196 protein-coding genes, 2 tRNA genes, 1 pseudogene and 2 riboswitches are annotated in these 201189 nt (G+C 67.7%); of the genes and pseudogenes, 80 read left to right on the forward strand and 119 right to left on the reverse strand.

All coding sequences use genetic code 11. The features are described 5' to 3' along the window. Positions 1-655: 655 nt before the first annotated feature. Positions 656-2215: an acyl-CoA synthetase gene (locus ACIA8C_RS15385; RefSeq protein ID WP_397134954.1), complete on the reverse strand. Its 1560-nt coding sequence runs from the start codon at positions 2213-2215 to the stop codon at positions 656-658. 21 nt (positions 2216-2236) lie between these two features. Further along, the gene (locus ACIA8C_RS15390; RefSeq protein ID WP_397134955.1) at positions 2237-3274 is read right to left on the reverse strand and encodes an LLM class F420-dependent oxidoreductase; all 1038 of its coding nucleotides are present in this window, start codon (positions 3272-3274) and stop codon (positions 2237-2239) included. Between the two features lie 142 nt (positions 3275-3416). Here ACIA8C_RS15390 and ACIA8C_RS15395 point away from each other — a divergent pair, with 142 nt between their 5' ends. The 5 genes from ACIA8C_RS15395 to ACIA8C_RS15415 are packed head-to-tail and all read left to right on the forward strand — an operon-like array spanning position 3417 to position 7932. Next, positions 3417-4406 (forward strand): Zn-ribbon domain-containing OB-fold protein, encoded by a 990-nt coding sequence (locus ACIA8C_RS15395; protein ID WP_397134957.1) that lies wholly within the window; start codon positions 3417-3419, stop codon positions 4404-4406. Next, positions 4372-5457, forward strand: a complete 1086-nt coding sequence (locus tag ACIA8C_RS15400) for a thiolase domain-containing protein (protein WP_397134959.1) — start codon at positions 4372-4374, stop codon at positions 5455-5457. Before ACIA8C_RS15395 ends, ACIA8C_RS15400 begins: the two co-directional genes overlap by 35 nt. Beyond that, on the forward strand, positions 5454-6620 hold the full coding sequence (locus tag ACIA8C_RS15405; protein WP_397134961.1) for a thiolase domain-containing protein: 1167 nt from the start codon (positions 5454-5456) through the stop codon (positions 6618-6620). Before ACIA8C_RS15400 ends, ACIA8C_RS15405 begins: the two co-directional genes overlap by 4 nt. A gap of 5 nt (positions 6621-6625) precedes the next feature. Continuing rightward, entirely contained in the window at positions 6626-7516 is an 891-nt protein-coding gene (locus tag ACIA8C_RS15410; RefSeq protein WP_397135657.1) for a TIGR03619 family F420-dependent LLM class oxidoreductase, read from the forward strand. Then, on the forward strand, positions 7513-7932 hold the full coding sequence (locus ACIA8C_RS15415; protein ID WP_397134963.1) for a nuclear transport factor 2 family protein: 420 nt from the start codon (positions 7513-7515) through the stop codon (positions 7930-7932). Before ACIA8C_RS15410 ends, ACIA8C_RS15415 begins: the two co-directional genes overlap by 4 nt. A gap of 82 nt (positions 7933-8014) precedes the next feature. Here the strand turns inward: ACIA8C_RS15415 and ACIA8C_RS15420 are convergent, their stop codons facing one another. Next, positions 8015-9316, reverse strand: coding sequence for a cytochrome P450 (locus tag ACIA8C_RS15420; protein WP_397134965.1), 1302 nt, complete (start codon positions 9314-9316; stop codon positions 8015-8017). A gap of 98 nt (positions 9317-9414) precedes the next feature. Here ACIA8C_RS15420 and ACIA8C_RS15425 point away from each other — a divergent pair, with 98 nt between their 5' ends. Together ACIA8C_RS15425 and ACIA8C_RS15430 are read left to right on the forward strand one after the other, a co-directional pair. Continuing rightward, positions 9415-10578 (forward strand): steroid 3-ketoacyl-CoA thiolase, encoded by a 1164-nt coding sequence (locus tag ACIA8C_RS15425; RefSeq protein ID WP_397134967.1) that lies wholly within the window; start codon positions 9415-9417, stop codon positions 10576-10578. A gap of 362 nt (positions 10579-10940) precedes the next feature. Further along, positions 10941-11357 carry a helix-turn-helix domain-containing protein gene (locus ACIA8C_RS15430; RefSeq protein ID WP_011207048.1) on the forward strand — a complete coding sequence of 139 codons (417 nt, stop codon included), beginning with the start codon at positions 10941-10943 and terminating at the stop codon, positions 11355-11357. A 302-nt stretch (positions 11358-11659) separates the two neighbouring features. Here ACIA8C_RS15430 and ACIA8C_RS15435 read toward each other — a convergent pair whose 3' ends face one another. The 5 genes from ACIA8C_RS15435 to ACIA8C_RS15455 all read right to left on the reverse strand — a co-directional run bounded on the left by ACIA8C_RS15435 (position 11660) and on the right by ACIA8C_RS15455 (position 16137). Beyond that, positions 11660-12670, reverse strand: a complete 1011-nt coding sequence (locus tag ACIA8C_RS15435) for a hypothetical protein (RefSeq protein WP_397134969.1) — start codon at positions 12668-12670, stop codon at positions 11660-11662. Then, positions 12667-13182, reverse strand: a complete 516-nt coding sequence (locus tag ACIA8C_RS15440) for an ImmA/IrrE family metallo-endopeptidase (RefSeq protein ID WP_397134971.1) — start codon at positions 13180-13182, stop codon at positions 12667-12669. Before ACIA8C_RS15440 ends, ACIA8C_RS15435 begins: the two co-directional genes overlap by 4 nt. A gap of 11 nt (positions 13183-13193) precedes the next feature. Further along, positions 13194-14072: a hypothetical protein gene (locus tag ACIA8C_RS15445; RefSeq protein ID WP_397134973.1), complete on the reverse strand. Its 879-nt coding sequence runs from the start codon at positions 14070-14072 to the stop codon at positions 13194-13196. A 332-nt stretch (positions 14073-14404) separates the two neighbouring features. Continuing rightward, positions 14405-15316, reverse strand: coding sequence for an SDR family oxidoreductase (locus ACIA8C_RS15450; RefSeq protein WP_397134975.1), 912 nt, complete (start codon positions 15314-15316; stop codon positions 14405-14407). A 32-nt stretch (positions 15317-15348) separates the two neighbouring features. After that, positions 15349-16137: an SDR family oxidoreductase gene (locus ACIA8C_RS15455; protein ID WP_397134977.1), complete on the reverse strand. Its 789-nt coding sequence runs from the start codon at positions 16135-16137 to the stop codon at positions 15349-15351. Between the two features lie 99 nt (positions 16138-16236). On the opposite strand from ACIA8C_RS15455, the gene ACIA8C_RS15460 reads away from it, so the two are divergent. The 5 genes from ACIA8C_RS15460 (at position 16237) to ACIA8C_RS15480 (ending at position 20363) form a co-directional block, all read left to right on the forward strand. Beyond that, positions 16237-17001, forward strand: coding sequence for an enoyl-CoA hydratase family protein (locus ACIA8C_RS15460; protein WP_397134979.1), 765 nt, complete (start codon positions 16237-16239; stop codon positions 16999-17001). 89 nt (positions 17002-17090) lie between these two features. Next, a complete protein-coding gene (gene ipdA / locus ACIA8C_RS15465; protein ID WP_397134981.1) occupies positions 17091-17975 on the forward strand; it encodes a cholesterol ring-cleaving hydrolase subunit IpdA in 885 nt (294 codons plus the stop codon). Beyond that, positions 17972-18730, forward strand: a complete 759-nt coding sequence (locus ACIA8C_RS15470) for a CoA-transferase subunit beta (RefSeq protein ID WP_397134983.1) — start codon at positions 17972-17974, stop codon at positions 18728-18730. Before ipdA ends, ACIA8C_RS15470 begins: the two co-directional genes overlap by 4 nt. Next, positions 18727-19788 carry a nitronate monooxygenase gene (locus ACIA8C_RS15475; protein WP_397134985.1) on the forward strand — a complete coding sequence of 354 codons (1062 nt, stop codon included), beginning with the start codon at positions 18727-18729 and terminating at the stop codon, positions 19786-19788. The genes ACIA8C_RS15470 and ACIA8C_RS15475 overlap by 4 nt, the downstream gene beginning before the upstream one ends. A 245-nt stretch (positions 19789-20033) precedes the next feature. Next, complete coding sequence (locus tag ACIA8C_RS15480) at positions 20034-20363, forward strand: YbjQ family protein (protein ID WP_397135659.1); 330 nt, start codon at positions 20034-20036, stop codon at positions 20361-20363. A 163-nt stretch (positions 20364-20526) separates the two neighbouring features. Here ACIA8C_RS15480 and ACIA8C_RS15485 read toward each other — a convergent pair whose 3' ends face one another. From ACIA8C_RS15485 to ACIA8C_RS15495, 3 genes are read right to left on the reverse strand one after another with little or no spacing between them, the layout of a single operon-like run. Then, a complete protein-coding gene (locus tag ACIA8C_RS15485) occupies positions 20527-20658 on the reverse strand; it encodes a hypothetical protein (protein ID WP_397134987.1) in 132 nt (43 codons plus the stop codon). Positions 20659-20684: 26 nt separating this feature from the next. Further along, entirely contained in the window at positions 20685-21602 is a 918-nt protein-coding gene (locus ACIA8C_RS15490) for a 3-hydroxyacyl-CoA dehydrogenase NAD-binding domain-containing protein (protein WP_397134989.1), read from the reverse strand. Then, on the reverse strand, positions 21599-22513 hold the full coding sequence (locus ACIA8C_RS15495) for a hypothetical protein (RefSeq protein WP_397134991.1): 915 nt from the start codon (positions 22511-22513) through the stop codon (positions 21599-21601). The genes ACIA8C_RS15490 and ACIA8C_RS15495 overlap by 4 nt, the downstream gene beginning before the upstream one ends. Positions 22514-22735: 222 nt before the next feature. On the opposite strand from ACIA8C_RS15495, the gene ACIA8C_RS15500 reads away from it, so the two are divergent. Further along, entirely contained in the window at positions 22736-23614 is an 879-nt protein-coding gene (locus ACIA8C_RS15500) for a LysR family transcriptional regulator (RefSeq protein WP_397134993.1), read from the forward strand. 1 nt (position 23615) lies between these two features. Here ACIA8C_RS15500 and ACIA8C_RS15505 read toward each other — a convergent pair whose 3' ends face one another. From ACIA8C_RS15505 to ACIA8C_RS15515, 3 genes are all read right to left on the reverse strand, one after another. Beyond that, a complete protein-coding gene (locus tag ACIA8C_RS15505) occupies positions 23616-24770 on the reverse strand; it encodes an acetyl-CoA C-acetyltransferase (RefSeq protein ID WP_397135661.1) in 1155 nt (384 codons plus the stop codon). A 48-nt stretch (positions 24771-24818) separates the two neighbouring features. Continuing rightward, entirely contained in the window at positions 24819-25433 is a 615-nt protein-coding gene (locus tag ACIA8C_RS15510; protein WP_397134995.1) for a TetR/AcrR family transcriptional regulator, read from the reverse strand. Positions 25434-25526: 93 nt separating this feature from the next. Next, the gene (locus tag ACIA8C_RS15515; protein ID WP_397134997.1) at positions 25527-26255 is read right to left on the reverse strand and encodes a hypothetical protein; all 729 of its coding nucleotides are present in this window, start codon (positions 26253-26255) and stop codon (positions 25527-25529) included. A gap of 396 nt (positions 26256-26651) precedes the next feature. Here ACIA8C_RS15515 and ACIA8C_RS15520 point away from each other — a divergent pair, with 396 nt between their 5' ends. Beyond that, positions 26652-27104: a hypothetical protein gene (locus ACIA8C_RS15520; protein ID WP_397134999.1), complete on the forward strand. Its 453-nt coding sequence runs from the start codon at positions 26652-26654 to the stop codon at positions 27102-27104. A gap of 6 nt (positions 27105-27110) precedes the next feature. Here the strand turns inward: ACIA8C_RS15520 and ACIA8C_RS15525 are convergent, their stop codons facing one another. Together ACIA8C_RS15525 and ACIA8C_RS15530 are read right to left on the reverse strand one after the other, a co-directional pair. Next, a complete protein-coding gene (locus ACIA8C_RS15525) occupies positions 27111-27905 on the reverse strand; it encodes an SDR family oxidoreductase (protein WP_397135001.1) in 795 nt (264 codons plus the stop codon). Then, positions 27902-29107: an acyl-CoA dehydrogenase family protein gene (locus ACIA8C_RS15530; RefSeq protein ID WP_397135663.1), complete on the reverse strand. Its 1206-nt coding sequence runs from the start codon at positions 29105-29107 to the stop codon at positions 27902-27904. Before ACIA8C_RS15530 ends, ACIA8C_RS15525 begins: the two co-directional genes overlap by 4 nt. Before the next feature lie 87 nt (positions 29108-29194). On the opposite strand from ACIA8C_RS15530, the gene ACIA8C_RS15535 reads away from it, so the two are divergent. From ACIA8C_RS15535 to ACIA8C_RS15570, 8 genes are all read left to right on the forward strand, one after another. Next, positions 29195-30748: a FadD3 family acyl-CoA ligase gene (locus ACIA8C_RS15535; RefSeq protein ID WP_397135003.1), complete on the forward strand. Its 1554-nt coding sequence runs from the start codon at positions 29195-29197 to the stop codon at positions 30746-30748. Further along, a complete protein-coding gene (locus ACIA8C_RS15540; RefSeq protein WP_397135005.1) occupies positions 30748-31623 on the forward strand; it encodes an enoyl-CoA hydratase in 876 nt (291 codons plus the stop codon). The genes ACIA8C_RS15535 and ACIA8C_RS15540 overlap by 1 nt, the downstream gene beginning before the upstream one ends. Next, entirely contained in the window at positions 31624-32766 is a 1143-nt protein-coding gene (locus tag ACIA8C_RS15545; protein WP_397135007.1) for an acyl-CoA dehydrogenase family protein, read from the forward strand. It begins immediately after the preceding gene. Continuing rightward, on the forward strand, positions 32763-33770 hold the full coding sequence (locus ACIA8C_RS15550) for an acyl-CoA dehydrogenase family protein (RefSeq protein ID WP_397135009.1): 1008 nt from the start codon (positions 32763-32765) through the stop codon (positions 33768-33770). Before ACIA8C_RS15545 ends, ACIA8C_RS15550 begins: the two co-directional genes overlap by 4 nt. Then, positions 33767-34822 (forward strand): acyl-CoA dehydrogenase family protein, encoded by a 1056-nt coding sequence (locus ACIA8C_RS15555; RefSeq protein ID WP_397135011.1) that lies wholly within the window; start codon positions 33767-33769, stop codon positions 34820-34822. Before ACIA8C_RS15550 ends, ACIA8C_RS15555 begins: the two co-directional genes overlap by 4 nt. Before the next feature lie 149 nt (positions 34823-34971). After that, positions 34972-35445 (forward strand): MarR family winged helix-turn-helix transcriptional regulator, encoded by a 474-nt coding sequence (locus tag ACIA8C_RS15560; RefSeq protein ID WP_397135013.1) that lies wholly within the window; start codon positions 34972-34974, stop codon positions 35443-35445. Positions 35446-35521: 76 nt separating this feature from the next. Continuing rightward, positions 35522-36769, forward strand: a complete 1248-nt coding sequence (locus tag ACIA8C_RS15565) for an MFS transporter (protein ID WP_397135015.1) — start codon at positions 35522-35524, stop codon at positions 36767-36769. A gap of 95 nt (positions 36770-36864) precedes the next feature. After that, a complete protein-coding gene (locus tag ACIA8C_RS15570) occupies positions 36865-37617 on the forward strand; it encodes a DUF427 domain-containing protein (protein ID WP_397135017.1) in 753 nt (250 codons plus the stop codon). Between the two features lie 19 nt (positions 37618-37636). On the opposite strand, the gene ACIA8C_RS15575 is transcribed toward ACIA8C_RS15570, so the two are convergent. The 3 genes from ACIA8C_RS15575 to ACIA8C_RS15585 all read right to left on the reverse strand — a co-directional run bounded on the left by ACIA8C_RS15575 (position 37637) and on the right by ACIA8C_RS15585 (position 39191). Next, complete coding sequence (locus ACIA8C_RS15575; protein WP_397135019.1) at positions 37637-37903, reverse strand: type II toxin-antitoxin system RelE/ParE family toxin; 267 nt, start codon at positions 37901-37903, stop codon at positions 37637-37639. Next, on the reverse strand, positions 37900-38154 hold the full coding sequence (locus ACIA8C_RS15580; protein ID WP_397135021.1) for a type II toxin-antitoxin system Phd/YefM family antitoxin: 255 nt from the start codon (positions 38152-38154) through the stop codon (positions 37900-37902). Before ACIA8C_RS15580 ends, ACIA8C_RS15575 begins: the two co-directional genes overlap by 4 nt. A 119-nt stretch (positions 38155-38273) precedes the next feature. Further along, complete coding sequence (locus ACIA8C_RS15585; RefSeq protein ID WP_397135023.1) at positions 38274-39191, reverse strand: AraC family transcriptional regulator; 918 nt, start codon at positions 39189-39191, stop codon at positions 38274-38276. Positions 39192-39285: 94 nt separating this feature from the next. Here ACIA8C_RS15585 and ACIA8C_RS15590 point away from each other — a divergent pair, with 94 nt between their 5' ends. Then, positions 39286-40374: a saccharopine dehydrogenase NADP-binding domain-containing protein gene (locus tag ACIA8C_RS15590; RefSeq protein WP_397135025.1), complete on the forward strand. Its 1089-nt coding sequence runs from the start codon at positions 39286-39288 to the stop codon at positions 40372-40374. Here ACIA8C_RS15590 and ACIA8C_RS15595 read toward each other — a convergent pair. Then, a tRNA-His gene (locus tag ACIA8C_RS15595) sits at positions 40366-40439 on the reverse strand. The two genes, ACIA8C_RS15590 and ACIA8C_RS15595, sit on opposite strands and share 9 nt — an antisense overlap. A gap of 98 nt (positions 40440-40537) precedes the next feature. Here ACIA8C_RS15595 and ACIA8C_RS15600 point away from each other — a divergent pair. After that, positions 40538-40951: a cupin domain-containing protein gene (locus ACIA8C_RS15600; protein ID WP_397135027.1), complete on the forward strand. Its 414-nt coding sequence runs from the start codon at positions 40538-40540 to the stop codon at positions 40949-40951. Between the two features lie 3 nt (positions 40952-40954). Here ACIA8C_RS15600 and ACIA8C_RS15605 read toward each other — a convergent pair whose 3' ends face one another. From ACIA8C_RS15605 to ACIA8C_RS15615, 3 genes are all read right to left on the reverse strand, one after another. Further along, on the reverse strand, positions 40955-41896 hold the full coding sequence (locus ACIA8C_RS15605) for an NAD(P)H-dependent flavin oxidoreductase (protein ID WP_397135029.1): 942 nt from the start codon (positions 41894-41896) through the stop codon (positions 40955-40957). A 123-nt stretch (positions 41897-42019) separates the two neighbouring features. Then, a complete protein-coding gene (locus ACIA8C_RS15610; protein ID WP_397135031.1) occupies positions 42020-42352 on the reverse strand; it encodes a hypothetical protein in 333 nt (110 codons plus the stop codon). Beyond that, on the reverse strand, positions 42352-43542 hold the full coding sequence (locus tag ACIA8C_RS15615) for a Rieske 2Fe-2S domain-containing protein (protein ID WP_397135033.1): 1191 nt from the start codon (positions 43540-43542) through the stop codon (positions 42352-42354). Before ACIA8C_RS15615 ends, ACIA8C_RS15610 begins: the two co-directional genes overlap by 1 nt. A gap of 264 nt (positions 43543-43806) precedes the next feature. On the opposite strand from ACIA8C_RS15615, the gene hsaA reads away from it, so the two are divergent. From hsaA to hsaB, 4 genes are all read left to right on the forward strand, one after another. Beyond that, positions 43807-44970: a 3-hydroxy-9,10-secoandrosta-1,3,5(10)-triene-9,17-dione monooxygenase oxygenase subunit gene (hsaA, locus tag ACIA8C_RS15620; protein ID WP_397135035.1), complete on the forward strand. Its 1164-nt coding sequence runs from the start codon at positions 43807-43809 to the stop codon at positions 44968-44970. A gap of 88 nt (positions 44971-45058) precedes the next feature. Beyond that, positions 45059-45937, forward strand: coding sequence for a 4,5:9,10-diseco-3-hydroxy-5,9,17-trioxoandrosta-1(10),2-diene-4-oate hydrolase (hsaD, locus tag ACIA8C_RS15625; protein WP_397135037.1), 879 nt, complete (start codon positions 45059-45061; stop codon positions 45935-45937). Next, entirely contained in the window at positions 45937-46842 is a 906-nt protein-coding gene (gene hsaC / locus ACIA8C_RS15630) for an iron-dependent extradiol dioxygenase HsaC (protein ID WP_397135039.1), read from the forward strand. The genes hsaD and hsaC overlap by 1 nt, the downstream gene beginning before the upstream one ends. Positions 46843-46904: 62 nt before the next feature. Continuing rightward, positions 46905-47471 carry a 3-hydroxy-9,10-secoandrosta-1,3,5(10)-triene-9,17-dione monooxygenase reductase subunit gene (hsaB, locus tag ACIA8C_RS15635; RefSeq protein WP_397135041.1) on the forward strand — a complete coding sequence of 189 codons (567 nt, stop codon included), beginning with the start codon at positions 46905-46907 and terminating at the stop codon, positions 47469-47471. A gap of 119 nt (positions 47472-47590) precedes the next feature. On the opposite strand, the gene dmpG is transcribed toward hsaB, so the two are convergent. The 4 genes from dmpG to ACIA8C_RS15655 are packed head-to-tail and all read right to left on the reverse strand — an operon-like array spanning position 47591 to position 51995. After that, a complete protein-coding gene (gene dmpG / locus ACIA8C_RS15640; RefSeq protein ID WP_397135042.1) occupies positions 47591-48631 on the reverse strand; it encodes a 4-hydroxy-2-oxovalerate aldolase in 1041 nt (346 codons plus the stop codon). 11 nt (positions 48632-48642) lie between these two features. After that, positions 48643-49554: an acetaldehyde dehydrogenase (acetylating) gene (locus tag ACIA8C_RS15645; RefSeq protein ID WP_397135044.1), complete on the reverse strand. Its 912-nt coding sequence runs from the start codon at positions 49552-49554 to the stop codon at positions 48643-48645. A gap of 10 nt (positions 49555-49564) precedes the next feature. After that, positions 49565-50350 carry a 2-keto-4-pentenoate hydratase gene (locus tag ACIA8C_RS15650; RefSeq protein ID WP_397135046.1) on the reverse strand — a complete coding sequence of 262 codons (786 nt, stop codon included), beginning with the start codon at positions 50348-50350 and terminating at the stop codon, positions 49565-49567. A 1-nt stretch (position 50351) separates the two neighbouring features. After that, positions 50352-51995, reverse strand: a complete 1644-nt coding sequence (locus ACIA8C_RS15655) for an FAD-binding protein (protein WP_397135048.1) — start codon at positions 51993-51995, stop codon at positions 50352-50354. A 104-nt stretch (positions 51996-52099) separates the two neighbouring features. On the opposite strand from ACIA8C_RS15655, the gene kstD reads away from it, so the two are divergent. Together kstD and ACIA8C_RS15665 are read left to right on the forward strand one after the other, a co-directional pair. Beyond that, positions 52100-53818, forward strand: a complete 1719-nt coding sequence (gene kstD, locus ACIA8C_RS15660) for a 3-oxosteroid 1-dehydrogenase (RefSeq protein ID WP_397135665.1) — start codon at positions 52100-52102, stop codon at positions 53816-53818. Further along, positions 53818-54678, forward strand: a complete 861-nt coding sequence (locus tag ACIA8C_RS15665; protein ID WP_397135050.1) for a MaoC/PaaZ C-terminal domain-containing protein — start codon at positions 53818-53820, stop codon at positions 54676-54678. Before kstD ends, ACIA8C_RS15665 begins: the two co-directional genes overlap by 1 nt. Positions 54679-54729: 51 nt before the next feature. Here ACIA8C_RS15665 and ACIA8C_RS15670 read toward each other — a convergent pair whose 3' ends face one another. The 6 genes from ACIA8C_RS15670 to zapE all read right to left on the reverse strand — a co-directional run bounded on the left by ACIA8C_RS15670 (position 54730) and on the right by zapE (position 60159). Next, positions 54730-55212, reverse strand: coding sequence for a hypothetical protein (locus ACIA8C_RS15670; protein WP_397135052.1), 483 nt, complete (start codon positions 55210-55212; stop codon positions 54730-54732). After that, on the reverse strand, positions 55209-56483 hold the full coding sequence (locus tag ACIA8C_RS15675) for a DUF58 domain-containing protein (protein ID WP_397135054.1): 1275 nt from the start codon (positions 56481-56483) through the stop codon (positions 55209-55211). The genes ACIA8C_RS15670 and ACIA8C_RS15675 overlap by 4 nt, the downstream gene beginning before the upstream one ends. 73 nt (positions 56484-56556) lie before the next feature. Beyond that, on the reverse strand, positions 56557-57519 hold the full coding sequence (locus tag ACIA8C_RS15680) for an AAA family ATPase (protein WP_397135056.1): 963 nt from the start codon (positions 57517-57519) through the stop codon (positions 56557-56559). Between the two features lie 29 nt (positions 57520-57548). Beyond that, the gene (locus tag ACIA8C_RS15685) at positions 57549-58046 is read right to left on the reverse strand and encodes a hypothetical protein (RefSeq protein WP_397135058.1); all 498 of its coding nucleotides are present in this window, start codon (positions 58044-58046) and stop codon (positions 57549-57551) included. Next, complete coding sequence (locus tag ACIA8C_RS15690; RefSeq protein ID WP_397135667.1) at positions 58043-58963, reverse strand: DUF4129 domain-containing protein; 921 nt, start codon at positions 58961-58963, stop codon at positions 58043-58045. Before ACIA8C_RS15690 ends, ACIA8C_RS15685 begins: the two co-directional genes overlap by 4 nt. A gap of 173 nt (positions 58964-59136) precedes the next feature. After that, on the reverse strand, positions 59137-60159 hold the full coding sequence (gene zapE / locus ACIA8C_RS15695; RefSeq protein WP_397135669.1) for a cell division protein ZapE: 1023 nt from the start codon (positions 60157-60159) through the stop codon (positions 59137-59139). Positions 60160-60221: 62 nt separating this feature from the next. Here zapE and ACIA8C_RS15700 point away from each other — a divergent pair, with 62 nt between their 5' ends. Next, positions 60222-60815 (forward strand): TetR/AcrR family transcriptional regulator, encoded by a 594-nt coding sequence (locus ACIA8C_RS15700; protein WP_397135060.1) that lies wholly within the window; start codon positions 60222-60224, stop codon positions 60813-60815. Here the strand turns inward: ACIA8C_RS15700 and ACIA8C_RS15705 are convergent. Both ACIA8C_RS15705 and ACIA8C_RS15710 read right to left on the reverse strand, forming a co-directional pair. Continuing rightward, positions 60812-61342, reverse strand: coding sequence for an NUDIX domain-containing protein (locus tag ACIA8C_RS15705; RefSeq protein ID WP_397135062.1), 531 nt, complete (start codon positions 61340-61342; stop codon positions 60812-60814). The genes ACIA8C_RS15700 and ACIA8C_RS15705 overlap by 4 nt on opposite strands. 36 nt (positions 61343-61378) lie before the next feature. Beyond that, entirely contained in the window at positions 61379-61954 is a 576-nt protein-coding gene (locus tag ACIA8C_RS15710) for a TetR/AcrR family transcriptional regulator (protein WP_396991526.1), read from the reverse strand. Positions 61955-62046: 92 nt separating this feature from the next. Between ACIA8C_RS15710 and ACIA8C_RS15715 the strand changes: the two genes are divergently transcribed. Beyond that, positions 62047-63183 (forward strand): agmatine deiminase family protein, encoded by a 1137-nt coding sequence (locus ACIA8C_RS15715; protein ID WP_397135064.1) that lies wholly within the window; start codon positions 62047-62049, stop codon positions 63181-63183. 1 nt (position 63184) lies between these two features. Here the strand turns inward: ACIA8C_RS15715 and ACIA8C_RS15720 are convergent, their stop codons facing one another. Genes ACIA8C_RS15720 through ACIA8C_RS15745 form a run of 6 tightly spaced genes read right to left on the reverse strand, consistent with a single transcriptional unit; the run spans position 63185 to position 70167 of the window. Then, positions 63185-64357, reverse strand: a complete 1173-nt coding sequence (locus tag ACIA8C_RS15720; RefSeq protein ID WP_397135671.1) for a lipid-transfer protein — start codon at positions 64355-64357, stop codon at positions 63185-63187. Positions 64358-64394: 37 nt separating this feature from the next. Further along, complete coding sequence (locus tag ACIA8C_RS15725; protein WP_397135066.1) at positions 64395-64814, reverse strand: MaoC family dehydratase; 420 nt, start codon at positions 64812-64814, stop codon at positions 64395-64397. Then, positions 64811-65746 (reverse strand): bifunctional MaoC family dehydratase N-terminal/OB-fold nucleic acid binding domain-containing protein, encoded by a 936-nt coding sequence (locus ACIA8C_RS15730; protein WP_397135068.1) that lies wholly within the window; start codon positions 65744-65746, stop codon positions 64811-64813. Before ACIA8C_RS15730 ends, ACIA8C_RS15725 begins: the two co-directional genes overlap by 4 nt. 33 nt (positions 65747-65779) lie before the next feature. After that, on the reverse strand, positions 65780-66940 hold the full coding sequence (locus ACIA8C_RS15735) for an acyl-CoA dehydrogenase family protein (protein WP_397135070.1): 1161 nt from the start codon (positions 66938-66940) through the stop codon (positions 65780-65782). After that, positions 66925-67989, reverse strand: coding sequence for an acyl-CoA dehydrogenase family protein (locus ACIA8C_RS15740; RefSeq protein WP_397135072.1), 1065 nt, complete (start codon positions 67987-67989; stop codon positions 66925-66927). Before ACIA8C_RS15740 ends, ACIA8C_RS15735 begins: the two co-directional genes overlap by 16 nt. Positions 67990-68013: 24 nt before the next feature. Then, the gene (locus tag ACIA8C_RS15745) at positions 68014-70167 is read right to left on the reverse strand and encodes an acyl-CoA dehydrogenase family protein (protein WP_397135074.1); all 2154 of its coding nucleotides are present in this window, start codon (positions 70165-70167) and stop codon (positions 68014-68016) included. 139 nt (positions 70168-70306) lie between these two features. Between ACIA8C_RS15745 and kstR the strand changes: the two genes are divergently transcribed. The 5 genes from kstR (at position 70307) to ACIA8C_RS15770 (ending at position 76767) form a co-directional block, all read left to right on the forward strand. After that, complete coding sequence (gene kstR / locus ACIA8C_RS15750) at positions 70307-70954, forward strand: cholesterol catabolism transcriptional regulator KstR (protein ID WP_397135076.1); 648 nt, start codon at positions 70307-70309, stop codon at positions 70952-70954. A 376-nt stretch (positions 70955-71330) separates the two neighbouring features. Then, complete coding sequence (gene otsB / locus ACIA8C_RS15755; RefSeq protein WP_397135078.1) at positions 71331-73901, forward strand: trehalose-phosphatase; 2571 nt, start codon at positions 71331-71333, stop codon at positions 73899-73901. Positions 73902-74088: 187 nt separating this feature from the next. Then, positions 74089-74973, forward strand: coding sequence for a metal ABC transporter solute-binding protein, Zn/Mn family (locus ACIA8C_RS15760; RefSeq protein ID WP_397135080.1), 885 nt, complete (start codon positions 74089-74091; stop codon positions 74971-74973). A 28-nt stretch (positions 74974-75001) separates the two neighbouring features. Continuing rightward, positions 75002-75901: a metal ABC transporter ATP-binding protein gene (locus ACIA8C_RS15765; protein WP_397135082.1), complete on the forward strand. Its 900-nt coding sequence runs from the start codon at positions 75002-75004 to the stop codon at positions 75899-75901. 29 nt (positions 75902-75930) lie between these two features. Further along, positions 75931-76767: a metal ABC transporter permease gene (locus tag ACIA8C_RS15770; RefSeq protein WP_397135673.1), complete on the forward strand. Its 837-nt coding sequence runs from the start codon at positions 75931-75933 to the stop codon at positions 76765-76767. An 18-nt stretch (positions 76768-76785) separates the two neighbouring features. Here ACIA8C_RS15770 and ACIA8C_RS15775 read toward each other — a convergent pair whose 3' ends face one another. Next, complete coding sequence (locus ACIA8C_RS15775) at positions 76786-77379, reverse strand: dihydrofolate reductase family protein (RefSeq protein ID WP_397135084.1); 594 nt, start codon at positions 77377-77379, stop codon at positions 76786-76788. A 208-nt stretch (positions 77380-77587) separates the two neighbouring features. On the opposite strand from ACIA8C_RS15775, the gene ACIA8C_RS15780 reads away from it, so the two are divergent. Next, positions 77588-78760 carry an acyl-CoA dehydrogenase family protein gene (locus ACIA8C_RS15780; protein ID WP_397135086.1) on the forward strand — a complete coding sequence of 391 codons (1173 nt, stop codon included), beginning with the start codon at positions 77588-77590 and terminating at the stop codon, positions 78758-78760. A gap of 55 nt (positions 78761-78815) precedes the next feature. Then, entirely contained in the window at positions 78816-79625 is an 810-nt protein-coding gene (locus ACIA8C_RS15785; RefSeq protein ID WP_397135088.1) for an enoyl-CoA hydratase/isomerase family protein, read from the forward strand. Here ACIA8C_RS15785 and ACIA8C_RS15790 read toward each other — a convergent pair. From ACIA8C_RS15790 to carD, 6 genes are all read right to left on the reverse strand, one after another. Then, a complete protein-coding gene (locus ACIA8C_RS15790) occupies positions 79622-79900 on the reverse strand; it encodes a DUF4190 domain-containing protein (protein WP_397135090.1) in 279 nt (92 codons plus the stop codon). The two genes, ACIA8C_RS15785 and ACIA8C_RS15790, sit on opposite strands and share 4 nt — an antisense overlap. Before the next feature lie 200 nt (positions 79901-80100). Beyond that, complete coding sequence (gene rlmB, locus ACIA8C_RS15795) at positions 80101-81081, reverse strand: 23S rRNA (guanosine(2251)-2'-O)-methyltransferase RlmB (protein WP_397135092.1); 981 nt, start codon at positions 81079-81081, stop codon at positions 80101-80103. Beyond that, positions 81081-82511, reverse strand: a complete 1431-nt coding sequence (cysS, locus tag ACIA8C_RS15800; RefSeq protein WP_397135094.1) for a cysteine--tRNA ligase — start codon at positions 82509-82511, stop codon at positions 81081-81083. The genes rlmB and cysS overlap by 1 nt, the downstream gene beginning before the upstream one ends. 65 nt (positions 82512-82576) lie before the next feature. Then, positions 82577-83044, reverse strand: coding sequence for a 2-C-methyl-D-erythritol 2,4-cyclodiphosphate synthase (gene ispF, locus ACIA8C_RS15805; protein WP_397135675.1), 468 nt, complete (start codon positions 83042-83044; stop codon positions 82577-82579). A gap of 2 nt (positions 83045-83046) precedes the next feature. Further along, the gene (ispD, locus tag ACIA8C_RS15810) at positions 83047-83772 is read right to left on the reverse strand and encodes a 2-C-methyl-D-erythritol 4-phosphate cytidylyltransferase (protein ID WP_397135096.1); all 726 of its coding nucleotides are present in this window, start codon (positions 83770-83772) and stop codon (positions 83047-83049) included. A gap of 2 nt (positions 83773-83774) precedes the next feature. Continuing rightward, positions 83775-84263 (reverse strand): RNA polymerase-binding transcription factor CarD, encoded by a 489-nt coding sequence (carD, locus tag ACIA8C_RS15815; protein WP_011206964.1) that lies wholly within the window; start codon positions 84261-84263, stop codon positions 83775-83777. A gap of 512 nt (positions 84264-84775) precedes the next feature. Between carD and ACIA8C_RS15820 the strand changes: the two genes are divergently transcribed. Together ACIA8C_RS15820 and radA are read left to right on the forward strand one after the other, a co-directional pair. Then, on the forward strand, positions 84776-85504 hold the full coding sequence (locus tag ACIA8C_RS15820; protein ID WP_397135098.1) for a hypothetical protein: 729 nt from the start codon (positions 84776-84778) through the stop codon (positions 85502-85504). A 121-nt stretch (positions 85505-85625) separates the two neighbouring features. Beyond that, entirely contained in the window at positions 85626-87038 is a 1413-nt protein-coding gene (gene radA, locus ACIA8C_RS15825; protein WP_397135100.1) for a DNA repair protein RadA, read from the forward strand. 25 nt (positions 87039-87063) lie between these two features. Here radA and ACIA8C_RS15830 read toward each other — a convergent pair whose 3' ends face one another. After that, the gene (locus ACIA8C_RS15830) at positions 87064-87753 is read right to left on the reverse strand and encodes a hypothetical protein (RefSeq protein WP_397135102.1); all 690 of its coding nucleotides are present in this window, start codon (positions 87751-87753) and stop codon (positions 87064-87066) included. Positions 87754-87875: 122 nt separating this feature from the next. Next, positions 87876-88499, reverse strand: coding sequence for a carbonic anhydrase (locus ACIA8C_RS15835; RefSeq protein WP_397135104.1), 624 nt, complete (start codon positions 88497-88499; stop codon positions 87876-87878). 90 nt (positions 88500-88589) lie between these two features. On the opposite strand from ACIA8C_RS15835, the gene ACIA8C_RS15840 reads away from it, so the two are divergent. Beyond that, a complete protein-coding gene (locus tag ACIA8C_RS15840; RefSeq protein WP_397135106.1) occupies positions 88590-89486 on the forward strand; it encodes an A/G-specific adenine glycosylase in 897 nt (298 codons plus the stop codon). A gap of 26 nt (positions 89487-89512) precedes the next feature. On the opposite strand, the gene ACIA8C_RS15845 is transcribed toward ACIA8C_RS15840, so the two are convergent. Next, the gene (locus ACIA8C_RS15845; protein ID WP_397135108.1) at positions 89513-90280 is read right to left on the reverse strand and encodes an alpha/beta fold hydrolase; all 768 of its coding nucleotides are present in this window, start codon (positions 90278-90280) and stop codon (positions 89513-89515) included. Between the two features lie 94 nt (positions 90281-90374). Between ACIA8C_RS15845 and mhuD the strand changes: the two genes are divergently transcribed. The 4 genes from mhuD to ACIA8C_RS15865 all read left to right on the forward strand — a co-directional run bounded on the left by mhuD (position 90375) and on the right by ACIA8C_RS15865 (position 92520). After that, positions 90375-90689, forward strand: coding sequence for a mycobilin-forming heme oxygenase MhuD (mhuD, locus tag ACIA8C_RS15850; RefSeq protein WP_397135110.1), 315 nt, complete (start codon positions 90375-90377; stop codon positions 90687-90689). Between the two features lie 78 nt (positions 90690-90767). Next, a riboswitch (cobalamin riboswitch) is annotated at positions 90768-90923 on the forward strand. A 27-nt stretch (positions 90924-90950) separates the two neighbouring features. Next, entirely contained in the window at positions 90951-91145 is a 195-nt protein-coding gene (locus ACIA8C_RS15855; RefSeq protein WP_397135112.1) for a CbtB-domain containing protein, read from the forward strand. Next, positions 91136-91960 (forward strand): CbtA family protein, encoded by an 825-nt coding sequence (locus ACIA8C_RS15860; RefSeq protein ID WP_397135114.1) that lies wholly within the window; start codon positions 91136-91138, stop codon positions 91958-91960. The genes ACIA8C_RS15855 and ACIA8C_RS15860 overlap by 10 nt, the downstream gene beginning before the upstream one ends. A 35-nt stretch (positions 91961-91995) precedes the next feature. Further along, positions 91996-92520 carry a hypothetical protein gene (locus ACIA8C_RS15865; protein ID WP_397135116.1) on the forward strand — a complete coding sequence of 175 codons (525 nt, stop codon included), beginning with the start codon at positions 91996-91998 and terminating at the stop codon, positions 92518-92520. Between the two features lie 147 nt (positions 92521-92667). Here the strand turns inward: ACIA8C_RS15865 and ACIA8C_RS15870 are convergent, their stop codons facing one another. From ACIA8C_RS15870 to ACIA8C_RS15880, 3 genes are all read right to left on the reverse strand, one after another. Then, a complete protein-coding gene (locus tag ACIA8C_RS15870; RefSeq protein ID WP_397135118.1) occupies positions 92668-93108 on the reverse strand; it encodes an OsmC family peroxiredoxin in 441 nt (146 codons plus the stop codon). Between the two features lie 170 nt (positions 93109-93278). Beyond that, entirely contained in the window at positions 93279-93599 is a 321-nt protein-coding gene (locus ACIA8C_RS15875; RefSeq protein WP_397135120.1) for a DMT family transporter, read from the reverse strand. A 1-nt stretch (position 93600) separates the two neighbouring features. Then, positions 93601-94248: an FMN-dependent NADH-azoreductase gene (locus ACIA8C_RS15880; protein WP_397135122.1), complete on the reverse strand. Its 648-nt coding sequence runs from the start codon at positions 94246-94248 to the stop codon at positions 93601-93603. A gap of 125 nt (positions 94249-94373) precedes the next feature. Between ACIA8C_RS15880 and ACIA8C_RS15885 the strand changes: the two genes are divergently transcribed. Further along, positions 94374-94967 (forward strand): TetR/AcrR family transcriptional regulator, encoded by a 594-nt coding sequence (locus ACIA8C_RS15885; protein ID WP_397135124.1) that lies wholly within the window; start codon positions 94374-94376, stop codon positions 94965-94967. A gap of 50 nt (positions 94968-95017) precedes the next feature. On the opposite strand, the gene ACIA8C_RS15890 is transcribed toward ACIA8C_RS15885, so the two are convergent. Next, on the reverse strand, positions 95018-95869 hold the full coding sequence (locus tag ACIA8C_RS15890; RefSeq protein WP_397135126.1) for an ABC transporter permease: 852 nt from the start codon (positions 95867-95869) through the stop codon (positions 95018-95020). Continuing rightward, a complete protein-coding gene (locus tag ACIA8C_RS15895; RefSeq protein WP_397135128.1) occupies positions 95866-96768 on the reverse strand; it encodes an ABC transporter ATP-binding protein in 903 nt (300 codons plus the stop codon). Before ACIA8C_RS15895 ends, ACIA8C_RS15890 begins: the two co-directional genes overlap by 4 nt. Positions 96769-97102: 334 nt before the next feature. Between ACIA8C_RS15895 and ACIA8C_RS15900 the strand changes: the two genes are divergently transcribed. Continuing rightward, positions 97103-98512, forward strand: a complete 1410-nt coding sequence (locus ACIA8C_RS15900; RefSeq protein WP_397135132.1) for a sensor histidine kinase — start codon at positions 97103-97105, stop codon at positions 98510-98512. A gap of 8 nt (positions 98513-98520) precedes the next feature. Beyond that, positions 98521-99183: a response regulator gene (locus ACIA8C_RS15905; RefSeq protein WP_397135134.1), complete on the forward strand. Its 663-nt coding sequence runs from the start codon at positions 98521-98523 to the stop codon at positions 99181-99183. Here the strand turns inward: ACIA8C_RS15905 and ACIA8C_RS15910 are convergent, their stop codons facing one another. Next, a complete protein-coding gene (locus ACIA8C_RS15910; protein WP_397135136.1) occupies positions 99184-99831 on the reverse strand; it encodes a VWA domain-containing protein in 648 nt (215 codons plus the stop codon). 124 nt (positions 99832-99955) lie between these two features. Here ACIA8C_RS15910 and ACIA8C_RS15915 point away from each other — a divergent pair, with 124 nt between their 5' ends. Together ACIA8C_RS15915 and ACIA8C_RS15920 are read left to right on the forward strand one after the other, a co-directional pair. After that, a complete protein-coding gene (locus ACIA8C_RS15915) occupies positions 99956-100225 on the forward strand; it encodes a hypothetical protein (RefSeq protein WP_397135138.1) in 270 nt (89 codons plus the stop codon). 23 nt (positions 100226-100248) lie between these two features. Beyond that, positions 100249-101046: an LLM class flavin-dependent oxidoreductase gene (locus tag ACIA8C_RS15920; RefSeq protein WP_397135140.1), complete on the forward strand. Its 798-nt coding sequence runs from the start codon at positions 100249-100251 to the stop codon at positions 101044-101046. 135 nt (positions 101047-101181) lie between these two features. On the opposite strand, the gene ACIA8C_RS15925 is transcribed toward ACIA8C_RS15920, so the two are convergent. The 19 genes from ACIA8C_RS15925 to ftsH all read right to left on the reverse strand — a co-directional run bounded on the left by ACIA8C_RS15925 (position 101182) and on the right by ftsH (position 120010). Then, positions 101182-103737, reverse strand: coding sequence for an ATP-dependent Clp protease ATP-binding subunit (locus tag ACIA8C_RS15925; protein WP_397135142.1), 2556 nt, complete (start codon positions 103735-103737; stop codon positions 101182-101184). 272 nt (positions 103738-104009) lie between these two features. Further along, positions 104010-104951: an esterase/lipase family protein gene (locus ACIA8C_RS15930; RefSeq protein ID WP_397135144.1), complete on the reverse strand. Its 942-nt coding sequence runs from the start codon at positions 104949-104951 to the stop codon at positions 104010-104012. A gap of 100 nt (positions 104952-105051) precedes the next feature. Further along, positions 105052-105630 (reverse strand): DUF1772 domain-containing protein, encoded by a 579-nt coding sequence (locus tag ACIA8C_RS15935; protein ID WP_397135146.1) that lies wholly within the window; start codon positions 105628-105630, stop codon positions 105052-105054. 131 nt (positions 105631-105761) lie between these two features. Then, the gene (locus tag ACIA8C_RS15940; protein ID WP_396991568.1) at positions 105762-106325 is read right to left on the reverse strand and encodes an FHA domain-containing protein; all 564 of its coding nucleotides are present in this window, start codon (positions 106323-106325) and stop codon (positions 105762-105764) included. 281 nt (positions 106326-106606) lie between these two features. Continuing rightward, complete coding sequence (locus ACIA8C_RS15945) at positions 106607-106966, reverse strand: Lsr2 family protein (protein ID WP_396991883.1); 360 nt, start codon at positions 106964-106966, stop codon at positions 106607-106609. Positions 106967-107081: 115 nt separating this feature from the next. After that, positions 107082-108581 carry a lysine--tRNA ligase gene (lysS, locus tag ACIA8C_RS15950; protein ID WP_397135677.1) on the reverse strand — a complete coding sequence of 500 codons (1500 nt, stop codon included), beginning with the start codon at positions 108579-108581 and terminating at the stop codon, positions 107082-107084. A gap of 263 nt (positions 108582-108844) precedes the next feature. Further along, a complete protein-coding gene (locus tag ACIA8C_RS15955) occupies positions 108845-109267 on the reverse strand; it encodes a rhodanese-like domain-containing protein (RefSeq protein ID WP_396991885.1) in 423 nt (140 codons plus the stop codon). Positions 109268-109275: 8 nt separating this feature from the next. Next, the gene (locus tag ACIA8C_RS15960; RefSeq protein WP_397135148.1) at positions 109276-109896 is read right to left on the reverse strand and encodes a cysteine dioxygenase; all 621 of its coding nucleotides are present in this window, start codon (positions 109894-109896) and stop codon (positions 109276-109278) included. Positions 109897-110078: 182 nt separating this feature from the next. Continuing rightward, a complete protein-coding gene (locus ACIA8C_RS15965; protein WP_397135150.1) occupies positions 110079-110876 on the reverse strand; it encodes a type III pantothenate kinase in 798 nt (265 codons plus the stop codon). A 1-nt stretch (position 110877) separates the two neighbouring features. Then, positions 110878-111297 carry an aspartate 1-decarboxylase gene (gene panD / locus ACIA8C_RS15970; protein ID WP_396991571.1) on the reverse strand — a complete coding sequence of 140 codons (420 nt, stop codon included), beginning with the start codon at positions 111295-111297 and terminating at the stop codon, positions 110878-110880. Positions 111298-111324: 27 nt separating this feature from the next. Next, entirely contained in the window at positions 111325-112254 is a 930-nt protein-coding gene (gene panC / locus ACIA8C_RS15975; RefSeq protein ID WP_397135152.1) for a pantoate--beta-alanine ligase, read from the reverse strand. Beyond that, entirely contained in the window at positions 112254-113165 is a 912-nt protein-coding gene (locus ACIA8C_RS15980; RefSeq protein WP_397135679.1) for a Rossmann-like and DUF2520 domain-containing protein, read from the reverse strand. Before ACIA8C_RS15980 ends, panC begins: the two co-directional genes overlap by 1 nt. A 223-nt stretch (positions 113166-113388) precedes the next feature. Further along, complete coding sequence (locus tag ACIA8C_RS15985) at positions 113389-114351, reverse strand: DUF6779 domain-containing protein (protein WP_397135154.1); 963 nt, start codon at positions 114349-114351, stop codon at positions 113389-113391. A gap of 70 nt (positions 114352-114421) precedes the next feature. Further along, positions 114422-114892 carry a DUF3180 domain-containing protein gene (locus ACIA8C_RS15990; RefSeq protein WP_397135681.1) on the reverse strand — a complete coding sequence of 157 codons (471 nt, stop codon included), beginning with the start codon at positions 114890-114892 and terminating at the stop codon, positions 114422-114424. Then, positions 114889-115443 (reverse strand): 2-amino-4-hydroxy-6-hydroxymethyldihydropteridine diphosphokinase, encoded by a 555-nt coding sequence (folK, locus tag ACIA8C_RS15995; RefSeq protein ID WP_397135156.1) that lies wholly within the window; start codon positions 115441-115443, stop codon positions 114889-114891. Before folK ends, ACIA8C_RS15990 begins: the two co-directional genes overlap by 4 nt. After that, positions 115440-115874 (reverse strand): dihydroneopterin aldolase, encoded by a 435-nt coding sequence (gene folB, locus ACIA8C_RS16000; RefSeq protein ID WP_397135158.1) that lies wholly within the window; start codon positions 115872-115874, stop codon positions 115440-115442. The genes folK and folB overlap by 4 nt, the downstream gene beginning before the upstream one ends. Further along, entirely contained in the window at positions 115871-116767 is an 897-nt protein-coding gene (gene folP / locus ACIA8C_RS16005; RefSeq protein ID WP_397135160.1) for a dihydropteroate synthase, read from the reverse strand. The genes folB and folP overlap by 4 nt, the downstream gene beginning before the upstream one ends. A gap of 11 nt (positions 116768-116778) precedes the next feature. Then, positions 116779-117384 (reverse strand): GTP cyclohydrolase I FolE, encoded by a 606-nt coding sequence (gene folE / locus ACIA8C_RS16010; protein WP_397135683.1) that lies wholly within the window; start codon positions 117382-117384, stop codon positions 116779-116781. A 223-nt stretch (positions 117385-117607) separates the two neighbouring features. Continuing rightward, the gene (gene ftsH / locus ACIA8C_RS16015) at positions 117608-120010 is read right to left on the reverse strand and encodes an ATP-dependent zinc metalloprotease FtsH (RefSeq protein ID WP_397135162.1); all 2403 of its coding nucleotides are present in this window, start codon (positions 120008-120010) and stop codon (positions 117608-117610) included. A 455-nt stretch (positions 120011-120465) separates the two neighbouring features. Here ftsH and ACIA8C_RS16020 point away from each other — a divergent pair, with 455 nt between their 5' ends. Beyond that, positions 120466-121320 (forward strand): hypothetical protein, encoded by an 855-nt coding sequence (locus ACIA8C_RS16020; RefSeq protein WP_397135164.1) that lies wholly within the window; start codon positions 120466-120468, stop codon positions 121318-121320. Between the two features lie 28 nt (positions 121321-121348). On the opposite strand, the gene ACIA8C_RS16025 is transcribed toward ACIA8C_RS16020, so the two are convergent. Next, on the reverse strand, positions 121349-122185 hold the full coding sequence (locus tag ACIA8C_RS16025; protein WP_379281960.1) for a DUF1266 domain-containing protein: 837 nt from the start codon (positions 122183-122185) through the stop codon (positions 121349-121351). A 200-nt stretch (positions 122186-122385) separates the two neighbouring features. Here ACIA8C_RS16025 and ACIA8C_RS16030 point away from each other — a divergent pair, with 200 nt between their 5' ends. Further along, entirely contained in the window at positions 122386-122646 is a 261-nt protein-coding gene (locus ACIA8C_RS16030) for a DUF2277 domain-containing protein (protein WP_397135166.1), read from the forward strand. Positions 122647-122658: 12 nt separating this feature from the next. Here the strand turns inward: ACIA8C_RS16030 and ACIA8C_RS16035 are convergent, their stop codons facing one another. Continuing rightward, complete coding sequence (locus ACIA8C_RS16035; protein ID WP_397135168.1) at positions 122659-123963, reverse strand: PucR family transcriptional regulator; 1305 nt, start codon at positions 123961-123963, stop codon at positions 122659-122661. Between the two features lie 293 nt (positions 123964-124256). Here ACIA8C_RS16035 and ACIA8C_RS16040 point away from each other — a divergent pair, with 293 nt between their 5' ends. From ACIA8C_RS16040 to ACIA8C_RS16050, 3 genes are all read left to right on the forward strand, one after another. Continuing rightward, positions 124257-125822 carry an aldehyde dehydrogenase family protein gene (locus tag ACIA8C_RS16040; protein WP_397135685.1) on the forward strand — a complete coding sequence of 522 codons (1566 nt, stop codon included), beginning with the start codon at positions 124257-124259 and terminating at the stop codon, positions 125820-125822. Continuing rightward, complete coding sequence (locus ACIA8C_RS16045) at positions 125819-126652, forward strand: SDR family oxidoreductase (RefSeq protein ID WP_397135170.1); 834 nt, start codon at positions 125819-125821, stop codon at positions 126650-126652. The genes ACIA8C_RS16040 and ACIA8C_RS16045 overlap by 4 nt, the downstream gene beginning before the upstream one ends. A gap of 438 nt (positions 126653-127090) precedes the next feature. Continuing rightward, positions 127091-127984, forward strand: coding sequence for a LysR substrate-binding domain-containing protein (locus tag ACIA8C_RS16050; RefSeq protein ID WP_357379769.1), 894 nt, complete (start codon positions 127091-127093; stop codon positions 127982-127984). Here the strand turns inward: ACIA8C_RS16050 and ACIA8C_RS16055 are convergent, their stop codons facing one another. Further along, positions 127985-129547 carry an amidase family protein gene (locus tag ACIA8C_RS16055; protein ID WP_397135172.1) on the reverse strand — a complete coding sequence of 521 codons (1563 nt, stop codon included), beginning with the start codon at positions 129545-129547 and terminating at the stop codon, positions 127985-127987. It lies immediately after the preceding gene. A 182-nt stretch (positions 129548-129729) separates the two neighbouring features. Between ACIA8C_RS16055 and ACIA8C_RS16060 the strand changes: the two genes are divergently transcribed. From ACIA8C_RS16060 to ACIA8C_RS16070, 3 genes are read left to right on the forward strand one after another with little or no spacing between them, the layout of a single operon-like run. Further along, a complete protein-coding gene (locus ACIA8C_RS16060; protein ID WP_397135174.1) occupies positions 129730-132234 on the forward strand; it encodes a serine/threonine-protein kinase in 2505 nt (834 codons plus the stop codon). Next, the gene (locus tag ACIA8C_RS16065) at positions 132231-134810 is read left to right on the forward strand and encodes a protein kinase (protein WP_397135176.1); all 2580 of its coding nucleotides are present in this window, start codon (positions 132231-132233) and stop codon (positions 134808-134810) included. Before ACIA8C_RS16060 ends, ACIA8C_RS16065 begins: the two co-directional genes overlap by 4 nt. Further along, positions 134807-135526 carry a cyclase family protein gene (locus ACIA8C_RS16070; protein WP_397135178.1) on the forward strand — a complete coding sequence of 240 codons (720 nt, stop codon included), beginning with the start codon at positions 134807-134809 and terminating at the stop codon, positions 135524-135526. The genes ACIA8C_RS16065 and ACIA8C_RS16070 overlap by 4 nt, the downstream gene beginning before the upstream one ends. On the opposite strand, the gene hpt is transcribed toward ACIA8C_RS16070, so the two are convergent. The 4 genes from hpt to ACIA8C_RS16090 all read right to left on the reverse strand — a co-directional run bounded on the left by hpt (position 135523) and on the right by ACIA8C_RS16090 (position 139894). Continuing rightward, positions 135523-136074 (reverse strand): hypoxanthine phosphoribosyltransferase, encoded by a 552-nt coding sequence (hpt, locus tag ACIA8C_RS16075; protein WP_396991891.1) that lies wholly within the window; start codon positions 136072-136074, stop codon positions 135523-135525. The two genes, ACIA8C_RS16070 and hpt, sit on opposite strands and share 4 nt — an antisense overlap. 79 nt (positions 136075-136153) lie before the next feature. Next, positions 136154-137170, reverse strand: coding sequence for a tRNA lysidine(34) synthetase TilS (tilS, locus tag ACIA8C_RS16080; protein ID WP_397135180.1), 1017 nt, complete (start codon positions 137168-137170; stop codon positions 136154-136156). Between the two features lie 140 nt (positions 137171-137310). Then, positions 137311-138441 carry a zinc-dependent metalloprotease gene (locus ACIA8C_RS16085; RefSeq protein ID WP_397135182.1) on the reverse strand — a complete coding sequence of 377 codons (1131 nt, stop codon included), beginning with the start codon at positions 138439-138441 and terminating at the stop codon, positions 137311-137313. A 13-nt stretch (positions 138442-138454) separates the two neighbouring features. Next, complete coding sequence (locus ACIA8C_RS16090; protein WP_397135687.1) at positions 138455-139894, reverse strand: D-alanyl-D-alanine carboxypeptidase/D-alanyl-D-alanine-endopeptidase; 1440 nt, start codon at positions 139892-139894, stop codon at positions 138455-138457. Positions 139895-140067: 173 nt separating this feature from the next. Between ACIA8C_RS16090 and ACIA8C_RS16095 the strand changes: the two genes are divergently transcribed. Beyond that, positions 140068-140559, forward strand: coding sequence for an inorganic diphosphatase (locus ACIA8C_RS16095; protein WP_396991588.1), 492 nt, complete (start codon positions 140068-140070; stop codon positions 140557-140559). A gap of 39 nt (positions 140560-140598) precedes the next feature. Here ACIA8C_RS16095 and ACIA8C_RS16100 read toward each other — a convergent pair whose 3' ends face one another. Continuing rightward, entirely contained in the window at positions 140599-143658 is a 3060-nt protein-coding gene (locus ACIA8C_RS16100; RefSeq protein WP_397135184.1) for an AfsR/SARP family transcriptional regulator, read from the reverse strand. A gap of 501 nt (positions 143659-144159) precedes the next feature. On the opposite strand from ACIA8C_RS16100, the gene ACIA8C_RS16105 reads away from it, so the two are divergent. Together ACIA8C_RS16105 and ACIA8C_RS16110 are read left to right on the forward strand one after the other, a co-directional pair. Further along, the gene (locus ACIA8C_RS16105) at positions 144160-145350 is read left to right on the forward strand and encodes a serine hydrolase domain-containing protein (RefSeq protein ID WP_397135186.1); all 1191 of its coding nucleotides are present in this window, start codon (positions 144160-144162) and stop codon (positions 145348-145350) included. A 55-nt stretch (positions 145351-145405) separates the two neighbouring features. After that, positions 145406-146926 (forward strand): alpha/beta fold hydrolase, encoded by a 1521-nt coding sequence (locus ACIA8C_RS16110; protein WP_397135188.1) that lies wholly within the window; start codon positions 145406-145408, stop codon positions 146924-146926. Between the two features lie 53 nt (positions 146927-146979). On the opposite strand, the gene ACIA8C_RS16115 is transcribed toward ACIA8C_RS16110, so the two are convergent. The 5 genes from ACIA8C_RS16115 to ACIA8C_RS16135 all read right to left on the reverse strand — a co-directional run bounded on the left by ACIA8C_RS16115 (position 146980) and on the right by ACIA8C_RS16135 (position 152246). After that, entirely contained in the window at positions 146980-147624 is a 645-nt protein-coding gene (locus tag ACIA8C_RS16115; RefSeq protein ID WP_396991592.1) for a response regulator, read from the reverse strand. Beyond that, positions 147612-148868, reverse strand: a complete 1257-nt coding sequence (locus tag ACIA8C_RS16120; protein WP_397135190.1) for a sensor histidine kinase — start codon at positions 148866-148868, stop codon at positions 147612-147614. Before ACIA8C_RS16120 ends, ACIA8C_RS16115 begins: the two co-directional genes overlap by 13 nt. Positions 148869-148956: 88 nt before the next feature. Further along, positions 148957-150765 (reverse strand): MDR family MFS transporter, encoded by a 1809-nt coding sequence (locus ACIA8C_RS16125; protein ID WP_397135192.1) that lies wholly within the window; start codon positions 150763-150765, stop codon positions 148957-148959. A gap of 64 nt (positions 150766-150829) precedes the next feature. Next, on the reverse strand, positions 150830-151336 hold the full coding sequence (locus ACIA8C_RS16130) for a MarR family winged helix-turn-helix transcriptional regulator (RefSeq protein WP_397135194.1): 507 nt from the start codon (positions 151334-151336) through the stop codon (positions 150830-150832). Between the two features lie 88 nt (positions 151337-151424). Then, positions 151425-152246 (reverse strand): crotonase/enoyl-CoA hydratase family protein, encoded by an 822-nt coding sequence (locus ACIA8C_RS16135; RefSeq protein WP_397135196.1) that lies wholly within the window; start codon positions 152244-152246, stop codon positions 151425-151427. 270 nt (positions 152247-152516) lie between these two features. On the opposite strand from ACIA8C_RS16135, the gene ACIA8C_RS16140 reads away from it, so the two are divergent. The 3 genes from ACIA8C_RS16140 (at position 152517) to ACIA8C_RS16150 (ending at position 154117) form a co-directional block, all read left to right on the forward strand. Next, positions 152517-152837, forward strand: coding sequence for a 2-oxo-4-hydroxy-4-carboxy-5-ureidoimidazoline decarboxylase (locus ACIA8C_RS16140; protein ID WP_397135198.1), 321 nt, complete (start codon positions 152517-152519; stop codon positions 152835-152837). A 53-nt stretch (positions 152838-152890) separates the two neighbouring features. Further along, complete coding sequence (locus ACIA8C_RS16145; RefSeq protein WP_397135200.1) at positions 152891-153367, forward strand: YbaK/EbsC family protein; 477 nt, start codon at positions 152891-152893, stop codon at positions 153365-153367. Positions 153368-153565: 198 nt separating this feature from the next. Continuing rightward, entirely contained in the window at positions 153566-154117 is a 552-nt protein-coding gene (locus ACIA8C_RS16150) for a flavin reductase family protein (protein ID WP_397135202.1), read from the forward strand. A gap of 29 nt (positions 154118-154146) precedes the next feature. Here ACIA8C_RS16150 and ACIA8C_RS16155 read toward each other — a convergent pair whose 3' ends face one another. After that, the gene (locus tag ACIA8C_RS16155; protein ID WP_397135204.1) at positions 154147-155508 is read right to left on the reverse strand and encodes an aminotransferase class V-fold PLP-dependent enzyme; all 1362 of its coding nucleotides are present in this window, start codon (positions 155506-155508) and stop codon (positions 154147-154149) included. A 47-nt stretch (positions 155509-155555) separates the two neighbouring features. Next, positions 155556-155669: riboswitch (SAM riboswitch) on the reverse strand. 110 nt (positions 155670-155779) lie between these two features. On the opposite strand from ACIA8C_RS16155, the gene ACIA8C_RS16160 reads away from it, so the two are divergent. The 3 genes from ACIA8C_RS16160 (at position 155780) to ACIA8C_RS16170 (ending at position 162087) form a co-directional block, all read left to right on the forward strand. After that, a complete protein-coding gene (locus tag ACIA8C_RS16160) occupies positions 155780-156427 on the forward strand; it encodes a LysE family translocator (RefSeq protein ID WP_397135206.1) in 648 nt (215 codons plus the stop codon). A 330-nt stretch (positions 156428-156757) separates the two neighbouring features. Next, positions 156758-160753 (forward strand): Pls/PosA family non-ribosomal peptide synthetase, encoded by a 3996-nt coding sequence (locus ACIA8C_RS16165; RefSeq protein ID WP_397135208.1) that lies wholly within the window; start codon positions 156758-156760, stop codon positions 160751-160753. Continuing rightward, the gene (locus ACIA8C_RS16170; RefSeq protein WP_397135210.1) at positions 160753-162087 is read left to right on the forward strand and encodes a M1 family metallopeptidase; all 1335 of its coding nucleotides are present in this window, start codon (positions 160753-160755) and stop codon (positions 162085-162087) included. The genes ACIA8C_RS16165 and ACIA8C_RS16170 overlap by 1 nt, the downstream gene beginning before the upstream one ends. Before the next feature lie 5 nt (positions 162088-162092). Here the strand turns inward: ACIA8C_RS16170 and ACIA8C_RS16175 are convergent, their stop codons facing one another. Genes ACIA8C_RS16175 through ACIA8C_RS16185 form a run of 3 tightly spaced genes read right to left on the reverse strand, consistent with a single transcriptional unit; the run spans position 162093 to position 163229 of the window. After that, positions 162093-162281 (reverse strand): hypothetical protein, encoded by a 189-nt coding sequence (locus ACIA8C_RS16175; protein ID WP_397135212.1) that lies wholly within the window; start codon positions 162279-162281, stop codon positions 162093-162095. A gap of 55 nt (positions 162282-162336) precedes the next feature. Then, on the reverse strand, positions 162337-162798 hold the full coding sequence (locus ACIA8C_RS16180) for a DUF2752 domain-containing protein (RefSeq protein WP_397135214.1): 462 nt from the start codon (positions 162796-162798) through the stop codon (positions 162337-162339). Positions 162799-162851: 53 nt separating this feature from the next. After that, on the reverse strand, positions 162852-163229 hold the full coding sequence (locus tag ACIA8C_RS16185) for a glyoxalase superfamily protein (RefSeq protein ID WP_397135216.1): 378 nt from the start codon (positions 163227-163229) through the stop codon (positions 162852-162854). A gap of 75 nt (positions 163230-163304) precedes the next feature. On the opposite strand from ACIA8C_RS16185, the gene ACIA8C_RS16190 reads away from it, so the two are divergent. From ACIA8C_RS16190 to ACIA8C_RS16200, 3 genes are all read left to right on the forward strand, one after another. Beyond that, entirely contained in the window at positions 163305-163586 is a 282-nt protein-coding gene (locus ACIA8C_RS16190; protein WP_397135218.1) for a hypothetical protein, read from the forward strand. A 240-nt stretch (positions 163587-163826) separates the two neighbouring features. Beyond that, positions 163827-164879 carry an alpha/beta fold hydrolase gene (locus tag ACIA8C_RS16195; protein ID WP_397135220.1) on the forward strand — a complete coding sequence of 351 codons (1053 nt, stop codon included), beginning with the start codon at positions 163827-163829 and terminating at the stop codon, positions 164877-164879. 133 nt (positions 164880-165012) lie between these two features. After that, positions 165013-165303 (forward strand): putative quinol monooxygenase, encoded by a 291-nt coding sequence (locus tag ACIA8C_RS16200; RefSeq protein WP_397135222.1) that lies wholly within the window; start codon positions 165013-165015, stop codon positions 165301-165303. Between the two features lie 69 nt (positions 165304-165372). Here the strand turns inward: ACIA8C_RS16200 and ACIA8C_RS16205 are convergent, their stop codons facing one another. The 4 genes from ACIA8C_RS16205 to ACIA8C_RS16220 form a co-directional block, all read right to left on the reverse strand. After that, positions 165373-166674 (reverse strand): RNA polymerase sigma factor, encoded by a 1302-nt coding sequence (locus ACIA8C_RS16205; RefSeq protein WP_397135224.1) that lies wholly within the window; start codon positions 166672-166674, stop codon positions 165373-165375. Between the two features lie 15 nt (positions 166675-166689). Beyond that, positions 166690-167109, reverse strand: coding sequence for a YciI family protein (locus ACIA8C_RS16210; RefSeq protein WP_397135226.1), 420 nt, complete (start codon positions 167107-167109; stop codon positions 166690-166692). 192 nt (positions 167110-167301) lie between these two features. Further along, positions 167302-167374 (reverse strand) — tRNA-Thr (locus ACIA8C_RS16215). Between the two features lie 72 nt (positions 167375-167446). Then, on the reverse strand, positions 167447-168652 hold the full coding sequence (locus ACIA8C_RS16220; RefSeq protein ID WP_397135228.1) for a DNA polymerase III subunit delta': 1206 nt from the start codon (positions 168650-168652) through the stop codon (positions 167447-167449). Between the two features lie 119 nt (positions 168653-168771). Between ACIA8C_RS16220 and ACIA8C_RS16225 the strand changes: the two genes are divergently transcribed. Continuing rightward, on the forward strand, positions 168772-169317 hold the full coding sequence (locus tag ACIA8C_RS16225) for a DJ-1/PfpI family protein (RefSeq protein WP_397135230.1): 546 nt from the start codon (positions 168772-168774) through the stop codon (positions 169315-169317). A gap of 63 nt (positions 169318-169380) precedes the next feature. Here the strand turns inward: ACIA8C_RS16225 and topA are convergent, their stop codons facing one another. Both topA and ACIA8C_RS16235 read right to left on the reverse strand, forming a co-directional pair. Continuing rightward, positions 169381-172302 (reverse strand): type I DNA topoisomerase, encoded by a 2922-nt coding sequence (gene topA / locus ACIA8C_RS16230; protein WP_397135232.1) that lies wholly within the window; start codon positions 172300-172302, stop codon positions 169381-169383. Between the two features lie 321 nt (positions 172303-172623). After that, the gene (locus ACIA8C_RS16235; protein ID WP_011206895.1) at positions 172624-172830 is read right to left on the reverse strand and encodes a cold-shock protein; all 207 of its coding nucleotides are present in this window, start codon (positions 172828-172830) and stop codon (positions 172624-172626) included. Between the two features lie 436 nt (positions 172831-173266). Here ACIA8C_RS16235 and ACIA8C_RS16240 point away from each other — a divergent pair, with 436 nt between their 5' ends. Further along, on the forward strand, positions 173267-175639 hold the full coding sequence (locus ACIA8C_RS16240) for a DEAD/DEAH box helicase (protein ID WP_397135234.1): 2373 nt from the start codon (positions 173267-173269) through the stop codon (positions 175637-175639). A 312-nt stretch (positions 175640-175951) separates the two neighbouring features. Here the strand turns inward: ACIA8C_RS16240 and ACIA8C_RS16245 are convergent, their stop codons facing one another. The 7 genes from ACIA8C_RS16245 to ssd all read right to left on the reverse strand — a co-directional run bounded on the left by ACIA8C_RS16245 (position 175952) and on the right by ssd (position 181438). Next, complete coding sequence (locus tag ACIA8C_RS16245; RefSeq protein WP_397135236.1) at positions 175952-176416, reverse strand: Rv3654c family TadE-like protein; 465 nt, start codon at positions 176414-176416, stop codon at positions 175952-175954. Further along, on the reverse strand, positions 176413-176727 hold the full coding sequence (locus tag ACIA8C_RS16250) for a TadE family type IV pilus minor pilin (protein ID WP_397135238.1): 315 nt from the start codon (positions 176725-176727) through the stop codon (positions 176413-176415). Before ACIA8C_RS16250 ends, ACIA8C_RS16245 begins: the two co-directional genes overlap by 4 nt. 62 nt (positions 176728-176789) lie before the next feature. Then, positions 176790-176975 carry a DUF4244 domain-containing protein gene (locus ACIA8C_RS16255; protein WP_397135240.1) on the reverse strand — a complete coding sequence of 62 codons (186 nt, stop codon included), beginning with the start codon at positions 176973-176975 and terminating at the stop codon, positions 176790-176792. A 258-nt stretch (positions 176976-177233) separates the two neighbouring features. Further along, complete coding sequence (locus tag ACIA8C_RS16260; RefSeq protein ID WP_397135242.1) at positions 177234-177857, reverse strand: type II secretion system F family protein; 624 nt, start codon at positions 177855-177857, stop codon at positions 177234-177236. Between the two features lie 336 nt (positions 177858-178193). Beyond that, a complete protein-coding gene (locus ACIA8C_RS16265; protein ID WP_397135244.1) occupies positions 178194-178985 on the reverse strand; it encodes a type II secretion system F family protein in 792 nt (263 codons plus the stop codon). 28 nt (positions 178986-179013) lie between these two features. After that, complete coding sequence (locus ACIA8C_RS16270) at positions 179014-180198, reverse strand: TadA family conjugal transfer-associated ATPase (RefSeq protein ID WP_397135246.1); 1185 nt, start codon at positions 180196-180198, stop codon at positions 179014-179016. A 127-nt stretch (positions 180199-180325) separates the two neighbouring features. Then, a complete protein-coding gene (ssd, locus tag ACIA8C_RS16275) occupies positions 180326-181438 on the reverse strand; it encodes a septum site-determining protein Ssd (protein WP_397135248.1) in 1113 nt (370 codons plus the stop codon). 469 nt (positions 181439-181907) lie between these two features. Here ssd and ACIA8C_RS16280 point away from each other — a divergent pair, with 469 nt between their 5' ends. Next, positions 181908-182714 carry an HAD-IB family hydrolase gene (locus ACIA8C_RS16280; protein WP_397135250.1) on the forward strand — a complete coding sequence of 269 codons (807 nt, stop codon included), beginning with the start codon at positions 181908-181910 and terminating at the stop codon, positions 182712-182714. Positions 182715-183216: 502 nt separating this feature from the next. Here ACIA8C_RS16280 and ACIA8C_RS16285 read toward each other — a convergent pair. The 5 genes from ACIA8C_RS16285 to ACIA8C_RS16305 form a co-directional block, all read right to left on the reverse strand. After that, on the reverse strand, positions 183217-183963 hold the full coding sequence (locus tag ACIA8C_RS16285; RefSeq protein WP_397135252.1) for an oxidoreductase: 747 nt from the start codon (positions 183961-183963) through the stop codon (positions 183217-183219). A 178-nt stretch (positions 183964-184141) separates the two neighbouring features. Next, positions 184142-185848 (reverse strand): dipeptide ABC transporter ATP-binding protein, encoded by a 1707-nt coding sequence (locus tag ACIA8C_RS16290; protein ID WP_397135254.1) that lies wholly within the window; start codon positions 185846-185848, stop codon positions 184142-184144. Beyond that, a complete protein-coding gene (locus tag ACIA8C_RS16295; RefSeq protein ID WP_397135256.1) occupies positions 185845-186822 on the reverse strand; it encodes an ABC transporter permease in 978 nt (325 codons plus the stop codon). The genes ACIA8C_RS16290 and ACIA8C_RS16295 overlap by 4 nt, the downstream gene beginning before the upstream one ends. Then, positions 186815-187741, reverse strand: coding sequence for an ABC transporter permease (locus tag ACIA8C_RS16300; protein ID WP_397135258.1), 927 nt, complete (start codon positions 187739-187741; stop codon positions 186815-186817). Before ACIA8C_RS16300 ends, ACIA8C_RS16295 begins: the two co-directional genes overlap by 8 nt. A gap of 58 nt (positions 187742-187799) precedes the next feature. Next, complete coding sequence (locus ACIA8C_RS16305; RefSeq protein ID WP_397135689.1) at positions 187800-189389, reverse strand: ABC transporter substrate-binding protein; 1590 nt, start codon at positions 189387-189389, stop codon at positions 187800-187802. Between the two features lie 412 nt (positions 189390-189801). Between ACIA8C_RS16305 and acs the strand changes: the two genes are divergently transcribed. From acs to ACIA8C_RS16325, 4 genes and pseudogenes are all read left to right on the forward strand, one after another. Beyond that, entirely contained in the window at positions 189802-191754 is a 1953-nt protein-coding gene (gene acs, locus ACIA8C_RS16310) for an acetate--CoA ligase (RefSeq protein WP_397135260.1), read from the forward strand. Between the two features lie 180 nt (positions 191755-191934). Next, positions 191935-193164 (forward strand): annotated as a pseudogene (gene nhaA, locus ACIA8C_RS16315) (Na+/H+ antiporter NhaA); the annotation flags it as partial. A gap of 104 nt (positions 193165-193268) precedes the next feature. After that, positions 193269-193772: a phage holin family protein gene (locus tag ACIA8C_RS16320; protein ID WP_397135262.1), complete on the forward strand. Its 504-nt coding sequence runs from the start codon at positions 193269-193271 to the stop codon at positions 193770-193772. 46 nt (positions 193773-193818) lie between these two features. Next, complete coding sequence (locus ACIA8C_RS16325) at positions 193819-194754, forward strand: alpha/beta fold hydrolase (RefSeq protein WP_397135264.1); 936 nt, start codon at positions 193819-193821, stop codon at positions 194752-194754. Between the two features lie 22 nt (positions 194755-194776). On the opposite strand, the gene ACIA8C_RS16330 is transcribed toward ACIA8C_RS16325, so the two are convergent. Genes ACIA8C_RS16330 through nth form a run of 4 tightly spaced genes read right to left on the reverse strand, consistent with a single transcriptional unit; the run spans position 194777 to position 198145 of the window. After that, positions 194777-195970 carry a MarP family serine protease gene (locus tag ACIA8C_RS16330; RefSeq protein ID WP_397135266.1) on the reverse strand — a complete coding sequence of 398 codons (1194 nt, stop codon included), beginning with the start codon at positions 195968-195970 and terminating at the stop codon, positions 194777-194779. After that, on the reverse strand, positions 195967-196683 hold the full coding sequence (locus ACIA8C_RS16335) for an NUDIX hydrolase (protein WP_397135268.1): 717 nt from the start codon (positions 196681-196683) through the stop codon (positions 195967-195969). Before ACIA8C_RS16335 ends, ACIA8C_RS16330 begins: the two co-directional genes overlap by 4 nt. Further along, on the reverse strand, positions 196680-197315 hold the full coding sequence (locus ACIA8C_RS16340) for a TlpA family protein disulfide reductase (protein ID WP_397135270.1): 636 nt from the start codon (positions 197313-197315) through the stop codon (positions 196680-196682). The genes ACIA8C_RS16335 and ACIA8C_RS16340 overlap by 4 nt, the downstream gene beginning before the upstream one ends. After that, positions 197312-198145, reverse strand: a complete 834-nt coding sequence (nth, locus tag ACIA8C_RS16345; protein ID WP_397135272.1) for an endonuclease III — start codon at positions 198143-198145, stop codon at positions 197312-197314. Before nth ends, ACIA8C_RS16340 begins: the two co-directional genes overlap by 4 nt. A 106-nt stretch (positions 198146-198251) precedes the next feature. Between nth and ACIA8C_RS16350 the strand changes: the two genes are divergently transcribed. Next, positions 198252-198479, forward strand: coding sequence for a hypothetical protein (locus ACIA8C_RS16350; RefSeq protein ID WP_014981184.1), 228 nt, complete (start codon positions 198252-198254; stop codon positions 198477-198479). A gap of 213 nt (positions 198480-198692) precedes the next feature. Beyond that, positions 198693-199367, forward strand: a complete 675-nt coding sequence (locus ACIA8C_RS16355; RefSeq protein WP_011206875.1) for a Crp/Fnr family transcriptional regulator — start codon at positions 198693-198695, stop codon at positions 199365-199367. Between the two features lie 73 nt (positions 199368-199440). Here the strand turns inward: ACIA8C_RS16355 and ACIA8C_RS16360 are convergent, their stop codons facing one another. The 4 genes from ACIA8C_RS16360 to ACIA8C_RS16375 form a co-directional block, all read right to left on the reverse strand. After that, a complete protein-coding gene (locus ACIA8C_RS16360) occupies positions 199441-200232 on the reverse strand; it encodes an MBL fold metallo-hydrolase (RefSeq protein ID WP_397135274.1) in 792 nt (263 codons plus the stop codon). Positions 200233-200366: 134 nt separating this feature from the next. After that, positions 200367-200834 carry a RidA family protein gene (locus ACIA8C_RS16365; RefSeq protein ID WP_397135276.1) on the reverse strand — a complete coding sequence of 156 codons (468 nt, stop codon included), beginning with the start codon at positions 200832-200834 and terminating at the stop codon, positions 200367-200369. A gap of 11 nt (positions 200835-200845) precedes the next feature. Then, complete coding sequence (locus ACIA8C_RS16370) at positions 200846-201007, reverse strand: DUF4177 domain-containing protein (RefSeq protein WP_150400783.1); 162 nt, start codon at positions 201005-201007, stop codon at positions 200846-200848. Beyond that, the coding region (locus ACIA8C_RS16375; protein WP_397135278.1) for a hypothetical protein at positions 201000-201189 on the reverse strand (190 nt) is incomplete at its 5' end. The genes ACIA8C_RS16375 and ACIA8C_RS16370, both read right to left, overlap by 8 nt.

The raw sequence follows: 201189 nt of genomic DNA on the forward strand, positions 1-201189 counted from the left end.
GGCCGATCCGCTGGGAGGTGGGAGAGAGCACCGGCCGATCCGCTGGGAGGTGGGAGAGAGCACCGGCCGATCCGCTGGGAGGTGGGAGAGAGCACCGGCCGATCCGCTGGGAGGTGGGAGAGAGCACCGCTTTGCAGCGGGAAGGCCGCTTTGCGGCGCGAAGGTGGGCGGGGGGCCGCTTTGCGGCGGGAAGGTGGGCGGAAGCAGTCTTTTCGTAGGATCCGCAACGGATCTCGGGCATCAACACCGTCCGATCGGCTGCCCACGCTCACCGCTCACCCTTTGTGTGAGCCGCACCCCAGTACACCTGGTGTGCAGGTCACACAACCGGTGTGCTGCACTCAACTGCCCACGCATGCAACAGAATCCGCACCCTCACTCGGGATACGCACCGACTTCAGGGCCCTATTCCGAGTGCGGATCCCCAAGTGAGGGTGCGGATTTGTTGCGATCGGTTTGGGAGCGCCTGACAGGGCGTCGCAACCAGATGATCAGGGCGAAACACGACACCGCACCTCCGGCCCGAGGCAACAACCCGGTGCAGTACATGTGGTGAGCATCGAGGTGAGCCAAATGGTCGTTCCCGACCATCGACGTGAGTCAAAAGGTTGCTTTACAAGATCTTTTGGCGACCATTTGACTCACGTCGATGGGGCTAGGACGCGGGGACGTAGCGTTCGCGGAGTTTGCGCTTGTAGAGCTTGCCGTTGGGGTCTCGGGGGAGTTCGGGGAGGTAGTCGACGGACTTTGGCATTTTGTATTTCGCCAATTGGGTTGCGGCGAAGGCGAGTAGTTCGGCGGTGAGGTCGGGGGTGCCTTCGATGCCCTCGGCGGGTTGGACTACGGCCTTGACCTCGGCGCCCCAATCCGGGTGCGGGATACCGAAGACCGCTACGTCGGCGACCTTCGGGTGGGTGACCAGCACGTTTTCGATCTCGGCCGGGTAGATGTTCACGCCGCCGGACAGGATCAGGTCGGAGCGGCGGTCGTGCAGGTACAGGTAGCCGTCCTCGTCGAGGTGGCCGATGTCGCCGACGGTGAACAGGTCACCGACGCGGGAGTCCTCGGTCTTGGCTTTGTCGTGGTGGTATTCGAAACTCGAAGCGCCCATCCGCATGTAGACGAGGCCGGGCTCACCGGCGGGCACCTCGGTGCCGTCCTCTTCGCTGAGCACCTTGATCACCGACCACGGCCACGCCTTGCCGACCGAGCCAGGCTTTTGCAGCCACTCGGTCCCGTTGATCACCGTGCCGCCGCCCTCGGTGGCCGCGTAATACTCGGTGACGGTCGGGCCCCACCAGTCGAGCATCTTCCGCTTGGTCTCCTGCGGGCACGGTGCGGCGCCGTGAATCATGCTGCGCAGGGAGGACACGTCGTACTTGGCGCGCACCTCTTCCGGCAGCGCAAGCAGGCGGTGGAACTGGGTCGGCACCATGTGGCTGTGCGTCACCCGGTACTTGTCGATCAGCCGCAGCATGTCCTCGGCGTCCCAGCGATCCATCAGAATGAGCTTGTGCGCCAGCTGAATCGAGATGGTCGCATAGTTCAGCACCGCGGTGTGATAGAGCGGCGAGCCACAGATGTGCACGTGGTTGTCGTAGGGCGCCAGGTCGAACAAGCCGAAGAACGCCATCGTATGCGGCGGAACGACATCCGGGTCGGCGCCGGTGAGCGGGCGGCGAACGCCCTTGGGCCGTCCGGTGGTGCCGGAGGTGTAGAGCATCGGCGCGCCGGTGCTGCGGTCGGCCGGTCGCCCGGTATCCGCGGCACCCAGCCAGGCCACCGACTTGAAGCCCTCGATCTCGCCTACCGAGAAACGCGCCGCAGCAGGCAATTTCGCCTCGTCGGCGGCGGCCTTACCGGTGGCGGCGAAACGATCGCTGACCAGGAAAGCCTTGGCCTCGCTGTCCTGCAGGATGTAGGCGACCTCGGGGCCGGTGAGGTGCCAGTTCACCGCGACGATGTACAGCCCGGCCTGGTACGCCGCGAAGTAGGCGGCGATCGCCTCGACGCAGTTGTGCACCATGCTCACCAGCACATCGCCGGTTTCCAGGCCGAGCCCGCGCAGGCCGGTGGCATAGCGGTTGGCGAGCGTGGCCAATTCGCGATATGTCACCTCCCGGCCCGCCGGATCGACCATGGCGATCCGATCGGGTTCGGCTTCGGCGATGTTCCAGAGACCGAGAATTTTTACTGACTCCTGCGTCGACGTCACTCTTTGAATCTAGAACGTGTTCTACATATCGACAAGGGGTGCGAGCCGACGTAAATGTTCGACATCCGGAGCCGACACCAACATCATGGTGACGCCGGCCGCCGACCAGACGCCGAGTTGCTTACGAACATGCTCCTCGTCACCGATGATCGCCGTATCCAGAATCATTTCGTCCGGCACCACGGCCGCCGCCTCGGCCTTCTTGCCCGCCATGAACAGCCTGCCGATCTCGTCGACCTCGCGCTCGTAACCCATCCGCCGATAGACCTGCGCGTGGAAATTCTGCTCCGGCGCACCCATGCCGCCGATGTAGAGCGACATGATCCAGCGCATCCTTTCCAGCTCGCTCGCCGCGTCGTCGGTGATCACCACCTGACAGCTCGCGGCGATCTCGAAGTCCTCGCGCGAGCGGCGCGCGCCGGCCCTGGCGAAACCCTCGTCCAGCCAGTCGTTGTACATGTTCGCCAGCCGCGGCGCGTAGTAGATCGCCAGCCACCCGTCGGCGATCTCCGCGGTCAGCGCCACATTCTTCGGGCCTTCCGCGCCGAGCCAGATCGGCAAATCCGCACGTAGCGGATGCACGATCGGCTTGAGCGGCTTGCCGAGTCCGGTCGACCCCGGACCGGTGTAGGGCAACGGGTAATTCGGCCCGTCATTGGTGACCGGCGCCTGTCGCTCCAGGATGCGCCGGATGATCCCGACGTATTCGCGGGTGCGCTGCAGCGGTTTGGCGAAAGGCTGCCCGTACCAGCCCTCCACCACCTGCGGCCCGGACACCCCGAGCCCGAGGATGGCCCGGCCGCCGCTGAGATGATCCAGCGTGAGCGCGTGCATCGCGGTCGCGGCGGGCGTGCGGGCCGACATCTGCACCACCGAGGTACCGAGCCGTACCCGCTCCGTCGATGACCCCCACCAGGTCAGCGGGCCGAATGCGTCCGATCCCCACGATTCCGCGGCGAATACCGCGTCGAACCCGGCGTCCTCGGCCGCGGCCACCAACTCCCCCGCATGCTGCGGCGGCTGCGCCATCCAGTACCCGAGTTGCAGTCCGAACTTCATGGAACACCCTTTCCGAGACAACTGCTTGCCAGCAGAATAAGAACCTGTTCTACTCGACATTGTGACTCAGGGGAATACTGCATCCGGCGTAATCGCGGATGAGAGAGGGGCGAAATTGAACACAGCTTCGCGCAGCGATTCCATGAGGGGTGGCGGTCGGGCGGCGGGTGGGCACGCCGTGCCCGATGTGCTCAGCGCGCCCCTTCGGGTGCGATTCGACTACACCCGGTCCGTTGGACCGACGATCGGCAACTTCCTGACCAACCTGCGCGCCCGCAAGCTCGTCGGCGTGCGCGGGTCGGACGGGCGGGTACTGGTGCCGCCGCCGGAATACGATCCGGTGACCGCCGAACCGCTCACCGAATTCGTCGACGTCGCCGATACCGGCACCGTCGAATCGTGGACCTGGGTGCGCGAACCGCTGCCCGGCCAGCCGTTCGACCGGCCGTTCGCGTGGGCGCTCATCCGGCTGGACGGCGCCGACACCGCGCTGCTGCACGCCGTCGACGTCGCCACGCCCGACGACATCCAGACCGGCCAGCGGGTGACCGTCCGATGGGCCGCCGAGACCACCGGCAGCATTCACGACATCGCCTGCTTCGTGCCCGGCGAAAAGTCCGGCGCACCAGCCGAGGTCGCCGCCGATGGCGACCCGATCACCGTGATCACCACGCCGGTCGACCTCAGCTACAACCACACCGCTTCCCCGCAGGAGACCGTCTACCTGCGCGGATTGGCCGAAGGCAAGCTGCTCGGCGGCCGCACCGACGCCGCGGGCAAGGTGTATTTCCCGCCGCGCGGCGCCAACCCGACCGACGGGCGGCCCACCGATGAGGTCGTCGAGCTGCCCGACCACGGCACGGTCACCACGTTCTGCATCGTGAACGTGCCGTTCCTCGGTCAGCGGATCAAGCCGCCGTATGTCGCGGCCTATGTGCTGCTGGACGGCGCGGATATCCCGGTGCTGCACCTCGTACTCGGTTGCGAGGCAAGCGAAGTGCGCATGGGCATGCGGGTGGAAGCGGTATGGAAGCCGCGCGAGGAGTGGGGCTTCGGGTTGGAGAACGTGGACCATTTCCGCCCCACCGGCGAGCCCGATGCCGAGTACGACACCTACAAGCACCACCTCTGAGAGGCGAACGTTGACTGACAACGCCACCGACATCGCGGTCGTGGGATTCGCCCACGCGCCGCACGTGCCGGAAACCTTCGGCACCACCAATGGTGTGGAGATGCTGGTGCCCTGCTTCCAGCAGCTCTACAGCCAGCTCGGCATCAACAAGTCCGACATCGACTTCTGGTGCTCCGGCTCCTCCGATTACCTTGCTGGGCGGGCTTTTTCGTTCATCTCGGCGATCGACGCGATCGGTGCGGTGCCGCCGATCAACGAGTCGCACGTGGAGATGGACGCCGCATGGGCGCTGTACGAGGCGTGGGTGAAACTCCGCTCGGGACAGGCGAAGACAGCGCTGGTGTACGGCTTCGGCAAGTCGTCGGCGGGCACGCTGCGCCAGGTGCTCACCATGCAGCTCGATCCGTACCTGGTGGGCCCGCTGTGGCCGGATGCGTGGTCCATCGCGGGCCTGCAGGCCAGAGCCGGGCTCGACGCGGGCCGCTGGACCGAACGCGATATGGCTGCGGTGGCCGCGGGCGACGGCGACGGCGACGTCGAAAGTCTGCTCAACGCACCTTATGTTGCCGACCCGCTGCGCGCCCACGACGTCGCGCCGATCACTGACGGCGCGGCCGCCATCGTCCTCGCGGTCGGCGACCGGGCGCGCGAACTCTGCGAGCGACCGGCATGGATCACCGGCATCGCGCACCGGGTGGACACCCCGGTGCTCGGCGCGCGCGACCTCACCGTCTCGCCGTCTACTTCGGCTGCGGCGCAAGCGGTTACCGGTGGCGACACCACCTTCGACATCGCCGAACTGCACGCGCCGTTCAGTCATCAGCAGTTGATCCTCGCCGAGGCGATCGGCCTGAAGAACGGCACGAAGGTGAATCCGTCGGGTGGTGCGCTCGCCGCGAACCCGATGTTCGCCGCCGGGCTGGAGCGAATCGGCTTCGCGGCCAAGGCGATCATGGCGGGCTCGGCGAATCGGGCACTCGCCCACGCGACAAGCGGCCCTGCGTTGCAACAAAACCTTGTGGCAGTAATTGATTCGGAGGCGAGCCGATGAGCTTCCCGGCCGCGGTGCTCGGCACCGGACAAACCCATCACGTGACGAAAAGAACCGATGTATCGATGGCGGGCATGTGCCGCGAAGCCATCGATCGCGCGCTCGAGGACGCCGGTCTCACCATCGCCGACATCGACGCGGTGGTCGTCGGCAAGGCGCCGGATCTGTTCGAGGGCGTCATGATGCCCGAGCTGTATCTGGCGGATGCGTTGGGCGCCACCGGAAAACCACTGCTGCGGGTGCACACCGCAGGCTCGGTCGGCGGCTCCACCGGCGTGGTCGCCGCCAATCTGGTGCAGGCCGGGGTGCACAAGCGGGTGCTCGCCGTCGCCTGGGAGAAGCAGTCGGAGTCGAATGCCATGTGGGCGTTGTCGATTCCGGTGCCCTTCACCATGCCGGTCGGCGCGGGCGCGGGCGGATACTTCGCGCCGCACGTGCGCTCCTACATCCGGCGATCGAACGCGCCCAGCCATATCGGCGCGATGGTCGCGGTCAAGGATCGCCGCAACGGTGCCAAGAACCCCCTCGCACACCTGAAACAGCCTGACATCACCCTGGAATCGGTGCTGGCCTCGCAAATGCTGTGGGACCCCATCCGTTTCGACGAGACCTGCCCGTCCTCCGACGGCGCGTGCGCCGTGGTGATCGGCAACGAGGAGGCGGCGACCGCGGTCGAGGCCGCAGGCAAGAAGGTCGCCTGGGTGCACGGCACCGCGATGCGCACCGAGCCGACCACCTTCGCAGGCCGCGATCAGGTCAACCCGCAGGCCGGGCAGGACGCGGCCGCCGCGCTGTGGAAGGCCGCGGGCATCACCGACCCGCTCAACGAGATCGACGTGGCCGAGATCTACGTGCCGTTCTCCTGGTTCGAGCCGATGTGGCTGGAAAACCTGGGCTTCGTGCCGCAGGGTGACGGCTGGAAACTCACCGACAAGGGCGAAACCGAGATCGGCGGCATTCTGCCGGTCAACCCGTCCGGCGGCGTGCTCTCCTCCAACCCGATCGGCGCGTCCGGACTCATCCGGTTCGCCGAGGCGGCCAAGCAGGTCATGGGTCGCGCCGGTGCCTGCCAGGTCGACGGCGCGCGTAAGGCCTTCGGTCACGCGTATGGCGGCGGGTCCCAGTACTTCTCGATGTGGGTTGTCGGGTCGGACAAGCCATGAGCGCGCTGCAGTTCACCCTCGGTATCGCGTTGAGCCCGCTGGACCAGCTGCCGGAGCTTGCGAAAACCGCTGAGGAGTGCGGGTTCTCGTCGATCGCGCTGCCGGACTCGCTGTTCTATATGAAGTCCGCGGCCGCGAAATACCCGTACACCGCCGACGGCAGCAGGTTCTGGGGGCCGGAGACGCCATGGGTCGACCCGCTCATCGGGGCGACCGCCATGGCGGTAGTGACCAGCCGAATCCGGTTCTACACCAACGTGCTCAAGCTGGGTTCGCGCAACCCGCTGCTGCTCGCCCGCCAGGTCGGTTCGGTGGCCAATCTTTCCGGCAACCGCTTCGGCTTCGGTGTCGGGATCGGCTGGGCACCTGAGGAATTCGAGTGGTGCGGGGTGCCGTACGCGCGCCGCGGTGCCAGGGTCGACGAGATGATCGAGGTGATCAAGCTGGTCCTCGGCGGCGGCATGGTCGAATTCCACGGCGAGTTCTTCGATTTCGATGAGCTGCAGGTAAGTCCTGCACCGACTGAGCCGGTGCCGTTCTACATCGGCGGGCACACCGAGGCGGCGCTGCGCCGCGCCGCCAGGGTCGGTGACGGCTGGACCTCGGCGATGATGACCTACGAAGAACTGTGCGGCACCATCGGCAAGCTCGACGCGTTGCGCGCCGAATTCGGCCGCGGCGATGAGCCGTTCGAGATCCAGGCGGTGTGCGTCGACCGGTTCGGCCGGTCGGGCTATCAGGATCTAGCGAACGCGGGCGTGACCGACGCGATCGTGGTGCCCTGGCTCTTCGACGGTATCGGCTTCGACGGCGAACTCGCCGCCAAACAGGACTCCCTGCGGCGCTTCGCCGCCGCGAACATCGAAGATCCGATTGTCGCGGAGGTATCGGCATGACAACCACAACCGACCATCCGGCCCGGACCGCCGGGCTCGCCTCGCAGGCCGCGGTGCGAGCCAGGGACAAGGCGGCGTGGGTCGAACTGTTCGCCGAGGACGGCATCGTCGAAGACCCCATCGGCCCTTCGGGTTTCGACCCCGAGGGCAAGGGTCATCGGGGCAAGGAGGCGATCGCGGCGTTCTGGGAAAAGGCGATCGCGCAGACCGAGTCGATCGAGTTCCTGTTCGGCGACTCGTTCGCCTGCGGAAACGAGATCGCGTTCACCGGCACCATCCGCAGCACGCTTGGTGGCCATCAGATCGACGCCGACGGCGTGTTCACCTACCGGGTCGATGACAACGGCAAAATCGCTGCGCTGCGGGCATTTTGGGAAGTCGACCGCGCGATGGCCACCGCGAAGAAGATCGGCTGATCCCGGAACCAACGGGCGAAGGGCCCTCGAACCGGAGTGGGGACTACCGGTGCGAGGGCCCTTTTCGTCGATACCGCCTGCGTCAGTGCGCGACCGGGCAGGTCTTGAAATCGACCGGGAATTCCTTGATGCCGTTGAGCCAGCCGGACCGCAGCCGCTTCGGGTCACCGATCTTGGTGATATCCGGCAGGTGATCGGCGATGGCGTTGAAGATCAGGTCGATCTCGAGCCGGGCCAGGTTCGCGCCGACACAGAAGTGCGCGCCGGTGCCGCCGAAGGACACGTGCTGGTTGTCCTTTCGCAGGATGTCGAACTGCTCCGGGTTCTCGAACACCTCGTCGTCGAAGTTGGCCGACCGGTACAGCATCACCAGCCGCTGGCCCTTCTTGATCTGCACCCCACCGAGTTCGGTGTCCGCCAACGCCGTCCGCTGGAACGAAATGATCGGAGAGGCCCACCGGATGATCTCATCGACAGCGGTCGCCGGACGCTCCTTCTTGTACAACTCCCACTGATCGGGGTTGTCCAGGAAGGCCATCATGCCGTGGGTGATCGCGTTGCGCGTCGTCTCGTTCCCCGCCACCGCGAGCAGGATCACGAAGAAGCCGAACTCCTCCGGCGTCAGCTGATCGCCGTCCACGTCGGCCTCGACCAGCTTGGTGACGATGTCGTCGGCCGGACAGGCCTTGCGGTCGGCCGCCATTTGGTAGGCGTAGCCGAGGATTTCGGCGGACGAGGCGACCGGGTCGACGTCGATGTCCGGGTCGTCGTAGCCGGTCATCTCGTTCGACCAGGTGAAGACCTTCATCCGGTCCTCCTGCGGGATGCCGATCAGCTCGGCGATCGCCTGCAGCGGCAGCTCGCACGCGACCTTGGCGACGAAGTCACCGGACCCGGATTCGGCTGCGGCCTTGACGATCTCGTGGGCCCGGGCCGAAAGTTCGGCGCGCAGACCGTTTATCGCGCGCGGGGTGAAACCGCGGGAGATGATTTTGCGCAGTTTCGTGTGTTCCGGAGCGTCCTTGTTGAGCAGGACGAATCGCTGCAGTTCGATCTGCTCGCGGGTGATGTCGTCGTTGAAGCGCGGGATGGCGGTGTTCTCGAAGGTGGAGAACACCTCGCCGCGCCGCGACACCTCTTTGACGTCGGCGTGCTTGCTGACCACCCAGAAGCCCTCGTCACGGAAGCCACTGACCTCGACCGGCTGCGGATTCCACCAGACCGGGGCGGTGCGGCGCAGCTCCGCGAATTCCTCGACCGGAATCCGCTCCGCGTAGATGTCGGGGTCTGTGACGTCGAATCCGTCCGGCAGATTCGGCCGGACATTCCGAGGGTCTACCACCAGATGTCTCCTTCGACAAACTGAAACACGTTCTATAATCATTGAAGCATAGGCGGCCGGATCAGGAAAGAAACCGGACAGAACCGCCCAGCAACTACGTGAACTCGTTTCAGTTTTCTGTCTCAAACGAAAGGTTGGACATGGGCACACCCGTCATCGTCGAGGCCGCTCGAACCCCCATCGGCAAGCGCGGCGGCTGGCTGTCCGGCCTGCACGCCGCCGAACTGCTCGGCCTCGCCCAGCGCGGACTGCTCGAGCGCGCGCACCTGGATCCGGCACTGGTCGAGCAGGTCATCGGCGGCTGCGTCACCCAGGCCGGCGAACAGTCCAACAACGTGACCCGGGTGGCCTGGCTGCATGCCGGACTGCCCTGGCAGGTCGGCGCGACCACCATCGACGCGCAGTGCGGCTCGGCGCAGCAGGCCAATCACCTCATCGCCGGACTCATCGCGACCGGCGCGATCGACATCGGCGTCGCGTGCGGCGTCGAGGCGATGAGCCGAGTTCCGTTGGGCGCCAATGTCGGCGAGCACGCCGGGCCGCGCAGGCCCGCGTCATGGAACATCGACCTGCCGAATCAGTTCGAGGCGGCCGAGCGGATTGCCAAGCGGCGCGGCATCACTCGCGCCGACGTCGACGAGTTCGGCGCGCGCTCACAGCGGCTGGCCGGACAGGCGTGGGCCGAGGGCCGCTTCGACCGCGAGGTACTCACCGTCACCGCGCCCGCGGTCGACAAGGCGGGAAACCTGACCGGCGAGAAGCTGGACGTGGCACGCGACCAAGGCCTGCGCGAGACGACGGCCGAGGGACTGGCAAAGCTGAAGCCGGTGTTGGAAGGAGGGATCCACACAGCGGGCAGCTCGTCGCAGATCTCCGACGGCGCGGCCGCGGTGCTGCTGATGGACGAAAAGGCCGCGCAGCGAGCCGGATTGCGGCCGCGCGCGCGGATCGTCACCCAGGCGCTGGTCGGTTCGGAGCCGGAGTTCCATCTGGACGGCCCGGTGCAGGCCTGCTCGCGCCTGTTGGAGCGATCGGGTATGACCATCTCCGACATCGATCTCTTCGAAATCAATGAGGCGTTCGCCTCGGTGGCGTTGTCGTGGGCCTCGGTGCACCGGCCGGACATGGACCGGGTGAACGTCAACGGCGGCGCGATCGCGATCGGCCATCCGGTCGGCTCGACCGGATCCCGGCTCATCACAACGGCTTTGCACGAGCTGGAGCGAACCGGCCGCAGCACCGCCATGGTGCTGATGTGTGCCGGTGGCGCATTGGCGACAGGGACCATCATCGAACGGATTTAGGGCCTTCGACCCCCGGAAACGGGATTGTTGAACGTTCATCCCCCAGGCCCCGAAACGTGTCGTACGCCACATGTCCGCCTCGACTTGCAACTAGATGAGACGTCAGCTATCTTTCCGCTATCAGGACCGTATCGGGGAAGACCTCCGCGACGGGCCAGAACCGGTCCGTACCTCGGCTTCTCGAGAGCCGTTGGGGTGACCCGCAAACGCGACGGTCCCAGTACCTTCGCCGGACCGGCACCTAGAAGCTTCAAGGAAATCCGGAATCAGGCGTAGGTTTTCAGTTACTGAGCCGCTAATATCAATGATACGTATCCGAGATAACGACTGTTAGTACAGCGAAGGGAATTGGGCGGCTCACAATGGCTGATTTCGCGGCGCGGCTGAACAAGCTGTTCGAAACCGTGCATCCCCCGGGGCGTAAGCCGCACACCAACGCGGAGGTTGCGGCTGCGCTGACTGCCTCCGGACATCCGATCTCGAAACCGTACCTGTCGCAGTTGCGGTCGGGACAACGGACGAACCCGTCCGATGAGACGGTGGCCGCCCTGGCGAAGTTCTTCAAGGTCAAGCCGGACTACTTCTTCAACGACATCTATGCCGCCAAGATCGATCATGATCTGGAGTTGCTGTCCCAGCTGCAGGGCTACGGACTGCGACGGCTGTCGAGTAGAGCGTTCGACCTGTCCGAAGAATCTCAGAACCTACTCACGTCTATGGCGGAGAAGTTGCGAGCGAGTGAAGGCTTGCCCGAAATTCCTCCGGATGGCACCGAATAGGTTCGCTTGCACGACAAGCACAGTGCGGCCCTCCGGGTCGCACTGTGCTGTGTTATGTGTGCATCCAATGTGGAGCGCGAGACAGGCATGCCCGGAAAAATAGGGGCGGGCCCTGTCAAGGCCTCTGACGTTGTCCCGATCACCGCCGGATGCACGAACATTCGACAAACTTGGAACTAGCTCGCACGCAAGTTTTCCCCGGACAACTGATTTCGACTCAGCCGAATCCGGCACCACTGTCCCGGACTACAGATCTAGTGGCACTCAGCAGGGCCCTGAATACGCGCCAGACCCCTTCGCGCTCAATTTCGGACGTGCTCCAGCGATGTCGCGTCATACGCCTTGGCGATCGCCTGGACCCAGCCGCGCGGACTAATCCCCTCCGGCGGAGCAATCCACCGTGCGTCGACCGCCACATCGCCCAACGGGTTTCTCGCCCACTGCGCCACGGTGTCGGCACGGTCGGCCACCGAACGCGGTGGCGGTGCCACCATAGCGAGCACCACACCGCCGCCCGACTGCAGATAAAGCGCGTCCATGATCTGCGCCACTTGGTCGGAGGCCTTCAGCTGAGTCGACGTGCCGGTCTGGTCGTGCGCGACCACCTCGGGGAAGCGACCGATCATGACGCGGTGCAGCAGCCGAATCTGGCGCAGCAGCACCCGCGCTCGCACCCACAGCTCCACCACGATCCAGACCGCGCCGAACGCGACGAGCAGGCTCGCGATCTCCCACGCCTGCCATGCCCAGTTCGGCTGGACCGGCGGCACCGGCGCCGCGCCGGTGAACGCGCGCCGGATCTCCAGCACCGCGAGCACCGCGACGACCGCGGATCCGGTGGTGTAGATCGCGATACCGCGACCGAGCGTGGTCCAGTCGAGGTTGCGCAGGCCGGTGATGACGATGAACACCGCGCCGAACGCGACGACCTCCCAGCCGAAGGTGAACGACCAGGCGATGGCCGCGGCCACCGTCACCAGACCGATGCTGTAGATCACCATGGCGACCTGACGCAGGTTCTGCCGGGAGACGACCGGCCAGGCGGCCGAGGCGACCACCGAGGTGGCCGTCACGAAGGCGATCCAGGCCGACACCACCACCCCGTCGGACAGCCAGCCCGCGTGCACGCCGTGCGGGCGCAGGTTGTCGATGGCGACCGCGATCTCGGGGACCGCGACGGTGGCGGCCAGCGCGACGGCGGCGACCGCGACCACGATGGCCACCCGGGCCGTCGTCGCGGGCTTGACCAGCACGCGCCCCACGCGCGCGCCGGCCGCCATCCAGACCAGTAGAGCCGTCAACCAGAGGGTCATCCCAGAGCCTCATCGAATCGAAGGACCGAGACGCCTGCGCCACGGCTGTTGAACACGCGGAGCCGGGTCATCAACATGGCGGCGAAGGTCTCGGCCTCCCACTCGGCGAGCTCGTCCGCGCCGTCGTCGACGATCTGCTGGTGCGCCCGCTGGCTCAGCATGTAGGCGATGAGATCGTCGCTGGCTTCTAGCGTCACCTCGGGCGCTGGTGCGCCCTCGTGGTTGAACACGATGTGCCCCAACTCATGTGCGAGGGTGTGTTCCCGGCTCGGCAGTGACTGGGCGAGCACGATCACGTCGCGATCGGGGTAGAGCCTGCGCTGACCGCACACTCCCGGCCCCAAATCCGCACTGGCGATTTCGATTTCGCGATGCCGCTCGCTCGCGATGGCGAGCACCACCTCGTCGAGGGTGGTGGCATCGGAGTCCGCGGCCACAGCGCACACCGCATCGACGGCCGCCGCCACCCGCCGATAGGACCGCGAGCTGTTCTGAGTCTTGCTATCGCTCATGCCAGCACCCCTCACGGCCTCGGGAAGAACATGGCACGGGCGGCGTCGACTCGGGCCTGCGCGGCCGAGGCACCCTGGAAACTCACTGCGCCGGAACCGGCTCCGGCCAACCCGAGGGCGAGCAGGCCGCCGATCACCGACAGCAGTTTGGGTTTGGGGAGGCCGTCGTTGGCGCTGGTCGGGCGCACGTCGGGGTTCGGCTTGGCGGGTGCCGCCAGCACCGGGGCGGGCGGTGCGGGCGGAGGCGGTGGCACCGCGGCAGGAGCCGCCGCCGGGGCAGGCGCGAGCACCGGGAGCCCTGGGATGCTCGGCAGGACGGGAGCGGGCACCGGCGGGACCGCGATGGGCGGCAGCGCCGGCGGGGCGGGCGGCGCGGGGATCGGGATCAACAGCAACAGCAACGGGGCAGCCGAACCGACCGCCGCAGAACCGACTGCGGCCGAACCCACTGCGGCAGAACCGGTTGCGGCCGAACCGACACCCGCAGAGCCGACTCCGGCAGAACCGACACCCGCGGAACCGACACCGGCCGATCCAACGCCCGCGGACCCGACGGCAGCCGAACCTGTTGCGCCGACACCGATTCCGGCGGAGCCCACGGCGGCGGAGCCCGTCGCCAACGCGCCGACTCCGGCCGACCCGGTGGCACCGAGCGCGGCCGAACCGGTACCGAGGAGGATGCCGAGCCCTGCCGAGCCGGAACCGAGCGTCAGGCCGAGTCCGGCGGAACCGGTACCGAGTACCGCGCCAAGCCCGGCGGAACCAGCGGCGCCCGCCGCGGCCGAGCCACCGGCAGCCGCGGAACCGGCAGCGGCGGAGCCAGCCGCGGCGGAACCGGCAGCGGCCGACCCGGCAGCCGAGCCCGAACCGATCGCGGGGTTGGTCGGCACCGCACTGACATCTGAGGGCTGACCGGGCACCGACAGTGGGTGCCAGGGATCTCCGGTGTCATAGGGCGGCGGAGCGGGGTCTACGGCGCATGCTGGACAGCGCGCCGAGGGCTGCGCTTCGGCCGCTACCGGGCCGAGTAGCGCAAAGCCGGCCACAGTCCCAGCTACTGCGACCACACGGAACGTGCGACCAACGGCCATGCGCCGAGCCTTCCCCTCATTCGTAAAGCGCAGATCTCACCCGGTCGCGACTCTCACACGGGACTTTTAACGGATGGGGGCCATAGTAAACCCCTATCGTCAGGTGCGCAGGAAGAAGGTCGGAAGCCCGATCAGGCCCCGTACACCGGTTCGGGCGGCATCCCCTTGGCAATCAGGTCAGCTACCACCGGGCCTAGTTCGGCAGGCGACCACCTGGCACCGCGGTCGACCGCGACACCGTGCCGCCACCCGTCGGCCAGCGCCACTTTTCCGCCCTCGACCTCGAACATGCGTCCGGTGACCGCCGCGGATTGCGCGCTGCCGAGCCAAACGACCAGCGGTGAAATGTTCTCCGGAGCCATCGCGTCGAAGCCGTCCTCCGGCCGCGCCATACTGTCGGCAAACACCGTTTCGGTCATCCGCGTGCGGGCCGCGGGTGCGATGGAATTCACAGTGACGCCGTAGCGGCCGAACTCCGCGGACGCGGTCAGCGTCAGTCCCGCGATGCCCGCCTTGGCCGCGCCGTAGTTGCCCTGGCCGACGCTGCCCTGCAGGCCCGCGCCGGAACTGGTGTTGATGATGCGGCCGTCGACCGGGCGGCCCGCCTTGGACTCGCCGCGCCAGTACTCGATCGCGTGCCGCATGGTGACGAAGTGGCCCTTGAGGTGCACGCGGATCACCGCGTCCCACTCGTCCTCGCCGAGGTTGACCAGCATCCGGTCGCGGACGAAGCCCGCGTTGTTGACCAGCACGTCCAGGCCGCCGAAGGTGTCCACGGCCTGCCGGATAAGTCGTTGGCCGCCTTGCCAATCCGCGACATCGTCGCCATTGGCCACGGCGCTGCCGCCGAGCGCCTCGATCTCCGCGACGACCTGTTCGGCGGGGGTCTCGCCGGTCGCGGCGCCGTCGAGCGCCGAGCCGAGGTCGTTGACCACCACGCGCGCCCCGGCCGCGGCGAAGGCGAGCGCGTGCGCGCGCCCGATGCCGCGGCCCGCGCCGGTGACGATGACGGTGCGGCCTGCGCAGATCTGCTCGGTGTCCATAGCTGTGTCCTCTTCGTGTGTGTCCGTTTTATTCAGGACTGCTGGCCGATGGCCGCGGTGGACGCGGCCAGGAAGGCCGGGCGCTCGCCACCGCCGTGCACCAGCAGGGCGGCTCCGCTGACGTACCCGGCCAACGGCGAGGCGAGGAAGACGGCGCAGCGGCCAACGTCATCCGGCTCGGCCATCCGGCCGAGCGGAATGGTCTGCCCCACCGCGTCGATGCCCGCCTGGTCGCCGTAGTGCAGTTGGCTCTGTTCGGTGACAACGGGACCGACGACGAGCGAGTTGACCCGCACCTTCGGCGCCCATTCGACGGCGAGTGACGAGGTCAGGCTGTCCATCCCTGCCTTGGCGGCGCCGTAGGCGGCCGTGCCCGGCGACGGACGGTGACCGCTGACGCTGGAGATGTTGACGATCGAGCCGCCGTCCGGCTGCTGCTGCATGACCGCGTTCGCGGTCTGGGAAACCAACAGCGGGGCAAGCAGATTCAGCTCGATGATCTTTGCGTGGAAGTTCTTGCTCGCGGTGGCGGCGAGGGCGAACGGGGCGCCGCCCGCGTTGTTGACCAGGTGGTCGAGCCGACCGTGCCGCTCGACGACCGCATCGATCAGCGCGCGCACCGCGTCGGCGTCGCGAATATCACAGGACCGGAATTCGATGGTTCGGCCGTCGGCCTCGATCGGTGCGTCGCCTGGCCGCCGTGCGCAGGCGATCACGGTCGCACCCGCCGCGAGAAACGCCCTGCTCACGCCGGCACCCACGCCGCGGACGCCGCCGGTCACCAGAACGACGCGGTCGGCCAGATCGATTTCGAGTGCCACCGTGCTAACCTACCAAGCAACTGCTTGCTTTGCCAATGCTGAGCTCAGGCCGGGCCGGGTCGATACGACGGGCCGCGGCCTACATGAAGGGATAGGGCGATGGGGATCAACCGTCACTCCGAATCAACCGGCATCACCGTGGTCACGGTCGACTATCCGCCGGTCAACGCCATACCGACGGACGGCTGGTTCGAGATCGCCGACGCCGTCCGGGAGGCGGGCCGGGACAAGGAAACGCGAGTCGTGGTGCTGCGCGCCGAGAATCGCGGTTTCAACGCTGGCGTCGACATCAAGGAGATCCAGAGCAAGCCGGGTCATCAGGCGCTGATCGACGCGAATCATGGCTGCTTCGAGGCATTCGCGGCGGTGTACGACTGCCCGGTGCCGGTGATCGCGGTGGTGCAGGGCTTCTGCCTCGGCGGCGGGATCGGCCTGGTCGGCAACGCCGACGTCGTAATCGCCTCGGACGACGCCACTTTCGGTCTGCCCGAGGTGGACCGCGGCGCGCTCGGCGCGGCCACCCACCTGTCCCGGCTGGTGCCGCAGCATCTGATGCGGGCCCTGTTCTACACCGCGAGCACCATCACCGCGCAGCAGTTGCAGCACTTCGGCTCGGTGTATCAGGTGGTGCCGCGCGCCGAACTCGACGCCGCGGCAATGGAAGTCGCCAAGAACATCGCGGCCAAGGACGGCCGGGTGATCCGGGCGGCGAAGCGGGCGCTCAACGGCATCGATCCGCAGGACGTGCACCGCAGTTACCGATACGAACAGGGATTCACCTTCGAACTCAATCTCGCCGGTGTCGCCGACGAGATCCGCGCCCGGTTCGACGACGATCTGGCCGCGCGTAAGTCCGAGCAGTAACGGCGGCGTGAGCGCAGGCCCGGAGGCGGCAGCCTGCGTAACCACGAAGGGACCGGGAACGCCGCCAATCAGACACGGAGCGGAAAGTCATGCGAGACAAGCGAATGTCGCTCGACGAGGTCGTCGGCGAGTTGCGCAGCGGAATGACCATCGGGATCGGCGGCTGGGGGTCGCGGCGCAAGCCGATGGCGCTGGTGCGGGCCATCTTGCGGTCGGATATCACCGACCTGACGGTGGTCAGTTACGGCGGCCCGGATCTGGGACTGTTGTGTTCGGCGGGCAAGGTGCGCAAGGCGTATTACGGCTTCGTGTCGCTGGACTCGGCGCCGTTCTACGATCCGTGGTTCGCGCACGCCAGGACCTCGGGCGCGCTGGTGGCGCGAGAGATGGACGAGGGCATGCTCAAGTGCGGGCTGGAGGCGGCCGCGGCACGGTTGCCGTTCCTGCCGATCCGGGCCGGGCTCGGCTCGGATGTGCCGAACTTCTGGGACGGTGAATTGCGCACGGTCGCTTCGCCTTACCCGGATGCCGAGGGACAAACCGAGACCTTGATCGCGATGCCCGCGCTCAATCTCGATGCGGCGCTGGTGCATCTGAATATCGGTGACCGGCACGGCAATGCCGCCTACACCGGCGTAGACCCGTATTTCGACGACCTGTACTGCCTGGCCGCCGAACGGCGCTACGTGTCCGTCGAGCGGATCGTAGAGACCGACGAGCTGGTGAAAACCGTTCCACTGCAATCGCTGCTGCTCAATCGGATGATGGTCGACGGTGTCGTCGAGGCACCCAACGGCGCGCACTTCACCCTGGCCGGGGACAGCTACGGACGAGACGAGAAGTTCCAGAAGCACTATGTGCAGTCGGCGAAGACACCCGAGGCGTGGCAGCAGTTCGTCGACAAGTATCTAGCCGTCTCCGAGGACGAGTACCAGGCGGCCGTGCGCGAGTTCGCACAGGAAGGTTCGCGATGACAACCACCGAGACCATTACCCGCGCCGAAGTGTGCGCGGTCGCCTGCGCGGAGATCTTCAGTGGCGCAGGCGAAATCATGGCCAGCCCGATGTCGCCGATGTCGATCATCGGCGCCCGCCTCGCCAAACTGACCACCGAACCCGATCTGCTGATCTCCGACGGTGAGGCGCTGCTTTTCGCCGACACTCCCCCGCTCGGCGGCAAAGCACCGATCGAGGGCTGGATACCGTTCCGACGCGTCTTCGATGTGGTCGCCTCCGGCCGGCGGCACGTGGTGATGGGCGCCAACCAGATCGACCGGTACGGCAATCAGAACCTGTCCGCGTTCGGCGCGCTGCAGCGACCGACCCGGCAGATGTTCGGCGTCCGCGGCGCACCGGGCAACACGATCAATCACGCGACCAGCTACTGGGTTTCGCGACACACCAACCGGGTGTTCACCGAGAAGGTCGACATCGTCTCCGGCGTCGGCTACGACAAGGTCGACCCGGCCAACCCCGCCTTCCGGTTCCACCACCTGCACCGAGTGGTCACCAACCTGGGCGTCTTCGACTTCGAGGGACCCGACCACACCATGCGGGCCCGCAGCCTGCACCCCGGCGTCACCGCCGCCGAGGTCGCCGAGAACACCTCGTTCGAAATCCACGGACTAGCCGACGCCGGAGCATCCCGGCTGCCCACCGCCGAGGAACTGCGGCTGATTCGGGACGTGCTGGATCCCAAGAAGATTCGCGAAACCGAGGTACCGGCATGACCGGCCGGTTGCGGACACCGCTGACCGAGCTGGTCGGCATCGAGCACCCCGTGGTACAGACCGGTATGGGTTGGGTGGCCGGCCCCAGCCTGGTCGCGGCTACCGCCGAGGCGGGTGGTCTCGGCATTCTGGCCTCGGCGACCATGACCTATCCGGAGCTCGAAGCGGCGATCGCGAAGACCAAGGCGCACACCACGAAACCGTTCGGCGTGAACATCCGCGCCGACGCTTCGGACGCGGTCGAGCGCATCGATCTGCTGATCCGGGAAAAGGTGGCGGTCGCGTCGTTCGCGCTCGCGCCCAAGCAGGACCTCATCGCCAAGCTGAAAGACGCAGGCGTGGTGGTTATTCCGTCGATCGGCGCGGCCAAGCACGCGGTGAAGGTTGCGGCGTGGGGCGCCGACGCGGTGATCGTGCAGGGCGGCGAGGGCGGCGGGCACACCGGTCCGGTGGCAACCACCCTGCTGCTGCCGTCGGTGCTGGACGCGGTCGATATCCCGGTGGTCGCCGCGGGTGGCTTCTTCGACGGTCGCGGCCTGGCCGCGGCGCTGGCCTACGGTGCGGCGGGCGTCGCGATGGGCACCCGCTTCCTGCTCACCCAGGAGAGCACCGTGCCCGACGCCGTCAAACAGGAGTACCTGCGCAGGCAGCTGCAGGACACCGTGGTCTCCACCAAGGTCGACGGCATGCCGCATCGAGTGCTGAACACCGAATTGGTGCAGCGCCTCGAACATTCGGGCCGCACCCGCGGGCTGACCGCGGCGGTGGCCAATGCCGCCAAGTTCAAGAGCATGACCGGCATGAAATGGTCCACTCTGGTTCGTGACGGACTGAGCATGCGAAAGACCAAGGACCTCAGCTGGTCTCAGGTCGTGATGGCCGCCAATACGCCGATGTTGTTGCGCGCCGGTCTGGTCGAGGGCAACACCAAGGCCGGGGTGCTCGCCGCCGGTCAGGTCACCGGCATCATCGAGGATCTGCCGACCTGTCGGGAACTCATCGACCGCATTGTCACCGACGCGGTCGCCCGGATCGAAGCGCTGCAGAAGAACCTCTGAGCCAACGCCGCGAATGCCCCGGCCCAGGGAGCGGGGCATTTCGCGGTGCGCACTACCGGTACTCACCCGCACGCGCAAGCCGGGCAAACCGCGGTCGCAGCGCACCGCGCCGTGCCCGTAGCATCCCGCTCATGAACCAGCCGATGCCCCCGCAACAGCCGCACTATCCGCAGCAGCAGCCCGGATACCAGCAGCAACCGCCGCCGGGGTACCAGCAGCAACAGCAGCCTGGTCCGCAGTTCCCCATCCTCGTCTCCACGATGAACGACGTACCTGGCCACCGGGTCGTCCGGGTGTTCGGCGAAGTAGCGGGCCTGACCGTGCGCAGCCGCGGCATCGGCTCCAACCTCGCCGCGGGCTTCCGCTCGCTCGGCGGCGGCGAGATCACCGAATACACCCAGCTCCTCTACCAGTCCCGGCACGAGGCGATCATGCGAATGTGTCAGCACGCCATGTCTTTCGGCGCCAACGGCATCCTCGCCATGCGCTTCGACTGCAACGAGATCGCCAACACCATGAGCGAGGTCGCGGCCTACGGAACGGCGGTGCTGCTCGAGCCCGCCGACAAGGCCTGAGTTACGCGGGGAGCCATTCCGGCCGGCTGGAGCCACGGGGTTCCAGCCCGAAGCGGTACTGCCCTGGCGTCCGCGACATCCGCACTTGCTCGGTTACGCCCTGGTACCGGCCCGCAGGTCCGTCCACCACAACTTCCGATCATCGGGGTGGTGAACGACTGGATCATGCCTTGGCCAGCAATTCGCTCTTCGGCCAGACCGGGCCGTGGGCCGATCGCGTCGGGTTCGACCAGAACGCCGATTCGAGCGTGGCCGAAACGTACTCCTTGTCGAAGTCGCGACCGGGGATGACCATCCTGGAGGGCAGTCTCGACGCTCCTCTCAGACGCTCGGGCTCGTGTAGACGGCTGGTCGGTCGTCGACTTTTGCCAGAGCTTCGAGTACCGCGTTCGTGCGGCGATCGCGCTTGGCTACCAGGCGCCGATAGTTCTGTTCGCCGGAACCGTATGTGCCCTCGATGTTTTCGATGAGTTCCGCCATCGCCTCGGGCTCCGACGACGGCTTGCCCGCCTCGATCTTGCCGACTTCCGCGCCGACCCCGGCGAACAGATGCCGTGCCCCACCGGGCCCACCACCGAGGACATTGCCCTCGAAGAGGCCGATGGTGGCCCAGCGCAGACCGATAGAGTTCTGCAGGATGGTGTCGAGATCCTCGACGCTGACCACACCGGACTGCACCAGATAGGTCGCCTCGCTGCTCAGCACCTTCTGTAGCCGGTTGGCCACGAATCCGGGGAGTTCCTTACGGATCACAACCGGCACGCGGTCGAGCTCGGTGTACAGCGCGACGGCGCGGGTGACGGTCGATTCGTCGGTCTTCTTGCCGGGCAACACCTCTACGAGCGGCATGAGCTCGGGCGGATTGAAGGGGTGCCCAACCACGATGCGGCCTGCGTTGTCCAGCTCTGCCGCGATCAGGGACGCGGTGATCGACGAGCTGGAAGTGGCCAGCACCGCGTCGGCGGGTGCGGCACGCAGAATCTCGGCGAAAATCTGTTGCTTGACGGGCAGCCGCTCGGGGCCGTTTTCCTGGACCAGATCGGCGTCTTTCACAGCCTCGGCCAAGTCCGCGGTCCAGGACACGCGATCGTCCTTGCCGAATTCGGACTCGACGAGCTCGCCGAGGTCGGGACGCGGGTCGGTGATCGTCACCCGCCAGCCGTGCCGGTGGGCCAGCCGGGCCCAGGACAGACCGATAACGCCCGCGCCGACCACGGCCATGGTGCGTTGAGTGCTCATTGGACACCTACGATTCCGGTCAGTGGCTGATCCTCGAATTTCGCGATGACGCTGTCGGATGAGCCGTCCAGGGCCACCGCGCGAACGCTGCCGCCGAGGTCGGTGACATAGGCGAAACCTGCCTCGATATCGACGGCAAGCCCGATGGCCTCGGCGAAGCCGCGGGCCAGTATTTCCGGCGCACCGCCGGACTCGCCGCGCGCTGGAATCGGCGCGCGATTGAGCGTGTTACCCGCTGGCTCCGCGCCACGATCGGTCCAGTAGAGGTAATGGTTCGCGGTGTCGAGCCAGAGGTCGATCGGCTCGGGCAGGTGTTCCCACAGCACCTCGATATCGGTGCGGGTTGGCGCCGTCTGTCCTTCCGGCATAACAAGATTCGCGCGGAAGATGCGCCCGCGTCCGCCCTTGGCCGGGCCTTTCTGGGTCCAGTACAGCGCGTTCCCGGCCGGGTCGACGGCGACGCCGACGCATTCCTCGGCCTTGTCTCCGGTCGAGGTATTGACCACCAGATCGGTGAGTCCGGTGCCGTCGAGGGCGGTCCGGCTCACTCGGCGACCTTCGCGGTCACTCCAATAGAGTTGTCCGGCAACAAAATCCGCGTCGAGTTGCTTGCCGGTGGTCAACGCGCCCGCCGGAAGAACCTGTCTGCGATCGGTGCCGTCGAGTGCGGCGGACTCGACCGAACCGTTCTTCGGCGAGAAGTCGACGTTATCTTCGTCGACGGGAAGGGCGGGATCGACATCGGGCGCACCCATGGTGGTCCAGTAGATGCGGCCGGCGACTCGGTCGTAGGCGATGCCGTCGGGAACCGGGCCTGCGTCGCGGACAACCGTCGTGACGGACGCGTCGGTCAGATCGATGCGGTCGATGGTGTTGTGCGCGAGGTTGAGCACCAATAACGCCTGGAACACGAGGCACCTCCGTGGTGTTGCCGCCTGCTCAGCGGGTCGACTTCCACGCTAATTCGATAGATCAGCTAACGGAATTACCATGTTCCACAGTGTGATTATGTCCAGGTCGATAACAATCGGAAACGGCGTCTAGCTGCGACTTTATGACATTGGGCCGAATTGTCGGAAATGCCGGAGCTACCAACCGAATCACGACCTGGTCAGATAGCTACCATGTCGCAAATGGAGATCTACCATCTGCGCTACTTCCTGACCGTCGCCAGAGAACTGAGTTTCACCAAGGCGGCCCAAGCGTTGCAGATGTCGGTCCCACCGCTCAGCCAGCGCATCAAAGCGCTCGAAACCGAACTCGGCGCGGCCCTGTTCGACCGATCGACCCGGCACGTCCGGCTGACCCCGACCGGCGAGCGGCTGGTGCCACTGGCCCTGTCCATCGTCACCGACTTCGACGCGCTGCCCGGCCGGCTGACCACACCCAACGTTGCGACGATCGACGTGCGCTTCGCCATCCCGGAACTGCTCGGCGCCGACATCAGCCACCGGCTCACCACCGCGATGACCGACCTGGCCGCCGACTACACCTTCTCGCTGGAGCAGCTGCGCTCGGCCGACATCGGGGCGAGCCTGCGCAGCAACCACATCGACCTCGCCCTCTCGCACATCCCGTCCTCCGGATCGGGGGTCGAATCCGTTGTCATCGCCACCGACTCGATGGGCGTCCTGGTCGATGCCACCCTGTTCGCCGGACGAACCTCGTTGCGAGTGGCCGACTTACGCGGTTTCACCCACATTCAGGGCCCCAAACATTGGGAACTCACCCTCGGCGACCGAACGCGGGCCGCCCTGTCCGGCGCGGGCATCAGCGCGGGCAGAGGCCGTTTCAAGACGGTCGACGGCATGCTGATGATGCTGCGCCAAACCCGCGCCTTCATCATCGCCCCCTTCGATTCCGAGGGCCTGCACGCCGTCGACCGAACCGAGTTCCGCTTCCTCCCCGTCGAAGACCTGAACCTCGACGTCAGCACCGCCCTACTCTGGCGCGCCGACGCCCCCCGGTTCACCCGGCTCGCCGCCGACCTCGCCGCACGACTATCCGGCTAGCTCAGCTGCCGAGCCGCTCGATGATGGTGACGTTGGCGGTGCCGCCGCCCTCGCAGATGGTGAGCAGGCCGTAGCGGCCGTTGACGCGCTCGAGCTCGTTGAGCAGGGAGGCGAAAAGCTTTGCGCCCGTTGCGCCGAGGGGGTGGCCGAGGGCGATGGCGCCGCCGTTGACGTTGACCCGCTCCGGGTCGGCGCCGGTCTCCTTCAGCCAGGCCAGCACGACCGGGGCGAAGGCCTCGTTGATCTCAACCACGTCGATGTCATCGATGGTGAGGCCGGTTTTTTCCAGCGCCCACTTGGTGGCCGGGATCGGCGCGGTGAGCATGAAGATCGGGTCGGCGCCGCGCGCGCTGACGTGGTGGATGCGGGCCCTTGGCGTCAATCCGTATGCCTCGACGGCCCATTCGGAGGCGAGCAGGGTGGCGCTCGCGCCGTCGGAGATCTGGCTCGCGACGGCAGCCGTCAGCGGGCTGCCCTCGGCCAGCGGCGGCAACGACGCCATCTTTTCCAGGCTGGTCTCGCGCGGTCCCTGATCGATCCAGAAGTCGCCGACCGGCACGATCTCCCGATCGAAGCGGCCGTTCTTGATGGCATCGCGGGCCCGCTCATGGCTGCGTAACGCCCAGCGCTCCATGTCTTCTCGGCTGATGTTCCACTTCTCGGCGATCAGCTGGGCGGCGCGGAACTGGGTGACCTCGGCGGTGCCGTAGCGGTGGTCCCAGCCCTGCGAGCCGACGAACGGCGAGTCGAACCCGTATTCCTTGCCCGCGTACATGGCGGCCGAGATCGGGATGGCGCTCATGTTCTGCAGCCCGCCCGCGACGATCACCTCGGCGGTGCCGCTCATGATGGCCTGCGCGCCGAAATTGATGGCCTGCTGGCTGGATCCGCACTGGCGATCGACGGTGACGCCGGGCACCTCTTCCGGATACCCCGCGGCCAACCACGCGGTGCGGCCGACGTTTCCGGCCTGCGGGCCGACATTGTCGACACAGCCGACGATCACGTCGTCGACATTGCCAGGGTCGATGGTGGTGCGGTCCAGCAGCCCGCGCAGCGCGGCCGCGCCGAGGTCGGCGGGGTGCACGGCGGCCAGCGCGCCGCCGCGCTTGCCGACCGGGGTGCGCACCGCGTCGATCACGTAGGCGTCGCGCAGCGGGGTGTAGGGGCGGCGTGGTGCGGATGGTGCTGACATCTAGAACTCCTACGTGGTTTGCTCGGCCTTGGACAGCGTGAGGCCGTCGAGCACTATGGTCAGGTACTGCTTGGCGAGGTTGTCGACGGTGATGGGGCCGCCCGGCTGATACCAGCGCACCGCGACCCACACGGTGTCGCGCAGGAATCGGTAGGCCAGTTCGACGTCGATCTCGGGCCGGAAGCTGCCCTCGGTCACGCCGTTGGTCAGCACTCGGTGCCAGAGCTCGCGGAATTCGCGGTTGTAGTCGGCGATGTAGGTGAACCGCTCGGCGGTGCGCAGCCGCTTGGCTTCGGCCTGGTAGATCGCCACTGCGGCGTGATGGCGGTCGAACGACTGGTAGGACGCGATCACCAAGGCTTCCAAGGTGTCTCGCGGGCTGAGCCCGGCGCCGACGATCTCCCGGTAGTGCCCGAACAGGTCGTCGAGGAAGCCGCGCAGGATCTCGTCGACCATCGACTCCTTGGAATCGAAGTGGTGGTAGAGACTCCCGGATAGAATTCCGGCCGCGTCGGCGATGTCGCGCACGGTGGTGGCGCGCAGGCCACGCTCGGCGAACAGTTCGGCCGCCAGCGTGAGCAGTTCATTGCGCCGTGCGGATTTCGAAGCCTCGGGTGCGGTCACATCGGCCATAATACAACCAAGCATTTGCTTGGTACAGGGTGGCGCGCTATTCATCGCGCCAGCGGCGAGTTGATAGGTCGTGTTGGAGCGGGTTCAGCGCACCGAATAGCGCAGCGGTGAGGACACCGATAGGTCGGCTAGCAGCCGGTCGCAGATCACCACGGGGGCGATGCCCGCTCGCGCCATTCGTGCCACCAAGGCAAGCCGGCGTTCGCAGCTGTCCCACTCGACGGTGAGCTGGCCGCGCCCCGGCCCGGCGTCCACCGTCGCCATCACCCGCGGTGGACCGTAGGCCATCGGCTCCTCGATCAGCTTGAGCACCATGCCGCGCTGCCAAGCCTGGTAGGTGTCCATGTCGGCGCCGATCACCAATTTGTCGGTGGCGGCGCACAGGCCCTGGGCGATCTCCTCGTCGAAGGCCACCCGGTCGAAGCGGAACTTGCGGCACTTGGCCACCACGTCGAGCAGGTCGGCGCGCACCTCGCACAGCAGCGCGGACTGGCGATGCCTGCGCTGCTCGTGCTCGGCTTCCGCCGGATCGGAGCCGAGCCCGATCTGTTTGGCCCGCTCTCGATCTCGCGCCATATCGGCGCGTAGCGCGCCCCGAGGGTCGCGCTTCACCGCGCGCTCGTCGACGGCGTATTGCTCGAGAATCTGCGCCGCGCGCATCGCGGTCGCACATTCGGAGGTGTGCTCCATCAATTCGGCGCCGAGTGTTAGCGCGGCGAGCACCATGCTGTCCAGCCTGCGCCTGGCTAGCACCACTTCGCGCACCAATTCGAGTTCCAGTTGTTCGCGGGCAGCTGGGCTATCCAGGCCCATAGCCATCGCCCCTTTGGAGAGTGCGGGATCCGATGTCAACCAGCATGGCACACCCGGGGGACATCTGGCGCGACCTTTTCTACCTGATCAGCCGCCCATTTGCTCGATGTGCGCGGGATGCTGGAAGGCGTTCGCACTTTGGCGTGATCCGCCATCCGTCCAGTCTGCTGTCCGCCACGGGACACTCACCGCAGCCAACGACCGGCAACGCGAACGTGATTGGCTCGACCGATAATGAAAAATGTTGCGCGCTAAGACAGATCGCCGAAATTTCGGGTGTGCGGCACCGGTTATGCGCGAAGATCGCGGAGAGCCATCCGCCAGTGCGATACCTACTAGGCTCCCGGGAAATAACCCGTCCGGACCACCGATCGAGTTCGTCACGAAGGGATATTCATGCCTATTGCCACCGCACCACGACTGCTCGCGGTCGCCGCACTGGCCGCGCTGCCGGTCCTCGCCACCGCGACGCCTGCCTCAGCGGCACCAGCTGGGGAATCCTGGGACACGATTTTCACCGTGGCGCGAGCCGGGCTCTGTGTCGGCCGGATCGACCCGAGCGTCGGCTACGGCGGCCTGCCGAACGGCGGTGCCCTGTTGAACTTCCAGGCCACACTGTGGGGCGTCGGGGACTGCCGGGTGACCATCACGGCCGACTGGACCAATACCGACAACGGGCGCAGCGGCTCGGTCAGTCAGGAGATCACCGGGCCGGGCTATCACCACTACGGTGCCGAGCCCCGGTTATATCCGGGGCCCGGCCACGTCGAGGTGACCTTCACGATGGACGCCGCGGCGGTCCCCGCGCCCGCGCATGGCCGCTGGATCATGCCGGATTACGAAAACTGAACCGTCTCAGGCGCGCTGACTGCTGACCGAGACGACCTCGCCGGTCAGATAGGACGTGTAATCACTGGCCAGCATGGCGATGGTGGCCGCGACCTCCCACGGCTCGGCGGCCCGGCCGAAGGCTTCCCGCTCGGACAACCGGTCGAGCAGTTCGGTCGAGCTGACCTTGTCGAGGAAGGCGTGCCTGGCGATGCTCGGTGCGACCGCGTTGATCCGCACGCCGAGCTCGGCGGCCTCGACGGCACTGCACCGGGTCAACGCCATCACCCCCGCCTTGGCCGCGGCGTAGTGCGCCTGACCGTGCTGCGCCCGCCAGCCGAGCACGCTGGCGTTGTTGACGATCACGCCGCCGTGACCCGCGTCGCGGAAGTAGCCGAGCGCGGCGCGGGTGCAGCGGAAGGTGCCGTTGAGGGTGATGTCGAGGACGCGATCCCACTGCTCGTCGGTCATGTCGACCACCGGGGTCTCGCCGCCGAGTCCGGCGTTGTTGACCATGATGTCGATTCGGCCGAGCGCCTCGGCCGCGCCACGTACCAGTGCGTCGACCTGTTCGGTGCGCTGCACGTCGCAGGCGATCGAGGCGACCTTGCGGGCCGGGAACTCGGCCGCCAGCTCGGTCGCGGTCGCGGCCAAACGCCGCTCGTGCCAGTCGGAGACGACCACATCGGCGCCCTCGGCGAGCAGCCTGCGCGCGGTGGCCGAGCCGATGCCGGTGCCCGCCGCGGCGGTGATGACCGCGGCACGTCCGGTGAGCAGGCCGTGCCCGGGAATCGGCGGTGGCGCAACAGAAAGATCGCTCATGGGCGGGCCTCCCGCGGCAAGCCGAGCACCCGCTCGGCGATGATGTTGCGCTGCACTTCGTTCGAACCTCCGTAGATCGTGTCGGCGCGGGTGAACAGGTAGAGCCGCTGCCATTCGTTCAGGTCGTTCTCGTCGGCCACCAGGCCGGCCGGGCCGAGCACGGCCATGGCGAGTTCGCCGAGGCCGCGATGCCAGTTGGCCCACAACAGTTTTGCGACCGAGGCTTGTCCGCCGTCGTCGACGCCCGCGCCCTCCATCGTGCGAATCGCGTGGGCACGCAGTACGCGCAGTCCGACCCAGGCCCGGTCGATCCGATCGGCGATGAGCGGGTCATCGGCGGCACCGATGCGGCGGGCCAAGTCCTCGACATTGGCGAGTTCCCTGGCGAACCTGATCTGCTGGCCGAGCGTGGAGATGCCGCGCTCGAAGGTCAGCGTGCCCATGGCGATGCGCCAGCCGTCGCCCGGCGCGCCGATCACCAGATCCGCGGCGGTGCGCGCGTTGTCGAAGAAGACCTCGTTGAATTCCGAGGTGCCGGTCAGCTGGACGATCGGGCGCACGTCGACGCCCGGCTGATTCATCGGAACCAGCAGGTAGGACAGGCCCTTGTGGCGGACCGAGCCGCGCTCGGTGCGCGCGATCACGAAGCACCAGTCGGCGATGTGGGCCAGCGAGGTCCAGATCTTCTGGCCGTTGATCGACCATTCGTCGCCATCGAGCTGGGCCGCGGTGGTGATCGCGGCCAGGTCCGAGCCTGCGCCCGGTTCGGAGTAGCCCTGGCACCACAACTCGGTCACCGTGCGGATGCCGGGCAGGAAGCGTTCCTTCTGCGCCTGGGTGCCGAAGGCGAGCACGGTCGGCCCGAGCAGTTCCTCGCCGACGTGCGAGACCCGCGACGGCGCGTTCGCCTTCGCGTACTCCTCGTGGAAGATCACCTGCTGGCGCACGGTCGCCTCGCGGCCGCCGTACTCCTTGGGCCAGCCAAGGCAGGTCCAGCCAGCGGCAGCCAGGTGCCGGTCCCAGGCGAGACGCTCGTCGAACGCCTCGTGTTCGCGGCCCGGTCCGCCGAGTCCGCGCAGTTCGCGGAATTCGCCGTTCAGGTTTTCCGCGAGCCACTCGCGCACGTCGGCGGCGAATTGCGCGTCTTGGGTCGTGGAAAACCGCCCGCCCTGCGCGGCGGTGTCGGATTCTGAGGTCTGGATCGCACCCACGCCGGTAGGATAACCTACCAAGCACTTGCTTTGTAGGGCGCTTGCATAAGTGCCCCGACACGGACGGTAAGGACAACCGTGACAACCCCTGCACTTACGACACCGCTGGCGCTGCAGCACGCCGCGCGCACCTTCGGCGCCGCCCCCGCCCTGGCCGACGGCGCGGTCCGGCTGGACTGGACCGAGCTGTTGGCGGCGGTCCAGGAGGTGGCACGGGCACTCATCGCACGCGGTGTGCAATCGGGCGACCGGGTGGCCATGTGGGCGCCCAACACCCATCACTGGGTCGTCGCGGCGCTGGCCGCGCACTATGTCGGCGCGTCGCTGGTGCCGCTGAACACCCGCTATGTCGCCGACGAGGCGGCCGATGTGCTGGTACGGGTCGACGCGCGGGCGTTGTTCATCGCGGGCACCTTCCTCGGCCGGGACCGGCTAGCCGAATTGCGCGCGGCCGCACCGGAACTCGATATCGAGACGGTGGTCGTCATCCCGGTCGAGCCCGGCAGCACGACCAGCGACGAGACCGCGTTCGATTGGTCCGAGCTCGCTGGCGTCGCCGAAAAGGCCACCCTGGCGGAAGCGCAGGAGCGCGCGGCGGCGGTGCAGCCCGAGGACACCGCCGACATCCTGTTCACCTCCGGCACCACCGGCCGCAGCAAGGGCACCGTGGTGGCGCACCGGCAGGCGCTGTCGGTGGTGCGGGCCTGGGCGGAATGCACGACGCTCAACGGCGACGACCGGTATCTCGTGGTGAGCCCGTTCTTCCATAACTTCGGCTACAAGGCGGGCATCCTCGCCTGCCTGGTCACCGGGGCCGCGATCGTCCCGCAGGCGGTGTTCGACGTGCCAGCCACGATGCGGCTGGTGAGCGAGGAGAAGATCACCGTGCTGCCCGGGCCGCCGACGATCTACCAGACGATCCTCGACTTCCCCGGCCGCGACAACTTCGACCTCAGCACCCTGCGGGTCGCGGTGACCGGCGCGGCGACGGTGCCGGTGGTGCTGGTCGAGCGGATGCGCTCGGAGCTCGACTTCGATGTCGTCATCACCGGTTACGGGCTGTCCGAGGCGTCGGGGTTCGGCACCATGTGCCGCGCGGACGACGACGCCGAGACCATCGCCGGGACCTGCGGGCGTCCGATCGCGGACTTCGAGCTGCGGCTCGCGCCGAACGGCGAGGTGCTGTTGCGCGGGCCGAACGTGATGCTCGGCTACCTCGACGATCCCGAAAGCACCGCGGAGACCATCGATTCCGAGGGCTGGCTGCACACCGGTGACGTCGGCACGGTGGATGAGCGCGGATACCTGAAGATCACCGACCGGCTCAAGGACATGTACATCTCTGGCGGGTTCAACGTGTACCCGGCCGAGATCGAGCAGGCGCTCGCGCGGCTGGACGGCGTCGCCGAATCCGCCGTGATCGGGGTGCCGGATACTCGAATGGGCGAGGTGGGCAAGGCTTTCGTGGTCCGCAAGGCGGGCGCGCAGCTCACCGCGGATCAGGTGCTCGCCCACGCCACCACCGTGCTGGCCAATTTCAAGGTGCCGCGGTTCATCGAATTCCGCGACCAGCTGCCCTACAGCGCCGCCGGGAAAGTGCTCAAGCGTCAACTACGTGAGGAGATTTCGTAATGTCGGAACCGATCCCGGACGAGGGTGACGTCGTCACGTACGAGGTGCGCGGTCGCACGGCGATCGTCACGCTGAACCGGCCGGACTACCGCAACGCGCAGAACTCGGTGATGACCTACGCGCTCGACGCCGCCTTCGAGCGCGCCGTCGAGGACGACGAGGTCGGCGTAATCGTGTTGGCGGGCAACGGGAAACACTTCAGCGCCGGGCACGACATCGGCACCCCGGGGCGCGATCACCACATTCACTACCCGAACAAGGCCGCGCTGTGGTGGGACCACGTCGACAAGGTCGGCGGCGATCAGCGCTTCGCCCGTGAGCTCGAGGTCTACCTCGGCATGTGCAGACGCTGGCGGGAGATCCCCAAGCCGACCATCGCGATGGTGCAGGGCGCGTGCATCGCGGGTGGGCTCATGCTGGCCTGGGTATGTGATCTGATCATTGCCTCCGATGATGCGTTCTTCTCTGATCCCGTTGTGCGGATGGGCATTCCAGGCGTCGAGTACTTCGCGCATCCGTGGGTGATGGGTCCGCGTGCCGCGAAGGAGTTCCTGTTCACCGGTGACCGGTTCAGTGCGGCACAGGCCAAGGAATGGGGCATGGTCAACCGGGTGGTACCGCGCGCCGAACTGGCGACCGAGACGCTCGCGCTGGCCGAAAAGATCGCCACCATGCCGCGATTCGGACTGGCGCTGACGAAGAAGGCGGTGAACCAGGCCGAGGATCTGATGGGCATGCGCACCGGGATGGATTCGGTGTTCGGACTGCATCACTTCGCGCACGCGCACAATGCGGAGGTGGGTGCCGACTCGCTTGGCGGCATGAACGCCAAATCGATGAAGGCCTCTTCGACCGGCGAGAACGGGGCCAGGTAAGTGGATCTCGATATCGACCAGGCGACCCAGGAATTCCAGACCGAGGTCCGAGAGTTCTTGGCCGCCAACAAGCCCGCGCAGCCGTTGCCCTCGATGGATACCAAGGGCGGATTCGAGGCGCATCGCGCCTGGGAGCGCACCCTGGCCGATGCTCGGCTCTCCGTTGTCGCGTGGCCCGAGGAGTACGGCGGTCGCGATGCCTCGCTGTTGGAATGGGTGTTGTTCGAGCAGGAGTACTACGCCGCGGCTGCGCCGGGGCGGGTCAGCCAGAACGGCATTTTCTTGCTGGCACCAACGCTTTTCGAGCATGGCACGCCTGAGCAGCTCGAACGGATCATGCCGCGGATGGCTCGTGGCGAAGACATCTGGGCCCAGGCGTGGTCGGAGCCGGAGGCGGGTAGCGATCTCGCGGGCATCCGCTCGACCGCGCGGCGCACCAATGGCGGCTGGCTGCTCAGCGGACAGAAGACGTGGAGTTCGCGAGCGGCCTACGCGGACTGGGCCTTCGGGCTGTTCCGCAGCGATCCCGAGGCGGAACGGCACAAGGGGCTCACCTATGTGATGTTCCCGCTGGCCGCGGATGGTGTTTCCGTACGGCCTATTCCGCAGTTGGACGGCGAGCCCGGCTTCGCGGAAATCTTCCTCGATGAGGTGTTCGTGCCCGATCGCGATGTGATCGGGGAGCCCGGCGAGGGCTGGCGGGTGGCGATGAGCACGTCGAGCAACGAGCGTGGCCTGTCGCTGCGCAGCCCGGGGCGGTTCAGCGCGACGGCACAGCGGTTGATCGATCTGTGGCTCGATACCGGCGACGACACCAACACCGGACAGCGAGATGCCGTGGTGGACGCCTGGATCGGCAGCGAGGCATACCGGCTGCACACCTTCGGCACGGTCACCCGGCTGAATGAAGGCGGCAAGCTCGGCGCGGAATCCTCGATCACCAAGGTGTTCTGGTCCGAGCTCGATATCGCCATGCACGAGACCGCGCTGGACGTGCTCGGCGCGAACGCCGAACGATCCGGGCCATGGACCGACGGCTACCTGTTCTCGCTCTCCGGGCCGATCTACGCTGGTACCAACGAGATTCAGCGCAACATCATCGCCGAGCGGCTGCTCGGACTACCGAGAGGGAGCAGCCGATGAGGTTCGCGCTCAGTCCCGAACAACTCGACTTCGGCACCAGCGTGCGCAAGCTGCTCGACGCGGGACGAACGCCCGCCGCGGTACGCGGCTGGGCAACCGGTGATTCACGTCCGGGGCGCGGGCTGATCCGGCAGCTCGCCAGCGCGGGCGTGCTGGGTTTGGCCATCGATGAAGAGCACGGCGGTGTCGGTGCCGAACCCATCGATCTGGTGGTCGCGTTCGTCGAACTCGGTCGCGCCGCCGCGCCCGGTCCACTGGTGGAGACCGCGGCCGCGATACCCACACTGCTGCAAGCACTTCCGGACAAGAGTCTGGCGGGGCGTTGGCTGCCAGGCTTCGCCGACGGCGCCGAGCTCGGCACCATCGCCCTGCACAACGGTCTAGCACTCGACGCGGACAATGCGGAGGTCGTGCTGATCGCGGACGGCGGGCGACTGCACACCGCGCATCGGACCGGACTGGTGCGGTCGATGGATCCGGCGCGCCGCCTGTTCACCGTCGCGGCCGACGAATCGCTGGCCGACGGCGTTGCCGACGCCGTCGCCACCGCATTCGACACCGGCGCGCTGGCCTGCGCGGCGCAGTTGCTCGGCGCCGGCCGCGCACTGCTCGACTCCACCACCGGATATGCCAAGCAGCGCAAGCAGTTCGGTAAGCCGATCGGGGAATTCCAGGCCGTCAAACAGAAGCTCGCCGACGTGCTGATCGGGCTGGATCTGGCCGAGCCGCTGCTCTATCGCGCCGCGCTCACCATGGGCGAGGCGACCCGCGGCCGCGATGTCTCGGCCGCCGTGATCGCCTGCGGCGACGCGGCTTACCGGGCGGCCAGAGCCGCCCTGCAAGTACACGGTGCGATCGGCTACACCGCCGAGTACGACCTTTCACTGTGGCTGACGAAAGTGACCGCGCTCCGTTCTGCTTGGGGCACAACGGATCTGCACCGAGGCCGGATCGCCGGCTCGCTCCGTGACGAAGCCGAGCGGCAACTACGAGGGACGGCATGACGACCACCGAACATCAGGAATTCACCGCCTCGGTGCGCGCACTGCTCACCAAGCACGCCGGATCGGCAGCGGTGCGTACGGCGATGGACACCGAACTCGGCTACGACCAGGCACTGTGGCAGCGACTGTGCGAGCAGATCGGTGTCGCGGCCCTGGCCATCCCCGAGGAATACGGCGGCGTCGGCGCAAGCCTGGTCGAATCCCTCCTGGTGGTCGGCGAACTCGGCCGCACCCTCGCCGGTGTCCCGATGCTCGGCTCCGCCGTCCTCGGCGTACAGGCTTTGCTGCTTTCGGACGACGCCGAGGCCTGCGCCCGGCTGCTCCCCGAGGTCACCGAGGGCACGCGCACGCTCGCAGTGTGCTGGGCGGGCGAAAACGGTTGGGACGAACCCGGAGTCCGCGAGGAAAACGGAACCCTTTCTGGTACCGCCCTTTACGTGCTCGACGGCAGCATTGCCGACACTCTCATCGTGGTCACCGAGACCGGTTTCTTCGAAGCAGACCCCACCGCGACCGGGGTCACGCGGCGCGTCATGCCCACCATGGACCCCACCCGCAAACTGACCGAAATCACCTTCACCACCGCCGAAGCCCACCGCCTCGGCACCGCCGACCCCACACCGGCCATCGCTCGCCTACGCGAAATCGCCTGGGCCGCAATCGCCGCCGAACAGGTAGGCGCCGCCGACCACTGCCTGACCATGACGGTCGACTACACCAAGTCCCGAGTCCAATTCGGCCGCCCCATCGGCAGCTTCCAAGCCCTCAAACACCGCATGGCCGACATGTACGTCCTCCTCGAATCCGCCAAGTCCGCGTCCGCCGCCGCCACCCTCGCGCTAGCCGAAGACAACCCCACCGCCCCCGAAGACGTCTGGGTCGCCCGCCTCCACTGCACCGACGCCCTGACCACCATCGTCGCCGAAACCGTCCAACTACACGGCGGCATAGCCATCACCTGGGAACACGACGCCCACCTCTTCTTCAAACGAGCCCACGCCAACACCCACCTCTTCGGCACCCCGAGACGACCAGTCACCGCATCGTCGTAAAGCCTGTCGTTGCCCTAGCTCTTGGCACAGCAACACATACGTCCTGAACTCCAGGTCAAAGCCTCGGTATGCCCCGCATACCGGGGCTTTTTCGGATCCGTGATCGAGTTCACGGGACATAGATAGTTAGCTTATGTAATAATATCTAGGTGACGCAGGCTCAGGGGAACACAGCGGATGACATTGTCGTCGATCTACTCGTAACCGCGGGCAGGCTCACTCGGCTGGCCGGGGTGATCAGCGGCGACGACCTGCCGCGGGCGGTGTTGCGGGCACTCGCGGTGCTCGATGAACACGGGGCCGTGCGGGTCAGTGAGTTCGCCAGGATCGACCGTTGTTCCCAGCCGGCAGCAACGACGCTGATCGGCAGGCTGGTCGCGGATGGATTCGCGACCCGTCGCAAGGACACGTCCGATTCCAGGGCCGTCGTCGTCGAACTCACCCCGGCCGGGCGCAACCGGCTCACCCAGGCGCGGCAGGCGTTCGCCGCCGCGCTCACCACGCGGCTCGACGGCTTCGACATCGAACGCCTCGCCCGCATGGACACCGATTTGAACGAACTGCTGGAGGCCCTGAAAACGGCTACGCCACAGCACAATCCGATATCGAGGGAACATCAATGAGCGAGCGCAGCGAGCGAACAATCAACACAGCCACCTATGTGATCATGACGGAGCCGAGCGCCAGCGAGGCGCAGTCATGAGCACACTTGCTCCTGATCGCGCCGACGGCGCGGAAACCACCGTGGGCAACCGCCAACCGAAAGCCGTGTGGGCCGTTGCGTTTGCGAGCGTGATCGCCTTCATGGGGATCGGGTTGGTAGATCCGATCCTGAAACCGATCGGCGAACAACTGCACGCCTCGCCGTCGCAGGTTTCGCTGCTGTTCACCAGTTACATGCTGGTGACGGGCGTAGCCATGTTGATCACGGGCGTGGTGTCCAGCCGGTTCGGCGCGAAGAAGACGCTGGTGGCCGGGCTGGCCATCATCATCGTGTTCGCGGCGCTGGCGGGGTTGTCCGACACCGTCACCCAGATCGTCGGATTCCGCGCGGGCTGGGGTCTCGGCAACGCCTTGTTCATCGCCACCGCGCTCGCCACCATTGTCGGCGCGGCCAGCGGCGGGGTCGCCCGCGCGATCATCCTCTATGAGGCCGCGCTCGGTATCGGCATCGCGACCGGTCCACTGCTCGGCGGCGTGCTCGGCGGAATCAGCTGGCGTGGACCGTTTTTCGGGGTTTCCGTACTGATGGCCGTGGCATTGGTCAGCATCGTCGTGCTGCTGCCCGAGGGGCCGAAGCCGACGCATCACACCTCGATCGCCGCCCCATTCCGCGCACTGCGGCACCGCGGCCTGCTGACCGTCAGCCTCACCGCGCTGCTCTACAACTTCGGCTTCTTCACCCTGCTCGCCTACACGCCGTTCCCGCTGGATATGGGCACCTACGCGATCGGCTTCATCTTCTGCGGCTGGGGCATCCTGCTGGCGCTTTCGTCGGTGTTCCTGGCGCCGCGGTTGCAGCGACGGTTCGGTTCGCTGCCGATGATGGGTCTGTCGATCGCGTTGTTCGCCGCTGACCTCGCGGTGATGGCGACGTTCGCCGAGCACAAGCCGGTGCTGATCATCGGCACCGTGCTGGCCGGACTGTTCCTCGGCGTGAACAACACCCTGATCACCGAGGCCGTGATGATCTCCGCGCCGGTCGAGCGTTCGACCGCCTCGGCGGCCTACAGCTTCGTCCGCTTCGCCGGCGGTGCGGCCGCCCCGTATCTCGCGGGCAAGCTCGGCGAGCACAGCATCGCGCTGCCGTTCTGGGTCGGCGCGGCCTGCACCGCGGCCGCCGTGCTCGTGCTGCTGGCCGGTCGTGCGGCACTCGCGCACATCGACGAGCACGATCCGGCGCCGCACAGTGTCGCCGAGGCCGAGGCGATCACCGTCGGCGACTGAGCCGACCGACAGCTGCCTGGACCCGCGCGGGTTCAGGCAGCTGCGCTGTCTGCGATGCCTGCTGGAGACGCTGCTCGGGAGTACCGTCGGATGTCATGGGCGATGCGCAGCGAGGCCGGGTAAAGATCGAAACCAGCCAGAAGCGAGTTCGGGTATTTCTCGGTGGCCGGATAGTGGCCGATACGGCTCAGCCGGTGCTGGTGTGGGAGGGTCCGCACTATCCGACCTACTACATTCGGGCCGCGGATCTGCGGGCGAAACTCGAGCCGACGGGTCAATCCCACCACTCCCCCAGTCGTGGTGACGCGACGGAGTACGACGTGGTCGTGGACGGCACCACCGCCGCCGCTGCCGCGCTGCGCTATCACGATTCGCCGCTGACCGAATTGAACGACCTGGTGCGGCTCGACTGGAACAAGATGGACGAGTGGTTCGAGGAAGACGAGCCGGTCTACGTCCACCCGCGCGACCCGTACTCCAGGGTCGACATCCTCGGCAGCTCCCGGCATGTGCGAGTCGAGATCGACGGCGTCACCGTCGCCGATTCGCGCTCCCCCCGCATCCTCTTCGAAACCGGCCTTCCCGCAAGGTATTACCTGCCGATGACCGACGTCCGAATGGACCTCCTGCACGCATCGGACACCCACACCAGCTGCCCCTACAAGGGCACCGCCGACTACTGGACCGTTCGTCTCGGCGACACCGAATACCAGGATTACGTGTGGGGCTACCGCACGCCGCTCCCCGAGAGCCAAAAGGTCGCGGGCCTCGTCTGCTTCTACAACGAGAAAGTCGACACCTACCTCGACGGGGAACTACAGGAACGCCCGAAGTCCCCCTTCAGCTGAGTCGGTCAGCGTTAGCAGCTCAGAGATCGCGGTACACGTCCCGACGCCATCCGACTTTCACGACCAGGATCACCAGCACATCGTCTTGCACCTGATAGACGACTCGGAAGCGGCCGACCCGCAGGCGATAGGCATCCACGTTCACCAGCTTTCGGACGGCCAACCCCTCGGCATACGGATCGTCGCCGAGAACAGTGAGCGCGGTGAGGATGCGCATCGCGTCTCGTTGTTCCAGATCTCGCAGTTCACGCCGGGCAGACTCGAGGAACCGAAACGTATATTTCACTTACGCGCCTCGAAAATGTCGGCGAGCACTTCGGCCATGCTGGAGGTCTTCTCACCGGCGGCGAGGCGGGCGACGGCCTCACGCGCCAGCATTTCGTCTTCGGCGTCGTCGACCGCTTCCACCACGGACAGAGGAACCAGCGCGGCAGCCGGAGTGCCGTCGCGGAGAATGATCACCTGCTCACCGGACTCGGCGGCATCGAGGTATTTCGCCAAGTTGGTGCGTAGCTCACGGGTGCTGATCTCACTCATATCCACAGTGTACACGCTGTCGTGTACACGGCTGCTTTATGGCACCTCCGACCACTGCCGCTTCGCCGTCCACGTTCATCTTTCGGATTTCAGCACATGCCCGCCCCTGTAGTCGTAGGTCAGACTGCGACGAGCGGGGGCTTGGCTTCGGCTCGGCGGTAATGGCCTGGGGGTTGGGCGTATTCGCGTTTGAAGGCCTTGGCGAAGGCGAATTCGGAGGTGTAGCCGACCTTTCGGGCTACGGTGCCGAGTGGAGCGTCGGTGTCGCGGAGGAGGCGGGCGGCGGTGAGCATGCGCCAGCGGGTGACGTAGGCGAGGGGTGGTTCGCCTACGGTGGCGCTGAAGCGGCGGGCGAGGGTGGCGCGGGAAACGCCTGCGACATCGCTGAGATCCGGGACGGTCCACGATCGCGCCGGATCCTCGTGCACGGCACGCAACGCCGCGGCGACCGCGGGATCGGCGAAAGCGCCTGCCCAGCCGGTGGATTGCGTGTTGGACTGTTCATCCAGCCACGCGCGCAGGACGAATAGCACCAGCGTTTCGAGCAAGGCCGGGACGGCGGCATCGCTGCCTGGACGCGGTTCGGCGATTTCGGCGGCAAGCAGGTCGACCGCGCCGCGCAGCGCCGGATGCCGACCGGGCCGGGCCGGCAGATGGATGAACTCGGGCAGCTCGTCGAGCATCGGATGGCTCCGCTGTCTGCCGAGTTCGTATGCGCCGCACAGTAATGCCGTGCGCACCCCGGGACCGGTAACCTCCCTCGGTTCCCCCGGCTGCGCTCGCTCGGTAACCGAACTGTCGAGGCTGTCGACCAGGTCGTGGTCGGCGCCGCGCGGCATGAATACGACGTCGCCGACACCGAGCGCCATCGGCGTGCCACCCGGCGGCACCAGCCAGCAGGAGCCCTGCAGCACGACGTGGAACCCGGCGCCGGGCACGACCGGGTAGCTGCGACCCCATGGCGCGTGCCGAATGAACATCCCGGAGGTCGGACTGCCGGTGCGGATGGCGGCAATGGTTTCGCTGAGAATATCCACATACTCACACTAGCGCTCCAAACTGAGTGTTTGAGATATATCAGCGAGCAATACAGCCATTGGTTAACTCACACACCGGCCATAGGTTTAAGTCATGACATCGACGAGCCCCACCCGATCCAGCAAGACCATCGCCGTCTATGGCGCCACCGGGATCACCGGCGGTTACCTCCTCACCGAACTTCACCGTCGCGGCTTCACCCCAATCCTGGTGGGCCGCAACGAAGCCCGCATCCGTGCCGCCGCGGTGGCCGCCGATCTCCCGAACGCCAAGATCCGGGTAGCCGATCTGGCCGACCATGACGCACTGGTCGCCGCGTTCACCGGCGCCGACGTGCTGATCAGCAGCCTGCCTGCGTACGTCGAGCACGGGCCTGCGGTGCTGGCCGCGGCGATCGACGCGGGAGCGAACTACACCGACATGTCCGGCGAGCAGCTGTTCCTGAAGCAGGTGTTCGACGAGTTCGGACCGCGCGCCGAAGCGGCCGGGGTGAGCCTGGTTTCCGGCGTCACCGACAGCAATCTGCCCGGCGACCTGCTCGGGTACCTGACCACCCGCCGGGTCGCCGGTCCGGCCGAGGTCGTGGTCAGCCATCTGAGCAAGAGCGGCGGCAACGGTTCCAAGGGCAGCGCGAAGACGGTGCTGGCCAGCCTGGACTGGTTCCGCGGCGGCGGCTGGAACTACGCGGACGGCGAATTGCGCACCGGCGCAACGGCTCGGCACTCCTCGATGACCTTCCCGGGTGACGCCACGCCGACCGCCGTCGCGAAATTCCCGCAGCCGCCGGTACTTACCATTCCGCGCCATTCGGATGTCTCGTATGTCGAAGGCGTGCTTGCCACTTCGATCCTCGACACGCTGAGCGGCTTCACCGCCGACATCATCGACTCGCTACCCGACGCACCGAGCGCGAACCTGCGCTACGACCTCGTCGTCGACGCGTTCGGAGTGGACGGCCGCGCGGTCCGTGGTGTCGTGAGTGGCGTGCACTCCTACCGCGATTCGGCCCTGATGGCGGTGGCGGTCGCCGTCCGGCTCGCGGAGGGCACCACCAAGCCGGGCGCGCTGGCGGCGGCCGAGGCCTTCGACGCGGCCGAATTCCTCGACGCGCTGGTGCCGTTCGGCATCACCTGGCGCATCGCGGACCTGAGCACGCAAGAGACGCCGCTTTCGGGTGAGTGACCGGACTTGAACCCGCGACCTCCTGGTCCACAACCAGGCGCTCTGACCAACTGAGCTACACCCACCATGGTGTTCAGCCACGGTATCGCGGCAGTTCAGCTCCGGTCACCTGATTTTTCACCGCGGGCGTCCGCACCACCGTCCGCGAATCAGGCATAGTCGAATGATGACCGACAACCGACCCGAGCTCGCCGCAGCCCTCGACCTGGCACCGCACCCGGAGGGTGGCTGGTTCCGCGAAACCTGGCGCAGCGCCGTCGAATTCAAACCGGAAGGCTACGACGGTGCCCGATCCAGCGCGACCGCGATCTACTTTCTGCTGCTGCCCGGCGAGCAGTCCGCGCCGCATACGGTCCGCTCCGACGAACTGTGGCTCTGGCAGCGCGGCGGCCCGCTGGTGCTGAACATCGGCGGCGAGGAAGTCGTCCTCGGTCCCGATGTCGAGCACGGTCAGGTACTGCAGGCCGTGGTGCCCGGTGGCGTCAGTCAAGCCGCTCGACCCGCTGGCGACGAGTACGTGCTGGTGAGCTGCCTTGTCTCGCCCGGTTTCGATTTCGCCGACTTCCAGATGGATTGAGCCTCACGCTCCCGCGTATTCGCGTCGCGTCCGGTCGACGAGTTCGGCGACGCCGAGCACCTCGGTGACGCCGGACGCGGCGTGGCCCGCGCTCCAGATGTCGGACCAGTTCTTCGGAGCGGCAGGGTCGGCGAAATGCGCTGCGGTGTCGAAGGTTCCGGCTCGGAGGGCGGGAACATCGATGCCGAGTGATTCCATCGAGCCCGCGAGCATGCTGGTCGGCAGGCCGGTGAACGCGGAGGTCAGCACCACGTCGTCGAGGCTGGACGCGGCCACCAGGTCCTTGTGCGCGGGCGCGGCCATGCTCTCGGCCGTTGCGAGGAACTTGGTGCCCATGTAGGCGAGGTCCGCGCCGAGGGCGATCGCCGCACGCAATGCGACACCGTCGGCAATGCCACCGGCCAAAACAACTGGCCCATCGAAGAATTCGCGAACCGCGCGGACGAACGCGAAGGGGTTCGCCCATCCCGTCTGCCCGCCGGCACCGGCGGTGAGCAGGATCAATCCGTCGACCCCGCACTCGATCGCACGCACCGCGTGGTGCACCGACGCCACATCGGCGAGGACCAGCGAGCCGACCTCGTGCAGCGGTTCGACCACATCGCGCGGCGTCCCGACCGAGGTGATCACGATCTCCGTCGGCTGCTCCCGCAACACGCGCAGATCGGGCAGCAGCCGCGCATTGCCCGGGTGCACAATAAGATTCGCGGCGACCGGGGCGAGACGCCGCCCCCCGTCGGAGGTCAGCGCGGCTTCGATTTCCGACAGCCACTGCGAAAGTTGTTCGGGCGTACGGGCGTTCACCGTCGGGAAGGCGCCGATCACACCCGCGCGGCAGGCCGCGATCACCAACTCCGGCCCGGAGACCTGGAACATCGGCGCGGCGATCAACGGAACCGTCAGCCGTGTCGTCAGTTCGGTGAATCCAGCCTGCCGCGTGGTCATGCGTGCCCCCATCTCCGGAACGGTTTCGTTCCGGACAATAGAACAGCCCACGCGACATGGGAAAACGGTTAGCTACGCCTTGGCGAACTGCCTATCTGACGGCCGCCGACGTTGTCAGATCGACTACTCCGGAACCTCGACCACACCTTCGTCCACAGCCCACTTGATGGTCTTCTCCAACTGTGGGCAGGAATCGGGACGACCGAGACCGGCCCCATTCCGGCTGAGCTCGGCGAAGACAGGGCAGTGCGTCTGCGGCGGCTCGGTCCACTGCACCGAGGTCTGGTGCGAACTGCTTTTACGCACCAGCACCTGGCTCTGGCAGGCCTGACACCGCAGCGGTGTCAGGCCCTGCTCCAGATAGTGCTGCTTGTCGACCACCGTCTGGGCGCGCACTTCGGCCCGCCGCGCAGGCTGGTCGGCGAAGTCGGGTGCTTTCGCCCAGGTGGCCGCCATCAGACCCCGGCCTCCGCCTGCTTGGCCGCGGCCTCGTCGGCCTCGCGCTTGCGGCGCAGGTTCTCCGCGACCTCGGCCTCCCACACCTCGTTCGCCTTGGTGGTGTCCACCTCGAACTCGAAGCGCTGCGTCATCTTGTCGGTCACGTCGGCCAGGTCGACATAGAACTGGTCGTACCAGCGTCGCAGCTGGTAGACCGGGCCGTCCTCCTCGCACAGCAGCGGATTCTCGACCTTGGACTTGTGCTTCCAGATCTCGACATCCTGCAGGAAGCCGACGCTGATGCCCTCGGTCATCTTCGCGGCCAGCTTGTCTGCCATCTCGCCCTCGACACCCTGCGGCTTCTCCAGCGTGATGCCCCATTGCAGCATGAAGGAGTCCTGGGTCACCGGGTAGTGGCAGTTGATCAGCACGCTCTTGACCTCGTACCCGGTGTACAGGTTGACCAGCGGATTGATCATGTAGGACGGCCCGAAGTACGAGGCCTCGGAGGTCAGCGTGGTGTCGCCGCCATATTTGGAGGCCATCCCGATGTCCGGCCTGCCCTTGGTATTCAAGTACTGAGTGGCGATGTGCCCCTCGAAGACGTTCTTGAAGTAGGTCGGGAAGGCGAAGTGGATGTAGAAGAAGTGCGCCATGTCGACCACGTTGTCGATGATCTCGCGGCAGTTCGCGCCCTCGATCAGCATGGAATTCCAGGTCCAGTCGGTCCAGCCGCTGTCGAGCTGCTCGACCGGGTTGCCGTCGGCATCGGTGTAAGGACCCTTGATATGCGGGATCGTCACCTCCGGCGGCGGTTGGCTGCCCTCGACGTCGTGCCAGACGAACAGCTGGCCGTTGCGCTCCAGCGTCGTCCACTTCCGGGTACGCGCCAGCGGCGGCACTCGCTTGCCATACGGAATCGCGGTGCATTTGCCGTTCGTGCCGGACCAGCGCCAGTCGTGGAACGGGCAGGCGATGTCGTCACCCTTGACCTCGCCCATGCTCAGATCGCCACCCATGTGCCTGCAGTAGGCGTCGAGCACCCGCAGCTCGTTGCCGCTATCGACCCAGATCACGAGTTTGGTGCCGAACACATTCACCGCGTGCGGCTTGCCGTCGCGGAACGACGCGGCCAGACCGAGGCAATGCCATCCCCTCGCATAGCGGGTGGGCACGGTCCCGACATCTAGCTCCCGGGGCTTACCCACCCCGTCGGCTCCGCCTCCTGCCGTCCCCCTTTCCTTCGCACCGCTCCCCTGTGGGGTAACTGCCATCGCGAATCCTCCTCCTTCTGTACTAGAACACGTTACAAAACTGTCGCGTTCCACGCCAGCGATTCCCGCCACTTCCTGCACATGTCCATCTACGGCACGCGATCGACACCCGTTCTCGACAGAAATAAGAACCTGTTCTAGTCTCAGAAGCAAATGAGTACCGGTTATCCAATTGACCAGGCAGGAGCAGGTCCCGAGATGACGCAAGAAGTGACCGAACGGGTCGACGCGCTGTTGCCGACCCTGCGCGAGCGCGCGCAGGAGGCCGAGGACCTGCGGCGCATCCCCGACGAATCCATGAAGGCACTGCAGGAAACCGGGTTCTTCCGGCTGCTGCAGCCCAAGCAGTGGGGTGGTCACGCGGCCGACCCGGTGGTGTTCTACGACACGGTGCGCAAACTGGCGAGCGCGTGCGGGTCCACCGGCTGGGTGGCAGGCATTGTCGGCGTACACAATTGGCATCTGGCGCTGTTCGACCAGCAGGCGCAACAAGACGTCTGGGGCGAGGACACCGAGGTGCGGATCTCCTCGTCGTACGCGCCGATGGGCGCGGGCGTGGTGACCGAGGGCGGCTACCTCGTCAACGGCTCGTGGGCCTGGTCCTCGGGTTCCGACCACGCCACCTGGGCGGTGCTCGGCGGCCCGGTCATCAAGGACGGCAAGCCGGTCGACTTCGGCAGCTTCCTCATCCCGCGCGACGACTATCAGATCGATGACGTCTGGAATGTCGTCGGGTTGCGTGGCACCGGCTCCAATACCGTTGTGGTGAAGGACGTTTTCGTCCCGAGACACCGATTCCTCAGCTTCCGCAAGATGAGCGAGCTGACGGCCCCCGGCCTGGCCCAGAACACCGATCCGGTGTACCGGATGCCCTGGGGCACTATCCATCCCACGACCATCGCCACCCCCATCGTCGGCATGGCCTACGGCGCGTACGACGCCCACGTCGAGCACCAGGGCAAGCGGATTCGCGCGGCATACGCGGGCGAGAAGGCGAAGGACGATCCGTTCGCCAAGGTGCGCATCGCGGAGGCGTCCAGCGATATCGACGCGGCCTGGCGGCAGTTGTCGGGCAATGTCGCCGACGAATACGCGCTCTTGCTGGCGGGCAAGGAGATTCCGTTCGATCTGCGGGTGCGGGCCCGACGGGATCAGGTGCGCGCCACCGGACGCTCGATTGCCGCAATCGACAAGCTGTTCGAGAGCTCCGGCGCCACCGCACTGGCCAACGGCACACCGCTGCAACGCTTCTGGCGTGACGCGCACGCGGGCCGAGTCCACGCGGCGAACGATCCCGAGCGCGCCTACCAGATGTACGGCCAGCACGAGTTCGGGCTGCCCGTCACCGACGCGATGGTGTAGGAGCTGCTGTGAGCGAGCGTCAGCGAGCGAACCGAAATTACAGCGCCCTGTTAGGCACGGCGGAGCCGAGCGCCAGCGAGGTGGAGTCGTGACTAGTACCGTGGAAATCACCGCCGAGTCGACCTCCCGCTTCGCGCAGGTGCGGCCGGATCTACGACTGCACTACCACGAGGCGGGCGTTGGCAACGGGCCGACGATCGTGCTGCTGCACGGCGGCGGGCCCGGTGCGTCGTCCTGGTCGAACTTCTCCCGCAATATCCCGGTGCTGGCGCGGAACTTTCATGTGCTCGCCGTGGATCAGCCGGGGTACGGGCAGTCGGACAAGCCGACCGAGCATCCGCAGTACTTCGTGCACAGCGCCTCGGCGCTGAAGGATCTGCTCGATCACCTGGAGATCACCACGCGGGTGCACCTGCTCGGCAATTCGCTCGGCGGCGGTGCGGCCGTGCGGTTCGCGCTGGACTATCCGGATCGGGCCGGGAAACTGGTACTGATGGGCCCGGGCGGGTTGAGCACCAACCTGTTCGCGCCCGACCCGACCGAGGGCGTGAAGCTGCTCGGCAAGTTCAGCTACCAGCCGACCAGGGAAAATCTCGAGGCGTTCCTGCGGATCATGGTCTTCGATCAGTCGCTGATCACCGACGAGCTGATCGATGAGCGGTTCGCCTCGGCGAGCACGCCGGAATCACTTGCCGCGGCCCGCGCGATGGGGAAGTCTTTTGCCGGTGCGGATTTCGAGAAGGGCATGCTCTGGCGCGACGCCTACAAGTTGCGTCAGCCGGTGCTGCTCATCTGGGGTCGTGAGGACCGGGTGAATCCGCTCGACGGCGCGCTGGTCGCGACCAAGGTGATTCCCCGGGTGCAGCTGCACGTGTTCGGCGGCTGTGGGCACTGGGCACAACTGGAGAAGTTCGACGAATTCAACCGGCTGACAAGCGATTTCCTCGCCGGTACCAAGGAGAAGTGATGGGGATTCGATCGCTGGCCTACCTGCGCATCGAGGCGACCGACATGGCCGCCTGGCGCGAATACGGGCTCAAGGTGCTCGGCATGATCGAAGGCAAGGGCGGGAATCCGGACGCGCTGTATCTGCGAATGGATGAATTCCCGGCGCGGCTGGTGATCGTGCCCGGCGAGAAGGACGCGCTGCAGATCTCGGGCTGGGAGACCGCCAACGCCGAAGAGCTGCAAGATATTCGGACTCGGCTGGAGACGGCCGGCGTGCCCTACAAGGAGGGCACCGCAGCCGAGCTGGCCGATCGACGGGTACACGAGCTGATCCGTTTCGACGATCCCTCCGGGAACACCCTGGAGGCGTTTCACGGTGCGGCACTGGAACATCGGCGCGTGGTGAGCCCGTACGGGCACCGGTTCGTCACCGAGGAGCAAGGGCTCGGGCACGTGGTGCTCAGCACCAAGGACGATCAGGCCGCGCTGGAGTTCTACCGGGACGTGCTCGGTTTCCGGCTGCGCGACTCGATGCGGTTGCCGCCGCAGATGGTCGGGCGCCCGGCCGACGGTGACCCCGCCTGGCTGCGCTTCTTCGGCTGCAATCCGCGGCACCACTCGCTGGCGTTCCTGCCCATGCCGACGTCGAGCGGCATCGTGCACCTGATGCTCGAGGTAGAAGACGCCGACGATGTCGGGCTGTGCCTGGATCGCGCGCTGCGCAAGAAGGTTCGGATGTCGGCGACCCTCGGCAGGCACGTCAACGACAAGATGCTGTCCTTCTACATGAAGACACCGGGCGGCTTCGACGTCGAATTCGGCTGCGAGGGACTCGAAGTCGATGACAATGATTGGATCGCGCGCGAATCCACCGCCGTGAGCCTGTGGGGCCACGACTTCACGGTGGGGCAGCGGCAGCAGTGACCGACAAGGGGACGGCAGCCGGCGAAGCCGGCGGGGTGGGTGAGCACAGGGCAAGCGAAACGATGACCGAAACCGAGATCGACGCGCGGGCTTTCCGCAATGTGCTCGGTCAGTTCTGCACCGGCATCACCGTCATCACCACCTTCGATGATGCCGAGGCGCCGATCGGTTTCGCCTGTCAATCCTTCGCCGCCCTCTCCCTCGACCCACCCCTGATCCTGTTCTGCCCCACCAAGACGTCGCGCTCCTGGGCGGCCATCGAAAAATCCGGCCGCTTCTGCGTCAACGTCCTCGCCGAAGAACAGCGAGAAGTGTGTGCCCGCTTCGGTTCCCGCGAACCCGACAAGTTCGCGGACACCCCATGGCACACCTCCCCCCGCACCCTCCCCGTCCTGGACGACGCCCTCGCCACCATCGAATGCACCGTAGACAGCGTCATAGACGGCGGCGACCACTACATAGTCATCGGCCGAGTCCAAGCCCTCTCGGAATCCACCGACTCCGGCCGCCCCCTCCTCTTCTACCGCGGCCAATACACCGCCATAGAACCCGACAAGACCACCCCTGCCCCCTGGCGCGCCGACCTCGACCACTTCCTCACTACAACCACCCTCGACACCTGGTTGTAGGCGAGTTCGACAGGAAAATGGCCGAGAAACTCTGGTTTCTCGGCCATTTCTCGTTTCCGGAGATACCCGTCGGCCCGCGGCTGATGTCGCGGTGGGGTACCGCGACATCAGCTGATCGGTCAGGTGGCGGGGACGGTTTCTTTTTCGCGCTGGAGTTCCAGGGCGATGTCGATGAGTTGGTCTTCTTGGCCGCCGACGAGTTTGCGTTTGCCCGCTCGGACGAGCATTTCGGCGGCGGATACTCCGTAGCGTTCGGCTTGGCGTTCGGCGTGCTTGAGGAAGCTGGAGTAGACGCCCGCGTAGCCCATCATGAGGGATGAGCGGTCCAGGAGGCATTCCTGGGGCATGGCTGGGCGGACTACGTCTTCGGCGGCGTCGGCGATGGCGTAGAAGTCGATGCCGGTTTTGATGTCGAGTTTGTCGCAGACGCCGACCAATGCCTCGACGGGGGTGTTGCCTGCGCCCGCGCCGAAACGGCGGGCGCTGCCGTCGATTTGGGTGGCGCCCGCGCGGATGGCGTAGATGGAGTTGGCGACGGCCAGGTCGAGGTTTTCGTGGCCGTGGAAGCCGACCTGGGCATCGGAGCCGAGTTCGGCGACCAGGGCGGCTACCCGGTCGGTGACCTGGTCGAGCACGAGGGCGCCTGCCGAGTCGACGACATAGACGCACTGGCAGCCCGCGTCGGCCATGATGCGCGCCTGCTTGGCCAGCATCTCGGGCGGCTGGCTGTGCGACATCATCAGGAAGCCAACGGTTTCCAGGCCGAGGTCGCGCGCAAGGCCGAAGTGCTGGATGGAGACGTCGGCCTCGGTGCAGTGGGTGGCGATGCGGCAGATCGAGGCGCCGTTGTCCTGGGAGACCTTGATGTCTTCCTTGACGCCGACGCCGGGCAGCATCAGCACCGCGATCTTGGCCTGGGTCGCCGTCTCGGCGGCGATCTTGATCAGTTCCTGCTCAGGGGTTTTGGAGAAGCCGTAGTTGAACGAGGACCCGCCGAGCCCGTCGCCATGGGTCACCTCGATGACGGGGACCCTGGCCCCGTCGAGGGCGGCAACGATATCGCGGACCTCGGTGGCGGTGAACTGGTGCCGCTTGTGATGGGATCCGTCGCGCAGCGAGGTGTCGGTGACCCGGATGTCGAGTTCTGCTGAATAAGACATGTTTTCGCTCCTTACACTCGCGCCGAGGCGATCTGACCGGCGATGACCTCGCCGACCTGCGTCGCGGCGGCGGTCATGATGTCGAGGTTGCCCGCGTACGGCGGCAGGAAGTCGCCCGCGCCTTCGACCTCGACGAACACCGAAACCTTCGCCATGCCACCGGAAATCACCGAGGGCGGGTCGTACTGCGGATCGTTGAGCAGGCGGTAACCCGGCACGTACTGCTGGATATCGGCGACCATCCGGTGGATGGAGTCGGTAATGGTGTCGGTGTCGGCGTCCTCGGGGATGGCGCAGAAGATGGTGTCGCGCATGATCATCGGCGGCTCGGCCGGATTCAGGATGATGATCGCCTTGCCACGCTCGGCACCGCCGATGGTCTCGACACCGCGGCTGGTGGTCTTGGTGAACTCATCGATGTTGGCGCGGGTACCCGGGCCTGCCGAGACCGACGACACCGAGGCGACGATCTCCGCGTAAACCACCGGGACCACGCGCGATACGGCCGCCACGATCGGGATGGTCGCCTGCCCACCGCAGGTGATCATGTTGACGTTCGGCGCATCCAGATTCGCGCCGAGGTTCACCGGCGGCACCACCGCGGGGCCGACGGCGGCGGGCGTGAGATCCACCGCCCGGATGCCTGCTTCGGCGTACTTCGGCGCGGCGGCGCGATGCACATACGCCGAGGTCGCCTCGAAAATCAGGTCGGGCAGCTCGGATTGACCGAGCAGCCAGTCGACCCCTTCGGCCGAGGTTTCCAGCCCCAGCCCGCGGGCCCGCTTCAAACCCTCGCTGTCGGGATCGATCCCGATCATCCACCGCGGCTCGATCGCCTCCGAGCGCAGCAGTTTGTAGAGCAGATCGGTACTGATATTGCCGGACCCGACGATCGCGGCGGTGACGGTCCCGTTGTCGGACACCACAAGCCTCCTAGATGAATTGCAAACGGACAGAACCGAGTCCAGCGAACTCGGCGTGAAAGTTGTCGCCAGGCCGTGCATCGATGGCACGGGTACACGAGCCGGGCAGCACGATGTCGCCCGCCTTCAACCGCACCCCGAAGCTCGCGACCTTGCGGGCCAGCCAGGCCACCGCGATCACCGGGTCACCGAGCACGGCGTCGCTGCGCCCCTCGGCCACCACCTCGCCGTTGCGGGTGAGCACCGCGTCGATCGCCTTGACATCGATGTCTTTGGGCGCCACCCGTTCCGGGCCGAGCACGTAACCGGCGGAGGACGCGTTGTCGGAGATGGTGTCGGTCAGGCCGATCTTCCAGTCCTTGATCCGCGAGTCGATCAGCTCGATGGCGGGCGCGAAAGCGACTGTCGCGGCGAGCACGTCGGCCTCGGTGCAGTCCGCGCCGGGCAGGTCGGCGCCGAGCACGAAGCCGACCTCCACCTCGACCCTTGGGAACAGATAGCGACCGGCCTCGACCGGAACGTCCTCGTAGACTTCCATTTCCGCGAGCAGATGACCGTAGTCGGGTTCATCCACACCCATCATCTGCTGCATGGCCTTGGACGACAGGCCCACCTTGTGCCCGACGATCCTGGCGCCGGTGTCGAGCCTGCGCCGGATATTGATCAGCTGGATCTCGTAGGCATCGACCACATCGATGTCCGGATGCCGGGCGACCAGCGGATCGATCGCCACCCGATCACGTTCGGCGAGCTCGAGCTCATCGGCCAATGCGGTTCGTACCGTGTCGGACAGCACGCTAGTTTCCCTTCGCTATTGCTTGATCGAGCGTCCCGGGTTGATCGGACAGCACCGCTTGTTCGCCTGCCGCGGACCGGCCGGCCCGGCGGCCGGAGAAGATGCAGTCCGACAGCGACAGCCCGCTGACATAAGACTCCGAGCAGATACCTACGGCGGTCCTACCGGCCGCGTACAGCCCTGGAATATCGGTTCCGGCAGTCGATTTCACCGCGCCGGTTTGCTCGTCCACGACGACGCCGCCGAGCGTGAGCATCGGACACGGATTGGCCAGGCTCGGTTTGATGCCCACGTCCAACAACCAGAACGGCCCGGTGTGCAGCGGTTTGGTGAACTCGGCAGGCTTGCCGACCGGGTCCGGCGTGCCGTGTTCGATCGCGGCATTGTGCGCGTCCACCGTCGCGCGCAATCCGATCACGTCGATCCCGGCCTTCGCCGCGACGGCCTCGAGGGTGGCGCCGCGAATAGCGGTGCGCCGCATCGCCTCGAACTGCCCGCGCTGGAACCAGGCGCCCTGCTTGCCGATCTGGCCGATGGCGGTCCGCATCAGCTCGTCGTCGGCGAGTAGCCAGCCCTTGCCGTCGTGTTCGGTGATGAGCGCGTGGCCGACCGCGGCGCCGTATCTGGTCTCGTCGATGACCCGGCGGCCTGCGGCATCGACCAGCAGCGCGCCGGTAAAAGCGCTGGGCGGCAGCAGGAATCGCCACGCGGACACATTGCCCATCCGATCGGTGGCCGCGCCGGCCCGCTTGGCGAGCAGGATGCCGCTGCCGTCGTCACCGGTGGTGCCGAGCGCGAGCCCGCCGCGATAGTCCGGCGCGTATTCGCCCAGCATGCCTCGGTTGGCGATGAACCCACCGGCGCTGAGCACCACGCCACGCCTGGCGAGCACGTGAATTGTCTTGCCGTACTGCCGGTCCAATCGGCCCAGCCGCTTTTCCAGCGCGGCGCGCAGCGGCGGGTAGTAGATGCCGGGCTTGGCCGCGACCTTCGCCATCCGCGTGTACCGCTCGCGAACCCGGCCCGGTGCGTCACGCAACGTCCGGCACTCGACGCCGATTACCGTGCCCGCCTCGTCGAGGATCAGTTGGGTTGCCCGCGTGAGGGTTTCGACCCGTACACCGAGCCTGGAAGCGGCGGCGGCAAGCGGGCCCGTGAGCTGCTTGCCGGAGGTACCCTTGCCCTTGACCCGATGCCCACGCTGCGCCGCCGGGATGTCCCGGAACGCGCCGGAGATCTCACTGCCCGAGTAGTACAGGTAGTAGCTGTCGTTCGGATACGACGTCTTGTACGGGCACAGCGACGCCTCGAACGGAACGCCATGGCCCTTCAGCCACTCGATCATCGCCGGGCTGCCGTCCACGAAACGGCGCAGCGTCTCGGGCGACACCGCGGCGCCGACCTCACGTTCCAGATACCCGAGCATCGCCTCGGGCGTATCCGCGACACCGGCCTCGCGCTGCACCGACGTCCCGCCGCCCGCGTAGATGATGCCGCCGGACAACGCCGACGCCCCGCCGCCGGCGAACCGCTCCAGCGCGAGCACCTGCGCGCCGTCGGCCGCCGCTTCCAGCGCGGCGGCGGCACCGGCCGCGCCGAACCCGACGACGACCACGTCGGCAACCAGGTCCCAATCGAACCCCATGTAGTTCACTCCGGTCTGAAACTGAAACGAGTTTCTCAGCAAGCGGAAAGCCATGTAAGTCTTCTGCCACACAACATAGACCAATGGCCGCATCATTCTATAACGTGTTCTACATGATTGATCGGGAATACGATGTGGTGGTCGTCGGCAGCGGCGCTGCGGGCATGACCGCCGCCCTCACCGCCGCCCACCACGGGCTCAGCGTGGTGCTCATCGAGAAGGCCGCGCACTACGGCGGGTCCACCGCACGCTCCGGCGGTGGCGTCTGGATCCCCGGCAACAAGGCGCTGCGCGCGTCCGGCCGACCTGACGACCGCGAGGTGGCACGCACCTACCTGCACAGCATCATCGGCGACGCGGTGCCCAAGGAACGGATCGACACCTACATCGACCGGGGTCCGGAGGCGTTCGACTTCGTGCTCGACCACACCCCGCTGAAGATGAAGTGGGTGCCGGGCTACTCCGACTACTACCCCGAGGCGCCGGGCGGGCTCGGCGCGGGCCGCTCGTGCGAACCCGCGCCGTTCAATGCCAAGGTGCTCGGCGCGGAACTGGCCAACCTGGAGCCGCCCTACGCCAAGGCGCCGCTGAACGTGGTCGTGATGCAGGCCGACTTCGTCCGGCTCAACCTGATCCGCAGGCACCCGAAGGGCATCGCGCGGGCACTGCGGGTCGGCGCGCGCACCTACTGGGCCAAGGCCACCGGCAAGCACATCCTCGGCATGGGCCAGGCGATCATCGCCGCCATGCGCAAGGGACTGCTCGACGCGAATGTGCCGGTGCTGCTGAACACCCCGCTGACCGGGCTGGTGGTGGACAACGGCGTGGTCACCGGGGTCGAGGCCGAACACGAGGGCGAGCAGGTCACCTTCACCGCGCGCCACGGCGTGGTACTCGGCACCGGCGGCTTCGAGCACAACGCCGAGCTGCGCACCAAGTACCAGCGCCAGCCCATCACCACCGAGTGGACCACCGGCGCGGCCGCCAACACCGGCGACGGCATCGTCGCGGGCATGGCGGCGGGCGGCGACGTCGGCTTCATGGAGGATGCCTGGTGGGGTCCGACCATCTTCAAGGGTGGGCGGCCGTGGTTCGCACTGGCCGAGCGCAACCTGCCGGGCACCATCATGGTCAACGCCGAGGGCAAGCGGTTCGGCAACGAGTCCGCGCCCTACGTCGAGGCCGTGCACACCATGTACGGCGGTAAGTACGGTCAGGGCGACGGACCGGGCGAGAACATCCCGGCCTGGCTGGTTTTCGACCAGCGCTACCGCAACCGCTACATCTTCGCCGGTCTGCAGCCGGGACAGCGTTTTCCGTCGCGCTGGATGGAGAACGACAACATCGTCAAGGCGGACACCCTCGAGGAGCTGGCCACCAAGATCGGCGTGCCATCGGCCGACCTCGCCGCCACCGTCGCCCGCTTCAACAGCTTCGCCGAGACCGGTAAGGACGCCGACTACGGCCGCGGCGACAGCCACTACGACCGGTACTACGGCGATCCGACGGTGAAGCCGAACCCGTGCCTCGCGGCGCTGGTGCAAGGTCCGTTCTATGCCGCCAAGATGGTGCCCGGTGATCTGGGCACCAAGGGTGGCCTGGTCGCCGACACCTCGGGCCGGGTGCTGCGCGAGGACGGCAGCCCGATCCAAGGGCTGTACGCCGCGGGCAACAGCTCGACTCCGGTGATGGGTCACACCTACGCGGGCCCCGGTGCCACCATCGGACCCGCGCTCACCTTCGGCTACCTGGCCGTGCTCGACATCGTCGAGAAGCGAGCCGCACAGCCGACCCGTCCGCTGCCGAGCAACAAGGAATCCTGATGCCGATCGATCCGAAAGTCGCGCTCGGGGCGCAACTTCCGAGCCGCGAATTCACGTGGACACCGTCCGATGTGCAGCTGTACCAGCTCGGTCTCGGCGCGGGCACGCGGTGGACCGATCCAGCCGAGCTGCGCTATCTCGACGACCGCGGACCACAGGTGCTGCCGACGTTCGCGACGGTAGCGCCGACCCTGCACGAGACCGAGCCGCCGCGGGTCAGCTTCCCCGGCATCGACATCGACCTGGCGAAGGTGGTGCACGGCCACCAGGAGGTGGAGGTGCACCGCCCGATACCGGCGTCGGGCAAGGCGACGAGCACGGGACGGATCACTGAGCTCTGGGACAAGGGGTCCGCGGCGGTGGTGGTGCAGGAACAGACCGTCACCGGTTCCGACGGTGCGCCGCTGTGGACCGCGCGTTCCTCGATCTTCGCGCGCGGTGAAGGCGGCTTCGGTGGCGAGCGTGGGCCGAGCACCAAGACCGAACTGCCCGATCGCGCACCGGATTTCGACGTGACAACGCCGACGTTGCCGCAGCAGGCGCTGCTCTACCGGATGTGCGGCGACCGCAATCCGCTGCACTCGGATCCCGAATTCGCCCGCGCCGCCGGGTTTCCCGCGCCCATCCTGCATGGGTTGTGCACGTACGGCATCGTCTGCAAAACGGCCACCGACACCGTGCTCGGCGCGGATGCGAGCCGGGTCACCGGATTCCGGGCCCGCTTCGCGGGCGTGCTCTATCCGGGCGAGACGATCCGCACCCGCATCTGGCAGCAGGACGGCGAATTGACCATCGCCGCGACAGTCGTCGAACGCGAGGACGCGCCCGTCCTCGGCGACGTGACCCTGCGGTTCCGCTGACATTCCCGCACATCTCTTGATCTGCCGCGCATCGATTCGATGTGCGGTAGGTCAGGGGGTGTGCGGCTGCGTTTGGGGCGTGCCCGCCGAACGTGGCTCACCTCCGTTGCGGGCGCGGCGGATCGCCGCACCGTGGATTACCAAGGCGTACAACAGGATTACCAGTATCGGGGCCGCGAGCGGAGCCCACGCCAGGCGCAGCGGCAGCAGGGCGGCTCCGACGCCCGCGGCGGCGAAGCCGACCGCGCCGGTGACCGACGGCACGGTGGTCGGGACAACGCCGTGCGGTGCGGTGACGGTGGCGGCGTTGAGGAGATAGGTGGTTGCGACCAGTCCCGTTGCCGCGGCCGCGAGCACGCCGGGGTTCGCGACGGCGAGCACGCCGACGGCCGACAGCACGGCCGCGACGGCGACCGGACGGAACCACCAGCCGAGCGCGACCAGGACCAAGGCGGGAACAGCCGCCCATGGCTGCAGCAGCGCCACCGACGTCACCAGCAGCACGCCCGACAGGACGGCGAGGAATCTGGTCATCGGCGCACCCGCACGGTGCGGCGGTGCTCGGGTAGCACGCGCATGATCTGATCGAGCCGGGTGTCGGCGGGCCAGGCCACGATGTCGACGCCGACGGTGCCCATGTCGCGGTACATGGAGGCCCGCTCGAGCTGCCACATCTTGGCAAGGGTCGGATCGAGCGAGCCACGAAACGGTGTGCCGCGCAAGACATCCACCACCACGACGACGTGCCCGCGTTTGCGCAGATCGATCAGCGCGAGCGCGAACTGGGTGTCGAGCAGGGTGGAGAAGGCGACCACGATGGCGCCGAGCGGCACGGCCGAGTGTGGCGCCAGGGTGCCGGTGGTCGGGATGTACTCGTCGCCGACGTCGAGCACGGTGTCGACGATCCGGTAGAACTGGCGCCGCCCGATATCCGGGCGCAACCAGCGCGGCCCCCGGCCGAGGCAGACGACCGCGGTCCGGTCACCGGCCTGCAAGGTGGATTGGACCACCTGTGCCGCGCCACGCACCGACAGTTCGAGCGAATCGGTGGCCGGGCCCGGCGCCTGCTGCGAGGTATCAACCAGCACAACGACATCCGCGGAACGGTTGGTCAGCCGTTCGGTGACGTACAGCCTGCCGCGGCGCGCACTCACCGGCCAGTTGACGATGCGCAGCTGGTCACCTGGCGCGTAGGCGCGGATATCGGCGTACTCGACGCCGGGTCCGTGCCGGCGGGTCAGGTGGGTGCCGAGTCGCTCGGGAAGTTCAGTGCGCGGCAACCGCATTCGCTGCGGATCGGTGATCGGATAGACGAACAGTTGCCCGGCGGGCAGCACGACGTTCGCGACCGCCAGGCCCGCCGGACTGAGTGCGGACACCCGCACCGACACCGGATAGCGACCCCAACGGTCCGCTGACAGCGCGAGTCGCAGACCAGCCGGTGCCTGCCCGGAATCACTGGCCTCCTCGACCTCGATGCCAAGTGCCGCAACCATTTCCGGCTTCAACCGCAACAGCGCGTGCCCCCGCTCGACGAACGCGGCGACGGTCAGCACCACCTCTTCGGATTCGAAGCAACGCAGCGTCCCGCCGCCGTCGACCTGGATCTTGGTCGAGGACTGCTGCCACGGCGCGGTGGCGAGCACGCCGAGCAGGGGCGCGGCGAAAACGACGAGCTGCCACCGGCCGAGCACGACCGCGAGCAGCAGCGCCGCCGCGGCGCAGACGGCCAGCATGAAGACCAACGGTGCTGGGCGCCAGCGCAATTCGGCCTCGACCGCAGTGCTGGCATCGCGATGTCTCATGCGTTCGTCTCGCTGACGCTCGGCTCAGTCATGGACATGGCGGGCCGGCACATGATTCGCTCGCCGCGTTCACTCATGTCACCGTGGCGCGCGGAACAGGCAGGCGGCGCAGCAGTTCGGTGATCACGTCCTCGCCGCGGATCCGGCGCACCCACATCTCCGGGCGCAGGGTGATCCGATGCGCCATGGCCGGAATCGCCAGTGCCTTGACGTCTTCCGGAATCACATAGTCGCGGCCGAGCAGCAGCGCGCGGGCCCGCGACATCTGCACCAGGTCCAGTTCAGCGCGGGGGCTCGCGCCGACCTCCACCTGTGGATGCGCCCTGGTGGCCGCGGCGAGCGCGACCACGTAGCTCACCACGTCCGGATGCACCGTGACGTACTCGACCGATTGACGCATCTCCAGCAACCCGTTCGCGTCCACCACCTGAGTGACCTGCGGCGTGGTCGAACCACGCTCCAACCGCCGCCGAATCATCTGCTTCTCGTCCTGCTCGGAGAGGTAGCCGAGCCGGAGCTGGATCGCGAACCGGTCCAGCTGGGCCTCCGGCAGCGGGTAGGTGCCCTCGTACTCGATCGGGTTGTCCGTCGCGAGCACGATGAAAGGCTGTGGCAGCTGGAAGGTTTCGCCATCGATGCTGACCTGCCCCTCGGCCATCGACTCCAGCAGCGCGGCCTGGGTTTTCGGCGGGGTCCGGTTGATCTCGTCGGCCAGCAGCACGTTGGTGAACACCGGTCCGCGCCGAAAGGTGAAGCGGCCGGAGGTCATGTCGTAGATGGTCGACCCGAGCAGATCGGCGGGTAGCAGGTCGGGCGTGAATTGCACCCGGGTGAACTGCAGGCCGAGCGCCGCGGCGAACGATCTGGCGATCAACGTCTTGCCGAGGCCGGGAAGATCCTCGATCAGCACGTGACCGCCGGCGAGCACCGCGATCATGATCAACCGCATCTCTTCCTGCTTGCCGACGATCACCCGGGATAGCTCCCTGAGCACGGCATCGCTGCGCTGGACTGTGACATCCATCGGCATCGTCATGTGTGTACCCGCACTTGCCTCAACCCATTTCACATTCTCTGCAGGCGGCTCAGGATCTCGTCCAGCGCCGCCCGGCCCGGTGCCCTAGTGGTCTGATCACGCAATGCCGAATTGGCCGGGTCCACCCAGCGCCACAGTTCCGGCCCGAACAGATGGATACCCGCCGCCTCGGTCGCTCGGCGGTTCTTCGCGACCCGCTGCCCGCTGGATAGCTCGAACTCCTTGGCCAGCAACGGACGTAGGTGCCGGTCCCAGTCGGCACGGGTGCCCTCGGCCCGGTCGGCGAGCATCTGTGCCCTGGCGTGCCAGCGGCGCAGCATCTCGGCCGGGCCGTTCTCGATCTCGTCGATATCCTGGTAGCCGCGTGGTTCCGCACGTTCCAGCAGCGACCAGACGAGCCAGCCGAAGGCCACCGCGACGGGTACCGCCGCGACGAACAACAGCACCCCGCGTGCTCGGTCGAGGGTGACGATCTCGATCAGCGCGACGACGATCGCGGCGCTGACGACGATGGCCGTTCGATTCAAGCTGCCGCCTCTCCTTGCAAGTCCGCCAGGACGATTCGCAACAATTGCTCGGCGCGCATCCGCTGCCATTCGAGCATCGCGTGCGGGCTGAACCTGGCCTCCTCGAACAGCGAGACCAGTTCCCGCGCGGACGCGTCGTGCAGCGCGCCGCGCTCGAACGCGCGGGCCAGCACTTCCATCGGGGTGTCCGAGGCCAGCGGGGCGGCGGCCCGATCGAAGGCGAGGCCGCGTTCCATCGCGACATAACAGGCGATGATCGCGGCGCGTGGCTCTTGGCCTGGCACATTCATTGCGGCCAAGCCCATTTCGGCCGCCCTGGCCAGCGAGTCCACCGCGGTCGGCGCGACCGGGACCAAGGGCAGTGCCACAGGCGCGGGCCTACGCCGCGCGGCCACCGTGACCACGACGAGGCCGGCGATGGCCACGCCGACCAGCGCGGCGGCCGCGATCGCGGTCAGTAGCAAGGCGGTGCCGGTCAGTTCGGCAGGAGTGCTGCCTGGGTCCGGCGCGCGGGTGGCGAACTCGGCCGGTGGCTGGCCGGTGGTGGGGGCCGATGCCGGTGGTGGGGGCGCGCTTTCGCGTCCCGTGCCGACGAAGAACACCGCGGCGGCGGCCGCGAGAATGAGGGCGAAGACCGCGAGTCCGGCCAGCGCCAGTAGGCCGAGGCGGCCGAGGCGCCACTGCTGACGTTCGGTGTCGCGGTCGGGCTCGGGCATGGCCAGCGGCAGGCGGTGCTGACTTGCGATCACCCCGGCCAGCAGGATCACCATGGACACGGTGAGCAGCACCGGCATCAGCGCCACCGACAATGCCGAAGAGGCGGGGCGATTATCGCGGGATTCGGTCACTCCTGGGATGTATCCGTGCAGGGTGATCGCGGCAAGGGCCAGCAGCGTGATCAGCACGATCACGCGCATTATCGGCGCTCGCGCCCCGGCCACTGATTACCACCAAATCTGAGTACTGCACAAAACAGCCACATAGTTACATGCCGGGCGGTCCGCTCGGGAGGGAATCGAATACTTCGGAATACATCCTCTTAAACCGTGCATGCTGCTGCTCAGACCCAGGTCGGCCGCGTCGTGCACGACTATCCGACGCGGGAAGGCACTAATTGGGATAGTTCACAAAGACGGCTGGCGAGTCGCGCGATATCGGGGACATTCCGGACACCGGCGGCCAGGTCCGCCAAGGGGACTCGCGCCCGCACGGTCAGTTCCAGATCGACGTCGTAGAGCACGTCGACCACGTTGACGAAACGCATCGACCAGTCGGGTGGAACGTCGCGCAGGGGTGGCACGTCGCAGATGGTCCACCGCCGGAAGCGCTTGGCCAGTTCGACATAGTCGGCGGTGGCGGTGGGAGTGCCGCACAGCGAGGCGAATTCGATGGTGAGCGTGCCATCGGCGGTGGATCGGGTGCGCAGTCGGCGGGTGCCGATCTGGATTGTCTCCGGATTCGCGCTGTGCCGCGGCGTCGAGTGATCGGCTACCCGATCGTCACGGTCCGCAGGATCGAGGTGATAACGACCGGCCGCGAAACCCGTTCGCCGGTCGGATGATCGGTCCACCCGAGTGCGATAGTCCATTGGACCATCCAGCGAAATCACGTCCAGATTCGCCGTGATCCGCGCGATCGTCGGCAGAAATCGCTCGTGGAACAGCGGATTCGGCAACAGGCCGTCGGGTGGGTAATTCGACGTCACCACCAGAATCACTCGGCGCTTGAACAAAGCGTCGAGCATTCGAGCGATGAGCATCGCCTCACCGGTGTCGTGCACATGGAATTCGTCGAAGCAGACCAGGCGCGCATCGCCGAGCAACGAGGCGACCGCCTTATCGATGGAACCGGTGGTATGCGCCGCCGCATGCAACCGGACAAAGAACTGATGAAAGTGAAAGCGCCGCTTACGTTCCGAAGCAACGCCGGCGAAGAACCGGTCCATCACCATCGTCTTCCCCCGCCCCGGCCGCCCATACAAATAAATCCCCTGATGCCGCCGCACCGGCCTCCCCCGCCGATCCACCAGCTCCCCCAGCCGCCCCACCGCCCGCTCCTGATCCACATCCAGGACGATCCGCGCGGCCACGTCCGTTTCACCGTTGATTTCCATGACACCTCCCTGTCCTCTACATTTGTAGAGGACAGGCTGACGCGAGGCCAGGAAAGGTGACCATGTGCACAACCGACCGGCGCACCCTGATCGTCGACGCCGCGATCGATCAGATTGCGCGCCAAGGCCTTCGAGCACTCACCCATCGAGCACTCGACACCGCGCTCGAGCTCCCCGCAGGCTCGGCCTCGTACTACTTCCGCACGAAACGCGCGCTCATCGAGGCGATCGTGGACCGGATCACGACCCGATCGCGCGACGACTTCACGGCAGCTCAACTCGCCCCGACCGGCCCCATCGATCCCGATGCCACCGCGGCCGGAATCGCGGTTTGGCTCGATCATCTAGTGGCCGAACGCCGCAATCAGCTCATCGCCCGCCACACCCTGATCCTCGACCTACTGTCGGACCCCGAGCTGCACACCCGCTTGGCGCGCAGCCTGTTCTCTGCCGAGCGGGCCCGAGAACTGTTCCACGCCATGGGTATCCCCGACCCCGCGACCGCCGCCGCCGCCGCCGACTTCATCGCCCTACTCGAAGGCGCTGTCTTCGACCGACTCGCGGGAAATCGCGCCGAACTCACGCCGGGCACGCCCGAGAGCGTCCGCCAGTTCGCCACCCTGCTGACGATCTACTTGCGAGGAGTCATCGCCTAGTCACTGAGATCCGCGCTTTGGGCATGGTCCCTCAACTCAGGCAGGTCCAGCTCGACGTCCTCGGCCCCCGCAGGCAGTCCGAGCAGGTCGGTGGCGTACCAACCGCGTTCGCTGTAGGTGGCGCCGGTGAAATGGGCGCGGATGCCCGCGGCGGGGTAGGCGATGATGGCGTCGGGGAGGGCGTCCAAGGGGAACCAGCGCAGTTCGTGGCATTTGTCGGGTTCGCGATTGGTGGGGTTGCCGGTCCAGTGGCGGGCTTCGAAGAAGAGGCCCAGGCGGGGGTCGCGGCCGGAGCCGACTACGTGGGAGGTGTGGATGTGGCGCAGGTCGGCGGGTTCGATGTGGACGCCGGTTTCCTCGTTCGCCTCGCGGACCGCGGCGGCGGTGGCGGATTCGCCCGCCTCGAGTTTGCCCGCGGGCAGGTGCCAGAGGCCGTCGAATTCGTCGTCGCTGCGGCGCTTGCTGAGCAGCAGGCGGCCGTCGCGGATGAGCAGGACGTGGACGTCGACCAGGTGCCGAGCGGTCATGGGGCTCCTCACGTGCGGCGATCTGCTGTATCGAACTTACCGTCGCACGCCTAGTTCGAGAGCGATTGCGCCGCGCACCAATTCGCGGGCCCTTGCCAGTTCGACGGTGCCGCTGAGCCAGCGCATGCTGATGCCCTCGACCAGCGCGGTGAGCCGCTCGGCGGCATCGGCGGGCACCACCTCGGCGGGGACGGTGCCGCGTTCCTTGGCGTTGCGGATGAGCCCGCTCAAGTGGTCGGTCCAGCCGACGGTGGCGTCGCGGAGTTGATCGCGCAGCTCCGGCTGGAAGACGGCGGTGGCGCGGGATTCGCCCCACGCGGTGCTGTTCTCGATGACCAGCGGGGTGTCCTGCAGCTCGAGCAGCAGCAGTTCCCGGAGGTGGCCGAGCGGATCCGCGGCGGCGTCGACGTCGGATTCGGTGTAGCGCTCGGCCCTGGTGCTGATGAAGTCGAGGGTCTGCGCGAGCAGGCCCGCTCGGTCCTTGAAGTGGTAGTAGATCAGCGAGGTGGAGACGCCGGCCGCTTCGGCCAGCTCCTCCACCCGCAGGCCACGGATACCGCGTTGGGCGACCACCCGGGCGGCCGACTCCAGGATCGAATCACGACGAGACATGCGGACAATGGTACCGTGTGGTCCTGACTGAAATTTCAGTCAGGAGCTTTCAGCAGGATCCTCGACTATCGGAGCCCGTGATGGAGAACCCCATGTCCCGCCGATCTGCCTTCAGCGTCCTGGCCGGCCTGCTCGCCGCAGGCGTCTCGGCATGCGGCTCGTCCGAACCGTCCGCCACCTCCGCCGAGCCAGGCACCCCGGCGCCGGAGCAGGCGGGGCCCGGTGGCCGGTTCGGCGCCGAATGGGAAAGCCATGCGCGCACCTACATGTCCTGGCCCGCCCAGGCGGCGGCGATCTGGGGCCGGTACCTCGGCGACGTCCGCGAGGACATCGCCGGACTGGCCCAGGAGATCGCCGAGTACGAGCACGTCGTGATGCTGGCCAGGGACGATCAGCGCGACGCGGCGCAGCGGGCGTGCGGCAGCGGCGTCGAGGTGATCTCGCTTGCGGTGGACGACCTCTGGGCCCGCGACACCATCCCGGTCTTCGTCGAGCAGGCAGGCAAGGTGGTCGGCGTCGATCTGGGTTTCAGCGGCTGGGGCAACAAACAGCGCCACGACAACGATGGCCCGCTGGGTCGGAAACTGTTGTCACGCTATCGGATTCCCCGCTATCAGGCCCCGTTCGTCGCCGAGGGCGGCGCACTGGAGACCGACGGCGAGGGCACCCTGCTCGTCACCGAGAGCTCGATCGTCAACGACAACCGCAATCCCGGCAGGAGCCGCGACCAGCTCGAGGCCGAGCTGAAGCGGACCCTCGGCATCGACAAGGTGATCTGGTGCGCGGGCGTGCGCGGCGAGGACATTACCGATGCCCACATCGACTGCCTGGTCCGCTACGTGGCCCCCGGCGTTGTGCTGCTGGACACCGCGTTTCCCGGCTCGCCCGCCGACTCGTGGTCACGGTCGAGCGAGCAGGCCAGGCAGGTGCTCGCCGAAGCCACCGACGCGCGCGGACGCACACTGCAGGTGATCGACCTGCCACAGCCTGATCCCAACGAGATCACCGGCGAGGGTGCGGAATTCGTGTCCAGCTACGCGAACTTCTACATCGCCAACGGCGCGGTGTTCCTGCCCGAGTTCGGTGACCGGCGGGCCGACGACCGGGCACAGGGCATCCTGCGCGATCACCTGCCGGGCCGGGACATCGTCCCGGTCCCGATCGATGAGATCGCCGCGGGCGGCGGCGGCATCCACTGCTCGACGCACGATCAGCCGGGTGCGCCCTAGCTCAGTTGGCGCTGAGCACCAACCCTGAGGTTGGTACGCCGGTACCCGCGGTGACCACGATGTTCTCCAGGTTCTCGACCGGGTTCACCGAGGTGCCGCGAATCTGGCGGACCGCCTCGGCGATTCCGTTCATGCCGTGGATGTAGGCCTCGCCGAGCTGTCCGCCGTGCGTGTTCAGCGGCAGCCTGCCACCGACCTCGATGGCACCGTCGGCGATGAAGTCCTTGGCCTCGCCGCGACCGCAGAAACCGAGTTCTTCCAGCTGCATGAGGACGAACGGGGTGAAGTGGTCGTAGAGGATGGCGGCCTGCATATCCGCAGGGCGCAAACCGCTTTGGGCCCAGAGCTGGTCGCCGACCAGACCCATCTCCGGCAGGCCGGACATCGCGTCGCGGTAGTAGCTGGTCATGACGTACTGGTCGGCGCCGGAACCCTGTGCGGCAGCGGCGATCACCGCCGGGCGCTGCGGCAGATCGCGGGCGCGTTCGGCACTGGTGACCACGATCGCGACGCCGCCGTCGGACTCCTGGCAGCAGTCGAGCAGGTGCAGCGGTTCGGCGATCCACCGCGAATTCTGGTGGTCCTCCAGGGTGATCGGCTTGCCGTAGAAGAAGGCGTCCGGGTTCACCGCGGCGTGCTTGCGGTCGGCCACCGCTACGCGACCGAAATCCGCACTGGTGGCACCGTATACGTGCATGTAGCGCCTGGCGACCATGGCGACTTGCGCGGCGGGCGTGCCGAGACCCTGCGGGTAGGACCAGCCCGCGTCGATCCCCGACGAGGTGGGGGCGGACGCGAGCGCGGTGGAGAACTGGCCGAATCGCGACACCGAACGCTCGTTGAACGCACGGTAGGCGACCACCACATCGGCGACGCCGGTGGCCACCGCCATGGCGGCCTGCTGGATGGTGGCGCAGGCCGCGCCGCCGCCATATCCGATGTGGCTGAAGAACTTCAGCTGCGGGATGCCGACGGCCCTGGCGACGGCGGCCTGGGTGTTGGTGTCCATGGTGAACGTGGTGAGGCCGTCGACGTCGCCGGGCGTCAGGCCCGCGTCGGCCAGCGCCGCGGTGACCGCCTCGGCGGCCAACCGCAATTCGCTGCGGCCGGAGTCCTTGGAGAAGTCGGTGGCGCCGATGCCGACGATCGCCGCGCGGCCCGAGATACTCGGCATCGCCGAGGGGTGGCGGTCGGGCGACGGGTTGGCCTGCTCACTCATGCGAACTCCGGTAAGTGATAACGGCTTTCGCCGTGATGTGGTCACCGAGGCTGTCCTTGCCGACCACGTCGATGTGGATGTCGCCGCCGTCGATGGCGGTCACGGTGCCGGTCAAGGTGAGCGTGTCGTTGGCGTACAGCGGCACGCCGAGACGCAGCGATATCGACTTCACCACCGCGCGCGGCCCGGCCCAGTCGGTGACGAATCGCTGCACGATGCCGGTGTCGGTCAGGATGTTGACGAAGATGTCCTTGGAACCGCGGGCGACCGCCTTGTCCCTGTCGTGGTGCACATCCTGAAAGTCCCTGGTGGCCAACGCGGTACTGACCACGAAGGTGGGATCGGCGAGGATCGCCAACGCGGGCAGCTCGGTACCGACTCGCACGGCGGCCGGTTCGACGGTCGTAGTCATGCGATCACCTCCCAGACGGGCAGCGTCGCCTCGTCGTCGAGCTTCTCGAACGCCACCTGGACGGGCAGGCCGACCTTGACCTCCGCCGGATCGATGCCGCGCAGTTCCCCGAGCATGCGCACTCCTTCCGCCAATTCGACCAGCGCGACCACGAACGGCAGTTGCCGCCCTGGCACTTTCGGCGCGTGGTGCACCACGTAGCTGAATACGGTGCCGCGGCCTGAGGCGACGACGTAGTCGGTCTGCTCCGATTTGTCCTTCCACAGGGCGGGGATCGGCGGATGCCGCAGCGAGCCGTCGGGCAGCTTTTGAATGCGCAGCTCCCCCGCTTTCGTACCCGCCCAGAAGAATTCGGTGTCCCAGGAGACCAGCGGCTTGACCCGTGCTCCGGCAGGTGCCGCGGGCGCGGCGGTGCCCGGCGCGAATTTCAGCAGCCGGAACAGCATTTCGGCGACCAGCTCGTCGCCGACGTGCCAGCTGGTCAGGAAGGTGACGAACCAACCCTCGCCCAGCGCCGTCCGCTTCGGGCCGCGGATCTCGGACAACCTGCTTGTCGCCGAAACCTGCTCGCCGACATTGAGATACCGGTGGTAGGTCTGCTGGCAGTCGGTGGCGACGACGGAGGTGTATCCGGCCGCGTCGAGCAGTTCGGTGGCCTCGCCCATCGGATCGTCCGCCGGGCGAACACCGTTGAGGCCGAACATGGTCCATACCTGGGCCATCGCCGGCGGTGCGACAATGCCGGGGTGCCCGGCCGCCTTCGCGGCCACCTCGTCGACGTAGATGGGGTTGGTATCGCCAAGCGCCTCGACCCAGTTGTTGATCATCGGCTGGTTCACCGGATCACGCGCGAGACGCGGCGTGCAATCACCGACCGCCTTGATCCGTTCCGCCTCGGCGACAATCGCTTCCGGACTGGTGGTTCCCGGCACGCGCGGCTCCTTCTCGACTAGCACTTGCGATGGCTATCTGGGTACTCGTGGCAGCTTCAGGCCGGCCGTGGCGACCAGCTCGCGCATCACCTCGTTGACACCGCCGCCGAAGGTCACCGTCAGGTTCTGTTTGGTCCGCCGGTCCAGCCAGGTGAGCAGCTGTGCGGTGCCTGCTTCGGCGGGATCGCCGTAGCGGCCGACGATCTCCTCGGCGAGCCTGCCCGCCTCCTGTAGCGATTCAGTGGAGAACACCTTGGTGGCCGACGCGTCGGCGATCACGCTGGACTGGTCGCCGTCCACAGTCGCGGCCACCTGCCAGTTCAACAGCTCGTTCAACCGGACCATGGCGTGAATGCGGCCGAGCGAGCGGCGCACGTCGATCTCGCCGAGCGCGCCACGTAGCTGCGCCCAGTCCCGCACCCGGTCGTAGAGCTGCTCGATCTTGCCGGACGGGCCGAGGCTGACCCGCTCGTGATTGAGCTGGGTGGTGATCAGCCGCCAGCCCGCGTTCTCCTCGCCGACCAGCATGTCCGCGGGCACCCGGACATCGTCGTAGTAGGTCGCGTTGGTGTGGTGCGCGCCATCGCAGGTGATGATCGGCGTCCAGCTGTAGCCGGGATCGGTGGTGTCCGCGATCAGGATGGTGATGCCGCGATGCCTCGACTCGACCGATCCGGTGCGGCAGGCGAGCCAGATGAAGTCCGCCTCGTGCGCGCCGGTGGTGAAGTACTTCTGCCCGTTGACAACCCAGTCGCCTGCGGCATCGCGCACGGCGGAGGTTCGTAGCGAGGCCAGATCGGTGCCCGCCTCCGGCTCGGAGTAGCCGATCGCGAAATGAATGTCACCGGAAAGGATTCCGGGGAGGAACTTCTTCTTCTGGGCGTCGGTACCGAACTGTTGCAGTGTCGGGCCGACCGTGAACAGGGTGACCAGCGGCAACGGAACATCCGCGCGCACCGCCTCATTGAAGAAGATCTGCTGCTCGACGGGACCGAATCCCTGCCCGCCGTACTGCTTGGGCCAGCCGACGCCGAGCCAGCCGTCGCGGCCCATCCGGCGCACCACGTCGCGGTAGGCGTCGCCGTGCCGGTTCACCGCCATCGCGGCTTCCTCGTCCGGCGTGACGAGATCAGCGAAATACGAACGCAATTCGCCGCGCAGCTGACGCTGCTCGGCGGTCAGATCGATGAACATCTTGCCCCCAGTCGATCCAGCCGGAACGATGCGCCGCCGAGCCAGCGGGCGATGTCCTTGGCCTGTGAGTAGTAGCGGTGCATCGGGTGGGTGATGTCCACGCCGAGACCGCCATGCAGGTGATGACACTTCTGCATGGCGGCGGGCAGATCGGCGGCCACGCAGTAGGCGAGCACGTCGAGGTCGTCGTCGATCCGCGTTTGGTGCTCCTGGCTGGAATCATCCTGCGCCAGTGCCCAATTCGCCGATACCGCGGCGACGTGCAGGGTGCGCGAGACGACGTACAGATCGGCGATCTGCTGAGCGACGGCCTGGAATTCGGCCAGCGGCCTACCGAATTGCCGCCTGGTCCGCAGGTGTTCCGCGGTCAGCACCAGCGCGCCCTTCAGCAGTCCGTCCGCGACGGCGCCGATCGACGCCAGGGCTAGTCGGTGCAGGTCGGCCAGGCCACCGGGTAGTAGCTGCTCGGCCGGGATCTGCACCCGGTCCAGCCGCACGGTGCATTCGGGGATGCCACCGGAGACCGGCGACGGCACCCGAATCAACCCCTTGGCGTCCGAATCGATCAGCGCGATACCGGAATTGGTCGGTATCAACAGCCAGCGGGCCTCCTCCGCGTACGGCACGGCGACCTTGTGGCCGGTGATCCGCACCGAATCGCCGTCGATGACCGCCGCCGTCTCCGGCTTGACCGCGAACGGCGCCGCCGGTTCGCTGAGCGCGGCGGTGAGCACCGCGCCCCCGGCTACCTCGCGGAACACCCGCTCGGCCAGGCTGTCCGGCAGCAGCGACAGCAGTGGCAGCAGCCCGAAGCCCAACGTCGGCAGCGCGGGCACCGCGACGGCGTCGGTCGCCAGCTCGGTCAGCAGCACCGACACCTCGGGCAGGCCCATGCCGTCGCCGCCGAAGCGCTCCGGCACCGCGACCGAAAGCAGCCCGCTGTCGACCAGGCTCGGCCACAACGCGAAATCACGGGCCGATTCCCGCTCCAATAAACTCACGACGACCTCGGCCACCGCGTCCTGGCCCTCGTCCCTGGTGAAATCCATGCTTAGTCTCCAGTCGACTTGTCGCTAGCCGGCTACGTCGCGCGGTAGCCCGAGAATCCGCTCACCGGCAACGGTCAGCAGGATTTGTTCGGTGCCACCCGCAATCGATAAACAGCGTGTGAGCAGGAATTCTTTTACCACTTCCGTGTCCTGTGCACCGGCGGGACCTGCCGTCTCGACGGAGAATTCGGCAACCGCCTGGCGATGCCGGACCCCGACAAGTTTGCGCACGCTGCTCTGTGCGCCGGGATCGGCGCCTGCCAACATTTTTACGGCGGCGCGCTGCTCTAGCAGTAAACCTGCAATCGCATCGGCGATGAATCCGCCAAGGCGGTCGTTCGATAATTCCGCACCGGGTCCGGTGGCGGGCGATTTCGCGATCAGCTCTTCGAGCTCCGGCCCGATGCCGTTGCCGCCCATCGCCACTCGCTCGGTCGACAGCGTGGACCGAGCGATCTTCCAGCCATTGTTCAGCGCACCGACCACGCCGTCGTCCGGGACGAAGACGTCGTCGAGGAACACCTCGCTGAACCGCGCCTCGCCGGTGATCTGCACCAGCGGACGCACTTGCAGTCCCGCGCTGTGCATGTCGACGAGGAAGTAGCTGATACCGCGGTGTTTCGGCGCGTCGGGATCGGTGCGGGCCAGGCAGATCGCCCAGTTCGCCTTGTCGCCCAACGAGGTCCACACCTTCTGCCCGTTCAGCACCCAGCCGCCGTCCACCTTTTTCGCGGTGGTGCGCAACGCGGCCAGGTCGGACCCGGCGCCCGGTTCGCTGAACAGCTGGCACCAGACGACCTCACCGCGCAGGGTGGGCCAGGCGAAGCGATCGATCTGCTCCGCAGTGCCGTGCTGCAACAGCGTGGGGATGGCCCAGCCGCCGATGGCCAGGTCGGGCCCGGCGAGTCCGGCGCGCCGGAGTTCTTCCGAAATCAGCAGGCCTGTCATCGGATCCGCGCCGCGGCCGTACGGGTGCGGCCAGTGCGGCATGGCTAGTCCGGCGTCGACCAACGCGCCGGGCTGCTGGTCGACGGGCAGCGCGGCGATTCGCGAGACCTCGGCCGCCAGCTCGTCGGCACTGTTGCCGTCCACGGCCGCAACGCCTTCGGCGGCGAAGACCCGATCGGCACCCGTGGTGCGTCGACGACCCGCACGGGTCAGTTCGGTCAGCCTGGCCCGCCAGCGCGCCGACCCGCCGAGCAGCTGGCGCAGAGCCACCGCCCGGCGCAGATACAGATGCGCGTCGTGCTCCCAGGTGAAGCCGATGCCGCCGAGCACCTGAACGCAGTCCTTCGCGGTATCGACCGCGGCGTCCAGCGAGATGGCGGCGGCGATGGCGGCCGCGACGGGCAGCTCCGCGCCACCCTCGTCGACCGCGGCCGCGGCGTCGGCCGCGACGGCACGGATCAGTTCGGCCCGGCACAGCATCCAGGCGCAAATGTGCTTGACGGCCTGGAACGAGCCGATCTTGCGGCCGAATTGCTCACGGACCTTGGCGTATTCGACCGCGGTTTCCAGGCACCAGCCGGCCACACCGGCCAGTTCGGCGGCGGCCAGCACCACCACCAGATCCTCGACCGGGTGCGGCGAGGCGAATATCTGATCGCCCGGTACCCGCACGTCGGCGCAGTGCACACGAGCGAGCGGCGCGCTCAGGTCGAGCGGCGAAAGCGATTCGATCCGAAGCCCTTCGGTGTCCGGCGGCAGCAGCACCCAGCGCTGCCTGTCCGGGAGGGAAACCGGAAGCAGCACAGCGGTTTCCGGTGCCGCGCCGAGGACCGAATCCCAGGAACCGGTGAGCACCAGTTCGCCGTCGGTGGCCGGTAAGCCGACCTGCGCCCCGACAATGAAGTCGAGCGCGACCCCGCACGGCAACCGCTCATCGAGCCGGCCCGCGGTGATCAGATTGGCCAGCGCCGTCGCCAGCACCGGCCCGCCGACCAGATCGTGCGCGGCCTGCTCGACCAGTACGGCGAGATCGGCGACCGAGCCGCCCGCCCCGCCCGAGTCCTCGGTCACGGCGACCCGGAAGATGCCCAGATCGGCGAGACCGGGCCAATACGCACGCCAGAAGGCGCTCGGATCGGTTCGCATTGTTGCAATTGGGCGCACCGATCCGGCCCACCCACGCATCGACTCCTGGACGGCTTTATGCTCGTCAGTGGTGGCGATGGTCACACTCCGTACCGCCTTCCCGGCGTGACTCCCACACCTAGAACATGTTCTAATATCCTAGCTGTGCGGAAGTCAAGAGACGACCGCCGAGCCACACTCGGGCCAGTTACACCAACGACGTCTCCGGAAAGGACTCTCACCGATGGCCAGTCCCTCCCGATCGCAGCCGGCCGATTCCACTGCGGCACCGGCTACCGCGACGGTCACGACGCTCAGCGAGGACGAGCTGAGTTCGGCCGCGCAGCGGGAACGGCGTAAGCGGATTCTGGACGCGACGCTGGCGCTGGCCTCGAAGGGCGGCTACGACGCGGTGCAGATGCGCGCCGTGGCCGAACGCGCCGATGTCGCAGTCGGGACGCTGTACCGGTATTTCCCCTCGAAGGTGCACCTGCTGGTGTCCGCGCTCTCCCGGGAATTCGAACAGATCGAAGGCAAGCGCAAGCCGCTTGCCGGACAGTCGCCGCAGGAGCGCATGCACCTGTTGCTGCAGCAGATCACCCGGATGATGCAGCGCGACCCGCTGCTCACCGAGGCGATGACGCGGGCGTTCATGTTCGCCGACGCGTCGGCGGCGGCCGAGGTCGATCGGGTCGGCAAGGTGATGGATCGGGTCTTCGCCCGCGCCATGAACGACGGCGAACCCGACGAACGTCAGCTTGCCATCGCCAGGGTGATCAGCGATGTGTGGCTGTCGAACCTGGTCGCCTGGCTCACCCGGCGCGCCTCGGCGACCGACGTGACCGAGCGGCTCGAGCTGACCGTCGATCTGTTGCTCGGCGACCGCGCCTAGCATTCGGACAGCCAGCGCATACCCGGCAAATCCTGGACGGCTGCCGGGTTCGTGCGGAAGATCACATTCGAGCCGAAAGTGGGCCGGGCGCACAGAATTCGCGTCAGCGGCCCGCTGCTCGGTGTAGCCGGGTAGCGCGAGTTTTGCGAGGCCCCCGCACTACCGATCGCACATCGGCATGATTGCAGCGCACGCGAAGAAGTGACCAGTCGTGGCCGCTCGGACCCGAGTTCGGGCGGTCGCCGCGCACCCCGGCGCGAACGGGCGGAAAATTGGACACAGCGCACGCATAGCGGCGGGCGTCGGTGCGGCAAATCTAACCCAGTATTGTTCTGCCCGCCCATGAAAAAACTCCTCCGATCACTAGGTTGGATGCGTGAGCGCACAGGATCTGCCACTGGAACTTCGTCGTGCACTGTCGACAGTCGCGCGAGTGCCGAGACTGTTGGTTGCCTCGGACTATGACGGGACGCTTGCGCCCATCGTTTCCGACCCGGCGAAGGCCTTTCCACACCGGGAATCGGTGAGTGCGTTACGCGCGCTCGCCGGACTCACCGGTACCACCGCCGCGGTCATTTCCGGCCGCGCGCTGCGAGACCTCGCGGCATTGTCGAGACTTCCGGTCGAGGTACAACTCATCGGTAGCCATGGCTCGGAATTCGATGTCGGTTTCGTGCACGCCATCGACAATGACGCCAAACAACTGCTCCAAGAGGTGCAGACCGCGCTGACCCAAGTCGCCTCGGAAAACCCGGGCGTCACCGTGGAGATCAAACCGGCCAGCGTCGCGCTGCACGTGCGCAACGCGAGCCCGGAAATCGGGCACCGGGCGCTGACCAACGTCCGGCAGGGTCCGGCGCTGTGGTTCGGCGTGCAGGTGACCGAGGGCAAGGCCGTCATCGAACTGGCCGTGGTGCAGACCGACAAGGGCACCGCACTCGACACCATCCGGCATCAGGCCGCCGCGTCCGCCGCGGTGTTCTTCGGTGACGACGTGACCGACGAGAAGGCCTTCCGCGTCCTGTCCGGCCCCGACCTCGGCATCAAGGTCGGCGAGGGCGACAGCCAGGCCAAGCACCGGGTCGACAGCACCGAGGCGGTGTCCTGCGCGCTCGCCTTCCTGCTCGAGGAGCGGCGCACCTGGCTGGCCGGTGCGAGCGCGCCCCGGATCGAGCGGCTGACCATGCTGGCCAGCCCGCGCTCGGTGGCGCTGCTGACGCCGGACGCGACGGTCACCTGGTTCTGTCACCCGGAGCCGGATTCGGCCGCGGTATTCGCGCACCTGCTCGGCGGACCGCAGGCCGGGCACTTCACCATCGAGCCGGAGCGACCGGGACTGCCGCTCTCGCAGCGCTACATCGACAGCACCATGACGGTCGAAACCCGTTGGGCCAAGCTGCAAGTGGTGGATTATCTGCCGCACGATGTGCCCGCGACGCGCACCGACCTGACCCGGGTGATCACCGGTGACGCGAAGGCCGTCGTGACGTTCGCGCCGCGCCCGGAATTCGGCCAGGTGCCGGTGAGCATCGAGGCGACCGAGCACGGGCTGCGGGTGCTCGGCACCAACGATCCGACGGTGCTGCGCTCGCCCGGACTGAGCTGGGAGATCCTCAGCGACGGCACGCACGATTCCGCGCGCGCCATTGTCGACCCGTCCAAGGGGCCGATCGTGCTGGAAATGCGTTGCGGCACCTCCGATCTCAAGCCGGCCAAGACCGACGAGCTGGAGCGCCGGCGGCTCGCCGAGGGTTACTGGTCGCAGTGGGCCGGCACGTTGCAGTTGCCGCCGCTGAAGCCGGATCTGATGAAGCGCTCGGCACTGACCCTGCGCGGGCTCGTGCACGCGCCGTCCGGCTCCATCCTGGCCGCGGCCACCACGTCGCTGCCGGAAGACATTGGCGGCGTGCGTAACTGGGACTACCGCTACTGCTGGCTGCGCGACGCGTCGCTGACCGCGCAGGCGCTGGTTTCGCTCGGGTCGCTCGGCGAGGCCGAGAACTTCCTCGACTGGGTACACAAGGTGCTCGAGACGTTGCCCGGCCCCGAACGGCTGCACCCGCTGTACACGCTGTACGGCGAGACGCTGCCGCCCGAGGCCGTGATCGACCAGCTGCCCGGTTACGCGGGTTCGCGCCCGGTCCGGGTCGGCAACGCGGCCAACATGCAGGTGCAGCTGGACGTGTTCGGTCCGATCGTCGATCTCATCGCCAGCCTGTCGCACGCGCGGGAGTTGCAGGGCATCACCGATCCGGCCGCGGCACTGCCGGACGCGGACTGGGAACTGGTGCGCGCCATGGTTTCCGCGGTGCAGCGGCGCTGGCAGGAACCCGACCACGGCATCTGGGAGATCCGCGGCAACCCGCGCCATCACGTGTACTCGAAGGTGATGGGCTGGCTGACCGTCGACCGGGCGCTCACCCTGGCACAGCGGTTCGCGCGCGAGGTCGACCCGGCCTGGGCGGTGCTGCGCGACACCATCGCCGACGAGGTGAAGTCCAAGGGCTGGAACGACGAGGTCCAGTCGTTCACCGCGGCCTACGACGGCACCGACCTGGACGCGGCCACCCTGCACATCGGGCTGAGCGGACTCATCGATCCGTCCGATCCGCGCTTCGCCGCGACCGTCGTCGCGACCGAGGCCGAATTGCGCAGCGGCTCAACGGTGTACCGGTACCACCACGACGACGGCCTGCCCGGCGGCGAGGGTGGCTTCCACCTCTGCGCGGCCTGGCTGGTCGAGGCGTACCTGCTGATCGGCAAGCGCTCGGACGCCGAGGCGCTGTTCGCTCAGCTGGTGGACGTGGCGGGACCGACCGGACTGCTCAGCGAGGAGTACGACCCGGTGGCCGAACGCTCGCTCGGCAATCATCCGCAGGCGTACAGCCACCTCGGCCTGCTGCGCTGCGCGCAACTGCTCGGCCAGCCGGTGGAGGCACTCGTCTAAACCGTTCCATCTCGGTTCTCCCGGGCCCGTCGACGGCCGCGCAAGCGCGCGTCCCGGTCGGCGGGCCCGGACTCGTCTCGGCGGCGCGCGGTTGCTAAAGTGAAACAGAAACCATTTCCATTAAGCTGCGTAGTGTCACCCGCTCGAGTGCGTCACCAGCTGTTGAGCGTCACAGGAGTGCCCCCGCGTGAAGACAAGCATTGCCATACGGTTCGCCGGTGTCGCTGTGGGGGTTGTCGCCGCACTCTCGCTGACCGCGTGCGGCGGCGACACGAAGAATTCGGGTAAGCCGACCGTCATCGCCTCCACCAACGTCTGGGGCGATATCGCCGCGACGATCGCGGGGCCGGACGCCACCGTCGAGTCGATCATCAGCGATCCGGCCGCCGACCCGCACTCGCACGAGACCTCGGCCGTCGAGTCCGCCAAGCTGCGCGACGCCGACCTGGTCGTCTTCAACGGCGGCGGCTACGACGAGTTCGCCGAGAAGGCCGTGGCGGGGCGGAACAAGCGCACGGTGGACGCGTTCGAGTCCCGGCCGGACAAGGGCGACAAGAACGAGCACGTCTTCTACGACATGAGCACCGTCGGCGCCGTCGCGGACCGCATCGCTGCCAGCCTCGGCGAGCTGGCCCCCGGCGCCGCGAGCGCCTTCACCGAGCGCGCCGCCACCTTCAAGAGCGGACTGGCCGGCATCACCGCGATCGCGGGCAAGCTCGCCGCCGAGCACCCGAAAACGCCGGTGCTGCAGACCGAACCGCTGGCGCACTACCTGCTGCTGGCCGCCGGGGTCGAGGATCGCACGCCGCACGAGTTCCAGGAGGCGATCGAGCAGGAGACCGATCCGGCGCCCGCCGCGGTCGCCGCTACCCGGGAGCTGTTGACCGGCAAGCAGGTTCGCGCGCTGGTGTACAACGTGCAGACGCAAGACAAGATCACCAAGGAGCTGCGTTCGGTGGCGCAGTCGAACGGGCTGGCAGTCGTCGAGGTGACCGAAACCCTGCCCGCCGGAGTGGATTACCTGCAGTGGCAGACCAAGAACGCGCAGGCACTCAGTGCGGCACTGAGTTGACGAGCACTGCGATGAACCAGGGGTCGCGGTGACCGAATACACCGAACAGGCTCGGCAGCAAGCATTGTCGATTGACGCGCCGGCGGTCCGGCTCGATGGGGCCCGGTTGGCGTTCGGCGAGCGGACGCTCTGGCAAGAGTTGGATCTTGAAGTGGCACAGGGCGAATTCGTCGCCGTGCTCGGGCCCAACGGATCAGGCAAGACCTCGCTACTGAAGGTGCTGCTCGGCCAGCTCGGCCTCAGCGCGGGCACCGCGCGGGTCGCGGGCGCGCCCGCGCGGACCGGCAACCCAGATATCGGCTATGTGCCGCAACAGAAGACGATCGACGCCGGGGTGCAGCTGCGCGGCGTCGACCTGGTCGGGCTCGGCTATGACGGCCACCGCTGGGGGCTCGGGCTGCGGGCGCGGGCCGACCGCAGGCGCAGGGTCGCGGCCGCCATCGCCGATGTCGGCGCGGAGAAGTTCGCGCACGCGCCGCTGGAGACCATGTCCGGCGGCGAGCAACAGCGGCTACGGGTGGCCCAGGCGCTGGTCGGCGACCCGAAGGTGCTGCTATGCGACGAACCGCTGCTCAGCCTGGACCTGGCGAACCAGCGGCTGGTGGCGGAGCTGATCGACAAGCGGCGGCGAAGCCACGACACCGCGGTGCTTTTCGTGACGCACGAGATCAATCCGATTCTGCCGCTGGTGGATCGGGTGCTGTACCTGGTGGACGGCAAGTTCCGGATCGGCACGCCCGCGGAAGTGATGACTTCGGCGGTGCTGTCGGAGCTGTATCAGACCGAGGTCGATGTGCTGCGGGTGCGCGGGCGGTTGGTGGTCGTCGGAACCGGGGACACGATGGACGCGCTCGGCACGGCCGGAGCGCACTGCCACGGTGACACCCCGGCGGTCGCCGAACCGGAAGCGAGCGTGGTCCGTTCGTGATCGACAAGCTATCCGGGGTGCTCGGCAAGATGTTCGACTTCGGCACCACCGCGAACCTGATGTCCTACGACTTCGTGCAGCAGGCGGTGCTCGCCGCCGCGCTGCTCGGGCTGCTGTCCGGGGTGATCGGGCCGCTGATCATCAGCAGGCAGATGTCGTTCGCGGTGCACGGCACCAGCGAGCTGTCACTGACCGGCGCGGCCGCGGCGCTGCTCGCCGGGGTCGGCGTCGGCGTTGGCGCCATCGCCGGATCGGTGGTGGCCGCGGTGCTCTTCGGGTTGCTGGGAACGCGTGCCCGAGAACGCGATTCGGTGATCGCGGTGGTGCTGTCGTTCGGGCTCGGGCTGTCCGTGCTGTTCCTGTGGCTCGGCCCGGATCGGGCGGGGTCGAAGTTCTCGCTGCTGACCGGGCAGGTGGTCAGCGTAGGCAACAACGGGATCACCTTGCTCGCGGCCTGCACCGTCGGCGTGCTCGCGGTGCTCGCGATCGTCTACCGGCCGTTGCTGTTCGCCAGCTCCGATCCGGAAGTGGCGGTGGCACGGGGTGTTCCGGTGCGGGCGCTGTCGATCGTGTTCGCGGTGTTGCTCGGCATCACAGCGGCCTTCGGGGTGCAGATCGTCGGCGCGCTGCTGGTGCTCGCGCTGTTGATCACGCCCGCGGCCGCGGCCGCGCAGCTGACCGCGAATCCGGTGCGGGCCACCGTACTTGCGGTGGTATTCGCCGAAATCGCCGCGGTAGGCGGCATTCTGCTGTCACTCGCGCCCGGCGTTCCGGTGTCGACGTTCGTCACCACGATCTCGTTCCTGATCTATCTCGTCAGCCGGGTGATCGGCACCCGGCGCCGCCGGGTCGCCCGCGCCCGCTGAAATCCCGCCCTTCGGATTTCACGCGGTCGGCTGGGCGACTCGGTAGCGGACGAGGAAGTTGTCGGAGTCGTCGAAGGTGCGGGTGTCGATGGGGTGCAGGGATGGGAGATTCGCCGGGAACAGCGGGGTGCCCGCGCCGAGCGGGGTCGCGCCGATCATGAGGTGGAGTTCGTCGATCAGGCCGTGCGCCGCCAGGTCGTTCCACAGCACGCGGCTCGCGAAAACGACTATGTCGCCGCCGTTTTCCCGCTTCAGCGCGCGCAATGTCGCGTACGCGCCGGCCTGGGCGACGATGGTGGTGTTAGTCGCCCACGGGTGGTCGGCGGAGGGTGGTTCGGCGTGATCGGCGACGACGAGTTTGTCGATGGCGTTGTAGCGCTTGGCGAATTCCTGGTTCGTCGCCGACGCCGACGCGTCCTGCGCGACGTTCGGCCAGAAGCCCTGGAACAGGGCGTACGAGTTGCCGCCGAGTACCACGGTGCCCGCCGTGCTGATCCGCTCCAGGTTGTAGCGATCGAAGGCCGCGTCCATCGGCATGGCCATCACGTTGCCGCCGGGACCCTCATAGCAGCCGTCCAAGGACATGATGTTGACGACGATGAGCTTGCGCATCGGCTTGTTTCCTTTCGATTTCGCGAGCCACGGTGGCGCGCACTGACAGGTCGAAACATGGCCGCTGATCTCTACGCAGCTACGACGCAAGTTGCATGACGTTCGGATAACGGCCCCGCCGGGCGCGTTGATGGCAGGTGCCTTCAGTCGCTCGGCCGGGGTTTCGTATGCTCGACGCACGCATCCTCCGAACGATTGGTGACCAACGATGATCGACTTCTCGATGCCCGCCGAGCTCGCCGCCGAACGCGATCGCGTCCGGCAGTTCGTCATCGACAAGATCGTTCCGTTCGAGCGGGATGCGCGGCTCACCGCGCACGGGCCGACCGACGAGCTGCGCCAGGAACTGGTCGAGCTGGCCCGCGCCGAGAAGCTGCTCACCGTGCAGGCGCCCGAGTCGCTCGGCGGACGCGGGCTGACCCATATCGAGCAGGCGGTGCTCTACGAGGCGGCGGGCTGGTCCACCCTCGGCCCGATCGCGATGAACTGCGCGGCGCCGGACGAGGGCAATATGTTCCTACTGTCCAAGGTCGCGAACCCGGAGCAGATAGAGCAGCACCTGGCACCCATGATCGCCGGACGGCACCGCTCGGTCTTCGCCATGACCGAACCGGACGGTGCGGGCTCGGACCCGGCCCAGCTGGCCACCACCGCCACCTTCGACGGCGAGAACTTCACCATCAACGGCCGCAAGTGGCTGATCACCGGAGCCAACGGCGCCAAGACCTGGATCATCATGGCGCGCCTCGCGGAGAACCCGCACCTGCCCGCAGGCCCGACACTGTTCCTGACCGACGGCGACCAGCCCGGCATCGTCATCGAACGCACCATGAACACCATGGACCGCAACTACGTGGCCGGGCACGGCGTCGTCCGTTTCGACAACCTCACGCTGCCGCAGTCCGCGCTGCTCGGCGACGCGGGCCAGGCGCTGCGCTACGCCCAGCTGCGACTGGCCCCGGCCCGGCTCACCCACTGCATGCGCTGGCTCGGTGCGGCCGAGCGGGCGCAAAGCATCGCGGTGGATCACGCGCGCACCCGCACCGCGTTCGGCAAGCCGATCGGCGAGCACGAAGGCGTGTCGTTCATGTTGGCGGACAACGAGATCGCGCTGCATCAGTGCAGGCTCACCATCTGGCACGCCTGCTGGCTGATGGATCAGGGCGAAAAGGCGCGGCACGAGAGCTCGATCGCGAAGTCGTATGTCTCCGAGGAGCTGTTCAAGGTGGCCGACCGGTGCGTGCAGGTGCTCGGCGGCATCGGCATCAGCGACGAGACGGTGGTCGAGATGATCTTCCGCGACATCCGCGCCTTCCGCCTCTACGACGGCCCGACCGAGGTGCACAAGTACGCGATCGGGCGCAAAGTACTGCGTGGTTGAGCGAGGTTTTTCGGGCCAGGGTCAGTCCGCGGCCTCCTGGACTAACATCGCTGGCATGAGTTCGGAACTGCACGTCGATGTCTCCGCGGGCATCGCCGTGCTCACGCTCAATCGGCCCGCTCAGCAGAACGCCTTCACCCCGGCGATGGCCGCCGAATTGAGCGCCGCGTTGCAGCGCTGCGATGTCGAGGACAACATCCGGGCCGTCGTGATCACCGGCACCCCGCCCGCGTTCTGCGCGGGCGCGGATCTGTCCAGCCGGGTCGGCGATGTCAGCGCCACCATCGAGCCCGCGCCGTGGCGGGTGCGCAAACCGGTGATCGCCGCGGTGAACGGGCACGCGGTCGGCATCGGGCTCGCCCTGGCGCTGCAGTGCGACCTGCGCTACATGGCACAGGACGCGATCTACGGCCTCAACCAGGTTCGGCGCGGCGTACTCGCCGACGGCTACTCGCACTGGACGCTGCCGCGCCTGGTCGGCATGGCCAATGCCGCCGACATCATGCTGACCGGTCGCACTTTCGACGGCGACGAGGCCAAGGCGATGGGGCTGGCCAACGGCTGCATGCCGGGCGGCGAAGTGCTGCCGATGGCGCTGGCCATCGCGCACGACATTGCCAACGGGTCCGCGCCGCTGCCGGTGGCGATGTCCAAGCGGCTGCTGTGGGAGGGACTCGGCATGAGCCCGATCATGGTGGGACAGCTGGAAACCGACCTGAACGAGCACGTCACCAAGAGCATCGACGGCGGCGAGGCGATGGCGGCGTTCAAGGAACGCAGGCAACCCAACTGGACCGGCAGCGTCAGCGAGGAATGGCCGGCCTGGGACGACAAGGGCGACCAGGAACGACCCAGCCTCGGCTAAGCGTGGCCGCCGAGCAGGACCATCAGGTACAGCAGCGCGAAGATGATCATCAAGACGGTGCCGATGATGCCGAGGACGTACCCGACCACCACCTGGACGCGCCCACCGTAGGCGCCGTGGGATTCCTCGATCTGATCCAGTGCCCGCTTGCCCATCGCCCACGCCACCGGCCCGAGCACGCCACAGCAGAGCACGCTCGCCGCACCGAGCCACAGCACCGCCGTCGCGTTCGGATGCTCGACCGGATTCCCGATGGGCTGGTTGGGTATCACCACGAGCCGAATTCTACGGTGCTCCTCCGCCTCTCCGAGACTTTTGCCGGTCGCGGTGTGCCCGGGCGCGTTTCGCGCCGGGCTTACGGGTCGAGCAGCCGGGCAGGTTTTGGGCGTACCCGGCGAGTTACCCGAGTATTTGTCAAAACAGTTGTCGCGCGGCGGTTTTCAGATGGCCGGAGCCGATCGTGATCCCGTGGTGCTCAGCCCCGGCGCTGGCGGGCGATTTCGGCGAGGACGACGCCCGCGGCCACCGAGGCGTTCAGCGATTCGACCGGGCCCGCCATCGGGATGCCGAGGATCGAGTCGCAGTTCTCGCGGACCAAACGGGACAGGCCCTTGCCCTCCGAGCCGACCACGATGACGGTGGGCTCGCGGCCGTCGAAGTCGTCGAGGGTGGTGTCGCCGCCCGCGTCGAGGCCGACCACCTGGATGCCCTGCGAGGCCCAATCCTTCAGCGTGCGAGTCAGATTGGTGGCGCGGGCGACGGGCAGCCGCGCGGCGGCACCGGCGCTGGTTCGCCAGGCGACCGCGCTGACGCTTGCGCTGCGGCGCTGCGGGATCAGCACGCCCTGGCCACCGAAGGCGGCGACCGAACGGATCACGGCGCCGAGGTTGCGCGGGTCGGTGATGTTGTCCAGGGCGACCAGCAGCGCGGGTTCCGGCGAATTGCGCACCTCGGCGAGCAGGTCGTCCGGGTGCGCGTAGCGGTACGGCGGCACCTGCAGGCCGACGCCCTGATGCAAACCGTTGGCGCTCAACCGGTCCAGGTCGCCGCGCGGTACCTCGAGAATGGAGATGCCCGCGTCGGCGGCCAGCTGCACGCTTTCGGAGAGTCGTTCGTCGTTCTCGGCGCCGAGTGCGACATACAGCGCCGCGGCGGGCACGCCCGCACGCAGGCACTCGACCACCGGGTTGCGACCGAGCACCATTTCCGGAGCGTCGTCGTCCTTGCGTCCGGCCGCACGGCCCGCGCTGCCACGCGGGCCACCGCCGCCCTTGGCCGCGGCCTTCGCCGCGGCGGCGGCGCGCTTGGCCGCGGGATGCTTGGTGCGCTCGACGGCGGGCGGGGTCGCGCCGCGACCCTCGAGCCCGCGCCTGCGCTTACCGCCGGAGCCGACGACGGCGCCCTTTTTGGTTCCGCCCTTGCGGATCGCACCACGACGCTGCGAATTGCCTGCCATTACTTGGCCTTTCCAGGTTGTAGCGCGTCCGGCGCCGTAAGCGGCGCAGCGCCAAGGGCCCATTCGGGCCCATTTTGCGTGTCGGTGACCTCGATTCCGGCTGCCTGCAATCGATCGCGCGCGGCGTCGGCGCTCGCCCAATCCTTGTCTGCTCGCGCCTGTTGACGGCGGTCGAGCTCGGCGCGCACCAGCACGTCGAGCGCGCCGAGTGCCGCCGACGAGTCACGTGGGGTGAACCAGTGCGGATCCAGCGGGTCGACACCCAGAATACCGAGCATGGCGCGCAGCTGTCCGGCCAGGTCCCGCGCGCTATCGATCGCGCCCGATTCGAGCGCCTTGTTGCCCTCGTGCACCACGCGGTGGATTTCGGCAAGAGCCTTCGGCACAGCGAGGTCGTCATCGATGGCCGCGGCGAACGCGTCGGTCCACTTGCCGACCGGGATGTCGCCCGCGCGGTCCGCGGTCCGGTGAATGAAGGCCTCGATGCGCTGATAGGACTGGGCCGCGTCGTTGAGCGCCTTGTCCGAGTACTCCAGCATCGAGCGGTAGTGCGCGCTGCCGAGGTAGAACCGCAGCTCAACGGCGCGCACATGGGTGAGCACGTTCGGCACCGACAGCACGTTGCCCAGCGACTTGGACATCTTCTCGCCGCCCATGGTCACCCAGCCGTTGTGCAGCCAGTACTGGGCGAAACCGTCGCCTGCCGCCTTGGACTGGGCGATCTCGTTCTCGTGGTGCGGGAACACCAGATCCATTCCGCCGCAATGGATATCGAAGTCGGGGCCGAGGTAGAACTCGGCCATCGCGGAGCATTCCAGATGCCAGCCGGGACGACCGGGCCCCCACGGCGATGGCCAGGTCGGCTCGCCGGGCTTGGCGGCCTTCCACAGGGTGAAGTCGCGCGGGTCGCGCTTGCCTTCGCCCGCGCTCTCGCCCTGATGCACGTCATCGAGGCGATGACCGGACAGGCTGCCGTAGTCGGGGTAGCTCACCACGTCGAAGTAGACGTTGCCCGCGGAGGCGTAGGCGTGCCCGCGATCGATCAGTCGCTGCATCATGTCGACCATCTGCGTGATGTGGCCGGTAGCCCGCGGCTCCACCGACGGCGGTAGCACGCCGAGGGTCTCGTAGGCGTTGTCGAAGGCGCGCTCGTAGGTGGCCGCCCACTCCCACCACGGCCTGCCCGCCTCGGCGGCCTTGTTGAGGATCTTGTCCTCGATGTCGGTGACGTTGCGGATGAACCACACGTCGTAGTCGTGCGCGAGCAGCCAGCGGCGCAGCACGTCGAAGGCGACGCCGCTGCGCACGTGGCCGATGTGTGGCGCGCCCTGCACGGTGGCACCACACAGGTACACCGTGGCACGGCCGGGGACCAGGGGCGCGAAGTCGCGCATGGTCCGCGTGTCGGTGTCAAAAAGGCGCAGCGTCACGGCGTTCGATCCTAGCTGGTAGATAAGGCTGTACCCGGACCCGGCTCAGGTCCTTCGGAGCGGGATCAGCGACAGGATTGCAGCAGGGCGGTAGCCATGGCGGCAATGCCTTCGCCGCGGCCGGTGAGCCCGAGGCCATCGGTGGTGGTGCCGGAAACCGAGACGGGGGCGCCGAGCAGCTCACCGAGCAATTGCTGGGCCTCGTCGCGGCGCGGTCCGATCTTGGGCCGATTGCCGATCACCTGGACCGCCGCGTTGACGACCTCGAAGCCGGCCTCGTCGAGCAGCCTGCGCACTTCCTTCAGCATGGCGGCGCCGGAGACGCCCGCCCATTCCGGGCGGCCGGTGCCGAAGACCGCGCCGACATCGCCGAGCCCGGCCGCGGAGAGCAGCGCGTCGCAGAGGGCGTGGGCGGCGACGTCACCGTCGGAGTGCCCGGCACAGCCGTCGTCGCCGTCGAAGAGCAGTCCGGCCATCCAGCACGGGCGGCCGGGTTCGATGGGATGCACGTCGCTGCCGATGCCGACTCGCATGTTCACCGGGCCACCGCCCGGCGGGCGTCCGCACCGTCGAGCACCGCGTGCGCGAGCACCAGATCGAGCGGGGTGGTGATCTTGAAAGCCAGCGGGTCGCCAGGGATGGTGTGCACCTGGTTGCCGAGCAGTTCGACCAGTCCGGCGTCATCGGTGGCTTGGACGCCCTCGGACAGGTAGGCCGAGCGCAGCAGTTCGCCCGCGAAGCCTTGCGGAGTTTGAATGGCGCGCAGCTGTGCGCGGTCCGGTGTGCCGGTGACCGCGCCAGCCGCGTCGACGGTCTTGATGGTGTCGGCGACCGGAAGCGCGGGGACCACGGCGAGATGTCCGGCGCGCAACTCGGCGGCGACGCGAGCGATGAGCTCGGGCGGGGTGAGAGCGCGCGCGGCATCGTGCACGAGGTAGTAGGCGGCCTCGGGTGCGGCGGCGAGACCTGCCCGCACCGAGTCGATGCGTTCGGCGCCGCCGACGACCACGTGAACCGAATCCGAGGGCGGCAGCAGGGCAACGGCGCTCTCGACGAATTCGGCGGGAACCATAACGATGATCCGATCGACCGCGCCGGAGGCGATCAAACCTTCGACGGCGAGTCGGACCATAGGGCTGCCGCCGACCGGGACGAACGCCTTGGGCGTGGCTTCACCCAGGCGGACGCCGCGACCGGCGGCAGGCACCAAAGCAACGACGGTTCCGTCGGTGAGACGAGCACCGTTGTCGAGTTTGTTCACGGTCAGGAAGCCGCGGCGAGGACCTCGTCCAGCAGCGTCTCGGCCTTGCCGTCATCGGTCCCCTCGGCGAGCGCGAGCTCACCGACGAGGATCTGACGGGCCTTGGCGAGCATCCGCTTCTCACCGGCGGACAGGCCGCGATCCTGCTCTCGACGCCACAGGTCGCGGACGACCTCGGCCACCTTGTTCACATCGCCGGAGGCGAGCTTCTCCAGGTTGGCCTTGTAACGGCGGGACCAGTTGGTCGGCTCCTCCGTGTGCGGCGCGCGCAGAACCTGGAAGACTCGATCGAGACCCTCCTGGCCGACGACATCACGTACGCCGACGTATTCAGCGTTCTCTGCGGGAACCCGAACAGTCAGATCGCCTTGGGCGACCTTCAGGACCAGATACTCTTTTTGCTCACCCTTGATGGTGCGAGTCTCGATAGCTTCGATCAGCGCCGCTCCGTGGTGGGGGTAAACGACGGTGTCTCCGACCTTAAAAATCATGTGTCCCGTGCCCCTTTCGATGTTCACAGTTTAACATGCGACTCGGTAACGGCGCGATCAACTGTGCAGGTCAGGGCCACAACGAGGCGACGGCGGGGCTTGACAATGACCGCCTGTTGTGCATTATGTTGTGCCAGAACGGGTTACCTCCCCGCACTGCCCCCGTCCCGGCCCCCCGACCTGACCAGGCAGCGCGTCCACGATCCGCCGATGCTCGACCAAACTGTTACCAACGATCTGAGTGTCCGCTCCGCCGGACTACCGACCGACACGCGCGAGTTCTGCGAGCGCCGTTCGCGGCCCGTCGCGCGTCCGAGTGGCCGAAGCGCATGCGCCGCAGGCGCGAGTCTCGGCCGCTCGGACGCGCGACACCAGGGGGCCGCGAACACGCGGTGCCGAAGGCGCCGCCAATCAGACACAGCCCCGGCTCCCGGTCCGTGAGGGGAACTACTACGCTGCCTAGTTACTACTCTCCCTTGCGGAGTGACCCGGTCGACATGGAGGGACAACCCGTGACTGCCCTGAAAGCTGTGACCGCCCTGAAGAAGGCGCGACGTCGCATGGTGCCGGTTGCCGCACTCGCCGCGGGCGCGGCGATTGCACTGACCGGTTGTAGTTCGGGCCAGATCTCGCAGACCGCGGACCAGGTTGCCGCGATCAACGGCAACCACGCCGACATCGGCAAGATCGCCCTGCGCAACGTGCACATCGTCTTCCCCGCCCAGGGCACCGAATACAACAACACCAAGGGCGGCAAGGCGGTGATCGCGCTGTCGATCATCAACAACAGCCCGTCGGTGCCCGACGAGCTGACCAGCCTCACCACCGACCTCGGCACCGTGAAGATCACCCCGGCGACCGGCAAGTCGACGGTGGAGCTGGCGCCGCAGCAAACCGTGGTCGCGGCCACCAAGCCGGTCAAGGCCGCGGCACCCGCGGGTGACGCGCACGGCGCGGCGCCGACCTCCGCGGCCGCGCCGACCTCGGCCAAGCCGGACGCGCACGGCACCGACCACGCCGACGTGGCCGAGGCGACCACCGATCCCGAGGCGCGCCCGATCCTGATCGAGATCACCGGCCTGTCCAGGGACATCACACCCGGCCTCACCTACAACGTGGCGTTCAACTTCAAGCAGAACGGCACCGTCCAGGTCCAGGTGCCGGTCGACGCGGGCGCCACCGAGCGGCACGAGTCGGACAAGTCCGGCGCGGCTGAGGCCGAGCACACCGGCGGACACTGAGCGTCTAGCCCCCTTACGGAGACGGCTGCCACACCAATCGGTGTGGCAGCCGTTCTTTATCCGGCCCGCCCGGCGAGCCGCGGGCGAGCATGTTGTCGGACGCGGTACGTAAGGTGCGCGTGTGGCAAAGACCAGGTCGATCTTCCGGTGCTCCGCCTGCACGCACGAGGTCGCCAAGTGGGTGGGTAAGTGCCCCGACTGCGGCGCGTGGGGCACCGTCGACGAGGTAGCCGTCGCGGCGACGGGTACGGGCGCACCGGCCAGGCGCGCGATGCTGCCGAGCACCGCCGCCGCCCCGATCTCCACCATCGACTCCAAGATCACCAGGGCGCGGCCGACCGGGGTCAGCGAGCTCGACCGGGTGCTCGGCGGCGGCGTCGTCCCAGGCTCGGTGGTGCTGCTCTCCGGCGAGCCCGGGGTCGGCAAGTCGACGCTGCTGCTCGAGGTCGCACACCGCTGGGCCAGGCAGCACGACGCGAAGTCGCTCTACGTCACCGCGGAAGAGTCGGCGGGACAGGTGCGGCTGCGCGCCGACCGCACCGGCGCGGTGCACGAAAGGGTGTATCTGGCCGCGGAATCCGATCTTTCGACCGTGCTCGGGCACGTCGAACAGGTGCAGCCGACGCTGCTGGTTGTCGACTCGGTGCAGACCATGCTCGCGCCCGAGGTGGACGGCGTGATCGGCGGTGTCACCCAGGTGCGCGCGGTGACTTCGGCGCTGACCTCGCTGGCCAAGGCGAGCGGAATCGCGGTGCTGCTGGTCGGGCACGTCACCAAGGACGGCAATGTCGCGGGCCCGCGCACCTTGGAACACCTCGTCGACGTGGTGCTGCAGTTCGAGGGCGACAAGAACTCGTCGCTGCGGATGGTGCGCGGCCTGAAGAATCGCTTCGGCAGTGCGGACGAGGTGGGCTGCTTCGAGCTGCACGAGGACGGCATCGCCTGCGTCGACGACCCGTCCGGCCTGTTCCTGCATCACCGCACCGATTCGGTGTCGGGCACCGCGGTCACCGTCGCGATGGACGGCAAGCGGCCGTTGGTGGCCGAGGTGCAGGGGCTGACGGTGGAGACCGAGATCCCGAATCCGCGCCGCGCGGTCAGCGGACTCGACTACAACCGGGTCGCGATGGTGCTAGCCGTGCTGCAAAGCCGCGGCAAGGTCTTCCTCGGCAAGTCCGACGTGTACGCCGCGACGGTCGGCGGGATGCGGCTGCTCGAGCCCGCCGCCGACCTGGCCATCACGCTCGCCATCGCCAGCGCCAATTCCGAGGTGGCAATTCCGGCGGGCTGGGTGATCCTCGGCGAGGTGGGCCTGGCCGGCGAGGTGCGCAAGGTGACCGGCCTCGAACGCAGGCTGGCCGAGGCCGAGCGGCTCGGCTTCACCACCGCGCTGGTGCCGCCCGGTTTCACCCCGCTCAAGCGTGGCGGCATGAAGATTCACGAGGTCGCCGACGTGCGCTCGGCCATCCGCATCACCGGCACGCGCAAACAACGCGCGCAGAAGGAGCCGAAGGAAGTGGCACCCGATTTCTAACGGGCCCAGCCGAATCCGGGTTTGCTCAGGCCGGCGTCAGATTGAACGGTTCCGGCGAGCTGTGCAGCGAGCCGAATTGCGCGATGACCTGATACGCGCCCGCGGGCACCGGTACCCGCTCGCCGACGCAGCCCTGCTGGGACGTGGTGCCCGACCAGCGCACCGTGAACAGTGCCTGCTCACCGGGTTTCAGGTTCCGCTGGTTCGACTCGTCGACCGGCGAGCAATCCGAACTCGTCCAGAACCGGCGCTGGCCGTCCAGCGACAGCACCGACGCCTGGATCTGGGCCAGGTTCATGTCCCGCTGGCACGGCGAGCTGGAGATGTTGGTGATGACGATCCGGAAGTTCGGCTGCTCGCCGACCCGATAGGTCGGCTGGTCCACGCTGATCTTGATCGCCAGCGACTGATCGGGGCACTGCCCCGGCCCCTGGGCGGGCTCGTTCGAGGCGGGCGAGGCGCCGCTCGACGTCGCGGGTGCGCCGGATTCGCTTGGGCCCGCTGCCTTTGTCGTGGTGACATCGGCGGGCTTGCTCGTCGTCGTGGACGACGAGCCGGCCGCGACGGGCTTCGTGTCACCGGGCGAGTCGCCGCCGCGGGACACCGTCAGCACGAGCCAGATGACCAGCGCCAGCGCGACGACCAGTGCGCCGATCGCCAATGCGCGACGACGCCAATAGATCTCCGGTGGCAGCGGTCCATTCGGTTCCAGCACGCCTCAACGGTAAAGGCACGACCGGGCGCGATGACTCATGCGCACGGCGTGTCGGTCCGGATTACGCGATCGTGGCGAGTAAATTCCGGCCCGCACGCTGGGCAAACGGCGACTACCCCGGCTCAGGCGAGCTCGCCGATGTTGCCGACGACACGCTGCAACTTCACCTGTCCGTCGGCGAGTTTGTATGTGACACAGGCGATCGCGCATTCGCCGGTCGCGACGCGCTGCGAGATGATCATCGACCGCTGCATGAGCAGCCTGCTGGTCTCGACCACGTGCCTGGCCTCCATCTCGTCGACGGTGGACAGCCCCTCCCTGCGGCCGATCAGAATGGAAGGCGTGACCCGCTCGACCACACTGCGGATGAATCCGCCTGGTACTTCGCCGCCGTCCAGCGCATCGATGGTGGCCTTCACCGCGCCGCAGCTGTCGTGCCCGAGTACCACGATCAGCGGGACGTCGAGGACCTGTACCCCGTACTCGATCGAACCGAGCACCGAGCTGTCTACGACGTGGCCCGCGGTGCGTACCACGAACATATCGCCGAGGCCCTGGTCGAAGATCAACTCGGCGGCGACCCTGGAGTCACCGCAGCCGAAGAGGATCGCGGACGGATGCTGGCCGCTGACAAGCTTCGCTCGATCGGCCGCGCCCTGGCTAGGATGCTCCAGCGCACCGGAGACGAAACGGTCGTTGCCTTCGCGCAAAGACTTCCAGGCGCTGATCGGATTTGAATCAGGCATACCGACCATTGTGCACAACACTTGTGTTACCAGCGAGTTCGGTTGGTTACAGGTCGGCAAATACCGACCGGCAGCAGTAGGACAGGAACCGTGAGGAAAGCAGCGAACAGCATCGATGCGGATGTGTTGCTCGATTGGTACGAGGAGACCGCGCGCGACCTACCGTGGCGTCGCGCCGAGGTCACCGCGTGGCAGATCCTGATGAGCGAGATCATGCTGCAGCAGACCCCGGTGGTCCGGGTCGAGCCGATCTGGCGGGAATGGGTGGCGCGCTGGCCGGTGCCCTCGGCGATGGCGGCGTCCTCGCAGGCCGAGGTGCTGCGCGCGTGGGGCAAGCTCGGTTATCCGCGCCGGGCGCTGCGGCTGCACGAATGCGCGCGGGTGCTGGCCGCTGAGCACGGCGACGAGGTGCCCGCCGAGGTGGACGTGCTGCTCGGCCTGCCCGGCATCGGGGCGTACACGGCGCGTGCGGTGGCCTGCTTCGCCTACGGGCAGCGGGTTCCGGTGGTGGACACCAATGTTCGTCGGGTGGTCGCCAGGGCCGTGCACGGTCGCGCCGAGGCGGGGAATCCGTCCTCGCGGGATCTGCCGGAGACGGAAGCGCTGCTGCCGCAACAGATCGACCGTGCGGCCGTGTTCTCGGCCGCGCTGATGGAACTGGGTGCGACGGTGTGCACGGCGCGCACACCGGACTGTTCGCGTTGCCCCCTGCCGACTTGCGCGTGGGTCGCCGCGGGCCGCCCTGTCTCCGAAATCGTCCGTCGCACACAGAAATACGAAGGCACCGACCGCCAAGCGCGCGGCAGGCTGCTCGATGTCCTTCGCGGTGCGACGGGCCCGGTGGCGCGCGTAAGCCTGGACCTGGCGTGGCCGCGCGACCCCGGTCAGCGCGCCCGTGCGCTGGACTCGCTGCTGGTCGACGGACTGATCGAGCAGACCACAGACGGCCTCTTCGCGCTCGCCGGGGAGGGCGGTAACGCCCCCTGACCCCACCGCCGCACGCCTTTCGGAAATCAAGAAGTGCGCGGGAGGTCAGGAGGGGTGAGGACGCGGCGGAGGAAGCGTTCGACAGCGGTGCGGTATTGCTCGGGCTGGTCGTCGTGCACGAGATGGGCTGCGCCGGAAACGAGTACGTAGTCGGCATCGGGATGCGTCTCGGCCATCTGGCGCATCTGGCCGGGCGGGGTGATGGTGTGCTCGCCCTCGAGCAGCAGCGCGGGCACCCGGATGGCGTGCCACTGCGGCCAGAAGTCGCGGCTCCCCCACTCCTCGGAGATATCGCGGAACGTCGCCACCGACCCGTGCAGCCGATATCCGTCCGGGCCGTGCTCGAACGAATTGAGGAAGTACCGCCCGGCGACCGGCCCGAAGAATTTCAGCACCGCGTCCGCGTTCGGAAACGGTTGCGGCCACGCCTCGATCATCGCCGCCCAGTTCGCCGCCGTCCGGCCGGTGAAATCCGGGGCGATGTCCTCGACCACCAGCGCGCGCACCCGCTCGGGATAGGTCGCGGCGAACACCCAGCCGTGCAGCGCGCCCATCGAATGCCCGATCACCACCATGGATTCGGTGATGCCGGCGGTCGCGGCGGCCAGATCGGCGACGAATGCCTCGGTGGTCAGCTCGTCCGGCGCCGGCCTGCCGTGCCCGGCCGCGTCGAAGGTGTAGACGTGGCCGTAGTCGCGCAGCCAGTCCAGCTGCTCGTGCCAGGTCCTGGCACTGCCCATCAATCCGTGCAGCAGCAGGATCGGTACACCCGCTCCGCCTTCGTCGTGCAACACCCCGCTGATTCTGCCGGGCTCGCTCGCGCGGTGGGCGGTACCCCCGATATGGCCCATACCGGGGCGGGCGCCGGATGGTCGTATTGTCGAGCCCATGGCTGTTGTGAAGATCAACGCGATCGAGGTTCCCGAGGGCGCGGGCCCCGAGTTGGAGAAGCGGTTCGCCCACCGTGCGCACGCGGTCGAGGGCTCGCCCGGTTTCCTCGGCTTCCAGTTGCTCCGGCCGGTTGCCGGTGACAAGCGGTACTTCGTTGTCACCCAGTGGGATTCGGAAGAGTCGTTCACGGCGTGGCGGGACGGGCCCGCGCGCGAGGCGCACGCGGGCGAGCGGCAGAAGCCGGTCTCCACGGGTGCGTCGCTGCTGGAGTTCGAGGTCGTCCTCGACGTGTCCGCGAAGCAGGCCGACTGACGTTTCGAGCAGTGCCGGGCAGGCTGACCTGTCCGGCGACTCGCCCGGCACCGGGGTGCCAGCTCGCTGGTCGTATTGACGGCCGGTGCCTGCAGGTGTCACAGTTCGAATGACAAAACGCGAGGGTGATGCGGGAATCCGGTGAAATTCCGGAGCGGTCGCGCCACTGTGTTCCATGCACCGAGCTCCTGGGTGCCGGATAGCCAGACACCGGCATCTTCGCACCCATTCGACGGGACGCGCATCCCTAGGAGGACTCACATGGCAATCGCGCATTCGCCGAGCCGGGCAACCGATTCACTGGCCGCTGCGCTCGTCGCAGTCGGTGTCGTTCTACTCGCACTGCTCACGCTGTACCTGGTCGGCTTCGATCAGGGCGTCATCTCGCGCAGCGGGATGTACCTGCATGAGCTGATGCACGACGGACGCCACCTGCTGGGTCTTCCGTGCCACTGACCCAAGCCAACCCGCCGACTCTCGTCCCGCTGATCGGCTCGCTCAAGACCCTGTTGCTGCGCGGCCTGCTGGCCGGTCTCATCGCGGGTCTGCTGGCCGCCTCGGTCGGCTTCTTCATCGGCGAGCCGAAGGTCGATGCCGCCATCGCCATCGAGGAAGCCGGTTCGGCGGCGGATCATCCGCACGGCGCGCAACCGGCGACGACCGGCGGCCATTCGCACGGTGACGAAGAAGAACCGCTGGTCAGCCGTACCGGGCAGAAGGCGGGCCAGTTCCTCGCGCTCGGCCTGGCCGGTCTCGCGCTCGGTGCCATCTTCGCCTCCGTCGCCCACTTCGCCCGCCGCTACAGCACGCTGTCCGGGCCGAAGCTCACGCTCGGACTCGGGCTCGGTGGCTGGGCCGCGATCGTGGCCGTGCCGTTCTTCAAGTACCCGGCGAACCCACCGGCGGTCGGCGATCCGGAGACGATCAACCAGCGCACCCTGCTCTGGTTGGCCGCCGTGCTGCTCGGTCTGGCGGCCGTCGGCGCGAGCGTGTACGTCTACAAGTTGCTGCGCGGCCGGCTGAGCACCTTGCGGCTGATCGGCGGGCTCGCCGCGTTCGTCCTCGTCGCCGCGGCGGGCTACATCCTGCTGCCGGGCATCAACGAGGTGAAGGCGGACTTCCCGGCCGTGCTGCTGTGGCAGTTCCGGGCGGCCTCGCTGGCCGAGACCGCGACGCTGTGGGCCTGCCTGGCCCTCGGCTTCGCCGCGCTCAGCGAATTCGCCACGCGCAGTGATACTCCGGTACGAGAGTCGATCGCTACCGCGGGCTGATCCGCGTCCGGAAGACGAAGGGCAGTGTCGGTGTCATGACCGGCACCGCCCTTTCTCTTTGGCCCGCACCGCTGCGTTCGGGCGCGCCAGCGCAACCACCACGCCCCGTCCTCGTCGCGTTCGTCGGCCTGGTCGCCGCCCTGCTCGCCGGGGTGGCCGAGGCGATCGTGCAGACCGCGCTACTGCTGGAGCGCGACGAGGTCGACCTGGCAGGCTTGGCGACCGGGCTCGGCGTGCGGCTCGGGATCTATCTCGTCGTGCTCATCGTCGCGATCCGAATGACGCACGGCGCCCGCTGGGCCCGCATCCTGCTGACCTTCGGCATCGGCGTGATCGGCCTGCTCTCCCTGATCATCGAACCGCTCGCGGCGCTGCTGTCCGCGGACAAGTTCGGCGATCTCTTCGCCGACCTCACCGTCGAATCCGCGATGATCGGCCTGTTCCGCGCGATCCACATCGTCGCGGTCCTGGTGGCCATCCCCGCGATGTACCGCCCCGGCGCCCGCCGCTACTTCTCCCTCCCCCGCCTCTCCGTGTCTTTAGGCCAGACTCACGCATAGGGCGAGTGACGTTGGCGACCGGCGGTCGTCGGGGCGGAGAGTCAGCCCATCCCTGACGAGTTACCCATGTCCTCACGAAATCAGTTGCCATGTAGCACAACTGCCCGGCTCGCGCACAGTGCGCGAGCCGGGCAGTTGTGGGTGTTCCTAGGCGAGTGCCGCGTCGAGGAGGATGTGGTCGACGCCGGCCAGGGCCTTGCTGACCGGGCAGCCCGCCTTGGCGGCCTCGGCCGCGGCGGCGAAGCCGTCGGCGTCGATGCCGGAGACCTTGCCGCGCACGGTCAGCTTGATGCCGCTGATCCGGAAGCCGCCGACCGGGTCCGGGCCCAGCGTGACGTCGGCGCTGACATCCAGGCTCTCCGGGGTGCCGCCCGCATTGCCGATCTGGGCCGAGAGCGCCATCGCGTAGCAGGACGAGTGCGCCGCCGCGATGAGCTCCTCCGGGCTGGTGGTGCCGTCGGCGTCCTCGGCCGAACGCTTCGGGAACGACACGTCGTACTTGCCGACGCCGGAACTGGCCAGCTCGACCTGTCCCGAGCCCTCCTGCAGAGTGCCGGTCCAGGCAGTACGCGCGGTACGTGTAGGCATCACAGTCCTTTCTGTTCCGCCTCTCCGAGTATTCAGGCCAGAGTTAGGTGCCACCGCGGGTGCGCTGGCGGCCGACGGTGAGGCGCGGGCCACGTTACCCGGTGCCAGGCGAGTTACCCATGTTCATCCGAAATCAGTTGTCGCATCGGACTATTGAATACAGAACGCTGTCACTCGGGATTGGTGACCCTGGCCAGAACGATGCCGCCGATGATCAACGACAGCGCGAACACCCGGCCCGCACTGAGCGGATCCTTGTTGAACACGATGCCGAGGCCGATGGCGCCGACCGCGCCGATCCCGGTGAAGATCGCGTACGCGGTACCGACGGGCAGCGTCTGCATGGCCCTGGACAGCAGATACACCGCGGCGACGCCCAGCACGAAGCAGATCACGGTTGGCAACGGGCGGGTGAAGTTCTCCGTCGGCTTGATGCTCTGCGACCAGACGATCTCGACCAGGCCCGCGAGGCCGAGGACCACCCAGTTCATCTCAGTACTCCTTCGCGAGATCGCGGGCGGCGTCGAGGGCGAGCGCGTACGACTCGTCGTGCTTGTCGCGCAGGTGCGCCAGTGCGGGATCCTGACGGGCGTTGGCCAGTTCGGCATTGATGAAAACCGTGTCCTCGACGGCGAAATGGCCCGCGAAGAAGTCGCGCAGGAAACGCTCCTGGTAGTCGAAGGCGGCCTTCGGCGCACCGGGCGAGTAGGCGCCGCCGCGGGCCGTGACGACGACGAAACGGCGATGGCCCAGTGACATTCGCGGGAACGTCACCTGATCCAGCCATGCTTTGAGTGACGCCGGGATCGAGTAGTTGTACATCGGGGTGCCGATCAGGATGACGTCCGCGGCCAGCAACTCGGCCAGCAGCGTTTCCACGATCGCCCATGCCACGGCCTGTTCGGGCGTGCGCACCAGTTCGCTGAGCCGACGCAGGTCGGTGTGCTGCTGCGCGAGCACCGCGTCGCACAGCTCGGTCCATGCCTGATCGATGAACGGGATCGGGTCGGCCGCCAGATCCCGGTAGTGGTAGCCGCCGTCGGGGTTCTCGGCGCGCCACGCGTCGGCGAAGACGGCGCTCAGCTCGCGACTGATCGAGCTGGTGCGTGCGCTGGCATCCAGGTGCAACAACTTGCTCATAACTAGACCTCACTCTGCGTTTCCGCGACTTCAATCGGACGATGTGTCCACTTAGTCGCGAGATCGACAGTATCGACAACTGGACACAATGTCCACTTATTCCAGAAATCGGGTACAGTCAGCGCATGACCAGGCACACGGATCTGCTCACCGGGCAAGCGGCCGCCCCGCCCGAGCGCGCGGACGCGGCGCGCAACCGGGCCAAGGTGCTCGCCGCCGCCGCCGAGCTGTTCGCCACCCGCGACCCACGCGCCGTGACAATGGACGACATCGCCAAAGCGGCAGGCGTCGGCCGCGGCACGCTGTATCGCCGCTACCCGGACACGAATTCGATCGCCGTCGCGCTGCTCGACGAGCACGAACGGGCGCTGCAGGAGCAGTTGATCGGTGGCGCACCGCCGCTGGGACCCGGCGCGCCACCGGCGCAACGGCTGGCCGCGTTTTTCGCCGCGATGGTCGAATTGCTGGACGCGCACGCGAATTTGGCGCTCGGAGCGGAGACCGGCGGTGCGCGATTCGCGACGGGGTCGTACGGATTCTGGTACGCCCATGTGCGAGCGCTGTTGGTAGCAGGAAAGGTTCGCGAGCCGGACGCACTCATCGATCCGCTACTCGCGCCTTTGGGGGCGGAGGTCTACCAGCAGCAACGCAGTCGAGGGCTGACCTCGGCACAGATTGCCGACGCGCTACGCAGGCTCGCGCACGCCGTGCTCGACTAAACCGCGAAGAGCCGTTGATGGTTATCCACCAACGGCTTTCGAGCGGTAACTCACACCAGATCGCGTCTACGCATCAGCCACATGTTCCCTGCCACGAAGAGCGCGAGGTAGATCCCGAGCATGATCAGCGATTCGGTGCGCGACAGGATGTCGAGCACACCGGGTGTCCCCGCGCCGACCGTCCGCATCGCCCCCGCCATGGAGCCCGCGGCAGTACCGGGCAGGTGATCGGTGATGATCGCGATCGGCGAGAAGATGGACGCCACTCCGCGCAACAGGTTCTCCACCACCAGCACCCACACCAGCCCGAGGCCCACCGCCAGCGCCGGGCCGCGAGCAATGGTGCCGATCAGCGCGCCGGCCAACGTCCACATGCCGAGAATCACGATGCCCGTGAGGATTCCGAGTGCGGACTGGTGCAGCGACGGCAGCGCGAGCGTCTGCGACTGAGTCGCGCCGATCAACGCCGCCACCCCGGTGTCGACGACGAAGGCGGCGAGCACCAGTCCGATCACCACGACCACCAGGCTCACCAGCACGCCGCCGACCGCGCTGATCCGCGACGGTCCCTGGGTGAACACGGTTTTCCAAGTGCCCCAGCCATATCCGCTGCCGGTGGTCAGCGCGCCGAGCACCAGCATCAGCGCGCCACCGAACATCGCCATGCCCTGGGTGAATACCTCCGGCACGGCGGCGGGCAGCATCTGTTGCAGCAGTGCCTCTTTCGGCAGGCCGTTCGACATCCGGCCCGACTCGCCCGAGGTGTAAGCGAGATAATTGAACAGGTAGGCGAAGGTGAGGTTGAGCAGAATCCAGGTACCGAGGAGGATCCAGAACGCGGGCCACTTCCGCAGCCGCAGCGCCTCCGCCTTCGTGCTCGCCAACAGGTCTTTCACGGTCATTTCGCCACTTCCAGCTGAGTCATTTCGAAAAACACTTCTTCCAGGGATTTTTCGTCGATCCGCAGCTCGAGCAGATCGGCACCCGCCGCGATGACCGCCCGGGCCACCGCGGGCGCGGTGTCGTTGCCCGCCTCGATCCGGATGCCGCTCGACGTCAGCATCGCGGCGCGCTCGCCGACCACCCCGCGCACGGCCGGGAACGCCACCTCCAATGGCTCGGCCCGCAGCAAAAGCGATGAGGCGCCGCGCAATTCGGCGACGGTCGACTCGACCAGCAGCTTGCCCCGCGAGATCACGCCGACCCGATCGCAGATCTCCTGCACCTCGCTGAGCATGTGACTCGACAGCAGCACGGTGTGCCCGTCGGCGGCGAGAGTGGTGATCAGCTCCCGCATTTCGGCCATGCCCCGCGGATCGAGGCCGTTCGTCGGCTCGTCCAGAATGAGCAGGTCGGGCCTGCCGAGCAGGGCCGCGCCGACGCCGAGCCGCTGCTTCATGCCCAGGGAGTAGGTGCGGAACTTGTCGTCGGCCCGGTCGGTCAGGCCGACCCGGTCCAACGCGTCCTCGACCTCGGCAGTGCCGATGCCGCGGTATTTCGCGAGCACCCGCAGGTTGTCCCGGCCGGAGAGATACGGGTAGAAACCCGGGCCCTCGATGAGCACACCGATCCGGCGGACCACCGCGGGATCGCCCGGCGCGTGCCCCGCCACCGTCGCGGTGCCGTCACTCGGACGGATGAGCCCGACCAGCATCCGCAGCGTTGTCGTCTTACCCGCACCGTTCGGACCGAGAAACCCGTAGATCTCACCGGCCGCGACGCTCATGCTCACGCCGTCGACGGCCGCCTGAGCCCCGTAGCGTTTGGTCAACCCTCGGGTGACCACGATCGAATCTGTCATGCACCGAGAATCCGCCCCGGGCCATGTCCACCACATCCGTCGCGCGGCGACCGTCGGTATACGTAGCGCGGACGATGACCGATACCTTGTGCAGTCGTTATCGTCGAAACAAGCGCGGCGCGAGAGCGGTCGCGACCACGTCCAAGACGCTAGTGTCTGTGAACACAACAACTGATTTCGCACGTACATGGGTAACTCGCCGGGCACGGGCTGACTTGCTCACCAGATAGCCGCCAGCCGCCGACGCCACTTGCTCGGCACCTGTGTCCGGCCTGAATACGCGGAGAGGCGGGACAGCATTAGGAGTCGAGGCTCGCTTGGCTGGGATTGGGGTGTGGCGCTTGTCGTGGCCGCGCTCCAGATCGTCGGCGGCACATTCGCGAATATGAGGATGGGCGACAATTCCCTCGACGTCCTCGGTTACCTGCTACTACTCGCCGGTCCGGTGGCGCTGATCTGGCGGCGGTCCCGGCCGCTGCCGGTGCTGCTCGTCGCGCTCGCGGCCTGCGGCGCCTACCTGGCGCTCGGCTACGGATACGGGCCGATCTTCTTCTCGTTGGTCATCGCGTTCCTGACCGCCGCGAGCACTGGATCACGCTGGTGGACTTACCCACTCGTGCCGGTCGGCTACCTGGTGCTGGTCTGGCCGGTGCCCGAGCTGTTCGGCCGAGGCGCCAACGGGTGGCAGATCTTCGCGCTGATGGCCTGGCTTTCCGTGCTGCTGTGCGTGGTGGAGGGCATCCGGCAGCGCAAGGCGGTGCTGGTGGCGCGCAGGCAGCGGGCGGAGGCCGCGCGCCGCGACGAGGAGGCGCAGCGGGAACGGCGGGCAAGCGAGGAGCGCCTCGCCATCGCCCGCGAGCTGCACGACGTACTGGCGCACAGCCTTTCGCTGATCAACGTGCAATCCTCGGTGGCACTCGAGCTGTTCGACAAGAAGCCAGAGCAGGCCGCCAGCGCGCTGGACGCGATCAAGACGGCCAGCAGGGACGCGCTCGCGGAGGTGCACACACTGCTGCACGCGATTCGCACCGGCGGCACCGTCGCCGACGAATCCGGTGCCGACGAGGACGAATTCACCGACGTCGAGCGCACCGCGCCGGGCCGACGCAGGCCGCGCGGCTGGAGCGGGCGCAATTCCGCTGGCCCCGAAGTGGTTCCGGCGGAAGACGCGCAATCCGATAGGGCCGCAGGCGAATCCGCCGAGGCCGAGGCGCGCCCAGCCGCACCGCGGACTCCCGCGCCGAGCATCGCAGAGCTGGACGTCCTGCTCCAGCGCGCCCGTGCGGCGGGTTTATCGGTGCATACCAAGATCATCGGTGAGCCGCAGCAGCTGCCGAGTGTGATCGACGTGGCTGCCGCGCGGATCATCCAGGAGTCGCTGACCAATGTGGTGCGGCACGCGCCGGGCGCGGAGGCCACGGTGACGGTGCGCTACGCGGCGCAGTCGGTCGATATCACCGTCGACAACGCCCGCGCGACCGCGCCCGCGTCCAGGTCGGGCACCGGCGGCGGCAACGGGATCATCGGGATGCGGGAGCGCACCCACGCCCTCGGCGGCGCGCTCACCGCGGGCCCACGCCCGAGCGGCGGCTTCCGGGTCGCGGCGCGACTGCCGTTGCGCCCCATGGCACCCAGCGAACGCAAGCCGCCGAGCCGGTCCGACGACGCGCCCCGGCCCGACAACGTCCGCTCGATCAGGCCCGGCGACAAGGCGCAGCAGTCCAGCGCGCACGGGCCGCAGTAGGAGCAACGATGGCGATAAGGGTCCTGGTGGCCGACGACCAGGCGCTGGTACGCGGTGGTTTCGTCGCGCTGCTGGCGGCGCAGGACGGCATCGAGGTGGTCGGTGAGGCGGCCAACGGCGAACAGGCCGTGCGGATGACCCGCAGCCTGCTGCCGGACGTGGTGCTGATGGACATCAGGATGCCCATCCTGGACGGCCTCGCGGCCACCAGGATGATCGCCGAGGATGCCAAGCTGGCCGAGGTGCGGGTGGTCGTGCTGACCACCTTCGAGCTCGACGAGTACGTCTTCGAGGCGATGCGCGCGGGCGCGACCGGGTTTCTGGTCAAGCACACCGAACCGGCCGACCTGGTGCGCGCGGTCCGGGTGGTCGCGGCCGGTGACGCGCTGCTCTCTCCCGGCGTCACCCGACGGCTGATCGCCGAATTCTCCGCACACGCCAAAACACCGCCGCCCGCAACGCTTTCCGAGCTCACCGAACGCGAGCGCGAGGTGATGGCGCTGGTCGCCGAGGGGCTCACCAACGCCGAGATCGGCGAGCGGCTCTTCATGAGCCCCGCCACCGCCCGCACGCACGTCAGCCGCATTCTGATGAAACTCGGCGCCCGCGACCGCACCCAACTTGTCGTGCTGGCTTATGAATCCGGCGTGGTGCGCCCGGGCTGGCAGTAATTACGCGCCACCGGGATTCGACTGTTCGCGCTCCGCATCGGTGAATCCGCCGCGCTTCGCACCGGGCGGTGCGGCCTGCAGCCGGGCCGAGCTGGCCGACGCCGCGCGGAACACGCCCGAAACACCCTGCGGCGCAGCGGCATAGGTGATCGAGTTGCTCGGATCGAAACCCATTTGGGTGCCGATGGCGACCGCGTCCATATTCGCGCCGAGGAACAGGAAATTCCAGTTGTAGACGTCCTGCTGCTGGGTGATCAGCGATTTCACCGCGGCGTGCGACCACTCCTTGCTGGAATTCTCGTGACCGTCGGTGAGTACGACAACAATGACAGTGCCCGGTCGTTCGTGTTCGGGACGTTTCGCGAGTTCCGCGCCGACTTCGGTGACCAGCCTGCCCACCGCGTCGTAGAGCGCGGTCATGCCGCGCGGCTGCAGGTCGAGCGGCGGCACCTGCGCGAGCGGACGGTTCGCGTAAACGCACTCGTATTCGGTGTCGAACCGCGCCAGCGTCACCTCGATCGTCTTCGGTACCTTGCGCTGTTCCTCGATGAAGGCGCTGAAACCGCCCTCGGTGTCGGATTTGATCGACTGCATCGACCCGGACCGGTCGAGCAGTACGGCGATCAGTGTCAGATCTGGATTTGTCATTCAGCACCCCCGGGTCGGTTCGACGAACCCCATCCAAAGTACCCCGGCATACGCGCCGAGGCGTACGGCGAGCAGCGCCGCACGACCGATGCCGCGGGGCGGGTCGGCGGCGCAGGCTTTGCCTATGAACATTTCGACACAACCCGAGGTCATCACGTTCCTGGCCGATTATTACGACGGCGGCTGGCACCCGTGGCCGTTCTTCTGGATCTTCCCGCTGCTGTTCTGGATCACCTTCATCACGCTGGCGTTCTTCGCGCGGCGGCGGTTCATCGGCCGTGAGAGCGGGGTCGGCGCGCTGCGGACCGCCTTCGCGCGCGGCGAGATCACCGAGGACCAGTACCGCAGCCGCCTGGCCGTGCTGCGCGAGCCGACGCGGCCGGCCAAGGGCTGACGCACCGAAGACGGGAGACCACCATGAAATTCGGCATTGTCATCACCCCGCGCTCCGGCGCCGAATGGGCCACCGCCGCAAGGGATGCCGAGCGGCAGGGTTACCACACGATCTTGCTGCCGGACACGCTGAACACCCCATCGCCGTTCCCGACGCTGGCCGCCGCGGCGGCCGTCACCAGCACCGTCCGGCTGCGCCCCAACGTGCTCGCCGTTGCGCTGCGCACCGCCGCCGCCACGGTCCGGGAAACCGCCGCGCTGCAACTGCTTTCGGACGGACGGTTCGAGCTCGGCATCGGCTCCGGCCAACCGGACGCCGGTGCCGAGGCCGAACGCCTCGGCCTGCCTTGGGGTTCCGCCGCCGAACGCCGCGCGCAGCTGGCCGACACCATCGCGGCGGTCCGCGCGCAGGTCACCCCGGCCCCGCCGGTCATCGTGGCCGCCAGCGGTCCCCGAATGCTCGCCGCGGCAGCAAAATTCGCCGATCGCATCCTGCTCGCCGCCGGACCGCAAGTGACGGAGGCGGAGCTGGCCGACATGGTCCGCATCGTCCGCGACAACGCCGACCGGGACATCCCGTTCAGCCATCAGCTGATCGGCATCGGCGACCGACTCCCCTACTGGACGAGCACCCGACTCGGCCTCAGCACCGACGAATTGCGGGCGACGGGCGCAGCAGGTGTCCTAGACGCGGACCCGTCCGCCGCCGCCGAAGTGCTCGAAACCCGAAGAGCGAAATACGGAATCGACGAGCTGCTCATCCCCGGCGAACTATCCGACGCCTTCGCTCCGGTACTCGCGCGTTACCCGGCCACTGGCTAACAGACGCACCATTTCTGACGGCCCGCACCGAAATTCGCATGCGATTCTCGGTGCGGGACATCAAGAACCGTGCGGCAGGTCCGGACAACGGAAAGGCCCGCCTCCCAGGGGAAGCGGGCCTTTCTCGTAGTGCTCTTACTCGCCGGAGGCTTCCGCGGCGCCTTCAGCGGCACCGGTCAGCACGACCTCGGGCTTTTCTTCGTCCTTGTCCGCCTTGGTCAGCTTCGCCTTGCCGGTGAAGGTGAACTTGGCGTCCTCGCCGGAGCCTTCGCCGTCCCAGCCTTCGACGTCGACGAAGATGGTCTGGCCGGGGCCGATCTCGCCGAAGAGGATCTTCTCCGAGAGCTGGTCCTCGATCTCGCGCTGGATGGTCCGGCGCAGCGGCCGGGCACCGAGCACGGGGTCGAAGCCACGCTTGGCCAGCAGCGCCTTGCCCTGCTCGGACAGCTCCATCGACATGTCCTTGTTCTTCAACTGGACGCCGACTCGGCCGATCATCAGGTCCACCATCTGCACGATCTGATCGGTCGTGAGCTGGTGGAAGACGATGACGTCGTCGATGCGGTTGAGGAACTCGGGCCGGAAGTGCTTCTTCAGCTCGTCGTTGACCTTGAGCTTCATCCGCTCATAGTTCGAGCCCTGGATGTTGGACTGGGTGAAGCCGAGGCCGACCGCCTTGGAGATGTCCGAGGTGCCCAGGTTCGAGGTGAAGATCAGCACGGTGTTCTTGAAGTCGACCGTGCGTCCCTGGCCGTCGGTGAGACGACCGTCCTCGAGGACCTGCAACAGGGTGTTGTAGATCTCCTGGTGTGCCTTTTCGATCTCGTCGAAGAGCACCACGGAGAACGGCTTGCGGCGCACCTTCTCGGTGAGCTGGCCGCCCTCTTCGTAGCCGACGTACCCGGGAGGGGCACCGAACAGCCGCGATGCGGTGAAGCGGTCGTGGAACTCGCCCATGTCGATCTGGATGAGCGCGTCGTCGTCGCCGAACAGGAAGTTCGCCAGCGACTTGGCCAGCTCGGTCTTACCGACACCGGACGGACCGGCGAAGATGAACGAGCCGGACGGCCGCTTCGGATCTTTCAGGCCGGCCCGAGTGCGGCGGATCGCCTTGGAGACGGCCTTGACGGCATCCTCCTGGCCGATGATCCGCTTGTGCAGCTCGTCCTCCATGCGGAGCAGACGGGTGGTCTCCTCCTCGGTGAGCTTGAAGACGGGGATGCCGGTCCAGTTGGCAAGCACCTCCGCGATCTGCTCGTCGTCGACCTCGGCGACCACGTCGAGATCGCCGGAGCGCCACTGCTTTTCCCGCTCGGCGCGCTTGGCGACCAGCTGCTTTTCCTTGTCGCGCAGTCGCGCCGCCTTCTCGAAGTCCTGCGCGTCGATAGCGCTTTCCTTCTCCCGGCGCGCATCGGCGATCTTGTCGTCGAATTCGCGCAGGTCCGGCGGGGCGGTCATGCGACGGATGCGCATCCGCGCACCGGCCTCGTCGATCAGGTCGATCGCCTTGTCCGGCAGGAACCGGTCGTTGATGTAGCGGTCGGCCAGGGTCGCCGCGGCCACCAGCGCGCCATCGGTGATGGAAACCCGGTGGTGTGCCTCGTAGCGGTCGCGCAGACCCTTCAGGATGTTGATGGTGTGCTCGACCGTCGGCTCGCCGACCTGGACCGGCTGGAACCGGCGCTCCAGCGCGGCATCCTTCTCGATGTACTTGCGGTACTCGTCGAGGGTGGTCGCGCCGATGGTCTGCAGCTCGCCACGGGCCAGCTTCGGCTTCAGGATGGACGCGGCGTCGATCGCGCCCTCGGCGGCACCCGCGCCGACGAGCGTGTGCAGCTCGTCGATGAACAGGATGATGTCGCCGCGGGTGTTGATCTCCTTGAGCACCTTCTTGAGGCGCTCTTCGAAGTCACCGCGGTAGCGGCTGCCCGCGACAAGGGAACCCAGGTCGAGGGTGTACAGCTGCTTGTCCTTCAGCGTCTCGGGAACCTCGCCATTGACGATGGCCTGCGCGAGGCCCTCCACGACGGCGGTCTTACCGACACCGGGCTCACCGATCAGCACCGGGTTGTTCTTGGTACGGCGGCTCAGCACCTGCATGACGCGCTCGATTTCCTTCGAGCGGCCGATGACGGGGTCGAGCTTGCCCTCGAGCGCGGCCTGGGTCAGGTTGCGGCCGAACTGGTCGAGCACCAGCGAGGTGGACGGCGTGCCCGCCTCACCGCGGGAACCGGATTCGACCGGCTCCTTGCCCTGGTACCCGGACAGCAGCTGGATGACCTGCTGACGCACCCGGTTGAGATCGGCGCCCAGTTTGACGAGCACCTGCGCGGCAACGCCCTCACCCTCGCGGATGAGACCGAGCAGGATGTGCTCGGTGCCGATGTAGTTGTGGCCGAGCTGCAGCGCTTCGCGCAGACTCAGCTCCAAGACTTTTTTGGCCCTCGGGGTGAACGGGATGTGACCGGATGGAGCCTGCTGGCCCTGTCCGATGATCTCCTCCACCTGGCTGCGCACGCCCTCCAGCGAAATGCCGAGCGATTCCAGCGACTTGGCCGCGACACCCTCACCCTCATGGATCAGCCCCAGCAGGATGTGCTCGGTGCCGATGTAGTTGTGGTTGAGCATCCGGGCCTCTTCCTGGGCCAGGACAACGACACGCCTCGCGCGGTCGGTGAACCTCTCGAACATCGCTCCCTCACTCTCCTGCTCCGACATTCTGGCAACAGACGCCGCAGTGTGCTGTGTAACAACCGTGGGCGTCAGCCTGCCATGAAGCCCGGGGGTCGTGGCCCCCGCCTCCACTCTAGTTGGCGGGGGATGCTGCCGCCGCCAGTCCACCCTATTGGCGACCAGCGTCAGCACGGTCATTCACTCATAACGTGAGGGTTGCAGGATTCGTTTCCGATCCGGTTTTGCCCTCAGCGAACAGCGATATCTCTCCGTCGCCACTTGCCGGGGTGCTACCCGGTGAACGGCGGGATGAAACCGCACGGCACCTCGTGCGGGTGTGCCGGGTCGAGCGCGTTGAGCACGTATGCCGCGGCGCGCGGACTGCCCGCGATGCCCGCGTGCTCGGAAAAGTCCTGGGCACAACCATCCTGGACCACGATGTTCGTGACGTTCGGGCCGGGTACCTGTCCCGAGGTGTAGGGGACGACGAGCTCGTCGAGCCTGGTCGAGATATTGGTGTAGGCGACGGCAGGGTCGTAGACGCCGTCCGCGTTCAGCGCCCGCACGAAATCCGAGCCCGCGAGCACCTGGCGGCAGGCCTGGCACAGCGATCCGGTAAGGGCGTCGAAGGCCGGGCCCGCGCCGAGCCGCTGGCTGAAGGCCGCGATCTCGCCTGCGCCCGCGACGTCCGAACCGAGCCACGGCGGGGCGAGTGCGACCAGTTTGTCCACTTTGGCCGCGCCGCCGAGCCGCTTGATGAAGTAATTGCCGATGAAATTGCCCTGTGAATGGCCGACTATGTCGACCCGGGCGGCACCGGTCGCGGCCAGCACCCGGTCGACGAACGCGGCGAACTGCGGGGCGCTCTGCTCCATCGGCAGCATCCCGCCGATGGCCGAGATCGGCCACGGCAGGTCGTAGGCGCCGTAGGTCATCGAGTACACGCAATAGCCGTCATTGGCCAGCAGCGGCGCGTACACCCCCCAATTCGTCTGTGCCCCACCGCCGGTGCCGTGCGCGAGGACCACCGGATTCGGATGCTCGGCGCTCGGGCGGCAGGCCCAGTCGTTGGTGCCGGGCAGGGATCCGCCGGGATGCAGCAGCTCGTTGGGGATGCCGCCGAAGAAGTTGTAATCGACCGGATACTGCTCGGCCTGCGCGGGACTCGCGGCGATGGCGCACAGCGCGGCGAAAAGGACGACGAGAAGCGAAAAGCCTGGAACACGCGGCACAGCAGCCTCCAAATCTGGAACGTGTTCCAGAAAGCTACCGTGCGGTGTGTCCCAGGCGCGGTCGAGTCGCGAAACTGGTTGTGGCCGTTGGCGTTCTGCCCTATCGGTAGGTCGGGGCGCCCGGCTGACCGGGGAACTGACCCTGTGCCACCTGCGGACCGGGCGCCGCGGCGCTCGCCTTGCCCTGCTGGACGCCCGAGACGAACAGCGCGCCGGTCAGCACCAAGAAGGCCAGGGTGTGCAGCACCGCGCGGACGATATTCCAACGCACCCAAGTGGATTCGAAGTCGGCCCGGACCTTGGCCAGATCGGCGATCTGCGCCGGATCGCCCGCGGCCATCAGCTGATTGTTGAGCGGCACGTTCAGGCCGGAGGTGACGGCGAAGGCGATGATGTTGATGGCCAGGCCGACACCGATCCAGATCAGCGTGGTGCGCTGGTCCTTACCGAGGTGCAGCGCCGCCGCCAGAATCGAGAAGCCGACGGTGCCGATGAACCCGATCATGAACACCGGGTTGATGATGACCACGTTGATCTTCTGCATCACGTCGATCATGGTGCGATCGTCGGTTTGATTCAGCGCTGGCATCACCGAGTTCGCGTAGCCGTAGAAAAGGCCCGCGATCAGTCCGGTGGCCAAGATGGCCGCGACCAAGGCGGCCAGGCGTGCGGCGGTCATAATTCCTCCTGAATGGAAACCCGTCCGGAGCCCTCATCGCTCCGGTTCGATGGGTCTAAGTCAAGCCGGTTTCGACACGGCTCTCCATGGCCGAGACACTCGGCTGACTAAGCGATCGTCTACGGGAGGGTCTACAGGTCCCGGTCGGAGATCAGGCCACTTTGGATCGCCAGGAAGGCCAGGCGCACGCGCTTGGCGTTCTGCGGCAGGTCCTCGACGCCGAACTTGGCGAACAGCGCGCGCAGGTGCGTCTTGATGGCGTCGACGCTGAGGAACAATTCCTCGGCGATCTGCTGATTGGAGGCGGGCGTTGCGAAGGCCGCGCCGTTCTTGTACGGGCGGCACAGCGCGATCAGCACCGCACGCTGAGTTTCGGTGAGCTGCCGGAAACTCGGCGGCACCGTGCCGCTCGAGACGCGGGTGATGTCGTCGGCGACACCGCCGAAATCGTGGAACGACACACGCGAGGTGCCGACGCGGATGACGTCGCCTGCCATCAGCCTGCGCCTGCCGACCAGCCGGTCCCCGTTGACGAAAGTGCCGTTGCGGGAAAGGCCGTCGTCGACGATGGTCCACTGCGCGCCGAGATACTCGATCGCGGCGTGCAGCCTGGACACCTCGGCATCCCATGGCAGCGCGAGGTCGGCCTGCGGCGAGCGACCGATCGTCACGCGCTCCTGATCGGCGGTGAGCATGAGCTCCTGCTGACGACCCGCGTCATCTTGGAAACGCAAAAATGATCCGACGAATCCAGTCACTGCGCCGATACCTCGCCTCTCCATACCGCCAGTGACCGTCGCACGTTTCCATGGTGCCGCGTCCTGGAACCACGAGCAAGATCGATCCGCGCGCCACTTCGAGCAGCGTGTCATCGCGCCGCGCGGTTATACCAGCCGCCTATGAGCCGCCGGACAAAGAGAAAACCGCCGCCCCGGCGTCGCACGATTCGCTGGGACGGCGGCTGAAAAATATGAAACTAACTCTTCGCGGCCTTGTTGTACGCATCGGTGATGTCGGCGGAGATACGTCCCCGCGCGGACACCTTGTGTCCATTCCGACGAGCCCACTCGCGAATTGCCGCACTTTGTTCCCGGTCGATCGAGACCCGGCTCTTCGGGGCGCCCGTCGCGGTCGCGGCGGCCTTGACCCGACGACGGCCACTCACTCGACGCGCGCTCGAAACCCACTCTTCCAGCCCGTCGCGCAGCTTTGCGGCATTTGCCGACGACAGGTCGATCTCGTACGAAACACCGTCGATCGCAAACTCGATGGTCTCGTCCGCGATGGACTCCCCATCGACATCGTCGATCAGGCTAACGGTGACCTTCTTTGCCATGAGATGAACGTCCTCTCGAAATCGTGCGACCCGCATACTAGGCCGATTACCCGAGGCAAGAATACCTCGAATTCCAAATTTTCCAAGACGGAGCCGAAATTTTGCAATCAGCCGGTCACCGAGTGACCGGTCGCACAATTGGGAACAGTATTGTTTCCCGGATTCCGAGACCCGTCAACGCCATCAACAGACGGTCGATTCCCATACCCGTACCGGTGGTCGGCGGCATGCCGTGCTCCATCGCGGCAAGGAAGTCCTCGTCCAACGCCATCGCTTCGTCGTCGCCTTGTGCGGCAAGTCGCGCTTGATCCACGAAGCGCTCCCGCTGGATCACCGGATCGACCAACTCCGAATAGCCAGTAGCCAACTCGAAGCCACGGACATAGAGGTCCCACTTCTCGGTGACGCCCGCCTTGGTCCGATGCTGTCTGGTGAGCGGTGAGGTCTCGACCGGGAAGTCGCGCACAAAAGTCGGCGCGTACAGCTTGTCGCCGTACTGGTGTTCCCACAGTTCCTCGACGAGTTTGCCGTGGCCATAGCCCTTGCCGTCGGGAATTTCCAGACCGACCCGATCGGCGAGCGCGCGCAATTCCGCGACGGAAGTTTCCGGTGTCACGGAGACGCCGAGGGCGTCGGAGAGCGACGGGTACATCTCCACGGTCGCCCACTCGCCGCGCAGGTCGTATTCGGTGCCGTCGGCGAGCGTCACCACCTGGGTGCCGAACACCTCCTGGGCGACTTCCTGGACCAATTCCCGGGTCATCCGTGCCGAGTCGTCGTAGGTGCCGTACGCCTCGTACGTTTCCAGCATCGCGAACTCGGGGGAATGGGTGGAGTCCGAACCCTCGTTGCGGAAGTTCCGGTTGATCTCGAAGACCTGCTCCAGCCCGCCGACTACACAGCGCTTCAGGAACAGCTCCGGCGCGATACGCAGGTAGAGATCGATATCGAGGGCATTGGAATGGGTGACGAACGGCCGGGCCGCCGCGCCGCCGTGCAGCGTCTGCAGCATCGGCGTCTCCACCTCGAGGAAGCCACGCCGTTCCAGCGCATTGCGCATGGCGCGCACCACCGCGATGCGGGTTCGTGCCATTTCCCTGGCCTCAGGACGCACGATCAGATCGACATAGCGCTGCCGGACCCGCGACTCCTCGTTCATCTCCTTGTGCGCCACCGGCAGCGGACGCAGCGACTTGGCGGCCATGAACCAGGAATCGGCCATGACGCTCAATTCGCCGGTCCGCGACGAGATCACCTCGCCGTGCACGAAAACGAAGTCGCCGAGATCGACATCGGACTTCCAGGCCGCGAGCGCGTCGGCGCCGACACCGTTCAGGCTGATCATCGCCTGCAGCTTGGTGCCGTCACCCTCCTGCAGCGTCGCGAAACACAGCTTGCCGGTATTTCGCATGAATATGACGCGACCAGCGACACCCGCCTGCAGCCCGGTCTGGGTGTCTTTGTCCAGATCGGGATATGCGGCGCGAATTTCGGCGAGGGTATGCGTGCGCGGCACGACGACAGGATAGGCGTCACCGCCGTCCGCGAGCAGCCGCTCCCGCTTCTCCTTGCGAATCCGTATCTGCTCCGGGGCGTCGTCGGCGTCGGGCGCCACGGCAGGCCGCGAATCCGATGCGGGATCGCTGGACGAGGAAGTGTCGCTGGTGCTCACATCCAACAACCCTAGCGGGCACCGGAAATCGTTTTGCGGGCCGCCCGGCCTAGTTCACGGAGTAACGGGCCGGTCTCGGTTCCGGCCCGCGTTGGCCGCCGGATTCACGCGGACCGGTATCACCGGAAATAGCGGGCATGCATCGATGAACACACGAAACCGCCTGTGCGCCCTGATGTTTCGAGATGGAAGCGATGTGTGAATAATTACAGCGAGGCGAGCGAGTCGACCTCGCGGGCGAAGTGCGGCGCCCGGATTCCGATGTGTAGTAGACCGGCCGCCTTCAATGCGTGGAAGCCGCCGACCAGATCGGTCGCCCGATGCAGCCCGAGTTGTTGCAGCGCGAACGCGGCGAGGCTGGAGGTATAGCCCTCGGAGCAGGCCACGATCCATTCCACATCGTGATCGGTGGCCAGTGCCAAGCGGGCCGAACTGGTCGGATCGAGCCGCCATTCCAGCACATTCCGCTCGATCACCAGGGCACCGGGCAACGCGCCCTCACGCACGCGCTGCGCCTGCGGCCTGATGTCCACCAGAATCGCGCCTCTGGCGAGCGCCTGCGGCAATTCGAACGCGTAGATCCGGCTGAGCTGGGCCCGCGCGTTGTCAAGCATCTGATCGATGGTCAATCGCGTCATTACATGTCACCTTCGGGCTGGTCGGTGAGAACGGTTCGGGTGCGCCGCAGGGTGCCGTGGCCGGTGACGTCGTAATAGGACATGGCGGTGAGCGGCGGAGAATAGGCGTGCACGCTGAGCGTTGGTTCGAGCAGTGCGGGATCGATCGACTCGCTGGTGCTGCCCGCCACGGACTGCGCCGGGGCACGCATTACATCGTGCACCCAGCCGATCGGAAACGAGGCTTGATCGCCCGCGGCGAGTATCCGGCGGCGTAGTTCGGTTCCGTTCCAGCGAAATTCCGAAAGCGCACCGCTGAGCACGGTCAACGCGCCCAGCGAGCCCGCGTGGTCGTGCAGTTCGGTGGATTTTCCGGGCGTCCAGCTGATCAGCCAGACATCGACCTCGTCATCGGTGAGCAGGCGGGCCGCCCAGCGCTCGTCGGCCGGCCAAATGCCATTCGCCGGTAGTAGATGGTCGTAGCGGCCGGCCAGTACGTCCTCGGCGCCTTCATCGGTCAACCGCAGTAAATCGGCGGGACGAAGGCGGGTCGGCAATGCGGAGGCCACGGCGCGTTCCACCGGCGGGGTGGCCGAATAGGCGTCCCGGGCTGAGGAAAGGGAAAGAACGGAAGAACGCATGAGCGAATCTCCAGGAGGTAGCGAACGGTCGAGGGCGATGGTCAGCCTCGAACGGTCGAGGCTTGGTCAGCCTCGACAACACTCCTGGGTGCGCACGCGGAAATACACGTCGGTGAGTGTAACAGCATCGACCGCGGTGTCGGCAAGTATCGACCGGTGCGACAAATCCGACATCGCGAAAATCAGACGGTGCCCTTGCGGCGCTGGTTTCGCTCGTATACAAGGCGCAAGCCGGTCAGGGTGAGGTACGGGTCGTGGTCGTCGATGGTCTCCGATTCCGGCACGATCAGCGCCGCGCTCGGGCCGGTGGCGACCACCGCGACATCATTGCCGCCGAAAGCCTCGAACTCGTCGCGAATCCGGTCGATCAGCCCGTCCACCATCCCGGCGAAACCGAAAACCGCGCCGGACTGCATGCATTCCATGCTGTTCTTCCCGAGCACCGAACGCGGCCTGGCCAGCTCCACCCGGCGCAGTGCGCTGCGCTCGACCAGCGACTCCATCGAAATTTCCACGCCGGGCGCGATGATTCCGCCGAGGAACTCACCTTTCGCGGAGACCATGTCGACACAGATCGCGGTGCCGAAATCGATAACGATGGCCGGCGACGAATAGTGCTGATAGGCCGCGAGGCAGTTCACGATCCGGTCCGCGCCGACCTCTTTCGGGTTATCCACCAGCAGCGGAATACCGGTCCGCACGCCCGGCTCGACCAGTACGTGCGGCACGTGCCCCCAATACTGACTCAGCATGGTGCGCAGTTCACGCAGCACCGGCGGCACCGTGGCCAGCGCGGAAACGCCGATCACCTGGTCGAGCTGCGGGCCGACCAGGCCGCGCACCTGCATGGCGAATTCGTCGGCGGTCAGCAGCGGATTGGTGTGGATTCGCCAGTGCCGCACCAGTTTCGAATGCGCGCCGCTGCCCGAGAATAGGCCGAGCACGATACTGGTATTGCGGACATCGATGGTCAGCAGCATGTCAGGCGAGCGACAGCGAGCGCGGCGAGGTGAGCCCGGAACCCGCAGGCGCGTGCGCCGGATCGGAGCCGAGTTCCACCGGACGATTGCGCTCGTCCACGAAAACGACCTTCGGGTCGTATTCCGCGATTTCCTGCTCGTTCAGCTGGGCATAGGCAATAAGAATCACCAAATCGCCGGGATGCACCAGATGCGCGGCGGCACCGTTGATGCCGATCACGCCGGAGCCGCGGGCACCCGCGATGACATAGGTCTCCAGCCGGGCGCCGTTGTCGATGTCGACGATGCAGACCTGCTCGCCTTCCAGCAGATCGGCGGCGTCGAGCAGGTCCTGGTCCACCGTCACCGAGCCGACGTAGTGCAGGTCGGCGTGGGTGACCGTGGCGCGGTGGATCTTCGACTTCATCATGGTGCGCAGCATTGCGTCGACCTTTCGTTGGTTCGTCGCCTATACAGGCTGGGAGGTCCGCTGGGCGGAGACGTTGGGATGGCCATCGATGGGCGCGCCGAGGGTGACGGCGACATTGTCGATCAGCCGGGTGGGGCCGACCCTGGCCGCCACCAGCAGCCGGGCATTGCCGGTCGACGGGGCGGGGCCGAGCGCGGTCGAGCGAAGTTCGAGGTAGTCGATGTCGACACCGGGCACCTCGGCGAGCACCTGGTTGGCCGCGGCGACCACCGCCTCCGGGCCGAGGCCGCCTGCGTGTTTGCCCGCGGCCAGCGCCGCCGACAGGCCGAGCGCCGATTCCCGCTGTGCCGCATCGAGAAACCGGTTCCGCGACGACATGGCCAGGCCGTCGGGCTCGCGCACGGTGGCCACCGGCTTGATCGTGACATCGAAGTTCAGGTCGCGGACCAGCTGCCGGATCAGCGTGAGTTGCTGGTAGTCCTTCTCGCCGAAGTACACCTCGGTCGGCCGCGCGATCTGCAGCAGCTTGGCAACCACCGTCAGCATGCCAGCGAAATGCGTTGGCCTGCTTGCCCCTTCGAGCTCGGCACCGATCGGGCCCGGTTGCACGGTGGTGCGCGGGCCGTCCGGATACATATCGGCGACGCTCGGCGCGAACACCAGCCCGACGCCCTCCGCGCGCAGCAGCTCCACGTCGGAGTCCAGGGTGCGCGGATATTTGTCGAGATCCTCGTTCGCGCCGAACTGCAGCGGATTCACGAAGATCGAGACGATGACGACCTGATTGTTCCGTTTGGCCGTGCGCACGATTTCCAGATGGCCCTCGTGCAGCGCGCCCATCGTCGGCACCAGCGCGACGGTGCGGCCGACGCTGCGCAAGGCATTGGACACCTGGGTGATCACGGCGGGATCGTGGTGCACGGTGAGTCCACCGGGCTTATAAGCGCCACGCAATTTCGTATCGAACATCAGCGCCCCTTCAGCAGCTCGATGACGGCGGGGTTGGTGCCTGCCCGTTCGGCGGTGCGCAGCGACAGCGCACGGTAGCCCTCGGCCAGCCGCGGGTCGACGGATTCCAGTGCGGTCAGGTGCGCGGCGACGGCGTCCGCATCGCCGCGGGCCACCGGCCCGGTCAGCGCCGATTGGCCGCGCCGCAGGGCATTGTCCAGCGCGGCGGAGGCCAGCGGCGCGAGCAGTCGCTCGGCCAGCCCGTTCGGCTGATCGTCGATGACCTGCTGCCCGAGCAGGCCGGGTCCCGCCAGCGCGACCCGAAGGGCGGCAACGGCATCCACGATCAATGTGACCAGATGATTGCTGCCGTGCGCGAGGGCCGCGTGATAGAGCGCGCGGTTCTGGTCGAGCACCCGGACCGGCTCGCCGCCCATCTCGATCACCAGCGCCTGCGCGATGGCGTAACCGATCTCGTCGGCGGCGGTGATGCCGAAACACGCGTTGCCGAGCCGGGCGAGGTCTTCGTCGTGGCCGGTGAAGGTCATCGCCGGATGAATGGCCAGTGGCATGGCGCCGATGTCGGCCAGCGGCGCCAGCACGCCGACACCGTTTGCGCCGGAGGTGTGCACGACGATCGTGCCGGGCCGGACCACCTTCGCACTCGCCAACCCGCGTGCGAGACCGGCGAGCTCGGTGTCGGGCACGGCGAGTAGCAGCAGCTCACTACGGGCGGCCACGTCCTCGATCGGCATGATCTCGGAATCGGGTAGCCGGGTCCGCGCGCGGCGCACCGAGGCATCGGAGATCGCGGAGACGCCGAACACCACGTGGCCGACGCGTTCGAGTGCCGCGCCGAGTGCGGAGCCGACGCGGCCCGCCGAGACGATGCCCACCGTCAGCCTGGCGGGCGCGAGATCGCCGCCAACCACCGATTGGGGATCGTTCGAAACGGGGTAGCCCGAAGCCGCGTCGTCGTCAGAATTCACGCTTCTCGAGGTCAACAGTGTCCTCTCGATTTCGTTCCAGTCCCGCCGTGCGGGTACCAGACGTACACCATCGAGAATATCGGCCCGATGTTTGCCAATGCCACGGCCCTGGGCAGTGATTTACAACGCAGTGTCGAATTGACCCACTACCCAGGTCGAACGAACGTCAGCGTCGGTCGCGGCTCTTCTCCTCCGATTGCAGGTTGGCCATGATCTCGGCGACCGAGAGCCTGCGCTCCGGCACATCGGAATCCGCGTCGGCTTCGGCGCGACGCCGCCTGCGCGAGCTGGCGGTGCCGACCGTCGGGCCCTCGGTGGTCGGCCAGGCCGATGGGCGGGTGGACTGATAGGTGGGCTTGGGCGTCGGTCGCGGCGTCGTCGGCTGGATGACCGGGCCCTCGGTGAAGGCGTCGGCCCAGCCGGACGCGGACCCCTCCGAATCGCCGGTGCTGTCGGCGGCCTTGTTCACGTCGTCGTCGAGCGAGACCGCGGCGGTCTCGGCGGTGACCGGATCGTCGAACGGGCTGGCGAAGAGTGGCGGCTCCGGATGGTCGGGCACGAACACCGGGGTCACACTGCTGCGCGGTTGCTGGTTCGACGGCACGGACCAGGATCCGGCATTCGCGGAGCTATTGTTCGCCGGATCGCCGACCGTGCTGGTCAACTCTTGAATCCGGGTCGCGTCGGCGCGCAGCGCGGGCCGATCCATCGGCAGATCGCCGTCGAAGAGTCGCTGCAGACTGGTCCGGAGCACCGTGAGCTCGGCGCGCAGCGCGGCCAATTCGGTCGCGTCGGCGCCGACTTCCTCGCGCACCCGAGCCTCGATACCGAGCTCGAATTCGCGCCGGGCGGTGACCTCGCGCTCGAGCTGCAACTCGTAAACCGTCTGCAGATCGCGAACCTTGGCCTTATCGATCGTCGCTTCCTTGCGGTATCTCGTCGCAGCTAACGCGCCGATGACCGCCGCCCACAGGGCCGCAACCAAACCGATCCGGACGAACTGCAAGCTGTTGCTGAAGACCAGAAAAACACTGGCAACCAGCCCGAGCAAAATCAATACGCCGATGAACAATTTTCCCGCGTCGTCCCGCCGTCGACGGGAAGTGCTGGTACGGGAGGGTGAAACCATGCAAGCCAGGGTAGCTTGATCGACTCCTCGCGCCCACAACTCGGTTCGGCAATTCCGACCGCAATATTTGCTATGTGGTTGCCGGATCGTCGGTGGGGTCCTCAGGAGCCCGGCAGCAATACTCGAGCCACAGGGCCGCAGCTACCAAAGCCACCCCCGCCAGCATCCCGACGATGGCGCCCGGGCTGTCCGCGGCGGCCGCGCCGAGGGCGCCCCGCTGCGGGAAGACCCAGCAGAGGAAACCGAGCCACACGCCCGCGGCGATCGAACCGACCTGCAGCGACGCCTTGGCCAGCGCCACCGCCCTGGCCGCGGTGATCGGATGCAGCTGATGCCTGCCGTCGCCGAGCTGGTTGTCGTTGACCCTGGCGCGGATCACGAACCCGAGCACCGCCTCGATGGCCGCGACCGGATACAGCGACGCACCCGCGTAGGTCGAGATCGGCGGAAAGCTGTTGTACGCCAGCCGGGTCGCCACCCACGCGACGATGGCGGCGATCACCACGTTCGCCACCAAGTCCAGGATTCGAGTGGGTTTCAGCTGCACGACGCCGATCCTTCGGCGGCAGGCGCAAGCGACAGCTCGGTGCGCTGGACACCGGCGCGCTCGGCCGCAGGCAGTCCGTCGAGCAGGTCGGTGATCGCCTTGGCGCTGCCGTCGACCTCGAGCGTCGCGTCCGGTGCCACGTCCAGCCACGGGATCAGCACGAACGCGCGGCGATGCGCCTGGGGATGCGGCAGGGTCAATTCCGGGTCGGCACTGCGGACGGCCACCAGCTCGCCATGCACACGCTCCGCGCACCAGACCACGTCGACGTCGAGTGTCCGTGCACCCCAGCGCACTTCGCGGACCCGATCGGCGGCCTGCTCGAGCCGCTGGCCAATGCGCAGCCAGTCGATCCCAGCAAGCTCCGGACCATCGACCACGACAACGGCATTGAGATAGTCGTCCTGTTCGACACCGCCCCACGGCGGGGTCGAGTACACCGGCGACACGGCGACGACCCGGTCGCCCAAGCCGTCCACCACGCTGCGCAGCTGCGCCAACCGGTCCCCCATGTTGGAACCGATGGAGAGAACGGCGCGACTCATAAGGGCTCCCCGCGGTGCCGCGAAGTGACCACGCGGACATCGGCGAAGGTATGCGGGATCGGCGCGGACGGCTTGTGCACGACCACCTCGACCGCCGTGATGCGCGGATCGGTCATCACGTCATCGGCGATCTCGGAAACCACGGTCTCGATGAGGTTGCGCGGTGGGCCCTCGATGATGCGCACCGCGTTCCCGGCGAGCTCGCCGTAATGCACGGTGTCGGCCAGGTCGTCGGAGGCCGCGGCGGCCGAGAAGTCCACCCACACCGTCAGATCGACGACGAATTCCTGGCCGTCGCGGCGTTCGTGATCGAACACGCCGTGATGCCCGAACGCCCGTAAACCGCGTAGCTCGATCCGGTCGCCGCCGCGCCGGCTCGACGAATTCTCCTGCGCCGCAACCTGGTCAGCGTCGGCGGGGATTGGCATCATCGGCGTGCTCCTTGCGGCGAGCTCGGCATGGCGGCGCGGTGCCCGGCGGCGGCCTGCCAGGCGTCGGCAACGGTGATGGCGTCCAGCGAGGCGCGCACGTCGTGCACCCGCACCCCCCAGGCGCCGTGCATGGCGACGAGCGCCGAGATGGTCGCGGTCGCGGTCTCCCTGCCGTCCGGCGGGCGCGGGCCCGAGTCGTCGGCGAGCAGGGAACCGAGGAAGCGTTTGCGTGAGGCGCCGATGAGGATCGGCAGTCCGTTACCGATCAGCTCGGGCAGCGCGCCGAGCAACGCCCAGTTGTGTTCGGCGTTCTTGGCGAAGCCGAGGCCGGGGTCGAGGATCAGGCGAGACGGGTCGACACCGGCGGCAACGGCCAGGTCCACCTGGGTGGTCAGCTCGGCGAGCACCTCGGCGACCACGTCGTCGTAGTGGTCGGCCGGGCCGGTGTGCCGGTAGTCGGCGCCGGCGCGCCAGTGCATCAGGATCCACGGGACACCGGCGGCAGCAACGACTTTCACCATGTCGGGATCGGCACGGCCGCCGGACACGTCGTTCACCACCGAGACGCCCGCCGCGAGCGCGGCTTCGGCCACCCTCGCCCGCATGGTGTCGACGCTGGTCGGCACGCCCGCCGCGACCAAGCCACGGATTACCGGGACGACCCGATCCGCCTCGGTTTCGGGATCGATGCGCACCGCGCCAGGCCTGGTCGACTCGCCGCCGATGTCAACGATGTCGGCACCTGCCGCGTACAACTCGATGCCGTGTGCGATGGCCAGTTCGGGTTCGAGGTAGCGGCCGCCATCGGAGAACGAATCGCTGGTGACGTTGACGACCCCCATCACCACGCAGGAGCGACCGTCGCGCGCGAAGCTGCTCCCACCTGCGGTCATGTGATCCTCATTCACTTCCGGAGAATGAGATCGAGTGCCTCGGAGCGCGAGGACGGGCTCGACTGCAGCAGACCGCGCACCGCCGAGGTGGTGGTGCTCGCGCCGGGCTTGCGGATGCCGCGCATGGCCATGCACAGGTGCTCGGCCTCGATCACCACGATGGCGCCGCGCGGGTCCAGCTTGCGCATCACCGCGTCGGCGATCTGACTGGTCAGGCGCTCCTGCACCTGCGGGCGCTTGGCATACAGGTCGACCAGGCGGGCCAGCTTGGACAGCCCGGTCACCCGGCCGTGCTTGCCGGGGATGTAGCCGACGTGCGCGACACCGTGAAACGACACCAGGTGATGTTCACAGGTGGAGTACATCGGGATGTCGCGGACCAGCACCAGTTCCTGGTGTCCCTCATCGAACGTGGTGTTCAGCACGGCATCCGGCTCGACGTAGAGCCCGGCGAACATCTCGCGATAGGCGCGGGCGACCCGAGCGGGCGTATCGAGCAGGCCGGGCCGGTCGGGGTTCTCGCCGACCGCCAGCAACAGCTCGCGCACCGCGGCTTCGGCCCTGGCCTGGTCGAACGGGCGGCCGGTTTCCAGAGCGGTGAGCTCCGGCCTGGTCACGCCGTTGCCGGAACCGTTTTCGTCAACGTCGTCCGAATCGGCGAGCGCGTGGCCGCCGACGTGATTGTTGGCCGACAATCGAGGACACCTCCAAAATCTCGGGTCCCGGCAATTACTCGGCACCCCGCTGGTCGAGCCTAATCTTCACTGCTCACGGCGTGAGCAAGAGGCCCGGCGGCGGCGACTCGCGGGACCGGGAAGGTCGCGCGAGCGCCGCCGTACTTCAGTGCCGACCGTTGTTCGGTCCATCCCATTCGCCGTTGTCGCCCTCGCCGTTCGGGTTGGTGCGACCCGGCTCGTCGTAACCCGGGTGATCGCCGTAGTTACCGCGTTCGTAGCCGCCGTCCTGCGGACCACCCTGCGGGCCCCACGGGGGCTGATAGCCCTGGTGCTGCTGCGGCTCGGTCCAGCCACTCGGCTGGCCGGGCTGCTGCTGGTCGTCGCGCGGCGGCCAGCCGGGGGCCGACCAACCGGCGGGAGCGCCGTAATCCGGTCGCGAGCCGTGCGTGCCACCGCGCTGCGGGTAACCGCCCTGGGCGGGGCTCTGCGGCCCGGGGTAGCCGGTCGCGGGCTGCGCCGGGTAACCGTGCTGCGGCTGGGCGGTGTAAGCGCCCTCGCCCGGGTAGCCGTTGGCGGGCTGGGCCACCCCGGCGGGCAGCGGCGCCGGGATCTGCTCCGGCGGCGGCCACGGCTCGCCGCGCTCCAGCGCGAGCTCGCCCGGGGTCTTCACCGGCGGCTTGTTCGAGGGCACGCGATCGCCGAAGTCGTTGAACGCGGTGATCCTCGGCCGCTTCTGCACGGCGGCGAGCAGGGTCTCGAGTTCCTTGCGGTGCAAGGTCTCCTTCTCCAGCAGCGCCGTCGCCAGCACGTCGAGCACGTCGCGGTACTCGTTGAGGATGGCCCACGCCTCGGTGTGCGCGGCCTCGATCAGGTTGCGCACCTCCTCGTCGATGGCACCTGCGACCTCGTGCGAGTAATCCGAGGACTGACCCATCGAGCGGCCGAGGAACGGATCCCCGGCCTCCTGGCCGTAGCGCACCGCGCCGAGGCGCGAGCTCATGCCGTATTCGGTCACCATCGCGCGAGCGATCTTGGTGGCCTGGTCGATATCGGAGGACGCACCGGTGGTCGGCTCGTGGAACACCAGTTCCTCGGCCGCGCGGCCGCCCATCGCCATCACCAGGCGGGCAATCATCTCCGAGCGGGTCATCAGGCCCTTGTCGTCCTCGGGCACCGTCATGGCGTGGCCGCCGGTGCGGCCGCGGGCCAGGATGGTCACCTTGTAGACGGGCTCGATATCGGGCATCGCCCAGGCCGCCAGGGTGTGGCCGCCCTCGTGGTAGGCGGTGATCTTCTTCTCGTGCTCGCTGATGATCCGGCTCTTGCGACGCGGGCCACCGACCACGCGGTCCACCGACTCCTCGAGCGAGTCGCCGGTGATGACGGCGCCGTTCTCGCGGGCGGTGAGCAGCGCGGCCTCGTTGATCACGTTGGCCAGGTCGGCGCCGGACATGCCGACGGTGCGCTTGGCCAGACCGTCGAGGTCGGCGTCGGGTGAGATCGGCTTGCCCTGCGAGTGCACCCGCAAAATGGCGCGACGGCCCGCCAGGTCGGGGTTGCCGACCGGGATCTGCCGGTCGAACCGGCCGGGACGCAGCAGCGCGGGGTCGAGGATGTCGGGGCGGTTGGTCGCCGCGATCAGGATGACGCCGGTGCGATCGCCGAAGCCGTCCATCTCGACGAGCAGCTGGTTCAGCGTCTGCTCACGCTCGTCGTGACCACCGCCGAGGCCCGCGCCGCGCTGGCGGCCGACCGCGTCGATCTCGTCGACGAAGATGATGCACGGGCTGTTCTGCTTGGCCTGTTCGAACAGGTCACGCACGCGGGACGCGCCGACACCGACGAACATCTCGACGAAGTCCGAGCCGGAGATGGTGAAGAACGGCACACCCGCCTCGCCGGCCACGGCGCGCGCGAGCAGTGTCTTACCGGTTCCCGGCGGGCCGTACAGCAGCACGCCCTTCGGGATCTTCGCGCCGAGTGCCTGGTAGCGCACCGGGTTCTGCAGGAAGTCCTTGATCTCGTAGAGCTCTTCGACCGCCTCGTCGGCACCGGCCACATCGCTGAACGTCGTCTTCGGCATGTCCTTGGACAGCTGTTTGGCCTTCGACTTGCCGAAGCCCATCATGCCGCCGCGACCACCGCCCTGCATGCGGGCCATGACGAAGACGAACAGGCCGAGCAGGATGATCATCGGCAGCACGAACAGCAGGATCTGAGTGAGCCAGCTGTCCTGCTTTACCACGGTGTTATAGGTCGCGCCGGAACTCTTCACGGCGTCGAAGACCTGTCCGGAACTCGCGCTGCCACCGGGGTATTTGGCGATGATCTTGCTCTTGCCATCGGTCGCGTCGTTGCCGTTCTTCAGCTCGATGCGCAGTTGCTGTTCGCGATCATCGATCTGAACATTCTTGACGTTGCTCTTGTCGTTCAGCTGGCTCAATGCGACGGACGTATCGACGCTCTTCCAGCCGCGCGTGTCGTTGCCGAAATAGCTGAACGCATAGATCACGAGCAAAATGCCCGAGACTATGGCCAGGGTGCGAAACACAGTCTTGCGGTTCATAGAGCGTCGGCCGGTCCGGCCAGTCCTTTCCGGTGTCTCCGGTTTCGTGCTAGCGATGTGTCGGGCGCGTCCGGCTCCGGGAGGGTTCGGATGCGGACATGCCACGTTACCGCGTACGGTCTAGTCGATACATCGCGCAGTTCGGCTGCAGGTGCAGTTAAAGGGGTAAACGGTCAAGGGACCTCGGTGGTTCCCGAAGACCCCGCCCCGGGTTACTCCAAGTGGTCACAATCATGGCATGTTCGGCCTATCGTGAGCGACGACACAACACCGCAGTGCGAGCGACGGGCACCGACGCGGTAGCTTGCGTAACTAGTTGATAAGCCCCGCGAGCACCGTAAACCCAACAGAGCGCAGGGGGTATGGACATAGTTGAGCTACGGACACCCACAGCGATAGTGCGTCACGGCCGCGGGCGATTGATTGTGCTGCGCCCTGGCTCCGATGGCGAGCGGGTGCTCGACGTACCGGTCTCGGATCTGCTGAAGGTCCGCTTGAATCGCCGCGCCGACGACGCCGTTGTCATCGAGATATACCTGCGATACCCGACACCCGTGCTGACCGGCGTGCCCGCCGACCGCACCCCACTGCCCGTGCTCATCGCCGAGCACGACGTGCCCGCCGCGACCGAGATCGTCGACCGGATCAACGGCCAGATCCTGGCCACCCAGCGCATCGACGTGGCCGCCCCCGATCTGAATCCGCCCGCCCCCACCTGGGGCAAGTCCGGCCCGACCCGCGCCGACGTGGACCGCGCCGTGCGCAGGATGGCACCGCACCGCGAGGCGAAAACGGCGATCGCCGCGCTGCATCGATACGTCACGCCCGACGAATACGTGCTGGAGACCGCGATCGCCGTCGCGCACCCGCCGGCCGGCAGCGGCCTCGGCCTGCTTGCCGCGACGACCGGACGGTTGCTGTTCATCTCGATCGGCACCGGCACCCGCTACGCGCACGAACTGCCCATCCCGGCGGTGCTGTGGGCCCGCAATACCGACGGCACGCCTGCCATGGCGGGCGAGATCGGCGCGGCCCGCAGCGAGGCGGGGATGGATGTGCACGACGGCAACATCACCCTGCATTTCACCGGCAGCGATCGAGCCGACACCGAACGGGTCACCCTCGCGGTGAACTTCGCGGTGCGCCGCGATTCCGCCGACGGCGGGGCAGGCCCGGCCGACCCCGGTGTCGCCCAGCTGTATTCGGAGTGGGAGCTGCTGGTCGAGCGGCATTCGCTCGGCATGGTCGACGACGCCCAGTTCCAGCGCTACGGCCGCGGCATCCTCCGCTCGCTGCCCGACGGCGGCTAGCCGCTCTCCCCTTGCTGGCGGCCAGCCGCTAGGGCTGCACCACCGGCGGCACGGTCAGGCTGATCCGCCGCCACGGGCTGGTCGGGCGCATCCACAGGCGCAGCAGTTCCATCCGGCGGTCGACGCCGCCGTTCTTCAGTTCGGCGAGGTCTTCGCACGCCTGCCAGTAGGTCCAGCCGGTGAGGTAGGCGTCGCCGAACTGGCGCCAGTTGCGGTACTTGGCCTGCGCGATGGGCAGTGCCCTGGCCAGGTAGTCCCAGGCCAGATCGGCATCTAGATAGCCGGCGGTGAAGGCCATCCGCGCGACCGCGACCACGCGGGCCAGGTCCCACGCGTGGATGTCGCTCGGCAGCGGGCGGGCGAGGTGGTCGGTGAAACCGATCTTGATGGCCTGCGACCAGATGTCGTAGTCGCGGACCAGCGCCTCCGGGTTGTCCATGCCGCGGAACGAGCCGACCTGACGCAGGAACGCCCGGTGCCGATCGGCGCGCTCGCCGAACCGATCCCGCTCGCTGGCATTGATCGAGGCCATCACCAGCGGATGCACCAGCGCGTACAGCGGCGCGTGCATGCCGTCCAGCAACTGCTCCATGGAGGCCTGCGCCTCGGTCGCGTCGGTGATGCCCCAGGCGCCGGTGAGCGTGTCGATGGCGAGCTCGCGGCGGTCGCCGAGCGGATGCTCGCGCTCCGGGCCGAGCAGCAGCGCGTCGTGGAAGGCGTCCCAGCGTGCGGAGTAGAAGGCGCCGAGCGCCAGCGCCCGTAATTCGTCGTCGGCGACCGCGGCGCCGGACCAGTGGTCCTCTTCGCGCTGATCCAGCTCCTCGTACGGGAAGGTTGTCAACGTGGGTACACCGCGGGCAGGCATGATCCCGATTGTTCACCATAGATCTTGGAAGAGCCTGTGTAATGGGACGAATTCTGCGTGTCCCCGCTGGCGCGCCGGAGTTTGCTCGCCCGATTTCGATCAGCTCGGCCGGTCCCGCGCAGCGCACGGCGCGGCGCGATTTTCGGACCGGGAGTTTTCTTGTCCTGCCGCATACCGTGCTCGAGAGCTACTGTGCTCGCATGAGTAGTAACATCACCCTCCTTCGCGGCCTGGAGCCTGCCCCTACCGAGCAGGAAATCTATGCTGCCGCACTGCAGTACGTGCGCACGGTCGGTGGTGTGTCCGGCCTGAGCTCCACGACCAAGGTCGCCGTCGACAAGGCCGTCACGGCCATCGCCGCGGCCACCACCCAGCTGCTGGCCGACCTACCCGATCGCCCGGCCGCCGCGCCGACGGAACCGCCGTTGCGCCGCGTCGCCGCGGGCGAGGCGACCGAGTGATCGCTCGCTGATTCAGGGCAGCGCGGCCACCCCGTAGGCGGCGACGCAGGCCAGCGCGACCTCCAGCGGCAGGCTGCGCTGCTCGATCGGATGGCCGAGCAGTTCCTCGATCCGCTGGATCCGGTAGCGGACCGTGTTCTTGTGCACCCCAAGCAGTTTCGCCGTGGCCTCGGGGCTGCGATGACTTTTCAGATAGGCGTGAAGCGTCGCGCGCAGCCGCGCCGCGTTCGGGTCCGATCCGGACAGCGTGCGCAATTCCCGGCCGATCAGGCCGCGCATCGCCGCGTCGTCGGCACCGGCCAGGTAGGCGATCTCCACCTCGCGATAACCGATGACCCGAGCCGTCGGCACCGGACCACGCTCGGCCACCTGCCTGGCCGCCACCGCCTCCCGATGACTCTGCCGAAAGCCGGTGCCCTGCCCGCCGGGCACGCCGAAGGCAACCCGGACCGGGGCTTCGACCAGTCCGGCGGCGATGCGTTCCAGCGCGCCAGGCTCCTGTTCGATGCGTGCCGCATCGGCACCGGATAGCTCATCCAAACCGGCCCACGCCCACATGCCGCTCGACCCGGACGCGACGGTGAGCACCCGGGCGGTGCCTAGCCCGGCCGCCACTCGGGTCGCGACCCGCTCGAGCACACCGGCGACTTCGCCGTCACCGCTGCCGGATTCGCTCTCGTCGGTCCACAACACGAAGGCGAGGTGGCGCTGGGTGAGTCGATAGCCGAGCCGGGCCGAGGCCTGGTCCAGGTCGAGCTCGTCACCGGCCAGCAGCGCACGCACGGTTTCGGTGCGCCGGTTGAGCGCGGCCCGCAGTACCCGTTCGCGCTCCTCCATGTAGGTGTCGGTGAGCAACTCCACCGACATGCTGACCCACTTCGTCGCCCGCTCGAACATCCGCAGCATGACCGCCCGCTCGATCTCCTGCGGGGCCTTGCGCTGATCGATGGCCTCGGTCATGTAGTCGAGCACCGCCTCCATGCCGACGTGATAGGTCCGCAGCAGCATGCGCAGTTCGAAGCCGCGCCGGGCCAGCGTGCGCGCGAACGCGTGCGCCTCCGCGGGCAGGGTGAAATCGAAAGTGTCGCTGGTGATTCCGCTGAGCATCACCCTGGCGTGGGCGCGGGTGCTCGCGGCGAGGTCGCGGCGCACGTCCCGGTCGGCGAGCTCGGGGACGCTGGCGATGATCGCGCTGTCGAGCCGGTCCACGATCTGCTCGAGCGTCTCGGTGCGCATCGTCTCGTAGACGTACTCCGCCAGCCAGTCGCGGACCACTTCGCTGTTGGGCCCGACGCGGTCCGGTGATGCGGCGGTCACAGCTCCTCCGATTTGTTCGCTGAGCACAAATTCTGACAGCCCGATTGACTCTCTGAGCCAAGAAACTCCCCAACCATTGTGTCACCATCATAGTTCAGTGGCTTTACTCCTCCGCGAATACATTGCGTAGCGCGGCGCGGACGGCCCACCGGCGTAGCCAATGTCAACGCCATCGATCAGCTCAGTGGGAGAACAGCGTGACCAATACCGACCCAGCGCCCGCCGCGGCAAAGAAAGCACCGGCACGGAAGACGACCGCGAAGAAGGCGGCAGCGCCAGTCCGCGAGGCGGCAGTGCCGGTGCCCGAGGCGGCGAATCCGGCGCCCCCCACCGTCATCGAGGTGCGCAACCCCGGCACCGGCGAGCTCGTCGGCACGGTGCCCGTGGTGAGCGCGGACGACGTCGCGGCCACGGTCCGCGAGCTGCGGCTGTTCCAGCCGGAGTGGGAAGCCATCGGCCCGAACGGCCGCAAGGAATGGCTGCTGAAGTTCCAGGACTGGCTGATCGACAACACCGACACCCTCGCCGACGTGGTGCAGTCCGAAACGGGCAAGCCGCGCGTCGACTCGCTCATCGATCCGGCGTTCGCGACCGATCTGATCGGTTACTACGCGCGCCGCGCCGCCAAGTTCCTCGCCGACGACCACCCGTCCCCGCACAGTCCGCTGGCCAGGGTGAAGAAGCTGACCACCGTGTACAAGCCGTATCCGGTCGTCGGCGTGATCACCCCGTGGAACTTCCCGCTCGCCATGCCCGCGCTCGACGTGTTCCCCGCGCTGGCCGCTGGCGCCGCCGTGCTCCTCAAGCCGTCCGAGGTGACGCCGCTGTCGGCGCTCGAAATGGCAAGGGGCTGGGCCGAAATCGGCGCACCGCCGGTCTTCGCCGTGGTCACCGGCGCGGGCGCGACCGGCGGCGCCGTCGTCCAGAACGCCGACTACGTCCAGTTCACCGGCTCGACCGCGACCGGCCGCAAGATCGCCGTGGCCTGCGCCGAGCGGATGGTCCCGTACAGCCTGGAACTCGGCGGCAAGGACCCGGCCATCGTGCTCGCCGACGCCGACCTGGATCGGGCCGCGCACGGCATCGCCTTCGGCGGCATGTTCAACTCCGGCCAGGTATGTATCTCGGTCGAGCGGGTGTACGTCGAGGCGCCGGTCTACGACGAGTTCGTGGCCAAGCTGACCGCCAACGTCAAGGCGCTGCGCCAGGGTATCGACGGCCGCGAGTCCAAGCACGACGTCGGCGCGCTGGCCAACGAGAACCAGACCAGCATCGTGGCGCGCCACGTCGACGAGGCGGTCGCGGCCGGCGCGCGGGTGCTCACCGGCGGCAAACGAGCCGGGTTCGGCACCGCGTTCGAGCCGACCGTACTCGTCGACGTCGACCACACCATGTCCTGCATCACCGAGGAAACCTTCGGCCCGACCCTGCCGGTGATGAAGGTGGCCGACGAGGCGGAAGCCGTTCGGCTGGCCAATGATTCGATCTACGGCCTGTCCGCGTCGGTGTGGACCGGCGACAAGGACCGCGGCGAGCGCATCGGCAGGCAGCTCAACGCGGGCGCGGTGAATATCAACGACGTCTTCAGCAACCTGTTCAACTTCGCGCTGCCGATGGGTGGCTGGGGCCAGTCCGGCGTCGGCGCGCGCTGGGGCGGCGCCAACGGCGTCCGCAAGTACTGCCGCCAGCAGGCGATCACCGCACCGATCCTGCCGACCCAGGACAAAGAGCTGTTCTGGTACCCGTACTCGATGCCGAAGCTGCTCTTCGCACTCGGCGCCATGCGCGCCGCCGGTGCCCGCGGCCTGCGCCGCATCGACCTGCCCGCCGTGCTGAAGCTCAAGGGAGACAACAAGTGAGCGATACTTCGAAGATTCGCGGCAAGGTCGTCGTCATCACCGGCGGCGCCCGCGGCATCGGCCTGGCTACCGCCACCGCGCTGCAGGCGCTCGGCGCCAAGATCGCGATCGGCGATATCGACGAGGCCACCGTCAAGGAGTCCGGCACCGCCCGCGGCTTCGAGCTGTACGGCCGCCTCGACGTCACCGATCCGGTCTCGTTCGAGAGCTTCCTCGACGAGGTCGAGCGCACCGTCGGCCCGATCGACGTGCTGGTCAACAACGCGGGCATCATGCCGACCGGCAAGCTGGTCGACGAGCCGGACCAGATCACCCGGCGCATCCTGGACATCAATGTCTACGGTGTAATCCTCGGCTCCAAGCTCGGCCTGGCCCGAATGCTGCCGCGCAAGAGCGGCCACGTCATCAACATCGCCTCGCTGGCCGGCGAGACGCACATCCCCGGCCTGGCTACCTACAACGCGAGCAAGCACGCGGTGCTCGGGTTCACCGACACCCTGCGCGAGGAGTACCGGGATTCCGGCGTCCGGTTCTCCTCGGTGCTGCCGACGCTGACCAACACCGAGCTCGGTGCGGGCGTCACCGCGCCGAAGCTGCTGCGGCCCGCCGAGCCGGAGGAGATCGCCGCCGCGATCGTCGGGCTGATCGTCACGCCGAAGTCGAAGGTCAGGGTGACCGCGGTGGCGGGCATCATCTCGCAGGTGGTCGGATTGCTGCCGGACGTGGTCGGCGACGGCATCGCCAGGGCGCTCGGCGCGGGCCACGCGTTCCTCGACGACGTCGATGTGGACAAGCGGAAGGCGTATGAGGATCGGGCGCGCAGCGTCTAGATCGGCAGCTCGCGGCGGGCGCCGCGGTCGGGGATTCGTCCCGGCCGCGGCGCCCTTTCGCGTGTCGAGCGAGTGTCCGTGAAGCGATCCAAACAGCAATACAAACCAAAATGTGATGAAAATCACTATAGAGGGGGCAAATGACCGCACGTCGGCCATAAGCGGGTGCGCAGCGGACGATCGGCAATCGAAAAGACCGCCAGTTCCGGCTCTCGCGAGCACCCGTCGGCAAACATCGTTGCTGGTCACGCGCCCAACTACATTCGACCAGCCGATCCGGCGGTCGCATGCCGAAGATTCGCGGAGTCGATGGTGCGTCACACCATCACAAGCAATATGCTGTCTCTAACAAACCTGTAGAACGTTTTGGTACCCGTATCCGAACTTTCTGGCCTGATAAGGCTGGAAATTCAGGACTGATTCTGATAGCAAGGGGCTATGGACCCGCATTTGCGCGACCTGCGGTATTTCGTCGCCGTCGCTGAGGAACTGCACTTCACCAACGCCGCCCAGCGGCTGCACATCGCTCAACCCACGCTGTCCCGTCAGATCCGGCAGTTGGAACGCCAGCTCGACGTGGTGCTGTTCGACCGCAACCAGCGCAGCGTCGCGCTGACCGTGGCAGGCAAGGAACTCCTGGAGGGCGCCCGCAAGATCCTGGAGCTGTGGGAGGTCACCAACGTCTCGCTGCAGGAGGCGGGCGAGGTGCTGCGCGTCGGCATTCAATCCGCGCTCGGCCGCGGCCTGCTCAACGACCTGGAAAGCGCCAGCGGCCACCGACTCGCGCTGCACGCGGCCTCGTGGACCGATCCGTCCAGCGGCCTGTCCGGTCGGCAGGCGGACCTGTCGCTGGTGTGGCTGCCGCTGCCCGACCCGAACCGCTACCGCTGGCAGGTGCTGCGCACCGAGCCGCGCTGGGTGCTGCTCCCGGAGAACCACCCGCTGGCCGATCGGGAAATCATCGAGTTCACCGACCTGCTCGACGAGCCGTTCATCGCGCTGCCCACCGAAGCCGGTGCGGTGCGCGACTTCTGGCTCGGCAACGACGCCCGCAACGGACGTCAGCCGAAGATCGGCGCCGAGGCGGCGACCCCCGAGGACAAGCTGGAGGCCGTGAGCCTCGGCCTCGGCGTCTGCCTGCTCGCCGAGAACAACGTGCCGATGTACCGCTGGCCCGGCCTCACCGCGCGACCGGTGGCCGGCCTCGCACCGTGCGAGCTCGCCGTCGCGTGGCGGGCCGACGACACCCGCCCGACCATCCTCGAATTCGCCGGGCGCGCAGTGGATGGCGGGTTCTCCGTGCAGCAGCCGCAACCCGCCATCAGCGCCTGATCAGTTGATGGTGCGCCGCCAGGGGTGCAGCGATTCCAGTTGCGCGGACAACCGCAGCAGGGTGGATTCGCTCCCCGGCGGACCGGCGAGCTGAGCGGCCACCGGCGTCCCGACATCGGGATGCATGCCCATCGGGATGGACGCGGCGGGCCAGCCGACCAGGTTCCACAGCGGGGTGAAGGGGGAAAACCGCGTGGTGGCAAGCACATTGGCCAGCCAGCCGCGGTGGTGCCAGGCCCGCGCCTTCGGCGGCGGGCAGGCGAGCGTGGGCGTGATCACCACGTCATAACGTTCGAAGTATTCGAGTAGTCGCGCCTCGACCCGGTCGATCTGGCCCGGTCGAACAAGGCGTAGTCGCTGCACCACGCGGCCAAGTGCCAGGTGACGGCGGGTGCGCGGTTGCAGGCGCTCGGGCTGAGGTAGCGCGGCGGCGTCCCGGGAACCAACGGTCAACCAGCGCAAGAAGATCGACACCATCGCGTCGCCATAGGGCAACGAAGTCGGCTCGACCAGGTGGCCCGCCGCGGCGGCGAACGAGGCCGCGGTGCGGGCGGCATTGGTCCAGTGCCGGTCGACCGGGAAGCAGCGGTACGGCGGAGCCACGGCTAGACCGATGCGTAGTCGGCCTGGCGGCTCCACCTCGGCTAGGTCCGGCCGGGCGGAAAGCACCGATAGCGCGAGCGCGGCATCGCCGACTGTCGTTGCGAGCACACCGTTTTCGAACATGCCCGCCCACGAGTCGGCGCCGATCTCCGCGGGCACGGTGTAGCGGCCCGGCTTGATGCCGTACACCCCGCAGCAGGCCGCTGGAATGCGAATCGAACCGAGTCCGTCGTTGCCGTGCGCGATCGGCACCAGCCCGGCGGCGACCGCCGCGGCCGAGCCGCCGGACGAGCCGCCGGAGCTGCGCGCGACATTCCATGGATTGCTGGTGATCCGCTCGGGGGTATCGGTGGTGCCCCACAGCCCGAGTTCCGGCACGGTGGTGAGCCCGACGATCACCGCGCCCGCGGCGCGCAGCCTGCGCACGATCGGGTGATCGTCGGCGACCGGACGGGCGTCGGTGGCCGCCGAGCCGGACCGCATCGTCTCGCCGGTCACCGCGATGTTGTGTTTGATCGCGACCGGCACCCCGGCCAGCGGCAGCACGTCCAGATCGGCGCGCTGCTCGAGCGAGGCCGCCTCGGATCTGGCCTTCTCGGCGCGAATGACGCTGAAGGCATTGGTGTTCCGGTGTTCGGCGACGATCCTGGCCATGGTGGACTCGACCACCTCCGTCGCGGTCAGCGAACCGTCCCGCACGCCCGCCGCGATGGCCGAGGCCGGGCCGCGCGAGCAGTCCCGGTCGGACGGGATTTGGTCGTTCGCGCCCAGCGGACTATCTTGAGCGGGCGCGCTTGCCTCGACTCCCGATCGGGTCGGCGGGGACTGCGCGGCAGTGGACTTTTTCTGAGTTACTTGCGCGACCGCCGAGCGCTTGGTCGGCGTCTGCGCGGCTGTCTCGGTGCCGGAGGTTTCGGTTTTCGCCGAAGCGTCCGCCACCGCTGTGGCCTTGATCTGCATGTGCTGGTCGTCCCCCGTCGCATCGTTGTCGAATTCGGGTGATCGCTCTCAAGCCGCAAGTTATCATTCCGAATACTGCTCGGGGGACGATGGCGTCGGGTGTGGCGGGAATTTCTCCTCCCACATCCACCGACCGACCAGTGCGGATTCTTCGGTGTCCGCCGAAGCCACTAGGTCCGAGAATGAGTGCCAATTCCGATAGAAGTTCCGATTCCGCCGCAGGCTTCGATGCGAGCCCTGGTTTGGGCAAACCCCCGCCGCCCGCCGAATTCAACGCCGTGGCCGCCTTCTCCGCCGCGTGGGAAGACGCCGCGGACGAATCCGGCCGCCGCCCGCCCGAGATCGCCGAGTACCTCCCGGACGCACGCACGCTGCGCACCGAGGCGCTGCTCGAGCTGATCCGCGTCGACCTGCGACATCGCTGGTTGCGCAGGACCGTGCTCGGCCCGAGCAGGCCCGAGCAGCAAGCGACCCGCAAACGGCTCGTCGAATACTGCGCCGAGTTTCCTGAACTTCAGCCCGGAAGTATCCCGGCCGGTCTGGTGTACGAGGAGTTCGTCATCCGCAGGCACAGCGGCGAGCGGGTGGATCCGCGCGAATGTCTGCGCGAATATCCGCACCAGGCGACCGAACTGCGCGCGCTGCTGAACGCCGACGATGTCGATCAGAGCACCCGGCGGGCGGCACTGCGAGATTCCACGTTGACCGCGCTCGCGCGCACCAGGGCCGCCTTCGTCGATAACGAATTGAACCGAACCACCGAGTCGACTCGTGGTTCGGAAGTGACGCGAGCCACCATCACTGATCTGACGGGAACGGCGACAGCCATTCCAACCACGATCGGCACCGGGCCGGGCCGGCTCGACGCGCTCGACCGCATCGAAATCGGCCAGCGGATCGATGATTTCGACCTGTTGACCGGGTTGGGCAGCGGCGCGTTCGCCCGCGTCTTCCTGGCCAGGCAGCGTTCGCTGCAGCGGCTGGTCGCGGTGAAGATCTCCACCGATCACGGCACCGAGCCGCAGACGCTGGCCCAGCTCGACCACGACTACATCGTGCGCGTCTTCGACCAGCGCCTGCTCGACGACGCCGGTCCGGCGCGCCGGCTGCGGCTGCTCTACATGCAGTTCCTGCCCGGCGGCACGCTGCTCGGCGTGCTGCGCTGGGTGCGCGCCACCCCGCCCGCCGAACGCGGCGGGCAGCTGCTGCTCGACGCCGTCGACGCGGCGATGGAGGAGAAGGGCGAGATCCGGCCGACGGATTCCAGCGTGCGCGCCGAGATCGCCGCGCTCAGCTGGCCGGAGACGGTGGCGTGGCTCGGCCGCAGGCTGGCCGAGGCGCTCGACTACGCCTCGACGCACGGCGTGCTGCACCGCGACGTGAAACCGGCCAATGTGCTGCTGACCGCCGAAGCGGTGCCCAAGCTCGCCGACTTCAACATCAGCTTCAGCCGCAATGTCGAGGACACTAGTCCGGTGGCCTACTTCGGCGGCTCGCTGGCGTACATGTCGCCGGAGCAGCTGGAGGCCTGCCATCCCGGATTCGGCCGCAGCGCGGCGGATCTGGACACCCGCGCCGACATCTATTCGCTCGGGGTGGTGCTGTGGGAACTGCTCACCGGGGCGAAACCGTTCGATGACAGCACCGCGGGCGCCGACAACCCCGGCGACGACACCACGCTGGAGGCCATGCTGGAGCGGCGCAGCGGCGGGGTGGACGCGGCCGCGCTGGAACGGGTTCCGGCCGATTGCCCGGCGGCGCTGCGCCGGGTGCTACTCAGCTGTCTGGAGCCGGAGCGGACCAAGCGGTGGGCGAACGGGTCGGTGCTGGCCAAGCAGTTCGACCTGTGCATGGATGCGCGCGCACGTGAACTGGTCGACCCGGCCCCGCACAGTTGGCGACGCCGGCTGCGCCCGTGGATCGTGCTTGTCGTCCTTTTCGCCATCGGGCTGCCGAACGCGCTCGCCGCCGTGTACAACATCCAGCACAACCAGCACCTGATCATCGATCGGCTCAACGAAGACGCCCAGCACACCTTCGTCATCGTCACGAGCGTGGTGAACGCGGTGTTCTGGCCGTTCGGCATCGCGATCATGGTGTACATGTCGCGCTATCTGCTGACAGTGCCGCGCGGGCTACGGAAAGGGCGCCGGTATGACCCGGAGACCTTGCGGCGGGCCAGATCCGACGCACTGCTGCTCGGTGATCGGGCGGTGATCGTGGCCTTTTCGCTGTGGGTGGTAGCGGGCATTACCTTCCCGATCGCGATGCAGCTGGCGACCGGCGATGTGCCGGCGAGTGCGGTGGTGCACTTTCTCGCGTCGCTGGTGGTGTGCGGCGCTATCGCGGTGGCATATCCGTTCTTCCTGGTGACCTTCTATATGGTCCGCTGCATTTACCCGATCTTCTTGCGGCACGGGGAGATCAGCGCCGAAGACGCGGTGAAGCTGCGTGGGCTCGACCGTCGGTGCAACGGATATCTCGCGGTCGCCGCGTCGGTGCCGTTGCTCGCGGTAGCGGGCGTGACCTTCCTGCCGCCGCCCGATATCCCGATGGTGATCTTCGCGGTCCGGGTGCTGTGCGCGGGCGGCATCGTCGCGTTCGTCGGCTCTTACCTGCTGTTCCGGGCACTGGAAGCCGACCTGCGGGCGCTGGAGCGGGTCGTCGCGCCGGAGACACGCGGGTGAGCTCGTCGCGCGCCGACGCCGTCGCCCGGTTCGCCGCCGATTGGCAAATTAGCCTGCGCGCTCATCCGTTCGCGCCGCCGCTGATCGCGGATTACGTACCCGACGGCAGCCAGGTGCGCCTCGCGGTGCTCGCCGACCTGCTGCGCATCGACCTGCGCGAGCGCTGGGCCAGGGACGCCGACCTCGGCAAGCGAATTGCCGAGTACCGCAAGGAATTTCCGGAGGTCGAGCACAGCCCCGCGCTGACCGACCTGCTCTGTGAGGAGTTCCTGGCGCGGCGCCGCCACGCACCGCTTGCCATCGAGGAATTCCTCACCGAATACCCGGAACTCGCTCGCGAGGTACGCGAACGCCTCGCCGCCTTCGACCTCGATGACAGCGCCGACGAATTCGGCGCGGCGGAATCGACCGAAGCCATTGCCGCACTGGCCGATCTGGCTCCCGGCCGGCAGATCGACGACTTCGACCTGATCACCGACCTCGGCACCGGCGTGCTCGGCCGGGTCTTCCTGGCCAGGCAGCGCTCCATGCAACGCCTTGTCGCGGTGCGGCTTTCGGCGGGCCGGGCCAGCGCACCGCGCACCATGGCGCAGCTCGATCACGCGCACATCGTTCGCGTCTTCGACCAGCGACTGCTGAGTACCGGCCCCGGCGATGACCCGTTGGACTGGGCGACAGACGATTCCGTCCGCGACACCGATGATCGACCGGACCCACGCTCGAAGTCACCGGGCTTCCACAGCGTGCCACGCCTACGCCCAGACGACCCCACCGAGCCTGACCGCCCGCGCAAGTCATCGGCCGACGACGCTACCGTCGCCGGTCCGGCCGACGCCGATTCCACTGTGGTCAGCGGTAATCCGCTGAACCAGGCCGATGACGCGACGGTCGCCGCCCCGCGCGGCCGCAGCACGGATTTCCCGCGACCTACCCGAACGGACCCGCTGGCCTTCCCCGGTGGACGCGTCGCACGAGACAGCGGCACCGACCGCTCCCTGCTCGGTGCGGCCGCGCCCCGCCTCGTCTACATGCAGTACCTGCCCGGCGGCACCGCGCTCGGCGTGCTCGACCAGCGACGCACCGGCCCGGAACCCGATGGTGGCGCGCTGCTGCTGCGCGCGATCGACGCGGCGATGGAGGCGAAAGGCGAGATCCGGCCGACGGATTCGAGTGTTCGGGCCGAGATCGGGGCGTTGAGCTGGCCGGAGACGGTGGCCTGGATGGGCAGGCGGCTGGCCGACGCGCTCGATTACGCGGAGCACCACGGGGTGCTGCATCACGACATCAAACCCGCCAACGTGCTGTTCACCGCCGAGGGTATTCCGAAGCTGGCCGATTTCGCGTTGAGCGAGTCGGGCGCCCGCCCGCCAACCGTGAATCCGGCTCTGCACGTAGATGATTCGCTGCCGTATCGGTCACCCGAGCAGCTGGCCCGACTCCTCGATCCGACGCTGCCCGCGCCGGGCACCCGAAGCGACATCTACTCGCTGGGTGTGCTGCTGTGGGAAATGCTCACGGGCGCAAGCCCGTTCGATGACGTCGCGCGAGCAGGCGAGTCTCCGGCCGAGGCCTACGCGCGGATGCTCGACGTACGCCGTGCCGGGGTCACCGCGGCCAGCCGGTCCCGACTGCCCGCCGACACACCGGACACCCTGTGCCGCGTGCTGCTGGATTGCCTGCACGCCGACCCGAAACGGCGCTGGCGCAACGGCGCCGAGCTGGCCGGGCAGCTCGACCTGTGTCTCGACGCCCACGCGCGCAAACTGGCCGATCCGCCGCCAGCCAGCCTGGCCCACCGGGCTCGCGGCTGGCTGATCCCGTTCGCTGCCTTGTGCATCGGCGTGCCGAACGCGCTCGCGAGCTGGTACAACATTCAGCTGAACCAGTCACTGATCATCGATCGGATGCCGGAGGCCGACCAGCACAAGTTCGCCACCGTCGGATTGGTCAACAACCTGATCGCCTTCCCGGTCGCGGCGCTGCTGCTGATCTTCCTCACCCGCAGGCCGCTGACCATCGGCTTCCGCTTGGCCCGCGGCCGTGAGTATTCCGCGCGCACGCTGGCGAAGGCGCGCCGCGACACGTTGCTGATGGGCGACTGGGCGGTATTGGTGCCCTTCGGTTTCTGGCTGGCAGCGGGTGTGATCTGGCCGCTCGGCTTAGCTTTCACCGGTGTCGACCTGCCACCGAAGACCTTTTTGCATTTCTTTGCGGCACAGGTGGTTTGCGCGGCCATCGCGCTGGCCTATCCGTTCTTCCCGATCATGGTCTACGCGGTCCGCTCGGTGTATCCACAGTTGCTGGTGCGCGGCGGGATCGGGCCCGGCGACGAGCGCCAGCTGCGAAAGCTGGCCCGGCGCGGCAACTTCTACCTCGGCGTCGCGGCGTCGGTGCCGCTGCTCGGGGTGGCCGGCGCGACCTTCGTCGACGCCGGGGATCTGGAGTTGGTGATCGTTCCGGTGCGCTTGCTGAGCGTGGGTGGCATTCTGGCATTCGTGGTTACCTACCGGTTGTTCCGCTGGCTAGAGGCCGACCTGCTCGCGCTCGCGCGGGCCATCCCGCAGCGCAAACGATGACCTCCCCGCGCCCGCTCGGGCGGCTGGTGAGCCTGTCGCATGTGCACGATCCGGCCACCACGCCGCTGTATCCGGACGATCCCGAGTTCCGTACCGATATCGTCGCGACGATCGCCAACGACGGTTACTACCTGCGTTATATCCAGCAGGGCGAGCACACCGGAACCCATTGGGGCGCACCGATTCACTTCCATGCCGACGGGCTCGGCGCGGATGAGCTCGACCTGGACGACTTGCTGCTGCCCGCGGTAAAGATCGATGTCCGCGAGCCGTGCGCCAGGGACCGCGACTACGCGATCACCGTCGCCGATCTGAAGCAGTGGGAGGGACGGCACGGACGCATCCCGAACGGCGCGGCGGTGATCGCCTGGACGGGCTGGGACACCAAGTGGGGCACCCCTGAGTTCATCGGCACCGCCGAATTCGCCGACCACCAGCCGGGTTTCGCGGTCGAGACGATCGAATGGCTGCTACGCAGCGGCAGGCTCGGCCATCGCGGCGCGCTCGGCATCGACACCTTCGGCCCCGACCTGGGCACCGACGACACCTACGCCGTCTCCACCCGGCTCTACGGCGAGCACCGGATCAGCCTGGAATGCCTGGCCAACCTGGCCGCGATCCCGGCGACGGGCGCGTGGATCCTGGTCGGCGGGCCGCTGTATCGCAGCGGTTCCGGCTCCCCCGCAACGATTTTCGGCATCCTGCCGGACCGCTAGGAGTAAACCTTCGGGTGCAGGGTGCCGATGTAGGGCAGGTCGCGGTAGCGCTCGGCGTAGTCGAGGCCATAGCCGACGACGAATTCGTTCGGGATATCGAAGCCGACGTGCGCGACGTCGACGTGGGTGCGCAGCGCGTCCGGCTTGCGCAGCAGGGTGACCACCTCGAGCGAGGCCGGATTGCGGGTGGATAGGTTGCGCTTGAGCCAGGACAGCGTCAGCCCCGAGTCGATGATGTCCTCGACGATCAGCACATTGCGCCCGGCAATGTCCTTGTCCAGGTCCTTCATGATGCGGACCACGCCGGAGGACGAGGTGGACGAGCCGTACGACGAGACGGCCATGAACTCCATCTGGGTCGGGATCGACAACGCCTTGGCCAGGTCGGTCATGAAGAAGATCGCGCCCTTGAGCACGCCGACCAGCAGCAGATCCCCCTCGGGAGCGTCGGCGGGATAGCGCTTGGCGATGAGCTCGGCCAGCTCGTTCGTCTTGGCGGCGATCTCTTCCTGGGTGATCAGAACAGACGCGATGTCGTCCCCGTACACGTCAGCTGTTCCCTTCTGATTTTCGCTCCCGGACGGCCGATCCATTATGTGTCATCAGCCGCTGCGCAGTCACGCTTCGCTACCGCCTTCGGGCCTGACGCTCACGCCGCAGTGTCAGCCTGCCATGTTCGCGCCCCGCGACCAACCTGCTACCCGGCAGGCCGCCGCCGACCGCGACGCCGCCCTGCCCGCGCCAATCGGTGATCAGCTCGTCGACCGCGTGTAAATGCTTGCCGGTCAGCGCTTTCGCCCCGCCCGCGAGCAGCCAGGACCGGATCGCCCGGCGGCGCAACGCGGCGGGCGCAGTGGCGAGCGTCTCGATCGAGAGGGTCGCGCCATCACTCGCGGTGTGCAGCAGCTCACCCGCGAGCGCGTCGAGCACCGCCCCGTCCTCGCGCAACTGTCCGGCCGTCCGCGCGAGCGCGCCGGCCACCCCGCCTCCGAGCACTTCTTCCAGCAGCGGCAGCACCTCGGTGCGCAGCCGAACCCTGGTGAACTCGGGTGATGTGTTGTGCGGGTCCTCGTACGGCGGCACGTTCATGTCCGCGCACAACTGCCGGGTCACCGCCCGCCGCACGCCGAGCAGCGGCCTGCCCCACGGCGCTGCCCATTCGGCCATCCCGTGAATGGACCGTCCACCCGACCCACGCGCCAAGCCGAGTAATACGGTTTCCGCCTGATCATCGAGGGTGTGCCCGAGCAGCACCGGCAGCCCGGCCCGCGCTTCGTCCAACGCCGCGTATCGAGCTCGCCGCGCCGCCGCCTCCATCCCGCCGTCGCCGTCGACCTCGACCGGGAGCACCCGGGCCGAGCGGCATCCGAGCGCCAGCGCCGCCGCTATCGCGTCGTTCGCGACCGCTTCGGAGCCGGCCTGCAATCGATGATCGACAACTAGCGCGTCGACCGCTGCCAGCTCGACAACGGCCGCGGCCGTGAGCGCCAGCGAATCCGCCCCGCCGGACAGCGCGACCGCTGCTGCGGCATCGCCGCCCGGCGCGTACGCGACAGCCCAGTCCCGCACCGCGCGCCGCACCTCGAGCACGGCCGCCGTCTCCGGCAACCGACGCGGCTCAGCCACTGGTCCACGCGAACCCATATCCGGAGCGTACCGACCGCACCCACGCCCCTCCGCCGGGCAACCCAGCCGCAGAGCGCGGGAACGGCCCGCCGACGTGAGTCATACGGTCGTCAAAAGATCTTGAACAGCGACCTTTTGACTCGCCTCGATTTCTCGGGCTAGCCGAGGACCCGGGTGACCCAGAGTTCGGGGCGTTCGATTTCGTCGGTGCGGGGCAGGGTTTCGGCGTTGGTCCAGATGGTGTTGAAGCGGTCCATGCCTACTCGGCCTACGACGTCGTCGACGAAGGCCTTGCCCCGGACGTACTGTGCGACCTTCGCGTCCACCCCGAGCAGGGCGCGCATGATGCGCTGCAGCGGGTTGGTCGGGCGCTTGCGGCGCTGATCGAACGCGGAGCGGATCTGCTCGACCGACGGAACAACGGCGGGGCCGACTGCGTCCATCACGTGATCGGCGTGCCCTTCAAGCAGCGTGCCGAGCATCAGCAATCGGTCGAGCGCCTCGCGCTGCGGCGCGGCCTGGGTGGCCCGCAGCAGACCGACAACGCCGCGAGCGGCGGGGTCGTCGGGACGACCGCCGCGGCGGCGATCCCGCACCTCCTCGAGCAGCCTGGACAGCATCTCGTTGAGCGGTTCGTCGCCGACCTCGCCGAGCACCTCGACATTGGCCCGCATGTAATCGGCCAGCCAAGGCGCGGAGGAGAACTGCACCCGGTGCGTCACCTCGTGCAGGCAGACCCAGAGCCGGAAGTCGCTCGGCGAGACGCCGAGTGCGCGCTCCACCGCCATGATGTTGGGCGCGACCAGCAGCAGCGTGCCGTCCGGCCCGGTGAACGGGTCGTACTGACCGAGGATCGCGGTGGACAGGAAGGCGAGCATCGCGCCCGCCTGCACGCCTGCGGGTTTACCTTGCAGCAGCCCCCGCTCGCCGGTGTCGCCACCGGTGCCGGTCAGCTGACCCATCGAGTCGGCGGCCGCCTCGATCCAGCCCGGCCGGTCGACGATCCGGGCGGCGGGCACCGGCTGGTCGTCGAGCAGCATGCTCACTTCCCGGACCGGTCCCTCGGCGCGTTCGGAAGCGACAGCCAGTTCGGCGACGACCTGCTCGGCCGAGAATCGTGAGGTCCGCGGCCCGGACGGCACCAGGGCCGCGCCGGTCTTCGCGGCCAGCTTCCAGTCGACGGCACCGGAGAACCCCGATCGGCTCTTGGACTGCTCGACCACCCCGTTGCCTGCGGGCAGGACTGAACCCGTGCCGGTATCAGCCGGGTCGGAACTTTCTCCGTGCATTGTCAACCACCCGTCACGAACATCCACAGTTGCGTAGCGTGCCCGCGATCGCGTCCAAGGCGGGCCTGCTCACCTCCGGCGGTCGATCGTTCGACATCAACGCGAAGGTCAGCACCCGCCCATCGGCGTCGAGCACATACCCGACCAACGCGCTGGACACCGACAGAGTTCCGGTCTTGGCCCGGACGAACCCGGCGCCCTGCCGGTTGCGCTCGACATAGCGGCTGGTCAGCGAGCCGGTCGCGCCCGCGATCGGCAGGTCGTCGAGCAGCGGCGCCAAAGTGGATGCGAGCCGGTCGTTTTCGGGCCGTGCCTTGGTGCCTGCCGGCTGCACGGCGGTGGCGGCGTTCGGCTTGGCCGCGGTCGCGATCACCCGATCGAGCAGCTTGGCCGGAATGCGGTCGTCCACCGACAGTCCGCTGTTGTCCTGCATGTCCAAGCCGGTCAGGTCGAAGCCCGCCTTGCCGAGCGCGGTGCGCACCGCGTCGACCGCGCCCGCGAACGAGGCCTCGCCGCCGTTCGCGACGGAGATCTCGCGCCCGACCGCCTCGGCGAGAATGTTGTCGGAGTAGACCATCATGTCGCGCAACCGGTCCCGCAGCGGCGCCGACTGCACGCTCGCCACCTCGGCGGCGCCGGGCGACGCGGCGCCGATCCGCACCCGGGCCGGATCGAGACCGAGGTCGGTGGCCAGCCTGCGCCCGGCATCCAGCGCGGGCGTCGGGGTGCGCGGCGAGTACTCGACCAGCGGCTGCAGCCTGCCGCCGTCGATCATCACCGACTCCATCGGCGCGATCGAGCCGTCGTGGATGTCGACCGGATCCCAGCCCTTCGCCATGCTCGGCCCGGGGTAGGCCGAGGTGTCGACCACGATCGTGTCGACGGCCCGGCCCGAGTTCTTGATCTGGCTCACCAGATCGGACACCCGCGCGGCGTTCGGGTAGTAGCCCTTGCCCGCCGGCTCGGCGGTGAGCGTCGGATCGCCGCCGCCGACCAGCACCAGCTCGTTCGGCGCCGTACCCGCCACCACCTTGGTGATCAGCCGATGGTTGTCCGGCAGCGTGAGCAGCGCGGCGGCCGTGGTCAGGATCTTCGCGGTCGACGACGGGATCATCGGCCGGGTCGGGTCGCCGCTCCACAGCACCGTCGCGCTGTCGGCGTCGGTGACCTGGCCGGCGAACGCCCCGAGATCGGGGTTGCCGAGGACCGGGGCGAGCGCGGCGGCGATACCGGCCGGGCTCGGCGCGGGCGCGTTCGACGGCGCCGGGGCGACCTGTGGGTACGGGCGGACCGGTGCGGGCGGCGCGGCGATAGTGAGCCCGCCGTGCCGGAATTCGTCGGTCCACGGTTTGACCGTGAGCGCTACGCCACCACCCGCCGCCAGGACAACGGCGAGCGTGACGCCGAGTCCGATCCAGATATTGCGGCGCCGCCGGGCAGCCAAGCCACCGATGTTCTTACCAACCACAGCCCGCAGCTCTCCTCGACTGATTTCCGCAGCAGCCGCCTGCCGCACCCATGTCCCCGCCGACCACACTATCCTCGTTGCGCAACCGTTCCCCCGAACAACCTGGCGAGTCGGCAGTCGTGACTGCTCATGCTCATAGATGCACCGAAGGAGATGGCGTGGAGTTCGACGTCACCATCGAGATCCCCAAGGGCTCTCGGAACAAGTACGAGGTCGATCACGAGTCCGGACGGGTCCGGCTCGACCGGCACCTCTACACCTCCATGGTCTACCCCGCCGACTACGGCTACATCGAGAACACCCTCGGCGAGGACGGTGACCCGCTCGACGCGCTGGTCCTGCTGCCCGAGTCGGTGTTCCCCGGCTGCCTCATCGAGGTGCGCCCGGTCGCGATGTACAAGATGGTCGACGAGGCAGGCGGCGACGACAAGGTGCTGTGTGTGCCTGCCGGCGATCCGCGCTGGGAGCACATCCAGGACCTGAAGGATGTGCCCGAGTTCGAGCTGGCCGCGATCAAGCACTTCTTCGAGCGCTACAAGGATCTCGAGCCCGGCAAGTTCGTCAAGGGCTCGGAGTGGGTCGGCCGCACCGAGGCCGAGGCCGAGGTGACCGCCTCGATCCAGCGGCTGAAGGACAACGGCGGCCACTGAGCCGGTCGTGCGAGCGGGAAGTCCGGGCGGGCTTCCCGCTTATGCCGAGTCGGCGGCTGCGCGGCGCTGATTGCGTTCGGCGATCACCTGATCCAGGTGCTCGCCGAGCAGCGCGAGGATCGGCGCCTCCACTTCCCCGTCGAGCCGTTCGTGGGTGAAGTGCGCGTCCGCCATCAGCGCGAAAGCCTCTGCCGCCGAACGGTATACACAGTAGGCCTGGTGGGTTCGGCCGACCGCCTGCAGGATCAGCCCGTGCAGCACGAGCACCCGCGCCCGCGACAGCGGACCGATCGCGCGGTTGAGCATCCGGACGGCCGCGTCGGCGATCGGTTCGGCCTGGGTGAGTTGCCCGGCCAGCATGTACACGTGCGCCAGCCGGGCCAGCGCCCAGCCCTCGCGCAGTTCCACCCCGCTCAGCCGGGCCAGCCGGACAGACTCGCGGCACAGCTCGATCGCGTGCCGATGGTCGCCCTGATAGCCGCGGCTCGCGCCGAGCTCGTGCGTCGCCATCGCTTCCAGCCCGGCATTCCCGATCTTGGCCGCCAAGGTCTTCGCCTCGGTCGCCCGCTCCTGGGATTCGGGGTATCTCCCCGCGTCCGACAGGGTTTTGGCCATGTGCACCAGGCTGGCGCATTCGACCGCGGGATCCTCGACCCGCCTTGCCATCCGGATCGACCGTTCGGCGTGCGCGATCGAGGCCGCCGTCTCCGACCCCATCCTGGTGGACGAGGCGAGCAGCTGGCCTGCGAACGCGGTCAGCCGCACGTCACTCGCCGAGACCGGCGGGAGGGACAGCGCGATGCGCACGTGATCCCGCCCCTGGCGCAGCGTGCCGAGCGAGTAACTGTAGATCGTGCCCAGGGTCACCCTGATCCGGCATTCGACCCGGCGGTCGCCGGCCCGCAGGCCCGCGTCGAGCAGCTTGTCCAGCGCCCGCGACAGCTCCTGGCAGTGCGGCCCGCCGTCGATCAATTCCGCGGTGGCCCAGGCGATATCGGCGGCCAGCGGGAGCGCGGGACCACCGACGCCCGCGACCTGTTCGTACAGCGAAATCAGGTTCGGTCGCTCGACGTCCAACCAGTATTGCGCGGCGATGCTGTCGGTGAACGACAGCCCGGCGGATGCGGTGGGCGCCAAGTGTTCCGGTAGTCGCGACCCCGGATTGCACACCGCCATCAGGTTTTTCATGGTGGCCAGGTAGAAGTCGAGCAGGCGGATCAGCACAGCGGACACCGGCTCGGCGACGTCGGGGGCGAGGTGCAGTTCACGCGCGAACAGCCGGAGCAGATCGTGATAGGTGTAGCGCCCGGAAACGCTGGTCTCCATCAAGTTCAGGTCGACGAGCGACTCACAGAGCTCCTCGACCAGCATCCGATCCGAGCCGAGCATCGCGGCCGCGCCGTCGAGGGAGATCTCCGCGACCTCCGGCACGGCCAGCATCCGAAAGGCCCTGGCCTGAGCACAATCGAGCTGGTCGTAGCTGAGCCGCAACGCCGCCTCGACCGCGAGGTCGCCGCTGCGCAGGGTGCCGAGCCGCTGCTTCTCGTCGTCCAGCCGTTCGGCCAGGCTGCTGATGCTCCAGTTCGGCCTGGCCGCCAGCCGCGCGCCGACGATCCGGACGGCGAGCGGTAGCCCGCCGCACGCGGCGAGCACGCTGTCCACCGCGGCGGGCTCGGCGGTGACGCGCCGCGAGCCCGCGATCCCGGCGAGCAGCGTGCGCGCCTCCACCCGGGACAGCACGTCGAGGCGGACCCCGAGAACGCCTACCACGCAGGGCAATTCGGGCATGGACGAGCGGCTGGTGATCAGCACCGCCGAGCCCGGCGTGCCGGGGATCAGCGGGGCGACCTGCTCGCTGTCGTGCGCGTTGTCCAGCACGACGAGCACTCGCTTGCCGTCGAGAACGCTACGGAACTGGGCCGAACGTTCGGCCAGCGTCGGCGCGATCTCGCCCTCCGGAATGCCCAGAGCGCGCAGGAAGTCACCGAGCGTGTCGGCGGCCGGGGTGCCGGATCGGTGGCCGGGGCCGCGATCACGGGCCTGGGCGAACCCGTGCATATCGACATGCAGCTGGCCGTCCGGAAAACGGTCCCGGACGCGGTGCCCGACGTGCACCGCAAGCGCGCTCTTACCGATACCGCCCATACCGCCGATCACGCACACCGGCACCGCGAAACCGTCTGCGCGGGTAAGCCATTCACTGACCTGACGGGCCGTATCGGTGCGGCCGGTGAAGTCGACGACGTCGGCGGGCAACTGCGCGACCCGCCCCATCGTGCGACGCGGCGGTCGTACAATGACCGTCGCGCTGTCGGTATCCCGTTGTGGCGCAATCAGGTCCGCCCGCAGAATGCGCTGATGCAATTCGGCGAGTTGCTGTCCTGGCTCGATGCCGAGCCGTTCGATGAGCACCTTGCGGGTGTCGGCATAAACCGCGAGCGCCTCGGCCTGCCTGCCCGTGTGGTACAGCGCGGTCATCAACAGGCCGCGCAGCTGCTCGCGCATCGGGTGTTCGCCGCACAGCGGCGTCAGCTCGGCGATCACCTCCGGATAGCGGCCAAGGCGCAGGTCGAGGTCGATTCGCTGTTCCAGCAGCGCGACCCGCCGCTCGATCAGCTGGGTGCGCTGCCGATCCGCGTAGGGGCCGGGCAGCCCGGACAGCGGCGTGCCCGACCAGAACCGCAGCGCGGCATCGAGCCGATCGCGGACCAGCTCGACCGCCTGCGCGGACTCCGTGCCGATCCGGTCCGGCTGCACCTCGACCAGCATCTCCTCGACCATCTCCACATCGACCGCGCCGGGCGGCAGCCGCAGCGCGTAGCCGCCGCCGAACCCGACGAGCACCGTGGCGGGCGCGCCGGACGCGCGGTCGGGCTCGAGCGCCCGGCGTAGATGCAGGATGTGGTTGCGCAGCGCGCCGATCGCGCTTGGCGTCGGATGCTCACCCCAGACACCGTCGATGAGTTCCGGCACGGTCGCCGAACGTCCGCTGCGCAGCAACAGCGCTGCCAGCAAGGCTCGGCGCTGTTTGGAGCCGAGATCGAGCTCCAGCTCATCGCGCCACGCACGCACCTCGCCGAGTACAGCGAACTTCAGCATTCGGTCCTCTCTCTGACCGTCGATCGTTCAACACCGAACGTAAACAATCGTCCGACGTTTCCGGCAGCCGTGCCCGGGCGAAGTCACCGATGAGCCAACGCTGATCAGACGTCATCGTGCAGACATCCAACCAATGGTTTCGTGAGCTTTCCGTGACGGCTTACTGATCCGGCGCTGGTATGGGCCGCGAAAAGGGACATCCGACTCGGCCGGATGTCCCTTTCGAGAGCTGAGATCCGTAGTGGATGTACAGATCCCGGTCACCGTATGTTTGCACGCACTCGCCGCGGTCGCCACCGGTGCTCGACGGACAGCCGTCGGAGGGGCGTGCGTAGCCGAATTCGGGCGCATGGTGGTGCTAGCCCCACCATCCGACACCCGCAGGCAATACCCAGCATTCGGGTGCGCGCGGCATGGGCCGGACGGCCGCCGATTCCTAGGCTCGAAAGCGTCGGGGATGCACCCATGCCTTCCGGCTCGAACAGGAGGAAAGCACTGCTCATGAACCCATTTCGGCGCAACTCCGGAAAAGCGGCCCTCGCGGCCGCGCTGGTCGGCGCGGTACTCGCCGCGTCCGCGTGCGGCGGCGAGACCGCACCGTCCGCGCCGAAGGATTCGGCCGCGACCGCACCGCCCGCCGTCGCCACCGCGATGGACAACGTGGTGCGCAACGGCACTCCCGGCGTCCAGGTGGTGATCGACGGCCCCGGCGGCCATCGCACCCTCACCGCAGGAGCCGGCGACCTGAACACCCATGCGCCGTTCCCGGCCGACGGTCGCGTCCGGATCGGCAGCAACACAAAGACATTCGTCGCCACCGTGATCATGCAGTTGGTCGCCGAGGGCAAGGTGGAGCTGGACGCGCCGATCGAGCGCTACCTGCCCGGCCTGGTACATGGCTCCGGCAATGACGGCAACCGGATCTCGGTACGCCAGCTGTTGCAGCACACCAGCGGCCTCCCGGACTACCTCGGCCACGGCTCCGAAGACGGCATCGTGACCGACCACACCGAACAGCTGAACCCGGACGACGAGGCCCTGCGCTGGCAGCACTTCGAGATGGCCGACCTGGTCCGCCGGGCGATGACCGCGCCGCCGAACTTCGAACCCGGCGCGAAATCGGTCTACACCAACACAAATTACCTGATCGCAGGCCTGTTGATCGAGCGAGTGACCGGGCAGCCTGCCGCCGAGGAGATCGGCCGCCGGATCATCGAGCCGCTCGGCCTGCGCGACACCTACGTCCCCGCCTCGGGCGAGACGACCATCCGGGGCGCGCACCCCCAGGGTTATCACGTAGTGCACGGCAAGTCGGTCGATTTCACCGACCTCGACCCGTCCTGGGGCGGCACCGCGGGCGATATGGTCGCCACACCGACCGACCTCAACCGGTTCTTCACCGCGTTGCTGGCCGGAAAGCTGGTGGCCCCAGCGCAATTGGCCGAGATGCAGCGCACCGTGCCGTTCGACCGGATCCCCGGCGCCGGTTACGGTCTCGCGCTCATCCATCGCACCACCCCGTGCGGCAAAGAGGTGTGGGGCCACGGCGGCAGCATCCCCGGCTTCGAGACCCGCAACGGCGTGACCGCGGACGGCACCGCGGTGACCGTCACGGTGAACCAGCTGCCGACCAGCGAGGAGACCGCCGAGGCGGTCACCGCCGTGCTGGATGCCGCCCTGTGCTCCGCCTGACGCCTGCCCGACTCGCCGATATCGGTTGCGGCCGAATACCTTCGAAGGATCAACAATGAAACGTACGAGAGCGCTTACGGCCGTCCTTGCCTCGGTCACCGGCTTGGTGGCCTGCGCGGGTCTGGTCGGCTGCGCGGGCCAGGACGTCACCGCGAAGGCGGAACCGCCTGCGCTGGAACGCTTCTACCAGCAGCAGCTGGACTGGAAAGCCTGCGACAACCCGAAGCTCGATCCCGTCGGCGGCCAGTGTGCCGTGGTGACGGTCCCGCTGAATTACGCTGACCCACAGGGGGCCACCACAACCGTGGCGATATCCCGGCTCGCGTCGCCGGAACCCGCGAAGCGCCGCGGCGCCATGCTGTCCAATCCGGGCGGCCCCGGCGGCTCCGGTCTCGACTTCATGATCGACGTCGGCGCGGCCATGACCCCCGACGTCCGGGCACAGTACGACCTCATCGGCATGGATCCACGCGGAGTCGGGCGTTCCGCGGCGGTCAACTGCCACTGGCCGCGCGGCTTCGGCCTGGAATCGGCCGGGGTCGATGCCGCGAGCTTCGCCGAATCCGTTGCGACACAAGCTGACTTCGCGGCACGGTGCGCCACGACGGAAGCGGCCAGGCTGCCGTTCATCAGCACCCGCAACACCGCACGCGACATGGATGTGATCCGCGGCGCGCTCGGTGTCGACAAGGTCAGTTATTTCGGCACCTCGTACGGCACGTACCTGGGCGCGGTGTTCACCCAGATGTTCCCGGAGCGCAGTGACCGAATCGTGCTCGACAGCGCCGCCGATCCGGACGCCTATGGCCCGGTCGGCATGATGCAGGCCATGGGCCCGGCCAACGAGGCGGCGCTCGACCTGTGGGCGGACTGGGCCGCCGCGCGCGACAACGAGTATCACTTCGGCAGCAGCCGCGCGGCGGTGCGTGCCACCGTGACCGACCTGATCCAGCGGTCGGCGAAGCAACCGATTCGGTTGGGCGGGTTCGAGATCGACGATCACACCGTGCCGACATTGCTCTTCGTCGGGCTCGACGACCAGCGCGCCTACGAAATGGTCGCCGGTCAGCTGCGCCAGCTCGTCGACGCGGCCGACGGCAAGGCCGTGCAGCCCGACGACCAGCTGAGGGGCAATCTCGAGCACATCTTCGACACCAAGGACGGGGACGGTTCACCGCAGATGGCGGTCATGTGCGGCGACGTCGCCGCACCACGCGACCCCGCGTTCTATCTACGCAACATCGAGGCGGCCCGCGCGAGCCAACCGGTGTTCGGCGCGTTCGCCAACAACATCACGTCGTGCGCGTTCTGGGCACCGCCCGCGGAAGCGCCTACGGCGGTGCACAATTCGGTGCCGAGCCTGATCCTGAACGCCACCGGCGACACCCGCACCGCGTACCAGGGTGCGGTCGCACTGCACCAGAAGATGACCGGCTCCGCCTTCGTCACCCTGCAGGATGTGTCGATCCACTACATCTTCGGCCGCTTTCCGAACACCTGCGTGTATTCGGCGGTGAACGCGTACCTGCGCGACGGCACGCTGCCAACCTCGGATACCACCTGCCGAGCGGATTAGTCCCCGCCCTCAGCTGAAGCGCGTCTGCCTGAATCCCGCACGGGTTCAGGCATTCACGCGTTCAGATACGCCAGCACGGCAAGCACCCGGCGATGACCGACGTCCTCGGTGGACAGACCGAGCTTAGCGAAAATACTCCGAATGTGTTTATGCACAGCACCTTCGGTGACAACCAGCCGTTCGGCGATGGTCCCGTTGTTGTGTCCCTCCGCCATCAGCGCGAGCACCTCGCGCTCGCGAACGGTCAACGCCGCCAACGGATCATCGGACTTGCGCCGCACCAGCAGCTGCGAGATCACCTCGGGGTCCATCGCGGTGCCACCCGCGGCGACCCGGCGCAGCGAATCGAGGAAGCGATCCACCTTGCCGACCCGTTCCTTGAGCAGATAGCCCACCCCGCCCGCGCCGTCGCCGAGCAGTTCGGCGGCGTAACTGTCCTCCACCCAGGATGACAACACCAGCACCGGCAGGCCGGGATGCAGCTTCCTGGCGCTGACGGCCGCGCGCAGCCCGTCGTCGGTGAACGTCGGCGGCAACCGGATGTCCACCACCACCGCGTCCGGCCGGTCCGCGGCCACCGCGGCCAGGAAATCGTCCGCGTTGTCCACGGCGGCGACCACCTCGATGCCCGCGGTGCTCAGCAACAGCACGAGACCCTCCCGCAGGAGGGCGTCGTCCTCGGCGATCATGACCCGCACGGCAACTCCACCCGCAACACAGTAGGGCCACCGGGCGGGCTGGTCAGCATCATGCTGCCGTCGAGCGCTTCGGCCCGGCGCCGGATGCCGGCCAGGCCGCCGCCGTAGGTCTCGACGGCACCGCCGACGCCGTCGTCGCTGATCTCGATCCGCAGCAACTCGGGCGAGCCGCCGATGATCAGCGAAAGACCTTCGGCACCAGAATGTTTGGTGGCGTTGGTGAGCGCCTCGGTGATGACGAAATAGGCCGCCGCCTCGACCGCCGCGGGCCGCCTGCCCACCTCGGTCGAGTCGAGTACACACGGGATCGGGCTGCGCGCGGCGATCGCCGAGATGGCGCTCACCAGCCCGCGGTCGGCGAGCACCGGCGGATAGACGTTGCGGACCACGTCACGCAGTTCGGCGAGGGCGGCCGTCGCGGTGTCCTGCGCCTTGCGCACCAGGCCTTGCGCTGCCTCGGGATCCTGGTCGCGCAGTTGATCGGCCAGGCCGAGCTGCATGATCACCGCCGCGATCCTGGCCTGCGCGCCGTCGTGCAGGTCGCGCTCGATCCGGCGCAGTTCGGCGCCGTGCGCATCCAGCGCGGCGGCCCTGGTCGCGGTCAGCGCGGCGACCCGGTCGGCGAGGAGTATGCCCTCGGCTGGACCGAGCAGGGCGCGGGCCAGCTGCGCCTGCCCGCGCGCCACGAGCGGAATCTGTAGCGATAGGAACCCGACGGGGAACGCGATGAGAAAGCCCAGCGCCGCCCGCGGCCACGAGTCGACCTCGAAGCCGTAACTGGTCAGCTCCCCCGGCGGAACATGCTGCCACAGCGCCGGGGTCGCCAGCTGAACAAGCGTGCTGAGGGGCAACGCGACGGCGAAAAGCCCGACATAGATTCCGGTCAGCGTGTGCACGACCAGCCAGGCGAAGTCGCGGCGATTCGCCGGATCGGTGAACACCGTGGTCACGCGCTGCCACAGCCCACCGGTGAAAGGTTGATAAGCCTCGACGATCGGTCCGCCGAGATGCCGTGCCGCCCTGCGCCGTTCGAACGACAGCAACGGCCGGACCAGCCGGACCGCCTCGGGCAGCGCCGGTATCCCAACGCCGATGAAGCAGAACGCGCCGACGAGCAGCAGGCCGATCACCGCGAACATCGCGAGCACCGACGTCGCGGCGCCGACCACCAGATACCCGATCGCACCTGGCAGGCGCCGTAATCGGTCGCGCGCCGCGCGCAGGGCCACCATCACCCTGGTCATGCTGTCAGAGCGGTCGGCGGCCGCAGCCGCCCGGTCGCCACCGCACCCGAGTCCCTCATCGACCCGGGCGCGGTGGGACCGGATTCGGTCACGCCGAACCGGAACCTTCCGACGACCCGGCCCCGGAGCCGTCGCGGTAGCGGTCGCCGTTCGGCGGGCTCACCGCCTCGCCGCCGCCGAGCAGCAGCCCGGCCTGATCCACCACCCGCGACTCGGCGTCCATCGCCGAGTTCGACTCGCTGGCCGCCGCGTCCTTGGCGGCCTGGATGCCGCTGACCATGCGCAGCGGCACCTCGCGCCAGAACAGCACCAGGATCAGCGCGAGCAACGCGATACCGGTCGCCGACAGGAACACCGTCGACATGGATTCCGCGAAGCCGACCTTGAACGGGCGGGCCAGCTCCGGGCTCAGCTGCTGGATGACCGAGCTGTCCTTCAGCACCGCACCCGCGGCCGAAGTGTCCTGCGCGAGCAGGCCTTTCGACAACGCGACATCGGCCGGGTTACTGCTCTGTGCGCCCTCGACCACCGCGTGCTGGAACTGCGGATCGGCTGCCGCACTGCGCATCTCGTCGGAGATGTTCGGCGTGAGCTGAGCGAACAGGATGGAAAGGAACACCGCGACACCGAGCGTGCCACCGATCTGCCGGAAGAAGGTCGCGGCCGCGGTGGACACGCCCATGTCCTTGGGCGGCAACGCGTTCTGCAGCGCCAGGGTGAGCGGCTGCATCAGATTGCCGAGGCCGAAACCGGTGCACGCCATGAAGATCATCGCGAGCCACAGCGGGGTGTCTGCGGTGAGGAAGTGCAGCAGGAACAGCCCGAGCGTCAGCATGGTCGCGCCGATGATGGTGAAGCTGCGGTAGCGGCCGGTCCGCGAGATCAGCTGGCCGGACACCACCGAACCGGTCATCAGGCCGAGCACCATGGGCAGCATCTGCAGGCCCGCCAGCGTCGGACTCGCACCGCGCACTACCTGCAGGTACTGCGGCAGCAGCGAAATACCGCCGAACATGCCGGCACCGACCACGAACGAAATCACCACGCCGAGCGCGAAGGTCTTGTTCTTGAAGATCCGCAGCGGGATCAGCGCCGCATCGCGCAGCGCCTTCTCGACGAACACGAAGCCGATGATGCCGGCCACACCGATCACATAGCAGGCAATGGACCGCCCACTCGCCCAACCCCATTCGCGACCCTGCTCGGCCACGATGAGCAGCGGGACCAGACCGAGCGCGAGGACGAACACGCCCCACCAGTCCACCCGGTCGGTGGAATGCGGCCGCTTCGGCAGCTTCAGCACCCGGTACACCACCGCGAGTGCGATCAGGCCGATCGGCACGTTCACCAGGAACACCCAGCGCCAGCCGCTCACGCCGAGGATCGTGTCCTGCCCGGCGAGCACGCCGCCGAGCACCGGGCCGATCACGCTGGAGGTACCGAACACGGCCAGGAAGTAACCCTGGTACTTGGCGCGTTCCCGCGGCCCGACGATGTCGCCGAGGATGGTCAGCGCCAGCGACATCAGCCCGCCCGCGCCGATGCCCTGCACGGCGCGGAACGCGGCCAGCTCGTACATCGACTGCGAGATGGTGCACAGCAGCGAGCCGACGATGAAGATCGCGATCGCCAGCATGAAGAACTGCTTGCGGCCGAACATGTCGGACAACTTGCCGTACAGCGGCGTCGCCAACGTCGCGGTGATCAGGTAGGCGGTGGTCGCCCACGCCTGCAACGAGTAGCCGTCCAGGTCGTCGGCGATGGTGCGGATCGCGGTGGACACGATCGTCTGGTCCAGCGCCGCGAGCAGCATCCCGAGCATCAATCCGCTCAGGATCACCAAGATCTGGCGATGAGTGAACGCGGGCGGCGCCTCCACCTTCTCGACTGTTGTCACGACTGCGCCTCGCTGACGCTCGGCTCCGTCGCGCCAACGGCGGCTGTGTCTTCGGTTCGCTCGCTCACGTCTCTTTCTCCGTCCCAATAAAGGTCTGATCCCAAGTGCGGCGCATCGCTGCGATCATCTCGGGTCTGGTGCGCTCGAAGTCGTCGACGAACTGCCGGAGCAGTTCGGCGAACTCGGCCCGGGATTGCGGCGCCCATTCGGCCATCACCCGGGACAGGTTCTCGTTGCGCCGCCTACGGACCTCTTCGGCGACCGTCCGGCCACGTTCAGTAACGACGAGCACGGTGGCCCGCCCGTCCGCCGGGTCGGCCTGCCGCTCGACCAACTGCTTGCCGACCAGCTGTGCCACCTGACGGCTCACCGTCGACGCGTCCGAGTGCAACGCGCCGGCCAGCGCGCCCGACCGCATCGGACCGTCACAGCACAGCCGAAGCAGCGTGCCGTACGCGGCGGGATCGAGACCGTCCTTGGTCCATGTGCCGATCTGTGCCGCGGTGCGGTCGCGAATTCGCTGCAATCGGGAGAGCTGCATCGCGATCGTGTCGACCGTTTGCTCGTCCAAACCCAAACCTTTGCTTGCATCAATCAATTAGTTGCGCGATGCAAGTATGCGGACGAGCCTCCTACTGGGGCAAGTGATTTACCGAGCTTTACTTGCCCTTGAACTCCGGTGCCCGCTTCTCGAACACCGCTTTGATCGCCTCGGTGAGGTCTTCCGACGGCAGGAACGCGGAGTTCCACGCGGACACGTAGCGCAGCCCGGCGGCCACCTGGTCCTTGTTCCGCTGATCCAGCACGTCCTTCACACCCTGCACCACCAGCGGTGGGTTGGTGGCGATCTCGCGTGCCGTGGCGTTTGCCGCGTCCAGCGCCGCTTCCTGATCCGCGAAGACGTCGTTGACCAGGCCGATCTTCTCCGCCCGCCGCGCGTCGATGTCCTTGCCGGTGTAGGCGAGCTCGCGCAGGTGGCCCTCGCCGATGATGCCGGGCAACCGGTGCAGCGACCCGATGTCGGCGACGATCGCGACCTTCGCCTCGCGCAGGCTGAACTTCGCGTCCGCGCTGGCGTAGCGGATGTCGACCGCGGCGATCAGGTCGAGCCCGCCGCCGATGCACCAGCCGGAGATCGCGGCGATCACCGGCTTGCGACAATCCGCCACCGCGGTCACCGCCGCCTGCAGCTTGCGCAGCTCAACCAGGAACTCGGTGCGCGGCGCGGCGAACGCCTTGTCGGCCATCAGCGGGCCGAACATGCCGCTCATCGCGGGCAGATCCAGGCCATAGGAAAAGTGCTTGCCCGACCCGGTGAGCACGATCGCGCGCACCTCGGGATCGGCGTCGAGCCCATGGAAGATCTCCGGCAACTCCCGCCAGAAATCGGGGCCCATCGCGTTGCCCTTGCCGGGACCCGTCAGCGTCACCTGCGCGACGTGGTCCTTCGTTTCTACGGTGAAAGCCTGCCAATCAGTCATTTGTACAGCGTATCGAGCAGGTGGCGGGCGGACCCTCCCCATCCCGGAATGGGTCAGCACAGACGATGCCCCTCCGCTCTCACTCGACCACCACAGCGCGAGTTTCGCGAGCGCCGTTCGTGGCCCGTCGGCCGCGAAAACGCCGCGGCCACGCGGCCGACAGCAATGTAAACCCTGCGCAAAATCGGTGCGGCGCATTAGGTCCCACCTCGTCCTGAAGCGGATCATGGGGACGGTCAGCAAACCTCAATCTTCGAGTCGGAGGCCATCATGCTGATGCATCGAGGAATCGGTCTCGCACGATTCAACGAAATCTCCCGTGCCCGTGCGATACACGCGCTCTTCTCTTGCTGCGGCAATGTCACCTGGGCCGCCAAGCTGGCGGACGCCAGGCCGTATCCGGATCGGGACGCGCTGCTGGCAGAGGCCGATGTCGGGTTGCTCGCGTTGTCCAAGGGTGATCTCGATCGGGCACTCGAAGCAGTTGCGCACGAACAGGTCTCGGACGACAGCAGGACCGAGCTGGCGCGGATCACCCGGGCGCGCATCGCGCTGCTGCTCGGGCCGAGCGAGGGCTATCCGGAATACTGACGCATTCGTCGAGTAGCCCGGCGCACCATCCGCAATCGCTCTACTCTGGTGGCATGCGCAGGTCGACATTGCCACCGATCGCCTGCCGAGTCGCGGACACCCTCATCGCCCGAGGCCATCACGGTGTCATCGTGACCCAGCCGGCACCAACCCCCACCGTCGAAGATGCCGCGCGAACGCTCGGCGTCGAGGTGGGCGCCATCACCTCCGCGCTGGTCTTCCTGCTGGACGAGGATCCTGTGCTGCTCCTGGTCTCCGGCGCGCACGAGGTAGACCTCGAATCCACCGGAAAGCGCCTCGACGGCACCCTCACCCCGGCCCCCGCCGAAATGGTCCGCGAGGTCACCGGCCAGCCGATCGGCGGCATCGCCCCCGTCGGCCACCCCACCAACCTCCCCACCTGGGTAGACACCGCCCTATCGAACCATCGCGAGGTATGGGCCGCAGGCGGCCACCCGAACACAGTGTTCCGCACCTCTTTCCACGAACTGGTCCGAATAACCGCAGGCCTCCCCCTGGACGTCGACTAACCCAGCACATCACCCCAGCCAGTCTTTTTCTTTAACCCACCGCCACCACTGATCTCGCAAGCACATGGGTAACTCACCGGGCACGGGCTAATCCACCCCCATCGATACCGCCAGTCGCCAACGTCACTCTCACGCCACCCAAGTCTGGCCTAAATACCCGGAGAGGCGGGGGAGCCGGGACAGCGTAGGTTTGGGTGGGTGACCGAAGCAGAACGGCCCGCCACGGATTTCCAGGTCCCTGATGATCTGAGCGGGATCACCGCCGAGCAATTCCGCGCCTCGATGCGCCACTATCCGGCGGGCGTCACCGTTGTCACGCTGAACTCTCCGAACGGCCCGATCGGCTTCACCGCGACGTCTTTCGCGTCGCTGTCGCTGGCGCCTCCGCTGGTGTCTTTCAACATCGCGCACACCTCTTCCAGCCTGACCGCCCTGCTCGATGCCGAGTCCGTCGTCATTCATTTTCTCGGCGAACACCAGCACGACCTGGCTCAGCGCTTCGCCCGCACCGCCGCGGACCGTTTCACCGACCGTTCGCTGTGGACCACCCTCGACACCGGCGAACCGGTCCTGCACGGCACGCCCATCTGGCTGCGCGCCACCATCCACCAGCTGATCCCCCTCGGCGACCACACCCTCGTCGTCGGCCTGGTGACCCGAGTCCACGACAACACCAACGAAACCCCCGCCGCCGCTCCCCTGCTCTACTACAACGGCCGGTACCACCGCCCGACAAGGCTCGGCGACTGAGCCGAGGCCGGGCGACCGCTGTTGCCGGACTAGCCGATCAGGCAGGGAGCCGCGCCGGTCGGGGCTTCGGAAGTGAACGGGCGGGTTTCGGGGGTGGGGTTCCAAAGACCCTGTGTGGCGGCGTAGTTCCAGGCCGGGCCGGTGCGCACGAGGGTGCCGACGGCTTCGATGAGCCGGTCTACGTCGGCGAGGGTGGTGCCTAGGCCGATGCTGGCGCGGAGCGCACCGTCGAGGTCGAGGCGGGCGAGCAGCGGGTGCGCGCAGAAGCGGCCGTCGCGGACGCCGATGCCGTGTTCGGCGGAGAGGTAGGCGGCGACGTGGCCGGGGACGAAGCCGTCCAGGGTGAAGGCGACGATGCCGACGGTGTCGGGTGCGTCGTTCCAGATACGCAGCAGGTTGACGCCGGGGATGGCGGCGAGGCCGTCGCGCAGCCGGTCGGCCAGGCGGTGTTCGTGCGCGGCGAGGGTGTCGGCGTCGATTCGACTGAGCGCGTCGCAGGCGGCGGCGAGTGCGGCGGCGCCGAGCACGTTGGGTGAACCACCCTCGTGCCGTTGCGGCGCGGGCGCCCATTCGGCGCCGGCGGTGGTGACCTCACGGACCGCGCCGCCACCGGCCAGGTAGGGCTGCGCGGTGTCGAGCCAGTCGCGGCGGCCGACCAGCACGCCCGCGCCGAACGGCGCGTACAGCTTGTGCCCGGAAAACGCGAGGTAGTCGATGCCGGTGTCGCGCAGGCTGATTCGCCGGTGCGGCGCGAGCTGGGCGGCGTCGACGAGGATGCGGGCGCCGCACTGGTGGGCGATGGTGGCCAGGCGCTCCAGCGGCAGCACCTCGCCGGTGACGTTGGACGCGCCGGTGACCGCGAGCAGCGCGGCGGGCTTGCTACACAGCTCGGCGACCAACCGCCCGACGGTCTCCTCGACGGTGGCCGCGGCCTGCACGACGCGGCGGCCGTGCCTGGTCCACGGCAGGAAGTTGGCGTGATGCTCGATGTCGAGCACCACGGTGTCGCCGGGCACGCAGGACGCGAGCAGATTCAGCGAGTCGGTGGTGTTGCGGGTGAACACCACCACCTGGTCGTCGGTCGCGTCGAGGAAGCGCCTCACCGAACCACGGGCCGCCTCGTAGCACTCGGTGGAGATCCGCGAGGCGTAGCCCGCGCCGCGGTGCACGCTTGCGTAGAACGGCAGCAGCTGCTGCACCCGGTCGGTGACCTGGGCCAATGCCGGTGCGCTCGCGGCGTAGTCGAAGTTGGCGTAGGTGGTCGTCCCGCCCTGGACGAGGGGCACCTGGAGGTCGTCACCGGATACCCTGGCGAGGGGGGCAGAGCTTACCCACCCCGCCGGCTCCGCCGTCTGCCGTCCCCTAGCGTTCTGGCTCACCACAGCAGTCATCACGAAAATCCCGTCGGCTCTGGGACCCGCAATCAGACGATTCGTCGAGTCCGCGCTTGCCGCACCCGGTCGGGTGTCAGCCCGGTCGTCACCCGGAGCACCCCACCGCGGAGGAGGGTTGCCGACCAGCAAGCCGGGGCTGAACGCTGGTACTCATGACCTGTTCCGAGATTGGCAGATGCCCCCCGGCGCTGTCAACCACGGCCACGGCGCGTGTGTCGGCAGGCAATAAAGCGTTGCCAATTCGGCCGTGCTGGGTTCACATCGTGAGGTGTCACTTTCGCTACTGATCAGCTTCGTCGGCCTGTGCGTCCTGCTGGCGCTCACGCCGGGGCCGGATTCGTTCCTGGTGCTGCGGTTCTCGCTGGTCGACGCGCGACCGGGCGTCGCGGCCGCGATCGGGTCGTCGCTGGGCGGGCTGCTGTGGGCGGTGGTGGTCGCCGCTGGTGTCGCCACGCTGCTCGAGCAGTCGGCGACGGCGTACCGCGCGCTGAAGCTGATCGGTGGAATCTACTTGGTGTACTTGGGTATTCGCGCGCTGCTCGAGCAACGACGGCAGCGCATCGCCGGCCGGGAATCCGACGGCGCCGACGGCCTCGCGCGGGCGGGCGGCGGCTCCCGCGCATCGGTTCGCTCGGCGTTCACCGCAGGCGTCGTCTCGTGCCTGTTCAACCCGAAAGTCGGGCTGTTCTATCTCGCCGTACTGCCCCAGTTCCTGACCGAGGTCACCTTCGCCAACACCCTCGCGCTCGGTGCCGTCGAATCGTCGATTGCGGCGGTCGCGATGGTGCTCTTGGCGCTGGCCGCCTCTCGTGCGGTCGCGCTGCTGCGCCGTCCGCGGATCCGGGACCGGCTCGAACTGGCCGGCGCCGCCATCCTCGCCGCGCTCGGCGTCGGCACCGCCGCCTCCGCGGCGTGACCCGAAACGCACTGAGCTGCAAGATCACCAGGCCGATGAGGGGAATCACACCGGGTTGAGCACGCCGGTTCAGCGACCGCCCAGCGAACCCACCGGGTAACCCGCCCACCAGGCCTTGCTTCGGCGTGCCCGGCAGAAATCGCCACGACCTGCAACAACCCCGTCCGCGATCTCCCGAGCGGCAGCCGCGGCGGTGCGCAACAAACGTCGACAACCCCGAGTACCGTGGACAACTGGTCACCAGGGCGTTTGCCAACTGGTAACCCAGCTATGACACAAACAACACCAGGGAAGTGCGAGGCAGGTCGAATGGGAGGTGGGCAGGGCGTCATGCTCCAACCACAGGTTGATGTGACGGTTGACCCACTACGCCGGACCGCGCACACGCCGCAGGCCCGGACCCTCGTCGACATCCTGACCGCGACCGCGCTGACCCATCCAGACGCACCCGCCATCGATGACGGCCAGATGGTGCTCAGCTACCTCGAACTCGTCGTCGAGATCGAGAAGACCATGGCCAGGCTCACCACGGCGGGCGTGCGGCCGGGCGACCGAGTCGGCGTTCGGATGCCGTCGGGCTCCCGGGAGCTCTACCTGACCATCCTCGCCGTCTTGTACGCGGGCGCCGCGTATGTGCCGGTCGACGCCGACGACCCGGACGAGCGAGCCCAGCTGGTCTTCGGCGAGGCTCAGGTCACCGCGATCGTCACCGCGGCGGGCATCGAGACGACACCGGCGGGAATCCGTGCCGCAGCGGACAATCCGGCCGACGCGAGCACCAGCACGCTGCCGACCCCCACCGACGACGCCTGGATCATCTTTACCTCGGGCTCCACCGGAACGCCGAAAGGTGTTGCGGTGACTCATCGCAACGCCGCCGCGTTCGTGGACGCCGAGGCTCGCCTCTTCCTGCCGGACGCCCCGATCGGCCCCGGCGACCGGGTGCTCGCCGGACTCTCCGTCGCCTTCGACGCCTCCTGCGAGGAAATGTGGCTGGCCTGGCGCAACGGCGCCTGCCTCGTCCCCGCCCCGCGCGACCTGGTCCGCACCGGTGCCGATCTCGGTCCGTGGCTGGTGCGGCGCGAAATCAGCATCGTGTCCACGGTGCCGACGCTGGCCGCCACCTGGCCCGCCGAGGCGCTGGACGCGGTCCGGCTGTTGATCTTCGGCGGTGAAGCGGTGCCGCCCGAACTCGCCGAACGACTTGCGGGGAACACGGCCGCGCGAGCGACGGGCCCGGAGGAGGTAGCGCAGCGTAACCACGGAGGGCACCGCGAACGCGGCGAATCCAACGCCGATTCGGATCGTGAGGTGTGGAATACCTACGGCCCCACCGAGGCAACCGTAGTCGCCTGCGCCGCTCTGCTCGACGGCACCTGGCCCATCCGGATCGGGCTGCCGCTGGACGGCTGGGACCTCGTGGTGATCGACGCGGCCGGAAACCCGGTGGCCGAGGGCGAATCCGGCGAACTGGTGATCGGCGGCGTCGGCCTGGCCCGCTATCTCGATCCCGCGAAGGACGCCGAAAAGTACGCGCCGCTGCCCTCGGTCGGCTGGGACCGCGCCTACCGCAGCGGCGACCTGGTCCGCAACGACAGCGCGGGCCTGGTCTTCCTCGGCCGCGCCGACGACCAGATCAAGCTCGGCGGCCGCCGCATCGAACTCGGCGAGATCGACAACGCGCTGCAGCACCTGCCCGGCGTCACCGGCGCCGCCGCCGCGATCCGAACCACCAAGGCGGGCAACAAGATCCTGGTCGGCTACCTCACCGGCACGGGCCCCGAATTCGACACCAAAGCCGCCAGAGCCCAACTCGCCGAACAGCTTCCGGCGCCGCTGGTGCCCAGGCTCGCGGTGGTCGATGAGCTGCCGACCCGCACCTCCGGCAAGGTCGACCGTAACGCCCTACCGTGGCCGCTGCCGAACAGCACCGACGACGACGCCGACAACGATCTCACCGGCACCGCGCAATGGGTTGCCGGACTGTGGGATTCGGTGCTCGGCGGCGAGGTCACCGACCTCGACGCGGACTTCTTCGACCTGGGCGGCGGCTCGCTTGCCGCGGCCCAGATGGTGACCGCGCTGCGCGCACGTTATCCACAGATCACCGTCGCCGACCTCTACGACCACCCCCGCCTCGGCGCGCTGGTGGAACTGCTGGAGCAGAGCACACCGGCCGTCGCGGTCGAGGAGCGCGTCGTGCGACCGACGCCGCTGCGCGCGCAGTGTGTTCAGGTGCTGGCCACCATTCCGCTCACCACACTCACCGGCCTGCAATGGCTCACCTGGCTGGCCATCGTCGGCAATGTCGCGGGCTGGTCCGGCTCACTGCCGTGGCTGCCACACCTGTCCTGGTGGTGGACCCTGGCGGCGTTCCTGCTCTTCATCTCACCGCCCGGCCGGATGGCGATCTGCGTGGCCGGTGCCCGGCTGCTGCTGCGCGGCGTCGAACCAGGCCGGTATCCGCGCGGCGGCCCGGTGCACCTGCGGCTGTGGGCGGCGGTGCGCCTGTCCGAGGCCAGCGGTGCCGAAAACCTCTCCGGCGCACCATGGATGGTGCCGTTCGCCAGGGCGCTCGGCGCGAAGATCGGCAAGGGCGTCGACCTGCACACCCTCCCGCCGGTCACCGGCATGCTCGAACTGGGCGACGGCTGCAGCGTGGAGCCCGAGGTCGACCTGTCCGGCTACTGGATCGACGGCGATGTCGTGCACATCGGCCCGGTCACCGTCGGGCCCGGCGCCGTGGTCGGCTCCCGATCGATCCTGTTGCCCGGCACCAGAATCGGCAAGAACGCCGAGGTCGCGCCGGGCTCCGCGGTGTCGGGCAAGATCAAGGCCGAGCAGGAGTGGGCGGGCTCGCCCGCCGCCAAAATCGGTAAGGCGCAACACCGCTGGCCCCGGCACACGCCCGACCGAGCGGCACACTGGGTGGCGATCTTCGGCGTCACCTCGATGGCCTTGGCCGCGGTACCGATCCTCGGACTCGGCGCTGGCGGCCTCTTCATCGCCTGGTTCATCCGCGACACCCGCACCCTCGCGGGCGGTTTGGGCCGCGCCTTCGCGATCCTGCCGGTCGCCACGCTGCTCAGCCTCGCGGTCTACGCGGCGATCACCATCATCTTGGTGCGACTGCTCAGCTTCCGGTTGCGGGAGGGCTATCACCCGGTGCGCAGCCGGACGGGCTGGCAGGTCTGGTCCACCGAGCGGTTGCTGGATTCCGCGCGCACCTTCCTGTTCCCGCTGTACGCGAGCCTGCTCACGCCGATCTGGCTGCGTCTGCTCGGTGCGAAGATCGGCCAGGGCGTCGAGGCGTCGACGGTGCTGCTGCTGCCCAAGTTCACCACCGTCGCCGACGGCGCGTTCCTGGCCGACGACACCATGATCGCCAGCTACGAACTCGGCGGCGGCTGGCTGCGCATCGGCGAGGCGAAGGTCGGCAAACGCGCCTTCCTCGGCAACTCGGGCATGACCGCGCCCGGTCGGCGGGTGCCGAAAAACGGTCTGGTCGCGGTTCTTTCGGCCGCGCCGTCCAAGTCGAAGGCAGGCTCGTCCTGGCTGGGCAGTCCGCCGGTGCGCCTGCGCCGCGCACCGGAAAGTTCGGACACCGCACGCACTTTCGATCCGCCGCCGAAGCTGCGCATCGCGCGCGGCATCGTCGAAACCTGCCGGCTGTTCCCGGTGTTGGTGACCTTCGCCATCGGCCTCGGCGTACTGTTCACCCTCGCCTGGCTCGCGCAGAGCCTCGGCCATCTGCCCGCCGCGCTGCTCAGCGGCCTGGTGCTGCTGGCCGCCGGTGCGATCGCGGGCGCGACTTCGGTCGCCGCGAAATGGTTGCTGGTCGGCCGGATCGGGGCGGAAGAACATCCGCTGTGGAGTTCGTTCGTGTGGCGCAACGAGGTCTCCGACACCTTCGTGGAAACCGTTGCCGCGCCGTGGTTCGCGCGCGCCGCGACGGGTACACCGGTGCTGAACCTGTGGCTTCGCGGACTCGGTGCCAAGATCGGCCGCGGGGTATGGTGCGAGTCCTATTGGCTACCGGAGGCGGACCTGGTGACACTCGGTGACGGCGCGACCGTGGAACGCGGCTGCGTCGTGCAAACCCATCTCTTCCACGACCGCATCATGTCCATGGATACGGTCACCCTCGGCGCGGGTGCCACCCTCGGCCCGCATTGCGTCGCGCTGCCCGCCTCGACCATCGGCGAGGGCGCGACCATCGGCCCCGCCTCGCTGGTCATGCGCGGCGACACCGTTCCCCCGTCCACTCGCTGGTGGGGCAACCCGATCGCGCCTTGGTTCGGAGGCGACCCGGGAGCGGCCCGCTGATGCCGGAGAAGTTCTACGAAGCACCTATCGACGAATACCTGCCGCAGAACGGAAATCGTGGCTACCGGATATCGCGGTACGAGCTCGACCTCACCTACCGGGTGGCCAGCAACCGGCTGGCGGGCCGCGCGGAAATCACCGCGGTGACCACCGCCGTGCAGCCGCGCTTCTCACTGGACCTGTCCCAGGCGCTCACCGTGACCAAGGTGTTCGTCAACGGCGCCAAGGCCACGAAGTACACCCATCAGCGCGGCAAATTGGTGATCACACCGCAGCAGCGCATTCCGGCGGGTGGCGTGCTCTCGCTGGTCGTGCAGTACGGCGGCACCCCACGTCCGGTGCGCGGACCGTGGGGCGCGGTCGGCTGGGAGGAGCTCACCGAGGGCGCGCTGGTGGCCAGCCAGCCGAACGGCGCGGCGTCCTGGTTCCCGTGTGACGACCACCCGAGTTCCAAAGCCAGCTACCGGATTTCGATCACCACCGACAGCCCGTACTACGCGCTGGCCAACGGCACGCTGCTGCGCAAGCAGGTCAAGGCGAGCCAGACCACCTGGGTGTACGAGCAGGCCGAGCCGATGGCGACCTATCTGGCGACCATTCAAATCGGGCCGTATCAGAAGCATCGCATCGTTGCCCCGGCCAACTCGGTGCCCATGCATGCCGTCGCCCCGGCCCGGCTGCGGGCCAACTTCGAGCACGACTTCGCCCGCCAGCCGCAGATGATGGAGATCTTCACCGAACGGTTCGGGCCCTACCCGTTCGAGGGATACACCGTGGTCGTCACCGACGACGATCTGGAGATCCCGATCGAGGCACAGGGCATCTCCATCTTCGGCGCCAACCACTGCGACGGCAGGCGCGGAGCCGAGCGACTGGTCGCACACGAGTTGGCGCACCAGTGGTTCGGCAACAGTCTCACCATCCGCCAGTGGCGCGATATCTGGCTACACGAGGGCTTCGCCTGTTACGCCGAATGGATCTGGTCCGAGGAAGCGGGCGGTCCAACGGCCGATCAGCTCGCCCGCGCGGCCCGGCACAATCTGTCCAGGCAGCCGCAGGACATCGCCGTCGGCGACCCGGGGCCGCAGCACATGTTCGACGATCGGGTCTACAAGCGCGGCGCGCTCACGCTGCACGCGTTGCGGCTCGAGCTCGGCGATCACGGCTTCTACGATCTGTTGCGGGAGTGGACGATTCGCTACCGGCACGGCTCGGTGAGCACCGAGGAGTTCACCGATCTGGCTGGGCATTACAGCCGGATTCCGTTGCGGCCGCTGTGGGACAGCTGGCTGGCAGGGAAACCGCTGCCGCAGTTGCCGCCCTCTGCGGCATAGTTCGCTCAGAACACCAGATATCGCGCAGCGAGTTCCTCGACGAGGGGGTCGTCGTCGGCAACGTTGTCGAGTGCTTCGAGGTCGGAGCCGACCGAGAGCTGGCGGGGGTCGTCCTGTTCGACGTCCGGTGGGCCGTCCTCCGCGAGCTGCCGCAACAGCTTCGAGCGGACGCGGTCCTTCAGTGAATCACTCATGGTTGCAGCTTGCCCGGTGCGCGGCGGGTGAATCGCGCGGGCACGCCGGATCGGACTAGACCGGGGTGAACCAGGTGCCCCACGGCGTATTGCGCAGGACGGTGTAGACCGTCAAGAACGCGAAGAACGTCCACATCGTGGTGCGGCTGATCGAGGGCAGGCGCATGCGCTGGCCGCGCCAGGCGCGCAGGGACCAGTCGGTCACCCACAGCACGAAGGCGAGGACCAGCGGAATCGAAAGCAGGTTGCTGTGCAACGCGTCCAGCAGGTGGCCGTCGGTCAGGTTGTGCACGGCGCGCATACCGCCGCAGCCTGGGCACCACCATCCGGTCAGCGCGTAGACCGGGCACACACCGTAGGAACCGTCGACGTGCGGGTCGCGCAGGTGCAGCAGCACGCCGATTCCGATGCCTACCCCCGCAACCAGCAGCGGCACTCCTACGCCGCGCAGACCGGGCTTGGTCGGTACTGAATCCTGCTGCGCCGCCGGTTCCGGTGCCACGTGCGTGCTGTCCACAGCCTTAACGGTAACTGTGCGCCCTTGCTCACCGCCACAGGACGGCGTGGGGTCTAGTCGGGCTGGGCGAAGCGCAGGGTATTGCCGGCAGGGTCGATCAGCTCGAATCCGGGACCACCCGGGCCGTCTTCCGGCGGCCCCGGCTTGGCGTAGCGGTACTGCTTGCCTGCTAGCTCGGCGTGCCACGCTTTGACGTCGGCCACCGCGATCCACACGACGGTGCCCGGCGTGCCGTCACCGTGATGCTCGCTGAGGTGGAATTTCGCGGCACCCCGGGAGACCTGCGCGTACAGCGGGAAGTCAGCGCCGAAGCGGTGCTCCCAGTCGACGGTGAAACCCAGGTAGTCGCAATAGAACTCGTACGCCCGCGCGACATCGAACATGCGCAGTATGGGGATGGGTGCCGCGAAGCCGATCGCATCGGAAGCCACCCGACGATCATCGCACCGGGGTCCGACAAGATCGAATATGTTCCCCATTTTCGCAGGTAGAGTATGATTTCCACCGTGGATGCCGCTGGATTTACCCGGCTCGATGGATTCGCGGTCAACGCGACTCGCAAGCTCGATTTCGGGCATGTGGGGCACTGGTCCGCACCCAAGCACCACGATCTCGACGACGACAGCGACCGGATGGTCGCGGTAGAGATCGATCCCGGCGACGGTTCCTCCGTCGTGGTCTTCGTCCGCGCGCCGCACCGCGGCGATGTGCCGAGCGACTTCCATCCGGACGACCAGGTGTGCCTTGTGCTCCCCGAGGTGATCGCCGCGTTGAACTCCGCCGGTTGAGCGGGTTCGCGGAAACCGTTACTGGATCGCCACTTTCGCGAGCTAGCGCGACCCCGCGCCATTGGCGATGAAGACAACAGAGGCCAGCTCGTTGCGCGAATATTTGTGAAGAGAGACAGTGTCACTGCATCGGCTTCCGGGTATTCAACCCTATGAGCCAGAAGTTCCGCCGCGGCGCGCTTGCACTAGCAAGCACATAGCTTGCACTGTACTGTGGCGGCAGACACAAAGGAGTGCCCGATGCTGGTGAAGTCGATGAAGACTTTGGCGGACGCGCGCAATGGCGCCCTGACCGCCGCTTATCGTGCCGGACTGCGATCACGCACCTTCCGGACCGCGTCGTTGAACGCTCCCACCGCGCCCCTCGAGATCATTCCGGTCACCACCGTCGACGGCACCCGCCTGCGAGTACACGCCTACGGCCCCGCCGACGGCGACGTCATCGTGCTGATCCACGGCTGGAGCTGCAGCATCGAGTACTGGAATCCACAGATCAACGCGTTCGCCGATCGCTACCGGGTGGTCTGCTACGACCAGCGCGGGCACGGCGCCAGCGATCTCGGGCGGCGCATGCCGAGCCGGGACACCCTCGCCGACGATCTGTCCGCCGTCCTCGACGCCACCCTGCGCCCCGGCCAGCGCGCCGTGCTCGCCGGGCACAGCATGGGCGGAATCACCGTGCAGGCGTGGGCAGCTCGCTACCCCGAGCAGGTCACCCGCCGCGCCTCCGCCGCCATCCTGCTGAACACCACCGCGGGCAACATCCGGTACGACACCGACCTACTCCCCCTGCTGAACAAGCAGCTCATCGTGCAGAACAAGCCGATCACACTGCTCGGCGCCCCCGTCCGGATGCCCACCTTCGTCTCCGAGTCGGTGCTGAGCAGCCCGGTCCCGCTGCCCGGCGGCTGGCTCGTCGGCGCGGTGCTCAAGGATCGCGTGATGAGCAAGCACGCCACCGCCGACGAGGTGAACTTCGCCCTCGGCATCGTCCGCTCCTGTCGCCCGCTGGCCCGCGGCAAGCACGCCGCCGCCCTGGCCGATCTCGACGTCAGCGACGGCGCCGCCCACCTGACCATCCCCACCACGGTCATCTCCGGCAGCCACGACCGGCTGCTGCCGGAGCGGATGGCCCGCCGCATCGCCGACACCCTGTCCCGCACCGGCCACCTCGCCGCCTACCACAGCTGGCCCACCGGCCACCTCGGCAATATCGAGGCCGCCGACCGCTTCAACGCGGAACTCGAGCTCGTCGCCCAACAGGCCACGCTGCGCACGGCCGTCGCGGGCTGACCCCACTCGTTCTCCTGGGCTGGTCAACGGCGCCCAGCCCAGGAGCAACAGCCACGCACCGATTACTTCCGCGATTCGACGTCGTCCCTACTGCTGAGTAGCCAATCACCCCTCGGCAGAAGAGGTTTCCCGAATGTTGATCATCGCCGGTTACACCGAAGTCGACCCTGCCCAGCGCGACGCATTGGTCAGCGCCTTCCACGACTTACTCAGCCGCTGCCGCTCCGCCCCCGGCTGCCTCGACTGCGCCATCACCGCCGACCCCATCGACCCCGGCCGCGTCAACATCCTCGAACGCTGGGACACCCCCGAAAACCTCGAAGCCTGGCGAGCCGAAGCCAACGCCCCCAACCCCCGCATCCCCACCAAGAACACCCACGTCAAGAAGTACACCGTCACCGACGAACGCGATCCCTTCGACTAAGCACCGGCGACAACACCCCCACGTCACCGAACGGGACATGGTGGCGGCCGCTGCGGCGTGTCAGCGCCATCAAGTCCCGTTCGACGAGCTGCCGGTTAGGGCGGCGAGCTTGGCGGATAGGACGGCGCGCTCGCGGGCGTTGGCGCACAAGGTGATTGCGCGGGTCAATTCGGTGCGGGCTTCCGTTATTCGGCCTAACTGGGTCAGTAGTTCGCCGCGTATGGTTGGCAGCAGGTGTGAGCTTGAAAGTGCTGGGGCAGAACTTAACTCGTCGACGATTGGTAGTGCGGCGGCTGGTCCCTGTGCCATTGATATCGCCACCGCGCGATTGAGGTCGACTACCGGGGAGGGGGCTAGGTGGCCGAGGGCTTCGTAGAGCAGCACGATGCGGTCCCAGGCTGTCTCCTCGACTGAGGGTGCTACAGCGTGACATTCGGCGATCGCGGCCTGTAGGCCGTAGGCGCCGAGGCCTCGGCCGACCCGGCTCGCGCGATCCAAGGCGGCGCGGCCGCGGGCGATGGCGGCGCGGTCCCAGCGACGACGGTCCTGCTGTGCCAGCAGGACCGGGTGTCCGTCCGGTCCGGTGCGGGCGGGGAAGCGTGCCGCGGTGAGCTCGAGGAGCGCCAGAAGTCCTTGTGCCTCAGGCTCGTTCGGCACCAATCGAGCGAGCACCCTGGCCAGTCGTTGTGCTTCGCCCGCGAGTTCGGACCGGATCAGCTCGGCTCCGGAACTGGCTGAGGATCCCTCGGTGAAGATCAGATACACCACGTTGAGCACCGAGGTGAGCCGCACGGCCCGCTCCTGCGCCGACGGCACCTCGAACCGCACCTTGGCCGCGGCCAGCGTCTTCTTCGCCCTGGTGATGCGGGCCTGCACGGTCGCGGTCGGCACCAGGCACGCCCTGGCGATCTCGTCGCTGGTCAGACCGCCGACGACGCGCAGCGTGAGCGCGACCCTGGCGTCTCGGGACAGCGTCGGATGGCAGGAGATGAACATCAGCGCGAGGATGTCGTCATCGATCTGGTCCGGATCCCACAGCACGTCACCGGCTGCCGGCTCGGCCGGTTCGCTGCCCGAGACGGCACCGCCCTCGCCCAGGTTGTGGGCGAGCGCGGTGTACCGGTCATCGAGGGCGGACCGCCGCCGGAACGTGTCGATGGCCCGCCGCCTGCCGACGGTGAGCAGCCACCCCGCGGGATTGTCCGGTACCCCGTCGCGCGGCCAGGTCACCAGCGCTTCGGCCAGCGCCTCCTGCGCAAGGTCTTCGGCGAGCGAGAAATCGCCGGTGTAGCGCGCCAGCGCACCGACAATCCGCGCGGATTCGATCCGCCAGACGGCGGCGACGGCCTCACGACCAGTGTGCTCGGCCATCGCCCGCAGTCCCGCTCAGAGCTGGCCGGTGGCTTCGCGCCACGCCCGTTCCTTCTGAATCCACTCGTTGTCCTGCGGGAATTCGTCGATCGAAGAAACCCGCCTGATCTCGGTCTTGAAGCCCGGACTGGCCATCGGCATGCGCTTGGCCCACTCGATCGCCTCCTCCTTCGACGCCACATTGAGGATGTAGAAGCCGCCGAACAGCTCCTTGGTCTCACCGTAGGGTCCGTCGGTGACGATGGGCGGCTCAGCGGAGTAATCGACGACCACACCCTCGGCCGGAGCCTCGAGCCCCTCGGCCGCGAGCAGCACCCCGGCCCGGATCAGCTCCTCGTTGAACCGCCCGACCGTCTCCAGCATCTTGTCGAAGTCGACCTCCCCCATCCCCGCGTAAGCCTCGTCCGTCGCGCGCATCACCAGCATGTACTTCATGGTTTCCGTCTCCTCGGTTCATCCGGGTCCCATCTGGACCCTTTCACCCTTAGGTCGAACGGGTGACACCAGAGATCGACACGCCCTCGAAATTTCTTTCCGGGCACCGAGTCCGCCTAGAGCCGATCGCCTGATCGATGATGACGAAAAAGCCCCCGCATGCGAATCCGCATGCAGGGGCAACTGAACCTGAGCCGCCTGCGAGAATCGAACTCGCGACCTTTTCATTACGAGTGAAGCGCTCTACCGACTGAGCTAAGGCGGCGTGCCTTTCGGCGTGGCGAGTCTATCGTCTTGGCGGGTGGATCGCGAAAACGGGTGGTCACCGGGGGCGGTGTCAGGTGGATTGGGCGGCCATCAGGGCGGCGGCTAGGGCGGCCAGGGCGAAGCGGGGTTTGACGTTCACGTCCAGGGCTTCGCGGCAGGCCAGGACCGCGTCGATAGATTTGAGTAGGCCCTCCGGGCGGACCCGGTCGGCCAGGTCGTGGATCTGGTCGGACATGTCGGGGTGGGTGAGGGCGACGCCGGAGCCGTTGCGGGCGGCGCCGAAGCGGACGGCGAGCGCGTCGCGGTAGACGCCGGCGACGTCGATGAGGGCGCGGTCGAGGGAATCGCGGCCGGTGCGGGTGGCGCGTGACTTCTGGCGGCGCTCCAGGTCTTTCAGCACGCCCGCGGAACCGCGGGTGGCGCCAGCGGCGCCCTTGCCGGTGCCGCCCGCGCCCATCGCGGTGGCCAGTTCTTCGCGCTCGCGGTCGTCGCGGCCCGCGCTCATCTGTTTGGCTTCGTCGTCGGCGGCCTTGACCAGTTCGTCGGCGGCGGCATAGGCGGCGCCGGGCTTCGAGGCGGCGGCGACCAGGGCCAGTGCGCGTTGCCTGCGTTCGCGTGCCTCGGCGTCGGTGGCCAGGCGGCGGGCCCGGCCGACGTGTCCGCCGCTGATCGAGGCCGCCCAGTTCGCGGTCTTCTCGTCGAGCTTGTCGCGTTCCCGCAGTACCCGCGCGATGGCGGGCACCGAGGGTGTCACCAGGTGCACGTGCCTGCAGCGGGAGCGCAGGGTCACCGAGATGTCCTCCGGGTCGACCGACGGCGCGCACAGCAGGAACACCGTCCGGTCCGGCGGCTCCTCGACCACCTTCAGCAGCACGTTGCCTGCGGCCTCGGTCAACCGGTCGGCGTCCTCGATGACGACCACCTGCCACCGGCCGGTACTCGGCCTGCGCGAGGCGATCTGCACGATCTCGCGCATCTCCTTGGTGCTGATGCTCAGGCCCTCCGGGATCACCCGGCGCACGTCGCCGTGCGTACCCGCCATGGTGGTGGTGCAGGCATGGCAGCGGCCACACCCAGGGCTGCCGGGATCGGTGCATTGCAACGCGGCCGCAAAGCACAGCGCCGCAACGGATCTCCCCGATCCGGGCGGGCCGGTGAACAGCCACGAATGCGTCATCGCCCCTTGGACGACCTCCGCGCGGGCCGCGACCGAGGCGGTCGTGAGCGCGGACTCGACCGCATCCTGGCCGACCAACCGATCGAAGACACCTGCCACGCCGTACACCCTAGCCGCCCGCACCGACACGGATCGCCCGGTCGGGTCCTGGCGACGCGCACGCGGGTATTGACCGTGCCGACCGCCGGGCGGATCCTCGAGAAGGAGGTGGAATCACCGTGAGAATCCTGTTGATCACCGGCGATGCGGCCGAAGACCTCGAGGTCATGTACCCGTATCAGCGCCTGCTCGAAGAGGGCCACGAGGTGCACATCGCGGCCCCCGCGGTCAAGCAGCTGCAGTTCGTTGTGCACGACTTCGTCGATGGCTTCGATACCTACACCGAAAAGCTCGGGCACAGTTGGCCGGCCGACGTCGCGTTCGCCGATGTCGATCCGGCCAGCTACGACGCGTTGGTGGTGCCGGGCGGCCGGGCACCGGAGTACCTGCGCAACAACCAGGACTGCCAGCGCCTGGCACGGCACTTCGCGGAGGCGGGAAAACCCATCGCCGCGCTGTGCCATGGACCGCTGATCCTTGCTGCCGCAGGCGTTCTGGTCGGCCGTTCGTGCAGCGCGTACCCGGCGTTGGCCCCGGATATCGAGGCGGCCGGGGCCGAGTTCGTGGACAGCGAGGCCTACGTCGACGAGAACATCGTCACTGGCCGCGCCTGGCCCGATCATCCCGCGTGGATGCGTGAATTCCTCAGGGTGCTCGGCAAGTAGCGCGGTAATCCGTTCGCGGGTCGCGCGTTTCGGACCATAGGGCCCGGCGCCCGACCCGCGAACTCAGGAATTCCCGACGCCGGTCTTCTTCGCCGCCGTCTTCTTCGCGGCGGTCTTCTTCGCGACCGTCTTGGTGGTCGTCGACTTGCTGGCCGTCGCCTTCTTGGCCGCGGTCTTCTTCGCCGCGGTCTTCTTCGCCGCGGTCTTCTTGGCGGGTGCCTTCTTGGCCGCGGCCTTCTTCTTAACCGGTCCGCGCGCCCGGCGATCCGCGAGCAGTTCCATCGCCCGCTCCGGGGTGATCGACTCGATCTCGTCGCCCTTGCGCAGCGTGGCATTGGTCTCGCCGTCGGTGACGTACGGACCGAAACGTCCGTCCTTGATCACCATCGGCTGGCCGGAGGCCGAGTCGTTGCCCAACTCGCGCAACGGCGCCGCGGCGGACGCCTGCCGTCCGCGCCGCTTCGGCTCGGCGTAGATCTTCAGCGCCTCGTCGAGCGTGACGTCGAAGATCTGATCCTCACTGGTGAGCGAACGAGAGTCGGTGCCCTTCTTCAGATATGGGCCGTAGCGACCGTTCTGCGCGGTGATCTCCTCACCGGAGGCCGGGTCCGCGCCGACCACGCGCGGCAACGAAAGCAGCTTGAGCGCGTCGTCGAGCGTGACGGACGCCAGATCCATCGACTTGAACAGCGAACCGGTGCGCGGCTTGGGCGCGGCCGCCTTCTTCGCCGTCTTCTTGGCGGGGGCCGTCGTTTCCTCGGCGGCGGGCTCCGGGAGCACCTCGGTGACGTACGGGCCGAAACGTCCTTCCTTGGCGACGATTTCGTGCCCGGACGCCGGATCGATGCCGAGCGAGCGGCCCTCCTGCGGCGTCGAGAACAGCTTCTCGGCGACCTCGATGGTCAGCTCGTCCGGCGGCAGATCATCGGGCAGATTGGCCCGCTGCGAGACCGAATTGCCTTCGGGGTCATCGGGATTGATGACCATCCGCTCCAGATACGGTCCATACCTGCCGACCCGGACGACGACGTCGCGTCCCTCGTCGTCGGCAAAGAGCTTGATGGAGTTGATTTCTCGCGCATCGATGTCGTCGAGTCGCTCGCCGACCATCTTCTTCAGCCCGCCCGAGCGCGCGACCGAACCCTCGGCGCCGGTCTGGCCGCCGAAATAGAAGCTGGACAACCAACTTCCGCGCTGCTCGCGGCCACCGGCGATAGCGTCGAGGTCGTCCTCCATGCCCGCGGTGAAGTCGAAGTCGACCAGCCTGCCGAAATGCTCTTCCAGCAAACCGATCACGGCGAACGCCACCCACGACGGCACCAGCGCGCTGCCGCGCTTGTACACATAGCCGCGGTCGAGGATCGTCTTGATGATCGACGCGTAGGTGGAGGGTCGGCCGATGCCGAGCTCTTCGAGCGTCTTGATCAGCGACGCTTCGGTGTATCTGGCGGGCGGATTCGTGCTGTGCCCATCGGGATTCAGCTCGACCGCGGTGACGCCCTGGCCCTCGTCGAGCGCGGGCAGCCGGGATTCGGCGTCGTCGGATTGACCGCCTGCCTCCTCGTCCACGCTCTCCACGTAGGCCTTCAGGAAGCCAGCGAAGGTGATGGTGCGACCCGATGCGGAGAACACGCATTCCTCGCCGGTGGCCGCGGTGCCGGTGATGCGCAGCGTGAGCGTGGTACCCCTGGCGTCGGCCATCTGCGAGGCAACCGTGCGCTGCCAGATCATCTCGTAGAGCCGGAACTCGTCGTTGTCCAGGCGCGCGTGCAACTGGCCCGGGGTGGCGAAGGTGTCGCCGGACGGGCGGATCGCCTCGTGTGCCTCCTGCGCGTTCTTCACCTTGCGGGTGTACTGGCGGGGTGTCGGATGCACGTACTCGGCGCCGTACAGCTGAGTCGCCTGCGAGCGCGCCGCGGCGATCGCCGACTCGGACAGCGTGGTCGAGTCGGTACGCATATAGGTGATGTAGCCGTTTTCGTACAGCCGCTGGGCGACCCGCATCGTGCGCTCGGAGTTGAAGCGCAGCTTGCGCCCGGCCTCCTGCTGCAGCGTCGAGGTCATGAACGGCGGGTACGGCTTACGCGTGTACGGCTTGGCCTCCGCGGAGGAGACCACCAGGTCGGCGCCGTCGAGGGCCTGCGCCAAGCGGTGCGCGTAGGCCTCGTCCAGCACGACCACCCCGGAGGCGGTCTTGAGCTGGCCATCCGAGCTGAAGTCACGACCGGTCGCGACGCGCGCACCGGCCACATTCACCAGTCGCGCCCCGAAGGTCCTCGGGTTGCTGGTGTCACCGTCTTCGCCGGGGCCCGCGTCGAGTTTCGCGGCGATGTCCCAGTATTCGGCCGAGCGGAACGCCATCCGCTCGCGTTCCCGCTGGACGATCACCCTGGTGGCGACCGACTGCACCCGGCCTGCCGAGAGCCGGGGCATGACCTTCTTCCACAGCACCGGACTGACCTCGTAGCCGTACAGCCGGTCCAGAATGCGGCGGGTCTCCTGCGCGTCGACCAGATCGTTGTCGAGGTCCCGCGTGTCGGCCGCGGCCGCTTGGATGGCCGACTCGGTGATCTCGTGGAACACCATCCGCCGGACCGGGACCTTGGGCTTGAGCGTCTCCAGCAGGTGCCAGGCGATCGCCTCGCCCTCCCGGTCGGGGTCGGTGGCGAGATAGAGCTCGTCGGCGTCCTTCAGCAAGCTCTTGAGCTCGGCGACCTTGGCCTTCTTATCGGGGCTCACCACATAGATGGCCTCGAAGTCGTGGTCCACGTCGACGCCGAGGCGCGCCCAGGACTCACCCTTGTATTTGACGGGAACGTCCGCCGCCCCACGCGGCAGGTCCCGGATATGACCCACCGAGGCCTCGACCGTGTAGTTACGGCCTAGATAGGGGGCTATCTTGCGGGCCTTGGTTGGGGACTCGACGATCACGAGACGACGCAGGGGACGGCCCTGGTCGGCTGCACCGCGGTCTCGTGTTGCCACCGGCGAATACACCTTTCCTGTCGACCCGCGCTGACGCTTTTCGGCGCTGTGCGCGGCTGGGGCAAGCGGGGACGACGGCTGGGCGTCGCCACCAGACACGTTTATACCTTGACGCTACGTGTGGTCGAGTGCTTGCGACTTGAACCACAGAGCGTACGCGCGTCACTGCGAATCAGTATGCCTTGTGTTCAGGCCTCGGCTGCGCCACGGCGTGTTCACAACGCCCTGACCCGAGTCGCGGGGTGTGTTTTTGCCCCAGATATAGCTCGTCCCCCACCTCCGGGTTACCGGCGGTGAGGGACGAGAGTGGGATGGCGTCGCTCAGCTGAGCGCGCGAACTCCGGTGGCCTGCGGGCCCTTGGTGCCCTGGCCGACCTCGAACTCGACCTTCTGGTTCTCTTCGAGGGTGCGGAAGCCCGAACCCTGAATTTCGGAGTAGTGGACGAAGACGTCAGCGGAGCCGTCCTCGGGCGCGATGAAGCCGAACCCCTTCTCCGCGTTGAACCACTTCACAGTTCCCTGTGCCATTCTGTTCCTTCTCTTTTCTTACCGGAACGGCGGACAACTGGGTTCGTCCACCGGGCCCGTTCCGACCGCTGTACTGTTGGTTCCCCCTGCAGGAAAGCACCAAGCACACCGTTCGCAACATCGATCCTGCTGACGGTTTGGACTTTGGATCCGACCCTCGAACACAGAAGCTTGCGACCAGGAACCAGTGAACCATGTCTCCGAGCAATTCAACAGTCGAGTTACCGACAATTTGCAAAAAAGTTGATCTTGCGAATGCGCAGGTGAGGGACACAATGCCAGAATCCAGACTTGCGGTTCGTTTGCCTCCCGATAACCGAGTGGGCGTATGGCAAACAGCCTGTGACCCAGGTCGCTATTTGGTATCGAATTGGCAGGTAGAGCTTCCTAACCGTGCACGTTTCACACTTTCTCAACGTGTCGCGGCGCGCGTCGCATGAATCCGACGAGCTCGACCGCCCGTACCGCACTCCCTAACGGCCTCGGCTATGGGACATCGTTGCTGAATCGTGTCCTAGCCGGCGCACCCTCCGACGACCCTCGGCTAACCCATGTCGTCGAGCTACCCGCACGCGCCGCCGAGGTCACCACCTGGCCCGATTGGACATCGCCAGAGGTGATCTCGGCATTACAGGACACCGGCGTCGCCGCGCCGTGGAGTCATCAGACCCGCACCGCCGACCTCGCCTTCGGCGGCGCCAACGTAGTGGTCAGCACCGGCACCGCCTCCGGCAAGTCGATGGGATATCAGCTGCCGGTATTGACCGCGCTGCGTGAAGACCCACGTGCCACCGCTATTTATCTGGCACCGACCAAAGCACTCGGCGCCGATCAACTGCGGGCCGTTGGCGCGCTGACCCACGAGGGACCGCTGCGCGATATTCATCCGGCCACCTATGACGGCGATACGCCCGCCGAGATCAGGCAGTGGGTGCGAGCGAACGCGCGCTGGGTTTTCACCAACCCCGACATGCTGCATCTCGGCATCCTGCGCTCGCATCAACGCTGGGCGCGGGTGCTGCGCAGGCTGCGATACATCGTTGTCGACGAATGCCATGCCTATCGCGGCGTTTTCGGTTCCCATGTGGCGCTGGTGCTGCGCAGGCTGCGCCGGATCGCCGCACGTTACGGCGCCGATCCGGTGTTCGTGCTCTGTTCGGCCACCACCGCGGAGCCCGCGGCCGCCGCCTCCCGGCTGATCGGGGCGCCGTGCGTCGCGGTCACCGAGGACGGGTCGCCGCAGGGGCCACGCACCGTCGCACTGTGGGAGCCGCCCCTGCTCACCGCGATGACCGGGGAAAACGGTGCACCGGTCCGGCGGGCGGCCACCACGGAGGCCGCGCGGATCATGGCCGACCTGGTGGTCGAGGGCGCGCGAACGCTGACCTTCGTGCGGTCGCGACGGGCCGCCGAGCTCACCGCGATGGACGCGCGACGGCTGCTGAGCGATGTCGATCCGGGCCTGGCCGAGCGCGTCGCCGCCTATCGAGCCGGGTATCTGGCGGAGGATCGGCGCGACCTGGAGACGGCCCTGTCCGACGGTTCACTGCTCGGCGCGGCGACCACCAACGCGCTCGAGCTCGGGGTCGATATCGCCGGGCTCGATGCCGTGGTGATCTGCGGTTTTCCCGGGACGGTCGCGTCGTTCTGGCAGCAGGCCGGGCGGGCGGGGCGGCGCACCCAGGGGTCGTTGGTGCTGCTCGTGGCCAGGGACGATCCGCTGGACACCTACCTTGTGCACCATCCGGAAGCGCTGCTGGACAAGCCCGTCGAGGCCACGATCACGGATCCGCGCAACCCTTATGTACTCGGTCCGCAGTTGCTGTGCGCGGCATTGGAACTGCCGCTCACCGATGTCGAGGTGGATGAGCTCGGCGCTCGCGAGGTGCTCACCGGCCTCGCCGAGAAAGGGCTGATCAGGCGGCGCGCGGTCGCGGGCGACGCGGATCGCGGGCGCTGGTACGTCACGGCGGAGACACAGCCGCACGATGCCGTCGATGTCCGTGGCGGGATCGGTACGCCGGTGGCCATCGTGGACGGGGAGACCGGCCGATTGCTGGGTACGGCCGATGCCGGGCGGGCGCCCGCGACGCTGCATCAGGGTGCTGTTCATCTGCATCAGGGCGAGACCTATGTCGTCGACGAGCTGGATCTCGAGGACGGTGTCGCGTTCGTGCATGCCGCCGAACCGGGGTGGACCACGAGCGCGCGCTCGGTCACCTCGATCGCCATCGACGCGATGACCGATCAGCGCCGCCACGGCCGGGTGATGACCGCATTGGCACAGGTCAGGGTGACCAGTCAGGTGGTCGGGTATCTGCGCACCCTGGTCACCGGCGAGGTGCTGGACCTGGTTGAACTCGACATGCCCGAGCACACGTTGCCGACCCGGGCGGTGCTGTACACGGTCAGCCCGGAGTTGTTGGCGCTGGCCGGAATCGACACGGCGGACGTGCCCGGTGCGCTGCATGCCGCCGAGCACGCGGCGATCGGACTGTTGCCGCTGGTGGCGACCTGTGATCGGTGGGATATCGGCGGGGTCTCCACCGCCGAGCACCCGGACACCGGCCTGCCGACGGTGTTCGTCTACGACGGCCAGCCGGGCGGTGCGGGCTTCGCCGAGCGCGGGTTCGCCCAGCTGCAACGCTGGCTCTCGGCGACCCTCGCCGTCATCGAGTCCTGCTCCTGCGCGGCGGGCTGCCCGTCCTGCGTGCAGTCGCCCAAGTGCGGAAACGGGAACCACCCGCTCGACAAGGCCTGCGCGGCACGATTACTCACCGCGGTGCTGGCCGAACTGTCGGTCGGATGACGCTGCCGAGCTCGGTCCGTGGCGGGACCGAGCTCCGTATGTGCTCGAATGTCGACCTGACCTGCGCAATCACCACCACGGGCGGCCGGAGCCCTTGCGGACCGCGGTCCGGGCACGGTAGCGGATTAAAGAGGAATTTATTCAGGTTAACTGCGCTATTGCCACATCGCCGCCTGCGTACATGCGCATTCATTCGATTCTTTATCCGCGTGTCTGCGGACAATTGTGCCGTCTGAAATTATTTGGCCAGGGGAATTGCCGATTCCCGCCACTCGCGACAACACCGGAGCGCCATCCGCACTTAGGGTTTTCTCAGTCTTCTACCGGTCCGGCCCGTGCGACAGCGCGCACCATGCGTACTCCTAACAGACCCATTGGTACATTCCTGTTAACAATCACAGTTGCGTCCCACTCGGCGACTTCGCACCCTTCCATCCGCACCCCCATCCGCAGCGCGATCGCACCCGCCTCCGTGCACCCCGCATCGCCCCCTTCAGCCAATGCCCCCGCCGCCGCGAGCGCCGCCAAATCCGCAGCCGCCTGCGCCCGATGCCGAGTGACAACCACCACACCCACCTGCCCGACCATCAGCGTCGCCGCGATGAGCCCAGCCAGCGCAAGACACGCGAACACCGTCGCCGCCCCACCATCACTTCGAAGTCTCGCCAGCACACCCACCCCTACCCCTGCGTTTCGGCTGCCACTACGCGGCCACCGATGCCCAGGAAGAGCCGAGCGCACGCAGCGACGACACCACTCGCACGCTGACGCGCTCACGGTGTTGTCCCTGGCTCGCGGGAGGCGATGGCGTCGGCGTGGAGGGTGAGCATGGGTAGGAGCGGGGTATGGGTGGTGACCCGGGCGATTATGTGGTTGCCCTCGGTCTGCACTGAGATGGCCGCGGCTGGGGGTGCGACGCGGCGGGCCGCTGAAATCGCGTTCGCTGCGTCGCCGCGGGCGGACAGGCGAGCTGCTTCGCGGGCGGCGTCGACACAGCGCACCTGAGTCGACGCCGCCAGCAATGCTCCGATACACAGCACGACAGCGACGATCAGGGTGGCGAGGGCGATCGCCGCCTCCACCGTCACCGAGCCTCGATCATCACCGATCGACGTTGTGCCACAACGTCTTCCCTTGCACAGCGCGGTTGCTACACGGCGGTGTTGAGTGCCCGATCGATGATCTTCGTCAGCGCGTTCACAATGCTGTCGCCGGTCACCACCCCGTAAAGCACGGCCCCGAACGCCGCGGCGGCGATGGTGCCGATCGCGTACTCCGCCGTGCTCATCCCGTCGTCCGCGACCACCGCGTGCATGATTCGCACACGCAGCTCCATATATACAGCCCCCAAGCCGTGGCTCGCGTGGCTCGCCATTCGCTCGATTCGCACCTGATTCCCCTCTCACCTCATCCCACGCGGCCGATCCGCGCGGGAATGCTCCGATGGGCCTGGTCCGCGCGTGCAGGGCATCGACAACTCGCTCGCTCACCACCCCGCCTCTTGGACGAGCAGTTCCGCCAAACCCGAGGACGCACTGAGCTGTCCGCCCCCATCGCCGACGCTCGCGCACGATCGCGGTTCGCTCACACCGGCTCACAGCAGCCCACCGCCGAGCACCCGGCCCGCCAATCCGATCACCACCGGGACGATGCCGAGGCAGACGAATGCCGGTAGGAAGCAAAGCCCCAGCGGTCCGCCGATCAACACGCCGGCTCGCTCGGCTCGTGCCGCGGCGGCGTCCTCTACCGCGGCCCGGCGTTGTTCGGCCAGTTCCCCGACCGCGACGGCCAGCGAGGCACCCGACCGCGCCGACCGCCGCGCCATTCGCGCCAACGACTCGATCTCCTCGGCACCCGCGCGCCCGGCCCCGTCTACCGCCACGCGTTCCCATGCTGTCGCGGCATCGGCACCCAGCGCCAGCAGATCCGCGGCCCGTCGCAGCGCCTCTCCCAACGGTTCCGGCGCACCAGGCGCCACGGCGCGCGCCGCCCCCGCCATCGGCAGTCCAGCCCGCAGACACGCGGCCAACAGGTCGAACACCGACGCCGTCGCGAGCGGATCCAGCTTCTGCTTCGCCGCTGGCACAACGACTTGCGCCACCTCCGGCGCGCGAAGCGCCCGCAGCCGACGACTCACCGCGACCCGGCCCGGCAACAGGATCAGCGCGATCGCAAGCAACAAAATCGGCAGTACCGGATAACCTCCCGCCAGCTCCACTTTGGGCCTCCTCGCACGAATGGGCTTTGAACGCTGAGGAATTCGGATCCGCAGGGTGGAAGTCCGTGACTCGCACCGAATCCGCTACACCGGTCTCGACGGCCAGCCGCATCGGTCGTGCACGGACGCACATCTCGAACGACGTTGACGCGCAAACCGAAGGCGCCGAACGAGGCCGGCCACCGGGACGGCCCGACGCGCCATCGGCAGAACTCGTGTCCAACCGCGCCGGCCGAACTGCGGCACGCCACGACTCCATATAGGAAAGTCCCAGCGCCGCAACAGCATTCACTCGCCGAGTAATCGAGCGGTCGCGCAGACGAGGACAAGGTTGTTTCATACGAGCACCTTTCGCGTGATGGCATCGGTCCACAGCAAGCCGGCGCACGCGAGGGCGGCGCCTAGCGGCAGCAGCACCGTGCCTGCCGACGAGGTGAAGAGGACACGCAGTGGGGCGGCGCCCATCAGTTGGCCTAGGCCGATGCCGAGGACAGGTAGCGCGGCCAGGACGGTGGCGGTGGCGCGGGCGCCTGCGAGGGCGGCGGTGGTGCGGCCGTGGAAACGGATGCGGCCCACCAGGTCCGCGCGTGCGGCGGACAGCAGCTCGGCGAGCGCGAGTCCGTGCTGCTCGGCCACCTGCCATGCATCGGCGATGCGGGACAGCTCGCCGGCCACGATGGAGTCCGGATGTCGCAGCCCCTCGGCCGCGGAACCGCCCAGCCTGCTGCGCCCGGCGCTCACCGCGAACACCGTGGCGGATTCGCCCCGTGCCTCGCTCGCCGCTACCTCGGCCGCGGCACTCGGATGAGCGCCGACCCGCAATTCGCCGATCACCGCCTCTAACGCGTCGAGCAGGTGGGCGCATTCGACGTTCCTGCGCCGATCCCGACCCGTGCGACGGATGCGGAACCCCACTGTCCCCACCACCGTGGCCGCCGCAAGAAACGGACCGAGCCCGAATACCAGCACGGTCACGACCCCGCCACCGGCAAAGCAGCGAAGTATCTTGTCGCGCCGGACTTTTCGGGCCTCGATCGGCTTCGCGAACAGACCGTCGAATCGACGACGCGCACCGGACGTGGGCGCCGCGAGCAGTGCGAGCGCGAGACACATCAACGCGACACTCATCGGCAGGCCCATCCGATTCGGCCGGCGATCATCGTTCGAGCCTTTCGTCGAGGAGTCGGGCCAAGTCGGCGGCGGCGGGTGCCGGGGCGGATTCGTGCCACGCGGGCGCGATATGGACGCGGCCGTCTTCGTCGCGGTGGACGAGGCCGATCTCGCGGAGACCTCGGGAGCCGTCGGGTCGGCGGTGAACGTGCAGGATGATCTGGACCGCGGCGGCGAGTTGGCTGTGCAGGGCGACGCGATCCATTCCGCCAAGGGCCGCAAGGGCTTCCAGACGGGCCGGTACTTCCAGTGGAGAGTTCGCGTGCACCGTTCCGGCGCCGCCGTCGTGGCCGGTGTTCAGTGCGGTCAGGAGGTCGACAACCTCAGCGCCTCGGACCTCGCCGACGACGATACGGTCCGGTCGCATGCGCAGTGCCTGTCGCACCAGGTCGCGGACGGTCACCGCGCCGACGCCCTCGACGTTCGCGGTGCGCGCGACGAGCCGCACCACGTGCGGGTGCGGTGGTGCGAGTTCGGCGGCGTCCTCCACGCAGATGATCCGCTCGCTGGGTTCGACCTTGGCGAGCAGTCCGGAAAGCAGCGTCGTCTTGCCCGCGCCGGTGCCGCCGACCACCAGGAACGCCAGTCGTGCCCGAATGACCTGCTCCAGCAGTCGCTTTGCGTCGGCCGGTACCGCGCCCGCCGCCGCCAACGCGTCCAGGCCCTGGGTGGCGGGCCGCAGCACGCGCAGCGAAAGGCAGGTGCCACCGTGGGCGACCGGCGCGAGCACGGCATGTAACCGCACACCGAACGAATCACCCAGCGCCGCTCCGGTTCCGGACAGCCTGCCGTCCACCCACGGCTGGGCGTCGTCGAGCCGCCGACCGGCCGAAAGGGCAAGCCGTTGCGCGAGCCTGCGCACCGCGGCCTCGTCCGGAAACGTGATCGAGGTCTTCTCCAAGCCGTGGCCACGATCTATCCACACCGCGTCCGGGCCGGTGACCAGCACATCGGCGACCTGTGCATCGTGTAGCAGCGGCTCGAGCACCCCGGCCCCGGTCATCTCGGTCTGCAACAACCGCAGCGCCCGAAGCAGATCCGTATCACCGAGCACGCCACCTGCCTCCGCCCGAATGGCGGCGGCCACCTGTGCCGGGTCGGGATCCGCCGCCGCACCGGACAACCGCTCCCGCACCCGATCCAGCAGCTCGGAGGTCACCAGCGCACTCATCGTCGCCCCCGATTCGCAGCCGCACCCGCGCGATCCATCGTCTCGACGCGCCTGACCAGAGAGCCGCGCCCAGCCCGCATCACCAGTCGAATCGGCCGCTCGCCGTGCGGGCTCACCGGTCGCCGATTCATCGCCGCTGACCAACGGGTGCGCTCAACACATCGAGCACCGCGTCGGCGGCCTCGCGCAGCGGTCCGCGCCGGTGCACGGTGAGCCCGCCGCGTTCCAGGCGAGCCGCCAGACCCGTTTGGGCGCGGACGGCGGCGAGTAACGGGAGGTCGAGCACCTCCGCGACCTCTGGACCGCGCAGACCGCCAGGAGCAGGACCACGGACTATCAAGCCCTGGTTGGGGTTTCGACGCCCGATGTGGGCGGAAACCGCTTCCGCGGCGGCAACAGCGCGTAACCGTGCCGGGACGACCAGCACGACGAGGTCGGCGGAGTCGAGCATTTGATCGGCGTGCGGGCCGCGTTCGCCGGAAATGTCGCACACCACCAAATCGCCTGCGGCACGGCCTGCTTCGATAACGGCGCGAACGGCGGCGGGTCCGATCTCGCGTGGCAACCGGCCCGCACCGCAGCGGCCACAGGCTAGTACCGCCAAGCCTGGCGCCGCGGTGGGCAGGGCGGAGTGCAGTGCGGCGGCGGAGACTCTGCCGTCCTCGACGACCAGGTCCGGCCAGCGCAGCCCAGCGCTGGTTTCGATGCCGAGCAGCAGGTCGAGACCACCGCCGAGTGGTGCGCCGTCGACGAGCACGGTGTCGCGGCGGAACCCTTCGGCGGCGGATCGTAGCGCAAGCGCGGCGGCGAGAGTCGACGCCCCGGCCCCGCCGGCAGCACCCGCGACGGCGACGACAACACCGTCTCCTGTGCGGTGTTCGCCGTACTCAGCAAACATCTCGATAAGTCCTTCGGCGGCGCCGGGCAGCGCGATGACGCGCTCGGCTCCGACGGCCGCCGCGGCTTGCCAGTCGGGCAGTCCGGGTTCACCGTCGGTGACCAGGACAACGCCGACCCGGCGCAGATACCCGGCTTCGGCGGCCCGCAGCGCCGTGGCTGTGTCCAGGATCACCACGGGCGCTCCGGTCCACGCGTGCCTGCCGACGGGTAGCGACCGCTCGTCCAGGGCGCGTTCGGCCGCGGCGGCGACGCGGCGTACCTCGTCGCGCAGCCGGGGATCGTGCAGTAGCACGAGTGCCGGTGGCGGGCTGCTGTTGTCCGGCGCCACTTCAAGATTCATGCGGCTGAGCGTGGCGGAATTCGCGCGACGGCAGAAGGGGCGATGCGCCGATTGTGGATAACTCGGGGGTGTGGAGAACTTTTGCGTGCTGCGGCGCGGGATGCGCGGGCTGCCGACCAGGACGCGAACCGTCCTTTGAATAGAGGACGGCCCCAGCCGGGGGGGGAGGAGGCTGGGGCCGTCGGGTTCAGCCCCGGGGGGTCGGGCTGAACGCGCCTGGACCATGTCCAGGTGCCAGCAATACTACACCCAAGCCCCGCCCACAACGCAAGTCTGTCGCGGCAGAACTTTACGGCGAATACCTGCTCCGTGGCCGCGGGGCAAACTCCCCGCTCGCGGCCGAGGACGCGGCTCGGAAACCGCCGGGGGACGACACCGCCGCGGTCCCCAGTCGATCCCCAGTTCCGCACCGCGCGGAGCGCGCCCCGCGCGCGGCCGAGCGGACCCGGCGTACGCCTATGCTGGTCGAGTGGACTTACCCACCGCGGACGGACGCGTCGCCGCCTTCTTCGATCTGGACAAGACCGTGATCGCGAAATCGAGCACGTTCGTCTTCAGCAAGCCCTTCTACGCGCAGGGCCTGTTGAACCGCCGCGACGTGCTCGAAAGCAGCTACGCCCACTTCTTGTTCATGCTGTCCGGCGCCGACCACGACCAAATGGAGCGGATGCGCGCCCATCTCACGAACATGTGCGCCGGGTGGGACGTCGAGCAGGTGAAAAACATTGTGGCCGAGACACTTCACGAGCTGGTGGATCCGCTGATCTACGCCGAGGCGGCCGATCTCATTGCCGACCACAAGATCCGGGGCCATGACGTGGTGATCGTGTCGGCCTCGGGCGAGGAGATCGTCGGCCCGATCGCGGAGGTGCTCGGCGCCTCGCACACCGCCGCGACCAGGATGGTCGTCGCGGACGGCAAGTACACCGGCGAGGTCGAGTTCTACTGCTACGGCGAGGGCAAGGTCGCCGCGATCGAAAAGCTCGCTGCCAGTGAGGGTTACGATCTCGCGCGCTGTTACGCGTATTCCGATTCGGTCACCGATCTGCCGCTGCTGAGCGCGGTCGGCCATCCGACGGCGGTCAATCCGGATCGCAACCTGCGCCGCGAGGCGGTCGCCAAAGGCTGGCCCATCCTGACCTTTTCGAATCCGGTGTCGCTGTGGGCTCGCTTCCAGGCGCCGTCGTCCACCACCCTTGCCGCGACCGCGGTGGTCGGCTTGAGCGCGGTGCTGGCCGGCGCGATCAGCTATCGATTGCTGCGCCGGCGCAGCTGAGCCTTAGCCAACGCTCACCGCGCAGCGAGCCGTGCTGCTCGAGGGGAAGCGGGATGCTTGCCGAGGGAGTTTGCTGACGGAATGCACAGGAACTCGCGACCAGGCATTGAACCACGAAACGCCGATCAACACGCCGAAAATTCAATGTTTTACCAGCTATTGATGTGAGGGCCGTCACAGGGTAGAAAGGTAACTACGGAAGGTCGGAAGGCCAAGGCAGGACCGGAAGAGAAGGTTCAGTCTCCCAACCACCCTTCCCAGCACGGGCACCAGGCACCCACGCGGAGCGCGCCGCGACAAGGGCAGAAGCGTTGTGGGCCTGCGAAATCCGGGTCTTCGTCGGCGAAGGCCTCGCACAGGTTGCGGGGATGAACCGCCGGAGTTCGGACTATCGCCGAGGCCGTAAGAACACAACCCACCCAGCACGCTTGGTAACCGGGTAGTCCGTGCTACGCGGGCGGCGAGGTCGGCAACGACAACGCCGCCCGTTTTGATGTGTGCACTACCCCGACGCCGAATCGGCGATCGACGTGGCCTCGCGTGCACCGTCCGCCAGCGCACCGCAGCACAGCAGCACCCAGCTGCCCACCGCGTCGGCCGCACCACTTCCGAACGCCACGGCCGCATCGATATACGCCTGCCTGCGCCGCAGCCAGAAAACCTCGGGCACCCCCAGACTGTGCGGGTCCAGCCCACTCGACACCGCGACCAATCGCGAGGCCGCCCGCGCCACCACACCGTCGGCGGTCCCGAACGGCCGCAATGCGAGCAGTTCTCCGTGCACCACCGCCGCGATCACCGGCGCGGGCGCACTCGACCCGAGCACCGCCTGCACCAGCAGATCGAGCCGCTGCGCCACCCCGGCGTCCGCGCGCGGTCTGCCGAGCGATTCCTCGTCGGTCACCAGGTCGGCCGCGGCGAGCAGATGCAGCCGGGCCAGCGCCTGCAACGGCGCCCGCTGCCAGGTGCCGACCAGATTTCGCAGCGCGTCACCGTCCAAAGCCTGTCCGACCCGCAACGATCCGGCCAGTATCGGATCGCCGACCTGGCCGTCGGCGGGCAGCTCGGTGCTGCCGCCGTCGATGGCGGCGGAGGATCGGGCCGCACGCACCGCGGCCTCGGCGGCGGTGGTCGGCCAGCCGCGCCGGTTCGCCTGGTGCCGATGCACCTCGGCGAGCGCGTCGCGGGCACGGTCGGCGGCCGCGCGGACACCGGGGAGATCGACGAGAGGCTGTAGCGGATCGGTCACGGCTTACGAGGCTACTTGCGCCCGCGCGAACGCCGGACCCAGCCCGTTCCGGAGCCCCGATACTCAGCCCACGTTCACGCGTCCGTCAGCGAGCAGCTGGGGGACGCCAAAGGCGGCCGCCTCGACCCATCGGGTCGGGACGGCCGCCTCCGCTTGACCATCTCGGCTAGCCGAACCCTCAGCTCACCAACAGATCTCGGCCGGGGATGGCATCCAACAACCGGCGGGTGTACTCCTCGCGCGGATTGTCGAAGACCTCCTCGGTGGCCGCCGCCTCGACCACCTTGCCGGTCTGCATGACCAGCACGTTGTCGGCGATCTGCCGGACAACGGCCAGGTCGTGGGTGATGAACACATACGAAAGGCCCAGTTCGGCTTGCAGGTCGTTCAGCAGCCGCAGGATCTGCGCCTGGACCAGCACGTCGAGTGCGGACACCGCCTCGTCACAGACCACGACCTCGGGCGAGAGCGCGAGGGCACGGGCGACGGCGACACGTTGCCGCTGACCACCGGACAACTCGTTCGGGTACCGGCGCATCACGGTGGACGGCAGCGACACCTTGTCGAGCAGCTCACGCACGGTGGCCTCGCGCTCCTTCGGTGAGCCGATGTCGTGCGTGCGCAACGGCTCCTCGATGGTGCGGTAGATCGAGTACATCGGGTCCAGCGAGCCGTACGGGTCCTGGAAGATCGGCTGCACCCGGCGCCGGAACGCGAAGGCGCTCTTGCGATCCAGCTTCGCCACTTCCTTGCCGTCGAACATCACCTTGCCCGACGTGGGCTCGAGCAGGCCAAGGATCATCTGCGCGACAGTCGACTTACCCGAACCGGATTCGCCGACGATCGCGGTTGTGGTGCCGCGCCGCAGCCGGAACGAAACATCCTGCACCGCCATGAAGTCCGACGATTTCCAGGGCGCGCTGCCGCGGATCTTGAAGGCCTTGGTGAGGTTGTCGACGACAACCACATCGTCCGGGGCGCTGGTCAACTCGGTATCGGCGGCCACGATCTGCTCGGCCACCTGCACCGCCTGCTCGCGAATCTCGATGCGCTGCTTCACCGAAGACAGCCGCTGCGAGGCGAGCGAGGGCGCCGAGTTCACCAGCCGCTTGGTGTACAGATGCTGCGGTTCGCGCAGAATCTGCAGGGCCGGACCGGATTCCACCACACGCCCGCGGTACATCACGACCAGATGCTCCGCGCGTTCGGCGGCGAGGCCGAGATCGTGCGTGATCAACAGGACGGCGGTGCCGAGCTCGTTGGTGAGGCCGTCGAGGTGATCGAGGATCTGCCGCTGCACGGTGACATCGAGTGCCGAGGTCGGCTCGTCCGCGATCAGCAGCTTGGGGCGGCAGGCCAGACCGATGGCGATGAGCGCGCGCTGCCGCATACCGCCGGAGAACTCGTGCGGATACTGGTTCACCCGCCGCTCGCCGTCGGACATGCCTGCCTCGTGCAACAGCTCGATGGCCCGCTGCTTGGCTGCCTTGCCCTTGGCGATCCCGTTGGCCTCCAACGTCTCCCGGATCTGGAAGCCGATCTTCCACACCGGATTCAGGTTGGACATCGGATCCTGCGGGACCAGCCCGATCCCGTTGCCGCGGACCGCGACGACATCCTTCTTGGACGCCTTGGCGAGGTCTTTGCCGTCGAACATGATGGAACCCGAGGTCACCTGTCCGGTGCCGGGCAGCAGATCGATGATCGCGTGCGCCGTCGTCGACTTGCCGGAGCCGGATTCGCCGACGATCGCGACGGTCTGGCCCGGATACACCGAAAGGTTCACATCGCGGACCGCGGGGATCCGCTTGCCGTCCGAGGTGAAACAGACGTTCAGGTCCTTGATTTCGAGCAGTGGCGACTGTGCGCTGCGGAATTCGCTCATCGCTTCCTCGCCTTCGGGTCGAGGGCATCGCGCACGGCGTCGCCCAGCATGATGAAGCTCAGCACGGTGAGCGCCAAAGCCGCCGAGGGATAGAACAGGATCGCGGAGGAGCGGATCTCCTTCTGCCCCGAGGCGATATCGGCGCCCCAGGACACGATGGTGCGTGGCAACCCGACGCCGAGGTAGGACAACGTCGCCTCGGTGACGATGAAGACGCCGAGCCAGATCGTGGTGACCACGATCAGCGGGCCCGCCGCGTTCGGCAGCACGTGCCGAATCAGCGTGCGTATTCGGGAGACGCCCAATGCCTTTGCCGCCGTGACGTAATCACTGTTCTTCGCCTGGATCACCGCGCTGCGTGCGATCCGGGCCGCCTGCGGCCAGGTGAACCCGGCGAGGATGAGGATCACGGTCCAGATGGTCCGCGAATCGAGCAGCTGCATGATCACGATCGCGGCCAGCATCAGCGGGATCGCGTAGAAGATCTCGGCGACACGGGAGACCACCGAATCGAGGAACCCGCCGTAGAAGCCGGCCAGCGCGCCGAGCACGCCGCCGATCAGCACGAAGGCGATGGTGGAGCCGACCCCGGCCATCACCGAAGCCCTTGCGCCGTAAACGGTTCGGGCGTAGATGTCGCAACCCTGCTTGTCGAAACCGAACGGATGACCCCCGCCGCGCGGGGCCATGCTGAAGTCGCCGTTGCAGTACCGGGGATCCTGGCTGGTGAACAAGCCGGGCCAGATCACCACGACGAGCACGAACAGGATCATCAGCGCCGCGACGATGAAGATCGGATTACGCCGCAGCTGCCGCCAGGCGTCGTACCAGATGCTGCTCGGCGAGCCCTGGTCGACGACCATGTCGGTCGCGAGTACTTCGACCTCGTCGGGCGGCGCGACGAAGTAGGTCTGCCTACCGCGAGCCGCGCTCTCCGCGAGGTCGATTCCTTGTCCTTTGTCGAGGTCAGGCATAGCGGATCCTCGGATCGAGTACGGCGTAGAGGAGGTCGACGATCAGGTTCGAGACCAAGAAGACGATGATCAGCACCGTGACGAACGAGACGACCGTCGGCGGTTCGCCTCGGGTGATCGCCTGATAGAGCGTGCCGCCGACACCGGGGATATTGAAGATGCCCTCGGTGACGATGGCGCCACCCATCAACGAGCCGAGCTCGGCGCCGAGGAAGGTGATCACCGGGATCATCGAGTTGCGCAGAATGTGCACGGTCACCACCCGGCGCCTGCTCAGCCCCTTCGCGGTCGCGGTGCGCACGAAGTCGGCGGACATGTTCTCCGCCACCGAGTTCCGGGTCAGCCGCAGCACGTAGGCGAACGACAGCGACCCGAGCACGAATGCCGGGACAAGCAACTCGGTGAAACTCGCCTTGCCGGTGACGGTCACCGGCGCGATCCCCCACTTCACCCCGAGCAGGAACTGCGCGAGGAAGCCGACCACGAAGATCGGCACTGCGATCACGATCAGGCTGATGACCAGCATGGTCGAGTCGAACAGCTTGCCCTTGCGCAGGCCGGCGATCAGGCCGAACGCCACGCCGAACACGGCCTCGACGCACACCGCCATGGCGGCGAGCTTGATCGTGATGGGGAAGGCGCGCGCCAACTCCGCGCGCACCGGCCTGCCGGAGAAGGAGGTGCCGAAGTCGAAGGTGACGATGCCCTTCAGGTACAGCAGATACTGCATGAAGAAGGGCTGGTCGAGGTGGTACCGCGCGCGGAGTTGGGCCTCCACCGCGGGGGTCATCGGTTTGTCGCCGGCGAGCGCGTGAATCGGATCGCCGGGGACGAGGAATACCAGGGCATAGATGAGCAACGTCGCCCCGAGGAACACGGGGATCATTTGAAGCAGACGCCGCACGATATACCAGGCCATTTCGCCTCCTGGGTCAGTGGTGAGCCGCGCCGCCAGGGGCGGCGCGGCTCAATAGCGGCTACTTCTCGATGTTTTCGAAGGCGAACAGGCCGTTCCAAGCCAGCGGCGCGGCCTTCACCTTGTCCGATCGACCGGCGGAGGCGATGTAGTCGAGCACCGGGATGTCGGCCATCTGCTGCAGCATCATGGTCTGCGCCTGCGCGACGATCTTGTAGGACTCCGCCAAGGTCGGCGCGGCGAGCGCGGCGTCGAGCAGCTTGTCGAACTCCGGGACCTTCCAGTCGACGTTGTTCGTGGCCGAGTAGCTGTAGTACTGCGAGGTGAGGAACTGCAGCATGGTCGGGTAGTCGCCCTGCCAGCCGTAGCGGAACGCCTTGCCGATGGTCTTGGCGTTCACCTCGTCGCGGATGTTCTTGAAGGTCGGGTACGGGGTGCCGATGGCGTCGATGCCGAGCGTGTTCTTGATGCTGTTGGCAACGGCTTCGATCCAGGCCTGGTGGCCGCCGTCGGAGTTGTAGGCGATCTCGAAGCGACCCGACCACGGGGACATGGTGTTGGCCTGGGCCCACAGCTTCTTGGCCTCGTCGGGGTTGTACTTCAGGAACTCCGAACCGGGCAGGTCGCCGTTGAAGCCGGGCAGCGAGGCGGAGGTGAAGTCACGCGCGGGCAGCCTGGTGCCGTGGAAGATGTTCTCGCAGATCTGGTCTCGGTTGATCGCCATCGAGAGTGCCTTGCGGCGCAGCACACCCTCTTCGCCAGCGAAGTGCGGGACGTTGGTCTGGATACCGACGTGCTGGTTCTGCGCGGTCGGCTTGGTGATCGCCCGATCGCCGAGATCCTTCTTGTACGAGGTGATCGCGCTGTCCGGGATGGTGTCGAGGGTGTCCAGGTTGCCCGCGATCAGATCGGCGTATGCCGTGTCGAACGTCTGGTACATCACGAAGCGCAGGCCCTTGTTCTTGGGCACGCGGCCACCGTGGTAGTCCGGGTTCGCCACCAGGTCGATCTGCACGTTGTGCTGCCAGGCGCCGTTCTTCGCGAACTTGTACGGGCCGTTGCCGATCGGGTTCTCGCCGAACGCCTTCATGTCCTTGAACGCGGCCTCGGGCAGCGGGTAGAACGGCGCGTAGCCGAGTTCGGTTTCGAAGTCGATGGACGGCGACTTGAGCGCGACGGTGAAGGTCTTGTCGTCGATCACCTTCAGGCCCGACATCGTCTGTGCCGTCGGCTTCTCCGCCGACACCTCGTCGAACCCGACGATCGGGGTGAACGCGTAACTCTGCAGCTGAGCGTTGGTGCCGAGGGCGCCGTAGTTCCACGCGTCGACGAACGACTTCGCGGTCACCGCGCTGCCGTCGGAGAACTTCCAGTCCGGCTTGATGGTGATCGTGTAGTTCTTCCGGTCCGTCGTCTCGATCTTCTGCGCCAGTTCGTCGTGCGCGACGCCGTCTGCGTCGTAGTACTTCAAGCCCGCGAACAATCGGTCGACGACGCGGCCGCCCATGTTCTCGTTGGTGTTGGTGGGCACCAACGGGTTCTGCGGCTCACCGGCGTTCGTGGTGACGATGCTCGCGTCGGCACTGTCGTCCGACGAGCATGCCGACAGTCCGAGGCTCGTAGCCAGCAGTGCTGCCGCAGTCAGCGCCATTGCTCTGTTGAATCTCAACGCGTTCTCCCGATTTCGAGAAGGGCGGAATCCTTGGCACGCGCGTGAGGTCACCAGGCGCATGCCGGCACAAACCGCCTTGGGTGCCTCGCAGATTATCCACAAGAGCGTGCCTTGTCATCGGATTGACAAAGGTTCGTTCCACTTGTTACCAATCCGGCAACATGGCCGAAACACGAAAAACATCGCGCGAATATGACCTAATGGCCGGAACATTGCCTCTGTAGAGACCGTCCGGTGTCTCCGGGGCCGACCCTCCGTTGCGGATTACGCGACGGCGTGTCGAGACCGAAACCCGGTGAACAGACCGGACGCGGCGTAGGTCACAGTTGATTACTGTCGAACGTGCTGCGTTTGAATCGTGCGCTCAGGCTACGTGGAAAGAAGAAACGAGATGACCGAAACCGCCGACCACAGGGACTCCTACCCGCCGAGCGCGGAGTTCGCGGCCGCGGCGAACGCAGATGCCGCGCTCTACGAGCAGGCGTCGGCCGACCGCGACGCGTTCTGGGCCGAGCAGGCGAGTCGGTTGCACTGGCATCAGCCGTGGTCGCAGGTGCTGGACTGGAGCGACGCGCCGGTGGCGAAGTGGTTCGCCGACGGCAAGCTCAATGTCGCCTACAACTGCGTCGACCGGCACGTGCTCGATGGGCACGGCGACCAGGTCGCCATCCACTGGGAGGGCGAGCCGGGCGATTCGCGGGCGATCACCTACCGCGAGCTGCTCGCCGAAGTCAGCCGCGCCGCGAACTACCTCACCGAGCTCGGCCTCGAAGCGGGTGACCGCGTCGCCATCTACATGCCGATGGTGCCGGAGGCCATCGTGTCGATGCTGGCCTGCGCGCGGCTCGGGCTCACCCACTCGGTGGTGTTCGCGGGCTTCTCCCCGACCGCGCTGCGCCAGCGGGTCGACGACGCGAGCGCCCGGCTGATCATCACCACCGACGGGCAGTGGCGGCGCGGCAAGGCGGCCCCGCTCAAGGAGGCGGTGGACGAGGCGTTGTTCGCGAACGGCGATGTGCCGCACTCCGTCGAGCATGTACTCGTGGTGCGCCGCACCGAGACCGAGGTGCCGTGGACCGACGGCCGCGATCTGTGGTGGCACGAGACGGTCACTCAGGCTTCGCCGGAACACGAGGCGCAGGCGTTCGATGCCGAGCATCCGCTGTTCATCCTCTATACCTCCGGCACCACCGGCAAGCCCAAGGGCATCCTGCACACCTCCGGCGGCTACCTGACCCAGACCGCTTACACCCATCACAACGTCTTCGATCACAAAGCGGGACAAGACGTTTACTGGTGCACCGCCGACATCGGCTGGGTCACCGGACACAGCTACATCGTCTACGGACCGCTCGCCAACCGGACCACCCAGGTGGTCTACGAAGGCACGCCCAACTCCCCGGACGAACACCGGCACTTCCAGATCATCGAAAAGTACGGCGTCAGCATCTATTACACGGCGCCGACGCTGGTGCGCACGTTCATGAAGTGGGGCCGCGAGATCCCGGCCGCGCACGACCTGTCCAGCCTGCGGCTGCTCGGCAGCGTCGGCGAGCCGATCAACCCGGAGGCCTGGCGCTGGTACCGAGAAGTCATCGGCGGCAACCGCACGCCGATCGTGGACACCTGGTGGCAGACCGAGACCGGCGCGATCATGATCTCGCCGCTGCCCGGTGTCACCACGACCAAGCCGGGTGCCGCGACGGCCGCGCTGCCGGGCATCTCGGCGCTGGTCGTCGACGAGGAGGGCAAGCCGGTGCAGCGCGGCGAGACCGAGGCCAACGGCTACCTCGTGCTCGACCAGCCGTGGCCGTCGATGCTGCGCGGCATCTGGGGCGATATGGAGCGGTACCGGGCCACCTACTGGGAGCGCTACGCCGAGCAGGGCTGGTACTTCGCCGGTGACGGCGCCAAGCTCGACGCCGACGGTGACCTCTGGGTGCTCGGCCGGGTCGATGACGTGATGAACGTGTCGGGCCACCGCATCTCCACCGCCGAGGTGGAGTCGGCGCTGGTCGGGCATTCCGGTGTCGCGGAGGCCGCGGTGGTCGGGGCCAGTGACGAGACCACCGGTCAGGGCATCGTCGCGTTCGTCATCCTGACCGCCGAGGCCGAGGACACCGGCGCGGCGCTGGTCGCCGAGCTGAAGGCGGAGGTGTCGCGCGCCATCAGCCCGATCGCGCGGCCGAGGGAGATCCACGTGGTGCCCGAGCTGCCCAAGACGCGCAGCGGCAAGATCATGCGCCGGTTGCTGCGCGACGTCGCCGAGGGCCGGGAACTCGGCGACACCTCGACGCTGGTCGACCCCAACGTCTTCGAGGCGATTCGGGCGTCCAAGGCGTAGCCAAGAACCGACGGGCGCTCCATGCTAGGGCCGGTGGCGTGATTCGTCACCGGCCCTACCCGTTAGGATTGCGTAAGGTGTGCCGGGAAGTCTGGTCGGCATGCGGTCGCGTACCTGACAGCCGAACCGGTCGATGGCGCGGTCGCAGCGTTGACCGACCCTGCCGAAAGGTTCCCCGTGATCACGCAAGTGCGCTCGGAACTATCCCGCTATCTCCGCACCGAAACAGTCGGCGGTGCAATCCTTCTCATCGCGGCCGCGGTCGCGTTGCTGTGGGTGAACTCGCCGTGGGGCGACAGCTACCTGACGATGACCAAGACCACGCTGACCATCGCGCCGCTGCACCTGGATCTCACCCTGGCCGAGTGGACCGCGGACGGCCTGCTCGCCATCTTCTTCTTCGTCGCCGGGCTGGAGCTCAAACGCGAACTCGTCGTCGGTGAGCTGGCCGACCCGAAGCGGGCCGCGCTGCCGATCATCGCCGCGGTCGGCGGTGTGGTCACCCCCGCGTTGATCGCGCTGGTAGTCGGCCTCGGCGTGCCGGGGATGGATCGCGGCTGGGCCATTCCGGTGGCCACCGATATCGCGTTCGCGCTGGCCGTGCTGGCCATGACCGGCTCGCGCATCCCGGCGAGCGCGCGGGTGTTCCTGCTCAGCCTCGCCGTGGTCGACGATCTGATGGCCATCATCGTGATCGCCGTCCTGTTCACCTCGACGCTGGCGCTGCTGTGGCTGCTGGCCGCCGCGGCCTGCTTCGCGGGGTGGGCGCTGGCCCAGCACAGGCGGATCCGCACGCCGTGGCTCTATCTTCCGCTGGCGCTGGTGTCCTGGTATGCGCTGTACGAGGCGGGCATCCATCCGACGCTGGCGGGCGTTGCACTCGGATTGCTCACCAGGGTGCGCGCCGACCCCGGCGAGGAGCAGGCGCCTGCCACCCGGCTCGAGCACCTGATCCAGCCCATCTCGGCCGGGCTGTGCGTGCCGCTGTTCGCGTTGTTCGCCTCCGGAGTTCCGTTGGACGGCAAGGTATTCGGTGCGCTGTTCAGCGACAGGCTGGCGCTGGCCATCATTCTCGGGTTGCTGCTCGGCAAAACCGCCGGAATCTTCGGGATCAGCTGGCTCGCAATCCGGTTCGGGGTGGCGAAGCGACCCGCCGGACTCGGCTATCGCGACATGTTCGCCCTGTCGGTGCTCGGCGCGATCGGGTTCACCGTTAGCCTTCTGGTGGCAGAACTCGCGCTGGCCGACGTCGGAGACGGCTCCGAAGTCGAATTGGCGAAGGCCGCTGTGTTGGTGACATCAATGGCGGCGTCGCTCGCCGGTTCGGCGTTACTGTTGCGACGTGGGCGTGTCCACCAGGCGCGGCGGGACGCCCGTGCGCTACAACGAGAAGACGGCGGCGCGAGCGATGTGCCCGGAGGCGATAGCTTGGGTAACCACGCAGGGCACCGGGAGCGCCGCCCATCGAACACAGAGGCCGAAGCAGTGCCTGGACAGGGAGAAGGGTCTACCAAGTGAGTGTCACAAACGGCGGAAACGGGAACGACGCGCAGCGCGGTCGTACGGTGACCTCCATTCCCCTGTCCGACGCCAATCCGAGCGGTAGCGCCAGCTTCGGCACCCTGGTGCGCGACGCAACCGAACAGATGTCGACCCTGGTCCGGGCCGAGGTGGCGCTGGCCAAGGCCGAGGTGACCGGCGAGATCAAGAAGGGGCTGCAGGGCAGCGTCTACTTCATCCTCGCGCTGACCGTCCTGCTGTTCAGCACGTTCTTCTTTTTCTTCTTCGCGGGCGAGCTGCTCGACGTGTGGCTGGCCCGCTGGGCGGCGTTCCTGATCGTGTTCGCGTCGATGATCGTCACGGCCGGTGCGCTCGCCTTCCTCGGCTATCTGCGGGTGAAGAAGCTGCGGGCGCCGGAGAAGACGATCGACTCGCTCAAACAAGCCCGCGCGGTGCTGCCGCACGGACTCGGCGGCGCGAGCGACGGGCCCCGCTCGCTGGAAAAACCCGCTTCGTAACCGCACGCTCGCGCGCGGATACCCCGAACTACTAGGCTGCCTCGGCGTGTCGTCGCACCATATTCCGGATCCGTCCAGCGTCCGTTTCGACGGACCGTGGGCGCATCGGGACGTTCATGCCAACGGCATCCGATTCCATGTGGTCGATGCCGCCCCCGAGCGCGCCGACGCACCGCTGGTGGTGCTGCTGCACGGTTTCGCCGACTTCTGGTGGTCCTGGCGGCATCAGCTGACCGGGCTCGCCGACATCGGCTATCGCGCGGTGGCGGTCGACCTGCGCGGCTACGGGGACACCGACAAACCGCCGCGCGGTTACGACGGCTGGACCCTGGCCGGCGATATCGCCGGGCTCATCCGCGCCCTCGGCTACACCGACGCGACCCTCGTCGGGCATGCCGACGGCGGCCTGGTGTGCTGGGCGACCGCGGTGCTGCAACCTCGGCTGGTTCGTTCCATCGCGGTGGTGAGCTCGCCGCATCCGGCCGCGCTCAAGAGCGCGGTGCTGCGCAACCGCCATCAGCGCGCCACCTGGCTGCCCAGCTTCCTGCGCTACCAACTGCCCCGCTACGGCGAGCGGCTGCTGACCTCCGGCGACGGGTTCGAGGTCGAGCGGATGCTGCGGCAGCGGGTGAGCGGATCCTGGTCCGGCACTACCGAATTCGTCGACACCGCGCGACGGATGCGCTCGGCCATCCAGATCCCCGGTGCCGCGCACTGCGCGCTGGAATATCAGCGCTGGGCCTTCCGTAGCCAGTGGCGTCCGGACGGCCGCCGCTTCATGGCCACCATGCGCGAACCGATCCGCATCCCGGTCCTCGCCCTCCGCGGCGACCTCGACCCCTACGTGCTCACCAGCACATTCCGCCGCGGCCAACATCTTTCACCGGACCGCCGCCTGGCCACCGTCCCCGCCGCGGGCCACTACGCCCACCAGGAAAACCCGGACGTAGTCACCGCCGAACTGGCCAAACTCCTCACCTGACCCTGCGCCTTCGGTCGGTTTGTCAGCTCAGGACGCAGGCGCCGGTGCCGACGGAGACGGTGGAACCGGAGGCGGCGTCGAGTTGGGCGCGGACCTCGGCCAGGGTGAGGACGTAGCCGGTGTCGTCGTCGGTTACGGCGGCGCCGAAGACCACGCCTAGTACCTCGCCGTCGGTATCCACCAGTGGCCCACCGGAGTTGCCCGCGCGGACCCGGCCGCGCACGGTGTAGACCTCGCGCTCGACCGTCCCGTCGCGGTAGATCGTCGGACCGGTGAGATCCAGCGTCTCGCGCACCCGGGCCGCGCTCGCCGTGTACGGACCGCCGCCGGGGTAGCCGAGCACGATGGCGCTGTCACCCGGTCGCGCGGCGGCGGGCGCCTGCGGCACCACCGGGGCGGTCAGCCCCGGCACCGCGAGCACCGCGACATCCTTGGACGGGTCGAACAGCACCACGCTCGCGTCCAGCGGGCCGCGCACGGTGTCCACCTGCACGCTGGTGGTGCCCGCGACCACGTGGGCGTTGGTCATGATCCGTTCGGGGGCGATGACGAAACCCGAACCCTCCAGCGCGCGCTGGCAACTCGGCGCGACGCCACGGATGCGCAGCACGCTGCCCTGCAGCGAGGCGGCGACCGGACTGGACAGCACGCTGGGGTCCGGCGGCTCGACGGCCGCGATGGGGGCGCGGCCGAACGGGCCGATCACGTCCGGCAGGCCGGAGGTGTTGAGCAGCTTGGAGAATTCGTTGGGCAGCCTGCGCAACCAGTTCGGCGCGACGTCGTTGACGTCGGTCAGCACCCGGGAACCGTTGATCGCGGTGGCGATCGACGGCTGTGACGAGGTGGCCAGCGGCAGCGCGAGCAGCCACGCGGTGACCAGCACGGCCACCGCCTGCAGCACCGCGCCGACCACGCTGTCCACGCTGCGGGTGAACGGATGTCGCATGCCGCCGCGCGCGGCACGGCCGAGCACCATGCCGGCGACCTCGCCGATGATCACCAGCAGCACGATCAGCAGCACGCCGGTGAGCACCCTGGCGCGGCCCTCGTCGACATGGATCAGGATGTGCGGCGCGATCAGGATGCCCGCGACCGCGCCGAGTACGACACCGAGGAACGCGAGGGCGGACGCGACCGCGCCCTGTCGCCACCCCGAGGAGGCGGCGAGCAGCGCGAGCAGCACCACCGCGATATCGAGCCACGCGGAGGTACTCATAACGTCATTCCCACGTCGGCAAGGGCGGTCTCTAGGTCACGAACATCGCGGTGGTCCCAATCCTGTTCCCACCCTGCGGCTTTGAAGATGCCGGCCAGGATGCCGCCGGTCAGGCCCCACACCAGCATGCCGTCCGCCTGGAAGGCGGGGCTCTGGTAGCCGAGGCTGCCGCGGACCAGGAAACGGTTCGCCGGATCGAGCAGGGTGGCCAGCCGAACCCGCACCACCCGTTCGGTCTCGCTCTCGTCGACCACCCCGACCGTGCTCGGCGTTCGCCAGTAGGCGACCACCGGCGTCACATCGAAACGCGACGGCGGCACGAACAACTTCGGTAGCACCGCAAGGGGTTCCACGCCGGAACGGTCGAGCCCCGTCTCCTCGCAGGCCTCGCGCAACGCGGTGTCGATCGGCCCGGTGTCCCCCGGATCCACCGCGCCGCCGGGGAAAGCGACCTGGCCGCGGTGCTGACGCAGGGTGGCGGCGCGCTGAGTGAGCAACACCTCCGCGTCGGCGGGCAGGCCGCCCGGCCCGTCGGCGTCGGCCTCGGGTGAGCCGCCGAACAGGACAAGGACCGCGGCCTGCCGCGGCGTCGACGTGACGGCCATGGCGCGGCGCAGGGTGCGCGCCAGCGTGAGGGTGTCCGAGTTATCCGCCGCCGGCTCGGTAGCCTTGCTCAGCCACTTCGGAATGTCTTGCGGCACAGGGATGCTCATGCGGCCACCCCGAGCTCCTGCGCGACGGTGTCGGCGATGTCGTCCACCCCGGTGAACGCGCGCACCTCGACCTGGGCGACCGAGCCGTCCGCCCGCAGCAGCACCGAAATCGGCAGCACAGCGGGGGCACCGACGGCCGCGCGCACCCGCGCGCCGGCATCGAGCACACCGGGCAGTTTCACGTTCAGTCCACGCAGCCGTGAAATCGCCTTGGCCTCATCGGGGTCGCTGTGCACGGTCAGCACGGTAATCGCGTTTCCGGCGCGTCGGGCGAACTGCTGCAAATACGGCAATTCTTGCGCACACGGTCCGCACCAGTAGGCCCAGAGGTTCAGCAGCGCAGGCTTACCCGCGAGCGCGGCGGCCAGGTCGACGGGCCCGCCGTCGGCCAGGCAGCTGACCGGGATACCGGCCAGCGGGCCGGACCCGGTGGCGCCGGAGACCGGTCGCGGGCACGCCGTGAGGTCCGCCGCGGCGCGTTGCTGCTCGGACACCCCGGCACTCAGTTGTGCCTGTCCGCTGTCTGCGTGTGTGTCGGTATCGCGTCCCCGTGGCCACAGGGCGGCCGCCAGTGCGACCACAGCGATCAATCCCGCCAGCGCCCATCGCCAGGCGACCGGGAATTGTCTCACCGGCCCACCAGCTCGAGCAGATGCTCCCGCTCCGGACCCTTCACCAGCTCGGCGGCGGTGTCCGGGTCGGTGGGCCCGGCCCCGAACGACGGGCAGTCCTTGGCCAGCACGCACACACCGCAGGCCGGTTTCCTGGCATGGCACACGCGGCGACCGTGGAAGATCACCCGGTGCGACAGCATCGTCCAGTCTTTGCGCTCGATGAGCTCGCCGATGATGTGCTCGACCTTCACCGGGTCTTCCTCGGCGGTCCACTGCCAGCGCCGCACCAGGCGGCCGAAGTGGGTGTCGACGGTGATGCCCGGCACGCCGAACGCGTTGCCGAGAATGACGTTGGCGGTCTTGCGGCCGATCCCCGGCAACTGCACGAGTTCGTCCATGGTGTGAGGCAATTCACCGTCATGATGCTCGAGCAGTGCCTGACCGAGGCCGATCAGCGAGCTGGCCTTGTTGCGGAAGAAACCCGTCGAGCGGATGTATTCCTCCAGCTCGGCACGGTTGGCCTCGGCGTAAGCGCGCGCGTCCGGGTACTTGGCGAACAGGGCCGGCGTTGTGAGATTTACCCGCACATCCGTCGACTGCGCGGAAAGTATTGTCGCGACCGCCAATTCGAGCGGATTTGTGAAGTCCAGCTCACAATGCGCGTCCGGGAAAGCGTCCGCCAATGTCCGATTCATCCGGCGGGCACGACGAACTAGTCCAAGCTGAGTTTCCGCCTGTCGCGCGCGGGATTTCCGTTTCGGAGCGGCGACCGGAGCTGGTTGCGCATCGGTCGCCTCGGGGGCGGACGCACGCCCGTTCCCGGCGGCTGTGGAGGGGGTGACACGCACCTGTCCACCATACGGAACCATCGGCGAACGTTGCCCGTCCAGTTCGGTTGCCGTGTTCCATCTGAGACCTAGACCGTGTTTACTCCTCCGTATGCAAGGACTCGCTGTGGTGCTCTTCCCAGTGCTGTTGATGCTGTTCGCACTGGGTATGGAGCGGGTCGAGAACCGGCTCCGCAAACTTCTCGAACCCGACGAAGAGGTTCAGCAGTACCTGGACAAGGCAAGCAACGCAGAAGTGAAAGAGCTGACGAGGCTCGGCCTGCCAGCGGCCGTAGCCCGGATGCGTAAACGCCGCGCCCGCGGCGAAGAGCTGGATGTGGCACGGGCAAGCTGACGCGTGACGGACAGACCTGCGGATAGAGCTGGGGCAACCAGCTAGGTGCCCGCGAATGCCAAGATCAGAAACTGGTACGGTTCCTCGCTGCGCCACGCAATCCACACGTTACGTGGTGTCTGTCACTACGCTGTCATCATGCCGCGTAGACTGCGCTGTTGGCCGAGTCGGTTTCGGTCCAGTACAGAGCCATTTCCCATAAGGAGCACATAAGTGGACGAGGCCCTCGCCAGAGCAGGCATCTTCCAGGGCGTCGAGCCCACTGCGGTGGCCGCCCTCGCCAAGCAATTGCAGCCGGTGGATTTTCCGCGCGGCCACGTCATCTTCAACGAGGGTGAGCCAGGAGATCGGCTCTACATCATCACCTCGGGCAAGGTGAAGATCGGCCGCAGATCCCCGGACGGCCGGGAGAACCTGTTGACCATCATGGGCCCATCGGACATGTTCGGCGAGCTGTCGATCTTCGATCCTGGCCCGCGTACCTCCACCGCGACCACGGTGACCGAGGTTCGCGCCGTCACCATGGACCGCGACGCCCTGAAGTCCTGGATCGACCAGCGGCCCGAGATCGCCGAGCAGTTGCTCCGCGTGCTCGCCCGCCGCCTGCGTCGCACTAACAACAACCTGGCCGACCTCATCTTCACCGACGTCCCCGGCCGGGTCGCCAAGGCGCTGCTGCAGCTCGCACAGCGGTTCGGCACCCAGGAAGCCGGTGCGCTTCGGGTCACCCACGACCTGACCCAGGAGGAGATCGCCCAGCTGGTCGGCGCCTCCCGCGAGACCGTGAACAAGGCGCTTGCCGACTTCGCGCACCGCGGTTGGCTGCGGCTGGAGGGCAAGAGCGTGCTCATCTCCGACTCCGAGCGCCTGGCCCGCCGCGCGCGCTGACCGTCAACCGAACAACACGCTGGGTTCCTAGCTCCTAGAGCCCAGCGTGTTGTCGTGTTCGGCGTAGGTCTCGCTAGCCCTCGGCGCGCAGGTATTCCAGCTGCGCCTGCACCGAGCTGCGCGCGGCCAGCCACAGTCGTTTGTCGACATCGGCGTAGACGCGCCGGACCACCGCCATCGCGCCCGCGTTCGGGCCGAGCACTTTCAGCGCCTCGCGCACCTGATCGAGGCGTTCCCGTCGATGCGCGATGTAGTACCGGGCCACCGGCTCCAGATCGGGATGATCCGGGCCATGCGCGGGCAGCAGCGCCTTGCCCGCCCCGATCTCGACCAGCCGATCCAGCGAGGCCAGATAGTCGGCCAGGGTGCCGTCGCTCGAATCGAGCACGGTGGTGCCGCTGCCGAGAATCGTGTCGCCGGTCACCACCGCGTCATCGAGTAAGAAACTCGTCGAATCACCGGTATGGCCCGGAGTGGCAACGACGGTAATGCGCAGCCCGGCGGCCTCGATCACCTCGCCGTCGACCAGCGGTGCGTCCGAACCACGCAGGAACTCGGAGTCCTTGGCGCGCACCGTGGTTCCGGTCAGCTTGACGAGGTGGTCGATGCCACCGGTGTGATCGTGATGCCGATGAGTGATCAGCGTGAGCGCGATATCGCCCCCGGTGACCTCGGCGATCTTGGCGCCGTGCGCCTTGTCCTTCGGACCGGGATCCACCACCACACAATCCGCTCGGCCCGGCGCGCGCAGAATCCAGGTGTTGGTGCCCTGCAACGTCATCTGGCCCGGGTTGTCCGCCAGCAGCACCGCCGCCGTCGGAGTGACCTGCCGTAGTTGTCCGTACGCGGGATGTTCAAGTGCCATGACACATCGTCCTCGAGTGTGGTCAATTAATCCTCAGCGCCGGTTGCCACATGGCAACCACGCGCGAGTTTTGCGAGCGCCGTTCGCGGCCCGTCTCCGGGGGCCGCGAACACGCCTCGCCCGCGCGGCCAGATTTACCTGACCTCGACGATGAGCTCGACCTCGACCGGGGTGTTCTTCGGCAACTCCGACACGCCCACCGCGGAACGCGCATGGACGCCCGCGTCACCGAAGACCTCGCCGAGGAACTCCGACGCGCCGTTGATCACGATCGGCTGATCGTTGAATCCCGGTGCGGAGGCGACGAATCCGACCACCTTCACCACGCGCACCACCGCGTCGAGTCCGACCAGATCGTGCACCGCCGCCAGCGCGTTGAGCGCACACAGTTGCGCGGCATCCTTGGCCTGCTCGGTGCTCACCTCGGCGCCGACCTTGCCCGCCACCGTCAACTGACCATCCGCCATCGGCAGCTGGCCGGAGGTGTAGACCAGCGAACCGGTTCGGATCGCCGGAATGTAGGCGGCCACCGGCGCCACCACCGGAGGCAACGACACTCCGAGCTTGGCGAGATTGCTCTCCCACTCAGTCACTGCGGTCATCCCCTTCCCCTTTACTTCGGACGCTTGAGGTAGGCGACGTGCTGCTCACCGGTCGGCCCGGGAAGCACGGAAACCAGCTCCCAGCCGTCGGCGCCCCACTGGTCGAGAATCTGCTTGGTCGCGTGCGTCAACAGCGGCACGGTCGCGTACTCCCATACGGTCGCTTCACTCATGCCCGTGAGCGTAGCTCTGTCTAATTTGCGGCGCCTGCGGCGCCGCGTGTTCGCGGCCCCCTGGTGTCGCGCGTCCGAGCTGTCGAGACTCGCGCCTGCGGCGCATGCGCTTCGACAGCTCGGACGCGCGACGGGCCGCGAACGGTGAATGCTCGATCTCGCTGCGCTCGAAAGCGGTGGTC

Source organism: Nocardia sp. NPDC051321, assembly GCF_044455225.1.
Lineage (GTDB): Bacteria > Actinomycetota > Actinomycetes > Mycobacteriales > Mycobacteriaceae > Nocardia.

Coding starts and splice junctions, on each gene's coding strand:
- ACIA8C_RS15390 (WP_397134955.1), bottom strand. CDS start 3,274: ATGAAGTTCGGACTGCAACTCGGGTACTGGATGGCGCAGCCGCCGCAG.
- ACIA8C_RS15395 (WP_397134957.1), top strand. CDS start 3,417: ATGAGGGGTGGCGGTCGGGCGGCGGGTGGGCACGCCGTGCCCGATGTG.
- ACIA8C_RS15400 (WP_397134959.1), top strand. CDS start 4,372: ATGCCGAGTACGACACCTACAAGCACCACCTCTGAGAGGCGAACGTTG.
- ACIA8C_RS15405 (WP_397134961.1), top strand. CDS start 5,454: ATGAGCTTCCCGGCCGCGGTGCTCGGCACCGGACAAACCCATCACGTG.
- ACIA8C_RS15415 (WP_397134963.1), top strand. CDS start 7,513: ATGACAACCACAACCGACCATCCGGCCCGGACCGCCGGGCTCGCCTCG.
- ACIA8C_RS15420 (WP_397134965.1), bottom strand. CDS start 9,316: ATGATTATAGAACGTGTTTCAGTTTGTCGAAGGAGACATCTGGTGGTA.
- ACIA8C_RS15425 (WP_397134967.1), top strand. CDS start 9,415: ATGGGCACACCCGTCATCGTCGAGGCCGCTCGAACCCCCATCGGCAAG.
- ACIA8C_RS15430 (WP_011207048.1), top strand. CDS start 10,941: ATGGCTGATTTCGCGGCGCGGCTGAACAAGCTGTTCGAAACCGTGCAT.
- ACIA8C_RS15435 (WP_397134969.1), bottom strand. CDS start 12,670: ATGACCCTCTGGTTGACGGCTCTACTGGTCTGGATGGCGGCCGGCGCG.
- ACIA8C_RS15440 (WP_397134971.1), bottom strand. CDS start 13,182: ATGAGCGATAGCAAGACTCAGAACAGCTCGCGGTCCTATCGGCGGGTG.
- ACIA8C_RS15450 (WP_397134975.1), bottom strand. CDS start 15,316: ATGGACACCGAGCAGATCTGCGCAGGCCGCACCGTCATCGTCACCGGC.
- ACIA8C_RS15460 (WP_397134979.1), top strand. CDS start 16,237: ATGGGGATCAACCGTCACTCCGAATCAACCGGCATCACCGTGGTCACG.
- ipdA (WP_397134981.1), top strand. CDS start 17,091: ATGCGAGACAAGCGAATGTCGCTCGACGAGGTCGTCGGCGAGTTGCGC.
- ACIA8C_RS15470 (WP_397134983.1), top strand. CDS start 17,972: ATGACAACCACCGAGACCATTACCCGCGCCGAAGTGTGCGCGGTCGCC.
- ACIA8C_RS15475 (WP_397134985.1), top strand. CDS start 18,727: ATGACCGGCCGGTTGCGGACACCGCTGACCGAGCTGGTCGGCATCGAG.
- ACIA8C_RS15485 (WP_397134987.1), bottom strand. CDS start 20,658: ATGGTCATCCCCGGTCGCGACTTCGACAAGGAGTACGTTTCGGCCACG.
- ACIA8C_RS15490 (WP_397134989.1), bottom strand. CDS start 21,602: ATGAGCACTCAACGCACCATGGCCGTGGTCGGCGCGGGCGTTATCGGT.
- ACIA8C_RS15500 (WP_397134993.1), top strand. CDS start 22,736: ATGGAGATCTACCATCTGCGCTACTTCCTGACCGTCGCCAGAGAACTG.
- ACIA8C_RS15515 (WP_397134997.1), bottom strand. CDS start 26,255: ATGGGCCTGGATAGCCCAGCTGCCCGCGAACAACTGGAACTCGAATTG.
- ACIA8C_RS15520 (WP_397134999.1), top strand. CDS start 26,652: ATGCCTATTGCCACCGCACCACGACTGCTCGCGGTCGCCGCACTGGCC.
- ACIA8C_RS15525 (WP_397135001.1), bottom strand. CDS start 27,905: ATGAGCGATCTTTCTGTTGCGCCACCGCCGATTCCCGGGCACGGCCTG.
- ACIA8C_RS15540 (WP_397135005.1), top strand. CDS start 30,748: ATGTCGGAACCGATCCCGGACGAGGGTGACGTCGTCACGTACGAGGTG.
- ACIA8C_RS15550 (WP_397135009.1), top strand. CDS start 32,763: ATGAGGTTCGCGCTCAGTCCCGAACAACTCGACTTCGGCACCAGCGTG.
- ACIA8C_RS15555 (WP_397135011.1), top strand. CDS start 33,767: ATGACGACCACCGAACATCAGGAATTCACCGCCTCGGTGCGCGCACTG.
- ACIA8C_RS15565 (WP_397135015.1), top strand. CDS start 35,522: ATGAGCACACTTGCTCCTGATCGCGCCGACGGCGCGGAAACCACCGTG.
- ACIA8C_RS15570 (WP_397135017.1), top strand. CDS start 36,865: ATGGGCGATGCGCAGCGAGGCCGGGTAAAGATCGAAACCAGCCAGAAG.
- ACIA8C_RS15580 (WP_397135021.1), bottom strand. CDS start 38,154: ATGAGTGAGATCAGCACCCGTGAGCTACGCACCAACTTGGCGAAATAC.
- ACIA8C_RS15590 (WP_397135025.1), top strand. CDS start 39,286: ATGACATCGACGAGCCCCACCCGATCCAGCAAGACCATCGCCGTCTAT.
- ACIA8C_RS15600 (WP_397135027.1), top strand. CDS start 40,538: ATGATGACCGACAACCGACCCGAGCTCGCCGCAGCCCTCGACCTGGCA.
- ACIA8C_RS15605 (WP_397135029.1), bottom strand. CDS start 41,896: ATGACCACGCGGCAGGCTGGATTCACCGAACTGACGACACGGCTGACG.
- ACIA8C_RS15610 (WP_397135031.1), bottom strand. CDS start 42,352: ATGGCGGCCACCTGGGCGAAAGCACCCGACTTCGCCGACCAGCCTGCG.
- hsaA (WP_397135035.1), top strand. CDS start 43,807: ATGACGCAAGAAGTGACCGAACGGGTCGACGCGCTGTTGCCGACCCTG.
- hsaC (WP_397135039.1), top strand. CDS start 45,937: ATGGGGATTCGATCGCTGGCCTACCTGCGCATCGAGGCGACCGACATG.
- hsaB (WP_397135041.1), top strand. CDS start 46,905: ATGACCGAAACCGAGATCGACGCGCGGGCTTTCCGCAATGTGCTCGGT.
- dmpG (WP_397135042.1), bottom strand. CDS start 48,631: ATGTCTTATTCAGCAGAACTCGACATCCGGGTCACCGACACCTCGCTG.
- ACIA8C_RS15655 (WP_397135048.1), bottom strand. CDS start 51,995: ATGGGGTTCGATTGGGACCTGGTTGCCGACGTGGTCGTCGTCGGGTTC.
- ACIA8C_RS15665 (WP_397135050.1), top strand. CDS start 53,818: ATGCCGATCGATCCGAAAGTCGCGCTCGGGGCGCAACTTCCGAGCCGC.
- ACIA8C_RS15670 (WP_397135052.1), bottom strand. CDS start 55,212: ATGACCAGATTCCTCGCCGTCCTGTCGGGCGTGCTGCTGGTGACGTCG.
- ACIA8C_RS15675 (WP_397135054.1), bottom strand. CDS start 56,483: ATGAGACATCGCGATGCCAGCACTGCGGTCGAGGCCGAATTGCGCTGG.
- ACIA8C_RS15680 (WP_397135056.1), bottom strand. CDS start 57,519: ATGACGATGCCGATGGATGTCACAGTCCAGCGCAGCGATGCCGTGCTC.
- ACIA8C_RS15690 (WP_397135667.1), bottom strand. CDS start 58,963: ATGCGCGTGATCGTGCTGATCACGCTGCTGGCCCTTGCCGCGATCACC.
- zapE (WP_397135669.1), bottom strand. CDS start 60,159: ATGGAAATCAACGGTGAAACGGACGTGGCCGCGCGGATCGTCCTGGAT.
- ACIA8C_RS15700 (WP_397135060.1), top strand. CDS start 60,222: ATGTGCACAACCGACCGGCGCACCCTGATCGTCGACGCCGCGATCGAT.
- ACIA8C_RS15705 (WP_397135062.1), bottom strand. CDS start 61,342: ATGACCGCTCGGCACCTGGTCGACGTCCACGTCCTGCTCATCCGCGAC.
- ACIA8C_RS15710 (WP_396991526.1), bottom strand. CDS start 61,954: ATGTCTCGTCGTGATTCGATCCTGGAGTCGGCCGCCCGGGTGGTCGCC.
- ACIA8C_RS15715 (WP_397135064.1), top strand. CDS start 62,047: ATGTCCCGCCGATCTGCCTTCAGCGTCCTGGCCGGCCTGCTCGCCGCA.
- ACIA8C_RS15720 (WP_397135671.1), bottom strand. CDS start 64,357: ATGCCGAGTATCTCGGGCCGCGCGGCGATCGTCGGCATCGGCGCCACC.
- ACIA8C_RS15725 (WP_397135066.1), bottom strand. CDS start 64,814: ATGACTACGACCGTCGAACCGGCCGCCGTGCGAGTCGGTACCGAGCTG.
- ACIA8C_RS15735 (WP_397135070.1), bottom strand. CDS start 66,940: ATGTTCATCGATCTGACCGCCGAGCAGCGTCAGCTGCGCGGCGAATTG.
- ACIA8C_RS15740 (WP_397135072.1), bottom strand. CDS start 67,989: ATGGATTTCACCAGGGACGAGGGCCAGGACGCGGTGGCCGAGGTCGTC.
- kstR (WP_397135076.1), top strand. CDS start 70,307: ATGGCCAGTCCCTCCCGATCGCAGCCGGCCGATTCCACTGCGGCACCG.
- ACIA8C_RS15770 (WP_397135673.1), top strand. CDS start 75,931: ATGTTCGACTTCGGCACCACCGCGAACCTGATGTCCTACGACTTCGTG.
- ACIA8C_RS15775 (WP_397135084.1), bottom strand. CDS start 77,379: ATGCGCAAGCTCATCGTCGTCAACATCATGTCCTTGGACGGCTGCTAT.
- ACIA8C_RS15780 (WP_397135086.1), top strand. CDS start 77,588: ATGATCGACTTCTCGATGCCCGCCGAGCTCGCCGCCGAACGCGATCGC.
- ACIA8C_RS15785 (WP_397135088.1), top strand. CDS start 78,816: ATGAGTTCGGAACTGCACGTCGATGTCTCCGCGGGCATCGCCGTGCTC.
- rlmB (WP_397135092.1), bottom strand. CDS start 81,081: ATGGCAGGCAATTCGCAGCGTCGTGGTGCGATCCGCAAGGGCGGAACC.
- ispF (WP_397135675.1), bottom strand. CDS start 83,044: ATGCGAGTCGGCATCGGCAGCGACGTGCATCCCATCGAACCCGGCCGC.
- carD (WP_011206964.1), bottom strand. CDS start 84,263: ATGATTTTTAAGGTCGGAGACACCGTCGTTTACCCCCACCACGGAGCG.
- ACIA8C_RS15835 (WP_397135104.1), bottom strand. CDS start 88,499: ATGCCTGATTCAAATCCGATCAGCGCCTGGAAGTCTTTGCGCGAAGGC.
- mhuD (WP_397135110.1), top strand. CDS start 90,375: ATGGCTGTTGTGAAGATCAACGCGATCGAGGTTCCCGAGGGCGCGGGC.
- ACIA8C_RS15855 (WP_397135112.1), top strand. CDS start 90,951: ATGGCAATCGCGCATTCGCCGAGCCGGGCAACCGATTCACTGGCCGCT.
- ACIA8C_RS15865 (WP_397135116.1), top strand. CDS start 91,996: ATGACCGGCACCGCCCTTTCTCTTTGGCCCGCACCGCTGCGTTCGGGC.
- ACIA8C_RS15870 (WP_397135118.1), bottom strand. CDS start 93,108: ATGCCTACACGTACCGCGCGTACTGCCTGGACCGGCACTCTGCAGGAG.
- ACIA8C_RS15875 (WP_397135120.1), bottom strand. CDS start 93,599: ATGAACTGGGTGGTCCTCGGCCTCGCGGGCCTGGTCGAGATCGTCTGG.
- ACIA8C_RS15880 (WP_397135122.1), bottom strand. CDS start 94,248: ATGAGCAAGTTGTTGCACCTGGATGCCAGCGCACGCACCAGCTCGATC.
- ACIA8C_RS15885 (WP_397135124.1), top strand. CDS start 94,374: ATGACCAGGCACACGGATCTGCTCACCGGGCAAGCGGCCGCCCCGCCC.
- ACIA8C_RS15890 (WP_397135126.1), bottom strand. CDS start 95,869: ATGACCGTGAAAGACCTGTTGGCGAGCACGAAGGCGGAGGCGCTGCGG.
- ACIA8C_RS15895 (WP_397135128.1), bottom strand. CDS start 96,768: ATGACAGATTCGATCGTGGTCACCCGAGGGTTGACCAAACGCTACGGG.
- ACIA8C_RS15905 (WP_397135134.1), top strand. CDS start 98,521: ATGGCGATAAGGGTCCTGGTGGCCGACGACCAGGCGCTGGTACGCGGT.
- ACIA8C_RS15910 (WP_397135136.1), bottom strand. CDS start 99,831: ATGACAAATCCAGATCTGACACTGATCGCCGTACTGCTCGACCGGTCC.
- ACIA8C_RS15915 (WP_397135138.1), top strand. CDS start 99,956: ATGAACATTTCGACACAACCCGAGGTCATCACGTTCCTGGCCGATTAT.
- ACIA8C_RS15920 (WP_397135140.1), top strand. CDS start 100,249: ATGAAATTCGGCATTGTCATCACCCCGCGCTCCGGCGCCGAATGGGCC.
- ACIA8C_RS15925 (WP_397135142.1), bottom strand. CDS start 103,737: ATGTTCGAGAGGTTCACCGACCGCGCGAGGCGTGTCGTTGTCCTGGCC.
- ACIA8C_RS15935 (WP_397135146.1), bottom strand. CDS start 105,630: ATGACCGCCGCACGCCTGGCCGCCTTGGTCGCGGCCATCTTGGCCACC.
- ACIA8C_RS15940 (WP_396991568.1), bottom strand. CDS start 106,325: ATGCTCACCGCCGATCAGGAGCGCGTGACGATCGGTCGCTCGCCGCAG.
- ACIA8C_RS15945 (WP_396991883.1), bottom strand. CDS start 106,966: ATGGCAAAGAAGGTCACCGTTAGCCTGATCGACGATGTCGATGGGGAG.
- ACIA8C_RS15960 (WP_397135148.1), bottom strand. CDS start 109,896: ATGCGTTCTTCCGTTCTTTCCCTTTCCTCAGCCCGGGACGCCTATTCG.
- ACIA8C_RS15965 (WP_397135150.1), bottom strand. CDS start 110,876: ATGCTGCTGACCATCGATGTCCGCAATACCAGTATCGTGCTCGGCCTA.
- panD (WP_396991571.1), bottom strand. CDS start 111,297: ATGCTGCGCACCATGATGAAGTCGAAGATCCACCGCGCCACGGTCACC.
- panC (WP_397135152.1), bottom strand. CDS start 112,254: ATGTTCGATACGAAATTGCGTGGCGCTTATAAGCCCGGTGGACTCACC.
- ACIA8C_RS15985 (WP_397135154.1), bottom strand. CDS start 114,351: ATGGTTTCACCCTCCCGTACCAGCACTTCCCGTCGACGGCGGGACGAC.
- folK (WP_397135156.1), bottom strand. CDS start 115,443: ATGAGTCGCGCCGTTCTCTCCATCGGTTCCAACATGGGGGACCGGTTG.
- folB (WP_397135158.1), bottom strand. CDS start 115,874: ATGATGCCAATCCCCGCCGACGCTGACCAGGTTGCGGCGCAGGAGAAT.
- folP (WP_397135160.1), bottom strand. CDS start 116,767: ATGACCGCAGGTGGGAGCAGCTTCGCGCGCGACGGTCGCTCCTGCGTG.
- ftsH (WP_397135162.1), bottom strand. CDS start 120,010: ATGAACCGCAAGACTGTGTTTCGCACCCTGGCCATAGTCTCGGGCATT.
- ACIA8C_RS16025 (WP_379281960.1), bottom strand. CDS start 122,185: ATGCCTGCCCGCGGTGTACCCACGTTGACAACCTTCCCGTACGAGGAG.
- ACIA8C_RS16030 (WP_397135166.1), top strand. CDS start 122,386: ATGAGTAGTAACATCACCCTCCTTCGCGGCCTGGAGCCTGCCCCTACC.
- ACIA8C_RS16050 (WP_357379769.1), top strand. CDS start 127,091: ATGGACCCGCATTTGCGCGACCTGCGGTATTTCGTCGCCGTCGCTGAG.
- ACIA8C_RS16055 (WP_397135172.1), bottom strand. CDS start 129,547: ATGCAGATCAAGGCCACAGCGGTGGCGGACGCTTCGGCGAAAACCGAA.
- ACIA8C_RS16060 (WP_397135174.1), top strand. CDS start 129,730: ATGAGTGCCAATTCCGATAGAAGTTCCGATTCCGCCGCAGGCTTCGAT.
- ACIA8C_RS16070 (WP_397135178.1), top strand. CDS start 134,807: ATGACCTCCCCGCGCCCGCTCGGGCGGCTGGTGAGCCTGTCGCATGTG.
- tilS (WP_397135180.1), bottom strand. CDS start 137,170: ATGGGTTCGCGTGGACCAGTGGCTGAGCCGCGTCGGTTGCCGGAGACG.
- ACIA8C_RS16085 (WP_397135182.1), bottom strand. CDS start 138,441: ATGCACGGAGAAAGTTCCGACCCGGCTGATACCGGCACGGGTTCAGTC.
- ACIA8C_RS16100 (WP_397135184.1), bottom strand. CDS start 143,658: ATGCTGAAGTTCGCTGTACTCGGCGAGGTGCGTGCGTGGCGCGATGAG.
- ACIA8C_RS16105 (WP_397135186.1), top strand. CDS start 144,160: ATGAACCCATTTCGGCGCAACTCCGGAAAAGCGGCCCTCGCGGCCGCG.
- ACIA8C_RS16110 (WP_397135188.1), top strand. CDS start 145,406: ATGAAACGTACGAGAGCGCTTACGGCCGTCCTTGCCTCGGTCACCGGC.
- ACIA8C_RS16120 (WP_397135190.1), bottom strand. CDS start 148,868: ATGACCAGGGTGATGGTGGCCCTGCGCGCGGCGCGCGACCGATTACGG.
- ACIA8C_RS16135 (WP_397135196.1), bottom strand. CDS start 152,246: ATGACTGATTGGCAGGCTTTCACCGTAGAAACGAAGGACCACGTCGCG.
- ACIA8C_RS16140 (WP_397135198.1), top strand. CDS start 152,517: ATGCTGATGCATCGAGGAATCGGTCTCGCACGATTCAACGAAATCTCC.
- ACIA8C_RS16145 (WP_397135200.1), top strand. CDS start 152,891: ATGCGCAGGTCGACATTGCCACCGATCGCCTGCCGAGTCGCGGACACC.
- ACIA8C_RS16155 (WP_397135204.1), bottom strand. CDS start 155,508: ATGACTGCTGTGGTGAGCCAGAACGCTAGGGGACGGCAGACGGCGGAG.
- ACIA8C_RS16165 (WP_397135208.1), top strand. CDS start 156,758: ATGCTCCAACCACAGGTTGATGTGACGGTTGACCCACTACGCCGGACC.
- ACIA8C_RS16170 (WP_397135210.1), top strand. CDS start 160,753: ATGCCGGAGAAGTTCTACGAAGCACCTATCGACGAATACCTGCCGCAG.
- ACIA8C_RS16175 (WP_397135212.1), bottom strand. CDS start 162,281: ATGAGTGATTCACTGAAGGACCGCGTCCGCTCGAAGCTGTTGCGGCAG.
- ACIA8C_RS16195 (WP_397135220.1), top strand. CDS start 163,827: ATGCTGGTGAAGTCGATGAAGACTTTGGCGGACGCGCGCAATGGCGCC.
- ACIA8C_RS16200 (WP_397135222.1), top strand. CDS start 165,013: ATGTTGATCATCGCCGGTTACACCGAAGTCGACCCTGCCCAGCGCGAC.
- ACIA8C_RS16205 (WP_397135224.1), bottom strand. CDS start 166,674: ATGGCCGAGCACACTGGTCGTGAGGCCGTCGCCGCCGTCTGGCGGATC.
- ACIA8C_RS16210 (WP_397135226.1), bottom strand. CDS start 167,109: ATGAAGTACATGCTGGTGATGCGCGCGACGGACGAGGCTTACGCGGGG.
- ACIA8C_RS16235 (WP_011206895.1), bottom strand. CDS start 172,830: ATGGCACAGGGAACTGTGAAGTGGTTCAACGCGGAGAAGGGGTTCGGC.
- ACIA8C_RS16240 (WP_397135234.1), top strand. CDS start 173,267: ATGAATCCGACGAGCTCGACCGCCCGTACCGCACTCCCTAACGGCCTC.
- ACIA8C_RS16255 (WP_397135240.1), bottom strand. CDS start 176,975: ATGGAGCTGCGTGTGCGAATCATGCACGCGGTGGTCGCGGACGACGGG.
- ACIA8C_RS16265 (WP_397135244.1), bottom strand. CDS start 178,985: ATGAGTGTCGCGTTGATGTGTCTCGCGCTCGCACTGCTCGCGGCGCCC.
- ACIA8C_RS16270 (WP_397135246.1), bottom strand. CDS start 180,198: ATGAGTGCGCTGGTGACCTCCGAGCTGCTGGATCGGGTGCGGGAGCGG.
- ssd (WP_397135248.1), bottom strand. CDS start 181,438: ATGAATCTTGAAGTGGCGCCGGACAACAGCAGCCCGCCACCGGCACTC.
- ACIA8C_RS16290 (WP_397135254.1), bottom strand. CDS start 185,848: ATGAGCGAATTCCGCAGCGCACAGTCGCCACTGCTCGAAATCAAGGAC.
- ACIA8C_RS16295 (WP_397135256.1), bottom strand. CDS start 186,822: ATGCCTGACCTCGACAAAGGACAAGGAATCGACCTCGCGGAGAGCGCG.
- ACIA8C_RS16300 (WP_397135258.1), bottom strand. CDS start 187,741: ATGGCCTGGTATATCGTGCGGCGTCTGCTTCAAATGATCCCCGTGTTC.
- ACIA8C_RS16305 (WP_397135689.1), bottom strand. CDS start 189,389: ATGGCGCTGACTGCGGCAGCACTGCTGGCTACGAGCCTCGGACTGTCG.
- acs (WP_397135260.1), top strand. CDS start 189,802: ATGACCGAAACCGCCGACCACAGGGACTCCTACCCGCCGAGCGCGGAG.
- ACIA8C_RS16330 (WP_397135266.1), bottom strand. CDS start 195,970: ATGAGTACCTCCGCGTGGCTCGATATCGCGGTGGTGCTGCTCGCGCTG.
- ACIA8C_RS16335 (WP_397135268.1), bottom strand. CDS start 196,683: ATGAGCATCCCTGTGCCGCAAGACATTCCGAAGTGGCTGAGCAAGGCT.
- ACIA8C_RS16360 (WP_397135274.1), bottom strand. CDS start 200,232: ATGGCACTTGAACATCCCGCGTACGGACAACTACGGCAGGTCACTCCG.
- ACIA8C_RS16365 (WP_397135276.1), bottom strand. CDS start 200,834: ATGACCGCAGTGACTGAGTGGGAGAGCAATCTCGCCAAGCTCGGAGTG.
- ACIA8C_RS16370 (WP_150400783.1), bottom strand. CDS start 201,007: ATGAGTGAAGCGACCGTATGGGAGTACGCGACCGTGCCGCTGTTGACG.